The 230,686-nt window shown below is 63.9% G+C and carries 210 protein-coding genes, 3 tRNA genes, 1 other RNA gene, 2 pseudogenes and 2 riboswitches (1 of these 218 running past the window's edge); of the genes and pseudogenes, 137 read left to right on the forward strand and 79 right to left on the reverse strand.

Going from position 1 to position 230,686, the window contains the following annotated elements; all coding sequences use genetic code 11:
• Positions 1-412: 412 nt before the first annotated feature.
• The 4 genes and pseudogenes from O6R08_RS02850 to O6R08_RS02865 all read right to left on the reverse strand — a co-directional run.
• A pseudogene (locus O6R08_RS02850) lies at positions 413-1,663 on the reverse strand (esterase-like activity of phytase family protein); the annotation flags it as partial.
• Between the two features lie 128 nt (positions 1,664-1,791).
• Positions 1,792-2,646 (reverse strand): metal ABC transporter permease, encoded by an 855-nt coding sequence (locus O6R08_RS02855; RefSeq protein ID WP_271418653.1) that lies wholly within the window; start codon positions 2,644-2,646, stop codon positions 1,792-1,794.
• 1 nt (position 2,647) lies between these two features.
• On the reverse strand, positions 2,648-3,499 hold the full coding sequence (locus tag O6R08_RS02860; RefSeq protein WP_271418654.1) for a metal ABC transporter ATP-binding protein: 852 nt from the start codon (positions 3,497-3,499) through the stop codon (positions 2,648-2,650).
• A gap of 5 nt (positions 3,500-3,504) precedes the next feature.
• Positions 3,505-4,437 (reverse strand): metal ABC transporter solute-binding protein, Zn/Mn family, encoded by a 933-nt coding sequence (locus tag O6R08_RS02865; RefSeq protein WP_271418655.1) that lies wholly within the window; start codon positions 4,435-4,437, stop codon positions 3,505-3,507.
• A gap of 208 nt (positions 4,438-4,645) precedes the next feature.
• Here O6R08_RS02865 and O6R08_RS02870 point away from each other — a divergent pair, with 208 nt between their 5' ends.
• From O6R08_RS02870 to dapC, 6 genes are all read left to right on the forward strand, one after another.
• Positions 4,646-8,104, forward strand: coding sequence for a bifunctional proline dehydrogenase/L-glutamate gamma-semialdehyde dehydrogenase (locus O6R08_RS02870; protein ID WP_271418656.1), 3,459 nt, complete (start codon positions 4,646-4,648; stop codon positions 8,102-8,104).
• Between the two features lie 189 nt (positions 8,105-8,293).
• Positions 8,294-9,181: a hypothetical protein gene (locus tag O6R08_RS02875; protein WP_271418657.1), complete on the forward strand. Its 888-nt coding sequence runs from the start codon at positions 8,294-8,296 to the stop codon at positions 9,179-9,181.
• Positions 9,182-9,312: 131 nt separating this feature from the next.
• Positions 9,313-10,857 carry a Re/Si-specific NAD(P)(+) transhydrogenase subunit alpha gene (locus O6R08_RS02880; protein ID WP_271418658.1) on the forward strand — a complete coding sequence of 515 codons (1,545 nt, stop codon included), beginning with the start codon at positions 9,313-9,315 and terminating at the stop codon, positions 10,855-10,857.
• Positions 10,858-10,860: 3 nt separating this feature from the next.
• Positions 10,861-12,282 (forward strand): NAD(P)(+) transhydrogenase (Re/Si-specific) subunit beta, encoded by a 1,422-nt coding sequence (locus O6R08_RS02885; RefSeq protein ID WP_271418659.1) that lies wholly within the window; start codon positions 10,861-10,863, stop codon positions 12,280-12,282.
• A 148-nt stretch (positions 12,283-12,430) separates the two neighbouring features.
• Complete coding sequence (gene fdxA, locus O6R08_RS02890) at positions 12,431-12,751, forward strand: ferredoxin (protein ID WP_002514074.1); 321 nt, start codon at positions 12,431-12,433, stop codon at positions 12,749-12,751.
• The gene (gene dapC, locus O6R08_RS02895) at positions 12,748-13,857 is read left to right on the forward strand and encodes a succinyldiaminopimelate transaminase (protein WP_271418660.1); all 1,110 of its coding nucleotides are present in this window, start codon (positions 12,748-12,750) and stop codon (positions 13,855-13,857) included. Before fdxA ends, dapC begins: the two co-directional genes overlap by 4 nt.
• A gap of 3 nt (positions 13,858-13,860) precedes the next feature.
• On the opposite strand, the gene O6R08_RS02900 is transcribed toward dapC, so the two are convergent.
• Both O6R08_RS02900 and dapD read right to left on the reverse strand, forming a co-directional pair.
• The gene (locus O6R08_RS02900; RefSeq protein WP_271418661.1) at positions 13,861-14,808 is read right to left on the reverse strand and encodes a hypothetical protein; all 948 of its coding nucleotides are present in this window, start codon (positions 14,806-14,808) and stop codon (positions 13,861-13,863) included.
• 1 nt (position 14,809) lies between these two features.
• Positions 14,810-15,772, reverse strand: a complete 963-nt coding sequence (gene dapD, locus O6R08_RS02905; protein WP_271418662.1) for a 2,3,4,5-tetrahydropyridine-2,6-dicarboxylate N-succinyltransferase — start codon at positions 15,770-15,772, stop codon at positions 14,810-14,812.
• 77 nt (positions 15,773-15,849) lie between these two features.
• Here dapD and O6R08_RS02910 point away from each other — a divergent pair, with 77 nt between their 5' ends.
• Genes O6R08_RS02910 through O6R08_RS02930 form a run of 5 tightly spaced genes read left to right on the forward strand, consistent with a single transcriptional unit; the run spans position 15,850 to position 19,387 of the window.
• Positions 15,850-16,959 (forward strand): FtsX-like permease family protein, encoded by a 1,110-nt coding sequence (locus tag O6R08_RS02910; protein WP_271418663.1) that lies wholly within the window; start codon positions 15,850-15,852, stop codon positions 16,957-16,959.
• Positions 16,956-17,732 carry an ABC transporter ATP-binding protein gene (locus O6R08_RS02915; protein ID WP_271418664.1) on the forward strand — a complete coding sequence of 259 codons (777 nt, stop codon included), beginning with the start codon at positions 16,956-16,958 and terminating at the stop codon, positions 17,730-17,732. Before O6R08_RS02910 ends, O6R08_RS02915 begins: the two co-directional genes overlap by 4 nt.
• A 44-nt stretch (positions 17,733-17,776) precedes the next feature.
• On the forward strand, positions 17,777-18,874 hold the full coding sequence (dapE, locus tag O6R08_RS02920; protein WP_271418665.1) for a succinyl-diaminopimelate desuccinylase: 1,098 nt from the start codon (positions 17,777-17,779) through the stop codon (positions 18,872-18,874).
• Positions 18,874-19,179: a DivIVA domain-containing protein gene (locus O6R08_RS02925; protein WP_271418666.1), complete on the forward strand. Its 306-nt coding sequence runs from the start codon at positions 18,874-18,876 to the stop codon at positions 19,177-19,179. Before dapE ends, O6R08_RS02925 begins: the two co-directional genes overlap by 1 nt.
• 40 nt (positions 19,180-19,219) lie before the next feature.
• Positions 19,220-19,387, forward strand: coding sequence for a DUF3117 domain-containing protein (locus O6R08_RS02930; RefSeq protein WP_271418667.1), 168 nt, complete (start codon positions 19,220-19,222; stop codon positions 19,385-19,387).
• 48 nt (positions 19,388-19,435) lie between these two features.
• Here the strand turns inward: O6R08_RS02930 and glgA are convergent, their stop codons facing one another.
• On the reverse strand, positions 19,436-20,623 hold the full coding sequence (glgA, locus tag O6R08_RS02935; RefSeq protein ID WP_271418668.1) for a glycogen synthase: 1,188 nt from the start codon (positions 20,621-20,623) through the stop codon (positions 19,436-19,438).
• Between the two features lie 143 nt (positions 20,624-20,766).
• On the opposite strand from glgA, the gene glgC reads away from it, so the two are divergent.
• Complete coding sequence (gene glgC / locus O6R08_RS02940; protein ID WP_271418669.1) at positions 20,767-21,993, forward strand: glucose-1-phosphate adenylyltransferase; 1,227 nt, start codon at positions 20,767-20,769, stop codon at positions 21,991-21,993.
• Positions 21,994-22,065: 72 nt separating this feature from the next.
• Here glgC and O6R08_RS02945 read toward each other — a convergent pair whose 3' ends face one another.
• Positions 22,066-22,719 (reverse strand): O-methyltransferase, encoded by a 654-nt coding sequence (locus O6R08_RS02945; protein WP_271418670.1) that lies wholly within the window; start codon positions 22,717-22,719, stop codon positions 22,066-22,068.
• A 69-nt stretch (positions 22,720-22,788) separates the two neighbouring features.
• Here O6R08_RS02945 and dapA point away from each other — a divergent pair, with 69 nt between their 5' ends.
• Positions 22,789-23,670, forward strand: coding sequence for a 4-hydroxy-tetrahydrodipicolinate synthase (gene dapA / locus O6R08_RS02950; RefSeq protein ID WP_271418671.1), 882 nt, complete (start codon positions 22,789-22,791; stop codon positions 23,668-23,670).
• Positions 23,671-23,720: 50 nt separating this feature from the next.
• A complete protein-coding gene (locus O6R08_RS02955) occupies positions 23,721-24,134 on the forward strand; it encodes a sec-independent translocase (RefSeq protein ID WP_271418672.1) in 414 nt (137 codons plus the stop codon).
• A gap of 68 nt (positions 24,135-24,202) precedes the next feature.
• On the opposite strand, the gene O6R08_RS02960 is transcribed toward O6R08_RS02955, so the two are convergent.
• The 3 genes from O6R08_RS02960 to O6R08_RS02970 all read right to left on the reverse strand — a co-directional run bounded on the left by O6R08_RS02960 (position 24,203) and on the right by O6R08_RS02970 (position 27,202).
• Entirely contained in the window at positions 24,203-25,357 is a 1,155-nt protein-coding gene (locus O6R08_RS02960) for an Mrp/NBP35 family ATP-binding protein (RefSeq protein ID WP_271418673.1), read from the reverse strand.
• Positions 25,358-25,419: 62 nt separating this feature from the next.
• A complete protein-coding gene (locus tag O6R08_RS02965; RefSeq protein ID WP_271418674.1) occupies positions 25,420-25,944 on the reverse strand; it encodes a DUF1003 domain-containing protein in 525 nt (174 codons plus the stop codon).
• The gene (locus O6R08_RS02970) at positions 25,937-27,202 is read right to left on the reverse strand and encodes a magnesium transporter MgtE N-terminal domain-containing protein (protein WP_408640125.1); all 1,266 of its coding nucleotides are present in this window, start codon (positions 27,200-27,202) and stop codon (positions 25,937-25,939) included. The genes O6R08_RS02965 and O6R08_RS02970 overlap by 8 nt, the downstream gene beginning before the upstream one ends.
• Before the next feature lie 108 nt (positions 27,203-27,310).
• On the opposite strand from O6R08_RS02970, the gene O6R08_RS02975 reads away from it, so the two are divergent.
• Together O6R08_RS02975 and O6R08_RS02980 are read left to right on the forward strand one after the other, a co-directional pair.
• Positions 27,311-27,817 carry a general stress protein gene (locus tag O6R08_RS02975; RefSeq protein ID WP_271419193.1) on the forward strand — a complete coding sequence of 169 codons (507 nt, stop codon included), beginning with the start codon at positions 27,311-27,313 and terminating at the stop codon, positions 27,815-27,817.
• Positions 27,818-27,925: 108 nt separating this feature from the next.
• Positions 27,926-28,798, forward strand: coding sequence for a COX15/CtaA family protein (locus tag O6R08_RS02980; protein ID WP_271418675.1), 873 nt, complete (start codon positions 27,926-27,928; stop codon positions 28,796-28,798).
• Positions 28,799-28,848: 50 nt separating this feature from the next.
• Here O6R08_RS02980 and O6R08_RS02985 read toward each other — a convergent pair whose 3' ends face one another.
• Positions 28,849-30,345, reverse strand: a complete 1,497-nt coding sequence (locus O6R08_RS02985; RefSeq protein ID WP_271418676.1) for an aminopeptidase P family protein — start codon at positions 30,343-30,345, stop codon at positions 28,849-28,851.
• A gap of 159 nt (positions 30,346-30,504) precedes the next feature.
• Here O6R08_RS02985 and O6R08_RS02990 point away from each other — a divergent pair, with 159 nt between their 5' ends.
• From O6R08_RS02990 to O6R08_RS03015, 6 genes are all read left to right on the forward strand, one after another.
• Positions 30,505-31,242, forward strand: coding sequence for a zinc ribbon domain-containing protein (locus O6R08_RS02990; protein WP_271418677.1), 738 nt, complete (start codon positions 30,505-30,507; stop codon positions 31,240-31,242).
• 60 nt (positions 31,243-31,302) lie between these two features.
• An RNA gene (gene rnpB, locus O6R08_RS02995) (RNase P RNA component class A) lies at positions 31,303-31,685 on the forward strand.
• Between the two features lie 252 nt (positions 31,686-31,937).
• Positions 31,938-32,123, forward strand: a riboswitch (cobalamin riboswitch).
• Positions 32,124-32,164: 41 nt separating this feature from the next.
• On the forward strand, positions 32,165-33,166 hold the full coding sequence (locus tag O6R08_RS03000; RefSeq protein ID WP_271418678.1) for an ABC transporter substrate-binding protein: 1,002 nt from the start codon (positions 32,165-32,167) through the stop codon (positions 33,164-33,166).
• The gene (locus tag O6R08_RS03005; protein WP_271418679.1) at positions 33,163-34,197 is read left to right on the forward strand and encodes a FecCD family ABC transporter permease; all 1,035 of its coding nucleotides are present in this window, start codon (positions 33,163-33,165) and stop codon (positions 34,195-34,197) included. The genes O6R08_RS03000 and O6R08_RS03005 overlap by 4 nt, the downstream gene beginning before the upstream one ends.
• Positions 34,194-34,988, forward strand: a complete 795-nt coding sequence (locus tag O6R08_RS03010; RefSeq protein WP_408640126.1) for an ABC transporter ATP-binding protein — start codon at positions 34,194-34,196, stop codon at positions 34,986-34,988. The genes O6R08_RS03005 and O6R08_RS03010 overlap by 4 nt, the downstream gene beginning before the upstream one ends.
• Positions 34,985-35,614: a (2Fe-2S) ferredoxin domain-containing protein gene (locus O6R08_RS03015; RefSeq protein WP_271418680.1), complete on the forward strand. Its 630-nt coding sequence runs from the start codon at positions 34,985-34,987 to the stop codon at positions 35,612-35,614. The genes O6R08_RS03010 and O6R08_RS03015 overlap by 4 nt, the downstream gene beginning before the upstream one ends.
• 21 nt (positions 35,615-35,635) lie before the next feature.
• Here the strand turns inward: O6R08_RS03015 and O6R08_RS03020 are convergent, their stop codons facing one another.
• Entirely contained in the window at positions 35,636-35,851 is a 216-nt protein-coding gene (locus O6R08_RS03020) for a YbdD/YjiX family protein (protein ID WP_271418681.1), read from the reverse strand.
• Positions 35,848-38,130, reverse strand: a complete 2,283-nt coding sequence (locus tag O6R08_RS03025; RefSeq protein WP_271418682.1) for a carbon starvation CstA family protein — start codon at positions 38,128-38,130, stop codon at positions 35,848-35,850. The genes O6R08_RS03020 and O6R08_RS03025 overlap by 4 nt, the downstream gene beginning before the upstream one ends.
• A gap of 400 nt (positions 38,131-38,530) precedes the next feature.
• On the opposite strand from O6R08_RS03025, the gene O6R08_RS03030 reads away from it, so the two are divergent.
• The 4 genes from O6R08_RS03030 to O6R08_RS03045 all read left to right on the forward strand — a co-directional run bounded on the left by O6R08_RS03030 (position 38,531) and on the right by O6R08_RS03045 (position 44,104).
• Entirely contained in the window at positions 38,531-39,544 is a 1,014-nt protein-coding gene (locus tag O6R08_RS03030; protein WP_271418683.1) for an ABC transporter permease, read from the forward strand.
• Entirely contained in the window at positions 39,541-40,527 is a 987-nt protein-coding gene (locus tag O6R08_RS03035; RefSeq protein WP_271418684.1) for an ABC transporter permease, read from the forward strand. The genes O6R08_RS03030 and O6R08_RS03035 overlap by 4 nt, the downstream gene beginning before the upstream one ends.
• Before the next feature lie 86 nt (positions 40,528-40,613).
• Positions 40,614-42,284: an ABC transporter substrate-binding protein gene (locus O6R08_RS03040; protein ID WP_271418685.1), complete on the forward strand. Its 1,671-nt coding sequence runs from the start codon at positions 40,614-40,616 to the stop codon at positions 42,282-42,284.
• Positions 42,285-42,355: 71 nt separating this feature from the next.
• The gene (locus O6R08_RS03045; protein WP_271418686.1) at positions 42,356-44,104 is read left to right on the forward strand and encodes a dipeptide ABC transporter ATP-binding protein; all 1,749 of its coding nucleotides are present in this window, start codon (positions 42,356-42,358) and stop codon (positions 44,102-44,104) included.
• 6 nt (positions 44,105-44,110) lie between these two features.
• On the opposite strand, the gene map is transcribed toward O6R08_RS03045, so the two are convergent.
• The 5 genes and pseudogenes from map to O6R08_RS03070 form a co-directional block, all read right to left on the reverse strand.
• Positions 44,111-44,965, reverse strand: a complete 855-nt coding sequence (gene map, locus O6R08_RS03050; protein WP_408640127.1) for a type I methionyl aminopeptidase — start codon at positions 44,963-44,965, stop codon at positions 44,111-44,113.
• A gap of 92 nt (positions 44,966-45,057) precedes the next feature.
• A complete protein-coding gene (locus tag O6R08_RS03055; RefSeq protein ID WP_271418687.1) occupies positions 45,058-45,774 on the reverse strand; it encodes an ABC transporter ATP-binding protein in 717 nt (238 codons plus the stop codon).
• Positions 45,771-47,156: an FtsX-like permease family protein gene (locus O6R08_RS03060; RefSeq protein WP_271418688.1), complete on the reverse strand. Its 1,386-nt coding sequence runs from the start codon at positions 47,154-47,156 to the stop codon at positions 45,771-45,773. The genes O6R08_RS03055 and O6R08_RS03060 overlap by 4 nt, the downstream gene beginning before the upstream one ends.
• Before the next feature lie 78 nt (positions 47,157-47,234).
• The gene (locus tag O6R08_RS03065; protein ID WP_271419196.1) at positions 47,235-47,594 is read right to left on the reverse strand and encodes a hypothetical protein; all 360 of its coding nucleotides are present in this window, start codon (positions 47,592-47,594) and stop codon (positions 47,235-47,237) included.
• A 441-nt stretch (positions 47,595-48,035) separates the two neighbouring features.
• Positions 48,036-48,104, reverse strand: a pseudogene (locus O6R08_RS03070) (hypothetical protein); the annotation flags it as partial.
• Between the two features lie 104 nt (positions 48,105-48,208).
• Between O6R08_RS03070 and glnA (O6R08_RS03075) the strand changes: the two are divergent.
• Complete coding sequence (gene glnA, locus O6R08_RS03075) at positions 48,209-49,510, forward strand: type I glutamate--ammonia ligase (protein ID WP_271419197.1); 1,302 nt, start codon at positions 48,209-48,211, stop codon at positions 49,508-49,510.
• Positions 49,511-49,522: 12 nt separating this feature from the next.
• Here glnA (O6R08_RS03075) and O6R08_RS03080 read toward each other — a convergent pair whose 3' ends face one another.
• Positions 49,523-50,326 (reverse strand): sterol carrier family protein, encoded by an 804-nt coding sequence (locus O6R08_RS03080; protein WP_271418689.1) that lies wholly within the window; start codon positions 50,324-50,326, stop codon positions 49,523-49,525.
• A gap of 128 nt (positions 50,327-50,454) precedes the next feature.
• Here O6R08_RS03080 and O6R08_RS03085 point away from each other — a divergent pair, with 128 nt between their 5' ends.
• Positions 50,455-53,406, forward strand: coding sequence for a bifunctional [glutamine synthetase] adenylyltransferase/[glutamine synthetase]-adenylyl-L-tyrosine phosphorylase (locus O6R08_RS03085; protein ID WP_271418690.1), 2,952 nt, complete (start codon positions 50,455-50,457; stop codon positions 53,404-53,406).
• On the opposite strand, the gene O6R08_RS03090 is transcribed toward O6R08_RS03085, so the two are convergent.
• Together O6R08_RS03090 and O6R08_RS03095 are read right to left on the reverse strand one after the other, a co-directional pair.
• Positions 53,407-54,633: a threonine/serine exporter family protein gene (locus O6R08_RS03090; RefSeq protein WP_408640146.1), complete on the reverse strand. Its 1,227-nt coding sequence runs from the start codon at positions 54,631-54,633 to the stop codon at positions 53,407-53,409. It abuts the gene before it with no gap.
• Between the two features lie 99 nt (positions 54,634-54,732).
• On the reverse strand, positions 54,733-55,908 hold the full coding sequence (locus tag O6R08_RS03095; protein ID WP_271418692.1) for a Nif3-like dinuclear metal center hexameric protein: 1,176 nt from the start codon (positions 55,906-55,908) through the stop codon (positions 54,733-54,735).
• A 22-nt stretch (positions 55,909-55,930) separates the two neighbouring features.
• On the opposite strand from O6R08_RS03095, the gene O6R08_RS03100 reads away from it, so the two are divergent.
• Positions 55,931-56,557 carry a hypothetical protein gene (locus tag O6R08_RS03100; RefSeq protein WP_271418693.1) on the forward strand — a complete coding sequence of 209 codons (627 nt, stop codon included), beginning with the start codon at positions 55,931-55,933 and terminating at the stop codon, positions 56,555-56,557.
• 296 nt (positions 56,558-56,853) lie between these two features.
• Positions 56,854-57,261 carry a hypothetical protein gene (locus tag O6R08_RS03105; protein WP_271419198.1) on the forward strand — a complete coding sequence of 136 codons (408 nt, stop codon included), beginning with the start codon at positions 56,854-56,856 and terminating at the stop codon, positions 57,259-57,261.
• Between the two features lie 114 nt (positions 57,262-57,375).
• On the opposite strand, the gene glnA (O6R08_RS03110) is transcribed toward O6R08_RS03105, so the two are convergent.
• Entirely contained in the window at positions 57,376-58,797 is a 1,422-nt protein-coding gene (gene glnA, locus O6R08_RS03110) for a type I glutamate--ammonia ligase (protein WP_271418694.1), read from the reverse strand.
• A gap of 112 nt (positions 58,798-58,909) precedes the next feature.
• Here glnA (O6R08_RS03110) and O6R08_RS03115 point away from each other — a divergent pair, with 112 nt between their 5' ends.
• Genes O6R08_RS03115 through O6R08_RS03125 form a run of 3 tightly spaced genes read left to right on the forward strand, consistent with a single transcriptional unit; the run spans position 58,910 to position 61,082 of the window.
• On the forward strand, positions 58,910-59,332 hold the full coding sequence (locus O6R08_RS03115) for an RDD family protein (RefSeq protein ID WP_271418695.1): 423 nt from the start codon (positions 58,910-58,912) through the stop codon (positions 59,330-59,332).
• A gap of 5 nt (positions 59,333-59,337) precedes the next feature.
• Positions 59,338-60,450 carry a glycosyltransferase gene (locus O6R08_RS03120; protein WP_271419199.1) on the forward strand — a complete coding sequence of 371 codons (1,113 nt, stop codon included), beginning with the start codon at positions 59,338-59,340 and terminating at the stop codon, positions 60,448-60,450.
• A gap of 23 nt (positions 60,451-60,473) precedes the next feature.
• Positions 60,474-61,082, forward strand: coding sequence for a DedA family protein (locus tag O6R08_RS03125; protein WP_271418696.1), 609 nt, complete (start codon positions 60,474-60,476; stop codon positions 61,080-61,082).
• 63 nt (positions 61,083-61,145) lie between these two features.
• Here O6R08_RS03125 and O6R08_RS03130 read toward each other — a convergent pair whose 3' ends face one another.
• Positions 61,146-62,534 carry a PTS transporter subunit EIIC gene (locus O6R08_RS03130; RefSeq protein ID WP_271418697.1) on the reverse strand — a complete coding sequence of 463 codons (1,389 nt, stop codon included), beginning with the start codon at positions 62,532-62,534 and terminating at the stop codon, positions 61,146-61,148.
• 213 nt (positions 62,535-62,747) lie between these two features.
• Here O6R08_RS03130 and O6R08_RS03135 point away from each other — a divergent pair, with 213 nt between their 5' ends.
• The 4 genes from O6R08_RS03135 to O6R08_RS03150 all read left to right on the forward strand — a co-directional run bounded on the left by O6R08_RS03135 (position 62,748) and on the right by O6R08_RS03150 (position 64,529).
• Positions 62,748-63,473, forward strand: a complete 726-nt coding sequence (locus O6R08_RS03135) for a GntR family transcriptional regulator (protein ID WP_271418698.1) — start codon at positions 62,748-62,750, stop codon at positions 63,471-63,473.
• Complete coding sequence (locus O6R08_RS03140; RefSeq protein WP_271418699.1) at positions 63,413-63,718, forward strand: PTS glucose/sucrose transporter subunit IIB; 306 nt, start codon at positions 63,413-63,415, stop codon at positions 63,716-63,718. Before O6R08_RS03135 ends, O6R08_RS03140 begins: the two co-directional genes overlap by 61 nt.
• A gap of 128 nt (positions 63,719-63,846) precedes the next feature.
• Positions 63,847-64,077: a PTS glucose/sucrose transporter subunit IIB gene (locus tag O6R08_RS03145; protein WP_271418700.1), complete on the forward strand. Its 231-nt coding sequence runs from the start codon at positions 63,847-63,849 to the stop codon at positions 64,075-64,077.
• A complete protein-coding gene (locus tag O6R08_RS03150; protein ID WP_271418701.1) occupies positions 64,077-64,529 on the forward strand; it encodes a PTS sugar transporter subunit IIA in 453 nt (150 codons plus the stop codon). Before O6R08_RS03145 ends, O6R08_RS03150 begins: the two co-directional genes overlap by 1 nt.
• On the opposite strand, the gene O6R08_RS03155 is transcribed toward O6R08_RS03150, so the two are convergent.
• The 9 genes from O6R08_RS03155 to O6R08_RS03195 form a co-directional block, all read right to left on the reverse strand.
• Positions 64,508-65,626: a glycosyltransferase 87 family protein gene (locus O6R08_RS03155; protein WP_271419200.1), complete on the reverse strand. Its 1,119-nt coding sequence runs from the start codon at positions 65,624-65,626 to the stop codon at positions 64,508-64,510. The genes O6R08_RS03150 and O6R08_RS03155 overlap by 22 nt on opposite strands.
• Positions 65,627-65,730: 104 nt before the next feature.
• Entirely contained in the window at positions 65,731-67,533 is a 1,803-nt protein-coding gene (locus O6R08_RS03160) for an ABC-F family ATP-binding cassette domain-containing protein (protein WP_271418702.1), read from the reverse strand.
• Positions 67,534-67,540: 7 nt separating this feature from the next.
• On the reverse strand, positions 67,541-68,311 hold the full coding sequence (locus tag O6R08_RS03165; protein WP_271418703.1) for a DUF4191 domain-containing protein: 771 nt from the start codon (positions 68,309-68,311) through the stop codon (positions 67,541-67,543).
• 118 nt (positions 68,312-68,429) lie between these two features.
• Positions 68,430-69,422 (reverse strand): lipoyl synthase, encoded by a 993-nt coding sequence (gene lipA, locus O6R08_RS03170; protein WP_271418704.1) that lies wholly within the window; start codon positions 69,420-69,422, stop codon positions 68,430-68,432.
• Between the two features lie 10 nt (positions 69,423-69,432).
• Entirely contained in the window at positions 69,433-71,676 is a 2,244-nt protein-coding gene (locus O6R08_RS03175; protein ID WP_271418705.1) for a heavy metal translocating P-type ATPase, read from the reverse strand.
• The gene (locus O6R08_RS03180; protein ID WP_271418706.1) at positions 71,673-73,616 is read right to left on the reverse strand and encodes a cytochrome c oxidase assembly protein; all 1,944 of its coding nucleotides are present in this window, start codon (positions 73,614-73,616) and stop codon (positions 71,673-71,675) included. The genes O6R08_RS03175 and O6R08_RS03180 overlap by 4 nt, the downstream gene beginning before the upstream one ends.
• Positions 73,617-73,665: 49 nt before the next feature.
• Positions 73,666-74,430 (reverse strand): lipoyl(octanoyl) transferase LipB, encoded by a 765-nt coding sequence (gene lipB, locus O6R08_RS03185; protein WP_271419201.1) that lies wholly within the window; start codon positions 74,428-74,430, stop codon positions 73,666-73,668.
• A gap of 160 nt (positions 74,431-74,590) precedes the next feature.
• Positions 74,591-76,705 (reverse strand): 2-oxoglutarate dehydrogenase, E2 component, dihydrolipoamide succinyltransferase, encoded by a 2,115-nt coding sequence (sucB, locus tag O6R08_RS03190; protein WP_271418707.1) that lies wholly within the window; start codon positions 76,703-76,705, stop codon positions 74,591-74,593.
• Between the two features lie 160 nt (positions 76,706-76,865).
• Positions 76,866-78,392, reverse strand: a complete 1,527-nt coding sequence (locus O6R08_RS03195) for a leucyl aminopeptidase (RefSeq protein WP_271418708.1) — start codon at positions 78,390-78,392, stop codon at positions 76,866-76,868.
• 116 nt (positions 78,393-78,508) lie between these two features.
• Between O6R08_RS03195 and O6R08_RS03200 the strand changes: the two genes are divergently transcribed.
• Complete coding sequence (locus tag O6R08_RS03200) at positions 78,509-78,898, forward strand: hypothetical protein (RefSeq protein WP_271418709.1); 390 nt, start codon at positions 78,509-78,511, stop codon at positions 78,896-78,898.
• On the opposite strand, the gene O6R08_RS03205 is transcribed toward O6R08_RS03200, so the two are convergent.
• A complete protein-coding gene (locus tag O6R08_RS03205; protein ID WP_271418710.1) occupies positions 78,868-79,086 on the reverse strand; it encodes a hypothetical protein in 219 nt (72 codons plus the stop codon). The two genes, O6R08_RS03200 and O6R08_RS03205, sit on opposite strands and share 31 nt — an antisense overlap.
• Positions 79,087-79,166: 80 nt before the next feature.
• Positions 79,167-79,952 (reverse strand): DUF3043 domain-containing protein, encoded by a 786-nt coding sequence (locus O6R08_RS03210; protein WP_271418711.1) that lies wholly within the window; start codon positions 79,950-79,952, stop codon positions 79,167-79,169.
• A 200-nt stretch (positions 79,953-80,152) separates the two neighbouring features.
• Here O6R08_RS03210 and O6R08_RS03215 point away from each other — a divergent pair, with 200 nt between their 5' ends.
• The 6 genes from O6R08_RS03215 (at position 80,153) to O6R08_RS03240 (ending at position 84,957) form a co-directional block, all read left to right on the forward strand.
• A complete protein-coding gene (locus O6R08_RS03215; RefSeq protein ID WP_271418712.1) occupies positions 80,153-80,956 on the forward strand; it encodes a PspA/IM30 family protein in 804 nt (267 codons plus the stop codon).
• Entirely contained in the window at positions 80,953-81,243 is a 291-nt protein-coding gene (gene pspAA, locus O6R08_RS03220; RefSeq protein ID WP_271418713.1) for a PspA-associated protein PspAA, read from the forward strand. The genes O6R08_RS03215 and pspAA overlap by 4 nt, the downstream gene beginning before the upstream one ends.
• 173 nt (positions 81,244-81,416) lie before the next feature.
• Positions 81,417-81,770, forward strand: coding sequence for an iron-sulfur cluster insertion protein ErpA (erpA, locus tag O6R08_RS03225; RefSeq protein ID WP_271418714.1), 354 nt, complete (start codon positions 81,417-81,419; stop codon positions 81,768-81,770).
• Between the two features lie 165 nt (positions 81,771-81,935).
• Positions 81,936-82,844: an aa3-type cytochrome oxidase subunit II gene (gene ctaC / locus O6R08_RS03230; RefSeq protein WP_456298779.1), complete on the forward strand. Its 909-nt coding sequence runs from the start codon at positions 81,936-81,938 to the stop codon at positions 82,842-82,844.
• Entirely contained in the window at positions 82,841-84,565 is a 1,725-nt protein-coding gene (gene ctaD, locus O6R08_RS03235) for an aa3-type cytochrome oxidase subunit I (RefSeq protein ID WP_271418715.1), read from the forward strand. The genes ctaC and ctaD overlap by 4 nt, the downstream gene beginning before the upstream one ends.
• Positions 84,562-84,957, forward strand: coding sequence for a cytochrome c oxidase subunit 4 (locus tag O6R08_RS03240; RefSeq protein WP_271418716.1), 396 nt, complete (start codon positions 84,562-84,564; stop codon positions 84,955-84,957). The genes ctaD and O6R08_RS03240 overlap by 4 nt, the downstream gene beginning before the upstream one ends.
• 111 nt (positions 84,958-85,068) lie before the next feature.
• Here the strand turns inward: O6R08_RS03240 and O6R08_RS03245 are convergent, their stop codons facing one another.
• Complete coding sequence (locus O6R08_RS03245) at positions 85,069-85,725, reverse strand: NAD(P)H-binding protein (protein ID WP_271418717.1); 657 nt, start codon at positions 85,723-85,725, stop codon at positions 85,069-85,071.
• 58 nt (positions 85,726-85,783) lie between these two features.
• Complete coding sequence (locus tag O6R08_RS03250; protein ID WP_271418718.1) at positions 85,784-87,310, reverse strand: GuaB1 family IMP dehydrogenase-related protein; 1,527 nt, start codon at positions 87,308-87,310, stop codon at positions 85,784-85,786.
• Here O6R08_RS03250 and O6R08_RS03255 point away from each other — a divergent pair.
• The gene (locus O6R08_RS03255) at positions 87,309-87,629 is read left to right on the forward strand and encodes an MGMT family protein (RefSeq protein ID WP_271418719.1); all 321 of its coding nucleotides are present in this window, start codon (positions 87,309-87,311) and stop codon (positions 87,627-87,629) included. The genes O6R08_RS03250 and O6R08_RS03255 overlap by 2 nt on opposite strands.
• 43 nt (positions 87,630-87,672) lie before the next feature.
• On the opposite strand, the gene qcrB is transcribed toward O6R08_RS03255, so the two are convergent.
• Genes qcrB through ctaE form a run of 4 tightly spaced genes read right to left on the reverse strand, consistent with a single transcriptional unit; the run spans position 87,673 to position 91,930 of the window.
• A complete protein-coding gene (qcrB, locus tag O6R08_RS03260; RefSeq protein ID WP_271418720.1) occupies positions 87,673-89,352 on the reverse strand; it encodes a cytochrome bc1 complex cytochrome b subunit in 1,680 nt (559 codons plus the stop codon).
• A complete protein-coding gene (qcrA, locus tag O6R08_RS03265) occupies positions 89,352-90,434 on the reverse strand; it encodes a cytochrome bc1 complex Rieske iron-sulfur subunit (protein WP_271418721.1) in 1,083 nt (360 codons plus the stop codon). Before qcrA ends, qcrB begins: the two co-directional genes overlap by 1 nt.
• Positions 90,401-91,204 carry a cytochrome bc1 complex diheme cytochrome c subunit gene (gene qcrC / locus O6R08_RS03270; protein WP_271418722.1) on the reverse strand — a complete coding sequence of 268 codons (804 nt, stop codon included), beginning with the start codon at positions 91,202-91,204 and terminating at the stop codon, positions 90,401-90,403. The genes qcrA and qcrC overlap by 34 nt, the downstream gene beginning before the upstream one ends.
• Positions 91,205-91,234: 30 nt before the next feature.
• Positions 91,235-91,930 (reverse strand): aa3-type cytochrome oxidase subunit III, encoded by a 696-nt coding sequence (ctaE, locus tag O6R08_RS03275; RefSeq protein ID WP_456298780.1) that lies wholly within the window; start codon positions 91,928-91,930, stop codon positions 91,235-91,237.
• A gap of 252 nt (positions 91,931-92,182) precedes the next feature.
• Here ctaE and O6R08_RS03280 point away from each other — a divergent pair, with 252 nt between their 5' ends.
• On the forward strand, positions 92,183-92,626 hold the full coding sequence (locus tag O6R08_RS03280) for a response regulator transcription factor (RefSeq protein WP_271418723.1): 444 nt from the start codon (positions 92,183-92,185) through the stop codon (positions 92,624-92,626).
• Between the two features lie 77 nt (positions 92,627-92,703).
• Here the strand turns inward: O6R08_RS03280 and O6R08_RS03285 are convergent, their stop codons facing one another.
• The 5 genes from O6R08_RS03285 to O6R08_RS03305 form a co-directional block, all read right to left on the reverse strand.
• Positions 92,704-93,414: an A24 family peptidase gene (locus O6R08_RS03285; protein ID WP_271418724.1), complete on the reverse strand. Its 711-nt coding sequence runs from the start codon at positions 93,412-93,414 to the stop codon at positions 92,704-92,706.
• Positions 93,415-93,421: 7 nt separating this feature from the next.
• Positions 93,422-93,901, reverse strand: coding sequence for a hypothetical protein (locus O6R08_RS03290; RefSeq protein WP_271418725.1), 480 nt, complete (start codon positions 93,899-93,901; stop codon positions 93,422-93,424).
• A gap of 281 nt (positions 93,902-94,182) precedes the next feature.
• On the reverse strand, positions 94,183-95,319 hold the full coding sequence (locus O6R08_RS03295; protein ID WP_271418726.1) for an MFS transporter: 1,137 nt from the start codon (positions 95,317-95,319) through the stop codon (positions 94,183-94,185).
• Positions 95,316-95,639, reverse strand: coding sequence for an ArsR/SmtB family transcription factor (locus tag O6R08_RS03300; protein WP_271418727.1), 324 nt, complete (start codon positions 95,637-95,639; stop codon positions 95,316-95,318). The genes O6R08_RS03295 and O6R08_RS03300 overlap by 4 nt, the downstream gene beginning before the upstream one ends.
• Before the next feature lie 214 nt (positions 95,640-95,853).
• Positions 95,854-96,966: a sunset domain-containing protein gene (locus O6R08_RS03305; protein ID WP_271418728.1), complete on the reverse strand. Its 1,113-nt coding sequence runs from the start codon at positions 96,964-96,966 to the stop codon at positions 95,854-95,856.
• Between the two features lie 184 nt (positions 96,967-97,150).
• Here O6R08_RS03305 and O6R08_RS03310 point away from each other — a divergent pair, with 184 nt between their 5' ends.
• Positions 97,151-97,663 carry a peptidylprolyl isomerase gene (locus O6R08_RS03310; RefSeq protein ID WP_271418729.1) on the forward strand — a complete coding sequence of 171 codons (513 nt, stop codon included), beginning with the start codon at positions 97,151-97,153 and terminating at the stop codon, positions 97,661-97,663.
• A gap of 197 nt (positions 97,664-97,860) precedes the next feature.
• Complete coding sequence (locus tag O6R08_RS03315) at positions 97,861-98,439, forward strand: rhomboid family intramembrane serine protease (RefSeq protein ID WP_271419204.1); 579 nt, start codon at positions 97,861-97,863, stop codon at positions 98,437-98,439.
• Here the strand turns inward: O6R08_RS03315 and O6R08_RS03320 are convergent.
• Complete coding sequence (locus O6R08_RS03320; RefSeq protein ID WP_271418730.1) at positions 98,359-100,122, reverse strand: DEDD exonuclease domain-containing protein; 1,764 nt, start codon at positions 100,120-100,122, stop codon at positions 98,359-98,361. The two genes, O6R08_RS03315 and O6R08_RS03320, sit on opposite strands and share 81 nt — an antisense overlap.
• Positions 100,123-100,434: 312 nt before the next feature.
• Here O6R08_RS03320 and O6R08_RS03325 point away from each other — a divergent pair, with 312 nt between their 5' ends.
• The gene (locus O6R08_RS03325) at positions 100,435-101,538 is read left to right on the forward strand and encodes a C40 family peptidase (RefSeq protein WP_271418731.1); all 1,104 of its coding nucleotides are present in this window, start codon (positions 100,435-100,437) and stop codon (positions 101,536-101,538) included.
• A 6-nt stretch (positions 101,539-101,544) separates the two neighbouring features.
• Positions 101,545-102,615, forward strand: a complete 1,071-nt coding sequence (locus O6R08_RS03330) for an ROK family glucokinase (protein WP_271418732.1) — start codon at positions 101,545-101,547, stop codon at positions 102,613-102,615.
• Between the two features lie 4 nt (positions 102,616-102,619).
• Here the strand turns inward: O6R08_RS03330 and O6R08_RS03335 are convergent, their stop codons facing one another.
• Complete coding sequence (locus O6R08_RS03335; RefSeq protein ID WP_271419205.1) at positions 102,620-103,027, reverse strand: hypothetical protein; 408 nt, start codon at positions 103,025-103,027, stop codon at positions 102,620-102,622.
• Between the two features lie 60 nt (positions 103,028-103,087).
• Between O6R08_RS03335 and O6R08_RS03340 the strand changes: the two genes are divergently transcribed.
• From O6R08_RS03340 to O6R08_RS03355, 4 genes are all read left to right on the forward strand, one after another.
• Positions 103,088-103,843 (forward strand): lysophospholipid acyltransferase family protein, encoded by a 756-nt coding sequence (locus tag O6R08_RS03340; RefSeq protein WP_271418733.1) that lies wholly within the window; start codon positions 103,088-103,090, stop codon positions 103,841-103,843.
• Between the two features lie 151 nt (positions 103,844-103,994).
• Positions 103,995-104,567, forward strand: a complete 573-nt coding sequence (locus O6R08_RS03345) for a 1-acyl-sn-glycerol-3-phosphate acyltransferase (RefSeq protein WP_271419206.1) — start codon at positions 103,995-103,997, stop codon at positions 104,565-104,567.
• A gap of 75 nt (positions 104,568-104,642) precedes the next feature.
• Positions 104,643-106,061, forward strand: coding sequence for a class II 3-deoxy-7-phosphoheptulonate synthase (locus O6R08_RS03350; protein ID WP_271419207.1), 1,419 nt, complete (start codon positions 104,643-104,645; stop codon positions 106,059-106,061).
• Between the two features lie 79 nt (positions 106,062-106,140).
• Positions 106,141-106,788: an MBL fold metallo-hydrolase gene (locus tag O6R08_RS03355; protein ID WP_271418734.1), complete on the forward strand. Its 648-nt coding sequence runs from the start codon at positions 106,141-106,143 to the stop codon at positions 106,786-106,788.
• Between the two features lie 15 nt (positions 106,789-106,803).
• Here the strand turns inward: O6R08_RS03355 and O6R08_RS03360 are convergent, their stop codons facing one another.
• The 5 genes from O6R08_RS03360 to O6R08_RS03380 all read right to left on the reverse strand — a co-directional run bounded on the left by O6R08_RS03360 (position 106,804) and on the right by O6R08_RS03380 (position 114,108).
• Entirely contained in the window at positions 106,804-107,715 is a 912-nt protein-coding gene (locus O6R08_RS03360) for a DMT family transporter (protein WP_271418735.1), read from the reverse strand.
• Positions 107,716-107,812: 97 nt separating this feature from the next.
• Positions 107,813-109,231 (reverse strand): protein kinase domain-containing protein, encoded by a 1,419-nt coding sequence (locus O6R08_RS03365; RefSeq protein WP_271418736.1) that lies wholly within the window; start codon positions 109,229-109,231, stop codon positions 107,813-107,815.
• Between the two features lie 191 nt (positions 109,232-109,422).
• On the reverse strand, positions 109,423-110,520 hold the full coding sequence (locus tag O6R08_RS03370; protein ID WP_271418737.1) for a polyprenyl synthetase family protein: 1,098 nt from the start codon (positions 110,518-110,520) through the stop codon (positions 109,423-109,425).
• Positions 110,521-110,632: 112 nt separating this feature from the next.
• Positions 110,633-112,858 (reverse strand): HelD family protein, encoded by a 2,226-nt coding sequence (locus tag O6R08_RS03375; RefSeq protein WP_271418738.1) that lies wholly within the window; start codon positions 112,856-112,858, stop codon positions 110,633-110,635.
• Positions 112,859-112,941: 83 nt separating this feature from the next.
• Complete coding sequence (locus O6R08_RS03380) at positions 112,942-114,108, reverse strand: carotenoid dehydrogenase (RefSeq protein ID WP_271418739.1); 1,167 nt, start codon at positions 114,106-114,108, stop codon at positions 112,942-112,944.
• Between the two features lie 50 nt (positions 114,109-114,158).
• Here O6R08_RS03380 and O6R08_RS03385 point away from each other — a divergent pair, with 50 nt between their 5' ends.
• Complete coding sequence (locus tag O6R08_RS03385; RefSeq protein ID WP_271418740.1) at positions 114,159-114,887, forward strand: alpha/beta fold hydrolase; 729 nt, start codon at positions 114,159-114,161, stop codon at positions 114,885-114,887.
• Positions 114,888-115,007: 120 nt separating this feature from the next.
• Positions 115,008-115,466 (forward strand): Hsp20/alpha crystallin family protein, encoded by a 459-nt coding sequence (locus O6R08_RS03390; RefSeq protein ID WP_271418741.1) that lies wholly within the window; start codon positions 115,008-115,010, stop codon positions 115,464-115,466.
• A 69-nt stretch (positions 115,467-115,535) separates the two neighbouring features.
• On the opposite strand, the gene O6R08_RS03395 is transcribed toward O6R08_RS03390, so the two are convergent.
• The gene (locus tag O6R08_RS03395; protein WP_271418742.1) at positions 115,536-116,906 is read right to left on the reverse strand and encodes a GntT/GntP/DsdX family permease; all 1,371 of its coding nucleotides are present in this window, start codon (positions 116,904-116,906) and stop codon (positions 115,536-115,538) included.
• A 30-nt stretch (positions 116,907-116,936) separates the two neighbouring features.
• On the reverse strand, positions 116,937-117,461 hold the full coding sequence (locus O6R08_RS03400) for a gluconokinase (protein WP_271418743.1): 525 nt from the start codon (positions 117,459-117,461) through the stop codon (positions 116,937-116,939).
• Positions 117,462-117,638: 177 nt separating this feature from the next.
• On the opposite strand from O6R08_RS03400, the gene O6R08_RS03405 reads away from it, so the two are divergent.
• Positions 117,639-118,307: a FadR/GntR family transcriptional regulator gene (locus O6R08_RS03405; RefSeq protein WP_271419208.1), complete on the forward strand. Its 669-nt coding sequence runs from the start codon at positions 117,639-117,641 to the stop codon at positions 118,305-118,307.
• A gap of 172 nt (positions 118,308-118,479) precedes the next feature.
• The gene (locus O6R08_RS03410; RefSeq protein ID WP_271418744.1) at positions 118,480-119,172 is read left to right on the forward strand and encodes a FadR/GntR family transcriptional regulator; all 693 of its coding nucleotides are present in this window, start codon (positions 118,480-118,482) and stop codon (positions 119,170-119,172) included.
• A gap of 94 nt (positions 119,173-119,266) precedes the next feature.
• Here O6R08_RS03410 and gcvP read toward each other — a convergent pair whose 3' ends face one another.
• From gcvP to gcvT, 3 genes are read right to left on the reverse strand one after another with little or no spacing between them, the layout of a single operon-like run.
• A complete protein-coding gene (gene gcvP / locus O6R08_RS03415; RefSeq protein ID WP_271418745.1) occupies positions 119,267-122,254 on the reverse strand; it encodes an aminomethyl-transferring glycine dehydrogenase in 2,988 nt (995 codons plus the stop codon).
• Positions 122,254-122,625, reverse strand: a complete 372-nt coding sequence (gene gcvH, locus O6R08_RS03420; protein WP_271418746.1) for a glycine cleavage system protein GcvH — start codon at positions 122,623-122,625, stop codon at positions 122,254-122,256. Before gcvH ends, gcvP begins: the two co-directional genes overlap by 1 nt.
• 44 nt (positions 122,626-122,669) lie before the next feature.
• Positions 122,670-123,785, reverse strand: coding sequence for a glycine cleavage system aminomethyltransferase GcvT (gcvT, locus tag O6R08_RS03425; RefSeq protein ID WP_271418747.1), 1,116 nt, complete (start codon positions 123,783-123,785; stop codon positions 122,670-122,672).
• 125 nt (positions 123,786-123,910) lie between these two features.
• On the opposite strand from gcvT, the gene O6R08_RS03430 reads away from it, so the two are divergent.
• On the forward strand, positions 123,911-124,333 hold the full coding sequence (locus tag O6R08_RS03430; protein WP_271418748.1) for a DUF3040 domain-containing protein: 423 nt from the start codon (positions 123,911-123,913) through the stop codon (positions 124,331-124,333).
• Between the two features lie 69 nt (positions 124,334-124,402).
• Here the strand turns inward: O6R08_RS03430 and O6R08_RS03435 are convergent, their stop codons facing one another.
• The 3 genes from O6R08_RS03435 to O6R08_RS03445 are packed head-to-tail and all read right to left on the reverse strand — an operon-like array spanning position 124,403 to position 128,873.
• Positions 124,403-126,610 (reverse strand): transglutaminase family protein, encoded by a 2,208-nt coding sequence (locus O6R08_RS03435; RefSeq protein WP_271418749.1) that lies wholly within the window; start codon positions 126,608-126,610, stop codon positions 124,403-124,405.
• A complete protein-coding gene (locus tag O6R08_RS03440) occupies positions 126,607-127,833 on the reverse strand; it encodes a DUF58 domain-containing protein (RefSeq protein ID WP_271418750.1) in 1,227 nt (408 codons plus the stop codon). Before O6R08_RS03440 ends, O6R08_RS03435 begins: the two co-directional genes overlap by 4 nt.
• Positions 127,830-128,873, reverse strand: a complete 1,044-nt coding sequence (locus O6R08_RS03445) for an AAA family ATPase (RefSeq protein WP_408640128.1) — start codon at positions 128,871-128,873, stop codon at positions 127,830-127,832. Before O6R08_RS03445 ends, O6R08_RS03440 begins: the two co-directional genes overlap by 4 nt.
• Positions 128,874-129,150: 277 nt before the next feature.
• On the opposite strand from O6R08_RS03445, the gene mraZ reads away from it, so the two are divergent.
• The 23 genes from mraZ (at position 129,151) to O6R08_RS03560 (ending at position 152,515) form a co-directional block, all read left to right on the forward strand.
• The gene (gene mraZ, locus O6R08_RS03450) at positions 129,151-129,579 is read left to right on the forward strand and encodes a division/cell wall cluster transcriptional repressor MraZ (protein WP_271418751.1); all 429 of its coding nucleotides are present in this window, start codon (positions 129,151-129,153) and stop codon (positions 129,577-129,579) included.
• Between the two features lie 143 nt (positions 129,580-129,722).
• Positions 129,723-130,736 carry a 16S rRNA (cytosine(1402)-N(4))-methyltransferase RsmH gene (rsmH, locus tag O6R08_RS03455; protein ID WP_271418752.1) on the forward strand — a complete coding sequence of 338 codons (1,014 nt, stop codon included), beginning with the start codon at positions 129,723-129,725 and terminating at the stop codon, positions 130,734-130,736.
• 107 nt (positions 130,737-130,843) lie between these two features.
• Positions 130,844-131,197 carry a cell division protein FtsL gene (locus O6R08_RS03460; protein WP_271419210.1) on the forward strand — a complete coding sequence of 118 codons (354 nt, stop codon included), beginning with the start codon at positions 130,844-130,846 and terminating at the stop codon, positions 131,195-131,197.
• Positions 131,198-131,334: 137 nt separating this feature from the next.
• Positions 131,335-133,122: a peptidoglycan D,D-transpeptidase FtsI family protein gene (locus O6R08_RS03465; protein ID WP_271418753.1), complete on the forward strand. Its 1,788-nt coding sequence runs from the start codon at positions 131,335-131,337 to the stop codon at positions 133,120-133,122.
• Positions 133,119-134,708, forward strand: a complete 1,590-nt coding sequence (locus O6R08_RS03470) for a UDP-N-acetylmuramoyl-L-alanyl-D-glutamate--2,6-diaminopimelate ligase (RefSeq protein WP_456298781.1) — start codon at positions 133,119-133,121, stop codon at positions 134,706-134,708. The genes O6R08_RS03465 and O6R08_RS03470 overlap by 4 nt, the downstream gene beginning before the upstream one ends.
• Complete coding sequence (locus O6R08_RS03475; RefSeq protein WP_271418754.1) at positions 134,705-136,162, forward strand: UDP-N-acetylmuramoyl-tripeptide--D-alanyl-D-alanine ligase; 1,458 nt, start codon at positions 134,705-134,707, stop codon at positions 136,160-136,162. Before O6R08_RS03470 ends, O6R08_RS03475 begins: the two co-directional genes overlap by 4 nt.
• The gene (gene mraY, locus O6R08_RS03480; RefSeq protein ID WP_271418755.1) at positions 136,159-137,229 is read left to right on the forward strand and encodes a phospho-N-acetylmuramoyl-pentapeptide-transferase; all 1,071 of its coding nucleotides are present in this window, start codon (positions 136,159-136,161) and stop codon (positions 137,227-137,229) included. The genes O6R08_RS03475 and mraY overlap by 4 nt, the downstream gene beginning before the upstream one ends.
• Entirely contained in the window at positions 137,211-138,707 is a 1,497-nt protein-coding gene (gene murD, locus O6R08_RS03485; protein WP_271418756.1) for a UDP-N-acetylmuramoyl-L-alanine--D-glutamate ligase, read from the forward strand. Before mraY ends, murD begins: the two co-directional genes overlap by 19 nt.
• 115 nt (positions 138,708-138,822) lie before the next feature.
• Positions 138,823-139,998, forward strand: coding sequence for a putative lipid II flippase FtsW (ftsW, locus tag O6R08_RS03490; protein WP_271419212.1), 1,176 nt, complete (start codon positions 138,823-138,825; stop codon positions 139,996-139,998).
• Positions 139,999-140,034: 36 nt separating this feature from the next.
• Positions 140,035-141,138, forward strand: a complete 1,104-nt coding sequence (murG, locus tag O6R08_RS03495; RefSeq protein ID WP_271418757.1) for an undecaprenyldiphospho-muramoylpentapeptide beta-N-acetylglucosaminyltransferase — start codon at positions 140,035-140,037, stop codon at positions 141,136-141,138.
• A 31-nt stretch (positions 141,139-141,169) separates the two neighbouring features.
• Positions 141,170-142,585, forward strand: a complete 1,416-nt coding sequence (gene murC / locus O6R08_RS03500; protein WP_271418758.1) for a UDP-N-acetylmuramate--L-alanine ligase — start codon at positions 141,170-141,172, stop codon at positions 142,583-142,585.
• Positions 142,585-143,298 (forward strand): cell division protein FtsQ/DivIB, encoded by a 714-nt coding sequence (locus O6R08_RS03505; protein ID WP_271418759.1) that lies wholly within the window; start codon positions 142,585-142,587, stop codon positions 143,296-143,298. Before murC ends, O6R08_RS03505 begins: the two co-directional genes overlap by 1 nt.
• A 121-nt stretch (positions 143,299-143,419) precedes the next feature.
• Positions 143,420-144,673, forward strand: coding sequence for a cell division protein FtsZ (gene ftsZ, locus O6R08_RS03510; RefSeq protein WP_271418760.1), 1,254 nt, complete (start codon positions 143,420-143,422; stop codon positions 144,671-144,673).
• Position 144,674: 1 nt separating this feature from the next.
• Complete coding sequence (locus tag O6R08_RS03515) at positions 144,675-145,460, forward strand: polyphenol oxidase family protein (protein WP_333907906.1); 786 nt, start codon at positions 144,675-144,677, stop codon at positions 145,458-145,460.
• A gap of 127 nt (positions 145,461-145,587) precedes the next feature.
• A complete protein-coding gene (locus O6R08_RS03520) occupies positions 145,588-146,106 on the forward strand; it encodes a cell division protein SepF (protein WP_271418761.1) in 519 nt (172 codons plus the stop codon).
• Positions 146,107-146,117: 11 nt separating this feature from the next.
• Positions 146,118-146,408, forward strand: a complete 291-nt coding sequence (locus tag O6R08_RS03525) for a YggT family protein (RefSeq protein WP_271418762.1) — start codon at positions 146,118-146,120, stop codon at positions 146,406-146,408.
• A gap of 154 nt (positions 146,409-146,562) precedes the next feature.
• On the forward strand, positions 146,563-147,648 hold the full coding sequence (locus O6R08_RS03530) for a DivIVA domain-containing protein (RefSeq protein WP_271418763.1): 1,086 nt from the start codon (positions 146,563-146,565) through the stop codon (positions 147,646-147,648).
• Positions 147,649-147,812: 164 nt separating this feature from the next.
• Positions 147,813-148,292, forward strand: a complete 480-nt coding sequence (locus O6R08_RS03535; RefSeq protein ID WP_271418764.1) for a TraR/DksA family transcriptional regulator — start codon at positions 147,813-147,815, stop codon at positions 148,290-148,292.
• A gap of 59 nt (positions 148,293-148,351) precedes the next feature.
• Positions 148,352-148,858: a signal peptidase II gene (locus O6R08_RS03540; RefSeq protein WP_271419214.1), complete on the forward strand. Its 507-nt coding sequence runs from the start codon at positions 148,352-148,354 to the stop codon at positions 148,856-148,858.
• Positions 148,855-149,775, forward strand: a complete 921-nt coding sequence (locus tag O6R08_RS03545; protein WP_271418765.1) for an RluA family pseudouridine synthase — start codon at positions 148,855-148,857, stop codon at positions 149,773-149,775. Before O6R08_RS03540 ends, O6R08_RS03545 begins: the two co-directional genes overlap by 4 nt.
• Before the next feature lie 134 nt (positions 149,776-149,909).
• Complete coding sequence (gene pyk / locus O6R08_RS03550) at positions 149,910-151,325, forward strand: pyruvate kinase (RefSeq protein WP_271418766.1); 1,416 nt, start codon at positions 149,910-149,912, stop codon at positions 151,323-151,325.
• A 134-nt stretch (positions 151,326-151,459) separates the two neighbouring features.
• Positions 151,460-151,530: riboswitch (Fluoride riboswitch) on the forward strand.
• A gap of 185 nt (positions 151,531-151,715) precedes the next feature.
• Positions 151,716-152,147 (forward strand): fluoride efflux transporter FluC, encoded by a 432-nt coding sequence (locus O6R08_RS03555; RefSeq protein WP_271418767.1) that lies wholly within the window; start codon positions 151,716-151,718, stop codon positions 152,145-152,147.
• The gene (locus O6R08_RS03560) at positions 152,144-152,515 is read left to right on the forward strand and encodes a fluoride efflux transporter FluC (protein WP_271418768.1); all 372 of its coding nucleotides are present in this window, start codon (positions 152,144-152,146) and stop codon (positions 152,513-152,515) included. Before O6R08_RS03555 ends, O6R08_RS03560 begins: the two co-directional genes overlap by 4 nt.
• 8 nt (positions 152,516-152,523) lie before the next feature.
• On the opposite strand, the gene O6R08_RS03565 is transcribed toward O6R08_RS03560, so the two are convergent.
• Positions 152,524-152,606 (reverse strand) — tRNA-Leu (locus O6R08_RS03565).
• Between the two features lie 175 nt (positions 152,607-152,781).
• Between O6R08_RS03565 and O6R08_RS03570 the strand changes: the two genes are divergently transcribed.
• Positions 152,782-153,429: an ANTAR domain-containing response regulator gene (locus tag O6R08_RS03570; protein WP_271419215.1), complete on the forward strand. Its 648-nt coding sequence runs from the start codon at positions 152,782-152,784 to the stop codon at positions 153,427-153,429.
• Positions 153,430-153,441: 12 nt separating this feature from the next.
• On the opposite strand, the gene O6R08_RS03575 is transcribed toward O6R08_RS03570, so the two are convergent.
• Positions 153,442-153,861 (reverse strand): PaaI family thioesterase, encoded by a 420-nt coding sequence (locus tag O6R08_RS03575; protein ID WP_271418769.1) that lies wholly within the window; start codon positions 153,859-153,861, stop codon positions 153,442-153,444.
• Between the two features lie 71 nt (positions 153,862-153,932).
• Here O6R08_RS03575 and polA point away from each other — a divergent pair, with 71 nt between their 5' ends.
• Positions 153,933-156,611 carry a DNA polymerase I gene (polA, locus tag O6R08_RS03580; protein ID WP_271418770.1) on the forward strand — a complete coding sequence of 893 codons (2,679 nt, stop codon included), beginning with the start codon at positions 153,933-153,935 and terminating at the stop codon, positions 156,609-156,611.
• A gap of 64 nt (positions 156,612-156,675) precedes the next feature.
• Here the strand turns inward: polA and O6R08_RS03585 are convergent, their stop codons facing one another.
• The 4 genes from O6R08_RS03585 to O6R08_RS03600 all read right to left on the reverse strand — a co-directional run bounded on the left by O6R08_RS03585 (position 156,676) and on the right by O6R08_RS03600 (position 162,893).
• Positions 156,676-158,235 (reverse strand): flavin-containing monooxygenase, encoded by a 1,560-nt coding sequence (locus O6R08_RS03585; protein ID WP_271418771.1) that lies wholly within the window; start codon positions 158,233-158,235, stop codon positions 156,676-156,678.
• 11 nt (positions 158,236-158,246) lie between these two features.
• On the reverse strand, positions 158,247-159,098 hold the full coding sequence (locus O6R08_RS03590) for an alpha/beta fold hydrolase (protein WP_271418772.1): 852 nt from the start codon (positions 159,096-159,098) through the stop codon (positions 158,247-158,249).
• Between the two features lie 209 nt (positions 159,099-159,307).
• A complete protein-coding gene (locus O6R08_RS03595; RefSeq protein WP_271418773.1) occupies positions 159,308-162,151 on the reverse strand; it encodes an FAD-binding and (Fe-S)-binding domain-containing protein in 2,844 nt (947 codons plus the stop codon).
• 79 nt (positions 162,152-162,230) lie between these two features.
• Complete coding sequence (locus O6R08_RS03600) at positions 162,231-162,893, reverse strand: class F sortase (RefSeq protein WP_271419216.1); 663 nt, start codon at positions 162,891-162,893, stop codon at positions 162,231-162,233.
• A 440-nt stretch (positions 162,894-163,333) separates the two neighbouring features.
• On the opposite strand from O6R08_RS03600, the gene rpsA reads away from it, so the two are divergent.
• The gene (gene rpsA / locus O6R08_RS03605) at positions 163,334-164,830 is read left to right on the forward strand and encodes a 30S ribosomal protein S1 (protein WP_271418774.1); all 1,497 of its coding nucleotides are present in this window, start codon (positions 163,334-163,336) and stop codon (positions 164,828-164,830) included.
• A 119-nt stretch (positions 164,831-164,949) separates the two neighbouring features.
• Here the strand turns inward: rpsA and O6R08_RS03610 are convergent, their stop codons facing one another.
• On the reverse strand, positions 164,950-165,705 hold the full coding sequence (locus tag O6R08_RS03610; protein ID WP_271418775.1) for a hypothetical protein: 756 nt from the start codon (positions 165,703-165,705) through the stop codon (positions 164,950-164,952).
• A 149-nt stretch (positions 165,706-165,854) separates the two neighbouring features.
• On the reverse strand, positions 165,855-166,598 hold the full coding sequence (locus O6R08_RS03615) for a cobaltochelatase subunit CobN (protein ID WP_271418776.1): 744 nt from the start codon (positions 166,596-166,598) through the stop codon (positions 165,855-165,857).
• Between the two features lie 254 nt (positions 166,599-166,852).
• Here O6R08_RS03615 and O6R08_RS03620 point away from each other — a divergent pair, with 254 nt between their 5' ends.
• From O6R08_RS03620 to O6R08_RS03670, 11 genes are all read left to right on the forward strand, one after another.
• Positions 166,853-168,265, forward strand: a complete 1,413-nt coding sequence (locus tag O6R08_RS03620) for an HtaA domain-containing protein (RefSeq protein ID WP_271418777.1) — start codon at positions 166,853-166,855, stop codon at positions 168,263-168,265.
• 78 nt (positions 168,266-168,343) lie between these two features.
• Positions 168,344-169,456 carry a heme/hemin ABC transporter substrate-binding protein gene (locus tag O6R08_RS03625; RefSeq protein ID WP_408640129.1) on the forward strand — a complete coding sequence of 371 codons (1,113 nt, stop codon included), beginning with the start codon at positions 168,344-168,346 and terminating at the stop codon, positions 169,454-169,456.
• Positions 169,453-170,511: a FecCD family ABC transporter permease gene (locus O6R08_RS03630; RefSeq protein ID WP_271418778.1), complete on the forward strand. Its 1,059-nt coding sequence runs from the start codon at positions 169,453-169,455 to the stop codon at positions 170,509-170,511. Before O6R08_RS03625 ends, O6R08_RS03630 begins: the two co-directional genes overlap by 4 nt.
• A complete protein-coding gene (locus O6R08_RS03635; protein WP_271419218.1) occupies positions 170,511-171,317 on the forward strand; it encodes a heme ABC transporter ATP-binding protein in 807 nt (268 codons plus the stop codon). The genes O6R08_RS03630 and O6R08_RS03635 overlap by 1 nt, the downstream gene beginning before the upstream one ends.
• Entirely contained in the window at positions 171,317-173,002 is a 1,686-nt protein-coding gene (locus tag O6R08_RS03640; protein WP_271419219.1) for an ABC transporter ATP-binding protein/permease, read from the forward strand. The genes O6R08_RS03635 and O6R08_RS03640 overlap by 1 nt, the downstream gene beginning before the upstream one ends.
• A complete protein-coding gene (locus tag O6R08_RS03645; RefSeq protein WP_271418779.1) occupies positions 172,999-174,672 on the forward strand; it encodes an amino acid ABC transporter ATP-binding/permease protein in 1,674 nt (557 codons plus the stop codon). Before O6R08_RS03640 ends, O6R08_RS03645 begins: the two co-directional genes overlap by 4 nt.
• 37 nt (positions 174,673-174,709) lie before the next feature.
• Positions 174,710-175,201 carry a transcriptional regulator gene (locus O6R08_RS03650; RefSeq protein ID WP_271418780.1) on the forward strand — a complete coding sequence of 164 codons (492 nt, stop codon included), beginning with the start codon at positions 174,710-174,712 and terminating at the stop codon, positions 175,199-175,201.
• Positions 175,201-175,827, forward strand: coding sequence for a dephospho-CoA kinase (gene coaE / locus O6R08_RS03655; RefSeq protein ID WP_271418781.1), 627 nt, complete (start codon positions 175,201-175,203; stop codon positions 175,825-175,827). The genes O6R08_RS03650 and coaE overlap by 1 nt, the downstream gene beginning before the upstream one ends.
• Positions 175,828-175,885: 58 nt before the next feature.
• Positions 175,886-176,896 (forward strand): YeiH family protein, encoded by a 1,011-nt coding sequence (locus tag O6R08_RS03660; protein ID WP_271418782.1) that lies wholly within the window; start codon positions 175,886-175,888, stop codon positions 176,894-176,896.
• A gap of 63 nt (positions 176,897-176,959) precedes the next feature.
• Positions 176,960-179,065 (forward strand): excinuclease ABC subunit UvrB, encoded by a 2,106-nt coding sequence (uvrB, locus tag O6R08_RS03665; RefSeq protein ID WP_271418783.1) that lies wholly within the window; start codon positions 176,960-176,962, stop codon positions 179,063-179,065.
• A 198-nt stretch (positions 179,066-179,263) separates the two neighbouring features.
• Positions 179,264-180,256 (forward strand): TerC/Alx family metal homeostasis membrane protein, encoded by a 993-nt coding sequence (locus O6R08_RS03670; protein ID WP_271418784.1) that lies wholly within the window; start codon positions 179,264-179,266, stop codon positions 180,254-180,256.
• A 21-nt stretch (positions 180,257-180,277) separates the two neighbouring features.
• On the opposite strand, the gene O6R08_RS03675 is transcribed toward O6R08_RS03670, so the two are convergent.
• Positions 180,278-180,934 carry an MBL fold metallo-hydrolase gene (locus O6R08_RS03675; RefSeq protein WP_271418785.1) on the reverse strand — a complete coding sequence of 219 codons (657 nt, stop codon included), beginning with the start codon at positions 180,932-180,934 and terminating at the stop codon, positions 180,278-180,280.
• Positions 180,935-180,979: 45 nt separating this feature from the next.
• Positions 180,980-181,621 (reverse strand): maleylpyruvate isomerase family mycothiol-dependent enzyme, encoded by a 642-nt coding sequence (locus tag O6R08_RS03680; protein WP_271419220.1) that lies wholly within the window; start codon positions 181,619-181,621, stop codon positions 180,980-180,982.
• Between the two features lie 256 nt (positions 181,622-181,877).
• Here O6R08_RS03680 and uvrA point away from each other — a divergent pair, with 256 nt between their 5' ends.
• Positions 181,878-184,826: an excinuclease ABC subunit UvrA gene (gene uvrA / locus O6R08_RS03685; RefSeq protein ID WP_271419221.1), complete on the forward strand. Its 2,949-nt coding sequence runs from the start codon at positions 181,878-181,880 to the stop codon at positions 184,824-184,826.
• Between the two features lie 89 nt (positions 184,827-184,915).
• On the opposite strand, the gene O6R08_RS03690 is transcribed toward uvrA, so the two are convergent.
• The gene (locus tag O6R08_RS03690; RefSeq protein ID WP_271418786.1) at positions 184,916-185,662 is read right to left on the reverse strand and encodes a histidine phosphatase family protein; all 747 of its coding nucleotides are present in this window, start codon (positions 185,660-185,662) and stop codon (positions 184,916-184,918) included.
• 64 nt (positions 185,663-185,726) lie between these two features.
• A complete protein-coding gene (locus O6R08_RS03695; RefSeq protein WP_271418787.1) occupies positions 185,727-186,356 on the reverse strand; it encodes an SDR family oxidoreductase in 630 nt (209 codons plus the stop codon).
• A 308-nt stretch (positions 186,357-186,664) separates the two neighbouring features.
• Here O6R08_RS03695 and uvrC point away from each other — a divergent pair, with 308 nt between their 5' ends.
• The 30 genes from uvrC to O6R08_RS03845 all read left to right on the forward strand — a co-directional run bounded on the left by uvrC (position 186,665) and on the right by O6R08_RS03845 (position 215,797).
• Positions 186,665-188,695, forward strand: coding sequence for an excinuclease ABC subunit UvrC (uvrC, locus tag O6R08_RS03700; RefSeq protein WP_271418788.1), 2,031 nt, complete (start codon positions 186,665-186,667; stop codon positions 188,693-188,695).
• The gene (rapZ, locus tag O6R08_RS03705) at positions 188,692-189,567 is read left to right on the forward strand and encodes an RNase adapter RapZ (protein WP_271418789.1); all 876 of its coding nucleotides are present in this window, start codon (positions 188,692-188,694) and stop codon (positions 189,565-189,567) included. The genes uvrC and rapZ overlap by 4 nt, the downstream gene beginning before the upstream one ends.
• Entirely contained in the window at positions 189,564-190,532 is a 969-nt protein-coding gene (locus O6R08_RS03710; protein ID WP_271418790.1) for a gluconeogenesis factor YvcK family protein, read from the forward strand. Before rapZ ends, O6R08_RS03710 begins: the two co-directional genes overlap by 4 nt.
• A gap of 57 nt (positions 190,533-190,589) precedes the next feature.
• Positions 190,590-191,579 (forward strand): DNA-binding protein WhiA, encoded by a 990-nt coding sequence (gene whiA / locus O6R08_RS03715; protein WP_271418791.1) that lies wholly within the window; start codon positions 190,590-190,592, stop codon positions 191,577-191,579.
• 215 nt (positions 191,580-191,794) lie between these two features.
• Positions 191,795-192,802 (forward strand): type I glyceraldehyde-3-phosphate dehydrogenase, encoded by a 1,008-nt coding sequence (gap, locus tag O6R08_RS03720; RefSeq protein WP_271418792.1) that lies wholly within the window; start codon positions 191,795-191,797, stop codon positions 192,800-192,802.
• 114 nt (positions 192,803-192,916) lie between these two features.
• Positions 192,917-194,125 carry a phosphoglycerate kinase gene (locus O6R08_RS03725; RefSeq protein ID WP_271418793.1) on the forward strand — a complete coding sequence of 403 codons (1,209 nt, stop codon included), beginning with the start codon at positions 192,917-192,919 and terminating at the stop codon, positions 194,123-194,125.
• Complete coding sequence (tpiA, locus tag O6R08_RS03730) at positions 194,125-194,904, forward strand: triose-phosphate isomerase (RefSeq protein WP_271418794.1); 780 nt, start codon at positions 194,125-194,127, stop codon at positions 194,902-194,904. The genes O6R08_RS03725 and tpiA overlap by 1 nt, the downstream gene beginning before the upstream one ends.
• A 161-nt stretch (positions 194,905-195,065) precedes the next feature.
• The gene (gene secG / locus O6R08_RS03735) at positions 195,066-195,308 is read left to right on the forward strand and encodes a preprotein translocase subunit SecG (RefSeq protein WP_271419222.1); all 243 of its coding nucleotides are present in this window, start codon (positions 195,066-195,068) and stop codon (positions 195,306-195,308) included.
• A 160-nt stretch (positions 195,309-195,468) separates the two neighbouring features.
• Positions 195,469-195,777, forward strand: coding sequence for an RNA polymerase-binding protein RbpA (locus O6R08_RS03740; protein WP_271419223.1), 309 nt, complete (start codon positions 195,469-195,471; stop codon positions 195,775-195,777).
• Complete coding sequence (locus O6R08_RS03745) at positions 195,774-197,231, forward strand: bifunctional folylpolyglutamate synthase/dihydrofolate synthase (protein WP_271418795.1); 1,458 nt, start codon at positions 195,774-195,776, stop codon at positions 197,229-197,231. The genes O6R08_RS03740 and O6R08_RS03745 overlap by 4 nt, the downstream gene beginning before the upstream one ends.
• 2 nt (positions 197,232-197,233) lie before the next feature.
• Positions 197,234-197,614: a DUF4233 domain-containing protein gene (locus O6R08_RS03750; protein ID WP_408640130.1), complete on the forward strand. Its 381-nt coding sequence runs from the start codon at positions 197,234-197,236 to the stop codon at positions 197,612-197,614.
• A gap of 32 nt (positions 197,615-197,646) precedes the next feature.
• Complete coding sequence (gene ndk, locus O6R08_RS03755; protein ID WP_271418797.1) at positions 197,647-198,063, forward strand: nucleoside-diphosphate kinase; 417 nt, start codon at positions 197,647-197,649, stop codon at positions 198,061-198,063.
• 43 nt (positions 198,064-198,106) lie between these two features.
• Positions 198,107-200,059 (forward strand): TIGR03960 family B12-binding radical SAM protein, encoded by a 1,953-nt coding sequence (locus O6R08_RS03760; protein ID WP_271418798.1) that lies wholly within the window; start codon positions 198,107-198,109, stop codon positions 200,057-200,059.
• A 2-nt stretch (positions 200,060-200,061) separates the two neighbouring features.
• Complete coding sequence (locus tag O6R08_RS03765; protein WP_271418799.1) at positions 200,062-200,802, forward strand: TIGR03936 family radical SAM-associated protein; 741 nt, start codon at positions 200,062-200,064, stop codon at positions 200,800-200,802.
• A 485-nt stretch (positions 200,803-201,287) separates the two neighbouring features.
• Entirely contained in the window at positions 201,288-203,891 is a 2,604-nt protein-coding gene (locus O6R08_RS03770; RefSeq protein ID WP_333907916.1) for an Rne/Rng family ribonuclease, read from the forward strand.
• Between the two features lie 158 nt (positions 203,892-204,049).
• Positions 204,050-204,358, forward strand: coding sequence for a 50S ribosomal protein L21 (gene rplU / locus O6R08_RS03775; protein WP_271418801.1), 309 nt, complete (start codon positions 204,050-204,052; stop codon positions 204,356-204,358).
• A gap of 11 nt (positions 204,359-204,369) precedes the next feature.
• Positions 204,370-204,639: a 50S ribosomal protein L27 gene (gene rpmA / locus O6R08_RS03780; protein ID WP_271418802.1), complete on the forward strand. Its 270-nt coding sequence runs from the start codon at positions 204,370-204,372 to the stop codon at positions 204,637-204,639.
• Between the two features lie 217 nt (positions 204,640-204,856).
• Positions 204,857-205,525: a hypothetical protein gene (locus O6R08_RS03785; RefSeq protein WP_408640131.1), complete on the forward strand. Its 669-nt coding sequence runs from the start codon at positions 204,857-204,859 to the stop codon at positions 205,523-205,525.
• 100 nt (positions 205,526-205,625) lie between these two features.
• Entirely contained in the window at positions 205,626-206,237 is a 612-nt protein-coding gene (locus O6R08_RS03790) for a TetR/AcrR family transcriptional regulator (RefSeq protein WP_271418803.1), read from the forward strand.
• Positions 206,238-206,311: 74 nt separating this feature from the next.
• Entirely contained in the window at positions 206,312-208,102 is a 1,791-nt protein-coding gene (locus tag O6R08_RS03795) for an MDR family MFS transporter (RefSeq protein ID WP_271418804.1), read from the forward strand.
• Between the two features lie 102 nt (positions 208,103-208,204).
• Positions 208,205-209,722 carry a GTPase ObgE gene (gene obgE, locus O6R08_RS03800; RefSeq protein WP_271418805.1) on the forward strand — a complete coding sequence of 506 codons (1,518 nt, stop codon included), beginning with the start codon at positions 208,205-208,207 and terminating at the stop codon, positions 209,720-209,722.
• Positions 209,715-210,848 carry a glutamate 5-kinase gene (proB, locus tag O6R08_RS03805; protein WP_271418806.1) on the forward strand — a complete coding sequence of 378 codons (1,134 nt, stop codon included), beginning with the start codon at positions 209,715-209,717 and terminating at the stop codon, positions 210,846-210,848. The genes obgE and proB overlap by 8 nt, the downstream gene beginning before the upstream one ends.
• A gap of 52 nt (positions 210,849-210,900) precedes the next feature.
• Complete coding sequence (locus tag O6R08_RS03810) at positions 210,901-212,148, forward strand: glutamate-5-semialdehyde dehydrogenase (RefSeq protein WP_271418807.1); 1,248 nt, start codon at positions 210,901-210,903, stop codon at positions 212,146-212,148.
• Between the two features lie 59 nt (positions 212,149-212,207).
• Positions 212,208-212,330 (forward strand): hypothetical protein, encoded by a 123-nt coding sequence (locus tag O6R08_RS03815; protein WP_271418808.1) that lies wholly within the window; start codon positions 212,208-212,210, stop codon positions 212,328-212,330.
• Positions 212,330-212,995 carry a nicotinate-nucleotide adenylyltransferase gene (nadD, locus tag O6R08_RS03820; protein ID WP_271418809.1) on the forward strand — a complete coding sequence of 222 codons (666 nt, stop codon included), beginning with the start codon at positions 212,330-212,332 and terminating at the stop codon, positions 212,993-212,995. Before O6R08_RS03815 ends, nadD begins: the two co-directional genes overlap by 1 nt.
• Positions 212,992-213,378 carry a ribosome silencing factor gene (gene rsfS / locus O6R08_RS03825; RefSeq protein WP_271418810.1) on the forward strand — a complete coding sequence of 129 codons (387 nt, stop codon included), beginning with the start codon at positions 212,992-212,994 and terminating at the stop codon, positions 213,376-213,378. The genes nadD and rsfS overlap by 4 nt, the downstream gene beginning before the upstream one ends.
• On the forward strand, positions 213,375-214,007 hold the full coding sequence (locus O6R08_RS03830) for a histidine phosphatase family protein (RefSeq protein WP_271418811.1): 633 nt from the start codon (positions 213,375-213,377) through the stop codon (positions 214,005-214,007). The genes rsfS and O6R08_RS03830 overlap by 4 nt, the downstream gene beginning before the upstream one ends.
• A 165-nt stretch (positions 214,008-214,172) precedes the next feature.
• Positions 214,173-214,248: transfer RNA gene (locus O6R08_RS03835), tRNA-Ala, on the forward strand.
• A 68-nt stretch (positions 214,249-214,316) separates the two neighbouring features.
• Positions 214,317-214,392, forward strand: a tRNA-Ala gene (locus tag O6R08_RS03840).
• A 229-nt stretch (positions 214,393-214,621) separates the two neighbouring features.
• Positions 214,622-215,797 carry an ATP-binding protein gene (locus O6R08_RS03845; protein WP_271418812.1) on the forward strand — a complete coding sequence of 392 codons (1,176 nt, stop codon included), beginning with the start codon at positions 214,622-214,624 and terminating at the stop codon, positions 215,795-215,797.
• A 4-nt stretch (positions 215,798-215,801) separates the two neighbouring features.
• On the opposite strand, the gene O6R08_RS03850 is transcribed toward O6R08_RS03845, so the two are convergent.
• Positions 215,802-215,924, reverse strand: coding sequence for a hypothetical protein (locus O6R08_RS03850; RefSeq protein WP_271418813.1), 123 nt, complete (start codon positions 215,922-215,924; stop codon positions 215,802-215,804).
• A gap of 176 nt (positions 215,925-216,100) precedes the next feature.
• On the opposite strand from O6R08_RS03850, the gene O6R08_RS03855 reads away from it, so the two are divergent.
• Positions 216,101-216,361, forward strand: coding sequence for a hypothetical protein (locus tag O6R08_RS03855; protein ID WP_271418814.1), 261 nt, complete (start codon positions 216,101-216,103; stop codon positions 216,359-216,361).
• A gap of 50 nt (positions 216,362-216,411) precedes the next feature.
• Here the strand turns inward: O6R08_RS03855 and O6R08_RS03860 are convergent, their stop codons facing one another.
• On the reverse strand, positions 216,412-217,473 hold the full coding sequence (locus O6R08_RS03860; RefSeq protein ID WP_271419225.1) for an NAD(P)-binding domain-containing protein: 1,062 nt from the start codon (positions 217,471-217,473) through the stop codon (positions 216,412-216,414).
• On the opposite strand from O6R08_RS03860, the gene O6R08_RS03865 reads away from it, so the two are divergent.
• Positions 217,363-217,590: a hypothetical protein gene (locus O6R08_RS03865; protein WP_271419410.1), complete on the forward strand. Its 228-nt coding sequence runs from the start codon at positions 217,363-217,365 to the stop codon at positions 217,588-217,590. The genes O6R08_RS03860 and O6R08_RS03865 overlap by 111 nt on opposite strands.
• A 61-nt stretch (positions 217,591-217,651) precedes the next feature.
• Here the strand turns inward: O6R08_RS03865 and O6R08_RS03870 are convergent, their stop codons facing one another.
• From O6R08_RS03870 to O6R08_RS03885, 4 genes are all read right to left on the reverse strand, one after another.
• Positions 217,652-218,848, reverse strand: coding sequence for a hypothetical protein (locus tag O6R08_RS03870; RefSeq protein WP_271418815.1), 1,197 nt, complete (start codon positions 218,846-218,848; stop codon positions 217,652-217,654).
• 424 nt (positions 218,849-219,272) lie between these two features.
• The gene (locus tag O6R08_RS03875) at positions 219,273-220,043 is read right to left on the reverse strand and encodes a hypothetical protein (protein ID WP_271418816.1); all 771 of its coding nucleotides are present in this window, start codon (positions 220,041-220,043) and stop codon (positions 219,273-219,275) included.
• Positions 220,044-220,231: 188 nt separating this feature from the next.
• On the reverse strand, positions 220,232-220,963 hold the full coding sequence (locus tag O6R08_RS03880; RefSeq protein WP_271418817.1) for a hypothetical protein: 732 nt from the start codon (positions 220,961-220,963) through the stop codon (positions 220,232-220,234).
• A gap of 159 nt (positions 220,964-221,122) precedes the next feature.
• Positions 221,123-222,073, reverse strand: coding sequence for a sugar-binding transcriptional regulator (locus O6R08_RS03885; RefSeq protein ID WP_271418818.1), 951 nt, complete (start codon positions 222,071-222,073; stop codon positions 221,123-221,125).
• Positions 222,074-222,255: 182 nt separating this feature from the next.
• On the opposite strand from O6R08_RS03885, the gene O6R08_RS03890 reads away from it, so the two are divergent.
• The 8 genes from O6R08_RS03890 to O6R08_RS03925 all read left to right on the forward strand — a co-directional run.
• On the forward strand, positions 222,256-223,248 hold the full coding sequence (locus O6R08_RS03890) for a phosphotriesterase family protein (RefSeq protein WP_271418819.1): 993 nt from the start codon (positions 222,256-222,258) through the stop codon (positions 223,246-223,248).
• Between the two features lie 5 nt (positions 223,249-223,253).
• Entirely contained in the window at positions 223,254-223,907 is a 654-nt protein-coding gene (locus tag O6R08_RS03895; protein ID WP_271418820.1) for an orotidine 5'-phosphate decarboxylase / HUMPS family protein, read from the forward strand.
• A complete protein-coding gene (locus tag O6R08_RS03900) occupies positions 223,904-224,791 on the forward strand; it encodes an L-ribulose-5-phosphate 3-epimerase (protein WP_271418821.1) in 888 nt (295 codons plus the stop codon). Before O6R08_RS03895 ends, O6R08_RS03900 begins: the two co-directional genes overlap by 4 nt.
• A gap of 68 nt (positions 224,792-224,859) precedes the next feature.
• The gene (locus O6R08_RS03905; protein ID WP_271418822.1) at positions 224,860-225,528 is read left to right on the forward strand and encodes an L-ribulose-5-phosphate 4-epimerase; all 669 of its coding nucleotides are present in this window, start codon (positions 224,860-224,862) and stop codon (positions 225,526-225,528) included.
• A complete protein-coding gene (locus O6R08_RS03910; RefSeq protein ID WP_271418823.1) occupies positions 225,525-226,475 on the forward strand; it encodes a sugar kinase in 951 nt (316 codons plus the stop codon). The genes O6R08_RS03905 and O6R08_RS03910 overlap by 4 nt, the downstream gene beginning before the upstream one ends.
• Positions 226,476-226,509: 34 nt before the next feature.
• Positions 226,510-227,868, forward strand: a complete 1,359-nt coding sequence (locus O6R08_RS03915) for an MFS transporter (protein ID WP_271418824.1) — start codon at positions 226,510-226,512, stop codon at positions 227,866-227,868.
• Between the two features lie 188 nt (positions 227,869-228,056).
• A complete protein-coding gene (locus O6R08_RS03920) occupies positions 228,057-229,025 on the forward strand; it encodes an L-lactate dehydrogenase (protein ID WP_271418825.1) in 969 nt (322 codons plus the stop codon).
• A 42-nt stretch (positions 229,026-229,067) separates the two neighbouring features.
• On the forward strand, positions 229,068-230,686 hold the 5' portion of the coding sequence (locus O6R08_RS03925) for an NAD-dependent malic enzyme (protein ID WP_271418826.1). It continues 88 nt past the right edge of the window; only the first 1,619 of its 1,707 coding nucleotides appear in the window; it begins with the start codon at positions 229,068-229,070; its stop codon lies off the right edge, out of view.

Genomic DNA, 230,686 nt, shown 5'->3' on the forward strand with positions numbered 1-230,686 from the left:
CGGCGGTCGTCGGAGCTGAGGTGGCCGGGGCTGTCGAGGCCGGCGTGGTCACCGTGACCTGGGAAACCACGGACTGGGCCAAGGACAGGGTCACCTCGTGGTCGCCAGCAGCCAGGGCCGGCAGATCGAGGGATCCCGAACCCTTGGCGTCGGTCGTCATGGTGTCGACCTCGGTGCCGTCGACAGCCACGACGTAACCGGTGTCAGGCTCGAGGTTCTTGCCGGTCGCGACATTGCCGGCAACGGTGAACTCAGCCTTGCGGTATGCCGGTCCGCGCAGGTCCTGCGGCAGGGAGTTCATGTGCACCTTCATGGACTCGCCCACGTCCTGACGGGACTCGTCAGTGCCGAAGTTCTTCGAGACGAGCTGGAAGGGGTTCTTGGATCCCTTGACGATGCCGATGATGCCGAAGTCGGAGTCGTTCGACAGCGTGACAGTGGCCCCGCCGTGGGTCACCGCAACTCCCTCCACCTTGTCATGGGGGAAGGTGTTGCCGGACGGGTCAGAAGTCCACACCAGCTTGGTGACGTCGAGGTACAGCTCACCAACAGCCGGCTTGACACCGTGGGAAGTGAGAATCTCGGTGGCCTTCTGCTCGTCGTTCTTGGCCGACTTGTCAGCCGAGACGAGACCCTCAAGGGACTTGCCCTCGATGAGCAGACCACCCTTGTCGGCGTCGTAGGTCGCCCCCGGGATGGACTTCACGTCGTTGATGTTGGTGGCCTGGGACAGGTCGATCTTGTACAGACGCTTGAAGGTGTCCTTACCCGGGGCGCCGTCACGCTCGTCGACGAGCAGGGTGTGGTTACCCAGAGCCGTGATCTCGGAGACCGACGTTTTGGCCTCGCTCAGGTGCATCTGGTACAGGTACTGGCCAGTGATCTTCCCGCTCTTGACGTCGATGGTGACGATGCGGACGAAGGGGACCTTCTTGGAGCTGCCAGACAGGTCCGGGGTCTGCAGTGCTGACTGCATGGTTCCGACCAGGGTCTTGCCGTCCGGGGTCAGGGTCAGACCCTCCATGCCGCGGTTCGGGGTACGGAAGGCCAGCTCGCCCGGAAGGGTGCCGTCGAAGGGCTTGAGACGGGAGATCTCATGGCCTTCGGCGTCGAAATGGACGACATAGGGGCCGTACTCATCGGAGACCCAGAAGGTGCCGTCATCGGCCACGACCAGACCCTCGGAGTCGATGCCAGCCGCCGAGGGGGCAATTTCCTGGCCATTGATGTCAACGATCGTCTCGCCAGTGGATGCCTCCGGATTGACCGCACCGTTCATCGGGGTGCCGTCCTTGGCCACCAAGCCGATGCGCTTCACGAGGTCCATGTGGCCGTTGACCAGACGGAACTTGGCGATCGAGGGCTGGAACTTGACCGGCTCGATCTTCTCGTTGTCGGCATCAGAGTCAGTGTTGGGGCCGCGGTCGGTCAGACCGTAGTAGATGTCGTCAGGATCTCCGTTGCGATGGGCGAAGGCCGACCCGAATCCGCTGTCGGTGATCTTGACGCCATTCGGCTCTTCGGCCAACACCGGGGCATCCCCGGTGAACACCTCGATGGCGTCGGTGGTCGGTTCGGCGGAAGCAACTCCCGTGGCCAGCGGGCAGATGAGGGCAGCGGCGCAGGCGGTGGCCGCAAGGCCTCGGGTCAGGTGGCGATGCATGATTCGTCCTCTCTACGACGTACCGTGCCAGTCCATCGCGCTCATGTGACATGACGGTGACGTCAACATGACAGCGCGACGTCGTGCCGACAACAGTCCTCGGCACGACGTCGCGCGGCAGTCACAGCTCAGGCGACCCGATGGCTCCAACCGTGGTGCCGACGAATCGCGCCCACGATGAGGCACACCACGTAGATGAGAAAGCTCACCGTCGTCACGTAGGGGCTGATCGGCAGGCCAGGCCCCAACGACAGGAGGATGCCACCCACCGCGGAGACCGTCGCGAAGATGATCGACAGCAGGCACAGTGCCAGCGGATGTGCCGTCACCTTGGCGGCTGCGGCACTGGGAGTGATGAGCAGGCTCAGCACCAGGAGGGCACCGACCAGCTGTATCGCCATGGCGGTCGTCAGACCCAGTAACAGCATGAAGACGATCGACAGGAACCGCATGGGCACTCCCCGAGCACGGGCCGCCTCAGGATCCACCGACGCGAAGAACAACGGTCTCCATATGATCCCCAGAATCACGGCGACGAGGACTGCCACTCCGACCAAGGTGCTCAGTTCAGTGGTGTCGACGGCGACGATCTGTCCGGTCAACAGGCCGAATTTGTTGGACGATCTGCCCTTGTAGAGGCTCAGGAAGAGCACACCAATGCCCATGCCGAAGGGCAGCATGATGCCGATGGAGGCGTTGCGCTCGGCAGCTTTGACGCCCAGCAGCCCCAAGATGAGGGCAGCCACCAACGAGCCGACCACCGCCCCCTTCGTGACCGATGCCCCGAAGAACAGGGCGACTGCGGCACCTGCGAAGGACAGCTCGGAGGTGCCGTGAACAGCGAAGGCCAGGTCGCGGGCATGGATCATCGGTCCGATGAGACCTGCCAGAACACCCAGGATGATTCCGGCCATGAGCGAACCGTGGACCAAGGGAACGAGCTGGCTGAAGCTGTCGAAGTTGATGATGGTGGAGACATCCATGTCAGAGTGACTCCTTGCCCTCGGTGAGCTTCGGGCCGTGCGGATGCGACGGTCCTTCGTCGTCGGCCAACACGATGATCCGGTCGTCATGACGGAACACCTCGACAGGGGAGTCGTAGAGGTCGGTGAGGACCTCGGACCGAAGTACCTCGTCAGGCGTGCCGACGCGAACCTTGCCGCCAGCGACGTACACCACGCGATCGACGTAAGGCAGGACCGGGTTGATCTCGTGGGTGACGAAGAGCACGCCGAGATTTCTGGTCCGACGAGCGTTGTCGATGAGAGTGGTGACCTCCTGCTGGTGGCGCAGGTCAAGGCTGGACAGCGGCTCATCGCACAGCAGCAGCTCGGGATCGGTGACGAGGGCCTGGGCGATGCGCAGGCGCTGTTGCTCACCACCGGATGTCATCGTCAGCGGGACGTCCGCGAAGGCGGTGGCACCCACCGAGGCGATGGCATCGTCAATGCGACGGCGTCGAGAGCGGCTGAACCAGCCGAATCCCCACTTGTGGCCGTCGATCCCCATGCCCACCAGATCGCGGCCGCGAATCGGGGCCGTCGTCTCCAATGAGCGTTGCTGTGGGATGTAACCGATGTGAGTCGAGCCACGACGCACCGGAGCCCCGGCCACCATCGCGGAACCGGCCGTCAGCGGAGTCTGTCCGAGCAGGACCCTCAGCAGGGTGGTCTTGCCCGCCCCGTTGGGGCCCAGAACGGCGATGAACTCGCCGGGCTCGACGACGAGATCCAGCCCTGACCACAGCACCCGGTCCCCGAAGGCAACCTCGGCGCCGGTGAGTCTGGCGGGCTCGATCCTCGTCGTCTCGGAGTTGTCACAGCGATGCGATGACACGAGTGTCAGGCTAAGCCGTTGTCAATGTCGGTGATGGCCTTGGCGATGAAGTCCTGGTAGGTGTCGACACCTTTGGGGAAGGTCTCCCACACGCCGACCTGCTGGATTCCCGCCCCCTTGGCGGCCTTCTGCAACTCCTTGGTGACGTCGTCGCTGGTCTGGCCGTTGACCAGGAGGATGGACGCCTTCTTGTCAGCAATGAGCGTGGTGGTCTCGTGGACGACCTTGGTCGACGGGCCAGCCTCGGTCTCGGACTGCTCGACGAACTCCTCAGGGGTGATGTTCTTGATCTTCATGTCCTCGAGCAGGTAGCCAACCACCGGCTCGGTGGCAATGGCGGTGCTGTTCGGGTGCTTTTCGCCGACCGTGGCAGCTTGGGCCTTGAGGTCATCCAGCTTGGATTCAAAGTCCTTGAGGTTCGACTCGAAGGTGGCCTTGTTGTCTGGGGAGGCCTTGACCAGATCGGACTCGACGACCTTGGCAACCTTGCGGGCGCTGTCGATCGAGAAGAAGACGTGCTCGTTGAACTCCTCCTGGCCGGGCTTCTTGAGGCCAGAGGTCTCGACGGCGTCAATGAGGGTGGCCTTGGAACCGGTGCTCTTGACGAGTTTGGGAGCCCAGTCGTCGTAGCCGCCACCGTTGGCAATGGCGATCTTGGCCTTGGAGAAGGCGAGCTTGTCCTTGGCAGTGGCCTCGTAGTCGTGGGGGTCTTGGTCGGGGCTGTCAATGACGGAGTGGACGTTCACCTTGTCCCCGCCGATCGCTTGGGCGACCGAACCCCAGACGTTGGTCGAGGCGACGATGTCCACCTTGTCCGTCGCAGCGGCGGTGGAGGAAGTACTTGAGGTGGAGGAGCCGGAATCAGAGTTGCCGGAACAACCAGCCATACCCAAAGCGCAGGCACTGACGGTTGCGATGGCCAGAAGACGACGATACATGTGGTGTTCCCCTTTTCGATGCGCAAGTGAGAATCATTATCGGCCGAATATGAGGGGCAGACAACGTAGGGTGACCATACAACTGGCCAGGACACGCCGTCAGTAACGCATCACACCCCGCTCGCTCATTCACTGCCGCCATGGCCATCGCGACGAGGCCGTCGACGAACTGCGTGTTGGCGTCCTGGCTGACGGCTACAGTCGTGCCATGAGCATCGACGCTGATTCGTGGGTATCCCCATCCCCACGCCCTGCTGACCTGGTTGACGAGGCTGTCGAGCAGGTTCACGCCTGGCTGCGAGACACCAATGGAGCGTCCAAGCGGCGCACAGATCGAGCACAGATTGCTGCGGGTCTGCTTTCCGACGTGCTGTCCCACCCGGCAGGTCTGCCCTTCACCCTGGCATTCATCGACCGGGTCGTGCGTCCCGAGGACGCCCGCACGGCTGCGGCGAATCTGGCGGAGCTGTCCAAAACGGATTACTCCTTCCTGCCGACGGCACTGCAGATGGCGGTGCGGGTCGGTGGCCGGATGGCTCCGGTCGCTCCCGACGTCGTCGTCCCGGCAGCACGCAATGCCCTGCGCCAGATGGTCGGACACCTCGTCGTCGATGCTCGGCCTGGGCCGTTGACTCGCACCCTCAAGTCACTGCGCAGCTCGGGGGTGAGACTCAACCTCAACCTGCTGGGCGAGGCTGTGCTGGGAGATCGCGAGGCCGAATCCCGCCTTGAGGGGACGATGGCCCTGTTGGCCCGTGACGACGTCGACTACGTCTCGATCAAGATCTCAGCCGTGGTCAACCAGCTCGATCTGTGGGCCCATGAGGCGACGGTCGACGAGGTCGTCGAGCAGTTGTTGCCGCTGTACCACCTGGCCGCGAACTCCCCGAAGCCGAAGTTCATCAACCTGGACATGGAGGAGTACCACGATCTTGATCTGACGATCGGGGTCTTCCAGAAGCTTCTCGACCGCCCCGAACTGCACAATCTGGAGGCCGGCATCGTCCTGCAGGCCTATCTACCCGACTCCTTGGCCGCCTTGCAGGGCCTCGTCGAGTGGGCTGACCGCCGCACCTCATCTGGAGGGGCTGGTATCAAGGTGCGCCTGGTCAAGGGGGCCAACCTCGCCATGGAGCGGGTGGACGCCGAGATCCACGGCTGGCAGCAGACGCCGTGGCCCTCGAAGCTCGCCACCGACACCAACTACAAGCGGATCCTCGACTGGGCCCTGACCCCGGAACGCACCCGCTCCGTGCGCTACGGCGTCGCCGGGCACAACCTCTTCGACATCGCCCTGGCCAAGCTGCTCTCACAGCGCCGTGGGGTCGGTGACCGGGTCGAGTTCGAGATGCTGCTCGGCATGGCCCCCGACCAGGTGGAGCGCATCGGAGCCGACGTCGGTGGGCTGCTGCTGTACACCCCGGTCGTCGACCCGGCCCATTTCGACGTCGCCATCAGCTACTTGGTGCGTCGCCTGGAGGAGAACGCTGCCAGTGAGAACTTCATGTCGGCGATCTTCCAGCTCGGCCACGACTCCGACCTCTTCGCTCGTGAGGAGGCGAGGTTCCGTACCGCCGTGGCCGGGATCACTCGTGATGTGCCTGAGCCTCGTCGCCGACAAGAGCCGGACCGGGTGCCTGACCTTTCCCACGGGTTCGTCCAGTCGACCGACTCCGATCCCTCCCTGCCCAATATCCGCGCGTGGGCCGGGACGGTTGCCGAGGAAATGCAGGATTGCCAATTGGGGGCGACCACCCTGGCCGTCAACCACATCGACACCATCGGTGAGGTTGATGCCGTCATCGCCACAGCCCTTGGTGCCCAGAAGGGATGGGCGGGACGAGGCGGTCACGAGCGTGCCGAGATACTGCGTAGGGTGGCCGATGCCTTCGCCTCTCGTCGTGGTGATCTGCTGGCGGTGGCCGGTGCCGAAACCGGCAAGATCGTGGCCGAGGGTGACGTCGAGGTCTCCGAGGCCATCGACTTCGCCGCCTGGTACGCCGACCGGGCAGAGGAGCTTGAGACGGTCGATGGGGCCGAGTTCGTGCCGCCGCGGGTGACCGTCGTCACCCCGCCGTGGAACTTCGCCCTGTCGATCACCGCCGGCTCCACCCTGTCGGCCCTGGCCGCCGGATCGTCGGTACTGCTCAAGCCGGCCCCGCAGGCTCGCCACTGTGCCGCCGTCATCGCGGAGTGCTTGTGGGAAGCGGGAATCCCGCGCGATGTCCTGCACCTGGTCGACGTCGAGGAGAACGAGGTTGGCAAGCGCCTGGTGAGTCACCCCGAGGTTGATCGAGTCATCCTCACTGGGGCTTGGGACACCGCCAAACTCTTCCGCTCCTGGCGTCATGACTTGCCGGTACTGGCCGAGACCAGTGGCAAGAACTCCATCATCGTCACCGAGAACGCTGACTACGATCTGGCTGCCGCCGACATCATTAAGTCGGCCTTCGGCAACGCCGGACAGAAGTGCTCGGCAGCCTCCCTCATCATTCTCGTGGGTCAGGCCTACCATTCTGAGAGGTTGCGCAACCAGATCCTTGACGCAGCCTCCTCCATCCGTGTCGGGTCACCGGCGGACCTGCGTTCCCAGATGGGCCCGCTGGCCGAACCTGCCAAGGGCAAGCTCCTCGACGGTCTGACGAAGCTTGATCCGGGCCAGGTATGGGCCCTCAAACCGGAGCGCATCGACGAGGAGGGACGGTACTGGTCTCCTGGGGTGCGCGGTGGTATCAAACCTGGTGATCCCTACCACCTCACCGAGTACTTCGGTCCGGTCACCGGAATCATGTACGCCCCCGATCTGGCTACTGCCATTGAGTATCAGAACGGCACCGCTTTCGGGCTGACAGCCGGTCTGCATTCCCTGGACCCATCCGAGATCGAGTTCTGGGCCGAGCGGGTCAAGGCCGGAAACCTTTATGTCAACCGCGGTATCACGGGCGCCATCGTCGGTCGTCAGCCCTTCGGTGGCTGGAAGCGTTCGGCGGTGGGTCCAGGCGCCAAGGCAGGCGGCTACCACTATCTGCAGGTGCTGGGATCCTGGCGTCGCGCCGACGTGACAACCCCAACTCCAGCCGATCGTCCGTGTGCCCTGGTGGAACAGTTCGTCGGGCATGTTGAAGGAATCATCAGCCGCGATGAGCGCACCTGGCTGCTCGACGCCGTCTCCCGCGACGCCCACGAGTGGGACGAGTGGTTCGGACGCTCCACCGACATCGGTGGGTTGGAACGCGAGCGCAACGTGCTGCGTTATCGTCCGGCTACCACCCAGGTGCGCGGGTGCGCCGATGCCAAGACCGTTGACGTTGCCCGCGTCATCTCGGCCGGCCTCCTGGCCGCTGGCCACGAGATGTCGGTGAGTCTGGACTCTGGTCTCGACGAAGGTCTGGGTCGGGCCTTGCGCTCGGTGGGGGTTGCCGTCACCACTGCCAGCGACGAGGACTGGTACGCCAGCCTGGGTGCTGGCCGGGTCCGGCTCGTCGGTGGCGATCCGTCACGGGCCGCCGATGAGGCCGACGGTGACCCCGATCTGGCCATATGGGCCAACGAAGTCACCAGCGCACCGCAGATCGAGTTGTTGCCCTTCCTACGGGAGCAGTCGGTATCGGTGACGGCCCACCGATTCGGCAACCCGGACACCGGAGCCCTCTCGGTGAAGCTGTGAGGTGATTCGGCTCAGCGCCGTCGGTCGGCCCGCTCGTCCATCGCTCGGATGATGACATGCAGGATCTGTACAGTAACGAGGAGTGGGCAGGATTCCCGTTGACTGTTTGCCTGGCGGGACGTCGCTGTGAACGTATCCGTCGTGTCCCCACGTTTGGTAAGTGTTGACAACCAGGAAAGAAGTTGAACGATGACTGATAACACGCCGCCACAACAGCCACGTGAGGGTGACCAGTTTCCCCCACAGGGTCACGGTTTCCCGCAAGGACAGGGGTTCCCGCAAGGACAGGGGTTCCCGCAGGGACAAGGCTTCCCACAGGGGCAGAATCCTCACCAGGGAGTTGATCCTCAGGCCGGGAATTACGCTCCGTACGGCGCATCTGCGGCTCAGGGGGCTTACCCTCAGCCCAATCGCACGCCACAGCAGTCTTTCCCGCAAGCTCCGGCCCTCGGCAACTCCATTTCGGGGGTTATTCGCGGTGCACTGGGCAACGTCCGCCGGCTCGCTGTCGTCGCGGGCTTGGTACTGAGCTTTCTCTCGATGTTGATGCCATGGGTTGGCCTCAAGGACGGCGGTGACAAACTGACTCTGAATGGCCTGAGCATTATGGGCATAAGTGCACATGACTATGACGGGGGCCAAGGCCTGACGGGAGGCTGGACCGCACGGCTGTGGCTGACGGTCCTGGTCATGCTGGCCTTCCTCATCATGGCTGTTGTTGCCGCTGTTGCCGATGGTCTGGTTTCTCGCAATTATGAGATCACCCTCACTGCGCTGGCCGGGGCACTTCTGCTACTCATGATCTGGGGAGTGATCAACGCGACGAACCAGAAGGGCACGTTCTCCAACGGCAGCTCTCAGTTCGGCGCGTGGCTCTTCCTCGTCTTCGTGTTGCTGACCGTGGCTGCACAGGTCTTGCAGCTCCTGGTCACCTTGAAGCGTTTCAGTGGTCCCAAGCCGAACGCATTTGGTCCAGGCCAGCCTCCCGTACAGGGCCAGTGGGGTCCTACCCCCGGGCAGCAGCCCTCGAACTGGCAGCCTGCTCCCGGCCAGGCTGGCCCGCGTCAGGGAAGCTGAGTTCACGGTGACGACTGAACGGGGCACTGTCGCACGACAGTGCCCCGTTCGCTCATCCATCTGAATTGGATGTGGAGAAACGTGCAACCCCAATGTCGTGGACGAGGACGTTTGGCCGTAAAGTCACCATCATGATCATCGGAATCCCACGGGAGTCACTCCCGGGTGAGAATCGGGTCGCCGCGACTCCGACGACTGTTCCCGCCCTACGCAAACTCGGCTACGAGGTGGTCGTCGAGTCCGGAGCTGGTGGACACGCCGCTCTGCCTGACCACGCGTACGAAGAGGCCGGGGCTCAGATCGTCGGACCGGGGGAGGCGTGGAAGGCTGACCTCGTGCTGGCCGTCAACGAACCCACCGACGACCAGATCGCCCTCATGCACTCCGGTACTGTCCTCATCACCTTCCTTCACCCGCGTCAAGACCTCGCCCTCACCGAGAAGCTGGCCGCCGCCGGCATCACCGGTCTGAGCATGGACATGGTCCCGCGTATCTCGCGAGCCCAGTCCATGGACGCCTTGTCCTCGATGGCCAACATCTCGGGTTACCGGGCCGTCGTGGAGGCCGCCTTCGCGTACGGACGCACCTTCGGCGGCCAGGTCACGGCTGCTGGCAAGGTTCCGCCGGCCAAGGTGTTCGTCATCGGCACCGGTGTTGCCGGCCTGGCCGCCCTGGGCGCCGCCAACTCGATGGGCGCCGAGGTCTACGCCACCGACGTGCGTCCCGAGACCGCCGAGCAGGTGCAGTCGATGGGTGCCACCTTCCTGCACGTGCGCACCGGCGACGCAGATCAGGGCGTCAGCTCCGATGGCTACGCCAAGGAGACCACCGACGATTACAACGCCCGCGCCGCCGAGCTCTACATGGAGCAGGCCGGCAAGGACGACGTCATCATCACCACGGCCGCCATCCCCGGCAAGCCGTCCCCCAAGCTCATCACCGCCGAGATGGTCGCTGCCATGAAGCCCGGCAGCGTCATCGTCGACCTCGCCGCCCTGGGCGGGGGCAACTGCGAGCTCACCCACCCCGGTGAGTCGTATGTCACGGACAATGGCGTGACGATCATCGGCTACACCGACCTGCCGTCCCGCCTGCCGGGCCAGGCCAGCCAGCTCTACGGCACCAACCTCGTCAACTTGTTGAAGCTGGCCACCCCCGAGAAGAACGGTGAGCTCGTCCTCAACTTCGATGACGAGGTCATCCGCACCATGACGGTGTGCCATGCCGGCCAGGTGGCCTTCCCCCCGCCACCAGTCCAGGTTGCGGCTGCCCCGAAGCCGGTTGCCCAGGCCGAGACTGCGGCCCCGGCGGTCCCGGAGAAGGCGCCGCGTCCGTGGCCCGTGACCTTCGGCATCGTCGCTGTGCTGTCGATCGCACTCATCGCCTTGTTGACCTTCTCCCCGCTGGAATTCGTTGCCCTCTTCGGCACCTTCGCGATCGCCGTGGTCGTGGGCTACTACGTCGTGTGGAATGTCACCCACGCCCTCCACACCCCGCTCATGAGCGTCACGAACGCCATCAGCGGCATCATCATCGTCGGCGCCATCACCCAGCTCGGCAGCGAATCGTGGGGTATCCGAATCGTCGCCGCATTGACTGTGCTCATCGCCAGTATCAACATCTTCGGCGGTTTCACGGTCACTCAGCGCATGCTCAAGATGTTCAGGAAGGCCTGATCCATGACATCAACACTTCTCATCGCACCGATGGCCGGGTCGTTGGTGAATTTCGTCAACGCCTCCTTCATCGTCTCGGGCCTGCTGTTCATCTTCGCTCTCGCTGGTCTGTCGAAGTTCGAGACCTCCAAGAAGGGCAATGCGTACGGCATTCTTGGTATGGTCATCGCGATCATCGCGACGATCGTCGCTCTGGTGAAGCTGCCGGGATACTCCCCGGTCTCCATGGTCCTGCTCTTCCTCCCGATGCTCATTGGTGGCGCTTTCGGTGTGTGGAAGGCCCTCAAGGTCGAGATGACCGGAATGCCTGAGCTCATCGCTCAGTTGCACTCCTTCGTTGGTCTGGCCGCCGTCCTCATCGGTTTCAACGCTTTCGCCGAAGAAGGCACTGTAGCCAGCACCTTCCAGCTCTCCGAGATCTGGATCGGCATCTTCATCGGTGCCCTCACCTTCACCGGGTCCCTGGTGGCCTGGGGCAAGCTGTCGGGCAAGATTCCCTCCAAGCCGCTGACCCTGCCGGGCCGCAACTGGATCAACCTCGGCCTGCTGGTCGTCATCATCGGCTGCGGTATCTGGTTCTCCAACGTCTCCGGCGGTATCGCATGGCTGCCGCTGGTCCTGCTGACGCTGGCCTCCCTGTTCCTCGGCTTCCACCTCGTCGCCGCCATCGGTGGCGCGGACATGCCGGTCGTCATCTCGATGCTGAACAGCTACTCCGGTTGGGCGGCCGCCTTCTCCGGATTCAGCCTTCAGATCCCGGTGCTCATCGTCACCGGTGCCCTGGTCGGCTTCTCCGGCGCCATCCTGTCCTACATCATGTGCAAGGCCATGAACCGTTCCTTCGTGTCGGTCATCCTCGGCGGCTTCGGCGATGCCCCGGCCGCTGCGGGTGACGGCCCCTCCGGCGAGATCACCGAGATCAAGGCCGGCGATCTGGCCTCCCAGCTGTCGGACGCATCCTCGGTCATTATCGCTCCCGGTTACGGCATGGCCGTGGCTCAGGCCCAGTACCCGGTGGCCGAGCTGGCCAAGAAGCTGCGCGACAAGGGTGTGGACGTCAAGTTCGCGATCCACCCGGTCGCCGGTCGTCTACCCGGCCACATGAACGTGCTGCTCGCCGAGGCCCACGTGCCTTACGACATCGTCATGGAGATGGACGAGATCAACGACGACTTCGCTGACGCCGACATCGTCCTGGTCATTGGAGCCAACGACACCGTCAACCCGGCCGCCATGGAACCCGGTACCCCGATCTCGGGCATGCCGGTTCTGCGTGTGTGGGAGGGCCACGAGGTCGTCGTCTTCAAGCGATCCATGAAGCCCGGTTACGCCGGTGTCGAGAATCCGCTGTTCTTCGCCGACAACACCCGGATGCTCTTCGGTGACGCTAAGGCCAGCGTCGACGCCCTGGTCGCAGCCCTCTGAGGCACGCTGACAATCTGATTCCGACGCCCATGATCGCTCGACGGTCGTGGGCGTCGGTGCATGCCTGGGGATGAATGTGGGGGAGCGGCACTATGATGACGGTGAATGTCTATCAGGCCCCTTGTCAGGGCCGGAACAAGGAGAAGACGTGACCTACGTCATCGGTCTGCCCTGCGTGGACGTCAAGGATCGTGCCTGTGTCGAGGAGTGCCCCGTCGACTGCATCTACGAGGGCGAGCGCAGCCTCTACATCCATCCCGAGGAGTGCGTTGACTGCGGCGCATGCGAGCCCGTCTGCCCCGTCGAGGCCATCTACTACGAGGATGACCTGCCCGGCGACCAGGAGAAGTTCCTCGACATCAACGCCGAGTTCTTCAACGAGCTGGGTTCCCCGGGCGGCGCCGCCCGCCTTGGCCCGACCCACAAGGACCACCCGGCCGTCGAAGCCCTGCCCCCGCAGGGCGAATGAGTCGCCGTACCGTCTCTGCCAGTCTGCCCACCTTCCCGTGGGACACCATCGCTGACGCCAAGGCCAAAGCACAGTCCCACCCAGATGGGATCGTCGACCTGTCGGTGGGAACCCCGGTTGATCTGACTCCCCAGGTCGTCACCGAGGCCTTGGCTGCTGCCAGCGATGCCCACGGATACCCGCAGGTGTGGGGGACCCCCGCCCTGCGGGCCGGCATCCTGGACCACATGACGCAGGTCTGGGGTGCGCCGACACACCTCGACCAGACCAGTGTTCTGCCGGTCATCGGGACCAAGGAGTTGGTGGCCTCACTGCCCAGCCAGCTTGGTCTGGGCCCGGACTCGACGGTCGTCATCCCGGCCTGCGCCTACCCGACTTATCGGGTCGGTGCCCAGCTTGTCGGAGCCACCGTGCAGGCCGTCGACGGGCCTGATGAGGTCGAAGGCGTCCCCGACCTCATCTGGATCAATTCGCCGGCCAATCCTTCAGGTCGCATCCTCGACCTCGACCAGATGAGAGCCTGGGTGCAGTTGGCCCGTGACACCGGAGCCGTACTGGCCTCCGACGAGTGCTACGGCGAGTTCGTCTGGGAGGGGGAGTGCGTCTCCGTCCTCGACGAGAGGGTCAACGGTGGTGATGTCACCGGGCTGTTGGCCTGCTTGTCGATGTCCAAGCGCTCGAACATGGCCGGATATCGTGCTGGTTTCCTCGTCGGTGACGCCGACTTGACCTCTGAGCTGCTCACCGTGCGCAAGCATTGTGGACTCATGGTGCCAGTCCCGGTCGCTGAGGCCATGCGGGTCGCTCTGGCGGATCGATCCCACGTGCTGGAGCAGGCAAAGCGCTACCGAGTCCGCCGTGACGTGCTCAAGCCTGCCCTGGAGAGGGCTGGCTTCCGCATCGACCATTCCGAGGGGTCCCTCTACTTGTGGGCGACCCACGACGAGGACTGCCGAGTCACCCTCGACCGGTTGGCTGATCTGGGTATTCTCTGCTCACCCGGGGACTTCTACGTCGACGGTGGTTCCGACCATGTTCGCATCGGTTTGACGGCCACCGACGAGAGGATCAATGCCGCAGCCCAGAGGCTGTCGGAGTGTCACTGACAGTCAACTGTGGGCGGTGACGGTGCCGGTGACTCGGCCCGTTCCGTTGGCGGCGGGGCTGGCAGAAGGGCCGGACGCTGCAGTCCACGATGCGAAGTGGTCCCGGTCAGCATTCCAGCTCGTGGTCGCCACGGTGGCCCGGTCAATCGGTCCCAGGTCCGTGCTGGCCATGGTCAGGGCCACCGCTGCCCGGGTCGAGACCGGATTCGTGGCAGTGAAGGTCACCGTCGGCCCTGTGGTCTGGATGGTGATCGTGTCAGCCAACCCCTTGCGCGCGGTCTGGGTGAGTTTGGCGATGGTGGTCGTCTCGGAGGACCTGTTGATACACGACAAGGCCGAGGGGGAGTGCCCGGTCAGTGCTGATGCCCATGCCTCGGCCAGCGCCTCGTGCTGGCGGTAGGCCTCCGGGTACCCGGAGCGCTGCACCTGCTGGGCGGCGTCATTGACGCTGATGTCCTTCCAGTTTCCGAACTTCACCAACTCCTCGTAGAACTTCCCAGAGGAGTACCACGGATCCATGACCTGCTTGGGGCTTCCCCACCCCTGGGAGGGGCGCTGCTGGAACAGACCCAAGGAGTCGCGGTCGCCATAGTCGATGTTGCGCAGCTTCGACTCCTGCATGGCGGTTGCCAGGGCGATAGTGGCTGCGTGAGCCGGTAGTCCGCGTCGGATGGATTCGGCGGTGATGATGGCGGCGTTCTGGGACTGTTCCAGGTCAAGGTCGTAGGACTGCCCGGACACTGTCACCCGGCAGCCCTCAGGCTCAACGGTGTCAAACGGGTCGACGGTCTTCCACACCTTGTAGCCTCCCCAACCCAGCCCCGCCAGGATCGCCAACACCACCGCGAGGGCAGCTATCGACCGGACCGGATTGGTGGAACGGCGCTTGCGTCGACCCTGGGGTCGTCGTGTGGTGGCAGGGCGGGCTCGGCGGGGAGAGGGGTTCGTCATGTCAGTTCTGATGCAGATCCGTGTTGAGCTCGATCTTGTGGTTGCCACGTCCGAGAGCCATGACGGCACCGGTCGTCGAGTCGCGGATGTAGAGGATGTCGTCGGCACCTGACAGTTCCGAGGCCTTGACGACCGTGCCATCGGGCAGGGTCACCTTGGTGCCAGCGGTGACGTAGAGGCCAGCCTCGACGACGCAGTTGTCGCCCAGGGAGATTCCGATTCCGGCCTCGGCGCCCAGCAGGCAGCCCTTACCGATCGTCACCTGCTCCTTGCCGCCACCCGAGAGGGTTCCCATGATGGATGCGCCGCCTCCGATGTCGGTCCCGTCGCCGACGATGACACCCTGGCTGATACGTCCCTCGACCATGGAGTGGCCCAAGGTTCCAGCATTGAAGTTGACGAACCCCTCGTGCATGACGGTGGTTCCCTCGGCCAGGTGGGCTCCCAGACGGACGCGGTCGGCGTCACCAATGCGCACCCCGGCGGGAATGACGAAGTCGACCATGCGCGGGAACTTGTCGACGAGCAGGACGGTGAAGGGGGCCTGGGCGATGCGTGCTTCCATGCGGGCCTGGTCCAGATCAGCCACCCGGATCGGGCCGATGGTCGTCCAGGCGTTGTTGGGAAGCACCCCGAAAATACCGTCAAGGTTGATGGTTCGAGGCTGGGTCATGCGTGTCGACAGCAGGTGCAGACGCAGGTAGGCGTCGGGGACGTCGGCTGGTGGCTGGTCAAGGTCGATGACGGTGCGCACCACCTCGGTGTGGACGTTGCGGATGGCGTCGCGACCGGCTTCGGTGACCCGATGCAGGTCGTCAGGGGCCTCGGACTCGTCGGGGGCACCCAGTTTGGGCTCGGGGTACCAGGTGTCCAGGACATCGCCGTCCTCATGGACGGTGGCCAGTCCCCAACCCCAGGCGTGACGGCCGGCCGGAATGGTCTGTGAAGTCGTCGTCTGCGTCATGGCCACGAGTCTAGTTGTCGGTTCCGACGACCTGACGATGTCGGTGTCGTCTGCTAGCGTGAACGAGTCGAGGAAAGGTGGCTCCGGTGTTCTTGGCCCTGCGAGAGATCGGTCATCAGCGTGGACGATTCGCCCTCATTGTTGCCGTCATCGCGCTCATCGCCTATCTGGCCTTCTTCCTGGCGTCGTTGGCAACGGGGCTGGCACATTCCTACCGGTCTGCCATCGATGACTGGGACGCGACGTCGGTGGCGCTGACAGAGGACTCCAATGAGTCCGTGATGTCATCGCGCCTCTCGAAGGACCAGGTCAAGGTAGCTAGCGCACCCAGCGATGCTGAGCCGCTGATCGTCTCAGGGGTGGTGCTCAAGAATGTTGATTCGTCCCAGCCTGGACGCACCAAGGTGAGCGCCTTTGCGTTTGCCATCGATCGATCCGGCTTCTTAGCCCCTGACAAGGTTGGCGTCGGCATCACCCAGGGACGCGGTATCGAGCACCCCGATTCTGAGATCGTCGTGGATGACACCGTGGTTCGCGAGGGCTGGCAGGTCGGTGACAAGCTGCAACTCAACTCCACCTCCCACACCTGGACGATCGTCGGCTTCACTCATGACCAGACCTTTCAGACCACGCCTATCGTCTTCGTCGATGAGAAGGCCTTCGGAAAGAATCCGCCGACAGACGCTCCGGTGGCCGTCAACGCAGTTGTGAACAAGGACGGCTGGAGCGGGTCACAGACTGATGACCTCAACAAGGCCGGGCTGACGACGTTGTCGAGTGACGAGTTCGTCAAAACCCTCGCCGGGTACAAAGCCCAGGTTCTGACCTTCAGTCTCATGATTGGTGCCCTGGTCGTCATCGCCTCCTTCGCACTCGGGATTTTCATCTACGTCCTCACCCTGCAGAAGCGTGCAGCGTTGGGGATTCTCAAGGCCCGTGGGGTGCCGACTAGTTACTTGGTCCGTTCTGGAGCCGTGCAGACTCTGTTGCTGGCCCTCGTGGGGTTGGCAGTCGGTCTGGTCCTCACCCTCCTCACGGGTGCTGTCCTGCCTGACAAGGTGCCCTTCTGGTTCACCTGGTGGCTGTATGCAGTGATTACGGCAGCGTTTGCCCTGTTCTCCGTCATCGGTGGTCTGCTCTCGGTCAAGGTGATATCCGGGATCGATCCTGTGGAGGCGATGTCATGACGACTCCGGTGCTGCGCCTTGACGGCGTCTCGAAGCAATTCCATGACGGGGACGAGACCATTCAGGCTCTCGCCACGACTGATCTGTCGTTCTACCGGGGCGAGTTCGTCGGAATCCTGGGGCCTTCTGGGTCCGGGAAATCGACCTTGTTGACGATCATGGGCGGGCTACGCACGCCCAGCACCGGAGAGGTTCTCATTGACGACGAACCCTTCTCCGCGTTGCCGGAGAAGAAGCGGGCCAGGAGGAGGTTCACCGAGCTCGGGTTCGTCCTGCAGGCTTCGGGGTTGGTGCCATTCCTCACCGTTGGCGACCAGTTCGTGTTGCATGGCAAGGTTGACCACCGCCCGCTGGACCGCGCCCGTCGCGACGAGCTGCTGGAGTCGCTCAAGGTCACCAACTACGTCAATTCCTATCCCGGTGACTTGTCGGGAGGGGAACGTCAGCGAGTGGCCATCGCGGTGGCCTTGTACCACGATCCGCAGATTGTGCTGGCTGACGAGCCGACGGCATCCCTGGACACCGAGAAGGCCTTCGAGGTCGCGAACATCCTCGCTGACCAGACTCATTCCCGCGGCAAGTGCACCGTCATGGTGACCCATGACGAACGTCTCCTCGATCACTGCGACCGGGTGTTGAGGATGGCCGACGGGGTGCTGACAGAGATCACCGACCGTGAGCCGATGAGGGAGTCTTCCTCTCCGAGACCGTCCGGGAAGGGGACAGGGACCTTGCTGCGGGCAGCCGCCAGATCCTTGTGGCGTCGGCATTGACATGGCTGGAAGCCCGATGCCAGACCGTTAGTACAGTGAAGGCCATGCAACTCGACCTCGCCGGTGACCTCCACGACCTGTTTCGCGACATCGTGGACATTCGCTCCGAAAGCCTTCATGAGGACCGGCTCGCCGACGCTGTTGAGGAATCCCTGCGAGCTCTTGGCCATCTGAGTGTCACCAGAGTCGGGAACTCGATCGTGGCCGCCACCAACCTGGGCCGGGACTCCCGAGTCCTCATCGCCGGCCATCTTGACACCGTTCCGGTGGCCGACAACCTGCCCAGCCACGTTGAAACCCGCGACGACGGCGACTACCTGGTCGGCAGGGGAACCTGCGACATGAAGGGGGGAGTGGCGGTCGCCCTGCACCTGGCAGCAACCCTGACCGCGCCCAGCCGTGATGTCACCTGGGTGTTCTACGAAGCCGAGGAGATCGCCGCAGAACACAACGGGCTGCTCAGGTTGCGATCCCACGACGAGAGCTTGCTCGACTGTGACCTGGCCATTCTCATGGAGCCCACCAACGGCGTCATCGAGGGAGGCTGCCAGGGGACGATGAGGTTCACCCTGACGACCGAGGGACAAGCCGCCCACTCCGCTCGATCCTGGGCTGGCCGCAATGCCATTCATGACCTGCTGCCGATCCTCCAGATCTTGCAGGATTGGCAGGCTGACGGCGACCATCTCGTCGAGGTCGATGGGCTGACCTACCACGAAGGCCTCAACGCGACGATGGTGCGGGGCGGGCTGGCCGGTAACGTCGTTCCGCCTGAGGCCACGGTGCAGATCAATTACCGGTTCGCCCCCGACAAGACCGCTAAGCAGGCCGAACAGATGATGCGCACCTTGTTTGCCGACTGGAGGATGGACGTCCTTGACTTGTCCTCCCCGGCCCGGCCAGGTCTGGACCAGCCTTTGGCCCAATCCTTCGCCCGATCCGTGGGCACGACCCCGATGCCCAAATATGGCTGGACGGATGTGGCTCGATTCTTCGAGATGGGGCGGCCGGCTCTCAACTTCGGGCCCGGTGATGCGATGTATGCTCACAAATCTGACGAGTGTTGCAAGCTGTCCAGCCTCGACGATTGCGCCCGAGCGTTGGAATCGTGGCTGTGTGAGGATCTGGAAGGAGATCACTGATGGTGTGGGCGTTGTGTGGGCTCATCATTGTCATCATCGGATTGGCGGTGCTGGCAGCTTCTGGAAAGTTCGGGCAGGTGCCGGCGGTCGTCGATGATCGTCCCGTCCCGGATCTTCCTGAGGGTGAGGTGAGCGCCGATGACCTGCGTTCAGTTCGCTTCGCGGTGGTGCCGCGGGGCTATTCCATGCGCCAGGTGGATCAGCTCCTCGACCGGATGGCAGCCCAGTTGGAGGAAGCTCACAAGGGGGATTCCACGGACTTGCAGGACCACTCCTCTAACGGAACGGGGCCGGATACGGAATAATGGGGGTTGCACCACTGCCCAGTGATTGAGGAAGAGTGACATGGCAGCTATGAAGCCCCGTACCGGAGACGGTCCCATGGAGGTCACGAAGGAGGGCCGTGGCATCATCATGCGCGTTCCAGTCGAAGGTGGCGGTCGGCTGGTTGTTGAACTCAACGGCGACGAAGCCCAGGAACTCCTCACGTGCCTCAAGGGTGTCGTCGGCTGAGGCCCACGACCCAGCGGATGCAGACGACTGGGAGGTCGTGGGAGTTCCTCAGGAGTTGTGACGCTTGATGGCAGCCTGGTACACCCCGATGGTCTGCTCGGCGATTCTCGCCCAGGAGAACTCATCGATGCAGCGCTGACGACCAGCGGTTCCGAAGGCATTGGCGCGCTGCGGGTCGCGGGTGAGGTTGTTGATCGCTGCGGCGAAGGCCGACTCGAAGGCGGCAACCTGCTCAGGGGTCGAGGAATCGGTCGGGACCCCGTCGACCAGATGACCAGTCGTCCCGTCGACGACGACCTCCGGAATGCCACCGACGCGGGATGCGACCACCGGGGTGGCGCAGGCCATGGCCTCGAGATTGACGATGCCCAGTGGCTCGTAGACCGAGGGGCATGCGAAGACCGTGGCTGCCGAGAGCACTTGACGCACCGAGGGACGCGGCAGCATCTCAGACACCCAGATGACCGGGGCCTGACGGGAAGCGCGCACCTGGCCGAAAGCCTTCTCGAACTCCTCGCCGATCTCCGGGGTGTCCGGGGCTCCGGCCAAGAGGACGAGCTGGGTGTCGGGGTCGAGTTCGGTGGCTGCGCGCACCAGATGAATCAGCCCCTTCTGACGGGTGATGCGTCCCACGAAGACCACTGACGGACGATCCGGATCCATGCCGATCTCACGGCAGACGTCGGTCTCGGTGACGGGGTGGAACTCCTCAGTGTCCACACCATTGCGCACGACGTGGACCTTGTCCGGGTCGAGCTCGGGGTAGGCCCGCAGCACGTCGGTGCGCATACCATCGGAGACCGCGATGATCGCGTCGGCGGCGTCGTACGCCGTCTTCTCGGCCCACGAGGACAATCGGTATCCGCCGCCGAGCTGTTCGGCCTTCCATGGTCTGTCGGGCTCCAGGGAATGGGCGCTGATGACATGTGGGACGTCATGGAAGACGCCGGCCAGCAGGCCAGCGAGATTGGCGTACCAGGTGTGGGAGTGGACCAGATCGACCTCGTCAGGGATGGCATTGACCATGGACAGGTCAGCCCCGAAGGCCCGCAGAGCGCCGTTGGCGCCTTCTGGGTAGTTCTCGGGGTGGGCGGTGGCTCCCTCGCGTGGCTCTCCCATGCACTGCACATCGACGTCGATGAGCTTGCGTAGCTGGGGGACGAGTTGCGCGACGTGGACGCCGGCGCCTCCGTAGATGGTAGGGGGGTACTCACGGGTCAGGACGGACACGTACATGGCTTGATCGTCCCACAAAGACGGCGTCGATGGGTCAAGAGGGTGGCCTTGGTGCCAACGAATCAGGAATTCTCCACGACATGACTGGTTTCAGGGCGGTAATTACTGCCTGTTAGTGCCTCGATGGCGGTAGATTGAGGGACATGGCAAAGACGCGTCCCAAGGTGTTGTCCATCGTCCTGGCTGGCGGCGAGGGCAAACGCCTCATGCCCCTCACGATGGACCGTGCCAAACCAGCCGTTCCGTTCGGTGGCACCTATCGGCTCATCGATTTCGTCCTCTCGAACCTGGCGAACTCGGGCCTGACCCAGATTGCCGTGCTGACCCAGTACAAGTCCCACTCCCTCGACCGTCACATCTCCATTACGTGGAGGATGTCGACGATGCTGGGGTCCTACGTGACCCCAGTCCCAGCCCAGCAGCGTCTGGGACCCCGCTGGTACCAGGGCAGCGCCGACGCGATTTACCAGTCCCTCAACCTCATCAATGACCAGAGCCCCGACTACGTCGTGGTCTTCGGTGCCGACAACATCTACCGGATGGACGTCGACGCCATGCTGCAATACCACATTGATTCGGGCCTGGGTTGCACCGTCGCCGGGATCCGGGTGCCTCGCAAGGATGCCTCGGCCTTCGGGATCATCGATGCCGACGAGAACCACAAGATCACCGAGTTCCTCGAGAAGCCTGCCGACCCGCCGGGCCTGCCTGATTCCCCGGATGAGTCCTTCGCCTCCATGGGTAACTACATCTTCAGCCGCGACGCGCTGGTGCAGGCCCTGCACGACGACGCTCACGCCGCCGATTCGCGTCACGACATGGGCGGGGACATCATCCCCAGGTTCGTCAACGCCTCCGATGCCCAGGTGTATGACTTCCGCGACAACGAGGTTCCGGGGCATACCGACAAGGACGCCGACTACTGGCGTGACGTGGGCACCATCGACGCCTACCACGACGCGCACATGGACCTGGTCTCGGTCGAGCCGGAGTTCAACCTGTACAACCCCGACTGGCCCATCTGGACCATGCAGGAGCAGGCTCCGGGCGCCAAGTTCGTGATGCGTGGCTCCTGCGATGACACCTTGGTGTCGGTCGGGTGCATCATCTCCGGGACGGACATCTACCGCACCGTGCTGGGCCCACGCGCTCGCATCGAGAGGTGGGCCCGCGTCGACGAGTCGATCGTCATGAACAACGTGACGATCGGATCCAACGCCACAGTCCACCGCGCCATCCTCGACAAGAACGTCGTCGTTCCCGACGGGGCCCAGGTGGGTGTTGATCACGACCACGACCGCGCACGTGGATTCACCGTCTCCCCGGGCGGTGTCACGGTGGTCGGCAAGGGCATCACCGTGCCCTACTGATCGCACGGTTTTCAGGACGCACGAAGCGGCTCCCCGATCGACCGGGGAGCCGCTTCGTCGTGATTGGTGGAGTCAGGCCTTCGTCGCCAGCAGCAAACCTTCGCCGACTGGCAGCAGGACGGGGGTGAACTCCTCGGTCTCCAGCACCGAGTCGAGGGTCTCGCGGATGATGAGGGTGTCGTCGTCCTCGTTGTCCGGGTCTGCGACGTGGTTGTTGGCCAGGGCAGCATTGACGATGACGACTCCGCCTCGACGCAGCAGACGCAGCGCTTGGGAGACGTACTCGACGTACTCGAGCCGGTCGCCGTTGACCAAGACCATGTCGTAGACGTCGTCGCGAAGCTTGGGCAGCACGTCCAGCGGGGTGCCGGTGATCAGTCGCACCCTGTTGGAGGGAATCCGGGCCAAGGAGAGCACCTTGCGTGCGGCAGCCTGACGTTCGGCGTCGGGATCGATGCTGGTCAGAACTCCCTTGTCGGTCATGCCCTCCAACAAGGCCAGGGCCGAGACTCCGGCGTCAGTACCGACGGTGACGACGTTGCTGGCCTGCATGGTGCGCGCCAAGAAGGTCAGCAGGGCGGTGGTGCCGTTGTCGAGCACCTCCCACTGGTCGGCGCGTGCGGACTCGCGGGCCTCCTGCACGGCAGGGGATGGTGCGACGAAGCCGTCGGCGTACTCCCACGATCGGGCATCTGGTACTTGGTGTCTGGGCTGTGCTGGACTCACACCAACAGCCTAGCCCGCCGAGGCCACCTCGTGGCTACCATGGGCACCAGGTACACAAGGAGGTCTCGCATGTCCGCTCCCGTTTTCGGCCGTCTGCTCACGGCCATGGTGACTCCGATGACGTCCGAGGGGGCGGTCGACCTGCGTCGGGCCGGCGAATTGGCGCACCGACTCGTCGACGAGCAGCGCAATGACGGCATCGTCGTCAATGGCACCACCGGAGAGTCCCCGACAACCACTGACGCCGAGAAGTCGGACATGGTCAAGGCCGTCGTGGAGGCCGTCGGATCAGATGCTGCGATCGTGGCCGGTGTGGGAACCAATGACACCGCCCACACCGTCGAGCTGGCCCGTCAGGCCGCTGAAGCTGGCGCGGATGGTCTGCTGGTCGTCACCCCGTACTACTCCAAGCCGTCGCAGGCAGGGTTGATCGAGCACTTCACCACCGTCGCTGAGGCCACGGATCTGCCGATCATTCTGTACGACATTCCCGGACGCAGCGGAACCCCGATCGAGACGAAGACCCTCATCGAGTTGGCCGATCATCCCAACATCGTGGCCGTCAAGGACGCCAAGGGGCAGGTCGTCGAGTCGGCCACGGTGATGGCCAACACAACCCTGGCCTACTATTCCGGCGATGACGCCATCACTGGGGCTCTATTGTCGGTCGGCGCGGTCGGACTCGTGGGGACGTCGACCCATTTCACCGGCAGGCGCATGCATGAGGTCATTGACGCCTACGTCGAGGGACGGATCGACCAGGCCCTGACGATCTACCGTGAAATCCTTCCAGTTCTCACCGGAGTCTTTGCCGCCCAAGGCGTCACCATGGTCAAGGCTGGACTGGCACACCAGGGATTTGACGTCGGTGGGGTACGGCTTCCCCAGACCATGCCGACGCGCGAGCAGGCCGAGACCTTCTTCGATCTGCTGGACCGCACCCAACTGTGACAGACCAGCGGTGACAATGGAAGATCGAATTCCGGGGTAGGGTATGGGCCATGTCCACAGCAGGTCCAGCGGAGATCGCGGTACTCATCATCATTGCTGTGCTCATGTTTGGGCCCGACAAGTTGCCCGAGATGGCCCGCAAGGCGGCGCGCGTCTACCACTACCTCAAGAACATTGCGAACAACACGAGGGACCAGCTCCGCAGTGAGCTGGGACCCCAGTTCGCTGACCTGGACTACCAGGACCTCAAACCGCAGAACTTCGTCCGCAAGTACGTCCTGGACGGTCTGCAGGACGACATCGACGAGATCAAGGCTGATCTGTCTGATGTTCGATCCGACCTCGACCTGGGTCTGGCAGACATTCGTAACTCCGAGGGGTTGCCGGATGCGCCAGCCGATGAGAACCCGGAGTCAGTGCACGACTCCAACCAGCCGGTGCCCTTCGACACCGAGGCAACCTGATCCGCCTCACAGATGAGTTACACACAGTGGTCCCCGTCAGTGCTGACGGGGACCACTGTGGTGGTTGATCAGATCGGGGAGACTCCCAAATTCATCCCAGCCAGTCCGCGCGGGCGGGAATCGATGGTGCTCGCCAGGGCGTGGATGGCCTCGGCCGCCGGAGACTCCGGGTGGGCCAGGACGATCGGGTCCCCCTCATCGCCGCCGCTGCGCAGGTTGACGTCCAGCGGGATCTGACCCAGCAGCGGGACCTCGGTGCCCAGACGCTCCGACAGGGCGTCAGCGGCCTTCTGGCCACCTCCAGTGCCGAAGAGATCAACCCGGAAGGTCTCACCCGACTTCGGGGCGGTGACCTCCAACCAGGACATGTTCTCCACGACACCCATGACACGCTGCTGCATGATCCCGGCCATCGTTCCAGCGCGTTCGGCCACCTCGGATGCGGCCTGCTGCGGGGTGGTGACGACGAGCACCTCAGCGTTGGGAAGCTTTTGTCCCAGGCTCATGGCGATGTCTCCGGTGCCGGGCGGAAGGTCGATGAGGAGGTAGTCGAGGTCGCCCCAGTGGACGTCAGCCAGGAGCTGGGTGAGGGCACGGTCGAGGATCGGGCCGCGCCACGCGATGACGTCGGACTTGTTGGGTTTCATCATGCCGATACTGATCGACTTGATGCCCAGGCCAGGAACCGGCAGCAGCATGTCGTCGAGGGGAGTGGGGTGGGCCTCACCCAGTCCGAGCATGTCGGGCACCGAGTGGCCGTAGATGTCAGCGTCCAGCAGGCCGACCTCGCGACCCAGCTGGGCCAGAGCCAGTGCCAGGTTGACGGTCACGGACGACTTGCCGACGCCACCCTTGCCCGACGACACCGCGATGACCTTGGTGGTGCTCCCGGGCTGGGCGAAGGGGATGACACGCTCGGGGACACCGCCGCGCAGCTGCACCTTGAGGGCATCGCGCTGCTCGTCGGTCATGGTGCCCAGTTCCACGGAGACGCTGGTGACCCCGTCGACACCGCGAACGGCCTCGGTCACCTGCTCGCGCAGCTCAGTCTTGAGGGGGCATCCGGACACGGTCAACAGGACACGGACGAAGGCACGTCCTTGGTCGTCAACGGTGATCTCATCGACCATGTTGAGATCAGTGATGGGGCGTTTGATCTCGGGGTCATTGACGTGCGTGAGAGCTTCGGCAATGGCCTCGACCAACGGGTTATCGGTGCTCATGCCGACTTGTCTACACACCGTTGGGCCTCTCGGACAACTCGCTGACCGCGAATCGGCTGCGATCAGTGTGATCGGCGGGGCGCTGCAGGGGCATCAATCTCCTCCAGGAGGGAGCGCAATTCGTCTCGCAGCTCGGAGCGCAGGTAGTCGCGGGTGGCCAGCTCACCCATCTGCATCCGGATGGAGGCGACCTCCCTGGCCAGGAACTCCATGTCGGCGCGCGACTGGGCAGCCACGCGACGATCCTCGGCCATCGACACCCGGTCGCGGTCCTCCTGACGGTTCTGGGCCAGCAGGATGAGCGGAGCCGAGTAGGAGGCCTGGGTGGAGAAGAACAGGTTGAGCAGGATGAACGGATACGGGTCGAAGCGCAGCCGGTAGATCGCGACGAGATTCCAGATCACCCAGGCCGCAACGATGACCGTCATGTAGGCCAAGAACTTCGCGGTTCCCATGAACCGGGCGGTGGCCTCGGCGAATTGCCCGAACTTCTCCGAATCCAGCTGCACCTTGGGCCGTTTGGCCTTGCGCGGACCCGGGATGTCGAGACGGTCGGCGTCGTGGATCCTCTGATCGCCCTCAGCCATGGTTCACCTCCGCAAGTTCGCCGTCCATCTGGTCGCCTCGCCAGTCGGCCGGCAGCAGGTGGTCGAGCAAGTCGTCGACGGCCACCGCCCCGACGAGCTGGTTGGTCTCATTGACCACCGGGACCACGACGAGGTTGTAGGTGGCGAAATACCGGCTCACCGCGCCCACCGGGGCGTCGGTGTACATGGGCTCGAGATCAGTGTCGAGGATGGCCGAGACCATCGTCGACGGTGGTTCGCGCAACAGCCGCTGGACGTGCACCGCTCCCAGGTACCGACCGGTCGGAGTCTCGGCGGGAGGGCGACACACGAAGACCATGGACGCCTCGGCGGGGGTGATGTCCTCGTTGCGGACCAGGGCCAGAGCATCAGCGACGGTGGCATCGGGGGCGACGATGACAGGCTCAGTGGTCATCATGGCGCCAGCGGTGAACTCGTCGTAGGCCATGAGGGAGCGGACGTCCTCGGCGTCGTCTGGCTTCATGCGCGCCAGCAACTGGTGGGCAGTGGAGTCCGGCAACTCCTTGATGAGGTCGGCGGCATCGTCGGGGTCCATCTCCTCGAGGATGTCGGCGGCCCGATCAGGGTCGAGGACGGTGATGAGGGAGACCTGTTCGTTCTCCGGTAGCTCCTCGATGGCGTTGGCGAGCTGGTCGTCGTCAAGGGCCATGGCCACCTCGGCGCGACGATGAGGGTTCATGTCGTGCAACTCGCGGGCCATGTCGGCGGGCTTCATCTCCTGCATCTCGGCGATCGTGCGCTCGGTGGACTGCCGGGCCGCCAGCACCAGGGAGGGCACTTCGCGCCAGTCGACGATGGTCGGGTTGCTGGGGGCCTTGCGGATGAATCGGCCAGGTCGGGACTCAGCCAGAGCCACCTCGTTGATCTCCCATTCGTGGCTGCGCACCGGAGCCATCGAGACGTCCATGACCCACACCTGTTTTCCCTGGCGGGTGAACGTACGGTCGAAGAGGTCCTCGATGACGAGGGTCTCGGAGACGCGCCGGGAGAACACCCGGGTGTTGACGGTTCCCGAGATCATGATCTGCACCGCGTCAATGGCGTGCACCCGGACCGTGGGTACGAAGATTCTGCGACGTGCAAACAGCTCGACGACGAGGCCACGCACGAGTGGGGCGCGGCCAGGAGTCCGCATCTGGATCACGACGTCCTTGACCTTGCCGACCTGGTCGCCGCTGGCATCCATGACGGGAAGACCACGAATCCGGGAGATGAAGACCGACTGGGACCTGTTCACCTCTCACAATCTACCGGGAGGGCCAGTGACGATGCCGTGTCTCTATGACGGGAGACTGTCGGTGGCTGTCCGTAGACTGTGGTTCATACCAAGGAGGTCGTCGTGACGATGAGTGTGATGCCGGGCAAGGCCAGCGGCATGTTCAATCTTGAGTACCCGCAGTCGGTCGTTGTCGTCGACGACTACGAGACGGCGCAGAAGATTGTTGATGGGCTGTCCGACAAGGAATTTCCGGTCGAGAACCTGTGCATCGTCGGAACTGACCTCAAGACGATGGAGCGAGTCACAGGTCGGCGTACCTGGGGTTCGGTGCTCGGACAAGGAGCCGTCTCCGGGCTCGGCATGGGCCTGTTGGTCGGCCTCATGATGATGTTCTTCACCACCGGCGAGGCCATTGTCGCGGTGTTGCTGACGGGTCTGCTCGTGGGCGTCATCATCGGCATGATCACCGCTGCTATCACGTATGCGATGTCGGGCGGGGAGCGGGATTTCAACTCCGTCCAGCAGGTTGTCGCCACCCATTACGAGGTGTTGGCCGAGCACAAGGTGGCCGCCAAGGCCCGTGAGATGGTCGCCGATATGCCCTTCATGAGGTCCAAGGCTTTCCAGGGCTGATCCTCACCAGGGGACCCGCTGATGGGTCCGCTCAGTGGTGATGGCAGGATCGTGAGCGTTCGCGCCCATGTCCATGACTGACGGCAACCACCACTTCCGAGGATTTCCATGACCAACACCGTCTCCACCAGAAACGTCGTGCCAAAAGGAGTGGCGGTTCTCTTCGCCATCACTGCCGTCGTCATCACTGTGACCCTGGCCCTGGGATCGACGGTGTGTGCCACTGATGCGTCAGCGTCGTGCCCCAACTGGCCCGGGTGTTATTTCGGACGCCTGACCCCGTTGGACGCCACCCAGCCGTGGGTGGAGTTCATTCACCGCGTCATCTCGGCCTCGGTTGGCCTCTTGGCGCTCGCGAGTGTCATTGTCGGCATCTTGTACCGGCGAGCCGACAAGCTGCTCGTCGTGCTGCCAATCGTCGCCCTGCTGGGCGCACTGACCTCCGGAATCTTCGGCATGATGACGATCAAATGGGGCATCAACCGCATCGAGGCGTCCTTCGACCTGCTGGCTGCCATCATCGCGATGGGGGCGATGTGGAGGGCCTACTTCGTCGCCGTCAGCCCGCACTCCCCGTGGGTCTGGAATGGGCGTACCAAACTTGGCGTCGGCGCTGTCGTCTTCCTCGTCGTCGGTCACTTCTTCGCCGTCCAGGTTGCCGGCACCGGATCACTGACTCGGTGCATGGGCTGGGCCATGTTCGTGCGCGGAGCCGGTGACGGACCCTTGGCTGGCTGGGTCGCTCAGCAGACGATCATGGGAATCGGAATGCTGCTGGCCATCGTCTTCCTGGTGGCTCGCTGGGGACGCCGCAATGGGTGGGACGTCCTGTGTGCGGTGCTCATCGTCGTCGAGATCGTTGCGGGAATCCTCATCGCCGTCAACGGATCCAATCACGGACTGGGAACCCTGCACGCCATCCCGGCCGTCCTCATCCTCTGCCTCACCATGACGGCAACGATGCGCAGCGCCAGGGGCTGAAACCCCGGCACTGCGCATCGCCGGTGCGTGTGATCAGTGGGTCTTGATGATCAGTGAGAGGTGCGTCCCCAGATCTCGGCGATCCAGGCCTCGACATCGTCGATGTGACGCGGGCAGTCCTGGGACAGCCACTCGGGCTCACCATCAGTGATGCACAGGTCGTCCTCGATGCGAACACCGATGCCACGGAACTCCTCAGGGACCAGCAGGTCGGTCTCCTTGAAATAGATGCCCGGCTCGTTGGAGACACACATGCCCTTCTTGAGCGGTCCAGCGTAATCCTGACGACGTGCTTGGTTGCAGTCGTGGACGTCCATGCCGAGGTGGTGGGAGGTGCCGTGGACCATCCAACGACGATGCTGGCCACCCTCGGGGGACAGGGACTCCTCGACGCTGACCGGCAGGATGCCCCACTCGTGCAGGTACTCACAGATGACGCGGATGGCTGCCTGATGGATCTCGGCGTGATCATGGCCGATCTTGGCAACCTCGGCGGCAGCGTCCTGAGCCTCCAGCACGGCCTGGTAGACGCGACGCTGTGCCGGGGAGAACGTGCCCGAGATCGGAAGGGTGCGGGTGATGTCGGCGGTGTAGAGGGAATCAACCTCGATACCGGCGTCGATGAGGATGAGCTCGCCGGGTCGCAGGTCTCCGTCATTGCGCACCCAGTGCAGGGTATTGGCGTGGTCGCCAGCGGCGCAGATCGAACCGTAACCCACCTCGTTGCCGAGGTGACGGGCGACCCGTCCGAAGGTGCCTTCCATCCACCGCTCGCCGCGTCCCTTGCGCACGGCCTCGGGGATCTCGGCGATCATGGACTCGAAGCCGACCTTGGACTTGCGGCAGGCGTCACGTAGCTGCTCGACCTCCCAGTCGTCCTTGCAGAAACGGGCGGCAGACGAGAACTCGTAAAGCTCGTCGTCGGCCTCCTCGGAACCTTTGGGACGCAGGGAGTCGACGGTGGCAGTGACGTTCTCGTCGGCGTCGCGGATGACGCGCACCGTGACGTCACCGGACGACAGGGCGTCATCGAGCTGGGAGATGTCGCGGCAGGTCAGCCCGGTCATGGCCGACATCTCCTCCAAGGATTCGCGCTTGCCAACCCACATCTCGCCGTAGGTCGCATCGGCGTAGAACTCCCGGTCGGTGCGCGGGGCGCGCGGCTTGAAGTACAGCACGTCGCGGGTCTGCGATGTGGTGTCGACGACGAGCACCGCGTTCGGCTCCCTGTCGGTGCCCAGGCCCGAGTAGTAGGCGAAGGCGGTGTTGGGGCGGAAGGGGTAGTCGCAGTCATTGTTGCGACGCATGAGATGGCCGGCCGGAATGACCAGGCGGTCCCCGTCGAAACGGGCGGCCAGGGCGTCCCGATGGGCGGTGGCCGAGGGCACAGAACCCAGTGGCTCGGGAAGCTCGTCGGGATAAGGAGCCCAATCCGTGGGGATGAACTCGACGAAGGCCTTGGAGAACGGGGTCTGACGCTTGGGGACCTTCTGCTCCTCGGCCTGCTTCATCTGTTCATTCAGATCTGACGACCTCGTCTCGGTCATGTGTGTTGAGACCTCCGCTGGTTGATGAGTGTGCCTTCCAGTGTAGGTGTCGAGGACATGACGTACTGACAATCGACTGCGGGTCTGCGATGAGAGGTAGGCTGAACCCCACATGTCAACAGGGCCTGTTCAACGGGGCCAGGAACGCAGGAGGGCAGCGTGAAAGCCGCGGCACAGGATCAGTGGAAGCTTCTCGATCTTGCACAGACTGACCGTCTGATCGCCCAGGCGCAGCATCGTCGTCAGACCCTGCCCGAGCTGGCCGAGCTCAAGGACCTCGCCGTCCAGCGCAGGACTCTGGCTGAGGAGGTCGTCGCCACGTCAACCGCTCTGTCTGACGCCAAGATGGAGCAGGAACGCATTGAGGGGGACCTCGAGCCGGCTCGCGCCCGTATGGAGCGCAACAAGAAGACCGTCGACTCGGGTTCCGTCGCCGATCACAAGGCCTTGCAGGGGCTGACCGAGGAGATCGAGCACCTCGGGCGGCGTATCAGCCTGTTGGAGGATGCTGAGCTTGACGCCATGCAGGCCGTCGAGGATGCCCAAGCTGCCCACGCCGACGCTGATCGTCGTCGTGTCGAGCTGGATGGCCACATCCGTACCGTGTTGGCCTCGCGCGACGCCGGCCTCAAAGGTATTGACGACGAACTGGCCGAGTTGCAGCGTGCGCGCCAGACCCAGGCCGGCGGTATTCCGGCCGATCTCCTCAAGCTTTATGATCTGCTGCGCGAGCGCACCGGCATGGGATGTGCCAAGCTCGTCCACGGCGTGTGCGAGGGGTGTGGCATTGCCGCAAATGCGGCCGATCTGCGCACCTATGCCGCAGCCGCCGAGGACGATGTCGTGCGTTGCGAGGAGTGCGAGCGCATTCTGGTGCGCACCGGGGAGTCCCTCTGACCAGGTACGCCGTGCCAGTGTGGCGACGATGCCGTATTGACCGTAGAATTGTCGTTTGGACGAGTCATCCGGGTGATCGCGGCAATCCCTGAGTTGTCGAGGAAAGTCCGGGCTCCACAGAGCAGGGTGGTGGGTAACGCCCACCCGGGGTGACCCGCGGGAAAGTGCCACAGAAAACAAACTGCCGGCTTTCGGGCCGGTGAGGGTGAAACGGCGGGGTAAGAGCCCACCGCGTCATCGGTGACGATGACGGCACGGCAAACCCCACTTGGAGCAAGGCCAAGAAGACCGTGAGGTCGCGGACGTGTTCGAGGGCTGCTCGCCCGAGCGTCCGGGTAGGCTGCGCAGCCGAAAGGCTGGAGGATGCCAGTAATGGTGTTCACAGATGGATGATCACCGGCCCTGATGGGCCACAGAACCCGGCTTACAGGATGGCTCGTCCCTTCCTGTCATCGGGGCCATGAAGTCCGGAACCCGCACCCCCAGCCTGTCCACGTCCATCTCGGGCAGGACACGTGGAAGAGCCACGAGGGCCGCCACGCGCACCCTCATGCCTGGTATGGCCGCAAGGGGATGGGATGGCTACGAGATCAGCGCCGAGCCGCCTACAACGAGATCTATCGGAAGACGACGATTCGGTTCACTGACCTGTTCAAGTGAGGTGAGACCCCGTCAAGGGGGCATACACAGGGGGTGCTAACATCCTCGCGTCAGGTTGCTCGTGACATCACGAGCGCTGGAATCCGGTGAGAGGCCGGAGCTGACGCGCAGCGGTATGACTGATCCGCCACGGCGAACGCCACTGGTGCCATGAGCACTGGGAAGGAGTCGGGGCTGGAGACGAGGTTGAGCCCGAAGACCACCTGACATCGTCCTGTTGGTACCCGGCCGCGCACGCCGAACACAGAAAGCTGGCTTCTCCATGCACCTCGTCCCCTTTCGTTGCGCTCTCGTAGCGTCGGTCATTCCCGCTGTCATGCTCGCCGGATGCGCCGGCGCTCCCAAGGATTCCTCGGCATCGGGATCAGCATCAGCATCGGCACAAGGCCCGATCACCATCACCAATTGCGGACAAAAAATCACCCTCGACAAGCCCGCGACAAGGGCTGTGACCCTCAATCAGGGAGCCACCGAGGACGTCCTGGCCATCGGCGGTGAATCCACACTCGTCGGCACCGCCTACCTCGACAGTGAGATTCCGGCGAAGTGGAAGAAGGCCTACGACTCGGTCAAGGTGCTCGCCAAGCAGTACCCCTCCAAGGAAACCTTCCTGGCCGCCACACCTGATCTGGCTGTGTCTTCCTACTCCAGCGCTTTCACTGACAAGGCTGTTGGCACACGGGAAGAGCTGCGGAAGCAGGGGATTGCGACCTACATCAGCCCCTTTGGTTGCCCGGAGGGCACTCCCGTGGCCGATGCCACCTGGGAGAACGTCTGGAAGGAAATGACCGAAGTAGGAACCCTCATCGGCGCCAAGGATGCCGCTGACAAGGCCATTGCCGAGCAGCGTGATGCCCTCAAAGAGGTCACCGGGAACAAGCACGGCACCGAGACGTCGATCGTCTGGTTTGACTCGGGAGACAAGACCCCGTTCATTGGCGCAGGCCACGGTGGGCCTCAACTTCTCATGGACGCTGTTGGAGCCAAGAATCTCTTCGCCAATCTCGATGGCGGGTGGGCAGACGGCTCGTGGGAGAAGATCGTTGCCTCCAATCCGGACGTCATCGTTGTCGCCGATGCAAGCTGGTCCACGGCAAAATCGAAGATCGATTACCTCAAGAAGGATCCTGTCCTCAGCCAGATGAAGGCGGTCAAGGAGAACAAATTCGTCACGGTGCCCTTCGCCCAGAGCACCCCGGGTGCTGAGCTTGTTGACGGGGCCAAGACCCTCAATGATGGTCTTGCGAAGATCAACGGCAAGTGAGTCGCTGGCGTAGCTGGCTGATCGCCGGTGTTCTCGTCGCTGCCCTGGTCGGCACTGTCCTCGTGGTGCTGGGGATCGGGGCGGTACATGTCCCTGTCCGGGATGTTGCCAGGGTGGTGGCCCGACGATTCCGCCTCATTGCCGGGGCCGATGTTACCGTCCTCAACGATCAGATTGTCTGGCAGCTGCGGGCTCCCCGAGTCATCGGGTCGATGGTCGTCGGCGCGTTGCTGGCAATGTGTGGTGCGGTACTGCAGACCTTGACCGGCAATGACCTGGCCGACCCCTACCTGCTCGGTATTTCCAGCGGGGCCTCGGTAGGTGCCGTCTTTGTTCTCGTCGTCGGGATTTCCAGCACCCTGGGCCAATCGGTCCTCATGACCTTGGCTTCCTTCGGAGGGGCTGTCGGTGCCCTGGTCATGGTCTTGGGGATGGCTACCGGTCGTTCCGGGGAGTTGCCGCCCAGCCGCACGATTCTTGCCGGTGTGGCCGTCGGTCAGCTGTGCGCAGCGGCCGTGTCCATGATGATTATGGTTTTCGGTGAGTCGAACGCTGCCAGGTCGGCGTTGTCGTGGACTCTCGGCTCCTTCACGGGTCTGCGGTGGGGATCGACGATCGCGCTGGCAGTTGCAACCCTGCCTGCCCTGATGGCGGGGATGGCCTTGTGCCACATCCTCGATGCCTTCGCTTTCGGCGATGTCAGCGCGATGTCCTTGGGAGTTCCGGTCAATACCGTGCGGTGGGCGATCATGGTCGTCACAGCCCTGCTGACTGCGTTGAGTGTGGCCTTTGTCGGTCCCATCGGCTTCGTCGGGCTGACGGTTCCCCACATCGTGAGGTTTTGGACTGGGCCGCGTCATGCCCAGCTGTTACCGGCATCAGCCCTTGCCGGAGCCTTGCTCATGGTGTGGTCCGACACTGCGGCGAGGTGTTTGCGTCCAGACACCGAGATTCCTGTCGGGGTTATTACGGCGGCTGTCGGAGCTCCGGTACTGGTCGTTCTGCTGCGGCGACAGGCTTCGCGATCATGACAGCGGAGACAACAGCAGCGTTGCGGGCTGAAAATCTTGGCTGGAGGGTCGATGAGACGACGATCCTGTCCGGGGTCAGCGTGGCAATTCGCCCCCAAGCCATGACGATGGTCATCGGTCTCAACGGGTCGGGCAAGACAACTCTCCTTCACCTACTTGCGGGTCTGCGCAAGCCAAGCACGGGCCGGGTGTTGTTGGGGGAGCAGGACCTGGTTGAGACCGGCCCCAAGGAGCGCTCCCGGATCATGGCTCTGCTGGAGCAAACCCCTTCTGCCCATGTCGAATTGACGGTGCGTGACGTCGTCCAGCTCGGGCGCATTCCTCACCTGGGAGGATGGGGGGTCGGCAATCTGGGTCGCCGACGAAGCCGTGACGAAGGAGTCGTTGAGGAGGCGATGGCGTCAACCGGAGTCGCCGATCTTGCCCAGCGAGCATGGTCGTCCCTGTCAGGAGGGGAGCGCCAACGTGTCCAGTTGGCCCGAGCGCTGGCCCAGGAACCTCAGATCCTCCTCCTCGACGAGCCGACGAACCATCTTGACCTTCGCCACCAGATCGACCTGTTGGAAAGAGTGCGTGGACTCGGCCTGACGAGCGTGACCGTCATTCACGACCTCGACTTGGCTGCCGCTTATGCCGATGATCTCATCGTCCTGGACTCTGGGCAGATGGTTGCGGCCGGCCCGACATCCGACGTGCTGACTCCTGACCTTGTCCGAGAACACTTCGGGGTCAACGGTGAGGTCTGGTCAGATTCCCGACGGGGATTCACCTGGAGAGGATTGCAGCCATGACGACACGTATCTCGGTCTCGCTGAGCTGGGACGATGCCTTCGACGCCGATGAGACTCGCTCGATGATGCGTCAGATCGGCGCAGATCAGATCGCATGTTTGCAAGGGCCTGGCCCGGCACTCACTGACGTCTTGAACACCATTGACGACGACCGTATCGAACTTGTCGGATGGAGTAGCCACGACGGGCCGGTGCCACTGTCCTGGCTACGACGAGTTGCCGGTCAGTGGGTCCGCCACCACGAGGATGTACCGGTCGTCGTCCATGCTGGAGTCGTCCGTCCGGGACAGGAACTCAGTGATGAATGGCGGACTGTGACAGGAGAGGAAGCACCGCTGCACAGTCCGGCCTGGCAAGACTTCCCAACATTTCGCCACCATCTGTTCACCTGCCGAGGGCCTCGATGCAACGCGGCCGGCGCCGCTGACTTGCATGCCCGCCTTCAGGAGAAACTCGCACAGTCACACGCCTTGGACACCGACGTCCTCATCACGGTGACGGGGTGCATGTATCCGTGCAACTCCGCGCCCCTGATCGTCGTCTGGCCCGATGGCAGATGCATCCAACTGACCGAGGACAACCTTGATCGTGTTGCCGCAGAACTGGCCGGGCCTTCCCGTCAGTGACGAGAAGGCCCGGTGGGGCCTTCAGCAGCATCGTGCCTGGGGATTGCGGTCCTGACGGTCACACTGGTCACGCCAGAATGCCTTCTCCGGCATCGGCTCATGGCCAGTGCGACGACACCATTCCAGGTAGTTGTCGTAGGCGTCAGCTCCAGTGACCCCACGCACCCACCACCGCAGCGACGACCACCATCGTCGCCACAGTGGATCGCCGGTCACAGGCCGGGGTGCGGCGGTCACGCGTGCTCCTTGTCCTTGTGGACGTGCTCCAGGTCGAGCTCGGGATGCGCGTCGTAGAACTCATCCCACTCAGCCTGCAGATCCTTCTCAGCCTTGTTGGCCATGAGACCACTGGGGGCAAAGAGTTGCGACGGCTTGGCCGGGTCCTCGGTGTTGATGATGTTGTGGCCGCGCAGCGCCTGAACGGTGCGAATACAAGCCACGATCATGACAATGAGGGCACAGACGACGAAGATGATCGACATGGTCCCCTGAATGGCGGTATTGCCGACGACGGTGTGCATGTCGTCGATGCTCTTTGCCTGGCCGAGCGATGTCTTGCCAGCGGCAATGGCCCGCTTGTAGGTCATGTGGTTGGCCCAGTAACCGATCGTCGGGTCAGGGGAGAAGATCTTGAGCCAGGAGCCATAGACCGTGATGACAGCGGTGAAGAGCATGGGCACGAAGATGATGAGCAACCGCCACGTGTGACCGGCTCGAGCGAAGACCACCAAGCAGATCGACAGGGCGACGGCGGCCAGTAGCTGGTTCGCGATGCCGAACAGGGGGAAGAGGGTGTTGATGCCGCCCAGCGGGTCGTAGACCCCCATAAGCAGGATCGATCCCCAACCGGCAACCATGATCGCGGTGGTGATCCAGGACCCCACCTTCCATGAGTGGTCCTTAAGGCGGGGCCAGACGTTGCCCAGGGCGTCGGACAGCATGAACCGTGCGACACGAGTACCGGCGTCGACCGAGGTGAGGATGAACAGGGCCTCGAACATGATTGCGAAGTGGTACCAGAAGCTCATCATGGCTTGACCGCCGAAGAGCTGGTGCATGATCGTCGCCAGACCCACGGCCAGGGTTGGTGCACCACCGGTACGGCTGATGATCGACGTCTCGCCGACCAGTTTCGCCGTCGTCGTCAGGGCGTTGGCGTCGGTGTGCACGCCAGCAAGACCAAGGGAGTTGACGTAGGCCACCGCACTTTGGACGGTGTTGCCGGTCGCGCCGGCGGGTGAGTTCATCGCGAAGTAGATGCCACGGTCCACCGACAGGGCAGCCACCAGAGCCATGATCGCGACGAAGGACTCCATGAGCATGCCACCGTAACCGATGAAGCGGGCCTGGGACTCCTTCTCGATGAGCTTCGGGGTCGTGCCCGAGGAAATCGTCGCGTGGAATCCTGACAAGGCGCCACAGGCGATCGTCACGAAGAGGAACGGGAACAGCTTTCCGGAGAAGACCGGGCCGGTGCCGGTGTGGGCGTAAACGGTCACGGCCGGGACGGTGATGACGGGGCGGACGATGACGATCGAGACTGCCAGCATCACGATGACGCCGATCTTCATGAACGTCGACAGGTAGTCACGGGGAGCCAGCAGCATCCAGACCGGCAGCACTGCGGCGATGAACCCGTAGAGGATGATGGCCCAAGCTAGGAAAGGCTTGCTCAGGTGGAGTGCGCTGGCAATGGCGGTGTTCTCGATCCACGCCCCCGAGGCGATGGCCAGTACCAGCAGGACGATGCCGATGAGGGAGACTTCGAGGACCTTGCCCGGGCGCAGGTAACGCAGGTAGAAGCCCATGAGAAGGGCGATCGGGATGGTCAGGCCGACGCTCCACACTCCCCACGAGGAGGCAGCCAGGGAGTTGACGACGACCATGGCGAGGATGGCCACGATGATGAGCATGATCGTCAGGGTGGCGACCAGGGCAGCGATGCCGCCGAACCGTCCCAGCTCGTCCTTGGCCATCTGGCCCAATGACCGTCCGCCGCGTCGCATGGAGATGACCAGGACGAGGTAGTCCTGCACGGCTCCAGCAAGGATGACGCCCACAATGATCCAGATCGTGCTTGGCAGGTAGCCCATCTGGGCCGAGAGCACGGGACCGACGAGAGGGCCAGCCCCGGCGATGGCAGCGAAGTGATGGCCGTAGAGGATGCGGCGATCCGTGGGCACGAAGTCCCGACCGTTGTAGTCATATTCGGCCGGGGTGGCGCGGTCGTCGTCAGGGCGGACGAGTTTGTCCTGGATGTACTTGGCGTAGAACCGGTAGCCGATGAAGTACGACCCGACGGCGGCGAAGACGAACCAGATGCCATTGACGGTTTCGCCACGGTGGATGGCGAGCATCCACCATCCGAGACCTGCGATGAGGCAGATGATCACCCAGAGGATGACTTTGCCGGGCGTCCATGCGTCGTGCTTGGCACGCTGCTGTGCGCTGATGTGTGTTGGGGGACGATCTGAGCGAGTGGTGGCCGCGCTGACTGGGTAAGCCTTTGAACTCATGGGTTGACCTCGATGTCAATGGTTCGTGGCACGACACAGTGCCTCTGGCATCAGTGAGGTTACCTTAGATCCACTCACGGTGAAAGAGCGTCCTGGTGAGGAATGAACGCGCCCCGGCACCAGGGATGATTCCGGCTCCTGACTGGGTTTCAAGATGCCGACGAGGTGGTGTTGGCGTCCATGTGCCATGGCCGAGATCGTCCCCAGAACAGGTGGAATTTGAGACCGTATCTCACAGTGCGGTATGTTGCTGGAGTCGAGCTCGCGAGTGCGGGCTGCATCAAACCTTGGAGAAGAAGGCTCATGGGCGTGCGAGTGTGTTGTTGTCGCTGAGACGCGACGCCAACCCCACGCATGTCCATTCCTGTCCCTTTCTCACCACCAAGGAGTATCTGTGAGCATGTCCGAAACGGACGCTGCGCCTGATGTCCCTGCCACCGACGACCTTCTGCCGGGCGATGCTCTGTCCTCAGTCGGCGACGAAAGCACGGTGACTCCGACGGCCGCCATCGATCCCGATACCGGCGTTCCCAGCGGAGCGTGGAGCCGTCTGCGGCACAACGGGTCAGCAATGTTCGGCGCAGTCGTCGTTGGGCTGACAACCCTCGTAGCCATCCTGGCCACACCCATCACTCGAGCCATGGGTCTTGATCCCTACAGCTACGACTTGTCCACCCTGGAGGCGAGCGGGTTGCCCTCGGGTGCCATGGGTGGCATCAGCGCGGCACATCCCTTTGGTGTGGAGCCTCAGACCGGCCGCGATCTCTTCGCCATCGTCATTGAAGGTACCCGGACCTCATTCCTCATCGGCATGGGGGCGACCATCCTGTCGATGATCATTGCCATCATCGTGGGGGTCACTGCTGGGTATTTCGGTGGCTGGTGGGACGGCTTGGCCTCTCGTGGCACTGACGTCATCCTGGGATTCCCACAGCTGGTGTTCATGATCGCGATTTCGGCGGTCATCCCGGCCACCGCCCCACGAGTGACCGTCATGGTTCTCATCATCGGTCTGTTGGGGTGGCCCTCAACGGCGCGGGTGCTGCGCAGTCAGGCGATGTCGATGCGATCGCGGACCTTCATTCGTGCCTCACAGGCCATGGGCGCAAGCCATTTGCACATCGTGGTGCGGCAGATGCTGCCCAATCTGGTGGCCACGATCATCGTCTTCACGACCATCTCCATTCCGGGGAAGATCGGCGCGGAAGCGGCGCTGTCCTTCCTGGGGGTGGGTGTCACCCCACCGACGCCGTCGTGGGGTCGATCCATAGGCTCGGCGGTCAACTGGGTGAGCACGGATCCGTGGTACTTGCTGTTCCCCGGCGGCGCGCTGTTCCTGGTAACCCTGGCTTTCAACCTCTTTGGTGACGGGCTTCGTGACGCCATTGACCCGAGGCTGGGTGAGTCTCGATGAACCGTCTACATTTCCTCGCCTCTCGCCTGGTGCAGACGCTCGCGGTGCTCGTCGTCATTACCTTCATCACCTTTGCCATCTTTGAGTTCTTCCCTGCTGATCCAGCCCAATTGGCGTGCGGTAAGCCGTGCACCCCGCAAAATCTTGCCCTAGCGCGTTCTTACATGGGCTTGGATGATCCGTGGTACCAGCAATTCTGGAACTACCTGTCTGGGATAGTTGCAGGTACTACGTATGGGGCTGGAGCTGATGCCATTCACTGTTCTGCTCCCTGCCTGGGATACTCATTCCGCTTGTCGACTCCGGTCACCGAACTCATTGCAAGCCGTCTGCCGGTTACTGTCTCGCTGGCTTTGGGTGCGGCTGTGTTGTGGTTGGTCATTGGTGTCAGCACCGGCGTCATTTCAGCCCTTCGTCGGGGCAGTGTCGTGGACCGTGCGATCATGACCGGAACAGTTTTGGGGATTTCCTCACCGGCCTATCTGGTGGGCCTTCTCGGCATCCTGCTACTCGGGTTCAAGGCTGATATTGTTCCGGTCTCCGGATATGTGCCATTCTCTGTGAGCTCTGTCGACTGGCTGTGGCATCTGGCCCTGCCGTGGACGGTTCTCGCCGTGCTCTCGGCGGCGGTCTATACGCGGATGGTCCGCAGCGAGGTACTCGAGACCCTTGACGAGGATTATGTGCGCACCGCTCGTGCTGCGGGCCTGCCGGAACGACGCGTCCTGGCAAATCACGTGCTACGCAACATCTGTGTTCCGGTGCTCACGTATTTTGCTCTCGACTTGGGTGGATTGCTGGGTGGCGCCGTCATCACCGAGAAAGTGTTTTCCATCCAAGGTCTTGGCGCATTGCTCATGGATGCCGTGGGAGCTACCGACGTTCACCTCGTGATGGGCATCACCTTGGTGGCTGCAGTGTTCATTGTCGGAATGAATCTGTTGGCCGACATTGTCGCAGCAGCTATCGATCCTCGGGTGTGACGCTGACACGCCGCAGCGCAACCAGACGGTACATATTCACATCACAGTCATGTCGCTGAAAACGATTCGCAAGAAAGATGAAAATCATGGACCTCAGCACATACTCCATTTCGTCGTTGTCTCGCCGCGGCTTCATGCTCGGGGTGGGGGCCACCACCGCAGTTGCGGCACTGAGCGCATGCGGTGCCAATGAACGTTCGGCGCAGATAGCTGGATCAGCCACGCCCACCAAGGGCGGGATGATGACCGTCCTCACGTCAAGTACTGATATGAACTGGGATCCTGGCCGCAGTCAGGGCATGGCCGTCACCTCGTTGGCCCTTGTACACCGCCGCCTCACCAGCTGGCAGATCGTCAGCGGTAAGGAGGTCAAGGTTGTCCCCGACCTCGCAACCGACACCGGAAAAGCTTCCGATGGTGGTAAGACCTGGACCTTCACCCTCAAGGACGATCTGGTGGCCGAGGACGGGTCGCCGATCACGTCCACCCAGATTCGTCATGGAGTTGAACGCACCTTCACGGCTTCCCTGGCCGGTGGTCTCGGCTACCACAAGACGCTGCTTGCCGGAACGTCCGGATACACCGGCCCATATCAAGGCAAACACTTGACGTCCATCGAGACGCCAGACGACAAGACGATCGTTTTCCATTTGAAAGCGCCATTTGGTGACTGGCCGTGGATCGTTTCCATGCCCGCATTCGCTCCCGTCCCCCTCGGCGACAACCCCACGACCTACGGCCGTAAACCGGTCGCGTCTGGGCCCTATCGTGTGGCTGAGTACAAGCAGGGTGTGGCTGCCACCCTCAAGCGCAACCCGAAATGGACAGCGTCCTCTGACGAGGTGCGTACTGCTCTGCCTGACACGATCGTGTTTTCCCTGGGTCAGGACAGCTCGGTGGTTGCTCAACGTCTCATCTCTGATTCTGGAAATGACCGCAACGCATTTGGGGCAGAGATGGTGCCCCCTGCCCACGTGCTTCAGGTGACCTCCAACCCTCAGGCCAAGTCTCGGCTGGCCGTTGGTAGCGCTGGACCGCTGCAGTACTTGGCGATCAACGTTGAGCGCGTCAAGGACGTCACGGTGCGCCAAGCCATCGCCTACGCAGTGGATCGCAAGGCCGCCACAATCGCCCTGGGCGGAGAAATAGGTGCATCACCAGCGACGACGTACATCACTCCTGGAATCCCGGGACGTCAGGACTACAACCTGTACCCTGAATCCACCGCAAAGGCTCAGAAAATCCTTCAAGGCAAGACGGTGGGCCAGCTCGTCCTGCTGGTCAGCAACGATGAGGAGATGCTGGCCCTCGCCCAAGCCGTCCAACAGGCACTCCAGAAGGTCAACATCTCGGTCAAGATCAATCCTGTGGAAAGTGAAACCTGGATTGAGAAAACGACCCAGTCGGATGGTTCCGAGTACGACTTGACCATTGCTTCGTGGAATCCCGACTATCCGTCGGCCAATGCCAATTTGCAGCCGCTGTTTGCCTCCAGCGAGATCGGATCAGGCGGGTTCAACCTTTCTCGCTACCACAACGCTGAGGTGGACCGGATGCTCACCGAAGTGGCCGCCCTGCCGATGAATGAGGCCAAGGAAAAATGGGCGAAGATTGATCGACGCATCGCCCAGGACGTTCCCGTCGTTCCGTTGGTGTACCGGCGCAATGCTTTCCTGCACGGATCAGGTGTCAGCGGTTTCTTCGTCAACCCCTTCCCGGCGTACCCGAACTACCTCGTCGTGGGAGTCCAGAAATGAGCGGCCAATCCCGGCGGCACGATGCTCCCACCCCGGTGATGCCAGAGCAAAACCGGCAGGCGGATGCTGTCTTGAGTCTGCGAGATGTCACGGTGAGATTTTCTGGCTCGCCGGTGGCGGCCAGCGAGGCCGTCGATCTGGACCTCGTGCCTGGACGAGTGCTGGCGCTGGTGGGGGAGTCGGGATCGGGGAAGTCTGTCACAGCCCTGGGCAGCCTCGGCCTGCTGCCCCAGGCCGCCACGATGACGGGATCGGTGCTACTGAGCCGCGACGAGCCTGGCAGAAGCGTCAGCGAGGGAGCCGTGGAACTGGTTGGGGCAGACAGGTCGGTGCTCGACAGTGTACGAGGTCGGTTGGTCGGCACCATCTTTCAAGAGCCTTCCAGCGCACTTGACCCGCTTGTGACCATCGGCGCCCAGATCCGTGAAGTCATCAAGACCCACTCCGACCAGGCTCGGTCGCGTTCCTGGATTCGTGACCGAGTACATGAGCTCCTGGGTCGCGTCGGTTTGCCGGACGCGGAGCGGATCGCTGCCTCCTACCCGCATCAATTGTCCGGAGGCCAGTTGCAAAGAGCGTGCATGGCCGTGGCCCTGGCCTGCAACCCGAAGGTGATCATTGCTGATGAGCCCACCACGGCCCTTGATGTCACCGTGCAAGCCGAGATCCTCAACCTGTTGCGGCAGTTGACTGACGAAGGCATGGCGGTGCTGCTCATCACACATGACATGGCCGTCGTGGCCGACGTTGCCGACGAGGTTGCCGTCATGAGAAAAGGCCACATCATCGAGCGGGGCACCGTCGATGCGATCTTCAACGACCCGCAACACTCTTACACCCGCCAGCTCCTCGACGCTGTTCCTCGCCTCGATGCCATACGAACAACCCTTGAGCCACAGACCAATCCCGACGGGGTGGGCGCCGTTGAGCCCGAAACCGGCGATGAGCCGGGAACCGAAGAGGTCGTCGGCCGGTCTGCCTCTGACGAGATGAGTCCCGAACCTGCCCCGCCACTTGTCGAGGTTACTGACCTCAACGTCATCTACCGTGCGCGGCGACGCAAACCCGTCCATGCGGTGCGCGGCGTGAGTCTGGCCATCGAGCCGGGGGAAGTCCTGGGACTCGTGGGGGAGTCCGGGTCGGGCAAATCCACGATCGCTGGCGCTCTGGCAGGGTTGGTGCCGGTGGCCTCCGGGACGGTACGAGTGGCCGGGGTCGAGGTGGCCGGCGCCTCTCGACGCGCAATGCTCCCCGTCCGGCGCAGCACAGGAATCGTGTATCAGAATCCGGCCTCAGCTCTCAATCCCAGGCGCACCGTCGGCGCGTCCATCGCTGAACCTTTGATGCTGCACTCCACCCTCGACTCGTCGCGAAGGCGCGCCCGGGTGCGTCAACTCCTCGAACAGGTGGAGTTACCAGCATCGATGGCCGATCGTTACCCACATCAAATGAGCGGTGGTCAGCGTCAACGGGTGGCCATTGCTCGCGCCCTGGCCCTGGACCCTCGGCTGGTGATCGCCGATGAACCCACCAGCGCCCTTGATGTGTCGGTGCAGGCCAAGGTGCTCAAGCTCTTGATGGATCTGCAAGCTGATCTGGGGTTCGCGTGCCTGTTCGTCTCGCACGATCTGGCGGTCATCGAGCAGATCGCGGCCCGCACAGTGGTGCTCAGCAAAGGCCGCATCGTCGAGGAAGGGCCAACGACGAACGTGCTTTCGCATCCGAGGGAGGAATACACCCGTGCTCTGGTGAGTGCGGTTCCCATCCCTGACCCGGCGATACAGCGAACTCGCCGAGCCAGGGTCGCCGCCCAACGGTGAGGCTCGTCAGTCCAGAGTGGTGAGGATGCGCGCGCCATCCTTCTCGACGACGAGGGTTTGCTCGAACTGGGCACACCGGGAGCCGTCATTGGTCAGGACTGTCCAACCGTCGTCCCACTGGTGATTGGACTGGTCACCCAGTGTCAGCATCGGCTCGATGGTCAGCGTCATACCCTCCTCGAGGGTGACGTCGTAACGCGGCTCGTCGTAGTGGAAAACGACAAGACCAGAGTGGAAGGCGCTGTGGACGCCGTGACCGGTGTAGTCGCGCACCACGCCATACCCGAACCGCTTGGCATAGTTCTCGATGATGCGACCGATGATGGAGATCGACCGACCAGGCTTGACGGCCTTGATGGCCCGGTTCATGGATTCCTGGGTGTGCGTGATGAGGTCGAGGGATTCCTGGTCGACGTTGCCACAGGGGAAGGTGTAGCAGTTGTCGCCGTGCACGCCGTTCTTGTAGGCCGTGACGTCGATCTTGACGATGTCGCCGTCCTCCAGCGGGCGAGCATCGGGGATACCGTGGCAAATGACCTCGTTGACGCTGGTGCAGCAGGACTTGGGGTAATTGCGGTAGTCGAGGGTCGACGGGTAGGCGCCGTGGTCGCACATGTACTCATGGGCAATGCGGTCCAACTCGTCGGTGGTGACTCCGGGCGCCACCGCCTTACCAGCCTCGTGCATCGCACCGCACGCGATGCGTCCGGCCTCCTCCATGGCAGCGATCGTCTCGGCGGTCTGCACGTGGGAGCCGTCGTAGGTCTCCGGGACGTCTCCCAGCCCCACATAGGGCGGACGGGCAATGCTGCCGGGGACGGTGCGACGAGGGCTCTGGGGATACGGCTTGATGGCACTCACGTCGACCCAGTGTAGGTCCTGGTCGACGCAGTGTAGGTCCTGTGGGCGTCTCCTCACCGACTGTCGAGGGCGGCAATGGGTTTCACCAGGTGTCAACCCCGATGGAGAGCGTCAAAAACCTCCGCTGCCGACGGGCGCGTCAGGATCTGATCATTGCAGCCGTGGGCGAGGACGATCACGCGGTCGGCGGTTGCGGCGATGTCAAGATCGTGGGTCACCATGACCAGCGCTGTTGATTCGGTGACCGTGCGGCGCAGCAACTCGAGGACGGTGTCCCTGGCACTGACGTCGAGGGACCCGGTGGGTTCGTCGGCGAACATCACGTGGGGTTTGCGGATGAGGGAGCGAGCGATGGCCACCCGCTGCCGCTGCCCTCCGGAGAGTTGACCGGGGTACTTGCGGGCACACGAGCCGAGCCCGACAGTGTCCAGGGCGCTCAGAATCTCGCTCTTGCGGGGCTTCATCCGCGCGAGACGAGCGGACAGGGCAACGTTGTCGGCCACGGTGAGCGAACTGATGAGATTGAGGTCCTGGAAGATGAAGCCGAGATGGTCGCGTCGGATCTGTGCCAGCCGAGTCCTGCTTGCCGATCTCATGTCGTTGCCAGCCAGGACAATCTGACCGTCGTCGGCAGGTGTGAGGCCACTCAGGCAATACAGCAAGGTCGACTTACCTGCCCCCGACGACCCGACGATGGCGACGAACTCCCCGGGCCCGACGTCCAGGTCAACTCCCTTGAGGACCTCCACACGCTGGGAACCTCGGCCAAACCCCTTGCGTACGCCGGTTGCGCTGATGAGAGATGTCATGAGTGTGCTCCCAGGATGACGCCGACTGGCTCCTTGCGCATCCCGGCTGCGGTGATGATCAGGAGCATGGTGACGGTGAGAATGACCCCGAATGCGACAACTGCGGCACTGGACCATCCCGGAGTCAGGACGGGTACCGAACCCACTGGCCCAGCCGACAAGGCTGTGGCCATGGCGACGTCGTTGACCATGACGATGGTGTAGGAACACAGCAAGCAGATGACGGCATATTCCGCTGCTTCAAGAACGACCTTGACGATGACGTCGCGGGTGGTGGCTCCCGACACCGTCAGCAGGGCATTGTCGCGTCGACGGTGGGTGGCTGTGGCGAAGACGATGGCGGCTGCGCACACGCACGCCACGATGACTGGTCCACCGAGGAGTAGGAAGAGTTGTCGGGGCTGAGCTGACACGGACCCCGACCCGGGCGCCAGCGTGGTCGTGACCCATGTCAATTCGTGAATCCAACTGGACATGATCCCCACGGCCGCTGCTGCCAAAGTGATGGGAACGACGAGGGCACGGGTGAGGGCTGGCCTGGCGCTGGCCTCCCGGGTCGAGAGAAACCCAGACGTTCCCAGGGGGATGGCGCGCAAGACTGCCGTCAGGGCGCGCACGAGCGGGCCGGAAATCACCGCGAACACCAGACAGCCCAGCAGGCCCATCCCCGGGTAGGAACTGAGGATGTCACCCAACTGCTTGGGGTCGGATATCCGATCCGCATTGCCGATCACCAGGTACAGAGTCACCGTTCCAGCCACCAACACGATGGCCGTGACTGCCGTCACGATCTTGGCGCCAACACTCGTGCTGGGAGGAGTCTGTGACTGGGAAGCACTCACGAGGTCCTCCTTGATGACCTTCTTGGCTGATCTGATCCCAGCGAGCAGACTGACAGCAGACGTTGTCGCCATCGCGATGATCAGGGCCACCAGGGGCAGCGGATCGGCCAGGACATCACTGGGAGGTAGTCCACTGTCGGCGACGAAGTGGGCGTATCCGGGCCACAGGGCCATGGACACCAGCCCGCCGAGGAGAGCTGAAACAATGGTGACCAGGAAAATCTCGGTAATCATGATGGTCAGTGCCGCGCGCGGCAGAACTCCGGCGATCTGCCACAGCGCAACATCCTGACGTTGCAGCCCCACGCAGGTACTCACGACGAGTCGGAAGGAGACAAGCCCCGTCAGCACCGTGAATCCCAGGGCAACCCCACCCATCGAGGTGTAGGCCTCCTGGGCCTCTCCCTGAACGCTGGCCCCGGCGACGATGAGGCCGATGCTCATCGTCAACACAACCATGAGCACCACAGAGGTGATGATGAGGGCCAGCCACGACCCGACGCCCTTGATGACGGAGTTGATGGCAATCTTCAGGGTCAACGTGGCTCCGCGGGTAAGAAGATCGGCTGAGTCACCTTCGTGAGGTTATCACGGCAGATGACGGCAACGAGAGACCCGTCAGCCCACCCTCAGCGATTCCCGAGCATGATCGACGAGGGCCTGACGAGTCGAGTCACCGATGGTGGCTGAGTTGAAGTACATCCCGAGGAAATCCGTCTGTCCGGTGTCGACCACGACGACGTCGACCACATCGCCACGCACCTCTGGCAGATGCGACAGGCTCACGTAGATCTCGCTGCGCTTCCACCATGCGGGATGTCCGTCAACGGTGAGGGCCTCTGATCGAATCTCCTGCTCGCCGGTGTAGCCGAAGTAGTAGTCAGAGCTGGCGAAACAGTCTATCATCATCGACGCTGCCGTCTGGGGATCGGAGAACCCGTCCGCAACCGGCAAACCGCCCACTCCGGACACGCTCATCCACCCGAGATAGACGTCGTCAATCTGTGCCGACTGATCCTTCACCCACGGCAGAGTGAGGTTTTGTCGACGCCAGTCGGGGATGGACTCCACCGAGACCCCGCCACCGTGCAACCGACCGTCGCTGGTGTCCTCGTTGCCTGGGCTCTGTCCTTGCGGGCAATTCACGGCCGACGAGCTGGCCGATGGGGTACTCGACCTCTCGTTCCAGGCTGAGACGGTTGGTGAGGAGGAGTTGAGATCGGGCTCCGCGTGATGCTCGGACGAGGTGTGTCGACGCAGACCCAGAGCGGCGATCACGGCGATGATGAGAATCACGGCGATGATCGCCCACACCCATCCCGAACCGCCGCGCCCATTGTTGTCAGGCTTGCCTGTTCCGCCCTGCTGCCCAGAAGGTTGTGAGGACGTGAGGGTGCGGTCAGTCCAGCGCTCGCCGTCAAACCAGCGATAACGGTCTGGGGTGCCGTCGGGATCTCGATACCACCCCGCCTGAGGACCCGAAGCCATGTCGGCAGTCTACCTAGACGATCCAGAATATCTGTTACCCGTTCGAAACACGCGCCGTGCACACTGGACGGGTGAGCAGACAGACTGATTTCGTCCTGCGTTCCATGGAGGAACGCAGTATCCGTTTCGTGAGGCTGTGGTTCACCGACGTCCTGGGATCACTCAAGTCCGTCGCCATTGCCCCCGCTGAGGTTGAAGGTGCCTTCGCGGAAGGTGTTGGTTTCGACGGTTCGGCCATCGAGGGTTACGCCCGCGTCTATGAGGCCGACATGGTCGCCCGCCCGGACCCGGCGACCTTCCAGGTGCTGCCGTGGCGTACCGGTACCGGCATCGCCCGGATGCTGTGCGACATCACCAATCCTGACGGCACGGCCTCGGCTGCCGATCCGCGTCACGTCCTCAAGAAGACGATGGCCCGGGCCGCCGACATGGGGTTCACCTGCTACGTGCACCCCGAGATCGAGTTCTACCTGCTCAAGGACGAGCACCAGCCTGGTGCAGCACCCGTTGCCCTCGACAATGGTGGCTACTTCGACCACACCACCTTGGGAGCGGGCACCGATTTCCGTCGGGACGCCATCAACGTCTTGGAGCAGATGGGTATCTCGGTGGAGTTCAGTCATCACGAGGCCGCTCCCGGTCAACACGAGATCGACCTGCGCTATGCCGACGCCTTGACGATGGCCGACAACATCATGACTTTCCGTGTGGTCATTCGGGAGATCGCCTCCCTCAAGGGCATCAAGGCCACGTTCATGCCCAAGCCCTTCACCGATCGCGCCGGGTCGGGGATGCACTCCCACATGTCCCTGTTCGAGGGTGACACCAATGCCTTCTATGACGCCGCTGACGAGTTCCGCATGTCCGCGGTGGCCAAGCACTTCGTGGCCGGCCTGCTCCACCACGCCCCGGAAATCACCGCTGTGACGAACCAGTGGGTGAACTCGTACCGGCGGCTCTCGGGTGGAGGGGAGGCTCCCAGTTACATCTGCTGGGGCCGTAACAATCGCTCGGCCCTCGTCCGCATCCCGATGTACAAGCCGGACAAGGCCTCATCTGCTCGGGTGGAGTTGCGTTCCATCGATTCGGCCGCAAACCCGTACCTGGCCTACTCCGTGGTGCTGGCTGCTGGCCTGGACGGCATCGAGAAAGAACTGCCATTGCCCGAGGAGGCATCCGACGACGTCTGGCAGTTGTCAGCCCGAGAGCGTCATGCTCTGGGCATCAAACGGCTTCCCCAGAGTTTGGGTGCCGCCATCCGGTGCATGGAGGAGTCCGAGCTGGTGGCCGAGACTCTCGGTGAGCACGTCTACGACTTCTTCCTGCGCAACAAGCGAGCGGAGTTCGAGGAGTACAACCGGCAGGTCAGCCAGTTCGAGTTGGATCGCTACCTGCCGCACCTGTGAGCGGCAGCCCGATCAGTCCTCGGCAAGAATCTCGGTGAGGGCTTCGGCCATGTTCACCACTGGCAGGATGTCTGCGACATCGTCGACGTGGGATCCGGACGCCTGGAGTCGGCCCGCCTCGCGCATTTCCGCCCAGTGGGAGAAGCCGGTGGCCAGTTGCAAGAAGGTGACCGGGTCCATCTCGGCAACATTGGGTGGGGTTCCCCGGTGATGGCTGGGTCCCGACTGCGTGGCTGCCAGCTGGACTGCGCAGGCGGGCGGTACACGCAGTTCGATGGTGCGACCGCCGTGGGATTCGTCAAGCACCGCTGCGAGGGTCCGGCAGCTTTCGGTGAGTGCCACTGATGGGATGTCGACGCCGTCGTAGAGGCTCATGGCAACCATGTCAAGCAGGGTGGCTCGCAAGTGATCGGTGACGCGGACCGGGCCGACGAGGGACTCCACCGTCGCCGAGGGGCCGGGGGAGGCCAACAGTACTGACTCGACCTCGCTGAGGAGACGTTGGGCTTGGCTGGCAAGGCGGCTGGCGGTGTCGTTGGCGATGACTTCATGGCCGATGGTGGCCAGGGTGCCGGTGGCCTTGTGGCGTTCGTCGATCACCTTGGCCAGGGTGATTGGCCTGATCGTCGTCGGAGTGGTGACGGTCTGCAAGGTGTCGGTGAGGATGACCATGATGTGGGCGATGTGGTGACGCCCCCACAGCCGCGCACTGGCAGGACCGACAGTGCCGCCCTGGGCAGGGGGCAGCAGCGAACGGGCGGTGGTCACGAATGTCGTCGCCAGCCGCTTCACGCCACGTTCCGCGCGTGCTGCCATGATCGTCACCCCAACAAGGCTAGAAGAATCGAGTTGCAGGGACCGTACACCCATTCGACACCGACGTGACGACTGAGCAACACGTCGGTGCCCTCGTCGGCTAATGTGCCATCGAGGGGGTGGTCGCGGTGGATCGCAAGCCGAAGGTCACGGTGGACCTACTGCGTCTGGGGGTGATGGACACCGATGCGGCCCTGGCTCATCACCAGCGGATTGCAGAGACGATCGGGACTGACCCCGATCGGCTGGCGGGATGGCAACTCCACCTCGAAACCTCCTGTGACCCCGATCTTGCCCTTGACGCCTTGGCAGATCTTTCGCAGCAATCCCCCCGGCGTGTCGCTGACCTGCTTCATGACGACGACTCCGCGCGTCGCCTGGTGAGACTCCTCGGCGCCTCCAGCGAGTTGGGCCGTCACCTCATCGTCCATCCCGACGACTTGGCCGAGATTTCGCGTGATCCGGTGCGTCTCGGGCATGACGAGATCCGCGACGACCTGCTCGAGGTCGTCGGAGCTGCTCAGGTCGGTGAGTTCCTGGTGGCCGAGTCACCGACCGGCCCGGCAGCAGATCGGTTGAGGCTGGCCAATCGGCGCCATCTGGTGCGGATCGCGGCCCGCGACGTCGACGCAGACGATCCGACCCAGATCATTGAGGACATCGCTGGGGAATTGACAGACCTGGCTGACGGCATCGTCACCGCCGCACTGGCCCTGGCGCGCGCTGACTGCCCCGACCATGCCGACGCCCGACTGGCCATCATCGCGATGGGAAAGTGCGGGGCCCAGGAACTCAATTACCTCTCCGACGTCGACGTCATCCATGTCGCTGAGCCGGCCCGCGAGGACGTCTCGGGAGCTCGGGCCATCGACATCGCCACGAAACTGGCGGCCTCGGTGGCACGGATATGTTCGGCGCATTCGGCAGCCGGATCCATCTGGCAGATTGACGCCGCGCTGCGTCCCGAGGGCAATGCCGGCCCGCTGGTGCGAACCATGGACTCGATGCGCACCTACTACGAGAAATGGGCGAAGAACTGGGAGTTCCAGGCTCTCCTCAAGGCTCGTCCGATGGCTGGCGACCTCGATCTGGGGCACCGATTCGTCGAAATGGTCGCACCGATGGTCTGGCAGGTCGGAGAGGCCGAGGGGTTCGTCCCTGAGACCCGTGCCATGCGAACTCGGGTCGTCTCCCTCATCGGGGCCAAGGACAAGGGGCGCGAGATCAAACTCGGTGCTGGTGGGCTGCGTGACGTCGAATTCACGGCTCAGTTGTTGCAGTTGGTCCACGGACGGCAGGACGAGTCGCTGCGGGTTCGCGCGACCCTGCCAGCCATGCGCGCCCTGGCCGGCGGCGGTTACATCTCCCGAGGCGTAGCAGAACGTCTCGAGGAGGCCTACCGACTGGAACGGGTACTGGAACATCGAGTGCAGATGTTCCGGCTGCGCCGCACCCACCTCCTTCCTGACGACGAGCCAGGTTTGCGCCGGCTGGCCCGAGCCGTCGGTTTGCACACTGCCGACGAGGTTCGCGGGGTGTGGACCGCCACGTCGAAAGCTGTCCTACGCGCCCACGGCCAGGTGTTCTACTCTCCGGTGGTGGAGGCTGTTGCGCGTATCCCCACCGAGGATCTGCGGATGAGTCCGGAGGCGGCCAAGGTGCGGCTGGGCGCGCTGGGTTTCCACGACGAGGAGGCCGGGCTGCGTCACATCGAGGCCCTCACCAGTGGTACCAGCCGGGCAGTGCGCATTCAGACCGCCCTCATGCCCGCCATGCTCGCCTGGCTGGCCGACGGCCCCAGTCCCGACCATGGTTTGCTGGCGTTCCGCCAGGTCTCCGAGGCGCTGGGGAAGTCGCCGTGGTACTTGCGCGCCATGCGCGACGAGGGGGCGATGGCCCAGCGACTGGCGATGGTGCTGTCGACGTCGAGGTATGCCGTCGACGTCCTCACCCGAGCACCCGAGACTGCACAGGTTCTCGCCGATGATGATCTGACCCCGCTGGACAGGGACGACCTGACCCGCCAGATGAATGCGGTCGCCAGACGTCATCACGATGTCGACGAGGCGATCTGGGCGATCCGAGCGGTGCGGCGTCGTGAATTGTTCCGGATTCTGGTGGCCGACATTCTCAATGTCACCGACACCTTGCGTGTTGGCCAGGCCCTCAGTGACCTGACGGGAGCGACGATTGATGCGGCCTTGGGCGCAGTCTCGCGGGGAATCGAGGATGCCCCGCCGATCGGGGTCGTCGCCATGGGCCGCTGGGGTGGCCAGGAGTTGTCATACGGTTCTGACGCTGACTGCCTCTTCGTCGTCGGGGACGCCCCGAGCGCCGGTGAGAAGGCACTGCGCATTGTCACCACGTTGCGCAACGCGCTGGGCAAGAACGGTCCAGCTCCAGCTTTGGTGCTCGACGCGGATCTGCGCCCGGAGGGCCGATCAGGGCCACTGGTCCGCAGCGTGGAGAGCTACCGCACGTACTACGGGAAGTGGTCGAGCACGTGGGAGGCCCAGGCCTTGTTGCGGGCCAGCCACGGGGCAGGTGACCGGGAGCTGACAGAGGCTCTGCTGGAATGTGTTGACAACGTGCGTTACCGGCCAGACGGTCTGACCGACAGCCAGATAGCCGAGATCCGTAAGCTCAAGGCGCGCATGGAGTCCGAGCGGATTCCGCGCGGGGTCGATCCGAGGCGCCATCTCAAACTCGGGCCGGGGGGTCTGGTTGACATCGAGTGGACGGCGCAGATTCTTCAGTTGCGGTATGCCGGCAAGGAGCCTTCCCTTCGGACGACCTCGACGATCGCGGCTCTCGATGCCGCCTTGGCGGCTGGGCACATCGATCAGGAGCAGCACATGGAGCTGCGTACTTCGTGGTTGGCGGCCAGTCGGCTGCGCAATGCGATCATGGTAGTGCGGGGGCGTCCCAGCGACGTCATCCCCTCCGACTCGATTGATCTTGACGTCATCGCCCGGGTCCTGGGGATGGGTCGGGGAGCATCGGAACAACTCATCGAGGACCGTATGCGGCATTGCCGACGTGCCTCCAAGGTCGTTGACGCCGTGTTCTGGAACCAGTGATCAGTCCTCATCGGAGAACTTGAAGGCGTGCGGGCTGGGGACCGGAAGGTTGCGGGCCCAGGCCGGGTCAGTACGCATACGGGCCACCGCGAGCCCGCAGGCGATGAGGATGACGGTGAGGACGGCGTCGGCGCCGAAGGTGAGAGCCTTCGTCATGTCCTGGCCATTGAGCCAGAAGACGGTGCGGTACATCGCGGCCCCGGGGACCATGATGACGCAGGCCGGGACGGTCAGGGTGATACGTGGCAATTTCGTCCTGGCGGACAGCGGACCCGCGAGTAATCCAATGACGAGACCACCAACACCGGCTGCTAACTGAACTGGCGAATGGACGCTGATGAGTCCCAAACGGCACAGGTTCCCGCACACTCCCAGTGCCGCTGCCCACACGACCATGCGCGGCGACGAATTGAAGATGACGGCGAATCCGGCAACCCCGCACGCTGTCGCAACGGCGTAGGCCAGCCAGGCCCACGAGGTCGGGAACTCTGTCTGGGCTGGCAGGGGTTGCAGTCCGGTGGCGGCTGAGAACACCCAGGCAGACATCGTCGCTGCCAGGGTCAGTCCGATGGAATACGTCGCCCGGCTCAGCCCGGCCGTGAAGTCCATTCTGACCATGTCGAGGATCGAGGTGATCATCGGGAAGCCGGGCACCAGGAACAGTAGGGAGGCGACGTAGCCGGGGCCGTGGATGGTGTGCAGGCCGGTTGCGGTCAACAGGTCAGCGAGGAGCAGGTAGACCAGACAGGCCGCAGCGGATGCGAGGGCAGCGATCGCGAATTGGTTGAGCCAGCGTCGGTTGAGGCGGCCGCGCACGAACTGTCCGACCGAGGCTGCTACCAGGACGACGAGAGAATCGGCCAGGGAGAACTTGTTGAGGATGGCGAACCCGGCGCAGGCGACTCCGCCAGCCAGGACGGTCTGCCACTCGGCCCATTTCGGCCGGACGTTGCGTGAGATGTGGTCCAGCCGTGATTCCAGGTCACGTCCTGTGGTGCCCGCTGGCAGGTTATGGGCCAGATCTTCCAAGGCCGCGATCCGGGAGGAATCGACGCGGACCCGGTACACCTCGCGGGCGACGGTGCGGAAGTTGTCCCCGCGATGGGCGGTCGCGGTGATCTCGGTGAGACCGACCGTCGCGTCGATACGGTCCATGCCGAGGGCCCGGCCGGCGTCCGACATGGCTCTCTTCACCCGGTAGGACCCGGTACCTGATGACAGCAGCATTGACCCCAGCCGGATGACGGCCTCGGTGTCATCGACGGACTCGCGGTCGTCTCGCAGGTCGTCGGCGTGGTTCGGGGAGTCAGTGCTTGTCACGTACGTCTATTGTGCCACTGCGGCTCCGATGGTCCACGGGTCGGTTCGAATGCCCAGATCCCGACACGGCAGGCCGAGTTCTTCGTGGAGTCGTCGTGCCACGTCTGCGCACCAGGGCGACTCGGAGGCCCAATGAGCGGTGTCGATGAGGGCTGGCCCTCCGGCTCTCAGGTGCTCGTCGGCAGGGTGATGGCGCAGGTCGCTGGTGAGGTAGACGTCGGCGCCGCTGGCTGCTGCGGCCTCGAGGAGGGAATCCCCCGCCCCGGAGCACAGCGCCACAGTGGCCACCGGTTGGTCCGGGTTTCCCGCGGCCCGCACTCCCCAAACGGTGCGGGGGAGACGCTCGACCACCCGCTGGGTGAAGGAACGCAGGGTCATCGGTTCATCGAGGTGGCCGACGCGACCGATTCCTGGGGTGGTGGGGCCGGGACGGGTTCCGCAGTCGACGGTCGTCACGTCGTAGGCGGGCACGTCATAGGGATGAGCAGCGATGAGAGCTGAGCGCACAGAGGAGCGCGCCGAGGTGGGGGCGACGACATGGATGCGCACCTCCTCGACGGTTTCGACCTCATTGATGTCTCCCAGGGTGGGGTGGGAGCCATCGAGGGGACGGAACTGGCCGCGTCCGACCGTCTCAAAACTGCACTGGTCATAACCGTCGAATCGGCCGGCTCCGGCGTCGAAGAGGGCGTGGCGGAGTGTCTCGGCAGAGGAGACGGGGACCTGCACTCCCCACAGATCCACGGTCTGGGTGACGGGTTCCAGGGGGCGCTCAACGATGACACCAAGGAGTCGTGCAAGAACGTCATTGACCCCGCCGACGGCGGCGTCGGCGTTGGTGTGAGCGCTCATGAGGGCGATGCGGTGGCGGATGAGGCGGTGGATGATGCGTCCCTTGGCGGTGTCGGCAGCCACGGATGTAGCTCCCCGCATGAGAAGTGGGTGGTGGACGACGAGCATGTCCGCATGGGCTTCGATGGCGGCGTCGACGACGGCATCGGTGGCCTCCAATGCACAGACGACGGTCTTGACGGTGTCGTCAGGATCTCCGCACACCAGACCGGGGGCGTCCCATGACGCGGCCAGGGATGGCGGATACCACTGGTCGAGGAGATCACGGACCCGGCCAACGGTCACACAGACGTCAGTGGAGGTGCCGGTGTGGGATGTCTCAGCTGCCATGAGTTCACGGTAGCTTGAGGGTATGACTGTTCGCCGACCAGTGACGATGTTTGTGTGCCTGGCTGCCGTCGTGGCCGCAGCAGGGTGTGCTGAGAAAACCCCGACCGTTGCCGACATCGCGAATCAGCCCGGGGCGACGCCGATTGTCAATTCGGTTCCTCCTCAGCCGGTGCGCGCGAAGCCGTCGACGGCTGCCTCCAGCCCGAACACCATGGCTGTGCCGGTGTGCAAGGGTTCGACTGCCTCCGTTGAGATGTCCCCGGTGAAGGTGACAGACGAGGGGAACTCCGTCGAGGTGATCGTTCGCAACTGCGCCGAGAAACCATTGACTTTGCCTTCGGTGCCGAAGATCACGGTCACCTCTGATGGCTCTGCTGTCAAGGCCACGTGGCAATCTCAGGGGATCGTCCCAGGACAATTGCTGACGGGGATGTGGCGCAAGGTCACCTTGTCGTGGCCTGGGCAAGGGAGCTGTGGTTCCCACCGCCAGGTCATGTCCGTTGAGATTGCCGGTGACACCGTCAGCCAAGAGGGTTGCATCGTACCCATGGTGAAGCCGTCGGCGACGCCGAGTCCGGGAGACGATGAGAGCCCCGAGCAGACGGAATCTCCCAAGCCCGTCCTCGGATCGGTCGTGTGGTCAGGATGATGACCGTTCTGTCAGCGTGATGACACGACGCAGCAGGTGTCAAGGATGATCGTGGTAGGGATCGGATGAGGGTGTGGCGTGCGGTTGCGGTGGCGGTTGCAGCCACGGTCGTGGCATCGGGGTGTTCACGACCGATCCCGGCGACTCCCGAAGCTGTCGTACCCACCTCGTCGATGACGTCGACGCCGACGTATTCGCCGCGTCCTCACCCTGCGCCGAGCATCTCCGCGCAGCGGGTGACTCACGATGGCGAGGCGCAGAGTGCGCTGACATGTCGGCGGGGCGAGAAGGTTGCGATGGGGTTTGGCGGCGTTGAAGCGGCTCTGGGATCACGAGTGACGTGGCTCACGATCCGTAATTGCAGCCATTCGACGATAACCCTGCCGGTCATGCCGACATTGCGCCAGAGTTCTGAAGCGGGGGTGGTCGTGCCGGTGACATGGAAGCCCTACGACCCCAAGGTCGCACCCAAACGTCTGGCTCCCGGACAGCTCTCGAACTGGGAATTGTCTTGGCATACCAATGGTAATTGCAGGCACCGGGGAGCACGGCGTCTCGTTGCAACGGTGGGGACGACGACGGCTGCTCTGGAAGGATGCCTGGATCTGGGAGGCTCCTACGCCCTGACCGACGAATCTTCCACCGGGCCGGATGGTTCCGACGCCGTCCCGGCAGCTGAGGGGACCGTGCGGTTGCTGGACTGAGGAGAACGGGCTCACGATTCGTGCCATGTTGGCATGTCCAACCCAACTGGCTATGACGCGCCGAGGGGGAGGGCCGAAGCCGTCCCCCTCGGCGCGTCATAAGATCACGTCGACTCAGATGTCGTAGTACAGGTCGAACTCGTAGGGATGCGGACGCTGCTGCAGAGCAGCCAGGTCACCACGCTTGAGCTCAATCCAGGTCTCGATGAGATCCGGGGTGAACACGTCACCGGCAAGGAGGAACTCGTGATCGTCCTCGAGGTGGTCGAGGACGGCGCCGAGGCTGCCAGGAACGTGATCCATGGCGGCGTGCTCCTCCGGGGGCAGCTCGTAAATGTCCTTGTCAACCGGGGCCGGCGGCTCAATCTTGTTCTGGATGCCGTCCAGGCCAGCGAGCAGCAGGGCGGCGAAGGCCATGTAGGGGTTGGCCGAGGGATCGGGGCAGCGGAACTCGACACGCTTGGCCTTCGGGTTCGGGCCAGTGATCGGGATACGCATGCAGGCGGAGCGGTTGCGTTGGGAGTACACGAGATTGACCGGGGCCTCGAAGCCCGGAACGAGGCGGTGGTAGGAGTTGGCCGACGGGTTGGTGAAGGCCAGCAGCGACGGGGCGTGCTTGAGGATGCCGCCGATGTAGTAACGAGCCATGTCCGACAACTGCGCGTAGCCGGACTCGTCGAAGAAGAGAGGATCGCCGTTCTTCCACAGCGAGGAGTGGACGTGCATGCCCGACCCGTTGTCACCAAAGATCGGTTTCGGCATGAAGGTCGCCGTCTTGCCATGCTGCCAGGCAACGTTCTTGACGATGTACTTGAACTTCATGACGTCATCTGCTGCGTAGGACAGGGTGTTGAAACGCCAGTTGATCTCGGCCTGGCCAGCGGTGCCGACCTCGTGGTGGGCGCGCTCGACCTTCATGCCGAGGCTCTCCATGATGGTGACGATCTCGTCACGCAGATCACCGAAGTGGTCGGTGGGGGCCACCGGGAAGTAACCGCCCTTGTACTTTACCTTGTAACCACGGTTGCCGCCGTCCTCGGTGCGTCCGGTGTTCCAGGCGCCAGCCTCGGAGTCAATGGAGTAGTACGAGGTGTTCTGACGAGTGTCGAAGCGAATGTCGTCGAAGACGTAGAACTCGGCCTCGGGAGCGAAGAAAGCAGTGTCGGCGATGCCGGTGGAGGCGAGGTAGGCCTCGGCCTTGCGCGCGATGTTACGGGGGTCGCGGCTGTAGGCCTCCTTGGTGATCGGGTCGTGGACGTTGAAGTTCACGATGAGCGTCTTGTGCTCGCGGAACGGGTCGACCCAGGCGGTCGTCGGGTCGGGCAGCAGGGCCATGTCCGACTCGTTGATCTTCTGGAAGCCCCGGATGGAGGATCCGTCGAAGGCCAGACCGTTCTCGTACTGGTCCTTGTCGAACTCTCGGGCGGGGACGGTGAAGTGCTGCATGACACCGATGAGGTCACAGAAGCGGACATCGATCATCTCGATGCCTTCCTCCTTGACATAGGCGAGCAGGTCGTCGGGACCTTCGAACATCTTTCCTCCATCAACACGACTGGTGATGTCTTCACGGTAGTTCCTGCGCGTTGCTCAGCCGTCACCGTTGTGTTTCGAGCGTGTAACAGGTGCTACCGGTAGGATTCACCGGGTGAGTGGAACCGAGGCAGCGCCAGGCACCTCGATCGGGCTTCCTGCGCAAGGGCGCGGGTCGCTGGCGAGTTGGGGCAAGCGCAGCGGTGCCCTCATCGTTGACTGGGGAGCATCCATGGTGCTGGCCAGTGTTCTCTTCGGGCCCGCAGTGATTCGCGGTGGAGGCTGGCGGATGTGGATGCCGATGGCGGTCTTCTTCGTCGAGTCGGTCCTGTTCACCGGGATGGCAGGTGGGTCCTTCGGCCAGATCGTCGCCCGGGTGGCCGTGGTCCGACTCGATGACCTCAGCCCCATCGGATGGTGGCGAGCGATCGTCCGCACAGCGATGAAGTGCCTCGTCATCCCCGCCCTTGTCATCGGTGCGGAAAGGCGGGGTCTCGACGATCTCGTGCTGGGTACCGTCGTTGTCAATCGCAAGTGAGTGATATGCGCGTCATGGTGTTGTCGCGGGGGATTCCGAGCCCGGAAGCTCCGCTGCGAGGAATCTTCGAGTACGACCAGGCGGTTGCGCTGCGCTATCAGGGCCATGATGTGGTTCTGGCCGTCCTCGACGCGCGTTCGGCCCGCCATTGGCGCAGGTTCGGGACCCGCATCGAACATGCCGTGGAACGCGACGACGGCATCACCGTCGTGAGGATGGACGTCCCGGTGGGGGCCGTGTCCGCGCGAACCGATCATCGTGTCCACGCCTGGGCTGTGCGACGACTTCACCGAAGGGTGACCTCGGAGTGGGGAACACCCGACGTCGTCCATGCCCATTTCGCACGATTCGCCGCTGCTGCAGCCCGCGCCCAGTTGCCCGAGCCGCTGGTGTGGACCGAACATGACTCCCATCTGGCCAACCCTGACCGGCGCCTGACCGAGGACATGTCCGTGGCCGGGGACAGGGCCGACGCGGTCGTCAGTGTGTCCCAGAGTCTGAGCTCGCAGCTGGCAACCCATGGGATCACCTCGACGGTGATTCCCAACATCGTCGACGTCGAGCTCTTTGACCGTCCGGCCCGCGCCCATGAGGCCACGGTGGTGGTCAGCGTCGCCACCCTCAATCCAGGCAAGGGAATGGTCGATCTGGCCCATGCCGTCGAGAAGGTGCCCGGTGTCCAGCTGCGCATCATCGGGGATGGTCCACAACGCAGACAGTTGGAGGCCATTGCCGCCCACAACCCGAATGTTGTCGTGCTGGGTGCCCAGCCGCGCGAACGCATCGCCGAAGAGTTCGCGGGTGCCGACGCCTTCGCCCTGGCCTCTTACTCCGAGACCTTCGGGGTGGCCTGCGCCGAAGCGTTGGCAGCCGGGCTACCAGTCCTGACGACGGCCTCGGGCGGTCCCCAGGAGTTCATCGACGACAGCAATGGCATCGTCGTCCCGGTGGGAGACATTGATGCGTTGGCAGACGGCCTGCAGCAGGTCCTCGGGCGATCGTGGGACCGCGCGGCGATCGCATGGCAGGCCCGCTCCCGATTCGCGGCTGGTCCCGTCGTCGATCAATTGGAGACGGTGTACCGGCAGGCGATCTCCCGCCGGGCGACGACCGGTTGAGTCAGGATGGAAGACTGGCAGGTATGAATCTGACCGCATGGATGGCGAGCGTCAACGGCGTCATCGCGGCCAATGCCTCCCATCCCTGGGTTGTTGCGGCGTTGTGGGGACTGTGCCTCATCGACGGGTTCTTCCCGCCCGTCCCCAGTGAATCCCTCGTCGTCGCCCTGGCAGCAGTGGGACGTCCCCGGTGGTGGCTCATCATCCCGGTGGCAGCTCTCGGTGCCATGTGTGGAGACAACATCGCATACTGGATTGGGCGTCAGCTCGGCCACACCAAGTTTTTCACTGGTGGGCCGAAACGGCAGAAGACCGTCACCTGGGCCACTCACCAGCTTCGGGTGCGTGGGCCGCTGTGCATCTTGGTCGCCCGATACATCCCCGGCGGACGTGTCGTCGTCAACACCATGGCGGGGGCGACTCGCTTTTCGTATCGCGTCTTCCTGCCCATCGACGCACTGGCTGGGGTGTTGTGGGCTGGATATGCGACTGCGATCGGTGCCGGTGCGGCAACGTTCCTGGGTAACAACCACATTCTCGCGGCGACGGTGGGAATCATTGGTGCGATCGTCATCGGCGTCGTCCTGGACCAGATCCTGCGGCGAGTGATGCCCGCTCCGCAGAACGACTGAGGCAACGCAGACGACGCCCCCGGCTGGTGCCGGGGGCGTCGTGTGAGACGGGAAAGGGTGGGATCAGACCCGGCCCTCCTTCTGGGCGTCCTCCTTGCCGGTGGACTTGTTGGCGGCGAGCTGGGCCTCGTCGAAGATACTGGCTCCGGCATTGCCCTCCTCGCCGTCCTCCTCACGACCGGGAGTCCGCAGGTTCCACTTCGTGATGGCGAATCGGAAGACCACGTAGTAGATGACGGCGTAGACCAGACCGATCAGCAGGAGGAGCAGAACCTTTCCGGCGCCGCCGGACAGTTCAGAGGCTCGTCCGAAGTTGATGATGTAGTCGGTCAGACCGGCCGAGAATCCGAACCCGTCCTTGATGCCCAGAGCGTTGCACAGAGCCAGGGCGGAACCGGTGAGCAGGGCGTGCACGAGGTACAGCGGGAAGGCCACGTAGGCGAAGGCGTACTCGAGGGGCTCGGTGATACCGGTGAGGAAGGCGGTCAGGGCAACCGACAGCATGACGCCACCGGTGACCTTCTTACGCTCCGGCTTGGCGGTGTGGTAGATGGCCAGGGCGGCACCGGGCAGGGCAAACATCATGATCGGGAAGAAGCCGGTCATGAAGGAGCCGGTCCAGGCATTGGTGCCGGCCGTGCCACTGAAGAAGCAGGTGATGTCGCCGTGGAGGGTCTCGCCAGCGGCGTTGGTGCAGTTACCGAGCTGGAACCACGGCAGGGAGTTGAGCAGGTGGTGCAGGCCGAAGGGGATGAGCAGACGGTTGATGGTGCCGAACACGAATCCGGTGGCCGGGTTCGACCCGTGGTGCATGATGAAGCCGCCGACCTGCTTGTTGAACAGCCAGTCGAAGGCCGGGTAGATCAAGGCCATGATGACACCGGCGACCACCGAGGCCGCAGCGGTGACGATCGGCACGAAGCGACGTCCGCCGAAGAAAGCCAGGTAGGTTGGCAGTTTGGTGCGGCGGTACTTCTCGTACATCTTGGCGGCGATGATGCCGATGACGATGCCGCCGAGGACTCCGTAGTTGATGACCCCGGTGTCCTTGGCGAAGTACGGGGCCAGTGCGTGCAGGACGCCACCCTGGGTCTTGTCAGAGGTGCCTGCACCGGTGAAGGTGAGGTAGCCGATGAGGGCGGCGAGTGCGGTGGAGCCGTCAGCCTTCTTGGCGTAACCAACGGCCACACCGAGGGCGAAGATGAGGGGCAGGTTGTCGAAGATCGCGCCACCGGCCCCGGCAAGTACGTCAGCGACCGGCTGCATCCAGGACGCGTGCTTGGCTACGCCGTCCGCGCCCAGAACGTCAGCCGCTCCGAATCGCATGAGCAGGGCCGCGACCGGCAAGGATGCGATGGGCAGCATGAGGGAGCGCCCGATGCGCTGCATCTGGGAGAACCCGGGTATCTGCCGTTTCTTCTTCGTTTTGGTGGCAACAGCGTCTGTAGTCATGGAGTTCCTCCGCAGTGAGTTCTCATGGTCCGAAGCCTTCACCCACGTCGGTCGGGCTTCAGGTGGTCCAGTCGAGTGGTATGGACCACTTGCTGAAGTACAGACCACTCGGGCTGGTATGTCAAGATGTCGCGCAGTGTTTGTGAACGTCACCATTTTGGTGGGTTTCGTTTCCACTCGGTATCCGCGCTCGATCCGGGGCATAATCCACGCATGAAGTACGTGACCGTGCGGGACTACCTCGTCAACCTCATCGACACCCGCTTGTCGGTCGGCGACGTCGTTCCCAGCGAGCGTGAGCTTGCTGAGCATTTCGGGGTGTCACGGATGACGGTCCGCCAGGCGGTGGACTCGTTGGTCAGCAGTGGTCGGCTGGAACGTCGTCGGGGCAGTGGGACCTATGTCCGAGCTCCCAAGGTTGACGTGCAGTCGCGGATCTCGTCATTCAGCGAGGAGATGCGCCAGCGCGGCATGATTTCCGATACTCGGGTGCTGCGCGGGGAGGAACTCCCGGCAACCCCGGACGTTGCCGTCTGGCTGGGAATTGAGCCTGGAGAATCGGTCCACTTCATGTACCGGGTGCGGCTGGCCGACGGGGTTCCCATGGCAGTTGAGAGGACCTGGATCTCCACGCGAGTCATGCCGGACCTGTTGGCCAATGGCGTACCCACGAGCGTTTACGGGGCCCTGGCGGAGGCTGGTCTGACCCCCACCTGGGGAGAGGACGCCATCGAGGCCGTCAGCGGTGATGCGGTGACCTGTGAGTTGTTGGAAATCCCGGTGGGATCGCCTGTGCTGGCCATCAACCGTCGTACCTACGCCGATGACCTTGCTGTGTGTTACTCCCGGTCCTGGTTCCGGGGTGACCGTTACAAACTGTGGGTACCGATCTCCGGGCCGCGCAGGACCTTGTATCCACCTCGAGGAGGTTCGCGATGAAGCGTGTTGAACATATCTTGGCGGCATTGGGGGGAGTCGACAATGTGGTGTCGGTTGAGCCATGCGTGACTCGTCTGCGCTGTCAGGTTCGCGACTGCCAACAGGTCGACGAGCAGGAGCTGCGTCGCGCCGGCGTCCACGGCGTGACGGTGCAGGGGCACAGCGTCCAGGTGATCGTTGGGCCTGATGCGGATCTGCTGGTCTCCGACCTGGAGGATTTGTGGGGAGAAGATCACGATTCCTGACTGCCTCTTGACATTCGGCAGCTCGATGGAGTTGGGTGTTAGTTGTCTGGACCACTTGGAAGGTGGGCCAGTGTTTGTCGGGGATCTTCCATGGCGGAGGACATCTCGAACCAGAACAAGGAGACATCATGAGCAAGGCAGAGCAGATCCTGGCGGCCCTCGGTGGCGACGACAACATTGACGACCTCGAGGCCTGCATCACCCGGTTGCGCGTCGAGGTGGACGACCCCGACCTCGTCAACGAGGCCGCTCTCACGGCAGCCGGTGCATTCGGCGTCGTCCAGCAGGGAACCTCCGTCCAGGTGGTCGTTGGCCCCGAGGCCGACACCCTCGCCGAGGACATCGAGGACCTGCGCTGATGACCGCGGTCCTTTCCCCCCTCAAGGGCACGCTGATGGCGCTGTCCGACGTCCCTGACCCGGTGTTCGCGCAGGGTCTGGTGGGTCCCGGCGTCGCCGTGCAACCCTCCGGCGACGGCGATGTCACCGCCGTGGCCCCGGTGGCGGGACGCATCGTCAAACTGCACCCGCACGCCTTCGTCCTTCAGGCTGGCGGTTTCGGAGTGCTGGTGCATCTTGGCATCGACACCGTCCAACTTGAGGGGGAGGGATTCACCCTCCACGCCGAGGAAGGAGCGGAGGTTTCTGCCGGAGACGAACTCATCACGTGGAACCCTGCCCGCATCGTGGAGGGTGGCCGCAGCGCAGTCTGCCCGATCATCATCCTCGACTCCAGCGCTGACAAGCTCGGCGATGTCGCCGCCGCAGGCCAGCCGGTCAACAGCGGCGATCAGTTGTTCACGGTGGCGTGACTGAGTGTTACGGGCGGGTCGGATGACGGTCCGCCCGTAACATGCCTTGGCGCAGATGCGCGCTGGCTCCAGGCCAAGGCGAGCAGAGATCCGACACCCAGGATTTCGTACGAGTCGGTGAGGACTTTCTGCCACCACGGCGCAGAGACTTCGTGGCTGCCGCCTGCCGGAGACCACCAGATTATCCACGTCAGGGTGACGAAGGCCCAGGCAAGGGCGAGAACGCGACGGTCACGGCGTCGATCCGCCAGACCCGCGACGATGAGCAGCGCGGCCCACACCCAGTGGTGAGACCACGACACCGGGCTCACCAGACATCCGCACAGGCCTGCACACAGTAGGGACCACACCTCGTCCGCCCCGCCGTGGTGCCACAGCCGCCGGGATGCGATCCCGGCGAGCGCGCAGCAGACGGCGACGAGAATGAGCCACACCGGTGTCAGATCTCCGTGTCCCAGCCGTAGCAACATCCCCGAGAGGGACTGGTTGCCAGCCCAGGTGAGTCCCCCCAGCCGTTGTGGGGTGACCATGTAATGGGTCCAGTACTGCCACGACGCCGTCGGTGCGATGGCGAAGCCCAGAGCAATCGTCGTCACACCGGCCCCAGCGGCCCGTAACGCTTCCTTGACCTGGCCGGTCACGAGGTACCAGATGGCAAAAATGCCTGGGGTCAGTTTGAACCCGGTGGCCACACCTACACCGACACCGCGCCACCTGCGGGGCACAACGAAGACGTCAAGGACGACCAGGAGAGCCAGCTGAACATTCACCTGGCCGTAGGCAAAGCTCTGCCCGATAGGTTCCCCGGCAACCAGGATCGCGGCGACGATGGCGGTCAGGACGCCCGAATGCTGACGTCCGCAGCGGCGCCACACCACGTCAATCATGATGACCAGGGCAGTCGCGCTGACGGCATAGTGAAGGATCGTCGCAGCGTGAAACGGCAGGAGGGTCAACGGGACCAGAGCGATCGCGGCGAAGGGTGGATAGGTGAACCCGAGATGAGAGACCGAGGTGGCGGTGTACAGGCTCTTCGGGTCGTGCAGCATGGCCCGCACACAGTCCCGGTAGATCCTGAGATCGGTCGGATTGGGAATGATGAGCATCCACGCCACCGTGATGACGAGGACAGCAATCGTCGGCCACAGCACGGTTGGGGACGTGCGGGTTTGGGATGCGATGGTGCCATCGCCGCGCCGAGTCACTGATTCTCCACGATGTCGGCAGCTTCCAGCCATTGTTCCTCGAGGCCGGACATCCGGTCGTCGAGGTCACGGACCTTCAACTGCAAATCGGCGAGGGCCTGGTAGTCGTCGGCCTTGGCAGCCATCTCCTCGTGCACCAAGGCCAGCTCGTCGCGGACCTTGCCCATCTGACGGTCAATCCGGTCCATGTCCTTGCGGGCCTGGCGCAGGGCTGCGGCGTCGACCTTCTGTTGGGCTCCCTCGGTGCCCAGCCGGCTCGACTTCGACGGGCCGGTCTGGCGGTCTCGACGGTGCTCCAGGTACTGGGAGATGCCTCCTGGCAGCAGGGCTACCGTGCCGTCTCCCATGAGGGCCCACACGACGTCGCAGACCCGCTCCAGGAACCAGCGGTCGTGGGACACGACGATCAACGTGCCGGGCCAGGAGTCGAGGTAGTCCTCGAGCAGGCGCAGGGTGTCGATGTCGAGGTCGTTGGTCGGCTCGTCGAGGAGCAGCACATTCGGCTCGGCCATGAGCAGGCGCAACAGCTGCAGACGACGCCGCTCCCCACCGGACAGATCACCGATACGGGTGACGAGCTTCTGCCCGGTGAACCCGAATCCCTCCAACAGGTCTGCGGCGGAGGCGTCACGACCGGTGGCCAATTTCGTCCGGGCCTTGACGTCGTTGACCGACTCCAGCACCGTCATCGTCGTGTCGAGGTCGTCGACCTCCTGACGCAGATGGGCCAGCCGGAGAGTCTTGCCCTGCTTGACGCGACCCGAGTCCGGCTGTCGCGACCCATCCAACAGATTCAGCAGGGTCGTCTTTCCAGCACCATTGACGCCGACCAGGCCGATCCGCTCGCCCGGGCCGATGGACCATGTCACCGTGTCCAACAGGGTGCGCTCACCCAGCTCGTCGGAGGGCACCGTGACGGTCACGTCCTTGAGGTCCAGCACGTCCTTGCCCAGCCGGGTCGCGGAGAACCTTGCCAACTCCAGCTTGTCGCGTGGCTCGGGGACATTGGCGATGAGGGCATTGGCTGCCTCGACGCGGTAACGAGGTTTGGAGCTGCGGGCCGGGGCGCCACGACGTAGCCACGCCAATTCCTTGCGTGCCAGGTTCTGACGCTTGGCCTCGTTGCTGGCCGCAATGCGGGCCCGTTCCACCCGGGCGAGGGTGTAGGCGGAGTACCCGCCCTCGTAGGCCTCGACGGTGGCGTCGTGGACCTCCCAGATGTCAGTGCAGATCTCGTCGAGGAACCAGCGGTCGTGGGAGACGACCAGCATGGCCACGCCACGCTCCTGGAGGTGACGCAGATGACCTGCCAGCCAGGCGACAGCCTCGACATCGAGGTGGTTGGTGGGCTCGTCGAGGACGAGCAGGTCGTGGTCTGCCAGCATGATCGAGACAAGGGCGGCACGTCGCCGTTCACCACCAGACAAGTCAGTCATGGGACGGTCGAGGTCGATGTCACTGAGCATGTCCTCGACGATGGGGCGCGCCTGCCGGTCGGCTGCCCAGACATGGTCGGGACGGCCACCAACGACAAGATCGCGGACAGTCTGGTCACCCTTGGGGGTTTCGGCCTGGGCGAGCACCCCGATGGAGGTCCCATGGGTGCGCGTCACGGCCCCGGAATCGGGCTCCAACGAGCCGGTGAGAAGGGCCAGGAGGGTCGACTTTCCGTCCCCATTGCGCCCCACGACGCCGATGACATCTCCGGTTGACAGTCCCAGGGACACCTGAGAAAGGACCGTCCGGGTTCCCCAGGACTTCGAGACGCGATCCGCGTTGACGAGATTTGTGCCGGCCAACGCAGACTCAGCGTCCCCGCATGGCGGCGCGGGCGCCCTTCATGGAGTTGGGCATGGGGCCCTTGGGCAGCGGCACACGCGGGCGCATGGCGTCGAGGGCCTTGAGTCGGTTGACAACTTCGTCGACCTGGCTGGTGTTGAGAGCCTTGGGCAGCTTCTTGATGTGCTTGTCAAGGTCCTCCAGTGGGACCTCACCCTTGCCATCGCCCATGACGAGGGAGGTCACCGGGGTGCCGTAGGCGACTTGCTCGTGACGTTTGGTCTCGGTGGCCAGCAGATTGCGCAGACCGTTGCCGTGCCCTTCGCCGATGAGCACGATTCCGGCCGGGCCGACAGCGCGATGCACGACGTCCTGTTGACGGGTGAAGGCAATCGCCGGGGAGCAGGTCCACTTCTTCTTGTCCAGCAGGGACAAGGCGACCTCGGCGGACCCGGTCTGGCCCTTGAACCGGGCGTACATGGAACGCTTGGCGCGCCACTGGAAGGCCCACATCGCCGCAGCGGCGCCGGCAAAGATTCCGACGATGAGCCAGACCCACCACAGGTCAGTGATGAGGAGGCCGATGACGGTGAACACGACGACGCCCAGGACGAAAGCGCCAATGACCCACCACAGGAGCTGGGGATCAACCTGGCGAGTCAGCTTGAAGGTCTCGGCGAGCTGCTTGCGGGTGCTCCAGTCCTTGGGGTTGTCGGAGTTCTTGCGACGCTCCTTCTCAGCCTTGGCCTGTGCCTTCTGCTTGGCGGCGAGTTCCTTGGCTGCCTGGCTCCTGGGCATTGACACACTCCCGACGACGTTGATGAACGGACTGCGCGGTATTCTACCGGCTTCGCGGCGGGGACCCCACTTCGGAGTCGTTGTGGCGCAGGTGCCGTCGGTCGAGGTGATCGCGCGCTCAGTCCTTGGCGGCGAACGGCGCCGGCTTCTCCCCGTCCCGGTACCCGGTCACGATGGTGACCGGCTTCTCCCCGCGAGCCTCCACGGCCTGACGGTAGAGACGTCCGGCACGATACGAGGAGCGCACCAGCGGGCCACTCATGACGCCGACGAATCCGATCTCGCGGGCTTCCTCGGCCAACTCGTCGAACTCCTGGGGAGTCACCCAACGATCGATGGGGTGCAGGTAGGCATTCGGACGCAGGTACTGGGTGATCGTCAGCAAGTCAGTGTTGGCGTCATGAAGGGCCTGCATGGCTTCTGAGATCTCCTCGCGGGTCTCTCCCATGCCGAGGATGAGGTTCGACTTGGTGATGAGACCGGCTTCGTGGGCGGAGTTGAGGACGGCCAGCGAGCGGTCATAGCGGAATCCAGGGCGAATGCGCTTGAAGATCCGGGGGACCGTCTCGAGGTTGTGCCCGAAGACCTCCGGATGCGCATCAAAGACGACATCGAGGAGATCCTGCTTGCCGGAGAAGTCCTGGGCCAGCATCTCGACGCCGACTCCGGGGTTCACCTGGTGAATCTGGCGGATGGTCTCGGCGCACAGCCAGGCGCCCTCGTCCTCGAGGTCGTCACGGCAGACCGAGGTGACGGTGGCGTAGCGCAGTCCCATCTGCTTGACGGACTCGGCGACGCGGCGAGGCTCGTCGGTGTCGTAGCCCTCCGGCTTGGCAGACTCGATCTGGCAGAAGTCGCAACGACGGGTGCAGTGGTCTCCGCCGATGAGGAAGGTGGCCTCGCGGTCCTCCCAGCACTCGAAGATGTTGGGGCAACCAGCCTCCTGGCACACCGTGTGAAGATCACCGTCGAGCATTCGGCGTCGCATGTCGCGGTACTCGGGGCCCATCGTGGCCCGGGTACGGATCCAGCGGGGTTTGTCCTCGATGGGGGTCTGGGAGTTCTTGACCTCGACTCGCAGGAGCTTTCTACCGTCTGCTTCGACACTCACGTCGGCCAGTTTAACTGGGTGTGCCGAAGTTGCGAAGTCTCAGTGAATGGATGACGACGAAGAGGCTGGACAGGCTCATGGCTAGGCCTGATATGAGTGGGTTGAGCAGTCCGGCGGCAGCGATCGGGATGGCCGCGATGTTGTAGATGAAGGCCCATGCGAGGTTGCCACGGATGGTGCGCAGGGTGCGCCGTGACAGCCCGATGGCGTCCGGGACGACCCCGAGATGGTGACGCACACAGATGATGTCGGCGCTCCGCATCGCAATGTCGGTGCCGGTGACCATCGCCAGCCCGAGATCAGAGCTGGCCAGGGCAGCGGCATCGTTGATGCCGTCACCGACCATGGCCACGACCCGGCCCTCGTCTCGTAACCTGTCGATGACTGTGGCTTTCTCGGTCGGCAGAACGTCGGCGAGCACCTCGTCGATACCCAGCTCGGATGCGACGGCGTGCGCGGCAGCCTTCGAATCCCCGGTGAGCAGGACGGTCCGCAGCCCCATCTGCGTGAGCCGGGCGATGACTTCAGGAGCCTCGGGCTTGACGGTGTCAGACACGACGAAAGCTGCCGATGCCTGGCCGTCGATCGCGACCAGGACGGTGGAGCGTCCGGCCTCAGCAGCCTGTTCGACAACAGTGGTGAGGTCGTCGGGAATGGTGATGCCGGCCTCGGTGAGGAAGACAGGATTGCCGACCATGACCTCATGTCCGTCGACCTTGCCCTCGGCGCCGCGTCCGGCGACGGTGTGTGGGCTGGGGCACTGTGGAATGGTGCCCTCGAACGCGGCGACGATGGCCCTGGCCACCGGGTGAGTCGAGTGCTGATCCAGGGCAGCGGCACAGCGGTGAGCCTGTTCGAGGTCGTGTCCGGCGACGGCGACCCGTTCGGTCAGGGTCATGTCTGCGGTGGTGAGAGTGCCGGTCTTGTCGAACACGACGGTGTCGATGCGTCCTGACGCCTCCAGAGCTTCGGGACCCTTGATGAGGATTCCCAACTGCCCCCCGCGTCCCACCCCGACCATGAGCGCGGTGGGAGTGGCCAGGCCCAGTGCGCAGGGACAGGCGATGATGAGCACGCACAGGGCTGCGGACAAGGCGTGGCGGATACCGGCCCCGGCGATCCACCACCCGAAGAAGGTGAGGACGACAACGGCCAGTACGGCCGGCACGAAAATCTCGACGACCTTGTCGACCAGACGCTCGACGTTGGCCTTGCGGGCCTGGGCCTCCTCGGCAATGACTGCCATCTGGGAGAGCTGGGTGCGGGCTCCCACCGCCGTCGCTCTCGCCACGACCCGCCCCGTGAGATTCATCGTTCCGCCCAGAACCATCGACCCGACGGTGGCGTCGACCGGCATCGGCTCGCCAGTCATCATCGAGGTGTCAATACTCGACGACCCTTCGACGATCTGCCCGTCAGCAGCGAGGGTCTCACCAGCCAAGGTGACGAAGAGGTCACCCTTGTGCAAGGTCTCGATGGGGACGATGGTCTCGACCCCATCGCGCAGCACGCGCGCATCCTTGGCAGCCAACTGCCCCAAGGCCGTCAGGACAGAGCGAGCCGACCTCTTGGCCCGGGCCTCGAAATAGCGCCCGGCCAGCAGGAAGCATGTCACCCCGGCGGCGACGTCGAGGTAGAGGGTGTCGGCCCCGGCAGGGGTGATGCCGTAGCCCAGCCAGTACCCCTCGTTGTCCTGGGCGCCGATGAGGATGGAGATGAACGACCATCCGAAAGACGACAACACACCCAGCGACACCAGGGTGTCCATGGAGGTCACACCGTGGCGCAGGTTCAACCACGCAGCCTTGTGGAAGGGCCATGCCGACCACAGCACCACCGGCAAGGAGACGACAAGGAGGAGCCAGTCCCAGGCGGGGAAGCGCAACTGCGGCTCGAGGGCCAGGACCAATCCGATGTCCATGAGGGGCAAGGTCAGCAGGACGGCGACGATGAGACGGCGTCGCAGCATTGTGATGCGCCGCTGGGCCTCAGCCGTCAGATCGACGTCAGACAGCTCAGCGGCGGTGTAGCCGACATCCTTGACCGCAGCAATGGCGTCCTCGACGTCGATGCCCGTCACCGTCGCCCGCTCAGAGACGAAGTTGACGCTGGCGTGCACCCCGTCGATACGGGCCAAGCGCTTCTCGATGGTGTGGGCGCAGGCGGCGCAGGTCATTCCGCCGATCTGGAGCTGAACCGGGGGATGGAGAACAGGTTTCTCCTCATCCTGCTCGTTGATCGTCGCCGCCGTCATGACGGGTCCTGCCCATCGTGCGGCTTGACCTGCTGACCAGCCATCTGGGCCAACATGTCGTTGTAGGCGGCCAGGGACTCATCGAGACTGGCATCTTCGGAGGCATCCACCCGGCGCTGGTCGCGTCGATCCGAGACGAACCATTGCACGCACAGGGCGATGAGTACCAGGGCCATCGGAATCTCGCCGGTCGCCCAGGTGATCTGGCCGCCGAGGTTCTGGTCGTCACTCAGATTGGCCACCCACGGGATTGACAGGGCCTGATAGAAGTCCTTGCCGATGACCTGGTGAGCATTCATCGTGATGACGGCGAAGAAGGAGTGGAAGGGCATCGCCGTGATGACGAAGCCGAGCCGGCCGATGTGGGGCAGGGAGGCAGGCAGGTCGTCCAGGCCGATGACGTACTCGAAGAGCATGAACCCGGCCATGAGGAAGTGCAGCAACATCCACTGGTGCCCCCAGTGGTAGCGCATGAGGTAACCAAAGATCGGGGTGAAGTACACCACGTAGAAGCTGGCGATGAAGATGATCCAGGCTGCGAATGGGCCGAAGAGCATCGTAGTCGGACGCCATTCCAGGACTGCCATGAGGCAGTCGTGGGGGCCATTGAAGCCGTCATTGATCTGTTCGCCGGTTCGCAACACCTGCCTCATGAGGGTCACCGGCGCTCCCAGCACCAGCAAGGCGGGTACCAGCATGTTGAAGATCATGTGGACCAACATGTGCCAGCTGAACTGCATCGAGGAGTACTCCCACAGCCCGGCGCTGGCCAGATAGATCACGACGACCCATGCCCCGATCCAGGAACCGATACGGGCAGCCGACCATGCTTGGCCGCGATGCTTGAGAACCCTCACTGCGACGAGGTATCCCGCAATGGCCAGGATCGACAGGGTCCAGAAACCGATGTTGGGACGCCCCGGGGCCAGCAACACGCCGGTGGTGGGTGCCGATGGCAATTCGTAGCCGAGGTAATTGACCGCCGGGGTCTGCCCGATGAGGTAGCGAGGGGGAATGAGCTGCGGGCTGGCTCCCCTGATGGTCACGGCGACGACGACCATCGCGAAACGGAGCCACGCCCGTATCCGAGACCGAGGCACCCAGCTGAGTGCCACCCAGACCGTCGCCGCGATCAACAGGACTATCCGAGCCACCCCCCACCGGTCAGACAGCCAGGATTGCCCGGCCTGACCCTGCCAGGTGACGACGATTCCCCCGGCCAGGGCGATGATGACTCCGATGCGCTCCAGCCAGGACAGTCGGCGGGTGACAGCGGGGCTGGGTCCATCGAGGATCTCGACGAGAACGCACGCTGCCGCGATCGTCATGCCGACGGCGGCAAGAGCCCCGGCATCGGTGGCGAAATCATGGTTGAGACCTACTGAGATGGCTCCGGTGACCGGAACCGGCAAGGCGGCAAGGACCGTCACCAAGGTCGCCATGACGAGGCCACCCAGATGAGTGGTGAGCAACGCCAGCAAGGCGACCAGCAGGCCCAGCACGGCGACGACGAGCCAGGCGGCCACCGAGGGAGTCGAGGTGATGTAGGTCGGCAGGTCGACGATGGCCTGCTCGAAGGTCAAACCGGCGGAGTCAGCGGACTCCAGCGGAATCATGAGCAGGGCCAGCAGCGCCCACATCTGGGCTGCCAGCCAGGCTCGCTGGCCACGAGTGTGAGTGGGGTCGACGAGGTCGCGACGAGGTGAACACAAGGTGGCGCGGATGAGTTCGGCCAGGGTCCACATCAAAGCAGCCCACGAAAGAGTCCCGACGACGGCGTGAAGGACGCTGGTGAGGACATCCGGATTCTCCCTGCCCAACAGACGAGTCTCCAGGGGGCGAAGCCGGCCGATCACGGCGGCGACGACGGCCATGACGACACCCGTGACCGCCAGCAGCGGTCCCGTGGCACGGGCGCGGGTGGTGTGCGTCACCAACATCTCCTCTGGGGTGGGGTAGGGGGAACTGTAGCCGGGTGGACCGACAGGTTCACGACATCGGGTGCAGGAACGCTGGGTGCTCCCGACGCGGGATGTCCGGGCTCATCTCGTAGAGCTGGAAGGACATCATCTCGGTGAGGATGGGTTCAAGTTTGCCCGCCACCTCCAGCATGGATGGCACCTGCGCGTCAGGGCCGTGCAGACGTCGCAACTCGCGTCCCATGCTCGTGACGTCGGCGTCGGAGATGCCGCACGGAATGATGTTGTCAAACCCTGCGGTGTCAGGGTCGATGTTGAGGGCGAATCCGTGCAGCGCCGTCTGACGGGAGACCCGGATGCCGATGGCACAGACCTTGCGCTCTGGCCCGAGACCGTCAGAGGGGAACCAGACCCCGGTGCGTCCGGGGACACGACCGGCCTTCAAACCGTACTCGGCGACAAGGCGGATGATCGACTCCTCGACGCGACGCACGTAGTCCACGACGCCGATGCCGCGCTGCAGGAAGACGATGGGGTAGCCGACGAGCTGGCCCGGACCGTGCCAGGTGATCTCACCGCCGCGATCGACCGGAACCACAGGGGTCCCGTCGAAGGGGTAGGCCTCCGGACGGGTGCGTCGTCCCGCAGTGTAGACGGGATCGTGCTCGACGTAGATGACCGTGTTGGGGCGCTGGTGGCTCGAGACCTCGGCGTGGACGTCACGCTGGTGGGCCCAGCACTCGTTGTACTCGGTGCGAACCGGCGGGTTGTCGGCGATGCCCAGGTATTCGAACTCCAGGCCAGCAGGATGGTCCACCCATCCCTTGGGGGCCATCCCGGCGACGACCTGGGGCGTCGTGGGTTGCGGGGTTACCTGGGCGTCGTCGCGATCGCAGGACTGGTTCTGGGCGTCTGTCACGCTGACACATGGTAGTCCGGATACGCGACGGGGCCCGGCGTGGAATCCCACGCCGGGCCCCGTTGCGAGGTTCGGATCAGAACTCTCCGGCGAAGTCACCCTCCTCCAGGCGGGCCTTGATGCCCGACAGGAAGCGAGCTGCCACGGCACCGTCGATGAGACGGTGATCGTAGGACAGCGAGAGGTACATCATGTCGCGGATGGCGATGGTGTCCTCTCCGAACTCGTTGGTGACGACGACCGGGCGCTTGACCAGGGCACCGGTGCCGAGGATGGCAACCTCGGGCTGGTTGACGATCGGGGTGTCGAAGAGGGCGCCAGCCGAGCCGTAGTTGGTGATGGTGAAGGTGCCACCAGCCAACTCGTCAGGGGTGACCTTGTTGTCGCGGGTGCGAGCAGCGAGGTCGCCAATCTGGTGAGCCAGCCCGGCGATGTTGAGGTCGCCGGCATTCTTGATGACCGGCACCAGCAGGCCGCGCGGCGTGTCGACGGCGATACCGATGTTCTCCGAAGCCCCGTAGGTGATCGTCCCGGCCTCGGTGTCGATGTTCGCGTTGAACGTCGGGTTGGCCTTGAGAGCCTCGACGACAGCCTTGGTGATGAAGGGCAGGTAGGACAGACCAACTCCCTCGCGAGCCTTGAAGGCAGCCTTCTCGGCCTTGCGGATCCGGGAGATGGCCGTCATGTCCACCTCGACGGTGGCAGTGAGCTGGGCGGACACCTGCAGGGACTCCACCATGCGGGAGGCGATGACCTTGCGCAGGCGGCTCATCTTCTCGGTGGTGCCACGCAGGGCGGCAGCTTCCGGGGACACCTCCTGGGATGCCTTGCGAGCCGAACCAGCGGGCTTCGGGGTATCCGGGGCAGCCACAGCGGTTGGGGCCGGGGCGGGTGCCGGGGCCTCGGGCGACTTGCCAGCAGCGGCCAGGACGTCCTGCTTGCGAATGCGGCCGCCGACGCCGGTTCCGGTGATGGTGGACAGGTCGACGTTGTTCTCCTTGGCCAGCTTGCGCACCAGCGGGGTGACGTAGACGTCGGAGGACGGGTTGGTGGCACGTGGGGCGACCTCGTTGGCGCCAGCCGGCTTCGGGGCCTCAGCGGGCTTGGCGGCGGCCGGAGCGGGGGCCGGGGCCTCCTCGGCCTTGCTCCGCACCGGCTCGGGCTCGGCCTGCTCGGCAGGCTCAGCCTTCGGGGCGGTGGGCTCAGGGGCCGACGCGGCGGAGGGGTCGCCGATGATGGCCAGGACGGCGCCGACCTCGGCGTCTTCGTCCTCGGGGACCTTGATCTCGAGCAGGGTGCCGGAGGCAGGGGAGGGGACCTCGGTGTCGACCTTGTCGGTGGACACCTCGAGGAGGGGTTCGTCAGCCTCGACGGTGTCTCCGACGGCCTTGAGCCAGCGGGACACGGTGCCTTCGGTGACCGACTCGCCCAGTGCGGGAAGAGTGACCTCGACACCGCTGGCAGCGCCACCAGCGGCGGGAGTGGCCGGAGCGGGCTTGTCCTCGGCAGCCGGTTCAGGCTCAGGGGTCGGCTTCGGAGCCTCGTCCTGTCCGCTGGGGGCCTCAGCCGGGGCGGAACCAGACTCGGAGGGGTCGCCGATGATGGCCAGGACGGCGCCGACCTCGGCGTCTTCGTCCTCGGGGACCTTGATCTCGAGCAGGGTGCCGGAGGCAGGGGAGGGGACCTCGGTGTCGACCTTGTCGGTGGACACCTCGAGGAGGGGTTCGTCAGCCTCGACGGTGTCTCCGACGGCCTTGAGCCAGCGGGACACGGTGCCTTCGGTGACCGACTCGCCCAGTGCGGGAAGAGTGACCTCGACACCGCTGGCAGCGCCACCAGCGGCGGGAGTGGCCGGAGCGGGCTTGTCCTCGGCAGCCGGTTCAGGCTCAGGGGTCGGCTTCGGAGCCTCGTCCTGTCCGCTGGGGGCCTCAGCCGGGGCGGAACCAGACTCGGAGGGGTCGCCGATGATGGCCAGGACGGCGCCGACCTCGGCGTCTTCGTCCTCGGGGACCTTGATCTCGAGCAGGGTGCCGGAGGCAGGGGAGGGGACCTCGGTGTCGACCTTGTCGGTGGACACCTCGAGGAGGGGTTCGTCAGCCTCGACGGTGTCTCCGACGGCCTTGAGCCAGCGGGACACGGTGCCTTCGGTGACGGACTCGCCCAGTGCGGGAAGAGTGACTTCGGTCGACATGTGTTGGAGCTCCTTTGCAAGCCGCGACGGATTCACCGCAAGCCTAGCCGGACTATGGGCAAATGTGCAGTTGGTCCCATTTCTCACCTCTGAAAAACCCGGCGCGGACACGGCGAAGGGCAGGGCTGGTAGGCCCTGCCCCTCGCCACGACCGGGGTGGTCAGTCGGCCAGATTGGCGGCGAGCTGAACCAAGGTACGCACTCCGAATCCGGTTCCTTGGATCGGGATGTAGTCGTGCGGCTTGGCGTTGTTGTAGGCCGGGCCGGCGATGTCGAGGTGGGCCCAATCGAGTCCGGGGGTCACGCAGCTCTGCAGGAAGGCGGCGGCGTACATCGCGCCACCCTCGCGAGCAGCGGTGGACTTGACGTCTGCGACGTCGGAGTGCAGGGCATCGCGGACCTCAGCGGTGATGGGAAGCTCCCAGAAGTCCTCCCCAGCAGCCTCGGAGGCATCCAAAAGGGTGTCGGCAGCCTGCGCGCCGGAGGTCATCACTCCGGCAGTGTGGTTACCGAGAGCGACCATGCAGGCACCGGTCAGGGTGGCGATGTCGACGAGGAAGTCCGGCTCATCCTCGCAGGCGCGAGCCAGGCCATCAGCCATGACGATGCGGCCCTCGGCGTCGGAGTTGCCGTTCTCGACGGTCTTGCCTCCGTAGATGGTGACGACGTCAGAGGGACGCCATGCCGATCCGGACGGCATGTTCTCAGCCAGACATCCGTAGGCGATGACGCGGACATTGAGGCCCAGACGCGCGATCGCACCCACCGCGGCGAGCACGGCAGCAGCACCGCCCATGTCGCACTTCATGGTGTACATGCCGTCAGCGGTCTTGATGTTGAGGCCGCCGGAGTCGAAGGTGATGCCCTTGCCGACCAGGGCCAAGGTAGTGGTGGCGCCTTCCGGGGCGTATTCGACACGGACCAGGCGCGGGGAGCGAGCTGAACCTCCGCCGACGGCCAGGATGCCCCCGAAACCGCCGCGAACCAGAGCCTTCTCGTCGAGAACCTCGACGGTGACGTCCTTGAGGTCCTTGCACCACGACTGCGCCGAGGTGGCGAAGGTCTTGGGGTAGAGCAGATTGGCCGGGGCGTCCACCCAGTCACGGGCGGTGTAGACGGCGTCGGCGAGGATTCGGGCCTTGTCGAGCTCGGGCTTGGCGCCGCGGGCATTCGAGACAATGGTCACGGTGGAGACCTCGGGGCCATCGTGATTCGAGGTCACGGCCGGCACCTTGTAACAGCCGAGCAGGGCACCCTCGGCAGCGATACGAACCTGCTCTGCCGAGTTGATTCCCATGTCGACGGCCACCTTGAGGGGGGTGCCATGGGATAGGGCAGCGGCGGCGCGTGCACCGGCGCCGGCAGCCTTGCGAAGGTCCTCACCATCCAATCCCTCGGTTCCGCAGCCGACCAGGACGAGGCTGTATCCAGACCATGGCAGCACCACGGTGGACCCGAGTGTCGTCGAGCCGCCAGCGCGGATGGCAACCTCGGCCAGCGGAGCACCGAACGTCTCCTCGGCCTCCTTGACGGCGCGCGGTGCAAGCCCCTGGACGACGGGGCCCTGGGAGCCCTCGGCCAGGCCGGCAATCACGACGTCGGCGCCGTTGGCGTTGCGGGAGACCTTGAGATCGGGACGGGGACATACGGGTAGCTCGGTGCTGTTGGCCACGAGGATTCCTCTCATTCGGGGGTCGGTTCAGGATGGGGCCGGTTTCGACCCGGGTTGATGCCTTGTCGTGAAGCCTAGTCGAGGCGCCTCAGGCACGAGACACTGCGGTAGTCGTGGCGCGCGGTTAGGGTGTGTTCGTGAGCTCATCTACTCCGGTCGACCAGGACGCGGCGCCAACCCGTCGTGCCAGTCATCCCTCCTGGGCGTTGGCCTTGGACGTTGTCGTCGTCGTGGCCGGAGTGGCCCTGCTCGTGTGGGGCCTCGTCGTGATGGCCTCGCCGACGATCTCGTGTCGTGGTGTCGAGATGCATCCGGGAGACACCTGCCACAAGGCCACCTACACCGCCACCCGAACCGACACGGTGCAAAGTTATGAGCAACGGCGTCACTCCATTGCTCAGTCTCGTCCCACTGTCATTGGTCTGGGGCTTGCGGTCACGGCTTTCGGGGTCGTGATGAGCTGGCAGACCGTCAAGGTCCGCCGCCGCGATCACTCCTCGAACAGCCCCATCGGACCATAGATGACGTCGTCGTCGGCCATGAGGGTGACCTCGTCGATGCCGGCGTCCTGTAGTTCGGGCCAGTTCTCGGAAAGCCATGCCTCGGCTTCCTCCTGTGACTCGAACTGCTGGCCAGCACCAAGCTCGCCGAGGTGCTCAGCTCCCTTGACGGTGACGCGAGACTGTGTGAAAACCCACGAGTAACTCATACCTCCAAGACAATCACGTCCGCGCCCGGGAACGGGCACGGACGTGGCCACGAGGTACAACTTTGGCCTGGGCGTCAGCGTCAGTCGATCTTCTCGCCGCGTTCGACGCGCGGTTCCGGGTTGCGCCAGCGGCGCACGGTCATCGCCCGGTTGTTGAGGTAGGCCCACAGACCGCGCAGGGGGGTGTTGGGGTAGCGGGCGCGGATGCCCTTCTTGGCTCCATGCCACAGTCGCCAGGAGTCGACCAGCCACCCCAGCATGACGATCAGCATGCCCAAGGACATGGCATTGATGGCGCCGACCGCGGTGGGCGCAATGAAGAGCAAGCCCAACCAGACCACCATGACGGCCAGGAAGATCGGCATGATGAACTCGCTGAAGGTCCAGCGAGAGTCGACATAGTCGCGGATGTAACCGCGCTCGGGTCGCCGCTCGGCAGCTTCCATGGCGGCGGCTTGACGTTCCCGCTTGGCCAGACGCTCGCGCTTACGGGCTTCCTTCTTGTTCAAGGTCGGGTGGAGGCGTTCCCTCCGGGCAGCCTCAGCCTCAGCTCGAGTCGGGGTCGGACCCTTCTTCGCGGCGTGGTGGGGCTTGGGCTGTGCCGCAGGGGTTGCCTGATCAGTTGTGCCAGGGTTCTGTTCTGCGCCGTGGTCCTTGGTTGCGCGACGCTTCTTGTCGGGCCGCTTCACCTGGTCGGTCCTGGCGGCATCGGACCTGGGCCTGGCGGCATCGGACCTGGGCCTGGCAGCGGCGGTGGCCGAGGACGGGGAGGAGTCGGTACTGGACCCCGGCTCTGGGGTGACGGACTTGTCCGCCGGTTCGGCCTTCTTGCTGTCTCCCTGCTCGTAGGGGCGGAACAGTCCCACGATCCATCCTCTGTTTGTGTCGTCGTCGCGCCCACGGTGGCCTGTTCCAGCCGGGGCGGCCCTGTCTGGGCTGAGAAGATTGTACGGGCATTGCCGTGGGGTGTTGTTGTGCAGTCCCGTACGCTAGGGGTCAGGCAACCACAATGCTGACGACTTCCCGGAGTCTTCAAGCACCGAAGGGGAAGGATTCGACTCCACCTATGGCTGGCATATTTGCACGACTTTCGACGGTCTTCCGTTCCAAGGCGAACAAGGCCCTCGACAAGGTTGAGGACCCGCGTGAGACCCTCGATTACTCCTACCAGCGTCAGCTCGACATGTTGCAGAAGGTGCGCAGGGGCGTCGCCGACGTCGCCACGAGCCGCAAACGCGTCGAGCTGCAGATGAACCAACTGCAGGCCGACATCGACAAGATGCAGAACGCGGCTGCTCGCGCCCTTGAGCAGGGCCGTGAGGACTTGGCTCGCGAGGCCCTGACGCGCAAGGCGACCTTGCAGGCCCAGCTCAACGATCTGCAGACTCAGCACGCCACCTTGCAGGATGAGGAGGAGAAGCTCATCCGTGGTTCCCAGCGTCTCCAGGCTCGGGTGGATGCCTTCCGCACGAAGAAGGAGACCATCAAGGCCACCTACTCGGCGGCTGAGGCTCAGACTCGTATCAACGAGGCCTTCACCGGTCTCAACGAGGAGATGGGTGACATCGGCATGGCGATCACCCGTGCCGAGGACAAGACGATGGAGCTCCAAGCACGTGCGGGAGCGGTCGACGAGCTCATGGCCAGCGGGGCCCTCGAGAGTCCCACCCAAGGTTATGGGGACGACATCACTCGCGAGCTCGACAGCCTCGCCAGTGACCATGCCATCGACGCCGAGCTGTCCAACCTCAAAGCACAGCTCGGCACGGGCCACGACAATTCCACTCCGGAGCTTGAGTCTGGCGCCGATACACAGATGAAGCCGGAAACCGGATCGCGTGCGGTACGACGTCAGGGGGAGCAGTCATGATCATTCGCATCGTTGGTGAGGGCCAGTGGCAGGTGCCCGACACCGAAATGGATCATCTCAACATCATCGATGCTCGCGTCGAGCGTGCCATCGAGAAGACCTCGCAGAGTGAGCTCACCGAGGCTCTTTCGGAGTTGGTGACGACCGTCCGCACGGTTGGCACCCCGATTGCCGACGACAACATCGTCGACTCAGACCTCATCGTCCCTGACGTCTCGGCGACGATCGAGGAGGTCTCGGTCTGGCTCTCGGAGAACCCGGCTGGAGACGGCCTCATCCCCGGCTGACCCAGGCGCAGACTCCCTGTTCCGCTGCGCGCTGAATCGGCACAGTTCGATGTCGATGGTGCGCTGCGGATACAGTGGACAACGCGACGGGACGACATACCCGCCCGATCCACCAGGATCGACCGCCCGGGTCATCTCCCCGGGGCCGTCCACCACACGTTCTTGGAGTCCACATGACCGACACTGTCAACGCCCCCACCACCGATGGCATCATCCTCACCGACGCGGCTGCGGCCAAGGTGAAGTCCCTGCTCGATCAGGAGGGACGAGACGACCTTGCCCTGCGTCTGGCCGTGCAGCCTGGTGGTTGCTCGGGTCTGCGGTACCAGCTCTTCTTCGACGAGCGCCACCTCGACGGTGACGTCGTCAAGACCTACGGCGGAGTCAATGTGGTGACCGACCGAATGAGCGCTCCTTACCTGGCCGGCGCCACGATCGACTTCATGGACACCATCGAGAAGCAGGGGTTCACCATCGACAACCCCAACGCGACCAGCACGTGCGCTTGTGGAGATTCCTTCCACTGAGCCAATTCTGGCTCCGGACGGAGCTTCTGAGGTCGTTGAGGCGTTTCGTCAGTCCGACTGGGCGGACGAAGCGCCTTATTTTCGCTATTGTTCGGTGTGACAGACATAACACCCGCCTGGCCCCACTGTCGGGTCGGGAGGGCTTGCAACGGGGAAGGGTGAGCCGTGGGACGCAGACTCAGCTGGCGACACGACCTTGACCGCGACGTGCCCCACAGTGGCAGCGGTGTTGCTGGGAAGGTCGGTGGTGCCTGTGCCGCAACGGTAGCGGTACTGGCACTGAGCGGCTGTGGCAACGCCGGACCTGGGCGACCAGCTCGTCTCGGTCTGGTCGATCCGGCCTCCGATCGTGCCGTGCACATGGGCAACATGTGGATTGGCGCATGGGTTGCAGCGCTTGTCATTGGTGTGTTCGTGTGGGGCCTCATCGGATACGCGGCCTTCAAGTTCCGCCGTAAGGACACAGACCCGGAGATTCCGCGCCAGTCGCGCTACCACCTCCCGCTCGAGGTGCTGTACACCATCGTGCCGTTCCTCGTCATCGGCGTGCTGTTCTTCTACACCGTCCGTACCGAGAACAAGGTGCTCGAGAAGGATCCCGCCCCCCAGCACGTCGTCAACGTCGTCGGTCAGAAGTGGTCGTGGACGTTCAACTACATGGAGCAGGAGAATCAGGACGCCGGAGGTGTCGTCACTCACGAGGTGGGCACCATCGAGAAGATCCCAGACCTCTACCTCCCGGTCAACCAGTCGGTGCGCTTCCACCTGAAGTCCGCCGATGTCATCCATTCCTTCTGGGTGCCGGCCTTCTACTTCAAGATGGACGTCATCCCGGGTCATCCCAACCAGTTCGACCTCACCCCGACCAAGATCGGCGTATACGACGGTAAGTGCGCCGAGTTGTGTGGTACCTACCACGCCAACATGATCTTCAAGGTGCACGTGGTATCGGTCGAGGACTACAACAAGCACCTCCAGCAGCTCAAGGCTCAGGGCAACACCGGTGAGATCAAGCCTGCGGACTCCGTCACCGCCCTCACCACCGGCGAATCGAAGGAGGGGGAGAAGAAGTGACCAGCGCATCTGTCGCCCAGCGAACTGCGGTAAGCCCTGCGGTGACTCGTGAGGAGCGCCGCAAGACCAGCTTCGGTGCTCTCGTCTGGGATTACATGACGACCACCGACCACAAGAAGATCGGACGGCTGTACTTCGGCACGTCACTGTTCTTCTTCGCCTTCGGTGGCATTCTTGCCCTGCTCATTCGCGCGGAGTTGGCCTACCCGGGCATGCAGTTCATGCATCAGGAGACCTTCAACCAGCTCTTCACGATGCACGGCACGATCATGCTGCTGATGTTCGCCACCCCGTTGTTCGCCGGGTTCGCGAACTTCTTCGTGCCTCTTCAGATCGGTGCCCCTGACGTCGCCTTCCCGCGTATCAACCAGTTCGCGTACTGGCTGTACCTCTTTGGCTCGCTCATGGCCTGTAGCGGCTTCCTCACCCCGGGCGGTGCTGCCAGCTTCGGGTGGTTCGCCTACGCCCCACTCTCCGACGCCATCAACTCCCCGGGAGTTGGCGGTGACCTGTGGGTCATGGGCCTGTACCTGCTGGGCCTGTCGTCGATCCTCGGTGCCGTCAACTTCGTGACGACGATCATCCTCATGCGTACCCCCGGTATGACGATGTTCCGGATGCCGATCTTCTGTTGGAACATCCTCATCACCTCGATCATGATCCTGGTCGTCTTCCCGGTACTGTCGGCCGGTCTGCTCGTCCTCGAGGCCGATCGCGCTCTGGGAGCCCACATCTTCGACGCCGCGAATGGTGGCCCAATCCTGTGGCAGCACCTGTTCTGGTTCTTCGGCCACCCTGAGGTTTACGTCATCGCCCTGCCGTTCTTCGGCATCATCACCGAGATTTTGCCGGTCTTCAGCCGTAAGCCGGTCTTCGGCTACGTCGGTCTGGTGTTCGCCACCTTGGCCATCGGTGGTCTGTCGGTGTCCGTGTGGGCCCACCACATGTTCGTGACCGGTGCGGTCTCCTTGCCGTTCTTCTCCTTCATGACCTTCACCATCGCCGTTCCGACGGGCGTGAAGTTCTTCAACTGGATTGGCACGATGTGGGGCGGGTCGTTGAGTTTCGACACACCGATGCTCTTTGCCATCGGCTTCCTGACGACCTTCCTGTTCGGTGGTCTGACCGGCGTCATGCTCGCCAGCCCGCCGATGGACTTCAACGTCTCCGACACCTACTTCGTGGTGGCCCACTTCCACTACGTGCTCTTCGGAACCGTGGTGTTCGCGATGTTTGCCGGCTTCTACTACTGGTGGCCAAAGATCACCGGGCACATGCTCAACGAGACGTGGGGAAAGATCCACTTCTGGACCCTCTTCGTCGGTTTCCACACCACCTTCCTCGTCCAGCACTGGCTGGGTGTGGAGGGTATGCAGCGTCGCATCGCTGACTACGGCTCCTGGGAGGGGTTCACCCTCCTGAACCAGGTGTCAACCTTCGGTGCGTTCCTGCTGGCCATCTCGATGCTGCCCTTCGCATGGAATGTGTGGATCACCCGTCACGACCCGAACATCGAGGTCGATGATCCGTGGGGTTGGGGCCGTACCCTCGAGTGGGCCACGTCGTGCCCGCCGCCTGCCCACAACTTCACCAAGATGATTCGCGTTCGTTCCACCTCCCCGGCCTTCGACGTCAACCATCCTGAGGCCGCCCTGACCACCGAGACCGAGGACGCGAACCCGCGTGAACTCGTCCACTCCGGCAAGGAGGATGCCTCATGACATCGGAACGTTGGGTCTTTGGCGGGCTCGGCCTGTTCTACCTCGTCGTCACCCCGATCTACTGGTTCACGGCTCACGAGGTTGCCGGCACCTGGGCGCTGGGACTGTCGGGAGTCATGGCCCTGATGGTGTTCTTCTACGTCCAGGTTGTCGCCAAGAAGACCGATCCCCGTCCGTCCGACGACAAGGACGCCGAGGTCATCGACGGGGCCGGCCCGGTGGGGTTCTTCCCGCCGCAGAGCATCTGGCCCTTCTGGTGCGCCCTCGTCGTGGCGATCATGTGCCTCGGTCCGGTGTTTGGATGGTGGATCACACTGCTCGGCGCGGGCATCGGTATCTGGGCTGCTTCGGGCTGGGCTTTCGAGTACTACCGCGGGGACTACCAGCACTGACAACGTCACCGTGACATCGTGAAGGCCGGGACCGTCATCGAGACGGTCCCGGCCTTGTTCTGTCCGCCCTGGACGCTCCTGCCCGCCCCTGGCTCACACACTGCCCCTGGCTCACAGGGCCTGCGCAATGGGCCGAGGCCCGTCGCAGAAGCGAATGAACCTGCCAATCGTGCCCTCGTCATCCAGGCAAGCCAGAGCAGTCAGGGCGACGGCCTCACGAGACACGCTGACCCCCTTGTAGTCCTCGTCCTCCGCCATGATGCGGATTCCGGTGGCGGGCTCGTGGCTGAGGGTCACCGGGCCCAGGATGGTCCACCGCACCGGTGAACCCATGGTGTGACGGTCGGCATCGGCCTTGGCGTCGGCATAGGGGAAGAAGTCGTGGTCGGAGGGGATGGCGTGGTCGGGGCTGCCGCACCACGAGATGAGCACGAACCGTGGCTTGTGGGGGGAACGCGCAATGGCGTCAACGAGTTCCTTGCAGGCATCCCGGTCGACGGCGTAGGTGTTCTTCGGTCCGCCCTTGCCTCCCGCTCCTGCTGACCACACCACGGCGTCATGACCGGTGACGAGGTCGTCCCACTGGGAAGACTGCAGGGAGGTCACATCGGCGACGACGGGGTTTCCGCCCCATGCGACGACGTCAGCAGCCTGGTCCTCACGCCGAATGACGGAATCGACGTGGCGACCCTGTGAACTGGCGTGCTGGGTGACGTGCTTGGCCACGTGCCCGTGGCCGCCAATGATGAGGATTCGATCTGCTGTCATGCCCCTCACCCTAGCCAAGGGTGAGCCAGGGTGAGGGAGGGTTCAGGTCGCAAGCAGCTCAGGTCCAACTGCGCTGCAGAGGTCGTCCCTCCTCGTAGCCCGAGGGGGACTGCACGCCGATGACGGCCTTCTCGTGGAACTCCTTGAGGTTGGCCGCGCCGGCGTAGGTGCAGGAGGACCGCACCCCGGAGGTGATGAAGTCGACCAGATCCTCAACTCCAGGACGCTGGGGGTCAAGGTACATCTTCGACTGGGAGATACCCTCCTCGAACAGGGCAGCTCGTGCCCTCTCGAAGGCGCTGCGCTGGCGGGTACGGTGACGCACTGCTCGGGCCGAGGCCATTCCGAAGGACTCCTTGTACAGACGGCCCTCGTGATCGACGAGCATGGCTCCGGTGGACTCATGGGTGCCAGCGAACCATGAGCCGATCATGACCGAACCCGCTCCGGCCGCCAGGGCGAGGGCGACATCACGGGGATGACGCACACCTCCATCAGCCCAGATCGCCCCGTCGACCTCGGCGGCTGCCTCGGCGCACTCCAGCACTGCGGAGAATTGCGGACGACCGACACCAGTCTGCATACGGGTGGTGCACATGGCACCAGGCCCGACGCCGACCTTGATGACGTCAGCCCCGGCGTCGAGCAGGTCGAGGGTGCCGCAACGGGTGACGATGTTGCCAGCCACGATGGGGATACGGCGTCCAGTCTTCTCCTGGAAGGCGGTGCGAGCCTCGTCAGCCACACCAATCGCCCGGATCATCTGGTCCTGGTGACCGTGAGCGGTGTCCATGACCAGAACGTCGGAGCCCGAGTCCAGGGCGCTGCGAGCGCGACCGGCGACGTCGCCATTGATGCCGATGGCGGTACCGATCATGAGGTGGCCGTCGGGATCGACAGCAGGACGGTAGATCTCGGTGCGCAATGCGCCACGCGAGGTCATGATGCCCACGAGGATGCCCTCCTCGTCGACGGCCACAGCGACCTTCTGGTGACGCTCTGCCAGGGTCTGGAAGACGTCGTCAGGGCTGGTGGCGGGGTCGACCAGGGTGAGGTCGGTGGTCATGACCTCATGGCACTGGGCGAAGCGGTCGACACCCTCTGCCTCAGCGGGGGAGACCAGGCCGACCGGGCGACGATCTTCGATGACCAGGACGACGCCGTGGGCGCGCTTGTTGAGCAGATTCATCGCCTCGCCGACGGTCGTCGTCGGATTGACGGTGACAGGGGTGTCAAAGCGAGTGTGGGCGCCTTTGACCCGACGGATGCACCTCGCGACGAACTCGGCGGGGATGTCCTGGGGCAGGATCGCGATGCCGCCGCGTCGGGCGATCGTCTCGGCCATCCGGCGCCCAGAGATTGCGGTCATGTTGGCCACGACGAGGGGCAGGGGAGTGCCCAGCCCGTCGGTTGACGTCAGGTCGACGTTCATCCGCGACCCGACCGAGGAACGGTTCGGGGCCATGAAGACGTCGTTGTACGTCAGGTCGTAATTCGGCTGCTCGTTGAGAAAACGCACGCCGTCATTCTCCCACGTCGTCAGCCTGCGGTCATGTCGTGAGGGACTGCGACACACTGGTGTCATGAGGTCGATCGTCGATGACGTGTTGGCAGCAGTGGAAGCCTTGCCGCCAAGAACAGTGGTGTCCTACTCGGACATCGCCGAACTCGTCGGCACCTCCCCGCGTCGGGTCGGCACCATCATGGCCAACCACGGTCATGAGGTGCAGTGGTGGAGAGTCACCAACATCCGCGGGACGCTGCCTGATCACCTCATGGCTGAGGCTCACCGGCACTGGGATGACGAAGGACTGGGCGGGGGAGTGGCGATGCTGCGCAGCCATGCTCCCGATCCGCAGGAATGGGAACGCGAATGGCAGGCGTTGCGCAGTCAGGAATGGTGAAGGCCCCCTGTGGACAGGGGGCCTTCACCATGGGCGGATGGGATCAGTCGGTGATCTCGGGCTTGTTCGTGCCCTCGCCGGAGTCGATCTCGGAGTGGCCACGAGTTGCCTCCAGCTCCTCGCGGCTGACCTTGGCAACATTGTCCCCGAGGAACCACTTCATCCAGCGAGCGCGCTTCTTGCTCACGCGACGGCCACGCTCGTCGATCGAACCAGCGGTGAGGACCGGGTAGGTCTTGTGCTGGGTGAGGGTCCAGGCCTCCTCGTCACTGACCGGCACATGAGCCTCGTGGAAGGCGCCATCGGGCTCGCGGATGATCTCGCCGGAGGGGGACCCGTGCACCAGACGTGCACGGTCGGCACGCTGCAGGGACACACAGATCCTCTTGGTGATCTGGTAGGTGATGATCGGGACGACGAAGATCGCCGCACGCATGAAGTACGTGATCTTGTTCAGCGACAGGTGGAAGTGCGTGGCGATGATGTCGTTGGCGCCCGAGAGCCAGAACATGGCGTAGCAGCTCATGGCGGCAACACCGAGGGCGGTACGCGTCGGGACGTTGCGCGGACGGTCGAGCAGGTGATGCTCGGAGTCGTCACCCGTGATCCACTTCTCGACGAACGGCCATGCCACCAAGAGGGTGAACAGCACGCCCATGAGACACACACCGGGCAGGAAGATGTTCCAGCTCCAGGTGGTGTGGCCGATGTGCCACTCCCAGTTCGGGGTGATGCGGACAGCACCCTCGAGCCAACCCATGTACCAGTCAGGCTGGGATCCAGCGGTGACCTCCCCCGGGTTGTAGGGGCCGAACTTCCAGACCGGGTTGATCTGCATGAAGGTGCCCATGAGGGTCAGGACGCCGAACACTACGAAGAAGAAGCCACCGGCCTTGGCTGCGTACACCGGGAACAGGGGGTAGCCCACGACGTTCTTCTCGGTGCGCCCGGGGCCCGGGTACTGGGTGTGCTTGTGATACACGACCAGGGCAAGGTGGGCAGCCACCAAGCCCAGGAGCAGGGCCGGGATCAGCAGGATGTGCACCATGTAGAGGCGGGGCACGATCGCGGTGCCGGGGAACTCGCCGTTGAAGACGAAGAACTCAACCCAGGTGCCCACCAGCGGGATCGCACGCATGAGGCCGTCGGCGAAGCGCAGGCCCGTGCCCGAGAGCAGGTCGTCAGGAAGCGAGTATCCGGCGAAGCCCTCGACCATGGCGAGCATGAACAGGCCCAGGCCGATGAGCCAGTTGATCTCACGCGGTTTGCGGAAGGCGCCTGTGAAGAAGATGCGCAGCATGTGGACGGTAGCTGCTGCCACGAAGAGGATGGCTGCCCAGTGGTGAATCTGGCGGACCAGCAGGCCGCCACGCACCTCGAAGGAGAGGTCCAGGGTGGAGGCGAAGGCCTCCGACATGGGCGTTCCCTTGAGCAACTGGTACGGGCCGTTGTAGTCAACCTCAGCCATCGACGGCTTGAACCAGATGGTGAGGAAGACGCCGGTGAGCAGCAGGACGACGAAGGAGTACAGAGCAATCTCGCCCAAGAGGAAGGACCAGTGGTCAGGGAAGACCTTGCGCAGGTTCTCCTTGCCCATCTTGGCAAGCCCCAGACGGTCGTCGTGCCAGTTGACGATCCGCATCCCGTGACTCGACGGCTTGTCGTCAGCCGTCGCAGTGCGTAGGGAGGGTGATTCCTCGGCGATGCCGGTTGGCCGGGCCATCAGTTGTCACCCTTCTTGTAGTCGTGACGAGAATCTCGTTCAAAGTAGGACGGGCCCACCGGAACGGTGAAGTCGCTGCGAGCGACCAGGTAGCCCTTGTCGTCGACGGTGATTGGCAGCTGCGGCAGCGACCGCCCGGCCGGGCCGAAGACGACGACACCGGAGTCACCGAGGTCGAAGGTCGACTGGTGGCAGGGGCACAGCAGATGGTGGGTCTGCTGCTCCCACAGGTTGACGGGGCATCCGACGTGGGTGCAGATCTTGGAGTACGACAGGATGCCGCCGACGTGCCAGTCCTTGCGGGACTCGGGGATCTTGATGGAATCAGGATCCATCCTGACGATGAGGATGGCGGCCTTGGCCTTCTGACGCTGGAACTCGGTGCCCTCGAGGTCCTTGAGGTTCTCGGGCTCGGCGTTGACCAACTGGCCGATCTCGAGGTCGGAGGCCTTGATCGGCTGGAAGGTGATGTCGTTGACCAGCCGGACGCCCTCGGCCCAGATGGTGCGCTCAATGGTGGCTCGACGCATCCCGGGGCCGGGCTTCGGTCCGAGGTCGGCAAGGGTGACGATGGCCGGGACAGCCATGATGCCGATGGCACCACCAAGGGCGCTACCGATGAGCTTGCGTCGGGGTAGCCCGGACTGCTCGGCGCCGATGCGCCACTGCTTGGCGAAGTCCTCCCGATCGGCGGCACTGGAATTGACCGGATGGCGCTCCTGGACGATCTCCTCGTCGCCCATGATCTGCTTGGCCCAGTGGATGCAGGCGATGCCGATGAACAACACTCCGAGGCCGGCACACAGCCCCAGCGCGAAGGTGGAGGCGTTCATGTAGAGCGACCCGATCTCGACAGTGGCGTCTCGGGGGATCGCGAAGTAGCAGACGACGAAGCCGATGGCGAGAACGGGGACCAGACCCAGTAGGGCGATCACCTGACGGTAGGCCCGGTTGCCGGCTTTCGGATCGGCGTCGGTGTACCGCTCGACATGGGGCTCGACGCCCGGGTTGTCGACCGGTTGATCGTTGCGTTCGGTGTATTTGTCGCTCACTTCGCGCGAGCCCCCTTCCGTGCCAGCCATCCGGCGATCAGGACGAGGCTGCCGATGCCGATGATCCAACCGAACAGACCCTCAGTGACCGGGCCGATGCCGCCCAGGGCGAACCCGCCGTTGTTGGGTTCAGAATGAGCGGTCTGGAGGTAGCCAATGATCTCGCGGGCATCCTGGTCGGTCATGACCGACTTGGAGAACACCGGCATCTGCTGCGGGCCAGTGCGCATGGCCTCGTAGATGTGCTTGTCAGAGGTCTTCATGAGCGACGGTGCGAAAGCGCCCTCGGGGAGTGCACCACCGCGTCCCTCAATGTTGTGGCAGGCCGAGCAGTTGGTCTTGAACAGCTCAGCGCCACGAGCCAGTTCCTCGGCACTCAATCCTGAAGTGTTGAGGGTCTGGGCGGAGGGGACCTCCGGGCCGGGGGCCAGGGATGCGACATAGGCGCCGACCGACGCGATTTCCTCGTCGGTGAACGTCGTGTTCTTGGCGGGAGCCTGAGCCTCGGGGCGAGCCATCGGCATACGGCCGGTTCCCATCTGAAAATCGACGGCTGCAGCGCCGACACCGGCCAGGGATGGACCCTGGGTGGTGCCCTCACCGTTGAGGCCATGGCAGGAGGAGCAGTTCTGCTGGAAGATTTCCTTGCCCTGGGCTACCTGGGTCGACGCATTGGCGTCGGCCTGTCCAGAAGCTGCGGGGCTGACGAAGGCGTACACACACCCCACCAGAACCAAGGCCAGGAGCAGCAGCACGGGCTTGGCGGCCCGGCTGTGTCGTTTCGTGGAGAGGAATCTCATCACCACAGTCACCTTTCGCGGGTTGAGGTGTCAGCGCACGATGTAGATCACCGAGAACAGGATGATCCACACGACGTCAACGAAGTGCCAGTAGTAGGACGCGACCATTGCCGTGACCGCCTGCTCGTGGGTGAATCGACGAGCCATGTAGGTGCGAGCAAGGGTGAACAGGAACAGAATCAGGCCTCCGGTCACGTGCAGGCCGTGGAAACCGGTGGCCAGGAAGAAGGCCGAGAAGTAGACGCTCGAGGAGATGGTGTGACCCTCGCCGATGAGGGTGATGTACTCCGCGGCCTGTCCAGCGATGAACACCGCGCCCATGATGAAGGTCAGGGTGTACCACTCGCGCATGCCCCACGAGGTGATGGCGCCGAGGCCCTTGGTCCGCTTGACCTGGCCATGCTCGGCGGCGTGAACCCCCATCTGACAGGTCACCGAGGACAGCACCAAGATGAGGGTGTTGACGGCGGCTGCTCCGACAGCCAGGTGGCCGGACTCGGTCTGCCAGAGGGTCTGCTGCCCAGCCGTTGCCATGTCGCTGGTCGTCTGGCGGATCATGAAGTAGGCGGCGAAGAGAGCGGCGAAGAACATGAGCTCGCTCGCAAGCCACACCCAGACACCCATGGGTAGGGCATCGGGACGACCTGCCGGCGCGTTGAGTCGCGTCGGCGCGATCGGATGGATGGCGCCCGTCGGTCGTTGTGAAGTCTGCGCTGAAGTGGCCACGGCCTCATTATGGCCGGAAATGTGTCATTGGTCATGTCGTTTCGCTGTTCCAGGCTGATTTGACGTTGATTCGATGGGCTCAGATGGCAGAATGTCTTGATTTGTCCACCGATGGGACCAGGATCGTCTCAGCAGTCAGGACGCCCCGGGGTTCACAGATGCGGCGCAGACGGTAGCATCACTCGTGTTGCATCCGGTCCTTGGTGGCCGGCAGTTCAGTCAGTCCCACGCCGTCGAGGGAAAGGGCCGCTCATGGGCGACAAGCATGGGGAGCCGTCGGAGGCTCTCAAGGTTCTCGTGTACTCCGATGATCACACTGTCCGCGAGCAGGTGAAGGTCGCGTTGTGCGGGACGATCGCCTCGGACCTTCCGCGTGTCGAGGTCATCGAGACCGCGACCGAGGCCTCGGTCGTCGATGCCGTCAACAGTGGTCACTACGACGTCTTGATCGCTGATGGCGAATCGACCCCGTATGGCGGAATGGGGGTGTGTCACCAACTCAAGGACGAGGTCGAGGATTGCCCCCCGGTCGTCCTCCTGGTCGCTCGCGTCGCCGATGCATGGTTGGCGTCCTGGTCCCGTGCTGACGCCATCGCCACCCATCCTGTCGATCCGGTGGCCCTTCCCCAGACGGTGGCCTCGGTGGTTCGTGTTTCCCGCAGCGAGGCTGCCGAGCCCGCCGAGCAGGCTGTCTGAGGCGGGCGGCAAACCTCAGGGTTGCACGGGTTCCCGGTTCATCGATCCGGGGACTGCCGACGCTCACCAGATTGCAGTCACCCCAGGCTGATGACAAGAGCCGCCCACGGCCCGGACCACAAGGCTGGGCCGTAGGCGAACGCTGATCCCCACGGCGAGGGTCGGCGTCGGCGGATGAGAGTCGTCGCGATGGCCAGGAGCGCTCCCAGTACGGTCGCGGCAAGCAATGTCGTCATGCCTGCCTGGAGGACTCCGGGGTGAACGGACGAGACGCCCGTGGTTGCACCCACGAAACCCGTTCCGGCAGCCAGCCTGACGTCCCCATATCCCAGCGAGGAACTGAGCCGCCACATCAGCCAGAAGAAGCCCGTTGATGCCGCCGCGACGGCAAGGCATCCTGCCAGTGTCGGGATGGGTGGCGGCGACGTCGCGGCCACTGTGGTCGCCAGCGCGACTACTGATTCGGCGACACAACGACGCCACAGCCTCACCGGGAGGAAGGTGGTGGCCTGGTCGACAGCCACCAGGGTTGCCACCGATCCGGACCAGACCCACCACACGCCCCAGCTCCACCGTGGCGCCAAGGTTGAGAGGAACCCGCACAGGGCAGCTGTGGCGATGACGATGGCGGTCCGGGTAGGTGTGACGAGGGAGGCATATCGCGGCTTGACGGCCAGGACCTCCTCGCCCACCTCCTCAACTGTTGGCTCTGTCAACCGGGGAACGGTGACGAGCAAATGCCACAGTGCGAGTCCGCAGGAGACGGCAATCCCGAGGACAGCCCACATGGGTGCCTCAGGACGTCGTGATGGGCTCGGCGGTGGAGACCAGACCGCGAGCTTCACAAGCCGCCCGGGCCCGAAGCCGCGTCATCTCGGTGCACACGTCTGCCTCTCCATTGAGGAGGCGGTGAGCCTGGGGGATCGTCACGTCGAGCATGTCGGCGATGTCCTCGACCCCGCAGCCGGAGTTGCGGAGGGCGAGGGTCCTGGCCTGGGTACTTCCTGCTGGCACGATCCTGTCTCGTGTGGCTTCGACGTCATCAACGCTGACGGTGAGGATGCGCATGGCGTCGATGACGCGAATCCGTGACAGGGGACGATCCCCCTGGCCGGCGAGTCGTCGGACCGTCTGGCTTGGGACGTGCGCGAGCAGGGCGACGACTCGCCACGGCACGCGGCATTCATGGACAAGGGAACGGACATGGAGGGAGAAGTAGCGGGCGTCGACCCACGCTGTCGACGCCGTTGAGGGCGGTAGATCCGGTCTAATCATGTGACAGGCCTTTCTGTCTGCGGCGTGTCCTCCGGAGGGACACGGAACACTCTTCTTAATGGGGATAAGTGTCATTACAGACGCCTGATGTGACATCAAACTTGTGTTGTTACATGACTGTTACATTGCGTGTCATATTTCGAGACTCAGATGTCCTGACCGGAGACGTTGATCGCCGGTGAGGGTGCAGGCGTTGATCCACCCGACAGTCCGGACCAGCACCGCTGTGGCGGCGTGAGTTTTTCGCGCCGGGGATGTTGACGTGGGCGACGCGGGACTACTCACGAGTGGGGGCTCATTCGTGATCGGGCCAGCTGGCCGATGACCGCGAGTGCCGCAACGGATGCAGCGGCCAGGCACAGTGTCGTCGCAGTGGCGTCGTGGGCCACGAGTAGTGACCCGAGCGTGGCGCCAAGGGCTGATCCCAGGTAGTTGGCTGAGGCGTTGGCGGCGACCGCGGTGGCACCGTCGTCGGGGTTGGCCCCGAGCAGGACGTGTTGTTGGGGTGCCAGTGACGCCCAGCCGCAGACTCCCCACACGAACAGGCTCCCCAGCATCACGGCCGGGGTGTGACTGGCGGTCATGCCGGCCAAGGCCATCGTGAGGCCGGCCAACAGCAGAGCGCTGAGACGCAAGGGCTGTCCCCGGTCGACGACGTGTCCGATGCCGAGGGCACCGACGGCACCTCCAAGGCCCCAAACCCAGATCGCTGCAGTTTGGTGGCCGGCCAGGCTGGACTGGCCGAGGACAACCGTCAGGTAGGTGTAGAGCCCTAGTGGCGCGATCCCCGTCAATAGGGTTACGGTGACCGTCACGAGGTTGTCCGGCCGGGCTGCAGCCCGCAGGCGCGCGGCCGGGCTGGACGCTGGCACTGGGGGTAGGTCCCCGCCGTGGGACAGGATCCCTGCCAGCGACACCGCGCCCGTGACGACGATGAGGACGATGGCTGCCCGCCATCCCCACCGACTGGCCAGCGCCAATCCCAGAGGAACGCCGAAGACGGTCCCCACAGCCAGACCGGACAGGACGAGGGACAAGGCCCTGCCGCGGTTCTGGGGGCCAACGAGAGTGGCAGCCACCGCCGACGACAAAGGTGAGTAGACCCCAGCGGCAGCTCCGGCGACAGCTCGCGCCACAAGGAACACCGCCACTGTTGTCGACACCGCTGTGGCGAGGTTCGCCAGAGTGAACACGGCCAGGGCGCCGACAAGGCTGCGCCGCGAGTTGAGACCCGCTTGCCCTGCCAGAAGTGGCCCTGCGATCGCATAACACCCAGTAAAGGCAGCCACTCCGAGCCCGACCACGGCTTCACGGGACCCCATGGACACGGCCAGTGCCGGCAACAGTCCAGCGATGACATAGGCATCCAGCCCCAGGGCAACGCTGCCCATCACGAACGGCCAGAGTCGGCGAATCACTCGGCCCCCTCGCTCCCGGCGTTGGCGATGACTGCCGCCAAGACCCCCGGGAACAGTGCGTCCACGTCCTCGCGCCGCAGCCGGATCAGGCAGGCGCGTCCCTCGCTCCTGGTCCAGGTCACCCCTGCTTCCCGCAGTATCCGCGTGTGGTAGGTCAGCGTGGAGCGGGGTAGATCCTCTGCGAGGTCGAGGCTGTCATGATCCTGACCGTCGGCCAGTCGGCGAACCATCTCGAGTCGTGTGGGGTCGCTCAGCGCGGCCAGGACGCGGGGCAGTGTGATCTCGTCGACCTCTGGGTGGGCGTAGGAGCGAGGGGGCATGAGACCTCCAAAGGAATCGTGCAGTGATACTTGCATGATAATCGTGCAAGTATCACTGCACAAACATGGAGGTCAATCAACATGTTCGGTCAGTACATCCAGATCACGCACTGAAGTTGACAGTGGTGTCCCTGCTGCAGCCGCGAAAAACGTGCGACGCACGACGACGGGGCTCGTCGACTGACGAGCCCCGTCGGAAACGTGGAGTGAGAACTCAGCGCTGGGCCTTGGTGAACCCGGCAGCCTGGGCGTCCTCCTCGGTGGCGAACCACACGTCGGCGATGGTGCGGTCGTAACCGCCAGAACCGGGGACGTGGTACTTCATCGAGCGGTCATTGCCCTTGATGACGTAGCCCTCCGGCGGATTGTCACCGACGTACGAGGTGGCCTTCGGCTCCTCGTCCTTCGCGTCCTCCTTGGGGGCCTTGGCGGCGCCGTCCTTGGTCGTGGTCTGGGAGCGGGCGCCCTCGTCGACGAAGGTGGCGGTCTCGGCGGTCTTCTCGGCAGCAGCGGCAGCGGGGCCACCCTCGTCGGCCATGGCGGCGACGGGGTCGGCTGGAACCGACGTGTCCTTGTCCTTCTTCTCCTTGTCCTTCTTCGGCTCGGGCGCGGCAACCGGCTTGGAGTCGTTGCTGGAGTCGGCCTTGTCGGCGGGCTTTGGAGTGGAATCCTCGGTCGCCTTGTCCTTGTCCCCGGGGGTCCACGAGTAGGTGACCTTGGGCTCGTGGGCCGTCCAGCCATCGTCAGAGGACTTCATGAAGCGTCGGCTGGCGACGATGGCTGCAGCCGAGATTCCACCGAGAATGGCGAGGGTGCCGAGAACCTTGCCGAACTTGCCGCGACGCTTGGTCTTCTTGACCGACTTCTTGTCGCTGTCGGCCTTGGTGGCCAGCTCAAGCGACTCACCCTTGAGGGCGGAAACGGCGGCCTGTCCACGGCGGGTGGCCTCCTCGACTGCGGGCAGGGAAGTGACCTTTTCGGCTCGCTCCTCGAGCCCGGGCAGGACGTCGTTCTGGAAGGTGTCGTAAGCCTGTTGGAGGGCCGGGACGACCTTCTCCTGGGTGTACTCCTTCGAGACGTCAAGGGCCTTCTTGCCAGCCTCGACGGCCTGGTCAGAAATGGGTCCGAGCTTCTCGGAGAGCGGTCCGAGCTTCTCGGAGATGGGGCCAAGCTTGTCACCGACCTGCGCGGCCAGCGGAGCTGCCTTGTCCTGGGCGGCTGTGAGGTACGCGGCGGCGATCTCCAGCGCCTGTGCACGCTGCTCCTTGAGCGTGCTGGGGCTGCTTGCGGCGGCGGTCTTGCGGGAAGCCTTCTTCTTGCAGGACACGGTTCCTCCAATTTTCTGTGGGACAAAGCTCGTGATCGAGCACTTCCCACGGTATCTGTCACATGGCCTGTAGACCAGGGATTCGTAGTTCCTGATGTTCACTCAAGGGCCAATTCAGGCCAGGATCCTTCGGGAGTCAGTAGTCTGGAGTGGCCCACATCGTTTCTCATAGGAAGGCAGGCAGGTGGCCTCTACCGCGACTCTGCACACCAACCACGGTGACATCGTCCTCAATCTCTTCGCCGATCAGGCTCCCAAGACCGTCGAGAATTTCGTCGGACTGGCTGGCGGCACCAAGGAGTACGTCGACCCGAACACCGGTCAGCCGACCACTGGCAAGTTCTACGACGGCTTGACCTTCCACCGCGTCATCGACGGGTTCATGATCCAGGGAGGTTGCCCCCTCGGTACCGGAACTGGCGGCCCTGGCTACCGGTTCGCCGACGAGTTCCACCCCGAGCTCACCTTCTCCAAGCCCTACCTGCTGGCCATGGCCAATGCCGGACCGGGCACCAATGGTTCCCAGTTCTTCATCACCGTTGCCCCGACCCCGCACCTGAACCGTCGTCACACCATCTTTGGTGAGGTCGCTGACGAGGAGTCGCGCAAGGTCGTCGACGAGATCGCCCAGGTTCGTACCGGTCGCGGGGATCGTCCAGTTGACCCGGTCGTCATCGAGAGCGTCGAGCTGTCCTGACCCTTGAATCCTCGGCCCTGGCGGATGGTGTCTGCCAGGGCCGAGGTGAGCCCCGAGGTGGCCGCACCTCGGGGTTTTCCACTACTGCCGCCTTTCCCCGTCATCGGCGGCCCTATGGTCAGAGGAGATTCATGCCCGACCGCTGGAGAGAGCATCCTGTCTTCCCCGCCCCGGCAAGGTGTCCGGCCTCGCTGGTGCTGGCCGTAGTGACTCTGTTGGTGACGATCGCGGCGCGATTCACGCCCTTGGCCTCGATGCTGGCCTCTGGAAGTATGCCGGCCTACGACTTCCAGGTCTGGCGGCCGCTGGTCTTCTCCGTGACGACCTCGTCGATCCTCGGTGCTGTCCTCAACGGTCTGCTTCTGGTGCTCATCGGCCATCAGATCGAGCCCATGATCGATTCGGTGCAGTTCGCGTTCCTGTACCTGCTGTGTGGGGTCGGAGGATCGACGACCATCAGCCTTGCCGGTGTGCCGTACTGTTTCGAAGGATCCATGTGCGGGCTGTTCGGGCTGATGGCGGCCTCGGCGGTCGTCAAGTACGCCCAGAACCAAGACATTCGCGCTGACATCGTCTTGCTGACGATGTTCATCATCTGGGCCATCGTGATGGGGTCTGACATCTGGATCGCCGACATCGGAGCGGTCGTCGTCGGAGCGGTGTCCGGCTGGGCGTGGCTGCAGACACGATGGTCGTCATACCGTCGTCAGCTCGGGGCGGGACTGGCAATTCTCGCCGTCTGTCTGGCTGCTCTCACCGTCACCTGGGTGGTGTGAGGCGGCCACGCGCACTGCGAGTTCCTCGCTGGTCATCCAGCAATGGGCTGGCCATGACCATTCCCCGACGATGTCGACCAGCCGAACCCCAGGTTCCTCACACCACGATGCGACCAACTCGGCTTCCTCAATGGTGCATGCCGGTAGGCCTGCTGGGGGAGGGGTGACGGTCTCGGCAGTTGCGCAGATCGCCTCGATGACAGGCATGGGGTCAGTACCTGTGCGGCATCGTCCTGCTCCAGCCAGTCGGCCATGTCGAATGACGTGAATCTCCCAGAAGGGGCCGTCCCGGCGGGCCGCCACAATCTGGCGGCAGGATGCCAATGACGCCAACCGGGCACGTCGTCGGGTGGCTCTCAAGACCTCCAGGGCGTCCTGAGTGTATTGCGCGGCCTCCTCAAAGCGTTCAGCCTCGGACAGGCGGGCAATTCGCTGTGCGAGCTGATCGGTGAGGTCACGGACGTCGCAGGTCATGGCCATGCGAGTGCGCTCGACGATGGCCGAGTAGTCAGCGGCGGGATTCAGACACGGAGCTGAGCACCGCCCCAGCTCAGCCAGTGGGCACCCGTCTCGATGACGCGACAGCGGTTCGCTGCACTGTCGAAGGCCAAAGGCTTCAGCAAGGACAATGGCGGCACGAGTCGCTGCCCGGCGGTTGGTGAATGGCCCCCAGGGTGGTTGTGACCCGCGATCAGCTCGGCGTACCACCGACGGTCGGGGACACTCCTCGTCGGTGAGGGTGACCCACCACGCTGATCCCTGGCGACGTGAACGACGGTTATACCGCGGTTGGTGGGCGTCAATGAGACGTAGTTCCCGGACTCCCGCCTCAAGGCGAGTCGAGCATTCTCGGGCTTTCACCCCGGTTGCGACCCGGACCATCTCGTCCATCCGGCGCCGCGTCTCGGAGGCGGTGAAGTACTGCGACACTCGGCGTCGAATATTGACCGACGTCCCCACATAGAGCACCTCAGGTGAGGACAGCCCCGGTTTGTCGAGGCAGAACCAGTACACGCCGGGCCCTTCCGGCAGATCCTTGGCCCACACTCGGCGGCGTCGCCGAGCATGAGGTACCTGGTGAGTCATGTCCAGGAGGTCTTCCACAGTGGTGACGCCGAGGTTTCCCACCCGTTCGATGAGACCGTGCAGGACATCGACCGTCGCACGGGCGTCCGCCAGTGCGCGATGAGACGGCGTTGTCGTGGTCTGGAACAACCGGGACAAGGTAGCCAGCTTGTAGTTGCGCACCTCACCGCGAGGCAGAACGCAGCGAGCCAGCGCGAGGGTGTCCACGACGGCGGGGTACTCCCATGGATAGTCGTGCTCGGCATAGGCCCGCTTGAGGAAGCCGACGTCAAAGCGGGCGTTGTGGGCCACTAACACCGTGCCACGACTGAATTCTGACCAGCTTGGCAGAACGGCGGTCAGCGGTGGTGCGGGCCGGGTCATGGCGTCCGTGATGCCGGTGAGGACTTGGACGGAGGCTGGGATCGGCTCAGATGGGCGGACGAGGGTCTGGAACTCACCCTCGACGTGACCTCCGCGCACCTTGACGGCCCCGATCTCGGTGATCTCGGCACGGTCTCCAGTACCGGTGGTCTCGAGGTCGACGACGCAGAAGGTGACGTCGGGCAGAGGAGTGCCCAGATCGTCGAAAGACGGCTGGAAGGGTGCGGCACTCATGAGCGTGACGATAGGGAATCCCTGCGACAAGATTGCCGAGCGCTGGCGAGAACAATGGAGAACACCCTTGTGAAAGGCACGTTGTGCGCCGATCTTGCTCATGGACGCGCACGGATAGGATCGGTTTTCCCCCAGAGGTTGCCTCAACTCCTGAGGAGCACATAAGATTCTCTTAGTCGGCAGGGATGGTCCTGGCTCGACGACCAAATCACGGCTGGACGGATGATTCGGTCGAATCGCGTTATGATGCGATCAGGCCGGTCAGGTGATGGTGAAGGGTAGACAGTGGAGCGCAGGCTTGGAGCTTCTCAGATGAGTGGTGGCACCCCTCGACGTGGCGTCGCAGTGGCTGCGATGACGGGGGCAATCATTCTCGGCACCGTGGCATCGATTGGGCCTGGCGCTCAGGCAACTCCCGACCCCATCAATCAGGCGAAGACTCGTCTGGCCCAGCTCGACGAGCAGACCGCCAAGGTGCAGGAGGACTACACCAAGGCCCAGGCGGCTCTCGACGAGGCCCAGAAGGATCTCAATCGTTCCCAGAAGGACCTCAACGCACAGTCTGCCAAGGTGGCGGCGATGCGTCAGGCTCTCGGCCGCGTCGCTCTGAGCGACTACCGCAGCGGCGGTGGCGTCTCGACGACCACTCAGCTCGTGACCAGCGGTGACTCCAGCCAGTTCCTGTCCAAGCTGGCGACTGTCCAGAACGTCACTGATCGCACCACTGAGCAGTTCCAGGGTTTCCAGGCCGAGCAGGCTCGGTTGGCTTCCCTGAAGTCGCAGGCCCAGGCTGATCGAGCCACCATCAAGGCTCAGCGTGATCAGCAGGCCAAACTGTTGGCTGAGGCCAAGAAGAAGGAGCAGGAGGCCAAGGCGGTCGTCGACCGTCTCACCGCTCAGCAGCGTGCCGAGCTTGAGCGCCGTCGGGCTGCCGAAGCGGCGGCTGCGACCGCCAGCGTCGTGTCCCGAGCTGCGCCACGTTTCACTGGCCAGCCGACCCAGCCGGTAGCTGCCAGCGCCAAGGGTGGCCAGGCCGCGATCCAGGCCCCCGCACAAGGGGTCTCTTCGCGCGCTCAGACCGCCATCAATTTCGCGATGGCTCAGATTGGCAAGCCTTACATCTGGGGCGGAACCGGGCCGACCGGGTATGACTGCTCCGGTCTCATGATGGTTTCGTGGAGCAAGGCTGGCGTCGGTCTGCCCCGTACCGCAGCCGCTCAGTACGCGGCGGGCCGCCCCGTGGCGACGTCCGACTTGCAGCCGGGCGACCTGGTCTTCTTCTACCCGGGAATCACCCACGTCGGCATGTACATCGGTGGTGGCAAGTACGTCCATGCCTCCAACCCGCGTACCGGTATCAAGATTTCCGACCTGGCGCACCATAGCTCCTACCAAGGCGCGCGCCGCTTCGGCTGATCCTCCGTGCTCAGTGTCGGTATAGACATCGGCGGCACGAAGGTCGCTGCCGGTGTCGTGGATGAAAGTGGCCAGATCCTTCGACAGATCCAGCGCCCGACTCCCTCGCACAGTCCGGAGGCCGTCGAAGACGCGATCGTCGAATCAGTCCGGGAGTTGTCCCACGGCCTGCCGATAGGCGCCGTCGGCATTGGTGCTGCGGGCTGGATAGACACCGAGCAATCGGTCGTGCGTTTTTCCCCGCACCTGGCATGGCGAAACGAGCCACTGCGGGATCGTCTTTCTCAACGCATCACCATCCCTGTTCTGGTCGACAACGACGCCAACGCAGCCGCCTGGGCCGAGTTCCGTTTCGGGGCCGGCAAGGGATCGAGAGTCATGGTGTGTCTCACCCTGGGAACAGGCATTGGTGGCGCACTGGTCATCAACGGTCGGATGTTCCGAGGCCGTTATGGCATGGCCGGCGAATTCGGCCACATGACGGTTGTTCCTGACGGTCACTGGTGCCCGTGTGGAAACCGTGGTTGTTGGGAGCAATACGCCTCCGGGAACTCACTTGTCAGGGATGCGCGCGCCCTGCTGGCCGAGGGTGCTCCCGGGGCTCAGAACCTGTTGTCCTATGTCGCCGATCGCAATCCTGAGAACCTTGTCGGCCCCGACGTCACCCGCGCAGGCGTCGACGGAGACCGGATGGCCATCGAACTCATAGCCGATATCGGTATCTGGTTGGGTCGTGGCATGGCCAACCTTGCTGCGGCCCTCGACCCCGATCTCTTCGTCATCGGCGGTGGCGTCAGCGCTGCCGGGGACCTGCTGCTCGAACCCGCTCGCACGGTGTACGCCCGGACCCTCACCGGTCGCGGATTCCGGCCCATGGCCGACATCCAGAAAGCTCATTTCGGCAATGACGCAGGGATCATTGGCGCTGCCGATCTGGCTCGCCACTCCATCAACGAGCCTCCCGGTCTGGCGCGCGGTTTCTGGCCGCGCCGACGCACTGCTGTTCGTCGGCCACGACGCACCCCGCGCCAAACTCTCGCTGAGACTCTCGGCGGGCCCGTCGCCCGTGACAATTGAGCGGCTACAGTCGGGAGTGATTGCCCCACGGGCCGTCGTCGTCGCGTTCTCGTCGGGTGATGGCCCGCCAGATCAGTAGGCCCACTCCGGCTCCTCCTGAGGTGATGGCCAGGATGAGCGCCGTTGCCGGGACGTTGACACCTCCCATGGACAACAAGACTGTGAAGATGCAGATCGCCAGCAGGATGAGCCCGACCTTCGTGGCCGGGCTCGGTGGCGGCGGTGGTTCGACGGGTAAGGGATCATCGATCTGGTCAAGATCGGGTTCCGGTTCAGGAGGGACTGGGGCCGGGGCGCGCCGTACCGGTCGGTCCTGAGGGCGAGGACGACCAGGGGCGGTGATGACCTCCCCGAATTCGCGAGCGATGAGCTCCTCGAAGGCTGCATCGACGTCCTCGCCGTCGCTTTCCATCATCCCTCCACCTGTCAGGGGATCCGAGGTGCCGCTAGGCTTGGTCGCCGAGGAGGCCCCATGTGGTACGAGTTCTTCAAGTATGCGCTCTTCGCGCCGGGAGTGCGAGCCCTCTGGCACCCCCGTGTCATCGGTGAGGACAACATACCCACCGAGGGCGGGGTGATTCTGGCTTGTAACCACATTGCGACTCTCGACCCTGTCATCGTGGCGTCCATGATTGACCGGAAACTCACCTATCCGGCCAAGAAGGAGCTCTTCGCCGGGGACCGGGGATTCGGGTCGAAGGTTGTCGCCTGGTTCCTGCGCGCCGTCGATCAGGTGCCGCTGGATCGTTCGGGCGGGCGCACCAGCGTCAATGCCATGGGGCCGGTGGAACGCCGACTCGCAGAGGGTGGCCTGGTCGGTATCTTCCCGGAGGGGACGCGCTCTCCCGATGGTCGGCTGTACAAGGGGAAGACGGGTGTCGCTCGGATGACCCTGGGGTCGGGGGCTCCGGTCGTGCCGGTGGGTATCAGCGGGACCACGGTGAGGCGCAAGGTCCTCGGGATCCCGTTGTTGGATCACCCGACGATCGTCTTCGGCAAGCCCATGCATTTTGACGTGTTGGACGATCGCGCTGACGAGACCGCGGTGCTGCGCTGGGTCACCGATGAGGTGATGGGGGCGATCAGCGACCTCACGGGGCAGGGGTATGTCGACGTGTATGGCTTCCGGGTCAAGCACGGCAACCTCAAGGGCAAGGATGTCTCGAAGTTCGTCAAACCCCGACCCGGCGGCAAGCCCGTGCCCCCGCCCCGCGTGACGAAGGCCTGATCGTATGAACTGGTTGCGCCGATCCCATGGCGAGGTCACGGGTCAACCCCTGCCCTCCCACCCCGTGATTGTTGCGGTTCACCTGCATCGTCGTGCAGATCTGGTGACGGCACAGCAGTGCCTGTCGGCAACGAACCGGAAGGTCTACCGGATGTCGGGACGTCGCGCCAAGGGTTCGCACTTCCACGCTGAGGCGCGAGAGCACCTGGCTCAGGGATACGTCGTCGTCATGGCCCCTGAGGGGTTGCGCAGCTGGGCGGGCCAAATTCATCGCGTTGACGTTGACGTCGCCCGGTTGGCGCTGGATGCCGGGGCTCTCGTCGTGCCAGCTCACGTCGCCGACGGAAACCTTGTTCTTGGCAGCCCGGTGGATCTGTCTCGGCACGCCGCCACCCCGCACTCTCACGCTGTCGTGAGGGCGGCAGCTGACGACATTGCCCTGGCGCTGTGTGAACTGACGGGATTGACCTACCGGGACCATCCAGCGGTGCGCGGAGATCTGCGGCCCCGCCCACTCATCTGGTTGTCTCACATGCGCAAGCTGAGAAGGGATCGCAAGAGGCTCCGTCAGGTTGAGCAGGAACGTCTGCGGCAGGAGAGCGCCCGTGACGCCGAGGAGCTGGCCCGCGAGGAGGAGAAGGCCCGATTGGCAGCGCAGCTGCAAGCCCGCAAGGCCTCGCTGGCCGATCGGCTGGCCGAGCACGACATTCGTCCGGGCCGGTGAACACATGGAAGCCGCGGGGCCAGGTGCATGACACCGTGAAGTCCATCCCTGCGTGAAGTGGAACCGGCGATGGCGATGATGGCAAGTAGACTCCCGGCCATGTCCCAGAGCGTTCCCAGTCTTGAGGTCCTCAACGCCCTGCCACGGGTCCAGCAGCCCAATTATCCCGATCCCCAGGTGGCGGCCGAGGTGATCGAGCAACTTCGCAGCTTGCCCCCGCTGGTTTTCGCGGGGGAGTGCGACGACCTTCGCGCGCATCTGGCAGCCGTGGCCAACCGAGACGCCTTCCTGCTGCAAGGCGGCGACTGCGCGGAGACCTTCGCCGGGGTCAACGCCGACAACATCAAGGGCAAACTGCGCGTGCTGCTGTCGATGGCGGCCGTCATGACCTACGCTGGCCAGCTTCCTGTGGTCAAGGTGGGTCGCATTGCCGGGCAGTACGCCAAACCGCGTTCCAAGGACACCGAGACCCGAGGAGGCCTCACCCTGCCCACCTACCGGGGCGATGCTGTCAACGGGTTTGACTTCACCCCGGAGGCGCGGGTGCACGACCCGAAGCGTCTGGTCGGGGTGTACAACGCGTCAGCAGCGACCCTGAACCTGGTGCGGGCCTTCGCCACCGGTGGTTTTGCTGACCTGCGTGGCATTCATGCGTGGAATGCCGACTTCGTGCGTAGCTCCAACGTCGAGGCCCGATATGAGGCACTGGCATCGGAGATCGAGCGGGCCCTGGTCTTCATGATGGCCTGTGGCCTCGACGACGATCAGCTGGCTACCGTCGACTTCTACGCCAGCCACGAGGCCCTGCTGCTCGACTACGAGCACGCCATGACGAGGATCGACTCGCGCTCCCAACAGCCTTACGACTGCTCGGGGCACCTGTTGTGGATCGGGGAGCGGACTCGCCAGCTCGACGGTGCCCACGTCGAGTTCCTGCGCCATGTGCGCAATCCGCTGGGGGTCAAGCTCGGCCCGACGACGACGGGGGAGGACGCCGTAGCCATTGCCGAGGCTCTTGATCCCGACCATGAACCTGGTCGTCTCACCTTCATCACCCGGATGGGCAGCAAGGCCGTGCGTACCACCCTGCCGAAGGTCATCGAGGCGGTGGAGGCCACCGGTCGCAAGGTGGTGTGGAGCTGTGACCCGATGCACGGCAACACCTTCGAGGCCGACAACGGCTACAAGACTCGCTCTTTCGCGGATGTCTGTGATGAGGTCAACGGCTTCTTCGATGTTCACGAAGAGCTGGGTACCTGGCCTGGTGGCGTGCACATCGAGTTGACTGGTGACGACGTCACGGAGTGTTTGGGAGGCATCGACAAGCTCGCCGAGGCCGACCTGGCGAATCGTTACGAAACTGCTTGTGACCCGCGTCTGAACCGCAACCAATCCCTGGAACTGGCTTTCATGATTGCCGAGAGGTTGGCCGATGGTCGTCTCAAGCGCCACGCCGTCAGCCCGCTGGCTCGGTTCCGCGGCATCGATCTGTGAGGGGTCGAGGTCAGCCAGTTCAACCACGAATATCGCACAACTGGTTGCCGCTGGCTGACGGCGGCGAAACACTGGACACATGAGAATCACGCATCTGGGACACTCCTGCATCCTCGTCGAAGCAGCCGGGCAGCGGATCCTCGTTGACCCCGGTAATTTCAGCCAGTCCTGGCACGGGCTGACCGACCTGGACGCGATCCTCGTCACCCATCGCCACCCGGATCACGTCGATCCCGAGCACATCGGCGCTTTGGTCGACGCCAACTCTGGGGCTGTCGTGCGCGCTGAGGAGGGAGCCTGCCATGAGGTTCCTGCCCTTGACGCCGACCCCATTGCCCCGGGTGACGTCGTACAGCTCGGTGAGGTGAGGATCGAGGCTGTGGGTGGCCGTCACGCCATCATCCATCGGGATCTGGATCCGATCGGCAATGTCGGCTATCTCATCGGTGAGGGACTCGGTACCATCCTCTTCCATCCTGGAGACGAGCTGGACGAGACTCCACGCGGAGTTGACGTGCTGGCGTGCCCAGCCCATGGTCCGTGGGCGGCCATGAAGGAGACCCTCGACTTCGCACGATCCGTGGGTGCCCGTCATGGGTTCCTCATCCACGAGGGCCTGCTCAACGAGCGAGGTTGGCAGTTGTCCTTCGACCGTCACCAGGAGATGGTTGCGACCACGTTCCACGATCTACGAGGCGGCCAGCCCTGGGACGTTCCCGAGGACTGACCTTCAGTAGACGACTCACAGCATTCGGTCCATGCCGAACCTCGGAGCCCAGGCCGGATCGACCTGGGACGCCGGGGGTTCGCTGTGGGGTTGAGATACACCGCGACGACGACGCGGCGGGCAAACAACCAGCGCCATGGCAGCCAGGATGGCCATCCCGCCGATGATGATGCGGGCGGTGAGCGTCTCTCCGCCGAAACCGATGGCGAAGACGGCTCCCCACAGCGGCTCGGTGCACATGATGACGGCGGCGCGGGTTGACTCCACGCGGGCCTGTCCCCAGCTCTGCATGAAGGTCGTCAAGGTGCCGCAGATGATGGCCAGGTAGGCCAGGGCGAGCCAATCCTGCATGTGCGTGGGAACGCTCAGACCAGTGGGCAAGGCTGCAATGGTGCAGACGATGGCGACGGTGATGGTCTGGTAGAGGCCCAGCGACGCGACATTCGACGGGTTGGCGAAACGTCCGGTCGCGACGATGTGGCCGGCGTAGGCCAAGGCCGAGGCCAAGGTCAGCAACTGGCCGATACCGCCGAACCCGCTGCTCAGGGAGGACGGGTCAAGGGCCAGCACCCCCATACCGACCGTCGCCAGGCCGACAGCTCCCCAGACGGCACGCGACACCTTCTTGCGGAAGATGACGGCCGCCAGAAGCGGGGTGAAGACGACGTACAAGCTGGCGATGAATCCGTTCGTGGCGGCCTGGGTGCTGCTCAGCCCGATGGACTGGAGCAACTGACCACCAGCGAAGAGGACACCAAGGATGGCTCCCTTGACGATGGTGCGCGTGTCGGTACGCCAAGCCTTGGGAAAGAAGACCCCGAAAGCAGCGGCCGCGAGGGCAAAACGACAGGCGAGCAGGTTTTCTGGGCTCATGCGGGCATAGGCGCCCTTCATGACGACCAGGGTCGATCCCCAGAGGGCAGCCATGAGAAGAAGAGCAGGCACAGCAAGGCGCGATGAACGAAACCCAACCACGAATCACATGATACGCGGGAGAATCTTCTTCATGCAACCCGAAATGGCGTCAAATCTCTTGTGAGAAGGCGTGCAACCCGAATGATTCGCTGTGATCTGTTTGCGCGACCGATGGTGTGCGAGGAAGCTCGCTGGCGGAGTACTGGGAGGACGCGAAATGGAAGACCAAGTACGCGCACAGCACCGTCACCAGGACGATGAAGACGGTCGCAAGGACCCCGCGACGACGGCGATGGACGGCGTCCTGGGCCAATCTGGAGTGGGAGGACGGCTGGTTGGTGGGTCGATACGGCGTCCGTCGCCGAGTGTGGTTGGTGGGAGAGACGGCTCGGCCCGGTCGTGAAGCAGGGCGTGGGTCCGTCGGTGACAACGGAGAATTCGGCGTCCAAACGGGGGTTCGTGGGGACGCTGGTGTGGCGCTGCTGCGCGACCGCGTCGGTAACACTGCCGTTCCCGGATGAATCGGCTCGCTGCGGCGGGTGGCCCGATCAGTGGATCCCTGGGGGGCGTTGGTCACGGGATCGGTGATGACGACACTGGGACGGGACACACCTGACTGCAGGGCAGCCAGAGCCGGGTCGTCAGTGTGTCCGGTCGACAGGGCGTGGCGAACGCGACGCATCAGGTCGAGAAGGGCTCGTCCATTGGAAGGACGCATGGCTGGGTCGCGCGATGTACAAGCACGCACCAGACCGTCAAGGTAGCTCGGGATGAGCCATGCGATGTCACGTTCAGCGCGGGTGCCATTGGCCAGATACTGGGAGGGAAGGGGGACGTCCTTGTTGACGTGGGCCCACGCCACCTGAATGGGGGAGTCCCCGGTATGAGGTTTGTGGCCGGTGAGCATCTCGAACAACACGATGCCGGCGGAGTAGATGTCCGAGCGCTCGTCCGAACTGCCTCGTGTCACCCGTTCGGGCGGAATGTAGGACACCGTGCCGATGAGCTGCCCGGAGGTCGCCGACATCGTCTGATTGCCGACGGCACGCGCCAAGCCGAAGTCAGCCACCTTGATCTGGCCGCGGTCGGAGATGAGGACGTTCTCGGGTTTGACGTCGCGATGCACCATCCCGTCCTCGTGCGCGCTGGCCAGGGCAGACACCACCGGCTCGAGGAGATCAAGGGCGCGCACCGGGGTCAGCGGCGCCTGTTGGGTGATGATGTGACGCAAGGTGCACCCAGGCACATATTCCATGACGATGAAGGGACGATCCCCGTCCATCCCCTGATCGAAGACGGACACGACATGGGGATTGACGAGCCGGGCTGCAGCTTTGGCCTCGGAATCGAATCGCTCCGCGAGTTCCGCGTCGAGTCCCTCGTGCATGACCTTGACCGCGACGATGCGAGGAAGGCACAAATCCTGGGCTCGATACACGGTCGCCATCCCGCCACGAGCGATTTTGGACACGATCTCGTAGCGACCCTCGAGGATGTGGCCCACCAAGGGGTCAGTGCTCATGGTCATGGTCACGATTACGCCTCACGCACGGTCGGGGAAGAAGGGTGTGCGGCCCACCTCGAAGTGTATGCGCAGTCTCCACGAGCGGATCGCAGCGCGACCCGGCGAGTCCTCAGGCCGCACTCGTGACTGTCGCCCGTCGTCAGGGGTCCCCAGCTCCCTCGTGACGGCTCCGTCGCTGGTCTGGGGCAACTGCCTCAGAAGCGGCGCTCGACGCACTGGCGGGCCAGCTCGCGCAGAGCGGTCCTGCCATCCTCGGTCATCTCAGCGTTGTCCAGTGCTGCCACAGCGCGCCGATGGCACTCGTCGATGGTTGACTCGACGGCATCCTTGGCCCCGCTGGTCTCAATGATGCGGCGGGCCACGGCCACGTCGGAGTCGTCGAGGTCGGGGCGATTGAGGAATCCCTCCAATCGTGCTGCGTCCTTGGCGTCAGCCTGGTTGAGGGCATGGGCGACGAGGACCGTGCGCTTGCCTTCTCGCAGATCATCCCCGGCCGGCTTGCCGGTGAGCTCGGCGTCACCGAAGATACCGAGCAGGTCATCGCGGTACTGGAAAGCTCGCCCGATGGGGGAGCCGAAATCGGCCATGGCCTGCTGGAGGCCATCCGAACCGCCTGCCAGCGCCACCCCGATCTGGCAGGGGCGCACCACGGTGTAGGAGGCGCACTTGTACTCCACGACCCGGCCGACAAGATCAAGGGCTGACTCACAGCCCGACCCCGCCATCCCCGATTGAGAGGTGACGTCGAGGACCTGGCCGCAGGTGACCTCGGTGCGCATGGCGTCCAGGAGAGGCGTCGCGGCTGCCAGTGTGCCGGCATCCAGGGGCGCCGAGGTGAACATCTGGGCAGACCACATCATCAGCAGGTCACCCAGCAGGATGGCGATGTCGAACCCGAATTGTTCGGAGGGGCCGCCACCCTTGGCCTCGGCATGAGCGGCCTCGAAGCGACGATGCACCGACGGCAGGCCACGCCGGGTGTCGGAGTGGTCCATGAGATCGTCGTGAACCAGGGCCGATACGTGCAACAGTTCGAGGCTGGCCGCGGCCTGCAACAGCCCGCTGGGCTCGTCAGGCTGCCCTGCGGCGGCCACATGGCCCCAGTAGCAGAACGCAGGACGAAGTCTCTTGCCCCCACCGGTGTAGTCGCGGCACGCGTCAAGAACAGGCGACAACTCGGCACCGATGGCGTCGACAACCACCTTCTCCTCATCGAGGAAAGAGGAGATTCTCGCGCTCACAGCCTCTCGAAAGTCAGCGCTGACCGGAGCGGACGGGTCAAAGGGGAACATGGAGCCAGCATAGAGCGCTGTGACGACGTCAAACGAGTCCAGACGTGGTACACGAGGCCGGGTGCTGTGAACGTCTCGGCAGTGGCGCCCCCCGGCCGTCACCAGTTCACTGTCAACGGGTCTCGTGGGTCCACAGGGCATCGGACCATGTTCGCCCGGTGCCGCCCGCATGCGGATGGTCTGCCTGCACGGTCTGAGGCGACTCCGGCTGTCTGAGGCCGACGACCGCGAGGCGCTGGGTGGCCCGGGTGAGGGCGACGTAGAGCATCCGGACACCACCAGTGGCATTCCCCGTTTCGGAGACGATGCGCTCCGGATCGACGACGACTGCGCCGTCGTACTCGAGTCCCTTGGCCTCCATCGTCGTCACCGGGATGATCCGCGGGTCCGTGGCGAGGATGCGAGCCTGGTCGACCAAGCTGTCCGGGCACACCAGACCGATCGTCCCGTCAACCTCCTGAAGCATCTGGTCAAGCTGAGAGCGTACTTGCGCCCACAGGTCGTCGGTTCGCACCACGGTGGGCTCAACTCCCACCGAGCGCACCGCCTGGGGAAGGTCGGCGTCGGGCTGGACGGTGACGACGACCTCGGCGGCAAGATTGAACACTTCTGCCGGGGAACGGTAATTCTTCGTCAACGTGAAGGTGCGGGAGGGGGCGTTGCCGACCAGCTCATCGATGGCCGTCCGGGTCTGGTCGTGGTGGGGGAAAGCCGCCTGAGCCGGGTCCCCGACGATCGTCCAGGAGGCCTGTGGGCCCCGTCGTCCAATCATGCGCCACTGCATTGGCGAGATGTCCTGGGCCTCGTCAACGAGAACGTGGGCATAGGTGTTGCGAGGCTCGTCCTCGTCGATCTGTCGAGCATCACTGAGACGGTCACTCACGGTGACCAGTTCCGCGGTGTCTCCGCCCTCGATGAAGACGGGGTCCTCCGCGTCAGGCTCGGGGGGAACCGGACCCAGGATGGCGGCCAATTCGTCCAGCAGGGCCATGTCGGCCACCGACCAGCGACGGTGCCCTCGTCGGTCCACCTCGGTGGGAATGGAGTTGACGATGAGCTGACGAGTCTGGTCGTCCCATTCCGGGGCGACGGCTTCAGCGACCGCCGGGTCGGCCAGCCGGGCCAAGACGTCGGTGGCTGACAGGCTCGGCCACCACGCGTTGAGGAACATCCGCCAGGAGGCCTGGGAGGAAACCAGGTCGTCGAAGTGCTCCTTGGTCAGGTCGTGGGCGGCGATGACGTCATCGGGAAGGCTGTTCCACAGCTGATCCTTGAGTGAGGCCTCAGCAGCCTCGCGACCGTCGTTGTACCGGTTGCGTTTGAGGATGCGATGGCGGGTGGAGGCCAGGGTGTCCGGGTCAAGGGTGAGTACCTCACCCTTGACCGTGACTCGAAGACGCATCGCCTCTGGATCGGCCGACAGTGGCATGGTGACCAGCCGGGTCAAGACATCGACCATGTCGAGACTGCCCTTGATGTTGGCTGTGCGGGGCTCGTCGAGGTGATCGGAGGAGAACCCCAGGATGTCAGAGGGGACCTGGCCGACCGAGCGGAGGGTGACGGAGTCCTCGCCGAGGCTGGGCAGCACCCGCTCGATGTAGCTCATGAAGACTGAGGACGGTCCGATGACGATCACCCCACCGTTCTCCAGTCGGGTTCGGTGGGAGTACAGCAAGAAGGCGGCGCGATGCAGGGCGACGACCGTCTTGCCGGTTCCTGGCCCGCCCATGATCCTCGTCACGCCCTGGTAGGGGGCACGGATGGCCTCGTCCTGTTCAGCCTGGATGGTCGAGACGATGGAGTGCATCCGGGTGTCGCGGGCCCGGGAGAGGGCGGCCATGAGGGCTCCCTCCCCGACGATTGGCAGGTCAGCCTGTGAGGTGGCATCCAGCAGGTCGTCCTCAATGCCAAGCACCTTGTCGTCCCGGCAGCGCAGTACGCGACGACGGATGACACCCATCGGATCGGACGGGGTGGCGCGATAGAAGGGCTCGGCGGCTCGGGCACGCCAGTCGATGACGAGGGCTTCGTAATTGGCGTCGCGCACGCCGATCCGCCCAATGTGACGCACTTCGTCATCGTCAGTGAGGTCCAGTCGACCGAAGACCAGACCCTCGTGTTCGGCATCGAGGATTGCCAGCCTCTTGGCTGCGTTGTAGGAGAAGGCGTCGCGCTCGAACATCGCTGTGCCGTCCTCTTCGCGGACCCAACTGGTGCGATCAGAGCGGTACATGTCCTGGCCAGCCTCGGCCAGCATGCGAGCCTTGTTCTCGTCGATCTCCAGCTGAGCACGGACCCGGTCGACATGGGCCTGTTCCTTGGCGATCTCAGCTTCCACAACGCGAGGGTCAGGGGTCGAAGTGTCGTGTTCGGTCAAAGTCGTCCTTCACGAGAGTCTGCCTCGGACGCGGTGTCGCGGGGCTAACGCACAAGCTTACGCGCGAAGCCCCCATTCGTGGAACCGTGACTTCGTCGCGGACGGCCCGCCGCCCCGATGGCCTTGTTGGTGGGGCGGATGTCCTCCCCGGTGAGACGTTCGTGGACCAGATAGGTCGCCAGCGCTCCGGTCAGCAGCCGCGCCCAGGGTTCCGGACCCCCGTGGGAGGCCGGGGACGCGGGCAAGGTTGGAATCGATCCGTGCTGGCTCCACGTCATGGGGGGACGATCCCGCCATGCCGACCACACGGTGCCCATGGTGGGGTCCGCGACGGGGTGGGTGTGATCGTGGCAGATGCGGTGCGTGTGGGTGCCGTCCCACCAGGTCCAGGTCTCGATGAGCCCTTCGGGTTTCCACTCCATGGTGTGGTCCATGCCGGTGGATGCGGGCGGCTCGTCGCTCGTGGTGACGGTGACGGTGGGGGCGGACCAAGCTTGGGGTGCCCGGTGCCACCAGGACCGGCGAGGGGTTGGGGGGATGGTGTCGATGACGGCGTCCGGTGTTGATGTGGGGGCCGGGTCGATCGTCACTGCGCGTTTGGTCAGCCTGTGATCGAGGAGGTCCAACAAGGGCTGAAGGTCGGTGGGGCCGTGAGGGCCGACGAGGTTCCAGCATCCGAAGACTCGCGTCACGGCGAGCTGGGTCTCATCTGCCGACAGTTCAGCAAGCGGCGAACACAGGTCGACGGGTAGGGGTTGCGGGAGAGGGCCGGGGCGCAAGGTGACGGCGTTCTCGACCCCATTGCGGCGGCGGGCCTGCCAGACGGTGTCGGCGTGGTTAAGGACCTCACGCCATGTGTTCGCGGTGTCCTGCCCGTAGCGGTCCCGCACGGCATGGATCTGCGCTGCCCGTTCCGTGGGCATCGTCACGGTCTCATCGCCTGCCCGCAGGTGACGGCCAGGTTCCTCGACCAGATCCAGATTGATCGCAGCCAGTTCGGCCTCCATGGCGCGTCCGGATTTCGCGAAGAGGTCTCGCCATGCGGAGGGCAATTCGAGGGTGGCGCCAATCTCGGGGGCCAGCGGACGTTGTGCGTCGGCTCGCCACCGGGGAGAGGAGGTGACGATGGTGACGTCGTGGCCGATCCGGGCCAATCTCAAGGCGGCAGCCAGAGCCACGAGTTCGTCGCCGAGGATGTGAACCGTTCCCATGTGTCAGTGCTTCCTGTGGTTGTGAGGTCGACATTTTGACCGCAGGTATCGTGCCAGAGGTGAACACGGATCTTCCTGTCGTCGCTGTCCATGGAATCACCAGTTCGCCAACCACCTGGGGTGGGCTGGTGCTGGCATTCAACATCGAGAAAGTACCGGTCCATCAGTTGTCCCTGCTGGGTCACGGCCCCATTGGCACCCGTCGCGGAGCCGGCACTGGCTACCCCCTTGATGCCTTCGTCACCGACGTCATCGATCAGATGGACGCTCGTGGTGTTGAGAAATGCGCCCTGGTGGGCCACTCCCTGGGTGCCCTGGTGTCGTCGATGGTTGCCCAACGTCAGCCGGAACGATTCGATCGCGTGCTGCTGGAGGACATGCCCGTGCTGAGACGGGAGCGTCAGGACCCCGCGCCCATGAAGAGATACGCCGACGCGCTGGCCTTGGAGGTGGCGGCTCTGGCGGGACGCAAGAAGTTCGATCCCAAGATGGTGTGGAAGGTCAGCCGCGAATTGCTCAAGCCCCATCCACAGTGGTGGGACGGATTGGCCCGAATGACCATGCCAGTTTTGGTCATCGGGGGAGGCAAGTCGTCATACCTGCGTCAGGATCGGTTGCGCGATGTGGTGGATGCTCTGCCGGATGCTCGCATGGTCACCATTGAGGGTGGTCACCGCACCCACATCACCAAGGGGGACGAGTTCTGCGACGTCGCAGTTCCCTTCCTCACCAACGGCCGGCACATCAATCGGAGACACAACGGCGTCCAGGACACGTGAGCCCTGAGCGAACTGCGCTCAATTCTATTGTTGAGTCGATGTGACTCATGGTTAAACTTGAGTCATAACGACTCAGACTGAGTCGGGGCAGGAAACTGCTGAATCCGTAGGAGTGTTGACATGGCTCGTAACTTTGACCCATTCCGTGAGATGGATCGTCTGCTCTCCGACGTCACCAGGACGCCGGCGGCTGTGGCGGTTCCCATGGACCTCTACCGCGACGGCGACAACTACATCGTGGCCGTGGACCTTCCGGGGGTTTCCCCGGAGTCCATCGACATCGACGTTGATGACCGCACCCTGACCATCCGCGCCGAGCGCGCGGCCAAGGTGACCCAGGAGGTGCAGTGGCTCTCCCGTGAGCGTGCCATGGGTATCTTTGCTCGTCAGCTCACCCTTGGGCACGGACTGGCCACCGATCGGATCACGGCCGAGTACACCGATGGTGTGTTGACCTTGACGATCCCGGTTGCCGAGGCTGCCAAGCCGCGCAAGGTGGAGATCAAGCATGGCTCGACCACCATTGACTCCACGGTCGACCAGGCTCAGGTCGGCTCAGGCGACGCCCAGGAGCAGTGAGTCCTCACACACTGACGCGATGGCCGGTCCCCGTGGTGGGGGCCGGCCATCGTAGGTCGTGCGTCGTGGTCAGACGATGACGGAGACCAGGAGCACGAGCAGCAGTCCACAGACCGACAGCACCGTCTCCATGGCCGACCAGCTCTTGATGTTCTCGCCCACGGAGATGCCGAAATACTCCTTGATGAGCCAGAAGCCGGCGTCATTGACGTGGGAGAAGAAGACTGAACCACACCCGATGGCCAATACCAGCAGGGCAGCATGGGTGGGCGGCAAGGTGGTGGCCACCGGTTCCAGGATGCCCGCGGCGGTGACGGTTGCCACGGTTGCCGATCCGGTCGCCAACCTGATGACGACGGCGACCAGCCAGGCCATCAGCAGCGGGGAGATCGACGATCCGGTGATGCCATTGGCCAATAGTTTGGCAATGCCGGTGTCGACGAGGATCTGCTTGAAGCCACCGCCGGCGGCCACGATGAGGAGGATGCCAGCGATCGGGGGAAGGGAGGCCCCGATGCTGTCACTGATGGCCTCGGTGTCCATGCCAGACGCCTTGCCCAAGGTGAAAATTGCCAGCAGGGTGGTCAGCAGCAGGGCAAACATTGGCTGCCCCAGGAAATCCAGGACATTACGGACGACCGTCCCCTTCGCGGCGAAAATGTCGGCGAGAGCCTTGCCCATCATGAGGATGACGGGCAGTAGGACGGTCATGAGAGTGATCGAGAACTTCGGGTGGCTGGGGGCGATACCGGAGCGTCCGTTCTCGTCAGAGTTGAGGAAGAGGTCAGGCGCGTCGACGGGTACCCAGCGGGCAGCCAGGTGGGAGAAGAGCGGACCGGCGACGACAACCGTCGGGATGGCAATGAGGACGCCCAGGCCGAGAGTGATCCCGAGGTCGGCCTTCAACAGGCCGATGGCTGCCAGTGGGCCAGGATGCGGTGGGACGAGGGCATGCATCGTCGACAGACCAGCCAAGGCAGGGATGGCGATCCTCATGAGGGGCAACTTGGACCGGCGGGTGACCAGCACGATGACGGGAACCAGCAGCACCAGGCCGATCTCGAAGAACATGGGCAGGCCGATGACGGCACCAATGAGGGCCATGGCCCACGGCAGGCTGGCGGGAGAGGCCTTGGACACCAAGGTGTCGACGATCTCGTCGGCGCCACCGGAGTCGGCCAGCAATTTGCCGATGATTGCGCCCAGGGCGATGAGGACGCCTACTGACGCGACCGTCGATCCCACTCCCGTGGAGTAGGCGTCGAGCATCTGGGCAAGGGAGAGCCGGGCGATGGCACCGACGGCCAGGGCGCCGATCGTCAGGGAGAGGAAGGGATGGAGCTTGAACTTGGTGATGAGGATGATGATGACGGCGAAGCCGATGACGGCTGCCGCGATCAACTGGCCGGTGCCGGCTGTTGTCTCGAGGATGACGGGCATGGACTCCTCCTTGAGTCTGGCGGTGTGGTGTCATTCGAGGCTGGCCACCCAGGTGGCTGCCTCGTCGGTGAGTTCGTCTCGGGATGCGTCGAAATTGAGGGTGATGCCGACCTCGTCGGGGGTAAGGGGTTCGAGGGTGGCGTACTGGGAGTCGACGAGGCTGGCTGGCATGAAGTGACCGGCTCGAGCCGTGACCCGCTCGGTGACGACCTCACGATCGCCGGCGAGGTGGATGAACACGACGTCCGGGCAGGCTTGCCTCAGTTGATCGCGGTACATGCGCTTGAGGGCCGAGCAGGCCACGACAGCTCCCTCGCCAGTGTGCTCACTGAGCCAGGCTGCGATGTTTGCCAACCAAGGGCGCCGGTCGTCGTCATTGAGGGGATGGCCAGAAGCCATCTTGTCGATGTTGGCCTGGGGGTGGAGGTCGTCGCCGTCCATGAAGTCCACGTCAAGGCGTGTGGCAAGCATGGTGCCGATGTCCGTCTTGCCAGCTCCAGCCACACCCATGACAACTATTGGTGGCACGCGGTGCAGGGGTGGGATGACACTCATGAAGCTCCCTTCAGAAGTCTCGGTCGTCGTTGACTCAACCGAGTGTACGCGTTGAGATCAGATCTGTATAGGGGTGTATGAGTTGAACTCACATCTCAAGGAGATGGCCATGGGGGCAGTCCTCGACAGGTGCGCGAGGCTGGCATCGGTAGGGTTGTACCCGTGTCAGACTCCTCCATGGCCATGACGGTCTCGAACGTCATCGGGGCCCGTATCGTCAGTGGCGATGTCGCTCCCGGAACGGCCATGCGGCTGGAGGAACTTGACGCAGAATTCGGAGTGTCCAGGTCTGTCACCCGGGAGGCCGTCAAGCTTCTTGAAGCTCTCCACATGGTGCGTGCCCGGCGCCGGATTGGCATTGTCGTCACCGATGAATCGGAGTGGGACGTCAGTTCCCCCGCTGTCATCGAGTGGTTCCTGGCCGGCCCAAGGAGGGACGAGGAAATCACCTGGATCAGCGAGCTGAGGTCAGCCGTCGAGCCCCTGGCTGCTGAATTGGCCGCCCAGCGAGCTACTCGGGAAGAGATGACGACGCTGGCCCTGGCCGTCACGGGGATGATCTCGGCCGCCGTCGATGGTGACCTTGACGAATATCTGCGCTGCGACATCGATTTTCACACCACGTTGCTGCAGGCTTCTCACAACCCGCTCGTCGCATCCCACGTCAAGGTCATTGCTGCGGTTTTGGAAGGTCGTACTCACCTCATGCCCTTCCAACCCAAGCAGGAGGCGATTGGATTCCACCGCAGCATTGCGGACGCGGTTGCCACCCACGATCCAGAGGCGGCTGCGGAGGCCATGAGGCAGATCGTCAGGGAGGCTCACCAGGCGATGACTTCGCAGTGACCATTGCGTCGAAATAGGTGCCTTGCGACGTAAAGAAAACTCGCCCCGGCAGGCTGTAAACATCCTATGAGTGGGGTGAAAAACGTTGTTAAACGGCACTTGAGATCTCGATTGGTGAGCTTTACCAAGCGAAATCAGGCCTCGTGGCAGGACATGCGTTATCGTTCCTCCCATGCCTCAGGAATTCCTCGCTTCATCGGTTGCAAGCCGTTTGGGGGCCCGCATCGTCGACGGTGACCTTCAAAGCGGTGACGTGCTCCGGTTGGAGGACATCGAGCAGGAGTCGGGAGCGTCCCGTTCCGTCTGTCGCGAAGCAGTCAAGATTCTCGAGTCCCTGAACCTCGTGCGCTCCCGGCGTCACGTGGGTGTGACGGTGTTGCCACCCCACCAGTGGGACGTGCTGTCCCCCAAAGTGGTGCACTGGCACATGTCCGGCAACAAGCGTGAACAGGAAATGGGCTGGACGAACGAACTGCGCATCGCGCTGGAACCCGCTGCGGCTCGTCTGGCGGCCGAGCGCGCCGACGGTGCGGACCTCAAGTTGCTGCAGGACGCCGTGTCTGGCATGACGGAGGCCATTCGCAACGGCGACTCGAAGGCCTTCGCCCATCACGACCACGCCTTCCACCGTGGCCTTCTTGCGGCCACGCGCAACCCCTTGTACGTCGCTCACGTCGCGATGCTGCTCACCTGGCTTGTCGAACAGCACGAGGACCGAGAGCTGACCGATGAGGATCGCGCCAACCTGGTCCAGCATCGCGACATCCTCGATGCCATCACCATGAGCGATCCCGACACTGCTGAGAAGTCCACCCGTGCCCTCCTCCTGGGGCTCGGCAGGGTGATCCCGCAGGAAGCCGTCTGACTCACACGCCGCGAGGCTGGTCCTCGCTGCGACAAACAACTGGCCGGGGCCCGATCCACCAATGGGATGGGGCCCCGGCCAGTTCTGAGGTCACTCAGTCCTCGAACGCCTCGGGAGGTGGACACGTACACACCAAGTGACGATCTCCGTAGGCGTTGTCGACTCGGCCCACCGGGGGCCAGTACTTGGCCTGGATTCGGGTGAAGGCGGCGACGTCCAACCCGCGCTGCTGGTCGCGTTGCACACCCAGACGCATACCGGGGTAGCAGCCCAACTCGCGAGAGTACGGATGATTCCACTCGTCAGCCACCAGGCGGGCTGCCGGGTGCGGGGCATTGACGAGCGGGTTGTCGTCGGCCGGCCAGTGGCCCGATTGCACCATACGGGCCTCCTCGACGATCGCCAGCATGGCGTCGCAGAAGCGGTCCAGTTCGGCGAGGTCCTCCGACTCGGTTGGTTCGACCATGAGGGTTCCGGCAACCGGGAAGCTCATCGTCGGGGCGTGGAAACCGTAGTCGATGAGACGTTTGGCGACGTCGTCGACGGTGATCCCTGTCTCGGCGGTCAGTGGTCGCAGGTCAAGGATGCACTCGTGGGCCACGTAACCGTTCTGACCGGTGTAGAGGACCGGGATGGTGTCCTGAATGCGGTGCGCGATGTAGTTGGCGTTGAGAACCGCCACCTCGGTGGCGAACTGCAGGCCCTCAAGTCCCATGAGTCGCAGGTAGGCCCAGGAAATGGGGAGCACTGAGACCGATCCGTACGGGGCTGCCGAGACAGCGTGATCGTCATGGGTGACCGTCCCGCCACCATTGAGGGGGTGCTCGTTGCGCGGATTGAGCGGGTGACCTGGCAGGAATTCAGCCAAGTGCGCCTTGGCTGCCACTGGGCCGACACCAGGGCCGCCACCGCCATGAGGAATGGCGAAGGTCTTGTGCAGATTGAGGTGGCTGACGTCGCCGCCGATACGGCCGAACTGTCCCCATCCGACCAAGGCATTGAAGTTTGCCCCATCGATGTAGACCTGTCCGCCAGCCTCGTGAACCATGTCACAGACCTGACGCACCCCATCCTCGTAGACGCCATGGGTCGACGGATAGGTGATCATGATCGCGGCGACGCGACCCTCGTTCTCGGCAATCTTGGCCGCCAAGTCGTCTCGGTCGATGGTGCCATCGTCGTTGGACGCGACGACGACGACCTTGAGACCAGCCAGGGCCGCCGACGCCGCGTTGGTGCCGTGAGCCGAGGCCGGGACGAGGCACACAGTGCGCTCGGTGTCCCCGCGCGACAGGTGGTAGCCGCGAATGGCCGCCAGGCCGGTGTACTCACCCTGGGAACCGGCATTGGGCTGCAGGGAGACGGTGTCGTAGCCGGTCAGCTCAGCCAGCCAGATCTCCAGGTCACGGATGAGTTTGAGGCTTCCCGCCTGATCCTCTACCGGTGCGAAGGGATGCATCTGGCCGAATGCCGGCCACGTCATGGCCTCCATCTCGGCTGCCGCATTGAGCTTCATGGTGCACGAGCCGAGCGGAATCATGCCGCGATCCAGACCGTAGTCACGATCGGCCAATCTCTTGAGGTAGCGCATCATGGTGGTCTCGGTGTGGTAGCTGGAGAACACCGGATGGGTCATGAAGTCGCTCGTGCGGCACAGATCCTGTGGCCACACCTCGTCGGCAGACTCGAGGCTGTCGGCGTCGCCCCCCAGCAGTTGGGCGAGTTCGCGCAATTCGTCAGGGGTCACCGTCTCGTCGATGGCGATCTGGAGGGTGTCCTCGTCAACGAGATCGAGGGTGTAGCCGCCGTCACGGGCCCTGTCCCACAATTCCTTGGCACCACCGGTGGCGGTGACACGAATGGTGTCGAAGAACACCTCATCGGAGACCTCCAGGCCGCCAGCCCGAAGGGCCGAGGCGAGCTGGTGAGCGCCATCTCGCACCTGCGTGGCGATTCGGGTGAGCCCCTTGGGGCCATGCCAGATGGCGAAGGCAGCGGCGACGACGGCAAGGAGCACCTGAGCGGTACAGATATTGCTGGTGGCCTTGTCCCGACGGATGTGCTGCTCGCGGGTCTGGAGGGCCAGGCGGTAGGCAGGATTGCCGTCGGCGTCGGTGGAGACACCCACCAGGCGTCCGGGGATCTGACGCTCCAGACCGGCGCGCACCGACATGAATGCGGCGTGCGGTCCGCCGTTGCCCATCGGGACGCCGAAGCGCTGCGAGGAGCCGATGGCGACGTCCGCGCCGAGTTCTGCCGGCGGGGTCATGAGGGTCAGAGCCAGGATGTCGCACTCGGCGATGGCGAGGCCGCCGACCTGGTGGACGGCCTCGAAAACCTCGGATGGATTCCACAGTGCGCCAGTGCTGTCCGGGTAGGGGGCCAGCACGCCGAAACAGCCAGCTTCCACCTCGGGCTTCCAGGACTGTGGGTTGCGCAGGTCCGCCTCGACGACCTCGATGCCTGCCGCCTCAGCATGACCGAGGATGACGTCTCGAACCTGATCGAAGACGTGGGTGTGGATGAGGAAACGGTTGGACTTCACCTTGCGGGCGGCGCGGCGGGCCAACAGCATCCCCTCGAAGGCCGCAGTGGCCTCGTCAAGCAGGGAGGAGTTCGCCAGAGCCAGACCGGTGAGATCGGTGATGACCTGCTGGTAGATCGTCAGGACTTCAAGACGTCCCTGGGAGATCTCCGGCTGGTACGGGGTGTAGGCGGTGTACCAGGAGGGATTCTCCAGAATGTTTCGACGGATGACTGGCGGGGTCAGGGTTCCGTAGTAGCCACGTCCGATGAGGGCGCGGGTGACCCGGTTCTGCTGTGCGATGTCGACGAGTTCGGCCACGGTGGCCGTCTCATCGGCGGCCGGAGGCAGGCTCGGGGTGCGCACGGAGGACCCGTTTCCGTCGCAGTCCAGGACGGAGGCCGGGATGGCATCGCGAACGATCTGTTCGTAGTCGCTCACCCCGACAGTCTCGGCGATGTATCGCAGCTCTTCGTCGACAGACCCGACGTGGTGGCTCGAGAAGGGGCGCGGCCCCTTGAGGCCGCGCCGCTGCTCAGTGTGATCGGTCATCATCATCACTTGGTGGTGATCTCGAGGTAGGCGTCGCGGTCCATGAGGTCCTCAGCGAGCTGTCCGCCGGAGACCTTGAACAGCCATCCTTGGCCGAAGGGGTCGGAGTTGACGAGCTCGGGAGACTCGGAGACGGCCTCGTTGACCTCACAGACGGTTCCGGTCACCGGGCTGAAGAGGTCAGAGACCGACTTGGTGGACTCGACCTCGCCGACGGCCGACCCGGACTGGACGTCGCTGCCGGTCTCGGGAATGTCGACGAAGACGACGTCACCCAGGGCGTCGGCGGCGTAGTCGGTGATGCCGACGGTCATGATGTCGCCGTCAACGGCGACCCACTCGTGGTCGGGGGAGTACTTGAGATCGGACAGTTCCATGTCTGCTCCTCACAGGTTGTGCGGGGTTGGGTGGGCGGTTGGTGTCAGGAACGCTTGTAGAACGGCAACTCGACGACGGTGACGTCGAGGGCCTTGCCTCGCACGTCGACGCTCAGAGAGGTGCCCACTTCGGCGACGTCAGGATCGACGAAGGCCATCGCGATGGGGTGGCCCAGGGTGGGGGAGAGGGCACCGGAGGTGATGGATCCGACCTCCTGGCCCTCATTCATGACGGGGTAGCCGGCACGTCCGGCGCGACGCCCCTCGCCGGCCAGACCAACCAGCACGCGCTCGTCAGTGGCCTCACGGTTTTCGAGGGCGGAACGACCGACGAAGTCACCCTCCTTCTTGAAGCTGACGACTCGCCCCAGGCCGGCTTGGGACGGATGAATGTCGGTGCCCAGCTCATGGCCGTAGAGGGGCATACCGGCCTCCAGACGCAGGGTGTCGCGGCAGGCGAGGCCACACGGGGTGAGGTCGTCGCCCCCCGCGTCTGTGAGGAGATTCCAGAGGTGCTCGGCCGCCTCGGCTGCGACGTAGAGTTCGTAGCCGTCCTCGCCGGTGTATCCGGTGCGGGCGACGAGCACGCGGGAGCCGTCAAGCTGTCCGGTCAGGCAGCGGTAGTACTTGACGTCGCGGACCTCCTCGGGATTGAGGGTGGTGTCGGCCTTCGCCAGGGCTGCCAGCACGATGTCGACGGCCTTGGGTCCCTGCACTGCGACGAGGGCTGTCTGGGCTGACTCGTCGGAGACGGTGACGTCGAAGTTGGCGCACCTGGTGGTGAACTCTGCCAGATCGGTTTCGGCGTTGGCTGCATTGGCAACGACGAGATAGTCACCGTCAGGCAGGTGGTAGGTCACCAGGTCGTCGACGACACCCCCATCCTCGGTCAACATGAGGGAGTATTTCGCGCGACCCTGCCCGACAGCCGAGAGATTGCCTGCCAAGGCGTAATCGAGAGCTTTGCCGGCATCAGGCCCCGAGACCGAGATCTCTCCCATGTGGGACAGGTCGAAGATGCCGGCATTCTTGCGGACGGCGTGATGTTCAGCCAGGTCTGAGGAGTACCGCACGGGCATGTTCCAGCCCGCAAAATCGGTGAAGGATGCTCCGAGACTCTCGTGTACGGCCGCCAGTGGTGTACGTCGAAGCGTGGTCATGTTTGGAAGTATGGCATGACGGGGGAACTCATGCTTGCGTGCGGCCAGAACTGAGGACGTAAACTTGGTCGTGTACGACGGAGTTCAGCCCGCCAGCCGCCTGGCAGGCCAGGTAGGAGTTCGAGATGCCCTTGTCAGCAGAGGAGCAGCGGCGCCTTGCCGAGCTTGAGGAATACCTGTCCGCCGACGATCCTGACTTTGCCCGATCGTTCGCTCGGAAAGCCTCGGCACCCCGTCGCCCCGACAATGGGCTGGAACAGCGGCGGATGCGTCATCGTCGCGCCCGTCGCCGGCAGATCCTCCTCGGTTCGGCCATGGTGGTGCTTGGCCTGGCCGGAGTCGTCGGAGGGGTGGTGATGAGCAGTGGCCTCTTGGCTGTTGTCGGTTTCGTCATCATGGCCGTGGCGGTCGGGGTGCTGCTGTCGCCGGGCCAGGGCATGATGCCGCGCAGCCGGGGACGTCGACCACGGGTCAGGAATCGCGAGACGAATCCGGGCTCGTTCACCGCTCGGATGGAGGAGAGGTGGCGTCGACGTCAGTCGCGATGAGGCCCGTCGTCAGTCGCGATGAGGCCCGTCGTCAGTCGCGATGAGGCCCGCCGTGGGCCGCGATAGGTGTCAGCGCCGGAAGAGGGATGCCGGCATCCAGACAGCCAACCAGTGTGGTTTCGGAGTGCGCGTCTTGGACAGCCAATCCTTGACGGTTGCGAGGTCGAAAGCCATCGACTCGTAGCGGCCGTCCTTGCCTGACCAGCGGTCCTTTTCCTCGGCCAGGGCCAGTCGTTGCACGGCCTGTGCGGTGTACTCATCCATGTCGTGGGTCAAGGCGGTGGCCTGGTGACGAGGTGTTCCCTCGGGCCAGGGCAGTCCATGATCGATCCATAGTGCGCGCAGCTCTTGCCAGGCGCGGGCTGTTGACCCGTTCGAGACTCGGTGCCGGGATACCAGGATGCGGATGAGCATCGGCGCAACGAGCAGGAGCACGACGACGAGCACCATGACCAGGACCGGCCAATTCATGGTGGTGTGACCGGGGGTGCTGACGGGAACCGGGCTGCTTGACGCAGTCGGAGTGCTGGATTCCGTCGCCGAGGGAATGGCGGACGACTCAGCCGAGGGAGTGGGGCTGGCCGACGGGATCGGAGTGGGAGATGGGGTGGGGGCGGGCTTGCCGGTCCACGTCGGCGCGGGAGCCACTGCAGCGGTCGGCTCGAACCTCACCCATCCGTAGTCCTGGAAGTACAGTTCCGGCCAGGCGTGCATCTGGTTGGCTCGCACCTTCCAGCTGTCACCATCGTGATCTCCGGGCAGGAATCCGACGGACACCCGTGAGGGGATCCCCTCGATACGGGCCATGAGCGCCATCGAGGCGGCGAAGTGAATGCAATACCCTCGGTGGGTTCGCAGCAGGAAGTTCTGGAGTATTTGGAAGCCGTCGCCTTCGGGGGCATCGATGTCGTAGTGGAACCGGGAGCCGTCGCGCAACCAGTCCTGGATGGCGATGGCCTTGGCCACCGGGGCGCTCTTGCCCTTGACGATCCCGTGAGTCAACTCCGCGATGTCGGCCGGCATGCCATCGGGGACTTCGTTGTAGACCGTGCTGGCAGGAATGCCGGCCTTCACCTTGCTGAAGGCTGACGGATCAGGGTCCGGCTCCTCAGCGGAGACGCTGTACTGCATGGTGTCAGTGGCGTGGTCGTGATCGGCGGATGTCGAGACGATTGTCAGACTGTCGGGGTCCCAGGCCCAGGTCTGGTCCACGTCCGCGTTGATCGGTCCGTATGGGGCAGGCAAGTACTGCGACGAGAAACCGTGGATGGTGACGTCGACGTTGCGGGTCTGCGAATGACTCGTCAACCCCGGGACCTGCCCAGGGGCCGAGCGCTGCAAATCGACCGCCATGAGTCCCCACCCTCGGGCCGTCATCGTGGGCAGGGAGGTCATGCGCAGGTATTCACCCTCAGAACCATTGGTGGTGTAGTCGATCACCGCGGCCGTCGAGGTGTTGTGCAGGTTGCGGCGCAGATCGATGGTGGGATCACTCATGCGCACCGGGCCCGAACGGCCTTCTGAGGGGCGGGCCAGGTCGACGTGTCCCCACACCGGGATGATGACCGCCAGAACCGTGGCGAGAGAGATGGTGATGGCGCCGATGATGGCTGCCAACACTCTGGTGAGCCGGGCGCCCCCGCGCAGCGCGTGATCGACGGCGAGGATGAGGAGCCAGCCGGCTGCGACCAGGGTGAAACTCCACCACGGAGCATCATTGGCGATGGCCAGGACAGCGGCGAGATGTGTGGCCAGCAGAGGTGCAAGGGACCATCCAGGGCTCTCCAAGGTGATCGTGAGTAGATCGATCAGCACAGTGAGGACACCGATGACTGTCGTCGCCAACCAGGTGATGCCAATTGACGTGGGCAGCGGGCCGTAGGTCGTCTGGATGAGGGTGATGGTGTCTCGGTACAGATGCAGGAAGGTCAATGGGAACTTGCCTGGCAATCCGGCCGCTGATGCGCAGATTCCACCCATCACGACGGAGACGATGACGACGAGGATGGCTTGGACGCCCTGTACCTCGGCGTGGTCCCAATGATGACGCCGGCACAGCAGTGCAACGGCTTCCAGCGCGATGATGATGGCCGTCGGGCCAATCCAGTACCAGGGATCAGCGGTGAGATCCGCCAGGGAGAAGGTCGCCAGGATCATGGCGAGGGCAACGGCAAGATGGATCATCAGGCCGTGGGAGTACTCGGGTGGCGGCTCGATCGGTCCGAGGAACTCTGCGAGCCGGGACTCAGGCTGGGCAGCGCGACGTGGGTTGTTCATGAGACCGCCGTCCTGTTGCCACGGAGCAGTTGTTGCCACGCTGCCGTGACAGTAGTGCGAGCGTCGACGTGAACGACTGTCCACCCGGAATCTGACAGAGCGTTCACCGCTCGTTCGTGTTCCTCGGCCTGCTCAAGGGTTCCGCGAAATCGTCGGGCAACGAAGGTGTCGGTGTCGAGGACGAGGGCGAGTCCGGCAACCCGGTCTCGCCTCAGGTCCACAAGATCGTCGATATCAGCCGACTCCAGCCGGCCGAGGATGGCGATGGCTGGGCCGTCTATTCCCTGACAGGATTCGACCGCCACACGTAACGTGCTGTCCGGGCGCAGTGGTTGGTCGACGAGAGCCTCGAGAAGATCACCCATGAGCGGGCCGGCCGAATCGCACACATGCGTGACGTATCCGTCTGCCCTGAGTCGAGTGGCTATTGACGCCACCGAGTTGACGGCCCACTCGAAGGAGGCATCGGGGCCAGTACCGGCATGGCGTTGGGCGCGAGAGTCCAGCACCACCACCACGGACGGGTTCCAGGCTTGTTCCTCCCGACGAACCATGAGGTCGCCGCGGTGTGCCGTGGAACGCCAGTGGACACGGCGAATGGAATCCCCGGAGCGCCAATCTCGCACCATGGCGTCATCGGCGCCGCTGCTTCCGGCATTGACGGCAGAGGATCTGGTGTCGAATCCCTGGCTGGCGAGTTCGCTGGAAGTGCTGAGGTCGGCGATCCTCGGCGTCACGACGACTTCTGCTGTTTGTGCGAGGTCGGTGTGGCGACAGGCCATGCCGAAAGGGTCGACGGTACGCATCATGACGGGCCCGATCGTGAATCGACCACGAGTGGTGGGCACGATCGGCGTCTGGATGGTCGATGACCCCCACCCGGACTGGCCCAGGGCAGGGGGCACGGTGTCACTGAATTGTGCTGCGCCCAGCGGCAATCCTCCACGACGCTCCACGGTGGCGGTCTCGAGAGCCTCAGAGCCCAACGGCATCCGCACGGGGGCCAGACTTCGCTCAGTGCGCACCTGGGGACGCAACCACGCCACGACAGCAACGGCGACCAAGGGCAACAGGATGAGCAGGATGCCCATTCGGGCCAGATCACGCTGATCAATGCTCAAGCCGGTGACCGCCAGGACGATGCCGACGATCCCGACGGCACGTCCTCGCGGGGTGAGAACCCCCCAGCGGCGAGGAGAGGTGGACGTCGAGGAGGAAGTCATCGGTCCTGATCGGTCCGCTCGGGTACCCGCACCTGACGCAGAATCGAGTCGATGACCGACTCGGCTGCCCGGGCAGTGTCGTGGCTGGCCACCCCGCTGCGCCCTGTGAACACCAGACGGTGAGCCAGGATCGGGGCAGCGAGGGCCTGGACGTCGTCAGGAATGACGTAGGCGCGGCCACTCATGGCGGCGCGAGCTCGACAGGCCCGAACCAGGTGGAGGGCGGCGCGTGGGGATGCCCCCAGCCGAATGGATTCGTGACTGCGGGTCGCTGCGACGATGTCCAGGACGTACTCGTGGATGTCACGTGCCACGTGGACTCCCAGGACAGCCGAGATGAGGCTGCGAACCGTTGCGGCGTCGGTGACCGGGGTGGTCTGGTCGAGAGGAGAGGCCGCACCGTGGTGTTCGAGCATGGCGAGCTCGGCGGACCTGGTCGGGTAGCCCATGGTGATGCGGGCCATGAAGCGGTCTCGCTGGGCCTCCGGTAGGCGGTAGGTCCCCTCCATCTCAATGGGGTTCTGGGTGGCCATCACCATGAAGGGGGCGTCAAGGACGTGAGTCTGACCATCCGCTGAGACCTGACGTTCGGCCATCGCTTCGAGGAGGGCGGACTGGGTCTTGGGGGAGGCCCGATTGATCTCGTCGCCGACGACGATGTTGGCGAAGATTCCGCCAGGTTTGAAGACGAACTGCTTCTTCTCCTTGTCGTAGACGCTGACTCCGGTGATGTCGGAAGGCAGCAGATCAGGGGTGAACTGGATGCGGTGCACGGTGCAGTCGATGGCGCGGCCGAGCGCACGGGCGAGCATCGTCTTACCGACGCCGGGAACGTCCTCCACGAGGAGATGACCTTGAGCGAGGAGGACCACGAGGGCGGTGTCGATACGTCCGACCTTGCCTTCGATGACTCCGGCCACAGCCGAGCGGATGGCATTCGTCACGGCCACCACGTCGTCAATCGTCGCTGCTGTGCCAACGGCGTCGTCGAAGGGTTGGGCATGGGCCGGGGCGACCGACTGTGCTTTTTCGTGGCTCAACGGAATCCTCCTGGCGTGCGCGGCAGTGACCGAACCCATGCTATCGGGATCTGCTGACGGTGAGGTTCCTCGCTCCGCCGCGACGGCTAAAACAGGGGTGAAAGGCCTTCTCAGAGCCATATTGACGGTCCTGTCCCTCGAGTCTGCCGCGTGATGGCGCGGTGGGGGGAGGAAAGGGGAGATTGCGGGGACACAATGGTGGCATGGTGGAGCGATGTGGAGTATGTTGGAGGCAAGTGGAGGAGATTGCCTCGATCGGGGAGCTAGGAGGTGCCTGGTGTTTCTGGGTACGCACACTCCAAAGCTCGACGAAAAGGGCCGCTTCTTCCTGCCGGCGAAGTTCCGCGACGAGTTGGACGACGGGTTGGTCATCACCAGAGGCCAGGACAGGTGTCTGGCGGTCTACCCGACCGAAACCTTCGTGGAGATGACCCGGGAGATCGCCAAGGGTTCGGTGAGCGTCAAGAAGGTTCGTGACTACCAGCGCATGCTGGCAGCCGGAGCCAGCGACACCGCTCCTGACAAGCAAGGGCGGGTCATGATTCCGCCAATGCTGAGGCGCTACGCCGGTCTCGACAAGGAGATCGTCGTAGTGGGTGCGATCACCCGTGTCGAAGTCTGGGACGCCGCCGAGTGGGAGAAGTACTCCGAAGCCCAGGAGGAGGCCTTCGCCGAGATGAACGAGGAGGTCTTCGCCGAACAGTGATCACGTGATCCGCGGCTCCGCTCCGACCGGGCACCCTGACACAACTTCCCCTGTGCCAGGTGGTCCAGCCGGAACGGAACCCCGAATCACGGGTCGTCGACACCGGTCGAGGACGTTGCTGGCACACCGTGCCGGGGAGGGGGATGCTCATGGCGACCGATGCCATCGGTAGCGATGCCGTTCACATCCCCGTCATGCGATCCCGTATTCTCGACCTTCTCGCCCCGGCTCTCACGGGGGACCATCCCGTTCACATCGACGGCACCCTTGGCATGGGGGGCCACGCCGAAGCTGTGCTGAATCGGTTCCCTCACGTGCAGCTCGTCGGTATCGACCGGGATCAGCAAGCCCTGGCAATGGCGGGCGCGCGGCTTGAACCGTTCGGGTCTCGCGTCCATCTCGTCCACGCCGTCCACGACGAGATCCCCGAAGTCCTCGATGGCCTCGGGGTCGAGTGCGTGGATTCGGTTCTCCTGGATCTGGGGGTGTCCTCCCTACAGATCGACGAGGTGGATCGTGGGTTCTCATACTCCGTCGATTCCCCGCTGGACATGCGCATGGACCAATCCGGTGGACGCACTGCCGCCGAGGTGATCAACGAGTCCACATCGGCAGAGTTGGTCCGGATCCTGCGCGACTACGGTGAGGAAAAGTTCGCCGATCGTATCGTGCGCGCCATCGTGGCCGAGCGAGATCGTCAACCCATTGAAACCTCTGGACGCCTCGTCGACATCATCACGGAGGCGATTCCTGTCGCCGTCCGACACAAGCGCTCAGGTCATCCCGCCAAGCGCACCTTCCAGGCACTGCGGATTGCGGTCAACCGTGAGATGGAGACCCTTCCGGCGGTACTTCCACGCTCACTCGACCGGCTGGCCGTCGGGGGTCGGATGGCGGTTCTCGCCTACCACTCCCTGGAGGACCGTCCCGTCAAGGACGTGTTCCGTGAGGCCTGCGCTGACAGCGCGCCAGCAGGGTTGCCGATGGTTCCCGAGTCCATGGCAGCCAAGTTCCGTCCCATCACTCGGGGGGCGGAACGCCCTGACGCCGACGAGGTGTCGACCAATCCACGATCCGCGTCAGCACGGTTGCGGGTCATTGAACGGGTCCGTCCTGGATCCATCAGCCCCCAGAACACGACCAAGGAGAGCCGATGAGCGCCGAACCAGCACCGCGTCCCCAGCCGGCCACGGCTGTCGCAGCGCCGACGCCCCTGTTGCGTCCCACGCTGCGACCCCTTCCGCGCAGGATTCCACAGCACCGAATGGGCAGACTCGGCTTCGCCATCCTCATCGTCGTCATGCTGGGCATCGGATTGGCTGGGCTCCTGGTGCTCAACACCACGATCCAGGCACAGTCCATGCAGATCGCCCAGGAGACTCGCAATCTCAACGTCCTGCAGCATCAGCAGGCCGTGCTGGCTGCTGACGTGGACCACCTGCGAGGGCCCCAGAACTTGCAGGAAGAGGCCAAGAAGCTGGGTATGAGGCCCAATCCCTACGGTTCCTACATCGACCTGCGCACTGGCAAGGTCATGGGAACTCAGACAAAGGTCAATGGCAAGGAGGCGCTGGGAGTCATTGGTGAGACGGCCAAGCCAAAGGTGGACAAGCCGTGAGTGATTCCCGGCGCTCCAGCGGCCCGACTCGACGTCCCGGTTCCGCCCGACCTCCGGCGTCCGGGCGTGGATCGGCATCATCACGACCCGGTTCTACGCCGGGTCGTCGGGCGTCAGACGCCAAGGCGGCCCCAAAGATGGCTTCCCAGCGCGGCCGTCTGACGATCATCATGGCGGCATTTCTCGTGTTCGCGGTGGGTCTGGCTGGCCGTGCTCTGCAGTTGCAGGCCATTGAGGCTCCTGCGTATGCGGCCTCGGCGGCGGCGCGGATGAAATACACCTACAGCCTGCAGCCCGACCGCGGACAGCTCACTGATCGTAACGGCACCGTCATGGCTCGGACCCAGCCGGCAGTGCTGGTATTCGTCGACCCCCGGATGATCTCGCGCAATGGTGTTGACGAGCGCGTCACCATGAGCCGCGCCCAGCGGGAGAAAGCTGCTGCCGCCCCGAAGGCGGTCGCCAAGATCCTGGCCAAGCACCTTGGTGGCCGTCCCGAGGATTACCGCAAGGCCGTCACGGCCACCGATTCCAAGGGCAATCTCAGCCGCTACTCCGTGGTGCGTCGCCATGTCGACAGCTATACCTTCGACCTCATCAAGGAGGACATGAAGAAGGGGGAGTGGTACGGCGTCTTCAAGTCCAATGATCCGATCCGTACCTATCCTTCCGGAGACGTGGCGTCCAATGTCGTCGGGTTCGTCAATGCCGAGGGTAAGGGAGCTGGCGGTTTCGAGTACACCCATGACAAGGCCTTGGCAGGTGTGCCCGGCAAGGAGTCCTACGAGGCGTCGACGTGGGGACGCATCCCGCTGGGGTCCAACACCCTCGTTCCTGCTGTCAACGGCACCAGTTACACCCTGACCCTTGACGCCCAGTTGCAACTCATGGCCCAGCAGGCACTGGAGACGGCCATCAAGAACGCCAAGGCCAAGAGTGGCGAGATCATCATCATGGACGTCACCAATAGTGAGGTGCTCGCCATGGCGTCGATGCCCACCTTCGACGCGAACAAGCCTGGAAAGGTCAAGGAGGACCAGACCCGCAACCGGGCCATCCAGGACGCCTACGAGCCGGGATCCGTTCAGAAGGTCCTGACGATGGCCGCCCTCACCGACCAGGGAATCATCACCCCTGACACGCGCATCGTCGTACCTCCGGCCCTGACTTCTGGCGGCGGCAAGATCACCGATGCCGAGCCTCACGGCACCGAGCACCTGACCGCTCGCGGGGTTCTCGTGCACTCCTCGAACATCGGAACGGCCCTGTTCGCCCGAAAGCTCGACAAGCCGACGATGGTCTCCTACCTCAAGAGTTTCGGTCTGGGGGTGCCGACCGGAATCGGTCTGCCCGGCGAGGCTCAAGGACAGATTCCCAAGCCGGACATGCCTGATTACACCCGGGACCAGGTGGCATTCGGCCAGGGGCTGTCGGTGACCGCGATCCAGGAGGCCGCCGCAGTGGCTGGCATTGTCAATGGTGGCGTCTATCACTCCCCGACGATCATCAAGTCTGCTGTTGACGGTCACGGCGAACCTGTTGAAGTTCCCGGGACGACGACCCGCCGAGTGATCTCGCAGCAGGCCTCCGAGCAGGTCCGCGACATGATGGAGAACGTCGTTTCGACGGCCAAGGGCCGCCCCATCGCGGATTACCGGATGGGTGGAAAAACGGGTACCGCTCAGCGGGTCGACCCGGAATGCCACTGCTATCGCGGTTACATCTCCTCATTCATGGCCGTCGCTCCCATCGAGAAGCCGCGTATTCTCACCTACGTCGTCATCAACCAGCCCACCCACGGACACACAGGTACGGAGGTGGCCCAGCCTGCGGCGCGGCAACTCATGTCCGTCGCCCTGCCGCGCTACGGTGTGCGACCGTCCACCGACAAAGCGCGCAAGGAACCTTTGGAGTACGAGCCGTGAGCCCTGAACCTACTACCACCCCCATGTCATCTGCGGACGCCGCATTGCGGCCCACGCAGGTCAATCCCATCGCCTGGGTTGACGTGGTGGCGGCCCTCGACGGGTGTTCGGCCGACGAGAACGGTCCTGCCATCAGTGGGATCACCTTGGATTCTCGCCAGGTACGTCCCGGCGACCTGTACGTCGGTCTGCGCGGTCTCCATGCCCACGGGGCCCGATTCGCTGCCTCAGCCGTCGAGGCCGGCGCGGTGGCAGTTCTCACTGACGCCGAGGGTGCGACGCTCGCGGCGGATGCTGGTGTGCCGATCATCGTCGTCCCGCATCCCCGTGCTGCCATGGCAGTTGCGGCGGCCACGATCTTCGGCCATCCCGCTGACGACATGACGATGTTCGGGATCACCGGCACCAACGGCAAGACGACGACAGCCTTCTTGGTGGAGGCGGGTCTGCGCTCCGCCGGACACCACGTCGGGACGATCGGGACGATCGGGTTCCGGCTCGATGGTGCGGAGTTGCCAAGTGCCCGTACCACGGTGACGACTCCGGAGGCTCCGGATCTTCAGGGCCTCTTTGCTGCCATGGCGCAGCAGGGAGCGACCGACGTCGTCATGGAGGTGTCCTCCCACGCACTTGCCCTGCAGCGGGTCAACGGCACCCGGTTCGACGTTGCCGCCTTCACCAACCTCGGTCGCGATCATCTTGACTTCCACAAGACCCTCGACGAGTACTTCGAGGCCAAGGCGCGACTTTTCACCCCGGATGTGGCCAGGATCGGCGTCATCAACGTTGACGACCCGCGTGGCCGTCAACTTGTCGAGAGGATGCAGGCCAGTGGCGTCACGGTGGTGACGACCTCGATCCACGAACCTGCGGATTACCAGGTGACCTCGTGGTATCCCGGGCCACGTGGGGCCATCTTCGACGTCACGACCCCGTCGGGGCAGCGCACCCTCGAATTGTCCCTGCCCGGTGAGTACAACGTCCGCAACGCGGCCATGGCTTTGGCCATGTTGGAAGCCGCAGGGCTGTCCTTCGACGAGGTCGTGCAGGGGCTGTGTTCTGCTCAAGTGCCAGGTCGGATGGAACGCGTCGATCTGGGGCCGGACTCACCGACCGTTCTGGTGGATTTCGCGCACACTCCGCAGGCGATTGCTTCTGCTCTCGATGCGGCGCGCTCCTCGGTCCACGGGGGACGTCTCATCGCTGTTCTGGGAGCTGGGGGAGACCGTGACGCGGCCAAGCGCGGTCCCATGGGTCGGGTTGCGGCCGAGAGGGCTGACGTCGTCATCATCACTGACGACAACCCACGTACTGAGGATCCGGCAGTGATCCGTGCTGCGGTGCTGGAAGGAGCCCACGAGGCGGCCAGGGACGGCGTCATCGTCGTTGATGGTGGGCGCCGTCGCGAGGCAATCAACGAGGCGTTGAGAATGGCTGAGGTCGCAGACGTCATCTGCGTGCTCGGCAAGGGCCACGAAACCGGACAACACGTTGGCAGCGAGGTGTTGCCATTCGACGATCGTGAGGTCATTCGCGCTGAATGGCACACCCTCGCCGGGCGCGCCGAGGAGGATCTGACGCGATGAGAACTGTCGACATTGCCACGCTGTCTCGCATCGTTGAGGCCGAACCGGTCGATGGCTGTGCACAGGTGGGCCCTGACGTCGTCATCGACACTCGCAAGGTGACTCCGGGGGCTCTCTTCGTCGCCTTGCCAGGTTCCAAGGCGGACGGACACGACTTCAGCACGGATGCCCAGGACGCTGGCGCGGCTGCTGTGCTGGGTACCCGCACCACCGACGCCCAGTTGCCGCACCTCGTGGTTGACGACGGTCAGGCTGGACTGTCGCGGTTGGCTCGTCACGTCGTGGACACTGAGCGGGCTCGCGGTATGCGCACCATTGCCCTCACGGGGTCCAGCGGCAAGACGAGTACCAAGGACATGCTGGCCCAGGTCCTCGAGGTCTGTGGTCCTACGGTGGCTCCGGTGGGATCGTTCAACAATGAGATCGGTGTGCCGCTGACGGCATGCCGCGTCGATGAGAAGACCGCATTCCTGGTGTCCGAGATGGGGTCTCGCGGGCGTGGTCACATTGCATGGCTGACCTCCATCGTTGCCCCTGACGTCGCCATGGTCCTCAATGTCGGGACCGCCCACCTGGGTGAGTTCGGATCCCGTGAGGGCATTGCCGAGGCCAAGGGCGAAATCGTCGAGGCCCTCAGCCCTGACGGCTGGGCCGTACTCAATGCCGCCGATGATCTGGTGGCTGGGATGGCTGCGCGGACCCGCGGCCATATCGCGTGGTTCAGCCCTGACCCCGATCATCGGCGTCGCGATGCCGAGATCGAGGTGTGGGCCGAGTCGATCACGTCTGATGATCTGGACCGTCACTCCTTCACCCTGGGGGTTCGTCGGGGGGAGTCGACCTGGACCAGCCCGGTTCAGTTGACGACGATGGGAGCCCACCAGGTTGCCAACGCTGTCGCCGCCACGGCCGCAGCGCTGGCAGCTCTGGAGCTCAACTCAGCCGTCGATGAGAACACCGTCGGTCGCATCGCGACGGCCTTGAGCAAGGCTGTGTCGCGGTCTGCCATGAGGATGCAACTGCTCGAGCGGGCTGATGGTCTGGTCCTGGTTGAGGATTGTTACAACGCCAACCCTGACTCGATGGCTGCCTCCTTGACGGCCATGGGGCACGTCCTGAGGTCGCGTCGGGTCACGGACCCCAGCACCCGTGGAATCGCTGTGCTCGGCGACATGCTCGAGCTCGGCGATGATTCCGCGCGACTCCACGTCGAATCGGGTCGACGTGCTGGTCAGGCCGGGTTTGACGTCGTCATCGCGGTTGGTGACCAGGCCGAGAGTATTGCCGCTGGCGCATCCGCTGAAGGCGCACATGTGATCGTCACTACCGTCGACGAGGCTGCTGGGTCGCTAAGTTGGACCTCGCACGATGTCGTCCTGCTCAAGGCATCCCGGGGCCTGGCCCTGGAGCGGGTGGGGCGCGCTGTGTTCGAGGAGAGGGAGGCTCAGGCGTGAAGAACATCCTGCTCGCCGGCGTGGTGTCAATGATCGGCACCCTCGTCGGCACGCGGTGGTTCATTCACTGGCTCGCCGCAAGGGGATACGGCCAGATCATTCGTGACGACGGCCCGACCACCCACAAGACGAAGAAGGGCACCCCGACGATGGGCGGTGCCGTCATCATCGCCTCAGTGCTGTTGGCCTACTCCGTCGCCCATCTGGTGACGTGGACCCACCCGAGTGTCTCGGCCGTCCTGGTTCTCTGGCTGTTCGCCGGCCTGGGGCTCATCGGATTCCTCGACGACTGGACGAAGATTTCCAAACAACGCTCATTGGGCCTCAAACCCAAGGGAAAGCTGCTTGGCCAGGCCTTTGTCGCCGTCACCTTCGCCGTTGCAGTGATGTACTTCCCGGATTCCCACGGGGTCACTCCGGGCTCCCCGGCAATCTCCTTCCTGCGCGACATCTCCTGGCTCAACCTGCCGATCTGGTTGGGCATCATCTGGGTGATCCTGCTCATTGCGGGCAGCTCCAATGCGGTGAATCTCACCGATGGTCTGGACGGGTTGGCAACGGGTGCCTCCACGATGGTCTTCGGCGCCTACACCCTGTTGACCATTTGGCAGTTCAACCAGTGGTGTTCGCGTCCGACCACTGCCGGTAGCCATTGCTACGCAGTGCGTGATCCGTATGACATCGCTGTGGTGGCCATTGCCATCGCGGGAGCCTGTTTCGGTTTCCTGTGGTGGAATGCGAAGCCTGCCAAGATCTTCCTCGGTGACACCGGGTCCTTGGCTCTCGGTGGTGCTGTCGCAGGTATGGCCGTCGTCAGTCGTACTGAACTGTTGCTGGTCATCATTGGTGCCCTGTTCGTCATCGAGACGGTCTCGGTGATGATTCAGGTGAGCGTGTTCAAACTCACCGGCGGAAAACGCGTTTTCAAGATGGCCCCGTTGCATCACCACTTCGAGTTGAAGGGGTGGGCTGAGGTGACCGTGGTCATCAGGTTTTGGATCATTTGCGGCCTGGCCGTCGCGGCTGGCCTGGGAATCTTCTACGCAGAATGGGTGGCAGGGCAGTGACGTTCTCCGGAAGAGTTGATCTGAGCACGGCCGATCGGCTGTTCGACTGGTCGGGAGTGCGCGTCGTCGTCGCAGGCCTGGGAACCTCTGGCTTCGCCGCTGCCGACGCCCTGCTCGACCTCGACGCACGTGTTCTCGTCCTCGACGATTCTGACGACGACTCCCACCGCGACAAGGGAGGGCTGCTCGAGGTCCTGGGAGCCGAGGTGCGATTGGGGCCTGGCTCGGCAGCCGAGCTTCCCGAGGACACCGACCTTGTTGTCGTGTCCCCAGGGTGGCGTCCGACCCAGCCCTTGGTGGCCAGCGCCCTCCTTCAGGGGATCCCGGTCTGGGGAGAACCAGAACTGGCTTGGCGTCTCATGCATCCGGATCGCGTCGTCACGTGGCTGGGCATCACCGGCACCAATGGCAAGACGACAACCACCCAGATGACCGAGTCGATTCTCAACGCCGCAGGGTTGCGAGCCAGCGCTGTCGGCAACATCGGCCGCCCCATCCTGGAGGCGATGGCCGACGAGATCGACTACGACGTCTTTGCCGTCGAGCTGTCCAGCTTCCAACTGCACTGGTCGCCTTCCCTGTCCCTGCGCTCGGCTGCCGTGCTCAACCTGCAGCAGGATCATCTGGAGTGGTACGCCCACGACGACGATCCCCTCTCCTCCTATGCCGCTGACAAGGCACGCATCTACCACCAGGTGACCAATTCCTGCGTCTACAACGTTGCCGATCCCGCTACCGAGCGCATGGTCGAGGAGGCTGACGTCGTCGAGGGGGCTCGCGCCATCGGCTTCACCACCGGCATTCCGGGCCCCTCCATGATCGGTGTCGTCGACGATCTCATCGTCGACCGTGCCTTCGTCGAACAACGGGCGACCTCTGCCATGGAGTTGGCTCGCCTCGAGGACGTCCATCCTTTCGCCCCACACAATGTCGAGAATGCCTTGGCAGCAGCTGCCCTGACCCGCTCCTTCGGAGTCCCCGCGACCGCTGTCGGACAGGGATTGCGTGATCTCCACCTGGGCGGTCATCGCATCGAGACCGTCCATGAGGCTGGGGGCATCACCTGGGTCGACGACTCCAAGGCCACCAACCCTCATGCCGCGAACTCCTCGATGCGAGCCTTCGAGCACATCGTGTGGATTGCCGGAGGTCAGGCCAAGGGCACCACCTTCGACGAGCTGGTCACCACCCACGCTGAGAAGCTGCGTGGCGCCATCCTGCTGGGAACCGACCGCGCTGTCATCGCCGCGTCCTTGGCCGAGCATGCCCCGCAGGTCCCCGTCGTCGTCATCGATGACATGTCGCCAGAGTGCATGGTCAAGGCAGTCCACGAGGCCGCCAGGATGGCTCGTCCGGGAGACACCGTCCTGCTGGCCCCGGGATGCGCAAGCCTTGACATCTGGCCTGGATACGCTGCTCGCGGCGACGACTTCGCCAGCGCGGCACGACAGATCGACGGGCCGGCTGCCGATGGCTGAGAAGTCGGCTGACACCCGGACTCCTCAGCAGGTGAGTAGAGCCCGACGCCGGACCCCCGCACGATGGCTGCAGCATGTCCTGCGGCTCGACAGCGGCGATGGGTCCTCAGGTCACTTGCTGGCTCAACCCTTCTTGGACTACTACGTCATCCTCGCCACCACCGTGCTGCTGTGCGGCATCGGTGCGTTGATGGGGCTGTCCTCGTCATCGGTGTACTCCCAGTCTCTGGGGAACGGGCCCTACCACTTCGCCATTCGCCAGATCCTCTTCCTCGTCGTCGGGGCGATTGCCGCAGCGGTGGTGTCTCGGCTCTCGGAAGCGCACCTGCGTCAACTGGGCGGGCTGAGCTATGCCGTCGTGTGCCTCATGCTGGTTCTGGTGCTGACCTCGCTGGGATCTGATGCTGGCAAGGGAAACCAGTCGTGGTTGGTTCTTGGCCCGGTCAGCTTGCAGCCCTCGGAGTTCGCGAAGTTCGCCCTGGTCCTCATCGGTGCCAGCTACATGTCGTCGCGGCGCGAGGAGATGGCAACGCTCAAGGGCGTGGGCATTTATCTCGCGCTGTATGGAGTCATCGGGTTGCTGGTCGTCGCCCAGGGAGACCTTGGTACGACGATGATCATCGGGCTCATCATGCTGGCTCAGATGTGGAACTTTGGGGTGCCAAAACGCTATTTGGGTGCCCTCATCGGTCTGGGCCTGGTAGCAGTCCTGATGCTCATCGCGATCACTCCCTACCGAGCTCAGCGGGTGTTGTCCTTCCTGCATCCTGACAATGGTGCGACGACCTCCCAACAGCCGCTCTCGGCGATCTACGCCCTGGCAACTGGTGGCTGGTGGGGAGTCGGTATCGGTGCCTCCCGCCAGAAGTGGGGAGGACTCTACGACGGTGCTCAGAACGACTTCGTCTTCGCCGTCCTCGGTGAGGAGATGGGTCTGCTCGGCACCCTCGGCGTCATCGTGCTGTTCACCCTGCTCGTGTGGGCGGGAATCAGGACCGCGATGCGTCAGGACTCCCTCTTCCGTCGTTCGGCCGCATCGACGGCCACCGCCTGGATTGCGACCCAGGCCATCATCAACATGGCGGTCTCGTTGAACCTGTTGCCGGTCGTCGGCGTGCCGCTTCCCTTCATCTCCATCGGTGGATCGGCCTTGGTGTCGGTGCTGCTGGCGGTCGGCATCATGTTGGCGTGTGCCCGTACCGAGCCAGACGCTCGGCGCAGTGCCGAGGCTTCCCGACGCAGCGAGCCTGCTCGTGTGACCAGTGTGGTCGACGGAGGTCACCGTGGCTGATATCGACGCCGTATTCCATTGTCACGAGGAGTATCCATGGTGAACGTTGTCCTGGCGGGCGGAGGAACGGCCGGCCACACCTCCCCGCTCATTGCCACCGCGAAGGCTCTGCAGGACCGTGGCGTCACGGTGTCGTGCATCGGGACTCCCAAGGGCCTTGAGGGGAAAGTCATCCCGGAGGCCGGTCTCGAACTCGACATGATTCCTCCGGTGCCGCTGCCGCGCACCCTCAACGCCGATCTGTTCAAGGTTCCTGGACGGTTGGCCTCAGCGGTACGCCAGGCAGGTGCGGTGCTCAAGCAGCGCCAGGCCGACGTCGTCGTGGGCTTCGGCGGCTACGTCTCGCTGCCGGCGTATCTGGCTGCCAGGAAGGCCAAGATCCCCGTCGTCGTCCACGAGCAGAACGCTGTTCCCGGGCTGGCCAACAAGATCGCCGCCCGGTTCGCGGCCTTCGTCGGTACGGCGTTCCCGCAGACCCCGTTGCCCAAGGCCACCTTTGTCGGTATGCCGCTGCGCACGCAGATCACTGACCTGGCAGACGCCAGCCAGGAAGATCGAGCTGAGCGTTGTGCCCGGGCTCGTGGCAGCCTCGGGCTGGATGCCGACCGTCCCACCCTGCTCGTGTCGGGCGGATCCCAGGGGGCGGTTGCCATCAATGACGCCGTCATCGCAGCACGTGAGACCCTCCTTGCCGATGGTGTGCAGATCCTCCACGTCCTGGGCCCCAAGAACATCAAGGACAACACCAAGGTCGTCGACGAGGCGACCGGAGCTGCCTGGGTCCCGGTCGGATACGTTGACGACATGGCCAGTGCCTACGCGGCTGCCGACCTCATGGTGGCTCGTTCCGGAGCTGGAACAGTGGTGGAGACCGCCACGGTCGGTCTGCCGACGATCTACGTTCCGTTGCCGCACGGCAATGGAGAACAGGCGCGCAATGCCACCTCGGCCGTTACGGCCGGGGCTGGTGTCGTCGTCGCCAATGCGGACCTGGACGCTCAACGACTTCTTGCTGAGACCGCGCGCATCCATGACGCCGACGCCCTGGCCACAATGTCGGCTGCTGGGCGAGGACTCATGCCTGCCCACGCCGCCGAGGAGATGGCGACCCGGGTGATCTCGCTCGCCAATTCGAAGTGATCGACCCGACGACTGTTTGAGGAGGAATCTCATGTCATTGCGGGAACCTGTCGAGCTGCTCGACCCCAGCACCATTGGGCCGGTCCACTTCATCGCTATCGGTGGAGCCGGGATGAGCGGTGTGGCGCGGATCTACCACGACATGGGAGTCGATGTCCGGGGCTCTGACCAGGTTGATTCTGCCAATCTGCGTGAGTTGGCAGCCGCAGGAGTCCAGACCTGGGTGGGCCATGATCCGGCCCATCTGGCAGGGGCTCGTACCGTCGTGGTCTCCTCGGCGATCCGTCCCGACAACCCGGAATTGGCGGAGGCCAACCGACTCGGCCTGCGCGTGTGGCACCGCTCGGCTGCTCTGGCTGCCCTCATGTTGGGTCGTGAAGGGGTCTCGATCGCTGGTACCCACGGCAAGACGACAACCACCGGGATGGTCGCCACCATGCTCGACCACGCGGCAGTTGACCCGTCCTACGTCATTGGTTCACCGCTGGCATCCACCGGAAAAGCGGCTCACCTGGGCCGAGGAGAGGTCTTCGTCGTCGAGGCCGACGAGTCCGATGGCTCCTTCCTGCAGTACCCCAGCCAGATCGTCGTCGTCACCAACGTGGAAGCTGACCATCTCGACAACTGGGGCACCCCGCAGGCCTACTTCGACGGTTTCGTCTCGATGGCAACCCGTCCCGAGGTGCGCTACGTCGTCACCAACGTCGACGACCCGGGTGCAGCCGAGCTGGCAGCTCGACTGGAATGCACCGGGACGGTCAAGGTCGTCACCTACGGTGAGTCGCAGCAGGCCGAGGTCCGTCTCGTTGACCTCGACCTGGAAGGCACGACGGCCTCAGCCACCCTCGTCCACGGGTCCACCCGGGGTCGTCTCAAGCTTCAGGTTCCTGGCCGCTACAACCTCTCCAACGCTGCTGCCGCCTACTGCGTCGGGTCCTTGCTGGGGATTGGCCATGACGAGCTCCTGGCCGGGATCGGGGCTTTCACGGGGACACTGCGGCGCTTCCAGCTGATAGGGCGCGTCGGTGAGGTGGCAGTCTTTGACGATTACGCCCACCATCCGACCGAGCTGTGCGCCACTCTCGGGGCTGCACGTCGGGTGGTGACGGGGCAGGGGAGGGTCATCGCCTGTTTCCAGCCCCATCTGTTCTCCCGTACCCGGGACTTCGCCGACGAATTCGGTCGGGCCCTCACCCTGGCTGACCGCGTCATCGTGTCCGACATCTACCCTGCCCGAGAGGACCCGATTCCTGGGGTCACCGGCGAACTGGTGCACGAGGCGACCATTGCGGCGGGTGGTGATTCCCGCTACGTCCCCGACAAGCAGGATCTTCCGGAAGCTCTTGCCGAAGAGGTGCGGCCCGGCGATCTGGTCATCACCTTGGGAGCCGGTGACGTCACCTTGGTGGGTCCGGTCCTGGTGGGATTGCTGGAGGGCACGTCCTGATGGCCGTGTCTGACATCAACGTCGCCATCGAGTTGCGACGCCGACGCCGCCGACGCCGCAACATGATCATCGCGGGGATCGTCGCTGCGGTGGTGGTCCTCGTCCTGGTGGCGATCTGGGTGGTGCGTAGTTCCTCGGTATTCAGCGTCGACACCGTCGAGGTGCATGGAACACACTTGACGACGGTCTCCCAGGTTGAGCAGGCCGCCAAGGTGCCCAAGGGTCAGCCCCTGGCCCGAGTCAATACTGACGAGGTTGCCGCTCGTGTCACGGCGATGGGCATCGTCGACCATGCGCAGGTGCATCGGAAGTGGCCGCACACCGTCGTCATCGATGTCACCGAGTTGAAGGTCGCCTACCAGGTGAAAACTCCTGAGGGGTATCTGTGGGTCGATCCCACCGGGGTGGTCTTCCACCGGACCGCCAAACCCGCCCCGAAGGTGGTGTGGGCCACCACCTCGTCGAGCAATCGTGCTCTGCTGCGTGACGTCGCAACTGTGGCTGGTTCCTTCCCTCCCGAACTGAGACGTCAGGTCGACCACATCGAGGCCAGATCCCGCGACGCCATCGTCGTGGCGCTGTCGGGCAAGCGGACGGTGGTGTGGGGATCGGCCGATCAGTCTGAGTTCAAGGGCAAGGTTGCTGCTGCCATGCTCAACGTCAAGGCAACTCGTTTCGACGTCTCCTCCCCGGAGCATCCAACCTCTCGGTGAACAGTCTCAAGCCGGGGTTGAGGGTCGAGGTCCAGGTGGCCTGCACCGTTGGACACCCTTCTGAGGTGCTCATACCCTTTCCCTAGACCGGTCCGTCAGACAAGAGTGAGGCAGAACTCCAGTGGCTATTCCATCCCAGAACTACCTCGCCGTGATCAAGGTCGTGGGGGTAGGCGGTGGCGGCTGCAATGCCGTGAACCGCATGATCGAGGCGGGACTCAAGGGAGTCGAGTTCCTTGCCGTCAACACTGATGCCCAGGCCCTCCTCACGAGCGATGCCGACGTCAAGCTTGACATCGGTAGGGACCTCACCCGAGGACTGGGAGCAGGTGCCGACCCTGACAAGGGACGTCAGGCTGCCGAGGATCACGCCGACGAGATCGAGGAGTCCCTCAAGGGTGCGGACATGGTCTTCGTCACCGCCGGTGAGGGCGGTGGGACCGGCACAGGTGCTGCCCCCGTCGTCGCCAAGATCGCTCGTTCCCTCGGGGCGCTGACGATTGGTGTCGTGACCCGCCCGTTCTCCTTCGAGGGTCACCGTCGTTCCTCCCAAGCCGAGTCCGGGATCACGAATCTGCGCGACGAGGTCGACACCCTCATCGTCATCCCCAACGACAAGTTGCTGGACATGACCGACCAGCGCATCGCCATCCTGGACGCCTTCAAGCAGGCAGACCAGGTGTTGATGCAAGGCGTGTCTGGTATTACCGACCTCATCACCACGCCTGGCCAGATCAACCTGGACTTCGCCGACGTCAAGTCCGTCATGTCGAATGCGGGATCGGCCCTCATGGGCATCGGGCGGGCTTCCGGGGAGGATCGTGCCCGCGCCGCTGCGGAGATGGCCATCTCGTCCCCGCTGCTCGAGGTGTCCATCGACGGTGCTCGCGGCGTGCTGTTGTCCATCGCCGGTGGCTCCGACCTCGGCTTGTTCGAGGTCGCCAGCGCCGCGAACCTCATCGAGGCTGCTGCCCACGACGAGGCCAACATCATCTTCGGCACCATCATCGACGATGCCCTCGGTGACGAGGTGCGCGTCACGGTCATCGCGGCCGGGTTCGAGAACGGTCAGCCGACCAGTATCAAGCAGCCTGGCATCAGTCAGCGTCCTGCCTCGCGTCCAGCGATGAGCAATCATTCCTCGGCAGGTGTCTTCGCTGCCGGAACGGCCCCCTCCGAATCGGCCTCCGGTGCGAACCGTCAGGCCAGCACCAACCCGCAGCCGACCCCGATTCGTCCGCAGACTCAGGGCAGCCCCTTCGGTAATCGTCCTTCTCAGCCGGAGCCGTTGAACCAGCCGGTTCAGCGTGCCAGCGAGCGTCCGCAGCTTGATGATCCCGAGGACGATCTGGACGTTCCCGACTTCTTGAAGTGACGTGCTGAGATTCGTCATCGACCCCGGCGCCAACCGTGGCGTCGGGGTCGCCTTCACCGATCGTGTCGACCCTGCCGGTCGAGGGTTGGGCGGTCATGGTTTCGACGGGTTCAACCTGGGACGCACTGACGAGGATCCCCGGGTTCTTGAGCATGTGGAGGCCCTGCGTGCACGCCTTGGCCTGGGTCCGGTGATGGTCTGTCACCAGGTTCACGGCAAGGATGTGTGGCAGGTCGGGCCTGGCGACGTCGAGGGATGGACTGTGCAGCGCTATCTCGGCGACAAGGTGGCGGGGCAAGGCAAGCTTCCCGTCGCCGATGCCATGGTCACGGATCTACCCGGGGTCGCACTGGCCATCCGGGTCGCTGATTGCCTGCCCGTCGTGCTGGCCGACCCGAGGGCCGGTGTCATCGGGGTGGCTCACGCCGGTCGAGTGGGGTTCCTGGCGGGGGTACTTCCAGCCACCGTCGAGGCCATGCGAGGCATGGGGGCCACTGACCTGCTGGCATGGGTGGGACCCCACATCTGCGGGAACTGTTACGAGGTCCCCGCTGACATGGCACAGCAGGTGTGGGCCGAGTACCCGGCGACCCGGGCGGTGACCCGACAAGGCACTCCTGCCCTTGACCTGGGGGCTGGTGCCCTGGCTCAGTTGGAGTCGCTGGGGGTCGCGGCAGTCGGGCTTGACCCCTGCACCTTCGAGGGGCAAGACCTGTTTTCCCACCGGAGAGATCACGGTGCAGGACGTCTTGCTGGCCTGGTGTGGAGGGCTCCCGGTCCTCAGTGAGGGTGGATTTCTTCGCGGGTTGATGTGTCGGCAGTTCGCGTGTCCCGTCAAACCGTGGCAATATCCGTGGCAGGCTTGAACGGTGAGATCCCCGTGTCGGGGACATGCCCACGAGAAGGAGCTCCAGATGGCAGGAATCGGCAGGAAGATCGCCTCGTACGTCGGCATTGTCGATGATCGTCGCTACGACGAGGAGGATCTTCCGGACGAGGAGCTCACCACGGAGGTCTACTCCGACGACGGGTACGAGCCATCTTCGGAGGTGACCCAGTTGCATCATCGCGATTCCACTGATCAGCGTGGTAGGGAGCACAAGGCGGTCCAGCAGCATCGTCGCCCGGAGCTCGACGAGCCGAGCATCGCTGACATCAACCGCATCCTGACCGTTCACCCGCGCAATTACAACGAGGCGCGGACGATTGGCGAGCAGTTCCGTGACGGCATTCCGGTCATCATGAACCTCACCGAGATGGACGACGCCGACGCCAAGCGTCTGGTCGATTTCGCTGCCGGCCTCATCTTCGGTCTGCGCGGAACCATCGAGAGGGTGACGAGCAAGGTCTTCCTGCTGTGCCCGCGCAATGTCAATGTCACCCCGGAAGACAAGGCCCGCATCGCCAGCGGCGGGTTCTTCAACCAGTCCTGACGGCGACATCCATGATCCTGGCCGGGACCATCCTCGCGTGGCTCATTCATATTTACACGATGTTGCTCATCGTGCGGATGATCATGTCCTGGGTGCCGCTGCTGGTCCCCGGCTTTGAGCCGCACGGCGTCCTGGCGGTGATTTTCGAGATTGTCTACACGATCACGGATCCTCCGATCAGATTCTTCGATCGACTCGTGCCTCCCTTGAGGTTTGGCAGCGTCGGTTTCTCGGTCGGGTTCATCATCGTGTTCGTCCTGCTGGCCCTCCTCCAGAGGCTGGTCGTTGCCGTCTTTTTCTGAGGGGCCACAGATATACCCCGAAGGTGAGGTTGAGCCTTCCAAGTGACGCGAGGGCCGCGGTGGAGTAACCTTGCTCCCATCTCGTGTCCACCTCGGACCACCCATACGGTCCGCCTCACGGGACCTGACTGTTGCCGACATCTTGGAGTGCACAATGACGCTGACCCTCGAAGAGGTGCGTAAGGTTCGTTTCCCGATGGTCAAACGCCCCGGAGAGGGCTACCGCGCCATTGAGGTCGATGATTTCGTCGACAAGGTTGAAGCGGCGTTCATGACCCTCACCGATGAGAACGAGCGTCTCAAGGCTCAGGTCGAGGCCCTCAAGGCCGGCGACCAGGGTGAGCAGAAGCACGACCAGGATCTCGTCAACGAGAATGAGTACCTGCGTGCTCAGATCGAGGAACTGCGCTCCCAGCAGAATGATCGTCCGGTCTTCGATGCCGGACAGGCCGATCGTGCCAAGGCTGCCCAGCAGGAGGCCGAGAATCGCGCCCGTCAGCTTGAGCAGGAGAAGGCATCCCTGCAGTCCGAGATCGCTGAACTGCGCCAGGCGGCCCAGCGTCCGGGCCAGGACATCGACCCGGCCGAAGTGGCCCGTCTGCGCAGCGAGAACGAGCGTCTCACCGCTCAGCTGCGTGACGCCCAGGCCCTCGCCTCTCGTAACGAGGCCGCTCCTGTCGCCCAGCCGACGACCACCGAGGACGGTGTCCAGAAGATCGTCGTGACCACCAGCGCCGAGGCCTCTCCGGCCGTCGTCCGCATGGTTGAGCTGGCCCTCGCCGACGCCGAGCGTGTCGTCAACGAGGCCGACGAGGAGGCCAACCGCAAGCTCCATGCCGCTGAGACCAAGGCTCACGAGCTCACCGTCGACGCCCAGACCCGTGCAGAGCGCATCGAGTCCAGTGCCCGTGTCAACGCTGAGAAGATGACCTCGGACGCCAAGAGCAATGCCGACAGGATCAACGCTGATGCCCAGAACCGCCGCACCGAGCTCTTCCGCGAGCTCGAGGCTGAGCGTGACACCTTGGCCAGCAATGTTGACCACCTGCGTTCCTTCGAGGCGGGCTACCGCGACGCTCTCACCTCCCACCTGCGCGCTCAGGCTGACAACCTCGAGAAGGGTGTCTTTGAGCCTGCCGAGCTGCCCGAGCTGCTCAAGTCGGAGAACCGAGTCGCCCCCGGTGGCTCCTCCACCCCGCGTCTTGACGCCCTCATCGGCCGCGGCCAGCAGCAGAACTGACGCGACGCCCACTTCTCCAGACATCGTGCTCCCAGCCACATGGCTGGGGGCACGATGCCGTTCATGTGGAGTTCAACGTCGGAGCCGACACCAAGGATGACGAGTGAGTGGCATAGGTGTATTGTCTGCCCACAGTTCATGGCGCACCGCGCATAGGTGATGACATGAACGGCACAGACCACCAAGCCGAGGACGATCCTCCCATGACGATGGAGACTTCCATGTCAGATCACGATGTCGAGGCCATCGCGGCCTCCCTGCCAGTGCGCGACGGCGATGAGCCCTGGACCGCTGATGAGGTTCGCGAAATCATCGCAGCCCTGGAATCGGATGTTCAGAGGATGGGTACCGCCCTTGCCAAGGCCGAGAACGACCTCGCGGATCTCATGAAGCAGGGCAACGACGGTGCGGGCATGGACACCATCGACGTCGGCTCATCCCAGTTCGAGCGTGACCAGGAGATCTCCGTCACCCGCAACGCCCGTGCCGTCTACAGCCAGTCCCAGCTTGCTCTGCGGCTGCTCGACGAGGGCACCTGGGGAACCTGTGAATCGTGTGGCAAGGCTATTGGAAAGGCTCGGCTGCAGGCCTTCCCGCGAGCCACCATGTGCGTCACGTGCAAGCAGCGCGAAGAGCGCCGGTGACGTCTCCCACGGACCCGACCGCGCTGCCAGCACAGCAGCTCAAGCGCTGGCGTCTCATCATGGCCGCCATCGCGGTGGTCGGTTATGGCCTTGACCAGTGGACCAAGGCTGAAGCCGTCGCCCATCTGGACCCCAATGATCCACCGAGCTGGCTGGGTGGGTTGTTCACCCTGCGGTTGTTGCGTAATCCGGGGGCTGCCTTCTCCATGGGATCGACGGCGACGGTCCTCATCAGCCTTTTCGCCGTGGCGATGCTCCTCGTCGTGTGCGTGTGGGCGGTGCCGAGGGCTCGTCATCGGTGGTCTCTCATCGCCTGCGGAATGCTCATCGCTGGTATCTGTGGCAACCTCACTGATCGGATCTTCCGTGCCCCTGGGCCGTTGCGTGGCCATGTCGTCGATTTCATTAGCGTGCCGCACTTCGCGGTCTTCAACGTCGCCGACATCTTCATCACCTGTACCGCGATCCTCGTCGTCGTGATCTCGATCTTCGGTCACCATGACGAAGAAGGCCACGGGAGCGATGACACTGTGAAGGGGGAGCGCGACGAGAAGGAGGAGATGTGAGCGTCCTGCTGATACCCGATGGTCTTGACGGAGAGAGGGTTGACGTCGCTGCCGCTCGGATGAGCGGGGTGTCGCGATCCCGGATTGCTGATCTCATCGAGGAAGGTCTGGTCTTCCTGGACGGGCAGAAGGTGTCACGGGCCTCGGTGCGCGTCTCCACGGGTCAAATGCTCGACGTCGACCTGTCTGATCCCGTCGCCACCCCGGCGATCACCCCTCAGATCGTCGAGGGGATGAGAATCGTTCATGATGACTCTGACATCGTCGTCGTCGACAAGCCGGCCGGTGTGGCCGCTCATCCATCTCTGGGCTGGGAAGGTCCTAGTGTTGTCGAGCATCTGGCTGCTGCCGGGTTCACCATCTCCACGAGCGGGGCACCCGAGCGCCAGGGCATCGTGCAGCGACTCGACGTGGGGACCTCCGGCCTCATGGTGGTGGCCAAGAGCGAGCACGCCTACACCTTGTTGAAGCAGGCCTTCCGAGACCGCACCGTCAACAAGGTGTATCTGGCCTTGGTCCAGGGGCATCCTGATCCGTTCACGGGAACGATCGATGCCCCCATTGGGCGCGATCGCCGGCACGACTGGAAGATGGCGATCACTGATGGTGGGCGTCACTCCGTCACCCATTACGAGACGATGGAGGCCTTCCGGCACGCGACCCTGCTCAGGGTTCATCTGGAGACCGGTCGAACCCATCAGATCCGAGTGCACATGGCGGCCATCAATCATCCTTGCTGTGGCGATCCCCTCTACGGATGTGATCCGGTGCTGGCCAAGGAACTGGGACTGGACAGGCAGTGGTTGCATGCCGCCGAGCTGTCCTTCACACATCCAGGAAGTGGCGAGTGGGTGACGTTCCACTCGGGGCTGCCCGAGGATCTTCAGCACGCTCTGGATGTGGTGAGGCAGGCCTGAACCCTCGCTCCCGGGGGTATGGGTATTCGTGCACCAGGGATGAACGTCTGGTGTACATCCGACGGCGACAGACCCCTGAGGCGGTCTCCCGTGATGTAGGGCGCTATCGTGAGGGTGTGCGTAGAGCTAAGATTGTGAACACCCTTGGACCGGCTGTGTCCAACCATGACGCCATGAAGGAACTCATGGAGGCTGGCATGAACATTGCCCGCCTCAACATGAGCCACGGCGACTACTCCGAGCACCAGCAGCGTCTTGACCTGGTTCGCTCGGTGTCGGAGGAGCTCGGGCTCAACGTGGCGGCCTTGGCCGACCTGCAGGGCCCCAAGATCCGTACCGGCCTGTTCGAGAAGGCCGAAGGGGAGTCGAACGGCAAGATCGACCTCAAGATTGGTGACAAGTTCACCATTACCACCGACGACATCCTGGGCAACCAGGACCGCGTCTCCACCACTTTCAAGGGGCTGCCCAAGGACTGCAAGCCCGGCGACGTCATCCTCATCGACGACGGCAAGACCGTTCTGCAGGTTGATTCCGTCACTGGCAATGACGTCAACTGCCATTGCACCGTCGCCGGCCCGGTTGGTGACCACAAGGGCATCAACCTTCCCGGTGTGGCCGTGTCCATCCCGGCCCTGACCGAGAAGGACGAGGACAACCTGCGTTGGGCCCTCAAGGCCGGAATCGATCTGGTCGCCCTGTCCTTCGTGCGTCACGGTTCCGACATCGACCGCGTCCACGAGATCATGGATGAGGAGGGACGCACCGTCCCGGTCATTGCCAAACTCGAGAAGCCGCAGGCCATCGAGAACCTTGACGAGATCATCGACGCCTTTGACGCCGTCATGGTTGCCCGTGGCGACATGGCCGTCGAGTGCCCGCTCGAGGAGGTCCCGCTGATCCAGAAGCAGATCATCGAGAAGGCTCGTCTGCAGGCCAAGCCGGTCATCGTGGCCACCCAGATGCTTGAGTCGATGATTCACGCTCCTCGCCCGACCCGCGCCGAGGCCGCTGACGTGGCCAACGCCATTCTGGACGGCGCCGACGGCGTCATGACCTCGGCTGAGACCAGCGTTGGCGACTTCCCGGGCGAGACCGTGCGCACCATGGCCAAGATCGTGGAGTCCACCGAGGCTCACGGTCTGGACAAGATCGCCAAGATCGACTGGGATCCGCACACCACCAGCGGCATCATGTCGAAGGCTGCTGCCGAGATCGCCGAGCGCGCCGAGGCCAAGTTCATCGTGGCTTTCACCAAGTCCGGTGACACCGCTCGTCGCATCGCCCGTCTCCGTCCTCGGACCCCGCTCATCGTCTTCACCCCTGATGAGACCACCACCAAGGATCTCGCCTGGGTGTGGGGCGCCCACGCCGTTGTCACCCCGGTATTCAAGAATGCTGAGGAGCTGTACCGCTGGGTCAACGCCTACTTGCGTGACAAGGGTTTCGTGCCGGTCGGCGACCGCGTTGTCGTGCTGTCCGGGTCCCCGATGGACATCCCGGGCAAGACCAACGATCTGCGCATTCTTCGCATCAAGGAGGACGACTGATCGCGGGTACACCTCGATTGTCGCGATGTCCCTCACCCTTCCGGGGTGGGGGACATCCCCTTTTTCCAGACGGCGTGGGCGACATAGCCTGGACGGCGGATGACCTCGAGATGGTGGGGCGATGGGCTGGTAAAGTCCCCTACGGCGATGGATCCCGCCAGGCTGATGCCGAACTGCCGATCTGGCTGATGGTTCCTACCCCGTGACGCGTGGGTAGGAGTCTGCCCTCGCCCCACTGATTGAGCGAGATGAAGATGGATCCCGTGCAGCATCCTGGCTCTGAGTGCGGAGGATGGTCATGAGCGCCCACACCGTGCCGCAGCCGCACCCCTCCCGCATGGTCGCGTTCGAGAGGCATCCCGTCGTCGTCGAGTGGAAGGGTTCGTCACCATGGCAGTGAGATCGGGATTTCTCGATCGTCGCGGGGTACTGGTGGGGTTGGTTTTCCTGGGAGGATGCTTAGGCACTCTCATGCGGGCCGGGATCGCGCATGCCTGGCCTGCCCCTGCTGACGGTGTGCCCTGGGCGACCCTGGTGACCAATCTCCTTGGAGCCTTCCTGCTGGCCACCCTGCTTGAAATCTTGCTCCAGGTCGGCCCTGACGAGGGGATTCGTCGAGCGATTCGGCTGTGTCTTGGTACCGGTGTCCTGGGTGGGTTCACGACGTATTCCACCCTCGCCGTGGAGACTGGGCAACGGGTCATGTCCGGGCGGTGGCTGATGGGTGTTGTCTACTTGCTGGCCAGCGTCGGGATGGGCGCCTTCCTGGCCTGGGCCATGATCGCCATGGTGCGTGCTGCATGGGGCAGGAGGTCGTCATGACGATGCTGTGGATGTGCCTTGCTGGTGGTCTTGGTGCAGTCGCGCGGTTCCTCCTTGATTCGCGTGTCAACTCCCGATTCCCGGCGCCGGTGCCGGTGGGAACCATCATCATCAATGTGGTCGGGTCCCTGCTGCTGGGATTCATCACCGCGGTAGCTCTCACTCACGTGGGGTTGTCACACAGTCTCAAGGGTCCGCTGGGCACCGGATTCTGCGGTGGTTTCACGACCTTCAGCACGGCGTCGGTCGAGACGGCGCGCACAGCTCTCGACCGTGGGATGAGCCTGGCTGTCGTGCACTGTCTGGGGATGGCGATTGCGGGAGTGCTGGCAGCGATCCTGGGTTTGTTCCTGGGATCACTGGTGTAAGCCGACGGTGCCCGAGAGGGGAGTCGAACCCCTACGCCCGCAAGGACAGCGCATTTTGAGTGCGCCGCGTCTACCATTCCGCCACTCGGGCCGGCTTGCCTATTGTGCCACAGTTGCGCCGGTATGCCGATTTTGCGGCCATTGAGCGTTGCCGGTGACCGACGATCTGGTCGTGACCAAGCATGATGCCGTCATGATCGGGCGCGCAGGCGGGTGCGTTACGACCTGTCAACCATTAGAATTGGACCGAATTGTCAACGATCGACATACAAGGAAGCACCGTGAGCAAGCCACAAAACCCCACCCGGTCGACCTCTGATTCGTTGGTGGAGACGGAACATCCGCGTGTCGTGGTGGCCGAGGACGAGGCTCTCATCCGCCTCGATCTCGTCGAGCTTCTCGAGGAGCACGGTTACGAGATCGTCGGTCAGGCCAGTGACGGCGAGGAGGCCGTCCGGCTGGCCAATGAGCTTGAACCCGACTTGGTCGTCATGGACGTCAAGATGCCGAAGATGGACGGCATCACCGCAGCCGACAAGATCGCCGAGGACCGCATCTGTGCGGTGGTCATGTTGACTGCCTTCTCCCAGCGCGACCTCATCAAGCGCGCCAAGGAGGCTGGCGCGATGGCCTATGTGGTCAAGCCCTTCGATGCCTCTGACGTCATTCCGGCCATCGAGATCGCCATGGCCCGCTTCGCTGAGATTCGCAGCGTGGAGGACGAGGTCATGGACCTGGAGGAGCGCCTGGAGTCGCGCAAGATCGTCGACCAGGCCAAGGGCATCCTGCAGGCCAGCCTTGACCTCACCGAGCCGGAGGCTTTCCGCTGGATCCAGAAGACCGCCATGGACCTGCGCAAGTCGATGCGCGACGTGGCTCAGGGAGTTATCGACCACGCCGAGAACGAGAAGTGATCTCGACGCGCCTCACTGTCCGATGACCTGACAGGTCATCCTTCCCACAGCGCAGATACGACCCTCATCGTCGACGATCTCGACGGTGTGGGTCGTCGTGTGTTTCCCCAGGTGCACCGCCGTCGCGGTGGCAATGACCTGATGGCCGCGCGGTGGGCGCAGATGCGATACCGACAGTTCGGTGCCGACGGCGGAGTGGTCGAAGGTGCGCGCGTGAGCCATGGCTGCCAGGGAGCCGGCGGTCTCCACGAGGACGCCGGAGCCGCCGCCGTGCCACAGGCCCATGGGCTGGGTGTTGCCATCCAGCGGTGCGGTGACGACACAGCGGGTCGGAGAAATCTCTCGGACCTTGACGCCGAGCTTGTCGTCAAGAGGGCTGACGAGATCGGCCAGCCAGGTGGGCAACGGGTGTTCAGGGATGGAATAGGTCACAGGTGAAGCATGCCACCGTGTGCCATGCCGATCCCGCAATACTGTCCGGGGCGTCCTCTAGAGTCGAAGACATGAGTGAGACGACGCAGCCGACCCTCATGGTCCTTGACGGGCATTCCATGGCCTTCCGCGCCTTCTATGCCTTGCCGGTTGAGAACTTCATGACCTCGACGGGCCAGCACACCAATGCGGTGCACGGGTTCGTCGCCATGCTCATCAACCTGTTGCGCCACGAGAAGCCCACGCATGTCGCGGTGGCCTGGGATCTTCCTGGTGGCACGTTCCGCACCACTGAATATTCCGAGTACAAGGCGGGGCGAGCCGCCACTCCGCCAGAGTTCCCTGGCCAGATCGATCTCATCAAGGAGGTTCTCGACGCCCTTCACATCGTTCACCTGTCCAAGGAGAATTACGAGGCCGATGACATCCTCGCGACCCTGTCGACCCAAGCGACTGCTGAGGGGTTTGCGACGTTGCTCGTCTCGGGGGATCGGGACGCCATGCAGTTGGTCAACGATCAGGTGACGGTGCTCTATCCGCGCAAGGGGGTCTCCGATCTGGCCCGGATGACACCGCAAAGCGTTGAGGAGAAGTACCTCGTACCGCCGGCCCGCTACCCTGAACTGGCGGCCCTGGTGGGGGAGAGCGCTGACCATCTTCCCGGCGTTCCCGGTGTTGGTCCCAAGACGGCGGTGAAGTGGCTCAACGCCTATGACGGTCTGGAGAACCTCATTCGTCAGGCCGACACCGTCACTGGGAAGGCGGGGCAGTCCTTCCGCGACCATATTGACGACGTCATCCGTAATCGTAAGCTCAACGCTCTGGTTCGCGACCTCGACCTCGACGTCACCTTGGCCGACCTTGCTCGCCAGCCCTGGGACCCGAAAGCCACCCGCGCCGTCTTTGACACTCTGGAATTTCGTAGCCTGTGGGATCGGGTGCGTGCGCTGGCCGGGGAGTTGGACGCTGATGAGGTCGTCGCGGTTGACCAGACCCTCGACGTCTCCGGGGCGGTGCTCGAGCCAGGCACCTTGGGTGAGTGGCTGTCCCAGGTGGACGGCCGTGTCGGTATTGATGTGACGGGCACCTGGGGTAGCGGGTCCGGCGACGTGGAGGCTGTGGCGTTGGGAGCCGGGGACGGCACCGCGGTGTGGTTCGACACGGCTGATCTTGGCCCCGATGACGAAAGGGCCTTCGCCAGGTGGCTGGCTGACGAGGCCCACGCCAAGGCGATGCACTCGGCCAAGGGACCCGTGGAAGCTCTGGCCGAACGTGGCTGGCAGGTCGATGGGCTGACCTGTGACACCGAACTTGCCTCGTACCTGCTGCACCCGGATCGGCGTGCTCACATCTTCGACGACGCGGTGCGGACCTCCCTCAACGTCACCTTGGGTGGGCAGGAGGACCAGCCCGACCAGGGGATGCTCGATTTTGGGGACGACCGCTCAGCTGAATCCATGGAGAGGGCAGTGGCCGTCACCATGCTGGCTGACGTCATGGAGACCGAGGTCGAGGCTCGTGGTGGGTCCGAGTTGCTCCATGCCGTCGAGATGGGGGTACAACGGTGTCTCATCTCGATGGAGCGGGCTGGTATCGCCGTCGACACCGACGTCCTGGAAGGGCTGCGATCCGAGTTCGACGAGCGTGTGACCCGCGCCCAGGAGGCGGCGTGGGAGGCCGCTGGCGAGAAGATCAATCTGTCCTCTCCCAAGCAGCTGCAGGGGGTGCTCTTCGACAAGCTTGACATGCCGAAGACGCGGCGCACCAAGTCCGGGTACACCACTGACGCTGACGCGCTGGCTGATCTGTACGACAAGACTGAGCACCCTTTCCTGGCCCACCTGCTTGAGCATCGCGATGCCATCAAGCTGCGTCAGACCGTCGACGGGCTGCTCAAGGAGGTTCGTGACGACGGCCGGATCCACACCACGTTCATGCAGACCGTCGCCGCGACCGGACGGTTGTCGAGCAAGGACCCCAACCTGCAGAACATCCCGATGCGTACCGAGGAGGGCCGACGTATCCGGGAAGGGTTCGTCGTCGGTGAGGGGTACGAGTCCCTCATGAGTGCTGACTACTCCCAGATCGAGATGCGGATCATGGCTCACGTCTCGGGGGATCAATCCCTCATCGACGCCTTCCGGTCTGGGCAGGATTTCCACACGGTGACGGCCTCCCACGTCTTCAACGTGGCTCCTGAGGACGTCAGCGTCGCCCAACGTTCCAAGATCAAGGCCATGAACTACGGTCTGGCCTACGGCCTGAGCGCCTATGGGCTGTCCAACCAGCTCAAGGTCAGCGTCGGTGAGGCCAAGGAACTCATGGCCGATTACTTCAGCATCTTCGGGAAGGTCCACGAGTACCTGGAACAGGTCGTTGACCAAGCTCGTCGTCAGGGATACACCGAGACCTTGCTGGGACGTCGTCGGTACTTGCCTGACCTCACCTCCCCCAACCGTCAGCGTCGCGAGATGGCCGAGCGTGCCGCCCTCAACGCTCCCATCCAGGGCTCGGCCGCCGACCTCATCAAGTTGGCCATGCTCGCCACCGACGAGAAACTTGGCGAGGCTGGTCTGGCGAGTCGGGTCCTGCTGCAGGTCCATGACGAGCTCATTGTCGAGGTCGCCAGTGGCGAGGAGGAGAAGGTCCGCGAGATCGTCACCGACGCCATGAGCCACGCCCTGGAATTGTCAGTGCCGCTGACCGTGTCCATTGGTGTCGGTCGATCCTGGTTCGCCGCTGCGCACTGAGCCCGGGCGACGAAATGGGGGCTCCCCAACCGGGCAGCCCCCAAGGTGTCGTTGATCGTGACGATCAGGCCATGTCGAACCAGGCTGGGTCGAAGTGGCCATTCTGGGCGCGGAAGTCGTAGGCGTAGTCGGGCCAGATAGCGGTCAGCTGGCCGGAGCGGTCGTCGACGTACCAGGCCGAACAGCCTCCATCGGAGGTCCACACTGTGTTGCGGGACCACTCGCGCAACCAGTCATTCCATGCCTTGTCGGCCTCGGCCGTCGGCTCCATGACGGTACGGCCGGTGTCATGGCAGTAATCGAGGGCCTGCACCACGGCCGCAGCCTGGGACTCGATGATGTGCACCGAGGAGTTGTGTCCCAGGCCGGTGTTGCGGGCATTGACGGTGAACAGGTTCGGGAACCCTCGCTGAGCCAGGGTGTGGGTGGGAGCCCCGCCCTTGCCCCACACGTCGGCCAAGGTCTCGCCCTTCCCGTTGTGGACATGGGCGGCATAGATGGGTTGGCTCACCGTGAACCCGGTGCACAGGATGATGGCGTCGACCTCGTAGCGCTCGCCGTTGGCCGAGACGACGGTTGATCCCTCCACCGAGGTCAGGGCTGAGGGCTCCAGGGTGACGTTGTCGCGGTTGAATGCCTTGAAGTAGTCATTGCTGACGAGGATGCGCTTGCACCCAGGGGTGTACTTCGGGGTGAGGAGTTCGCGGGTCTTGGGATCCTCGACGAGGGATTCCAGGTGGTTGAGGGTGAGCTTCTTGACGTGCTCCTGCATCGCCGGGATGAGACGCATCGCGCCGTAGAGGGCCTCGGCCTGCCAGAAATGGTCGTCGCGCTCGCGCTGAATCTCGTCGGGGTGACGGCGGTAGGTCTTCTTCTCGATCTCGGTGTAGGCCGGGTCGATGCGCGGCATGACGTAGGCCGGGGTGCGCTGGAAGACGACGAGTTGGTCAGCCATGGGGGCGACGGCGGGCGTCACCTGGATCGACGATGCGCCGGTGCCGACGACGGCGACCCTCTTACCGGTGAGGTCGAACGAGGTGTCCCAGCGGGCCGAATGCAGGATCGTGCCGGGGAAGCCATCGATACCTGGAATGTCGGGGATCTTGGGATCAACAAGGTGGCCCGATCCCGTGATGAGGAAGTGGCAGGTGTACTCGCCCTGGGGAGTCTGGATGTGCCACAGATTGTTGTCGGGATCCCAGGTGGCCTCCTCCATCGCCGTCGAGGGACGGTAATGCTCGTCGAGGTCCTCGTTGTGGGCAGCAGCCTTGAGGTACTCACAAATCTCTGCACCGCGTCCGTAGGCATGGGACCAGTCCGGATTGAGCTCGAAGGACAGGGAGTACAGGTGGCTGGGGACGTCGCAGGCGACGCCGGGGTACTTGTTGTCCAGCCAACAACCGCCCCAGTCGTCGTTGCGGTCAATGATGAGGAAGTCACGATGGCCGCGGCGACGTAGCAGACCGCCCAGGCAGACACCGGAGAATCCACCTCCGGTGATGATGATCTCGGCGTGGTTGCCGGTGGGCACCGACTCGCCGAAATCGGATTCGGTGATGAACTTCGGGTCAGGGGTGAATGAATCGACTCCCGACATGTTGGGAACCTTGATCGGAGTAGTCATGGTCCTTCCTCTCAGGCGTGGGTCTCGGGAATGATGGTCCCGGCCGGGTAGTGGTGGGGATCGCGGATGAACAGGTCGATGAGCTGAATGACCTCGGTCGGACGCTCCATCGGGATGCCATGTCCGGTGGAGGTTTCGGTGTAGCGGGCGTCAGGGATGACCCCGAAGAGGGCTCGGGAGTGATGCTTGGGGACCATCATGTCCTCGGCCCCGGCGACGACGAGGGTGGTTGCCGAGATGTCGCCGATGACATCGGAGACGTCGACGCGGCCATTGAGGTCCATCTGTGCAGCGACGAATTCGTTGATCGGCAGGGCGGCGATGGCGGCCTCGACCATGGTGGGGTCGGCCTTGCGCACGAAGTTGGGGGAGAAGGCACAGAAGGCCATGTAATGACGGATGGCCTCGGACTTCTCCTCGTACAACTTGCGCCAGACGCCGTTTCGCAGTTTCTGGTGGCCGTCCGTGGTGATCCAGCCGGCCAACAGGACGAGGGAGGGAACGCGCTCGCCGTGAGTCGCCGCGATGTACTCGGCCACTGCGGCACCGAGTGAGTATCCGACGAGATCGAAGGGCTCGTCGCCGATGGCGTCATTGACGGCAGCCAGGACCTGGTCTGCCAGCGCCTCGACGGTGAGGGGAGTGGAGGGATCGGCCAGCGGGGACCAGTCGGCCGAGATGACACGGGTTCGGGTGGCCAGCATCGGGAAGATCTGACCGTAGTGGGCGGCGGTTGATCCTGAGGTGCCATGGACGAGGACGAGGGGACGGTTCCCGTCGTGGGCCTCGACCGAGTCGAAGTAGGTGACTTCGGCACCATCGACGGTGACGGTTCGGGTTTCGGTGGTATCGGTGAAAGGCATCTTCACTCCCGGCGTTGCAACGGCGATGTAGTACGCAGTGCAGTGGACTGTACCTCGGTGAAGACCATTCTTCGAGAGAAAAAGAGATATTTCTCACAGTTTGGGATGGTGGGGGTCGCAGAGTCTTCAGGAACCGAGAGGCTACCGGACTCGACACGCCGCTGGCCCGGCCGAGATGGGCCGGGCCAGCGGGGACGACGAATCAACGATTATGCCGGGGCGTACTCCACCATCCGCTCGGCAAGGACCGAGAGCACATGACGCCACGGCTTCCCGGTGGCCCTTTCCATGCCAAGTTCACAGGTGCGGTTCGCCGACACGTAGAGGTCGAAATCTCGCGTTGCCAGTTCGGCTGCCTCCCGGCGGGTGGCTGATTCGGTGAGCTCGGGATGCAACATGCCTCGATCGCCGGCGAATCCACAACAACCCCACGCGTCTGCCACGACAACCTCGTCAGCGACGGCCTCGGCGCAGCGTCTGAGGGCGTCGTTCCAGCCCATCCGAGTGGAGGAGCAGGTGGGATGAAGGGCGGCCGACCTTACCTTGGGCAGGGATGGCATGATCGTCAGCACCTCGTCGGCGACATACTGAACGGCGTCGACGACCCGGATGCCCTTGACCCCCTCGTACTCGAGTTCGTGTACGAATCCTTCCGAGCAGCTGACGGCATCGCAGATGATGGTCAGTTCGCCATCCCCGTTGGCCCGACGCATGATGTCGACGACACGACGCCTCATCGTCGCGTATCCCGTCGTCATTCCTTTGGACTTCCACGGTGTGCCACAGCACAGCGCATTGATGCCCTCGGGGACCGTCACCCCAATTCCAGCTGCGGTGAGCAGCGCGATGATCGAGAATTCCGTGGTCTGTTCGCCTGGCGCCGCAGCGCCGAACATGGTGTTGACACAGGCTGGCAGGTAGATGACCTCTGGTCGTCCTGTTGGGGCACTGCGATGGCCGGCCCTGCGTCGCGGCCCGCCACCGGGCAAGTCGTCGGAAACCGTCGGGACTCGGTCGGCCCCCAGCACAGCGCGTGCCGCACCGGTGAGCACATTGGTGGCGGCAGCCGGAATCGGCTTGATGGCAGACATCCCGGCGCTCGCCGCGGTGACGAAGGGGCCCCATCCCTTGGCGGCCAGGTCCCAGGTGGTCTGCCAGGCAGCCGGGTTCTGCTCGGCTCGCAGGCGACGAACCAAGTCACCGGTATTGATGTGCAATGGGCAGTTCGTCTCGCACATCCCGTCGACAGCGCAGGTCTGCACCACCGGGTAGGTGGCGCGTTGCCCAAGATCGGCAGCCAGCTCCTTGTCACCGTCGGCACGGGCCTGAGCGATGGCACGCTGCATGACGATGCGCTGACGAGGGGTCAAGGTGAGATCGCGGGACGGACAGACCGGCTCGCAGTATCCGCACTCGACGCAGCGATCGACCTCCTCCTGAACGGTCGGGGTCAGCTTGATCTCCTTGAGGTGCAGCTTGGGGTCGTCAGTGATGATGCTGCCGCAGTTGAGCACACCTGCCGGGTCCACGGCATCCTTGACCTGCCGCATGATCCGGTAGAGGTCGGCCCCGTACTGACGCTCCACGTAGGGGGCCATGATGCGTCCGGTCCCGTGCTCGGCCTTGAGGGTACCGTGGGCGTCGAGGACGAGGGTGACCATGTCCTCGGTGAAGCGTTCGTAGCGGTCCAAGCCCTTCTTCTCCCGAAAATCCTCGAGGACCAGGAAGTGGATGTTGCCGTCCTTGGCATGGCCGAAGATGATCGACTCGGGGTAGTTGTGCTCGCTGAACAGCTGCTGCAGATCCCCGCACACCCCGGCGAGGGTCTCGACGGGAACGGCAATATCCTCCAACAGGGCCGTCTGGCCAGACGCTCGGGTGCCGGCAATCTTGGCATACAGGCCATTGCGCAGGGTCCAGATCGGCCCGCGAACCGCAGGGTTGTCGGTAAAGGTGGGCTCGTTGACGAGGTCAAGCCTGGAAATGACGGCGTTGCCAGCATCGATGGCATCCCTGCGGGCCTGCTCATCGGGGCAGTGGTACTCGACCAGAAGGGCGGCGTCGGTGCTCCCGGGGGCTGGCGGGATGATGTGGCCGTTGGCTGGGTCGTCGCGGCACAGCTGGAGGGATGCGGAGTCCAGGAGTTCGGTGACGGTGACGCCGGATTCCACCAGGGCGGGAAGAGCTTTGGTCGCGGCGTCGAGAGTCGGGAAGTGGAGCAGGGCAGTGGCCAGTTTCGGCATGATCTCCACGGTGTTCATGACCGCCGAAGAGATGAACCCGAGGGTCCCCTCCGAACCAATCATGAGGTGGGAGAGGATCTGGGCCGCAGTGTCGTAGTCGAGGAAGGAGTTGAGCCCATAGCCCATGGTGTTCTTGCGCGAGAATTGGAAGGCGATCTCGTCAGCGCGGGCCTTCTCACGGCATTGGTCGCGCAATGCCAGCAGGGTGTCGACCAGTTCTGGCTCGTCGTGGGCCAGCTTGTCCTCGCACTGGGGGTCGGAGGTGTCGACGACGGTCCCTGAGGCCAGTACGAAGACCATGGAATCGAGGGTCTGGTAAGAGTTGGCGACGGTGCCGCAGCTCATGCCTGAGGAGTTGTCGGCGAGGACTCCACCCAGGGTGCAGGCCACCGACGAGGCCGGATCAGGGCCGAGCTTGCGTCCGTACCTGGCAAGGACCGAATTAACGGAGACGACGGTCGCCCCAGGCTGGACGCGAACCTTGCGGCCGCCGTCAAGAACCTCGATGCCCCGAAACGACCGACGAGTGTCGACCATGACCCCGTTCGTCAGGCCCTGCCCAGACAGGCTCGTCCCGCCCGAACGGAAATTGACAGCTACCTTATGGCGTTTGGCGGCTGCCATGGCTGCCGCGACATCGGAGGTTGATCCGGCTCGGACGAGGACGCCGGGGGTCAGTAGGTAGTGGGATGCGTCGGGGGCGACTGCAGCCAGTTCGAGAGGATCGTGGCTGACCTTGGCTGGTCCGAGCGTCTTGTGTAGATCGGAGAGAAGTGAGGATGATATGGACGAGCGTGCACCACGGTTCATGAACCTAACTGTAGGTATGCCTGAACGTGCACGCTCGTCTCGGGGTAACCGTTTGTGAAGTTGTGGTGAACTTTTGGGGTCATGCGACCGGATTGGCGTAGAACAGCACGCGGGACGCCCAGTCGTCCTTGCCTCGGTAATCGTCACAGACGACGATGACGATCTGAGCGGGACCGTTGTCGTCGTAAAGGACATTCGAGTTCGGATCGTAATTCTTGACCATGATCTTCGTCTTGTGATCGAAGCGGTAGCAGACTGTCTGCCCAGCCTTGTCACTGATACGAATGATGTCGCCGGTCTTCAGATCGGCCAGCAAGCGGTTTCCGATGGCCCCACCCTTGTGGTAAGTGTGCCCATTCAGGGCGACCTTGCCCTTGTTGGAACCCGGCATCGGTCCTTCGTTGAACCAAGCCCACGAGGACGGATCGCTCTTCGGCGGGGTGGCAGCTGCGCCAGTGCTATCGACACCGAGTGCCATCACCTTGGCGGAGACCTTCATGCCGTCGATGGAGTACTTGGTGGGCATGATGGGCTTCGGGTTCGTCATGCAGCCGGCAGGAACGGGGCCCTTCTTCTGCGGCGTTGCCGCGGCCGCAGAATCGGCTGCTGACGTTGTTGCAGCAGGGACATTGGACGAAGCCGTGGAGGATGAGGCTGCCCCACCCGCGGCGGACTCGTCGTCCTTGTTGCGCTGAACGAAGATGGCGGCGATACCAGCGATGATGAGGGCGACGACCACCACGATTGCGGCGATCCGCCACTTCGGGCCGCTGGAGCGGGGGCCTCCGTCGTCAGGAGTAGTGGAATCGGTCGACGGGTCTTGGCTCTCGGGGTGAGGATACTGATCAGTCATGACTGTGATGTTCTCCAGGTCGTGTAAGGGTTGAGTCTCGGGGTGGATGCCCCGACTGATTGGGCGTGTAACGAAATCGGTTTTACGAATGCAGGGTACCTTCTCCTGGCAATGACCTCCCACATGCTCAACGTTGTGTTGACGGAGTGCGTGACGATCACGTGTCGGCGAGGGGGATGACGCTGGTTGACCCCTCGAGGGGCCAAGTATTACGCTGGTTTCTGCGTTGTGGTCTGTGCGATCTCGGACGGGAGTAGATCGCGCTCGATCCCCAAGGTCAGGGCTGCACCGCATTCACACCACCTGACATCAATCGGAGTCCTAACTACATGACCTCCTCCACTGAGGCCTCCACCTCGAACCCGGTCGACATCGACCAGCAGAATGCCGCCAACACCGCCGATGGATCCGTGGCGGTTGACGACCTTGGCAGCCCGGAGGCCTTCCTGGCCGCTGTGGACGCCACCATCAAGTACTTCAACGACGGCGACATCGTGTCTGGCACCGTCGTCAAGGTGGACCGCGACGAGGTTCTCCTTGACATCGGTTACAAGACCGAGGGTGTCATCCCGTCCAAGGAGTTGTCGATCAAGCACGACGTGGACCCCTTCGAGGTCGTCAACGTCGGTGACGAGATCGAGGCCCTTGTCCAGCAGAAGGAGGACAAGGAAGGTCGCCTCATCCTGTCCAAGAAGCGCGCTCAGTACGAGCGCGCCTGGGGCACGATCGAGCAGATCAAGGAAGAGGACGGCGTCGTCACCGGTACCGTCATCGAGGTCGTCAAGGGTGGCCTGATCGTCGACATCGGCCTGCGTGGCTTCCTCCCCGCATCCTTGGTTGAGATGCGCCGCGTCCGCGATCTCCAGCCCTACGTCAGCCAGGAGATCGAGGCCAAGATCATCGAGCTCGACAAGAACCGCAACAACGTTGTGTTGTCTCGTCGCGCCTGGCTCGAGCAGACCCAGTCCGAGGTCCGCCAGAACTTCCTGCACGAGCTGCAGAAGGGGCAGATTCGCAAGGGTGTCGTCTCCTCGATCGTCAACTTCGGTGCCTTCGTCGACCTCGGTGGTGTGGACGGTCTGGTCCACGTCTCCGAGCTGTCCTGGAAGCACATCGACCACCCGAATGAGGTCGTCGAGGTTGGTCAGCCCGTCACCGTCGAGGTGCTGGACGTCGACATGGACCGCGAGCGTGTCTCGCTGTCTCTCAAGGCGACCCAGGAAGATCCGTGGCAGGCCTTCGCCCGTCTGCACCAGATCGGTCAGATCGTTCCTGGCAAGGTGACCAAGCTTGTCCCGTTCGGTGCCTTCGTCCGCGTCGAGGACGGCATCGAGGGTCTGGTTCACGTCTCCGAGCTGGCCGAGCGCCACGTCGAGATCCCCGAGCAGGTCGTCACCGTCAACGACGATGTCATGGTCAAGATCATCGACATCGACCTCGACCGTCGCCGCATCTCGCTGTCGCTCAAGCAGGCCAACGAGGGCATCGACGTCCAGTCCGACGAGTTCGATCCGTCGCTGTACGGCATGACCGCCTCCTACGACGAGGACGGCAACTACATCTACCCCGAGGGCTTCGATCCGGAGACCAACGAGTGGAAGCCGGGCTACGACGAGCAGCGCATCGCTTGGGAGCAGCAGTACGCCGAGGCCCAGGCTCGCTGGGAGGCTCACCGCAAGCAGGTCATCGAGGCCGAGCAGGCCGACCAGGAGGCCGCCCCAGTCGACAGCGCTGGCCAGTCCTCCTACACCAGCGGCCCGGCTGAGGGCTCGCTGGCGTCCGACGAGGCTCTGCAGGCTCTCCGTGACAAGCTGACCAACAACTGATTGGTCGACCCATCGCAACGTGGGCCCCGCCATTGTGGCGGGGCCCCACGTGTTTGTGGGTAGGAGTGTGAAAGAGCCGAGCCCCGACAGATCGAGGCTCGGCAAGGTCAGGCTAGGACTTACTTGGTTGCGGCTTCCTTGAGGGTCTGGCCGTAATGCTGCTTGAACCAGGACGCGATGGTCTTGTTATCGCCCTCAGCGCCCTGTTTCACCATGTCCCAACGAGAACCCATACTCTTGAGCGTTTCGGTGATGTCGGTGCCGTCGTTTTTGGCGGCCTTGGTCATCTTTCCGCTGGCCAGATCAACGGTGAAGTTGTACTCCTGGCCCATGGCATCGCTGTACTTGTGCTTGATCATGGTGTTGGAGTTGAAGTCGTAGGTGTAGTGGTCCTTGAATGGCTTCTCGGTGCTCGGGTCAATCTTGGTGAGCACAACCTTGTGAGCGGATCGGTCGATGGAGATGGCGAGGCCAGCGTCTGCAAATGGGGAACCGGTGGTGACAGTGTCAGTGAGCTTGCCGCCCTTCTCGACGAATTTGCCCGACGAGCCGTGACGCTTCGTGGCCGGAGCCCCTGCGCCGCGGTGGCTCTTCTTGGTGGCCTTGTGTGCCGAGGTGTGCGAGGGGCTTCCAGACTTCGTGGCCGGAGCCCCTGCGCCGCGGTGGCTCTTCTTGGTGGCCTTGTGTGCTGAGGTCTGTGACGAGTCGTGTCCCTTGTCCTGGGTCTTGTGCGCTGAGGTCTGAGGGGAGTACTCATTTCCCTTGCCCCCAGAGGTCGTAAAATCATCGTCCTCCTCCGTGACCGCGCTCGACGAGGCATGTGAGGGCGTGGAGGATACTGATGCCGCTGATGCAGGAGTGGACGGCGACGCCACAGTAGATAGCGTGACAGACGAGGATGCCACAGCAGACGGGTTGCCAGACGGTATGGCGGACACTGACGAACCAGATCCGGAGTGGCCACACGCGGTCGCGGTGAGGGACAGTCCGAGAACGAGTCCGGTTGTGAGTAACTTGCGCGGTTTCATTGGTGTTCTCCTTGGGGTTGATTGTTTCCGTGTGGTCCGTCCTCCAGACCGGCGTCGAGGTCGATCAGGAGGTCGGTGAGTTCCTGGATGCGCGACTGGTCGGGATGCCAGTAGCTGCGTCGTTGCATCGTCAAGAGACTTGTGACGACCGACATCAGAGCTGTGGGATTGTTGGCTCGCAGACGTTCCCGGACCGCCAGGTCGTCGATGTAGCACTCGTGCATGCGCTCGATCGCCCATTCGGGTACCGCTTTCGCAGTGGCCGCCAGCCCGAGGACATTGGTGAATCTCTTGGCGATCTCGTCTCCACCGTGCTGGTCGTGGGAGAGCATGGCGTCGATCCACGCCGGGTTGAGGGCTCGAGTTCGCAGGCCGCGCACCGTGGAGTCCTCGATGTCGTCGACGTGGATGGTGGGGTCGACGGTGTCACAGATGACGGCCTGGGGACGCTTGCCCCGGGTCCGTTCGACCCCGGACATCAGTCCGCCGATGAACTCGTAGTAGTGGTCGAGGTCGCTGATCTCGTACTCGTGGTTCGACCGTGCCTGGGTGACCAGTTCGACCTGGCCGAGATGGGCGTCGAACAGCTCCGGAGCCGCATCACCATGGTGGGTCCGGGTGTAGACGTGGTTCATGCGGCGCGCGTAGATCTCGGCGAGGTCGCCGTCAGCACCCCAGGAGTTCGTCTCGACGATGGAGGTCAGCGAGGTGCCGTAATCAGTCGGGGAGGGGCCGAACAACCGCGCCCGGGACAGCTCCGGATTCTCACCGGTATTCGTTGTCGAAGAGACGGTTGCGTGGCAACGATCGGAAGCTTAGCAAGCCTGAGTGGGAGTCGTCCCGGGCCCCCGTATCTCCTCTTGTCAGCGCGGTTGTAACCAACGTTCCAGCCCGCGCGCGTCAAGGAGTGAGACCCTTGCGCATAGCACTTAGGTAAGGCTACCCTACAGGTGGGCTCAAGGAGAGCCTCATGTGTTAGCAAAGGGGACGTCTCATGACCACATCGGCCATGCGCAGACTCGTCGCCAGCGTGCTCGGGGCCATGGTGGCTCTGGCCGGAGTTCTTGTTTCTCCGGCAGCGTGGGCGGCCGACGGTCCGACTGTGACCGTCTCATCAGCATCTCGCGATGGTGGCAAGGTCACCATCACCGGACAGGGATTCGCGGCCGAAGGGACCGGCGTCTACGTCGCCGTCGCTCCCTCATCGGTCCAGGAGTTTTATGGCAATTCGGACAAGTTCGTCGGATATGACCCAAACGCGTCCATGACGGAATCTGCCTCCACGATCTGGGTCTACCCACCGGCGATGAAGGCCGTGGGCTCCAAATTCGCCCAGGGTGCACCGATGGCTGCAGACGGTTCGTTCACCATCGAGATGTACGTGCCTGCCTTCGAGAAGGGTAAGGACTACGTCGTCCTGACCACCAAGGCCCACGGCGTCGGGAAGCGCGACAAGACCAATGACACTCGTACCACGGTGACCTATGAGGCTGTTCCGGCTTCCCCGGCACCAGGTGCGTCGGAGTCCCCGTCGGCTCCAGCCAAGCCCAGCACCCCTGCCAAACCGAGCACCCCGGCCAAGCCGGGCGTTCCTGCCAAGCCCAGCACCCCCGCCAAGGCCTCGTCCACGATCAAGCCTGCTCCGGCCAAGCCGGCTGCTACCACCCCGGCTCGCCACCGTACCGTCACCAAGAAGGTCTGCACCGCTGGCCAGTCCAAGGTCACCGCAGGTTCCCTGAAGTGGGGTCTGCGCACGTCATTCACCAGCTACCTGCGTGGTCCGATCGCCAATGGCTCCTGGAAGCTGTCGAACGGCGCTGAATGGGACGGCTCGGCCTTCACCTTCCCGCTGAGCAACGGATCCTTCGATCCCGCCACGAAGTCGGGCACCCTCAACTATTCCGGGACCGTCCACATGACTGGTCACAACGGCATCCTCGACATGACGATCGCCAACCCCACCTTGGTTGTCAAGGGATCGACGGGTCACGTGTACATGGACGTCAAGTCCTCCTCGATGGACGGCAAGAAGACCGATTACGGACGAGTTGACTTCGCCACCTTCTCCACGTCCACCTCGGGAAACGTCAAGATCGCTGGCTCCTCGGTCAAGCTCACCGCCCAGGGGGCGAAGGCCTTCGCCGGGTTCTACAAGACTGGTGAGCCGATGGATTCGCTGTCCTCGAGCCTCACCCTCTCCACCGAGAAGGTGTGCCACGACGTCACCGTCGATGCCGTCACCGGCAAGATCATCAGCGGGGGCAGTGGCTCTGGACACACCCTGCCCGCCACCGGTGCCCTCGGACCATCGACCGCCCGCGGTGACCTCGCTGCTGCTGGCAGCGTGGCCTTCATCGTCGTCATCTCGGCGGCCCTCGCGTGCCGGCGCCGCTACTGCGAGCTCTGATCCATCCATCCCGATTCACCTCAGGTGGGGGTGAGGTCAGCCGACCTCGCCCCCACCATCTCCCTGAAAGGTCATCCCATGCCTCGGATGCGCCGTCGAATTGCCGGAGTCGGCCTCGTCCTCGCGATGCTGGTTGCCGGGTGTGGCCCTTCCTCCGCACAGTCCCAGACATCTCCCCAATCCGTGGCCTCCGCGGCGTCGTCACCGTCGTCACCGTCGGCGCACCCGAGCACTCCCGCCACGACGGCGCCGAAGCTGCCCGACCCGCGTAGCCTTCGCGGCCTCACCGAGGTGGCGGAACTGTCTGACCCGGCACCCGTCAATGGGTCGTTCAACCAGAAGCTTCCGGTTACGGTCACTGACGTCGAGGGCAACAAGGTGACGATCACCGACACCTCCCGAATCCTGGCCCTCGACCTCTATGGCACCCTCTCCCGTACCCTCATCGGACTGGGCATGGGAGACAAGATCGTCGGGCGCACCGTCTCCTCAACCGAGGACCAGTTACACGATCTGCCCGTCGTCACCGAGAACGGCCACGTCCTCAACGTTGAGGCTATTGCCGCCCTCAAGCCGTCGGTGATCATTGCTGACCGTAGCGTTGGCCCTCGTGAAGCCCTTGATCAGCTTCGCAAGTCCGGGATTCCCGTTGTTCTCGTCGACCCGCATCGCAGTGTCGACACCACCCCCGATCTCATCCGCACGGTCGCGAAAGCAGTAGGTATGCCTGCTGCCGGTGAGGCCCTGGTGAAGCGCACCCAGGGCGAGATCGATGCGGCCAAGAAGCAGATCGCCCAGTGGGCACCGAAGAAGCCGATGAAGGTCGCCTTCCTCTACGTGCGTGGCACGGCCGGCATTTTCTTCATCCTCGGGTCCGAGGACGGGGCCAGTGAACTCATTCACGGTGTGGGAGGCGACGATGTTGCCGGGGACAAGGGAATCAAGAGCGTTGCTCCCGCCAATGCGGAATCCCTCGTCTCCCTCAACCCGGATGCCATCTTCGTCATGAAGGCCGGGCTGGCCTCCACCGGCGGCATGAAAGGTCTGCTGGCCAGAGCTGGAGTCGCCAACACCACTGCCGGCAAGAACCAGCGCGTCATCTCCATCCCGGACGGTATCTCCCTGTCCTTCGGACCGCAGACCGGCGAGGTGCTCACCTTGGTCGCCAAGGCACTGTACGGGGTCAAATGAGCGCGCTCGCCCAGCCCGCGAAGGCGCGGACGGGAATGGCCCGACGAGCGCGAACCCGAGTCGTCACGGTAAGCCTCCTGGTCGTCATCCTGTGTTGCCTGGTGCTGGTCTCGGCGATGGTCGGGCAGTACCGAGTCGAGGCTGCTGATGTTGTCAGAGCCGTGTTCGGGCGTTCGTTGTCCGACCCGATGGCGACGTCAGTGCTGTGGCAGATTCGGTTCCCGCGTATCGTCCTGGGCCTGTTGGTGGGAGCCAGCCTTGCGGTGGCCGGAACTGTCATGCAGGCGCTGTTCTCCAACCCTCTTGCTGAACCCGGTGTCATCGGCGTCTCGTCGGGGGCTGCGGTGGGGGCGTCGCTCATGATCGTGGTGGCTCCCACCTTCCTGTCCGGATTCGGGGTTCCCGCGGCTGCCTTCGTCTCGGGATTACTGGCGGCCAGCGCCGTCTACGTCATGGCACGCTCCGGACAACGGGCGGAATCGACGACCCTCGTGCTGACCGGCATCGCGGTGACGGCGATCTGCTCGGCGATCACATCGGTGTCGACCTTCGTCGCCCCGACGACCGCACGAGACCAGATCGTCTTCTGGCAGATGGGCTCCCTCAACGGGGCCACCTGGAATCAGGTGGCGACAGTGGGGACGGTGGCCGCAGTGGGCATCGTCTGGGCCCTGCTCATCGCCGCCAAGCTCGACACCTTGGCCCTGGGGGAGAGGGCTGCCGGACATCTCGGCATCAACGTCAATCGGCTGAGGTTGTCGTCGATCGCCCTGACAGCCCTGCTCACCTCTGCCGCGGTGGCCTACGCCGGGGTCATCACCTTCGTCGGACTGATCGTGCCCCATGTGCTTCGGCTGATCATCGGACCGGCGAACACATGGCTCATCCCGGCCTCCTTGCTGGGCGGATGTGTGTTGGTGACCTTGTCAGACGTCGCTGCTCGCACCCTCGTTCCGTACGCCGACCTTCCCATCGGCATCTTCACCGCCATCGTGGGCGGGCCAACCTTCTTCATCCTGTTACGACGGGGGATGCGACGAGGGGGAGCGTTGTGATGATCCGTGCCCGTGATGTGTCCTTCCGGTACGGGGAGCGCACGATCCTCGACGGGGTCGATCTCGACGTCGAGGCCGGGGAATTCGTCGGCCTGCTCGGGCCCAACGGGGCCGGCAAGACGACCCTGTTGAGCGTGCTGTGTGGAGACCTTGACGGGTGGCAGGGAAGCGTCGAACTCGACGGGGTGCCGCTGCAGGACCTCACGCGACCCGAGTTGGCCCTGCGCCGCTCTGTCATGCCCCAGTTCAGCGAGTTCCCGTTCTCCTATCTGGTTCACGACATCGTCATGATGGGACGTGCCCCGCATCCGCGCAGTTTCGATGACGCCCTCCTCGTCGAGGCTGCGATGGAGCGCACCGAGGTCACCGCCCTGGCAGACCGGGAGGTCACCGCCCTGTCAGGAGGCGAACGCTCCCGGGTGACCCTGGCCCGGGTGCTGGCCCAGGACGCCCGCTGTGTCTTTCTCGACGAGCCGACCGCTGCCCTCGACATCTGTCATCAGGAACGCACCATGGCGATCTGTCATGACCTGGCTGCAGCGGGATGTGCCGTGGTTGCAGTGATGCATGACGTGGGATTGGCGGCAGCCTGCTGCGACCGCATCGCCCTGCTCTCCGAAGGCAAACTCGTGGCCGTCGGCACACCCGAGGAGGTGGTCACGGAGAGTAACCTCAGCCGCGTGTACGGATGGCCCATTGACGTCATCACATTGCCGACCGGGGAAATTGTCGTCCTGCCCAGACGGTCCCGGACGACCATCCGAGACGAGCGAAGGACACCATGCCCACAGATACAACAGCGGTGATGTCTCCCCGGTCGACCCATCGGGCTCGACAGGTGGCAGCAGTACACCTCCTCGAGGTCACTGCCACGGCCGTCGTCCTCGTTGCTGTGGGACAGGCCATCGGTGGTCACCTCGAGGGATTCGTCCTCAGCCCTGGGTGGTACTGGGCGATGGGAATCGGCGGCGTTGTCGCGGCGATGGCAGCAGGAGTCGCGATGGGGATGTCAGGTCGTCATGCCCGTGCCGAGGAAGCTGCCCTGCATCCTCGAGTCCTCGATGTGTTCTATCGGCGCTCCCTGTCCGCGCCACCTGCTCCCGATGAAGGTGGCAGGGTCGTCACCTTGGCCGGTGACAACGCCGAGCGGGTGAGCGAGTACCGTCAGGTGTTCTACCCGGACATGATCGCCGCATTGGCCACTCCCGTCCTTGCATGTCTGGGGATCCTCATCGGTCTGGACTGGCTCACCGGGCTCGTCCTGCTGGCGATGTGCCCTCTCATCCCGGCCTTGATCACGGGATTCCTCAAGCTTTTCCGCAAGAGGTCGGCGCAGTCGCGGCAGGAACGTGCACGCCTGAGCGCTGCCTATCTGGACGCCATTTCCAACCTCGTCCTCATCAGGATGCTGGGGGCCGGTCAGCGGGTCGAGGATGATCTGCGTCAGCGGGGAGAGGCCAACCGTGCCACGATCATGAGGTTGTTGGCGGGAAATCAGGTGGTCATCATCATCGTGGACGGCCTGTTCTCCCTGCTGTTCATCGTCATGTCGTCGGGGATGGCCATGACGCGCTGGCGCGACGGCCACATCACGGCGACCTCGGCCATCACCATCGTGCTGCTCTCGGTTCTGTTGCTGGAACCGCTGCATCAGGTGGCGGCCTTCTTCTACATCGGCATGGGTGGCAAGGCGTCGCAGAAGGCTCTCGGCAGGTGGTTCGACGAGGCCCCGCAAGCCCCGGCATCGCATGGGTCCACCAGCAGCACAGGTGAGGGTTCGGGAGCCATGACCCTGCGCGACGTCACTGTGGGGTACGGCGACTCAGAGATCCTGCATGGCGTGGACCTCGTCATCGCGGGCGGGTCCCGAACCGCCATCGTCGGGCGTTCGGGGGCCGGGAAGTCAACCCTCCTGGGGGTCATGACAGGGACGTTGCCCCCGCGCAGCGGTCAGGTCGTCGTCGACGGTCTCGACGCCGAGATCGCCGGGCCCGGCGCCATCCGTGGCGCCAGTGCATCGGTCAACCAGCGGACCTGGTTGTTCGCCGGCACGATCGCTGACAACCTCGCTGTAGCCAACCCGCATGCCACGGCCGAACAGATGTGGGATGCCCTGAGGCGCGCCGATGTCGCCGACGAGGTGGCGTCGATGCCTCGGGGGCTGGACTCTGATGTCGGCGAACAGGGCTGTCTGGTCTCAGGGGGTCAGGCCCAGCGTATTTCCCTGGCGCGGGCCTTCCTGTCGGGGCGGAAGATCCTTCTCCTCGACGAGCCCACCTCCCACGTGGACATGGATTCGGAGCGGCGCATCATCGACGCCATCTCCAGGATTGGTGACGACACCACGGTCGTCATGGTCACCCACCGACGCCGTCTGTTGGAACTGGCTCGTGACGTCTACCGGGTCACCGACGGCACCCTCGTACCCCTCAGTGCTGACGAGGTGGCTCGCGAGGACACGGAGAGAGCCGAGAGGCAGGATCGAGCATGACTGAACCGTCGACGCGCGAGGTCGTGACGTGGCTGACCGGAATCACCCGTCCGGTTCATCCGCCGCTGTACTTTTCGGCGGTCATGAGGGTCCTTCACCTGGTTGCCGACATGGGGTTGTTCGCGGTGGCGGCCGGCGGAATGGTCGCCGTCGTCACCTCTGGCTGGTCTGTGGGGGCCTGGCTGGGATGGTTGGTCGGGCTGGCCCTGGTGCAGGCTGCGGCCTTCTACCTGGAGCAGTTCAGTGGCCATTACGTGGCCTTCAAGGCTCTCGAAGTGTTGCGCACCCACGCCTTTTCCCAGTTGTGGCCCAAGGCTCCGGCTGTTGTCAGTCATTCGCGCACCGGTGATGTGTTGGCCAGCCTCACCCGGGACGTCGACCGCATCGAGGTCGTCTACGCCCACACCTTTGCTCCCGTCGTGGCAGCTTTCTTGGCCCCGCTCATCGCTGTCATCACAGGGGGAGTGGTCTACGGATGGTCAGTGGTGGCCATCCCTGCGGTCATACTGGTGGCCCTCATCGCGGTCCTGCTCGTCGTCGGGACGAGATCCAGCCTGCACGCCACCCATGAGGTTCTGGGATTGCGACGCGAGTTGGCTGCTCACCTCACCGATTCTGTCTTCGGTGCGGCTGAAGTGGTGGGGTACGGTCGCCAGGACGACCGGATGGCCGAGATGGCTCGTCTCGACAGCCAGATCGCCGAAGGGGCGGCCAAGGCGCGCCGATACGTCGCCGTGCGGCGAGCCGCGTGCGTGGCGGCGGCGATGGGGATCGTCGTCTCAGTGTCCCTGATGGCGATCCATGAAGGGGTTGGTCCTGTCGGGGTGTGTGCCCTGGCCGCCGCTGGCCTGAGGATCGTCGAGGGGCCGCGTGGCATTGAGGATGCTGTCGGGTATCTTGACCATTCCTTGGCGGCGGCACGGCGGTTGTGGCAGATCAGCCACTCGCCCATGGAGGTCGTGGACGGGCCACGAGAGTTGTCCTTGGACCATGCTCCGACAGTCGAGTGGCGCGACGTCACCTTCTCCTACCGTGAGGCCGATGGAACGGTCCTGCCTCCTGCCCTGGAGGACGTGAACCTCAGCGTTCCTGCCGGTGGGCACGTCGTCGTGACGGGGGTGTCGGGTTCCGGGAAGACGACCTTGGTGAATGTGTTGCTGCGCCATCACGACCCCGATTCCGGCCAGGTTCTCCTCGACGGTGAGCCGGTCTCGTCGTTCACCCTGGACTCGCTGCGTCGTTGCATCGCCGTGGTCTCCCAGCGTGTGGAACTGCTCAATGCGTCGATCGCCGACAACCTGCGACTGGCCGTTCCCGATGCCAGCGACGATGACTTGTGGCAGGTGCTGCAGGAGGTCGGACTGGCTGATGAGGTGCGCGGGATGGAGGACGGTCTGAGTACGGTCATCGGTCCACGAGGAACAAGGTTGTCGGGAGGTCAGGCCCAGAGATTGACGGTGGCACGGGCCATCCTGCAAAAGCCCAGCATCCTCGTGCTCGACGAGTTCACCGCATCAGTTGATCCAGGACTGGCCGCAGAAATCCGAACCAATCTGGCACGATGCCTGCCTGAGGTGACAGTGGTGGAGATCAGTCATGGTCTCGACCACGATGGTGAGGTCGTCGTCATGGACAGGGGGCGCATGGTTGACCCGGCCACCATCGGGTGAGGCCACGTATGCTGGTGCCACGACTGATGGAGGTGTCATGGGAGCTGCGCGAGGTGCCACGGCAGCCCTGATCCTGATCACTGCCGCCGCGATGGCCGGCTGTGCCCATTCGGACGAGGGTTCCAGTTCCGACGAGGCTGTCAGGCCGGCGGCCACCCAGGCGAGTTCCGACGTCTCCAACCTCGGGGTGGGATGCGATGCTGCGCTGGCCAACCGGATGGTCAAACCCGCCACGGTTGCCGCTGTGACAGGGTGGAAGGGCAAGACCGTCACGGTGTGCCTCATGGACTCCGACGGGAAGGTCAACGAGTCCATGCAACAGACCTTCAACGGTGATGACGACATCAAGGACGTCATCTGGGGCAATGCCGAGACCGCCCAGGACCGACCTGCCACCTGTCACCCGAAGAAGGATCAGTGGACCATGATCATCGACCAGTCGGGCAAGGCGTGGCGTCTGACCCCGTTGGACTGCGTCACGACCCCCGGCGGGTCGTTGACCCCGTCTGAGGAGAAGACGTCATCCTGATGCCACGTCGAGACGAAGAATCCCGCATCATTCGGGTTGGCTTGACGGGCGGAATCGCCAGCGGCAAGTCGACGGTGGCCCAGCTGTTGGCCGCACACGGCGCCGTGGTCATCGATTACGACCAGCTCTCCCGTGACGTCGTGGCAGTCGGATCCGAGGGGCTTGGCCAGGTCGTCGACATCTTCGGCGAGAAGGTGCTGCACGACGATGGTTCCCTGAACCGTGCTGTGCTGGGGTCCATCGTCTTTGCTGATCCCGCTGCCCGACGGCGTCTGGAAGGCATCATCCACCCGCTGGTCGAGGAGGCTGCGCGACGAGTCGATGACCGAGCCCGTGGCGCAGGTGGTCAGGTCGTCGTGGTCCACGACATTCCCTTGCTCGTGGAAACTGGCAGGGCTGACGAGTTCGACACGGTTGTCGTCACCGATGTGGACCCTGCCGAGCAGGTGCGACGTGTCGTCGAGAGGGACGGGGGCCGCGAGGAGGACGCCTGGGCCAGGATTCGTGCCCAGGCTTCTCGGCAGGAGCGTCTCGAGGTTGCCGACATCGTCATTGACACCGCCCGTCCGCTTGAAGACCTTCCCGGCGAGGTCGATCGGGCCTGGGATCGCATCCTCGGGAAGTGAAGAATTTTGCCAGGGGGCGGTCGTTCCCTTCAGAATTGGTCGTGGGACAATATGCGCCGTGCCACAATCTGTGTCGAAACTTTTGCCCGGTTTGGGGCTGATGGCCATTGCGGCCGCAATGTCATACGGGATCAGTCACTTTGTTCCCCTGCTGTCCAGCATGCTCATCGCCATCATCCTCGGGGTGATTGCGCGTAATACCAAGTTGATCCATCCGTCAGCCGAACCTGGAGTGGCCTTCACCAACAAGGTCGTCCTGCGTACTGGTGTCGTCCTGCTCGGTCTGCGACTGTCGATACCGACGGTGATGTCGTTGGGCTGGGCTCCCATCGTCGTCATCCTCGTCACCTTGACGGTGACCTGGTTCGCCACCACCTACATCGGCCGTGCGATGAAACTGTCCGGGCCGACCCGTATCCTCACCGCCACCGGTACCGGCATCTGTGGTGCCGCAGCAGTGGCCGGTATGTCGGCTGTCGTCCGCCCCGACCTCAAGGGCGAGGAAGGACGCGGTCAGGTCGACGATGCTGCGGCCACCGCAGTGGCATCGGTGACCGTCTTCGGCACCGTGGCACTTCTGCTCCTGCCCTGGTTGGCCGGCGTCATGGGGCTGACCGCGCGTCAGACTGGCGTGTGGCTCGGGGCGTCCATCCACGAGGTTGGTCAGGTGGTCGCTGCGGGCAATATCGCCCATGTCACTGACGTCGCCGTGGTGACCAAGCTTGGTCGCGTCGTGTTGCTGGCTCCCCTCATTGCCCTGGTGGGTCTGTCTCAGAAACGCAGTGCACAGCGTCACACCGGGACGAAGATGGGGCCGATCATCCCGCACTTCGTTGCGGGGTTTCTCATCATGGTCGTCATCCGGTCGATCTTCGATCTGCCCTCCTGGCTGGTCGGAGGGGTCAATGAGATCGCCACGATCTTGTTGACGGCCGCCATGGCTGCGATGGGTGCCGGTGTCCGCATCAAGACCATCGCATCGACGGGTGGACAGGCCATCGGGCTGGGCGCCATCTCAGCGGTTGTTGCTGCTGGTGTCTCCCTGCTTGCTGTCGTTGCCCTGGTCTGAGTTCCCACCGGGCTGAATCTCGGGGGTGCCGCATCGGGGCGGCGTCGAACTAGGGTTGTCCCCATGCGTCCCGTCACCGACATCACTCGCCGTGTTGCGCCCTTCCACGTCGTCAGTGAGTTCGAGCCTTCTGGCGATCAGCCGCAGGCCATTGCGGAGCTGGAGAAAAGGGTCAACAACGGTGAGCAGGATGTCGTCCTGCTTGGTGCCACTGGCACGGGTAAGACGGCGACGGTGGCGTGGCTGGCGGAGAAGTTGCAGCGGCCGATGCTCGTCATGCAGCCCAACAAGACCTTGGCGGCCCAGTTCGCGCAGGAGTTGCGCACCTTCTTCCCCGACAATGCCGTCGAGTATTTCGTCTCGTACTACGACTACTACCAACCTGAGGCCTACATTCCGCAGACGGACACCTACATCGAGAAGGACTCCAGCCTCAACGAGGAAGTTGAGAGGCTGCGTCACTCCGCGACGAACTCCCTGCTGACCCGACGAGACGTCATCGTGGTCGCCACCGTCTCTGCCATCTACGGTCTGGGTACTCCGCAGGAGTATGTCGATCGGATGATCCCGCTGGAGGTTGGCCAGGAGTGGGACCGTGACGAGCTGCTACGAGACCTCGTCACCAACCAGTACGTCCGCAATGACCTCTCGGGGGAGCGCGGCACCTTCCGAGTCCGCGGGGACACCCTGGAGATCTTCCCGGTCTACGAGGAGAACGCCCTGCGCGTGGAGTTCTTCGGTGATGAGATCGAGGCCCTCACGACGATGCACCCGCTCTCCGGTGAGGTCATCAGTGAGGACGAGCAGGTCTACGTCTTCCCGGCCACCCACTACGTTGCCGGACCCGAGCGTATGGAGAAGGCGATCGCCTCGATCCAGAAAGAACTGGAGGAGCGCCTCGGGGTCCTGGAGCGTGACGGCAAACTGTTGGAGGCCCAGCGGCTGCGGATGCGCACCACCTATGACGTCGAGATGATGCAACAGGTCGGTTCCTGCGCCGGGATCGAGAACTACTCGCGTCACATTGACCAACGCGCTCCCGGCTCGGCCCCGAACTGTCTGCTCGACTACTTCCCCGAGGATTTCGTGCTCGTCATCGACGAGTCCCACGTCACCGTCCCACAGATTGGTGGCATGTACGAAGGTGACATGAGCCGTAAGCGCACCCTCGTGGAGCACGGTTTCCGGCTGCCCAGCGCGATGGACAACCGTCCTCTCACCTTCGACGAGTTCACCCAGCGGATCGGCCAGACCGTCTACCTGTCGGCGACTCCCGGGGCTTATGAGACCGAGCGGGCCGATGGCGTCGTCGAGCAGATCATCCGCCCGACAGGGCTGGTGGATCCCGAGATCATCGTCAAGCCCACTCGTGGCCAGATCGACGATCTCATGGCCGAGATCCGCGCGCGAGTGGAGCGTGACGATCGTGTCCTGGTGACGACCCTGACCAAGAAGATGGCCGAAGACCTCACCGACTACCTCATGGAACACGGCATCCGGACCCGCTACCTGCACTCGGAGATCGACACCCTCAAACGCATCGAGCTTCTCAAGGAACTGCGTATGGGCGAGTTCGACGTCCTCGTCGGCATCAACCTGCTGCGAGAGGGACTCGACCTTCCTGAGGTGTCCCTGGTGGCGATTCTGGACGCCGACAAGGAAGGATTCCTGCGCTCGGAGCGCTCCCTCATTCAGACCGTCGGCCGTGCGGCTCGAAATGTCAACGGCCAGGTCATCATGTACGCCGACCAGATGACCGACTCGATGCGGGTTGCCATCGAGGAGACGAATCGGCGTCGCGAGATCCAGATGGCCTACAACGCCGAGCATGGCATCGACCCCCAGCCGCTCCGCAAGAAGATCGGCGACATCACTGAGATGTTGGCCCGCGAGGAGGCCGACACTGACGCCTTGGTCGAGAAGTTCAACTATGGCAAGGGCCATCGCGGCTACAACTCGATGATCACCGACGAGCAGCGGGCGGCTCACGGCAAACGCCTTGACACCTCGACGATGGCCGAGGAGGATCTCGGCGCCCTCATCGTCGAGCTGACCAACGAGATGCGCTCTGCTGCTGGTGAGCTCAAGTTCGAGGTGGCGGCTCGTCTTCGTGACGAGATCGCGGAGTTGAAGAAGGAATTGCGCCAGATGGTGGAAGCGAACCGATAATCCGGTCGTGACTCGCGTCGGATGAGGCGGATGTGAGACAATGGCAGTCCTTGGAGGGGAGTACTCCTGAGAAAAGTGTGGTCGTCATCACGATCGTGCCATCACGGTCCGGCTGCACAGCCTCGGTAAAGCGGCATCCGTCGCACCGATGCGGACGAGACCTCCGGACCTTCTCGCTAACTCATGGGAGGCCCGGTTTTGCACGTTCACGCGTCTGTCTGGATCATCACCATCTTGGTGATGGGAGCTCTACTCCTCTTCGATGTCATGGTCTTGGGACGAAGACCCCACGTCCCTTCCACCAAGGAATGCACCGCCTTCGTCGGTGTCTTCGTCGGCCTGGCCGTGTTGTTCGGCCTGGGGGTGTGGATCCTCCAGGGGCATGCCGCAGGCGGTCAGTTCTTCGCGGTGTGGTTGACCGAGTACAGCTTGTCGATTGACAACCTGTTCATCTTCCTCATCCTCATGGAGAAGTTCAACGTCCCCCGGAAGTTGCAGCAGTTCGCTCTGCTGGTCGGCATCATCGTCGCCCTGGTCTTCCGAGGTGTGTTCATTGCTCTGGGCCAGGCGATCCTGGAGGCCTGGGCCTGGGTGTTCTTCATCTTTGGCGCCTTCCTGCTGTACTCGGCGATCGACCAGGTGCGTGAGTACCGTCATCGGGACGACGAGGACGAGGACACCGGGGAAGAGGGCCGCTTCATGTCGTGGTTCAAGCGCACGGTTCCGACCACTGGTGACTTCCGCGGCACCAAGTTCTTCGTGCGTGAGAACGGCAAGACCTTGGCCACCTCGATGTTCATGGTCTGCGTCGCGCTGGGCATGACCGACCTGCTCTTCGCCCTGGACTCCATCCCCGCTTCCTACGGCCTGACCAGTGAGGGCTACCTCATCTTCACCGCCAACGTCTTCGCCCTCATGGGTCTACGCCAGTTGTACTTCCTCATCGGGAGCCTCCTCGAGCGCCTGGTGTACCTGTCGCTGGGCCTGGCCGTCATTCTGGGTTTCATTGCTCTCAAACTCATCGGCCACGCCATGCACCACTACGGCCTGGATCAGGCCTGGTTCGGTATCACTACGGAGGTCTCGATCGGCGTCTCCCTGGGCGTCATCGTCGCGACCCTGCTCGTCACGACCGTCGCGAGCCTCATCAAGAGCGCCAGGGACGACGCGAAGGCCAAGACCGACGCCTGATCGGCGTGCCCGCGGTTGGGATCACCAGCCGCGGGCACGCCACAACGGAAGGTTGGGTCTCTCCTCCCCGACCGTCGTGGCGTCCCCGTGTCCGGGGTGGATGACGGTCGTGTCGGCCAGTGGCGCGAAAACCTTCATGCAGACGTCGTTGTAGAGCTGTTCGAATTCGCGGCTTCCACTGGTCTTGCCGAAACCGCCGGGGAAGAGGGAATCCCCGGTGAGGACGTGGTCGCTCGGGTTGCCGCGTAGCCGCAGAGCGATGGATCCGCGGGTGTGGCCCACCAGGCCGATGATGTCGAGGTCGATGTCGCCGAGGCGAAAGAGATCTCCGTCCCACACCGTGCGGCAGGTCACGCCGGTGCTGGCCTCGATGGCTTCGGCGTCGGGTTCGCCACACCAGGGCTGGGCGCCGGTCATGGCAATGATCTCGCTGAGAGCTCCGGTGTGGTCGGCGTGACGATGGGTCGTGATGACGGCGCCGACCTCGGAGTCACCGATGACGGCCTTGAGCCGTCCGGGTTCTGCTGCCGCGTCGACGAGGATGGCGGGGCCAGCGCCGGGATGAATGAGGTAGGCGTTGTTGTCCATCGTGCCCACCGAAATCTTGATGAGGTCGATGTCCTCGTTGACCCTGATGAGGGCAGCCTCGGATCCGGGATCGACGTGGTAGAGCGGCATGACGATTCCTTCCTGAAACGAGCAGGCGATCGGCCGGGCGGTGGGTCAGATGAGCATGGGAACGGCGAGCTGGCTGGCCCCGGACAGACGCGAGGTCCCGCCTCTGCCCGACAGCCATCCTGCCAGTGCCCCGTCAGGCCCGTGAACCGTGGTTGCGAACCCGACACCGCCAATGCGATCAATCAGCCCGGAGTCGGAGACGATACGCATGGCAGGAACTTCTGGGCGGTCACGTAGCCGGAAGCACACCCACTCCAACAAGGTTCGGGATGCGACATCGGGAAGGTCGTCGACGGTCATCCCAAGATCGAGGTCGACGTGATGGAGTGCAATTTCGGCAAGCCGTAGGGCCGGCAGGTCGGTCGCGTCGACACGGATGTCGTCAGTGAGCCAGACTGCGGTGCCCGGTTCCATGCCTGCAAGGGAATCGAAGGTGCGGTTGAGAGAGCCTGCTGTGGTGTCCAGATCGATCTGCAATTCCACCCCGGGGCGTTCCGAGCCGCGTTCGATGTCGCGGTCGCGGATCTCGTCGGAGGGATAGAGGCGGGGGACCTCATGGTCAGCGACGACGGCCCGTGCCACGGCCTCCAGGGCCTCGGCATTGCGGGCAATATGGGTGGCAATGTGCGCGCGAGTCCACCCAGCCAGCCTGCTGGGAGCCTGCCATTCCTCCTCGGACAAGCCCATGGTGGCCCCAAGAAGACGTTGGGTGGCGTCTCGTTTGGTGGCGCGGATCTCGTGGAGGGGAGTGCTTGGACACAGACCTGGAGGTCGTGCGACTGCGCTCATGCCGTCCAACCTACTGGGACTTCACCGAAGTTGCCAGATGGATGTTCGCAAGACGAGACTGTTGACTCCGGGGGGACAGGGCTTCGGGACGCTCGTTGGTGTTCCATTCTGCCCATCGCGCAGAGCCGCAGGACTGTCTTGCGTGGCCTCTACCATGAAGCCTGTGAGTGACCACATCATCGTCCGCGGTGCCCGAGAGCACAATGTCCGCAACGTCAACCTGGATCTTCCCAGGGACGCCATGATCGTGTTCACCGGTTTGTCAGGATCGGGGAAATCCTCCCTCGCCTTCGACACCATCTTCGCTGAAGGCCAGCGTCGATATGTGGAATCCTTGTCCTCCTACGCCCGTCAGTTCCTGGGACAGATGGACAAACCAGACGTCGACTTCATTGAGGGTCTCAGCCCCGCCGTCTCCATCGACCAGAAGTCCACGTCACGCAACCCACGCTCCACGGTCGGCACGATCACGGAGATTCATGACTACCTGCGTCTGCTCTGGGCGCGTATCGGCAAGCCCCACTGCCCGGTGTGTGGGGAACTCATCAGCCGTCAGACCCCTCAGCAGATCGTCGACCGGTTGATGGGCCTGGAGGAGGGCACGAAGTTTCAGGTGTTGGCACCGGTCATCCGTGGCCGCAAGGGCGAGTACGGCGAGCTTTTCCGGCAACTGACGACTGACGGTTTCACCCGTGTGCGCGTTGACGGTGAGGTCCATCGGCTCGGTCAGGTGCCGCCCTTGGACAAGAAACGCAAGCACGACATCGACGTCGTCGTCGACCGGATCGCGGTCAAACCGTCGGTCACCCAGCGTCTCACAGAATCCGTGGAGACCGCCCTCAGCCTGGCCCACGGCATTGTCAGTATTGACTTCGTCGATCGTGACCCTTCCGATCCGCATCGCGAACGTCGATTCTCCGAGACGATGGCCTGCCCCAACCAGCATGACATCGACATTGACGAGCTGGAACCTCGCCAGTTCTCCTTCAACGGCCCGTGGGGAGCCTGCCCGACCTGTTCGGGGTTGGGGGCAACCCTTGAGGTCGATCCCGAACTCGTGGTTCCCGATTCGGGGCTGAGCCTGCTCGAGGGAGCCATTGCGCCGTGGTCGGGGCCGCGGGTGGCGAACCACTACCAGCACGTCTTCGCTGGTCTGGGGGAGAGCCACGGTTTTGACGTCACCCTGCCGTGGTCAGACCTTCCCGCCAAGGTCCGCAAACTGGTGCTGCACGGCGACGGTGATCCGGTGATGGTCTCGTACCGCAACCGGTTCGGCCGAGTGCGCACCTACTCGCAGAATTACGAGGGAGTCCTGCACTATGTGCGTCGTCGTTACGACGAGGCCGAGACCGACTCCGCACGCTCCCGGTGGGGGCAGTACCTGCGTGAGGTGCCGTGTCGTGACTGCCAGGGCAAGCGACTCAAACCGACGAGCCTTGCGGTGACGGTTGGTGGTCGCAACATCGCCGAGGTCTCCGACATGTCCATCGGTGAGGCCTCGCAATTCCTCAACGCCTTGACGCTGACGGAGCGTGAGGCCACCATCGCCGAGCGGGTCATCAAGGAGGTTCGGGCGCGGCTGCGGTTCCTCGTTGACGTCGGTCTGGACTATCTGACCTTGTCGCGGTCGGCAGGGTCGCTGTCAGGTGGAGAGGCCCAGCGCATCCGGCTGGCCACCCAGATCGGTTCGGGACTGGTGGGCGTGCTGTACGTTCTCGACGAGCCCTCCATCGGCTTGCACCAGCGAGACAACCGTCGTCTCATCGACACCCTCGTCAGGCTGCGGGATCTCGGTAACACCCTCATCGTCGTCGAACACGACGAGGACACCATCCGCGTCGCAGACTGGGTTGTCGACGTCGGCCCCGGTGCCGGTGAGCACGGCGGAGAAATCGTCGTCTCGGGAACGGTGGACGACCTGCTGGCCAGCGAGAGGTCGGTGACCGGCGCGTACCTGTCGGGTCGGAGGTCCATCCCGTTGCCGGCGACCCGACGTCCTCGTACCGGACGGCAGTTGGTGGTCAAGGGGGCTCGTGAGAACAACCTCCGCAACGTTGACGTCACCTTCCCCCTGGGCCAGCTTGTCGTCGTCACAGGTGTGAGCGGATCGGGCAAGTCGACCCTGGTCAACCAGATCCTTTACACCTCGTTGGCGCACCGGATTCACGGCGCGCGGGCAGTGCCGGGCAAGCACCAGACGATTACCGGCGTCGAGGAGATCGACAAGGTGATCCATGTCGACCAGTCCCCGATCGGGCGGACGCCGAGGTCGAACCCGGCCACCTATACCGGGGTCTTTGACAAGATCCGTGCCCTCTTCGCCCAAACCCCCGAGGCCAAGGTGCGCGGTTACCAGCAGGGTCGGTTCTCCTTCAACATCAAGGGGGGACGCTGCGAGAACTGTCAGGGTGACGGCACCATCAAGATCGAGATGAACTTCTTGCCCGACGTCTACGTGCCGTGCGAGGTCTGCCACGGAGCCAGGTACAACCGCGAGACCTTGGAGGTCCACTACAAGGGCAAGACGATCGCCGAGGTTCTCGACATGCCCATCGAGGAGGCGTGCACCTTCTTCGAGCCGATCTCCTCGATTCATCGTCACCTCAAGACCCTCGTCGAGGTGGGGCTGGGCTACGTTCGACTGGGCCAGCCTGCGACGACCCTGTCGGGTGGTGAGGCCCAGCGGGTCAAGTTGGCCTCAGAGTTGCAGAAGCGGTCGACCGGCAAGACCCTGTACGTCCTTGACGAACCCACGACGGGCCTGCACTTCGAGGACATTCGCAAGCTCTTGGTGGTGTTGGGTCGGCTTGTCGATCAGGGCAACTCGGTTCTCGTCATTGAACACAACCTCGATGTCATCAAGACCGCTGACTGGATCATCGACATGGGCCCCGAAGGGGGCAAGGGTGGTGGCCTGGTCGTCGCGGAAGGAACTCCCGAACAGGTGGCCGCCGTCGAGGACTCCTACACTGGCCAGTTCCTGTCCGAGATTCTGGCTGGCCAGGAGGTTCCCGTCGGTGACGGACCGGTGCTCGTCGAGGCGCCGGCCGGCGGCAAGGAGAAGGGCGCGAGGAAGGCGTCGCGCAAGAAGACGACCCGCTGACTGGCGCGGGAAGGCTGACGGTCGAGACGCAGCCCGGGCCGGTCACCGTGGCCTTGCCCAACCTGACACCGGCGTGCGGGCCGGTGTGCTCAGCGGGTGCCGGGGTTGCCGGTGGAGGTGGCGACGGCCCCGTGAACCATGCCTGCGTCGATGAGGTGGTCCACCCGATTGATCCAATGGACCTCATACCCGTCGGGGTGAAGTTCGATCATCGAGGTGGAGGTGTTGTGCAAATTGACCCACTGGGGTTCGCCCCCGATGGGGTAGTTGCGCAGATCAGCGGCAAGCTGTGGGGCCATGAGGTTCAGCAGGAGCATCGATCCGATGGCTCCGTGAGCCACCAGGGCAATGCACTCGTCATCATCGTGTGCCTCACGCACCCATTCGGCGATGCGACCGGCCCGATCTGCCGCTTCGGCCGCGGTTTCGATGCGGGCTTCGCGCCAGCCCTCCTCGGTCACCGTTTCTGGGAAGACGGCGCGATCGGTGATGGCAGACAGGGTCGACAGTGGTGACCCTGGATGGCCGGTCTCGACCTCGTCGACCATCTGAACCGGACCGGGGCGCTCGAAGATGAGGTCGCTGACGGTGATGGGCAGATCGAGGACCTCGGCGAGTGGGGCTGCCGTCTGGATGGTGCGCATCATGGGGGAGGAGTACAACACGGTCGGTCGCGGGGAGACCGATCCGATCCATGCCCCCAAGGCCTCGGCCTGACGGCGACCAAGTTCGGTGAGTTCGGGGTCAGGTTTGCGCCCCTGACGGTACGCCTCAGCGGATGTCGCCGCGAGGGCATTGTTTTCGGACTGGCCGTGGCGAATGAGGAGGAGATGCACGTGGCCAGCCTACCGGCGAAACTGCCCGATCATTCCAGGCGGGGAATGATCGGGCAGCAGACAATCAGGCGTTACGAACGCTGATGCGCTCGCCGATGTGCTCGTTGCTCTCGGCCACATCCAGCATGGCCCGTGCGTAATCGGCGTAGCTGATGACGCAGGCACCGTTGGCGTCGGTGCTGAGCTCCTCGCCGCCGAAAACGTAGGCGTGTCCTTCCGGCCCATCGGCCTGGAAGTCGGCGGCGGGGGAGAGATAGGTCCACTTGACACCCTCACTGCGGCGCAGCACGTCGAGGCCGTCCTGCATGGCCTGGGCCAGTGGTGCCACCTCCGGCGGGAAGCCCTCGGTCTGCATGACGGTGACGGTGTGCTCGGGGTTGACGTACAGGCTGCCTGCTCCGCCAACGACGAGCAGGCGTGCCGGGCTCCCCTGGAGGATGTCGACCAGGTGGGCCAGATGTGTGGAATGGCCGGCAAGGGCGTCCTCGCTCCACGCTCCGAACGCATCGAGGATGACGTCGAAACCGGCCAGGTCCTCGCGGGTCAGGTCGAACACGTCCTTGACGAGGGTGTGGGCCGCAGGGGTGTCGTGGTCCTTGCGCATGATGGCGGTGACGTCATGGCCACGCTGGGTTGCCTGTGCGGTGAGGAGAGTCCCTGCTTTGCCGTTGGCGGCGATCACGGCGACCTTCATGACTGTTTGCTCCTGATGGTTGGCGTCAGTTCTGGTGCCTCGTTCCGATCGGGAGGCACTGCTTCAAGTCTTACTCCGACCAGACCAACAGGGAAACCAGCAGCATAGAAGGCGGCCCCGGTGGGGTTTCGGGACTCCGACCAGACCAACAGGGAAACCCAGACCAATAGGGAAATAGGCATGTTCGTGTGTGGTGGGTACCGCAAGGTGACTCTGGCGCGATGACGGTCCATGTCGGTGCAGGCCAGGTGAGGTATCAGCGTCAGGAGGCAGGGGTCACGCAGCCAGGACCCCTTAGGCTTGCTCACATGGCCGATCCGTCCAGTTACCGTCCCGCTCCGGGAACCATCCCCACCCAGCCGGGGGTTTATCGATTCAGCGATGAGCACGGACAGGTGATCTACGTCGGCAAGGCCAAGAACCTTCGCAACCGGCTCAACTCCTACTTCCAGGACATCTCGGCCCTCCACCCACGCACCCAACGGATGGTCACTACGGCGGCTCATGTGCAATGGACGGTGGTCCAGAACGAGGTCGAGTCCCTCCAACTCGAATACACCTGGATCAAGGAGTTCGACCCGCGGTTCAATGTCATGTACCGCGACGACAAGTCCTACCCGTGGCTGTGCTTCACCTGGACCGACGAGTACCCACGCGTCTTCGTCGGTCGTGGCGCCCATCACAAGGGGTGGCGTTATTACGGGCCGTTCGGCCAGGCGTGGGCGATCCGAGACACCGTCGAGACCCTGCTGCGGGTGTTCCCGATGAGGTCCTGCTCGACGGGCGTGTTCAATCGAGCGAAGAATCAGGGGCGGCCCTGTCTGCTCGGCTACATCGGCAAGTGCTCGGCCCCCTGTGTCGGTCGCATCACCCCGGAGGCTCACCGCGAGATCGCTGAGGAGTTCTGCGACTTCATGGCCGGTCGGACGACGAAGATCGTCAAGAGGCTGGAGGCCGAGATGGCTGAGGCCTCCGAAAATCTGGAGTTCGAGCGCGCCGCCGTCATCCGTGACTCCTTGAGCGCGCTGTCCAAGACCTTGGAGCGTAATGCTGTCGTTCTCGGTGATGGGACTGACGCTGACGTCATCTCGATGGCCGTCGACCCGTTGGAGGTGGGTGTCAAGATCTTTCACGTTCGAGGTGGCCGTATCCGTGGCGAACGTGGTTGGGTCGCCGATCGCGCCGACGACGCCGATGAGGCCGAGCTCATGGAGACCTTTCTCGCCCAGCTCTACGGCATCAATCCTGGTGACGGTCAGGTCCGTGACGATGGCCACGGCAATGCCATTCCGCCGCTGGTGCTGGTCTCCACCAATCCGGCGAATCCTGACGTCATGTCCACGATCCTGGGTTCGGAGCGTGGTTCTCGTGTCGAGATACGGGTACCTCGCCGTGGCGACAAGGCCACACTCATGGACACCGTCACCCGTAACGCTCAGGAAACCCTGGCTCAACACAAGCTCAAGCGGGCCTCCGACCTGGTCACGCGCACCCGAGCCCTGGAGGAGATCCAGGAAGCCCTCGGCCTGGATCGCGCCCCGCTGCGGATGGAGTCCTACGACATCTCCCACATCCAAGGCACCAATGTCGTCGGATCAATGGTCGTCTTCGAGGACGGTATGCCGCGCAAGTCCGAGTACCGACGATTCATCATCAAGGGGTTTGACGGGTCGGACGACTTCGCCGCCATGCACGAGGTGCTGTCGCGACGGCTGCGTCGTCTCGTCGAGGACCGTGACGCCATGGCCAAGGCGCAAACCCCTGACGGTGACGTCGGTTCCCTCATCGACCCCACCACCGGTGCACCGCGCAAGTTCGCCTATGCCCCGCACCTCATCGTCGTTGACGGCGGCGCACCTCAGGTCCACGCCGCTCAGGAAGTGCTCGAAGAATTCGGCCTCGAGGATGACATCGCTCTGTGCGGGCTGGCGAAACGCTTGGAGGAGGTGTGGCTTCCCGACGAGGAATGGCCAGTCATCTTGCCGCGTACGTCTGAGGGGCTCTACCTGTTGCAGCGGCTGCGCGATGAGGCTCACCGGTTCGCCATCACCTTCCACCGTTCCAAGCGATCCAAGGCGATGGTGGAGTCCGTTCTGGACGGGGTCCCTGGCCTGGGGGAGACCCGACGCAAGGCCCTCGTCTCTCATTTCGGGTCAGTGCGGGCGCTGCGCAAGGCCACCGTCGAGGACATTGCTCAAGTTCCAGGTTTTGGCCCGAAACTGGCAGGAGAGGTCGTCGCTGCCCTGGCATCGGACTCACCTGGTGAGGCGATCAACACGGCAACCGGTGAGATTGTTGACGGCGGCGACCTGGGCGACAGCACTACCCTTGAGTCGTGAGCACCGAGCAGACGACGAAGACCCCGCGAGTTGTCATCATCACCGGCATCTCCGGTGCCGGTCGTCGCACCGCAGCCCACGCCATGGAGGACCTGGGCTGGTACGTCGTCGACAATCTGCCTCCGGCGATGCTGGGGGCTCTCGTCGATGAGATCGGCGCCAATGACATCGATCGCCTGGCCGTCGTCCTTGACGTGCGAAGCCGGATCATGTTCGACACCTTGGCCGTGGCCCTCGACGCCCTCGACGAGCGCGGCATTGACCCCGCCATCGTCTTCCTGGAGGCCTCCGACGAGATCATCGTGCGTCGCCAGGAGTCCAGTCGGCGTCCCTTGCCGCTGCAGCAGGGTGGTCATCTCCTCGACGCCGTGGCCCTGGAGCGCCGCATGCTCTCCAACCTGCGTGCTGAGGCCGATCTGGTCATCGACACCACCGCTACCACTGCTCGTCAGCTCGCCCAACGTATCGACCACGCCTTCGGCGAGGGGGTTGACGAAGGCCTGGCCTTCCAGGTGATGTCGTTCGGGTTCAAGCGCGGTGTCCCGATCGACGCCGACCTCGTCGTCGACGCCCGTTTCCTGCCGAACCCGTATTGGGTCCCGGAGCTTCGTCCCAAGACGGGCCTGTCGCCTGATGTCGCATCCTATGTCATGGCCCAGGCCGGGGCGGGGGAGTTCGTCGATCGAGTCGAGGAGCTCCTGGTTTGCATGGCACCGGGGTATCTTCGTGAAGGCAAGAAGCAGGTCACGGTGGCCGTTGGTTGCACCGGTGGGAAACACCGCAGCACAGCCATCTCCGAGGAATTGTCGGCTCGTCTGGCAGCTCGGGGATATCGCACCGCTGTCCTGCACCGAGATCTCGGGAAGGAATGACGATGGTGTCGACCCCTTCGAATCTTCCGGTCGTCACGGCTTTCGGCGGTGGACACGGGCTGGCCGTGTCGCTGCGTGCCCTGCGGCGCCTCACTGACCGTCTCACCGCCGTGGTCACCGTCGCCGACAACGGCGGCTCCTCGGGTCGGCTGCGCGAGGAATTCGACATTCTGCCGCCGGGTGACCTGCGTCGTGCCCTGGCCGCGTTGTGTGCTGACGACCACCTCGGTCGTACCTGGGCCGAGGTGTTGCAGGCGCGTTTCAACGGCACCGGGGAGCTCGCCGGTCACGCCATCGGCAACCTACTCATCGCGGGCCTGTGGCAGGAGCTTGGCGATCCGGTGTCTGGTCTGGACATGGTCGGTCAACTCCTCGACGTGCGGGGCAGGGTCCTGCCGATGTCCTTGACCCCGCTGGACATCAGCGCCCAGGTGGTCGGGCTGGACCCGAATCAGCCAGACGAGGAGTACACGCTGACCGGTCAGGCGACGGTGGCCAAGACCCGGGCCGAGGTGCTCAAGGTGAGTTTGGAGCCTTCTGAACCAGAGGCCTGCCCCCAAGCGCTGGAGGCGATTCGAGAGTCCGACAACCTCGTTCTGGGGCCAGGGTCCTGGTTCACCTCGGTCATGCCGCATCTCTTGGTGCCCCAGATCGTCGACGCGATCCTGGAGTCGAAGGCTCGCAAGATCCTCACTCTCAATGTGGTGGGGGCCGACGAGACAGATGGATTCAGCCCTGCGCGACATCTTGAGGTGATCGCCGAGCACGAGCCACGTATGCGTTTCGACGTCGTCCTGGTCGATCGCGGGTTCGCCGGTCAGGATCCCCATTTGGAACCGTTTGCCCGCAATCTGGGGGCTGAGATCGTCGTCGAGGATTTGGCTATGCGTGACGGGTCGGCTCGCCACGACCCGCTGCGGTTGGCGTCGGCCTATGCCAACATCATGGGAGTCCAGCCCCGCTGATTGTCGCCTAAGATCGGTCTGTCACCCGTTGTATTGCTTTTCGGAGGCTCGAACCACATGGCGCTCACCCTGCAGGTGAAGAACGAACTCGCGACGGTGCCGGTCCAGAAGCTGTGTTGCCGCCGTTCCGAGATCGCCACCACCCTTCGTTTCGCAGGTGGTATCCATCTGGTGCAGCATCGTCACATCACGATTGAGGCCGAGGTCGACACCGGGGGAGCGGCGCGACGGCTTCGTCAGTCCATCCAGGAAGTTTTCGGTCTCGAGACCGATCTCGTCGTCGTCAATGGCAGCGGCTTGCACTCCAATACCCGATATCTGGTGCGGATGGTGCGCGGCGGGGCCGATCTGGCACGCCTGACGGGGTTGCTCGATCGTCGGGGTCACCCGGTGCGTGGTCTGCCAGTTCCCGTTGTCGGTGGTGGGCGGTGCTGTCAGGCTGCCGCGTGGCGTGGAGCCTTCCTGGCTCGTGGTTCCTTGACCGAGCCGGGACGCTCCATGGCGATGGAGATCACCGCTCCCGGCGAGGAGGCTGCATTGGCGCTGGTGGGTGCAGCTCGCCGGCTGGAGATCCAGGCCAAGCAGCGGGAGTCCCGTCACATCGACCGGGTGACGATCCGTGACGGTGACGCCATTTCTGCCATGTTGACCCGTATGGGCGCGCATGAATCAGTGCTCACGTGGGAGGACCGTCGTCTGCGCCGTGAGGTGAGGGCCTCGGCGAATCGTCTTGCCAATTTTGACGACGCCAACCTGCGCCGTTCCGCCAGAGCTGCTGTTACTGCCAGTGCCCGGGTGGAGCGGGCGCTGGAAATCCTCGGGGATTCCGTCCCGGATCATCTCCGGGCTGCCGGACAACTGCGCCTTGAGCACACGAATGCCAGCTTGGAGGAATTGGGTAAGTTGCACGAGCCTCCGTTGACGAAGGATGCCATTGCTGGACGGATTCGTCGTCTGCTGGCTCTTGCTGACAAGACGGCCCGGAAGAACGGTGAGCCCACCACCTTGGAGAGTCTTCCTCCCGAGATGCGCGACGACCGCGCCTGATGGCCATGTAGGTGCGCTCAGCACGCCTTTCCCACCAGGGCAAGCAGTCGCGCAACCATGTGGTCATGTGTGCGTTGATCTGATCGACGTTGATGATCGTTCGCCCGCGGCCTGGCCGTAAATTCGGCCCTGGGGTTTGAGCTTCTACCTTGGTCGCTATGCTTGGAGACGTCCGAGTGCTGAACGCACAAACCTCATCCGGAGGAGATTCCTGAATGACCGTCAAGGTTGGTATCAACGGTTTTGGCCGTATTGGCCGCAACTTCTTCCGCGCCCTCGTCGAGCAGGGTGCTGACCTCGAGGTCGTGGGCGTCAATGACCTCACCGACACCAAGACTCTGGCCCACCTCCTGAAGTACGACTCCATCATGGGTCGTTTCTCGGGTGAGGTCAGCTATGACGATGACTCCATCACCGTTGACGGCAAGACCATTAAGGTCCTCGCCGAGCGCAACCCCGCTGACCTCCCCTGGAAGGAGCTCGGCGCCGAGATCGTTGTCGAGTCCACCGGACTGTTCACCGATGGTGAGAAGGCCAAGGCCCACATCGAGGCTGGCGCCAAGAAGGTCATCATCTCTGCTCCCGCCAAGAACGTCGACGGCACCTTCGTCATGGGCGTCAACAACGACGACTACGACAACGAGAAGCACAACATCATCTCGAACGCTTCTTGCACCACCAACTGCCTCGCCCCGCTGGCCAAGGTCCTCAACGACGCCTTCGGCATCGAGCGCGGCATCATGACCACCGTTCACGCCTACACCGGTGACCAGCGCCTGCAGGACGCTCCTCACAAGGATCTGCGTCGTGCCCGCGCTGCTGCCCTCAACATGATCCCCACCAAGACCGGTGCCGCCCAGGCCGTGGCCCTGGTTCTGCCGGAGCTCAAGGGCAAGTTCGACGGTCTGGCCGTCCGCGTCCCGACCCCGACCGGTTCCCTGACCGACCTGACCTTCCAGACCTCCAAGGAGGTCACCGTTGAGGAGGTTCAGGCTGCTGTCAAGAAGGCTGCTGAGGGTCCGCTGAAGGGCATCCTGGCCTACACCGAGGATCCGATCGTCTCGAAGGACATCGAGGGTGACCCGCACTCCTCGATCTTCGACGCCACCGAGACCAAGGTCATCGGCAACCTCGTCAAGGTCCTCTCCTGGTACGACAACGAGTGGGGCTACTCCAACCGTCTGGTTGACCTCACCGAGCTCGTCGCCAGCAAGATCGCCTGATCTCACCATCGTGAGCTGATGACGGCCCCGTGCCCCATACGGGCGCGGGGCCGTCATCCGTACCCGGGCATCCACGCCCGTGAAACATCGTTCACTTCAAGAAAGGGCTTCCACATGAAATCTGTTGAGGATCTCGGCGACCTGCGCGGAAAGCGCGTCGTCATCCGTTGCGACTTCAACGTCCCGCTCGACGGCGACAAGATCACCGACGACGGCCGCATCAAGGCCGCACTGCCCACCCTGACCCAGTTGCACGAGGCCGGCGCCCGCACCACCGTGCTCGCCCACCTCGGTCGACCCAAGGGTGCGGTCGACCCCAAGTACTCCCTGGCCCCGGTTGCCAAGCGTCTGGGCGAGCTCATGAACCTCGACGTCAAGCTCGCCGAGGACGTTGTTGGCCCGTCGGCCACCAAGACCTCCGAGTCCCTCGCCGACGGCGAGATCGCTCTGGTCGAGAACGTCCGCTTCGAGAAGGGCGAGACCAGCAAGGACGAGGCCGAGCGCACCGAGCTGGCCAAGAAGTACGCCTCCTTCGGTGAGTACTACGTCTCCAACGGCTTCGGTGTCGTGCACCGCAAGCAGGCTTCCGTCTACGACGTCGCCAAGCTGCTGCCGTGCGCTGCCGGCTCCCTGGTCGCCAAGGAGGTCGAGGTCCTTGAGGGCCTGACCGCCGATCCGAAGCGTCCGTTCGTCGTCGTCCTCGGTGGCGCCAAGGTCGCTGACAAGCTCGCCGTGATCGACAACCTGCTCAAGGTTGCCGACACCCTCGTCGTCGGTGGCGGCATGCTCTTCACCTTCCTCAAGGCCCAGGGCCTGGAGGTCGGCAAGTCGCTGGTTGACGATGAGTCCATCGAGGCCTGCAAGAAGTACCTCGAGGCCGCCAAGGCTTCCGGCAAGCAGATCCTGTTGCCGACCGACGTTCGCGTCGCCTCTGACGTCGACTTCGACGCCCACACCGTCGGCCAGGTCGACGTCGTGTCCGTCGATGCCATCCCGGCCGACAAGATGGGCCTCGACATCGGCCCGGAGACCGAGAAGGCCTACGCTGAGGCCATCAAGGGCGCCAAGTCGGTGTTCTGGAACGGCCCGATGGGCGTCTTTGAGATCAAGGGTCTCGAGCTCGGCACCAAGGCCGTTGCCCAGGCTCTCACCGAGGTTGACGGCCTCTCGGTGGTCGGTGGGGGAGACTCCGCCTCCGCCGTGCGCGCCCTCGGCTTCGCCGATGACCAGTTCGGTCACATTTCCACCGGTGGTGGCGCCTCCCTCGAGCTCATGGAGGGCAAGGAGCTGCCCGGAATCGCAGTCCTCAAGGAGAACAACTGATGTCTCGTACCCCGATCATGGCCGGCAACTGGAAGATGAACCTCGACCACGTTGCCGCCACCTCCCTCGTCCAGGATCTCGGTGAGGCCCTCAAGGCTGCCGGATACGACTCCGCCAAGTCCGAGGCCGTCGTCATTCCGCCGTTCACCGACATCCGCACCGTGGCCACCCTCATCGACGCTGACAAGCTGCCGATCGCCTACGGCGCCCAGGACATCTCCGCTCACGACGACGGCGCCTACACCGGCGAGGTGTCGGGCACCATGCTGTCGAAGCTGGGCTGCTCCTACGTCGTCGTTGGCCACTCCGAGCGTCGCGAGTACCACAACGAGTCCGATGAGCTGGTCAACGCCAAGGCCAAGAAGGCCATCGAGAACGGCATGACCCCCATCATCTGCTGTGGTGAGGCCCTCGAGGTCCGCAAGGCCGGCAAGCACGTCGAGCACACCGTCGGCCAGATCAAGGCTGACCTCGACGGCATCCCCGCCGAGCAGGTTGCCAAGCTCGTCATTGCCTACGAGCCCATCTGGGCCATCGGCACCGGCGAGACTGCGACTGCTGACGACGCCCAGGAGGTCTGCCAGGCCATCCGTGAGGCCGTCAAGGAGCTCTACGACGCCCCGACCGCCGAGGCCGTGCGCATCCAGTACGGTGGCTCGGTCAAGCCGGCCAACGTCGCCGAGATCATGGCCAAGCCCGACGTTGACGGTGCCCTCGTGGGCGGCGCTTCGCTCAAGGCTGGCGACTTCTCCAAGATCGTGACCTTCTACGAGGCCTGATCCGCGACACATTTGACGACGACCTCCGCACCACTCGGTGCGGAGGTCGTTTGTCGTCCCAGACGTGACGGTCATCACCGTTTGCGCATGATTTCGGGGCGTCGATGTGGGGATCTGGCGGCTCGTGAGTTACCCTGTACGACGTGATTTCGGCTCCCCTCATGACATGGCCCGTGCTGACGATGTCGATCGTCCTGTGCGTGCTGAGCGTCATCCTCACCCTCTTCGTCCTCCTCCACAAGAGCAAGGGCGGCGGCCTCTCCGACCTCTTTGGTGGAGGTGTGTCGACCTCGATGGGTGGCACCTCTGTGGCTGAGCGGAATCTTGACCGTCTGACGGTCGTCATCGGCCTGCTGTGGCTGGCCTCCATCATCGCCCTGCTGGTGCTCTACAGCCATTCCTGAGCCGTCATCGGGTGGCCATGTGCTGCGCCGGACCCTACGGGAGCCGATCCTCCCGACCCTTAATGAATGCTGCCCTCAGGCAGTTTTGTGACCCCTCGAGGAGAGTGAACGAATGTCAGGTGGAAGTGCCATCCGTGGAAGTCGCGTCGGTGCCGGCCCCATGGGAGAGGCAGAGCGCGGCGAGGCTGCCCCTCGCGGGTACGTGTCGTACTTCTGCGCCAACCACCACGTGATCCGCCCGGCTTTCTCGGCCGAGGCAGAGATTCCCGACACCTGGGACTGCCCGAAGTGTGGTCTGCCGGCCAACCGTGACCAGGCCAATCCGCCTGCCCCGCCGAAGATCGTTCCGTACAAGACCCATCTGGCCTACGTCAAGGAGCGCCGCAGTGAGGCCGAAGCCGCTGCCATCCTGGCCGAGGCGCTGGAGAACCTGCGGCAGCGACGCCGCGACGGCGAGGTCATCTATTGATCAGCCATGACCAGCTCGTGGCAGAGCTGACCGCTCGTTGGCCCGAGCACCGCATCGGCCCGGGCCTTGATCGGGAACGCGCCTTGCTCGATGTGCTGGGCAACCCCCAGCAGGCCTGCCCCGTCATCCAGATTGCCGGCACCAACGGCAAGGGGTCGACGGCGATCATGGTCGACTCGCTGCTGCGTTCTGCCGGTCTACGGGTGGGCCGGTACTGCTCCCCGCATCTGGTCGACGTCACCGAGCGTATCTGCATTGATGGTCAGCCCATCAGCCATGAGTTGTTCGACGAGACCTGGCGTCAGATCGAGCCGATGGTGGCCTTGGTCGACGATCAGCACATCGACGGCATCCAGATGACCTTCTTCGAGGTCATGACGGCCATGGCCTTCGCCGTTTTCGCTGATGCCCCCGTTGACGTCGCCGTCGTCGAGGTCGGGCTGGGGGGACGTTGGGACGCCACCAACGTCGCCGACGCAACGGTCGCCGTCGTCACCCCCGTTGCCCTGGACCACACGCACATCCTTGGCAGCACCATTGACAAGATCGCCGCCGAGAAGGCCGGGATCATCAAGCCCGGATGCACCCCGGTCATCGCGGGCCAGGAGCCGGAGGCCGCCCCCATCTTGTTGGCCCAGTGCACCGACGCCGGCGTGAAGCCGCTGCTGGAGGGTCCGGACTGGGGCTTGTTGGACCGCCGTAGTGCTGTCGGTGGTCAGGTGGTGCGTCTTCAGACGGCGTCCGGGCCGCTGGGGGAGTTGTTCCTTCCGGTCTTTGGTGAGCACATGGCTCACAATGCTGCCCAGGCTGTTGCGGCTGCGGAGGCTCTCACCGGGCCTCTCAACCCGGCCATCATCGAGCGGGGGTTGGCTGACGTGGAGGCTCCGGCCCGCCTTGAGGTCGTCCGGCGCTCCCCGCTGGTGATTCTCGACACCTTCCACAATCCTCACGCGGCGACCTCGGCGATGGCAGCGGTGCGCGAGTCCTTCGAGGTCGAACCCCTCATTGCGGTCGTGGCAGCGATGGCTGACAAGGATATCGACGGGGTGTTGTCGGTGTTGGCGGACTCGGTGAGTCACGTCGTCGTCACCTCGATGCCGGATCTGCCGCGAGCCTTGAGCGTCGACGAGCTGGCACAGAAGGCGTCAGCCCACTGGGACGACGACCATCTCACCAGGGTTGCCGACGTCCCCGAGGCCCTCGAGGAAGCTTTCCGTATTGCGGACGTTTCTGGGCCGGGGGCCGGTGTGTTGGTTGCCGGATCGGTGGTGCTGGCTGGTCGTGCCAGGGCGATTCTGCGTCCCGACGGCACCATGCTCGGCGCCGCGCAGACTGCCATCGTCGAGACCCCCGACCTGTCCGAGGACCAGATCGAGGCCATGGAGGGCCAGCGTCTCGACCCGCTTCCTGACGACGAGGTGATCGTCGACACGGACGACGACGGAGGTTGGTGACGATGGCCAGGCAGCCCGGTGCTGGAAGAATCACCATGCTGACCCTGCCTGCAGGCAACCCGATGACGAAGGTCGTGGTGAGTTTCCTGGCTTTCGAGGTCGTCGTCTTCGGCCTGACGATCCCGGGCATGATCCTGGTCTCTGGCATCAGTGTGGCCTTGGCAGTCATCCTGGGATGTATCGGCATGGCCGTGTCGATCCTGTGCGCTCTCGCCATTCCCCGCACCTGGGGCTACCTGCTCGCGTGGGTCTTGCAGGTCTTTGGAATCCTGCTGGGTCTGGCCACCCCGATGATGTACGTCGTCGGGGTCGTCTTCGCCGCTATCTGGGTGTCCATCATCGTGCTGGGTAGGCGAATTGACTCAAACCCCCAGGCCCGCTGAGATCACGGTCCGCGCTGCGATAGGTTGGGGCCATGACTGACACGGAACGTACCTTGGTCCTGCTGAAGCCGGACGCGGTTGAGCGTCATCTCATCGGCCAAATCATCAGCAGGTACGAAGCCAAGGGCCTTGTCGTGCGGGCAATGGAGCTGCGCACGATCGATGCTGAGATCGCATCCACTCATTACGCTGAGCACGTCGGACGTGACTACTACCCGCCCTTGGAGGAGTTCATCACCTCCGGGCCGCTGGTTGCCCTGGTGCTCGAGGGGCGCAAGGCCATCCAAGTTATTCGCGCCATGCATGGCAAGACTGACTGCGCTGAGGCTGCGCCCGGGACTATTCGGGGCGATTACGGCACCCTCAACAACCGCAATCTCGTCCACGCATCCGACTCCCCGGAGTCTGCTCAGCGTGAGATTGGCATCTGGTTCCCTGACCTGGTCTGACCTGAGTCCGTGATCCGGCTCGCACCGCCTACGATGGCTCTTCGTGAGCACCAAGGATCTCTTCGATCAGATTGAGCCACTGCTGTATCGAGTGACCAAACCGATCCGGTACGTGGGTGGGGAGCGCAACAGCATCGTCAAGGAGTGGCAGGACACTGACGTCCGCTGGGTCCTGATGTACCCCGACGTGTACGAGGTCGGCCAGCCCAATCAGGGTGTGGCCGTCCTGTACGAGGTGCTCAATGAGCGCGACTGGATCATGGCCGAGCGCACCTATTCGGTGTGGCCGGACATGGAGCAGCAGATGCGCGCTGCCGGGGTTCCCCAGTTCACCCTTGACGGTCATCGGCCAGTCCGCGACTTCGACGTCCTGTCGGTCTCGTTGTCGACGGAGTTGGGCTACACCAACATGCTCAACGCCATCGACCTGGCCGGCATCCCTGTTCATCAGGCCGATCGCGGTGACAACGACCCCATCGTTCTCATCGGCGGTCACGTTGCCTTCAACCCCGAGCCCGTCGCCGATTTCATCGACGCTGCCGTCCTGGGTGACGGCGAGGAGGCGTGCCTGGAGATCTCCCAGGTCATTCGGGACTGGAAACGGGAGGGCCGGCCCGGCGGACGCGAAGGTGTCCTGGTCAGACTCGCCCAGACCGGCGGGGTCTACGTGCCCTCCTTCTACGACGTCGAATACCTTGAGGACGCGACGATTGGCCGGATCGCCCCGAATCGTCCGGAGGCTCCTGTCACGGTCGCCAAGCGCATCGTCATGAACCTCGACGAGTGGCAGTACCCCAAGCGTCCCATCGTCCCGGTCGCCGAGACGTTCCAACAGCGCTATCCGGTGGAGATCTCTCGCGGCTGTACCCACCCAGGTCGGTTCTGCCAGGCAAGCATGGTCACTCGCCCGCTGCGTGAGCGATCCATCAACGCCATCGCCCAGATGGTCCATGACGGTCTGCAGGCCACCGGTCTGGACCACGTTGCCTTGATGGGTCTGTCGGGAGCCGGACACTCCGAGGTGTCCGAAATCACCAAGGGGCTGGGTGACCGGTACGAGGGAACGAATGTGTCCCTGTCCTTGCCGAGCACTTTCGTCGGCGCCTTGAGCATCGACGCGGCCAATGAGCTGAGTCGTGATGGACGCCGTTCCGGTCTCACCTTCGCTCCCGAAGGAGGGTCGGAGCGGATCCGTCGGGTCATCAACAAGTACGTGTCCGACGAGGAGCTCGTCGGTACGGTCGCCAAGGCATGTGGCGATGGCTGGCATGAGATCGAGCTGTACTTCATGTGCGGCCTGCCGACTGAGACCGACGAAGACGTGTTGGAAATCCACCACACGGTATCGGGCATCATCGAAGCCGGTCGCGCTGCTGCTGGACGCGAAGACATTCATTGCACGATCTACATCGGTGGTTTTGTCCCGAAGCCGCACACGCCTTTCCAGTGGGCCGCTCAGGCCAGCGCTGATGAGGTCGATCATCGCCTGTCGGTGCTGCAAGAGTCCATCGGCTCGGATGGTCAGCTCGCTGGATCCACCGACATGTTCTACCGCAATGGACGTCCCGGCGTCATCGAAGGGCTGCTCTCGCGCGGTGACCGTCGGGTTGGCAAGGTCGTCGAGGCCGTCTGGCGTGATGGGGGAATCTTCGACGGGTGGGACGAGTACTTCTCCTACGACCGATGGGTGGCCTGTTGCCAGCGGGAACTCGAGCCATTGGGAGTCAGCCTGGACTGGTTCGTCACTCGTGAGCGTGATCGTGAGGAAGTGCTGCCCTGGGAGCACCTGGACTCCGGGCTGGACCGCGACTGGTTGTGGAACGACTGGCAAGCCGCTCTGAATGAGGAAACGGTCAGCGACTGCCTCCGGGGGCCTTGCTACAACTGCGGGGTGTGCCCGAGTATGGGTACTGAAATCCAGGTGGGTCCGTCAGGGAAATCTCTGATCCCACTGACCCCGATCAAGCCTGATCTCGCTGCGGTGATGGAGTCGTGACGATGTCTGAGCGCACCCAAGATCATCCCGACAACCACACACCTGCCAAGCAGAGGTTGTGGATACGCTATGCCAAGCGCGGTACGGCACGGTTCGCATCGCATCGCGATGTCGCCCGTACCTTCGAGCTCGCTGTCAATCGCGCCCAGATCCCTGTGGCGTACTCGTCGGAATCCGTCCCGCGCCCACGACTCTGCCATGCGCACGCCGCAGCCACCGGGGCGGCCTCAGAGGCCGAATACCTCGAGGTGGCGCTGACTGAGGTCTGCGACCCGGACAAGGTTGTGGCGGTGTTGGCTGCCGAGATGCCATCCGGGATGGACATTCTGGAGGCCATTGAGGCTGATCGCACTGACCTTGCCGACGTGCTGAGTGCGTCGGCCTGGCTCATCGAACCTGCTGGCGAGGTGGCAGGGCTGGACGAAGCAGTGGAGGCCGTCATGGCTGCCCAGACCGTCGAGGTGGAGCGTATGACGGAGTCTGGTCTGCGCCCCCTTGACGTGCGTGCCGCCCTCATCGGCCTGGATGCCGCTGACGGGAAGCTGCTTCTCATGCTGCGTCATGTCAAGCCCCCGGTTGGTCCCGATGACGTGTTGCGTGCCCTGGCCCAGACGTGCCCCGCCCTCGACGTCGAGGCGTCTCGGGTGACGCGGCTCGCCCAAGGGACTTGTCAGGAGGATGCCAGCGGGGTGTCGACGGGTTTGGCTGACCCGTTCACCGGGGAGATTGCGACGGTGTGGTGACCCCTTGGTCACGGTGCGGTTTCTGGCATCGGTTCCGGTGACGTGACATACTGGGGCTCAGGTGAACGGGGTGCCACCCCACTCGACGGTTCATACCGCGACGCCGAGAGGCGACCGCGGGGGACTCGAGGGCTCACCGCAAGCTTTTGTCCCATTCCGGGCAGTGACGCCGTCAGTACAGCGCGAGGCGTTGGAACACGTCTGCGGAAGGTTTTCCGTAGACGCCGCACCGGGGTGGGCATGGACCGTGCCGAAAGGCCAAGGAGAGCACAGTGCTCGACACGACTGACAACACCACATTGAATTCCGACGAGAATTCCACTGCTGAGATTCCCACTACTCGACGCCGTAGGGCCGCATCGCGTCCGGCCGGGGCTCCTGCCCAGGTCGAGGCCCCCAGCGCCCCGGTGACGATCACCGCAGCCGGTACCGGCAGCTCCGTCATCACCTCTGATGCGCAGGCTTCCGACCTGCCGCGCCCTCCGATGGGACGTCGCCGCAAGGCCGCCAAGGCGCAGACCACGGTCGAGGAGCCCACGACGCAGCCGAGCAAGGCTGAGACCCCGGCCTCGAAGTCCGCTGCTCCGAAGTCCGCTGCTCCGACGTCAGAGGAACCCACGACTGCCGGGTCGACGGGCGAGGAGACCACGACTGCCCAGACCGACAAGCCGCGCCGCACCCGCACCCGCCGCACCGGCGACTCTGCCTCCACGTCCACCCGGACGAGGACGAGGAGCACCCGCACTGCCGCCGAGACGAGCGAGGAGACCCCGGCCCGCACCACCCGTCGGGGGGCGTCGGAGACCACTCCCTCCGTCGATGCCGAGCGTGGAACCTCCCAGCATCGCCGCGCCACCCGTCGTCGTTCCTCCGCGATCACCGCCAATTCCGAGGATGTCACCGTCGACAAGGCGGACACCGACAAGGGCACTGACGACGATCCCATCAATGCTGCCCTGGCCAAGGCCAAGGCTCAGACCCGCAGCCACAAGGTTGAGGGAGCCCTGGCCAACCCCTTCGGGCTCAAGGACGGCGAGGATCGTTCGACCAGCGACATCCTCGATTCCTTGGCTGCCGAGATTGGCGGGGGAGAGGCTGCGATGCCCAAGAAGCGTCGTTGTCGCGCCACTCGTCCTTCCGAGGCCGGGCGCCGCACCGACGAGACCTCCGAGAACATCGAGCAGGTGGGCGAGGTCGAGCCTGACAAGGACAAGGGCGAGGCCAAGGGCCGCAAGTCTGGCAAGAAGAGGGAGACCTCCGACGAGACGATCGCTGAGTCGCTCGAGGAGGAGACCACGTCCGAGGTCGAGGACAACACCTCCGAGGAGGACGGCCAGAATCGTCGTCGCCGTCGTCGGGGAGGACGTCGTCGCCGTCGCAGCGAGGACATCGAGGACAGCTCGTCGACCGACGAGTCGGACAACGGTGACGACGCTGACGGCAACTCGGACAACAGCTCTGAGAGTGCCTCGGAGCTCGGCAATTCGGATGCCACCCATCGCCGTCGTCGTCGCCGCCGTCGTCGCGGTGAGGACATCAGCGGTGCTGACGACGACCCCAGCGAGGTCGTCATCAAGGTTCGTGAGCCGCGCTCGCGTCAGTCGCTGGCTGACGAGGTCACCGGTATCGAGGGCTCGACCCGTATGGAGGCCAAGAAGCAGCGTCGCCGTGAGGGACGTGCCGCCGGTCGGCGTCGCAGCGCTGTCATCACCGACGCGGAGTTCTTGGCCCGCCGCGAGTCGGTGGACCGCAAGATGATCGTCCGTCAGTCCGAGGAGTACTCCCAGCTTGCGGTGCTGGAGGATGGCGTTCTCGTCGAGCACTACGTGGACCGTGCCTCGGCCACGTCCTCGATCGGCAACATCTACCTGGGCAAGGTCCAGAATGTCCTGCCCTCGATGGAGGCCGCGTTCATCGACATCGGTCGTGGCCGTAACGCCGTGCTCTACGCTGGCGAGGTCGACTGGGACAAGTACGGCACGGAGGGCGAGGACAAGCGCATTGAGCATGCCCTGAAGTCTGGGGACCAGGTTTTGGTGCAGGTCACCAAGGACCCGGTGGGTGCCAAGGGTGCTCGTCTGACCAGTCACATCTCGGTGCCCGGACGTTTCGTCGTCTACTCGCCCGGTGGCCACCTCTCGGGGATCTCCCGCAAGCTGGCTGACTCCGAGCGCAAGCGTCTCAAGAAGATCGTTGAGGACGCCATCCCCTCGGATGCCTCCGTCATCGTGCGTACGGCCGCCGAAGGGGCCACCGAGGAGGATCTGGTCCGCGACATCAATCGTCTCAAGGCTCAGTGGGAGGTCATCGAGCGTAAGGCCAGCACGAGCAAGGCCCCCCTGCTGCTGTACTCCGAGCCCGACCTGACGGTGCGCATCATTCGCGACTTGTTCACCGCTGACTTCTCCGACCTCGTGATCGCCGGCAACGGTGGACCTGACGACGCTTACGACACCATCAAGGCCTATGTCGATCACGTCGCCCCGGAGATGGCCTCGCGGCTGACTCATTGGGAGGACGCTGACAAGGATCCCTTCGCCGAGTATCGCATCGACGAGCAGATCGCCAAGGCTCTGGAGCGCAAGGTGTACCTGCCCTCGGGTGGGTCGCTGGTCATCGACCGTACTGAGGCCATGACGGTCATTGACGTCAATACTGGCAAGTTCACCGGGTCTGCCGGCAACCTCGAGGCCACGGTGACGGCCAACAACTTGGAGGCCGCTGAGGAGATCGTGCGTCAGTTGCGGCTGCGCGACATCGGAGGCATCATCGTCATCGACTTCATCGACATGGTGTTGCCGACCAACCGTGAGCTTCTGGTGCGTCGTCTCACCGAGTGCCTGGGACGGGATCGCACCCGCCATCAGGTTGCTGAGGTGACTTCGCTGGGTCTGGTGCAGATGACTCGTAAGAAGATCGGCACCGGTTTGGCCGAGGCCTTCACCGAGGAGTGCGAGGCCTGTGGTGGCCGCGGCTACCATCGCTTCGACAAGCCGGTGGATTCCCAGGCTCCGGCTGATGGTGGCGAGCGTTCCAAGGGCCGGGGGCGTGGCCGCAAGGGTTCCTCGGGCAAGTCCCAGTCCGCGTGAGGACGGACCCCATGAGGGCGGTGGATGGTCGTTTTGACCGTCCGCCACAGAAAATGTAGAGTAGGCAGCCGGTCCGACGTGAGGCGTCGGTCAGGTTTGTCCGGGGCCGTTGGTTCCGGCCCCCGGAAATGTACGACAAGAACGAGAGTAGGTCAGGCGTGTACGCGATCGTGCGTAGTGGCGGCCGCCAGCACAAGGTGGCAGTGGGTGACGTCGTCGAGATCGACAAGGTCGCCGACGAGGCGGGCAGCAGCATCGAGCTGACCCCGCTCCTCGTGGTTGATGGCCAGTCCGTCACCTCCGACAAGGACGCGCTCGGAAAGGTCAAGGTCACTGCTGAGGTTCTCGGCGAGACCAAGGGCCCGAAGATCCGCATCCTCAAGTACAAGAACAAGACCGGCTACAAGAAGCGCCAGGGGCACCGTCAGAAGTACACCCAGGTCAAGGTCACCGGAATCGAAGGCTGAGGTAGACAGACATGGCACACAAGAAGGGCGCGTCCTCTTCGCGCAACGGTCGTGATTCCAACGCTCAGCGTCTCGGCGTGAAGCGTTTCGGCGGTCAGCTCGTCAATGCTGGCGAGATCATCGTGCGTCAGCGCGGCACTCACTTCCATCCCGGTGATGGGGTTGGCCGTGGTGGCGATGACACCCTCTTCGCGCTGCGTGACGGCAATGTCGAGTTCGGCACCCGTCGCGGCCGCAAGGTTGTCAACGTGACCCCTGTCGAGGCTCCGGTCGAGGCCTGAGTCCCCACGACACACGTAGTGGTCGGCCCCCGCCCTTGAGGTGGGGGCCGATCTGCGTCTGGGGGATCGATCTGAGCGGAATCGGGAATTCGGTACCTGAGCATTTGTGTGCCCGCGACTTGGCGGAACCTGAGAATTATGCCGGGGATTGCGACTGTCGTCGGATCCTCGCAGCGACCGTGGTCGCGACTGTGCCGCGATCGCTGGAAGTGACGAAATGGCGACCTACTCTCAAAACTTGGTCGTGATCGACCCTGTGACGATGGGAGATCAGAGAACCGTGGGTGATCGGATATTCAGCGAGGACGAGAGGTGGCTGTACCGGATCGAGCCGGGGTCGGACGCGCCGACCTTGGTGTCGACGGGGTCGATGCCCAGGATTACCGCGCCGCTGGCACCGATTTGTTCCTCTCGGCCCGCCGCAGCTGAGTCTCACAACCCTCGGGCTGCCGAAGCGGCACCCGCGCAGAAGGCCGAGCCCTGTCACCGGTGGCCTCGACCCTATGAGGTGGCGGCTGGTGCCTGCGCCTCGGCCGTTGCGACCGGAGTCGTGGGAGGCCTGGGAATCGGCGGGACGATGATCGGCGCTGCCGTCACCAGCCTCGTCATCGCTCTGGGCGGTGCCTTCTTCACCAGATGGTTCTCCCGGACCCGCGACAATGTCTCGGGAGCTCGTCAACGTCGAGGGATGTGGACTCGCATGGTCACAGTGGCCCTCGTCGTGAGTGTGTTCACGGTTGTCGTCGGGGTGCTGTGGTTGGCGCCATCGGTCGGTCAGGAAGCCGGATCCTGGGTGCATCGGGCCACCGGCTCGCTCGAGCAGTGGCGGGAGTCAGCCCAACGGGCCTGGCCCTATCTCAAAGCTGCCTGGCACGCCTTCCGGTGAACCTTCTCACGCCATCGTTCACCGAGGGCGTGACCCTTTGTGTACTGAGTGCAGGTTCTGCACTTGATGCAGACACTGCACTTAGTGCAAAATTGTGAGTGTGACTTCACCAACAGCAATCCGCACTCAGGGCGTCATTCGCCGTGCTGCAATGGAATTGGCGGTCGAGAAGCCGGTGGACGAGGTCACAGTCGACGACATTGCCGAGCGTGCTGGGGTGTCGCGACGAACCGTGTTCAACCACTTCCCGTCCAAGTACGACGTCTATCTGCCTCCGGTGGTCGCCCACTCGGAGGAGGCCCTCGAGACCTTCGCGACGGACACCTCGACGTCACTGGCCGATGCCATTCGCACCCTGCTCGATGCCAGGTGGCGAAGCTTCGACGTCGACCTCGACGATCTGCGAGAGCTCATGAGAATCAGCAGGGAGAGCACCGAGCTTCGGATGGCCCTCAAGGAGTCCGTTGACTGTCAACGCGCTGCCCTCATGGCGGCAGCTGCTCGCCGAATCGGCCGCTCCGAGGACTCTCTGGAAGTCCTTGCCCTCGTGGGCACCATCCAGGCGATGGAGCGCTCAGTCTTCCAAGCGGCCATGGTCCGTCCTGGGGCCAGTTCTGCCGAGGTGGTCGGCACCTTTGACCGGGTCGTCGATGTCTGGGTCAGGCTGTCTGCGGAATTGGCCGGCGATCAGGTGTCGGTCTTGACGACGTGAGCAGCGAGCTGACTCGTCACAACCTGCGCGACAACGCGCCCCACATTTCCCATCCAACATCAGAAAGCTGTGACATGTCTGCAACTGCTGCCGCTCCTGAGGCTGCCAAGTTCAAACCAGACCGCCGATTCTGGGTTGTCTATCTCTGCCTCATGATGGTGATGTTCCTGTCCTCCCTGGACCAGACGATCGTCGCCACCGCTCTGCCGACCATTGTCGGTGACCTGTCCGGCGTCGAGCACATGGCGTGGGTCATCACCGCGTACACCCTGGCCATCACCGTCGGTATGCCGCTGTATGGCCGTCTCTCCGACCTCATCGGTCGTAAGGCCCTCTACCTCATCGCCATTGGTCTGTTTCTGCTGGGGTCTGCCCTGTGCGGCACCGCCGGCACCATGATCACCTTCATTTTCTTCCGCTTCATCCAGGGCCTGGGTGGCGGTGGCCTCATGATCTTGTCCCAGGCCATCACCGGCGACCTCATCCCACCGCGCGTTCGTGCCGCCTACATGGCGCCGATGGGCGCGATGTTCGGTGTGTCCTCGGTGCTCGGCCCGCTGCTGGGCGGCTGGCTCACCGACTCGATCTCCTGGCGCTGGGTGTTCTGGATCAATCTGCCGCTGGGTGTCGTGGCCTGGGTGGCCTGCCTCTTCGCCCTCAAGCTACCCAAGCATGAGCTGACGACGAAGATTGACTGGCTAGGTCTGACCCTTATGGACGTCGGCGCCGTGGCCATCGTGCTGGTGGCCACCTGGGGCGGTTCCCAGTACCACTGGCTGTCCTGGCAGATCATCGGCCTGGGCGTCGTCGCGGTCGTGGCGTGGGCTGTGCTGCCCGTCGTCGAGTGTCGGGTCGAGGATCCGGTGCTGCCGCTGGAGCTGTTCCACAACCGCACCTTCGTCGTCTCGACGATCATCGGAATGCTCGCCATGGGCGCCATGTTCGGTGTGCTGGCCTATCTGCCGACCTACATGCAGATGACCTACGGCTACTCGGCCACGGTGTCTGGTCTACTGCTCATCCCCATGACGATCGGTATTCTGTTGGCCTCGACGGTGACTGGTCTATTGACCTCCCGGATAGGTCGTTACCGCATCTTCATCATCATCGGCCCGATCGTCGCTGCCGGTGGCATGACGCTGATGTCGACCCTGAACCAGGACTCCCCGGTCTGGCGGATCATGGGCGACACCTTCGTCCTCGGTCTGGGCATGGGTATGTTCTTCCAGCTGCTCGTCATGGCGGTCCAGAACGACGTCCGCCCAACCCTGCTGGGAACGGCCACCAGCCACAACAACTTCTTCCGTCAGATCGGTGTGTGCCTGGGCTCTTCTCTTATCGGCGTGGCCTTCACCACCCGCCTGACCAATCGTGTCACGGACCTGTTCACCTCCCTGGCCACCAGCAAGGATCCGACCGTTCTCAAGGCGCTGGGCTCGATGAGCTCGCACAGCCACGCCGCAGCCTCGCTGACCCCGGGTGCCGTCAATCAGATGCCTGACGCCATTCGGGACGGTATCGTCCAGGCCTACGTCAACTCCCTGACTCCGCTGTTCCTGTGGATGGCCCCGATGGTTGCTGTAGCAGGTCTGCTGGCCTTCCTCCTCAAGGACGTGCCGCTGTCCCACCACACTGGTATCCAGATGCGCGCCGCGTCTGAGTCCAGGGAGAGAACTTCTCAGGAGACTTTGGCAGCCTCCGGTGACGCCGTGGAGATTCCTTCCCAGGACGCCCACGCTGAGGCTCCGGACGGCTCGGAGAGGGACGAGCCCTCCGGTACGCCACGGCATACTGCAGATGCCGTGAAGGTTGAAGGAGCTCCGCCGCGTCGAGCTGCTGGACCGGAACGACCAGCACAGGCCTGACAGTTCGGGACGCGCCACCTGGAAGGGGTGGCGCGTCCCGGCGTCTAGACTTGTGATCCACCCTGGGCCAGACGGCCCGATCCCATCTTCGAGGAGCAGAACATGGCCATCCCGTCCTTCGTCGACCGCGCGACGCTGACCGCCGTGGCGGGCAAGGGGGGACACGGCTGCGCCTCCGTCAAGCGTGAGAAGTTCAAGCCGTTGGGTGGCCCCGATGGTGGCAATGGTGGTCATGGCGGGTCGGTGATTCTGCGCGTCGACCCTCAGGTGACGACCCTGGTTGACTATCACTGGCAGTCCACCCGAAAGGCCACCAACGGTGAGCCCGGACGCGGTGACAACCAGGCCGGGGCCAATGGCTCCGACATCATCCTCGGGGTTCCCGAGGGCACAGTCGTCTCCGACGCCGACACCGGCGAGCTGCTGGGCGACCTCGTCGGGGCCGGGTCCGAGCTCGTCGTCGCCGCCGGTGGTCGTGGTGGCCTGGGCAATGCCGCCCTGGCCAACTCCGCGCGCAAGGCCCCCGGCTTCGCGCTTCTCGGGGAGGCCGGAGAGGAGCGCAAGGTTCTGCTGGAGCTCAAGGTCGTCGCCGACATCGGTCTGGTGGGATTCCCGTCGGCCGGAAAGTCCAGCCTCATCGCGGCAATCTCGCGGGCCAAGCCGAAAATTGCCGATTACCCCTTCACAACCCTGGTGCCCAATCTTGGCGTGGTCGTGGCGGGGGAGACGACGTACACCGTCGCCGATGTGCCCGGCCTCATCCCGGGGGCGTCACTGGGCAAGGGGCTGGGATTCGACTTCTTGCGCCATATTGAGCGCTGCCGGGCCATCGTCCACGTCATCGACTGTGCCACCTACGAGCCGGGTCGTGATCCGGTCACCGACCTGGACGTCATCGAGGGGGAGCTCGCTGCCCACGGTGGTCTGGAGGATCGTCCGCGTCTGGTGGTGCTCAACAAGGTTGACGTCCCGGACGCCGCTGAGCTGGCCGACATGGTCTTCGACGACGTCGCCAAGCGTGGCTGGCCGGTGTTCCGTGTCTCGACGAAGTCGGGGGAGGGGCTTAACTCTCTCAAGTTCGCCATGGCCGAGTTGGTGGAGAAGGCTCGGGAGAATGAGCCTGAGCCTGCGCCGGAGCGCATCGTCATTCGTCCCAAGCCCAGGCAGGAGGGTCCGGCCTTCTCCATCAAGCGCCAGTCTGACGACGAGGGCGGCTTCCTGTGGCGTGTGACCGGTGACAAGCCGGCCCGCTGGGTTGCCCAGACTGATTTCAACAACCCCGAAGCCGTCGGCTATCTGTCGGATCGCCTCAACAGCCTGGGTGTCGAGGAGGAGCTGCTGGCGATGGGAGCCATTGCCGGTGACGCCGTGGCCGTGGGTGGCGAGGACGCCGTCATCTTCGACTTCGCCCCGCAGATCGAGTCGGGTGCCGAGCTGTTGTCTCGCCGTGGTGAGGATCAGCGTCTGGAGACTGAGCGTCCTTCGGCCACTCGTCGTCGCGAGATGGATCGCGAGTATCACCGTGCCCGTGAGGAATACGGCCAGGTTGGTCGCGATCCGAGGGGCGAGTCGTGGCGTGCTCGTGTCGCCGAGGATGAGTGGTTCGAGGGCCGTGACTGATCACCGCCGCGCCATTCGTGAGGCCGCCACTGTCGTGGTCAAGGTCGGATCATCGTCGTTGACCCTGCCAGGGGGCGGGATCGATGTTCGCCGCGTTGACGAGCTCGTTGACGTGCTTGGCGAGGTCATTGCGGACGGAAAACGTGTCGTTCTGGTGAGTTCCGGGGCCATTGCCACGGGATTTCCGGCGATGGGGATGACCCATAGGCCACAGACCTTGGCCGGCCAGCAGGCAGCGGCCTCGGTGGGGCAGGGGATCTTGCTGGCCCACTACACGTCGAGGTTTGCGGCTCACGGTCTGCGGGTGGGGCAGGTATTGCTGACCGTCAATGACCTGGTGCGGCCCACGTCATACCGCAATGCCTGGTCGACCCTCGACACCCTGCTCGGGCTGGGGGTCGTGCCGATCATCAACGAGAACGACACCGTCGCCACCGGGGAGATCACATTCGGCGACAACGACCGGCTGGCTGCTTTAGTGGCTGAGTTGGTGCGAGCACAGGCCCTTGTGCTGCTCTCCGACGTCGACGCCCTCTACACCACTCACCCGGATTCCCCGGATGCCCGTCGTCTCGACGTCGTCGAGGACCTTGACGCTCTGGAGGTCGACACCGACAAGGCCGGATCGGCAGTCGGAACCGGGGGCATGACGACGAAACTGGAAGCTGCCCGCATCGCCACCTGTGCCGGGATTCCCGTGGTACTCGCATCGGCTGCGCACGCCCGTGGTGCTCTGGGTGGGGCAGCCGTGGGCACCTACTTCCCACCGATGGCGACGCGGCGGTCCCGGCGCCTGTTGTGGCTGGCCGACGCCGCCACCCCGCAGGGCCAGATCGTCATTGACGAGGGGGCCGTCGAAGCGCTCACCACCCGGCATTCCTCGTTGTTGGCGGTGGGAGTCACCCAGGTTCATGGAGATTTCCAGGCCGGCGACCCGGTGACGATCCTGGCCCCGGATGGTCAGGTCGTCGGTCGCGGTATTGCCCAGTTCTCCCATGACGAGGTTCGGGTGATGAGGGGACGTTCGAGTGCGTGGCTGGCTGCAGAACTGGGTCCGGCGGCGTCTCGGGAGATCATCCATCGCGACGCCATGGTGTTGAGCCGTCGTCGATCCACCGACGGGTGACTCAGCGCCGCCGTGGTCGTCACGGTGATGTTGCCCCCGTGGCGAATACCATGTGGCCATGAGCTCGCGAGTCATCGAACAGGCCATAGCTGCCCGAGCTGCCGCCACAGTGTTGCGTCGGCTGCGTCGAGTCGACAAGGATGACATGCTGGCGGCCATGGCCGCTGGTGTGCGCACGAACCGTGACGACATCCTGGCTGCCAACCGCGCTGATGTCGATCGGGGCCGGGATGCCGGGATGGATGAGGCTCTTGTCGACCGTCTCACTCTCACCCCGGAACGGATTGAGGCCATGGCGGCCGGCCTGGAGGGGCTCGCCCTTCTTGACGATCCCGTCGGACAGGTCGTGCGGGGCTGGCACACCCCGTTGGGGGTCAAGGTGGAGCAGGTCCGGGTGCCGATCGGTGTCATCGGGATCATCTATGAGGCTCGTCCCAATGTCACCTCCGACGCTGCCGGAATCTGCCTCAAGTCCGGCAATGCCTGCCTGCTGCGAGGCTCCTCGTCTGCCCTGGAATCCAATCGTGCCGTCATCGCGGCGATGCGCTCCCGGTTGCCCGAGGAGATCGGCGAGGCGGTGCAACTCGTCGAGGGTGGTCACGAGGTCACTGACGAGCTCATGACGGCTCGCGGCCATGTTGACCTGCTCATTCCTCGTGGTGGGGCCGGACTCATCAACGCCGTTGTTTCCGGGGCGACGGTGCCCGTCATCCAGACCGGTACCGGCAACTGTCACCTCGTCATCGACGTCAGTGCCGACGTGGAGATGGCGATCGACATCGCCGTCAATGCCAAGACCCAGCGTCCCAGTGTGTGCAATGCCGTCGAGACGGTGTTGGTGCATCGGGGAATCGCGGAGGTCGTGGTGCCACGCCTGGTTGATGCCATGAATGAGCGGGCAGTGACGGTGCATGGCGACGAGGACGCCGTCCGGCTGGATCCGCGCATCGTGCCGGCTGGCCCCGACGAGTACGACGAGGAATACCTGTCCCTGGACCTTGCGTTGCGCATCGTCGATGACCTGGCGCAGGCCGTTGACCACATCGCCAAGCACGGTACGGGCCACTCGGAGACGATTGTCACCAGGTCGATGGCTTCGCAGGAGTTCTTCATCTCCAGTGTCGATGCTGCGGCGGTGTTGGTGAACTGTTCCAGCCGGTTCGTTGACGGTGGCCAGTTCGGATTTGGTGCTGAGATCGGCATTTCCACCCAGAAGCTCCACGCCCGGGGGCCGATGGGTTTGCAGGAGATGACGACGACGACCTACGTCCTGCGGGGAGACGGTCAGACCCGCCCGTGAGGCCGACCTTGGCTGTTCCACGGTTGTTGCGCCGTGATTGTGGGATAGGCTGAGGCGCCATGAGCATGGTTCCTCTTCTTGTGGAGTCCTCAGCCCTGGTTGGCGGTGGCGTGACACTGCTGGTGCTGTTGATCGCCCTGGGCATTGTCCGTGGCGTCGGCAAGGGTCGGCCGCATTCCTGATGCCCAGTGTTGAGTTGGGGCTGGCGCGAGTCCACAACGGACGTCGTTACCGGCTCGGGGTGATGGGTGGCACCTTTGACCCCATTCATCATGGCCACCTCGTGGCAGCTTCGGAGGTTGCGGCCAGGTTCGATCTCGACGAGGTCGTCTTCGTGCCCACGGGGGTGCCGTGGCAGAAGAAGGGACGCAAGGTCTCGCAGGCTGAGGATCGTTACCTCATGACGGTGATTGCGACGGCGTCGAATCCGTCGTTCTCGGTGTCGCGGGTCGACATCGATCGTCGGGGAGACACCTACACTGTCGATACCCTCAAGGATTTGCGTCGGGAGCGTGGCAGTGACGTTGACCTGTTCTTCATCACCGGTGCCGATGCACTGAGCCACATCTTGTCCTGGCGTGGGGCTGAGGAGCTGTTCGATCTGGCGCACTTCATCGGGGTGTCGCGTCCCGGGGTGCCGTTGGGGGCCAAGGACATTTCTCATCTGCCCGCTGAGAAGGTCACTCTTCTCGAGGTACCGGCGATGGCCATTTCCTCCACGGACTGCCGTCAGCGTGTCGGGGAGAACATGCCGATCTGGTACCTCGTGCCGGACGGCATCGTGCAGTACATCAACAAACGCGGTCTCTACCGCGACAACATCACCACGAATCCGGAGGATCATTGAGCGCCACTGACCAGGCCATCGAGCTCGCCCGTGTGGCGGCACACGCCGCCCTCGACAAGAAGGGTTTCGACATCGTTGCCCTCGACGTCTCGGAGCATCTGGCCATCACGGACATTTTCGTCATCGTCTCTGCGGCCAGTGAGCGTCAGGTCTCGGCCGTGGTCGACGCTGTTGACAAGGCCATGCACGAGAACAAGGCTCATCGTGCCCGCCGCGAGGGTGAGCGGGAGAATCGTTGGGTGCTGCTCGACTATGTCGACATCGTGGTGCATGTGCAGCACCAGGAGGAGCGTGAGCTGTACTCCTTGGAGAGGTTGTGGAAGGACTGCCCGGCTGTCGATCTGCAGATACCTGAGGAGCAGCTCGACTGGGACCAGATGTGACGACGCGGATCGTCCTGGTTCGCCACGGCGAGACGCAGTTCAATGCTGAGGGACGCCTGCAGGGGCAGTGGGACATTCCGCTGTCGGCGGTGGGGACGGCCCAGGCGCAGGCCGTTGCCCCTGTTGTTGCCGCGATGAATCCGGTGGCGATCGTGTCGTCGCCGTTGGTGCGTGCCAGGGTGACGGCCGAGACGATTGGGCGTGCCGCCGGTCTCGAGGTCGCTTTCGATGATCGGCTCAAGGAGGTCGATGTCGGTCAGTGGGCGGGCCAGACCGTGGCCGATCTGCATCGTAACGACCCCGAGTACACGAGTCTGATGGCTTCTGGTGAGGATTTTCGCCGCTCTGACGGTGAGACGACCGCTGAGGTTGCCCAGAGGGTGACGGCGGCGATCAAGGATGCCGTGGGCGAGCACACGGGGGAGACGGTGTGCCTGGTGGCCCATGGGTTTGCTCTGCGGGCTGGCGTGGTGAGGCTGCTCGGCGGTGGGTATCCGGAGTTCCTTCGGTTCGGCGGGCTGGGGAATTGCTCGTGGACTGTGCTGGACCGGATCGGGGCCGGTGAGGCTGACCGACGCGGAATGGACGATCGGTGGAGGTTGCGGACCTACAACGCCACCCTGATGTGAGGGTGTTGTCGGCGGTCTCTGGGTGGCCGAGGCGGTGTTATGGCGCGCCTGCGGGTCTGTGGCGAGGTTTGAGTTGGCGTAACCGGGTCAGGTCCGGTAGTGTTTGGCGGGTCGCCCGGACCGTCGGGTGAACGAAGGAGCCAGCCCTGACGAGGGGCTGTTTTCGGGGCATTGGCGCAGTTGGTAGCGCGCTTCCATGGCATGGAAGAGGTCAGGGGTTCGAATCCCCTATGCTCCACCAGACCCGATGTTTCGGTGTGGTGAGTGCTGCGACGAAGGATCGTGTCCAAGGCCTGACAAGGTTCCTGCGGGGCATTGGCGCAGTTGGTAGCGCGCTTCCATGGCATGGAAGAGGTCAGGGGTTCGAATCCCCTATGCTCCACCATCTAGGACGTCCACCCAGATACGACGTATCGGGGTGGACGTTTTGTTACTCCAGCGGTATTCGTGCTCGCGGGGCTTTCATGGGTCGGCCGCGTGGAGGTGCTCCTGCACGACCCGCCCGGCGGAGCTTCGGCACCCCCATTGCTTGCCGCGTGAAAACGTACTTGAAGAATCACGCCTGACGGGCTGATCTTTCAAACGTATTTGAAAATGGCTGTAGGCTGTGGGCTATGGTCGACCTCGTTGCTCGCCCACGATACGTTGACGCGCTCCAATCCACGCTCGACGAGCGCGACCTCGTGCGCGTCGTCACGGGTGTGCGGCGCTGCGGAAAGTCCACCCTGCTGACGCTCCTTGAGCGTGAGCTTCCCGCTCGATCGGTCCTGCGCATTGATCTGGAGTCCGCAGACTGGATGCACGCCCGGGATGGCGCGGCGTTTTACGATGAGGTCCGCAACCGCGCGCCGGGTGTGCGCTACGTGCATGTGGACGAGGTGCAGTACATGTCCGACTGGCCGAGGTGGGTGAACGCTGTCCGCCATTCCGGAGAAGTGGCGGTGACGGTCACGGGTTCTGATGCCTCGATGTTCAACCATCCGCTCATGCACGAGCTGTACGGACGGTATGTTGAGGTGCCCGTGCTGCCGTTCTCGCTGGGGGAGTTTCGGCAGTTGCGCGACCACACGGGAAGCACCGAGGAAAGCTATGCCGAGTGGCTGGCGTGGGGCACCCTGCCGCAGGCTGGCCGGCAGCCGGATGTGCAATCGGCCCAGGCTTACAACCAGTCGATGGCCGACCAGATTTTGCTGCGCGATGTCGTCGGTTTGAGTGGCGTGCGCAACATCGGGGGACTGCGCGCACTGGTGGAGTATCTCATGGCGAATCCCGGTGTCATGACCAACCTCAAGAACATTTCGGATGCCGTGGACCGCCTGAGCTACCCCACGGTCACAGACTATGTCCAGCGTTTGCTCGATGCTCACATGTTGTATCGCTGCGGGCACTATGACCTGGTGAGTAAGGCCCTGCTCGACGGCCCCGGGAAATACTATTTCGTGGACCCGGGTTTACGCTCGGCAATGACCGGGATCAAGCGGAAGGGTGCCGGCCGGGATCTTGAGAACATGGTCTTTCTCGAGCTCATGCGCCGCTATGGCAGTGTCGCAACGGGTACGTTCCCCAAAGGCGAGATCGACTTCGTGGTGCACCACGACGGCGAGCTCATCTGTGTCCAGGTTGCCCTGACCGCCCTCGATGAGCGCACACTGGAGCGCGAACTCTCCGCCTTCGCGGCTGCTCCGACCGGCGCCCGGTGCGTCCTGCTCACGATGGATCGCCTGCCCTTGGACACCGGCCTCATTCGCCACGTCCACGCCGCTGACTTCTTGGCTGGCGGGAGGATCTGAGCGCTTACGGTTTGCCCACCTCGCGCACCACGACCTCGTATTCGCGCTCGCCCAGGCTGAATCCGCCGACGGAGCGCCACCCGAGCTGCGCGTGGGCGGCGACAGAGGCGCGGTTCTCCAGCTCCATGAATGCGACGACAGTACGGTAACCGGCCCTCTCGGCCGCGTCGAGCACTGCTGCGACGAGGGCCCCAGGACGCCGTGGCGGCGGTACTCCTCGGCGACGACCGTCGGCCCGTACAGCACGGGCCGGGGCAGCCCGGCCTTCTCCACCACGTCGACGGCCAGGGCCGGGGGACCGGCATGTCGGTGCGTGTCGTCGGTGCGGAAGTGGTCGACGGGGTGGGTCATGGTGGCACCAGCCAGGGCGTCTCCGATCTGCGCGACGAAAGCCCTTCCTTCCTCCGCTGCGGCGGCGAGGGCGTCCGCGTCGAGGCGCCCCTGTACGAATCCGTGCTCGGAGCGCTGCTCGGGTGTCAGTGTGTCGCGCGCGTTGGCGGCGTACAGTTCGGCCACGGCCTCGACGTCGCTGCGGGCCATGGGGCGCACGGAAATGCTCTGTGATCTGGACATGGATAACTCCCAAGTGTTGATTGACAGGTTATTCCCTAGGTTCAGGCGGGCAGGAGACCGATGTCGGCGTCGTGCTCGCGAAGGTAGCGTTGGACGGCCACAGCGGCGGTGCGGCCCGCCTTGGTGGCGCCGATGGTGCTGGCCGAGGGGCCGTAGCCGACGAAGTGGATGCGGGGGTCGACGGCGCTCGTCGTGGCTCCTTGGACGTTGCCGCGTACGGGTTGGAGTGTGATCCCGCCGTGCTCATTGCGCAGGTGCAGCCTGGCGAGGTGTTCGAGGGCAGGCCGGAACCCTGTGGCCCAGAGGATTACGTCCACCGGTTCGAAGCGTCCATCGGCCCAGCGCACCCCGTCGGACTCGATGTGGTCGAACATGGGGAGGCGACGGTCATAGGCGCCCAGTTCGCGGGCCCGTTGCTCCTGCTCGCGCAGGACCAGACCCGTCACACTCACCACGCTCTGGGGTGGCAGCCCGGCGACGACGCGCTCCTCGACCTTCGTGACCGCGGCCAGGCCGTCGATCCGTTCGTCGTCGCGCCACAGCGGGGGCCGTCTCGTCACCCACACCACGTCGGTGACGGGAGCCAGCTCGCCGATGAACTGCACGGCCGAATTGCCGCCCCCGACGACGAGCACCCGTTGACCGCGCAGCGCTTGCAGTCCTGGATAGGTGGCGGTATGAAACTGACGGCCTGCGAACTCATCGATGCCCGGGTAGAAGGGCACGAACGGGCGGGTCCAGGTACCTGTGGCATTGACGAGAGTACGTGCGAACCACGTCCGATCTCCGGCGTCGACTCGCAGGAGGCCGCCGTCATCGACGACACGCTCCACCATCACCGAGTGCAGCACTGGCAGCTCGTGGCGTTGTTCGTAACCGGCGAAGTAGCGCGGAATGACGTCGTTGGCGCGGGCCGGTGAGCGGGGCGGGGCAGGATCGCCGGGCAGATCGGCCACACCGTGCACGTCGCGCATGGTCAGAGAGTCCCACCGATGCTGCCACGCCCCGCCGGGTCGGGGGTTGGCATCAAGAACGAGATGGCCGATGTCGCGTGCCGTGAGGTGGTACGACGTCGCCAGGCCGGACTGCCCGGCACCGATCACGATCGAATCAAGGACCTGCACGTCAGTGTCAACGCCGCGCTCGTCGCGAGTATTTCGTGGACCCACTGCGGGTGCCCGGCCATGACGGTTCACCGCAGCACTCCTCATGACCGATGACGCAGAGCTGCCCGGCACCTCAGGGGTGCCGGGCAGCTCAGGTGTTCAGCGGATTGGAGTATCAGTAAACGCCATCTCGGGTCTCAATCTCCTGAATCACATCCGGGAGACTCCGGTTGAAGAACTCGGTCGAGTTGGCCCATTCGCCGTCAAGGCCTCCTTGGTTACCCTCACGACCGCCATGTGCACCCACAGAGCGGAAGTTTCCGGCCTCGTGGGACCAGAACCACTCGCCGTGAGACAGCCGGGGCTTGGTGCCGTAGTTGTAATCCTTGCCCCAGCCAAGGTAGTAGAACTTCATGCCCAGCATGGTCTCAGCCTCACCGTTCTCGTCAGGCTCGAACCACTTCTTCGTGCGCTCCGTGTACGCATCCCGGTACGATGACTCAATTTGCGCATTGGTGAATTCCGGATGCTTCGTCTTGGCCATCGTCACAACGTCTTCCCAGGTGGGAGCAGCGAAGCCGATGGGGCGGATGCCCATGGCGATGAAAACGGGGCCTGATTTCGTGGAAGCCCGGTCTCTGGCCGCTTCAGGCGCCTTCAATGTGTAGGCGTTCAACCTCATCACACCGTTGCCCCCGAGATCACTCGCTCCGGGCTTTCCAGTTTTGAGGTTTCTATCGCCTAGGGGAACTTCGTTGTTCTTCTTGCTGAAGGCCATGAGGGCGCCGTAGACGTTTCTCCCGTCCTCGGTGGTCCACTCGGAGGGCACTCCGGGGAGATCGAAATCGATACGAGCATTCTTTGGATCGATCAGCTCCAAGGTGTCCCGCTTATAGGCGCGGACATACGACGAGTCCGTCCACCCGTATCGGTGGTTTGATGGACCGTTATTTTTGTTGACGGACGCAGCATCCCCCGGCTGCGCGACCTGCTTATTGCCAGCCTTCAGGCTCCAAGGCGTAACGATAGGTGCCCCGTCGATGTGGACATTTCCAGCCAGCGTCTCGTTGACCACCGGGGAGGTGTCGACGTTGAGTACAGCGAACTCGTAGGCCAAACCGAGCTTGGTGGGGTGGACATCCATGTCGCCCCACCTGAAGTTCTCGTTGCTGGCGTTGGTCATCTTCAACGCGCCCGCGCCGGCCTCTCCATTTGGCTGATCGGAGATATGCCATGAGAATTCCAGCGCAACCTTCTCGGCGTCCGGGTTGTTCTTCTTGAGATCTGCCGTGTGCCGGTTGAATAGTTCTTCAATGTCGGCGCTATAGTCAGGGGACGCAGCGAATGCTGGCACGGACGTGGCGGCGACCACGGCGGGCGCACTCCATGCTGCCGCTTTCGTCACGCTCCGGCGAGAGACCTGAGTCATGTTCTGCTCCTACAAGTGGTGGCTTCGACTGCCTTGCGCCTACTCCTGGCGTGGCTGCAGGCTACGGCAAGTGGGCGTAGGCCACTTGCGTGGACAGCGTCAATTTGCCGACGAGACTCACATAAAGTCCCCGGCGACCCGCCCCTGTCTCGCACAGAGTTTTCCCTCGTGAAACCGCTGGAGTGGCGGGAACAGGGTGCGGTATGTCATGGTCCGCACCCGGCGGAGCTATCGGCTCCTCACCACAGCTCTCAATGAGGTTCAGCCTCTCGAAACCAACGAAATGGCTGAGCCGACCTGGTGGTCGTCTCAGCCATTTTCGAAGCGAAGAGCAACTCTGCGTGAGTCGGTGCCTAAAAAGGGGCAATCAGTCAGCGATGTACATCTTCGGTTGTTTGATGGGGTCCGGGAAAGTCCAGCCGCCGCTGAAAGTGGGGGCAGGATCAATCTTCTGAATGCCACGCCTAGCGTCTTTGAGGGTGAACGTCATCTTGATGATGCGCTTGATGAGCTTGCCCTGGAGTGCACCAGTAGTGGCCGTGTAGGACACCTCAACCGGCACCGTAAACGTCAACGGGTAGGCCAAATCATCCCACGACTTGGGATCAGGGTTAGAGGACCGGGTATTGATCTCCCGGAACTCAATGGTCAGGGAGTACCGGAACCCGACGCGGTAACCGCCAGTCGAGACGTTACCGAGCGTCGCGCCACTCGTGGAAGCAACAACGTCCCCTTTGGCATCCGTGATCGTTGGGGCCGGGAGGTAGCTCTCGCCCGAGAAGTTGCGCACCTTGTAGGTAAGAATATTCGCATTCTCGGAGAGCACCGCACTACAGGCGGAGCTGGGTGCCCAACCGCCGTTGATGGCGATGCCGCCATTTTGGAGAAATCCGAACTGGATGGAGGAGGTGCCGCCATTCTCAGGCCACGCCATCATACGAGCCACCTGATGGGAGGTGGCAGTGCCGCCCGTGACCTCCTCCGGGGTGACGCCGCACTCGGCAATTTCTTCGGGGCTGGGGCCAGTGGTGGTTGAAGCTGCAAAAGCGGGTACCGTGCCGACGACCGCAGCGGTGGGCACGGCCCATAGGGCTCCGGAGGTCAGGGTACGTCGAGAAATCTGGGTGTCCATGGGCATGCCTTCCTCATGTGGGCATATTGTTCCATTGCCCACATTAACAACCAGCGTTTCACCTTGCAAATCCGCGAAGAGCTCCCATTCTTCAGGTGCCGAAACCAACGATCTGGCTGGGCCGACATGCTGCTCGGCCCAGCCAGATCGAAGCGATGAACCACTCTGCGCGAGGGTGGTGACTGAGGGTGTGATCAGTCGGGAATGTAGGTCGTGGGGTCACCGGTGGGATCCGGGAACGTCCAGCCGCCGCTGAAAGTGGGGGCAGGATCGATCTTGTGGACGCCCGCCCTGGAGTTCGGGATGGTGAACGTCATGGTGATGATGCGCTTGACGAGCTTGCCCTTGAGTGCGCCGGTAGTGGCCGTGTATGAAAGCTCAATCGGCATGTTCACGGTGAGCGGGTAGGACAAGTCCCTCCACCTCTGGTTGATCATCTCCTGGACGTTGCCGAACTGGATATTGGTGCTGTAACGGACGCCGACCAGGTAGCCGCCAGTCTGGACGTTACCCTGCGTCGCATCGCCGGTGGAGATCAACTTGCCGTTTGCATCGGTAAGTGTTGTGGGCGGCAGGTATTTCTCGCCAGTGGCGTTATGCACCTTATACGTGAGAATGTTGGACACGTTGGAAAGCGTCGCACCGCAGGCGGAGCTTGGCCTCCAACCGCTGTTGATGGCGAGATTGCCGGGGATGACGTTTCCGTTGGCGAGGCTGTAGGTGCCCCCGTCCAAGGGCCACGCGAGCATGCGGGCCACCTGATGGGAGGTGGCGGTGCCGCCCGTGACCTCCTCCGGGGTGACTCCACAGTCGCCCGCTGGTGGGGTAGAGGCTGCGGACGCAGGTGTTGTGCCGACGACCGCAGCGGTAGGCACGGCCCATAAGGCTCCGGAGGTCAGGGTACGTCGGGAAATCTGAGTGTCCATGGGATACCTTTCTCATGCACGCACTGTCGCCGCGCGTTAGGTTAGCGTCCCTACCTTCCTGATTGCAAATCGTCCGACAAAGATCGCCAACCAAGTATATCGTGCGGACTGGCTGTTGCGCAAGGAGGATGTTCCGGGTTGACAGTCGTCGTTTCGACGTCAACCGAGGTCACGATGATCCAATACAGCCTTCGCCGTTTCGATGTCGGTCACCAGATCCGTCACCAAATGACCCCGAAGGATCGCCGCCAGAGCGGGGACCTTCTCGGCTCCAAATGCACTGACGATGACATGGGTGATTGACGGTATGCGGTCAATCGGTATCGTCATCAACCCCTGACAGAAGTCCGCGTCGACGTGACGGCCCTGAGCGTCGATGTGATGTCCACAGATATGGCCGACCGCTCCCCGCGACAACAATTCGGCGTGAGCCCGTTCGGGCATCACATGGTCGAAAATCGGTGCCACCGAATTCACTCCGACGGCACCCACCCCCGTCACCAGAATGTCGGCATGGGAGGCCATCGCGATCGTCATCCCAATTGACTTCTCCGCTTTCAATGCTGCTGCCACCTGCGGATTCGACACCAACACTGGCGCAGGCATTACTCGGTACGCACAGCCAAGCCGCTCCGCCATCTGGCGACACAACTCGGGGGAGTCCAGCAGGAGATTGCCCCGAGCCGTCCCCCCAATCGCCTGGACCACCGTCGCCTCAGGATGACGTTTCGGAGCCATGGCGCGCACCACTGACGCCACCCCGCGCCCATTCGACAAGGCGATGACTGAATCCGAGTGCATATATGTCGTCACCAGATCAGCCGCCATGCGCGACACCTCGTCAGCCGCGGAATCGCCATCGGCCATCGCCGCCCGGGCACACGACAACCCGAAGGTTCGAGTCAGGTCGTCCTCCAGCTCGATTGCCCGCTCCAAGGGGTGCTGCACCGTGAAGGTGATGATTCCGCGACGGCGAGCCTCGTCGAGAAGCCGTGAGACCATCGACCGGGAATAGCCGATCTCCTTGGCTATCTCAGCCTGGGACGCCTGTTCCAGCCAGTATCGTCGTGCCACTGTCAGTAGGGTCTGGATGTGTTCGCGGTCAGTCATGGTGTGCTCACATGTGTGAAAGTTTGATGCGGATCATCTGGATATAACCGGGATTGTACGCCGTACTCGCTTGGTTCGCACTCGGCATAGATTCACAGATGTGAGTCCCCCTTCTTGCGTCGGGCTGATCTCAGCGGCTCAATGGGGTGCTGTCACACAGTCGTGAGAAAGGACTCACTCCCATGGCCATCGTCCGTACCATCAACGGCGACGTCGCCCCGCACACCCTGGGCGTCGTCAACGCCCACGATCACCTCATCCGCGTCGGAGCAGGTGAGGTCTACATCGATCCCGACCACCTGCTCGACGACGTTGACAAGGCCGCCCAGGAGGCGTCCTGGTTCGTTGAGGCTTCCAAGAAGTGGGCCGACGGCGGCACCATCATCGACATGTGCCCGGCCTCCTCCGGACGTGGAGTCCTCAAGACCCTCGACGTCGTCAAGAAGGTCCCCGGCCTGCAGGTCGTCCAGGCCACCGGCTTCCACCAGCAGAAGGTCTACCTCGAGTGGCGTCAGAGCTGGGTCAACCAATACACCATCAACCAGATCGCAGACCTGCTCATCGCCGACATCGTGGAGGGCATCGACCGTTTCGACTACATGGGTCCCATCGTCGAGCGCACTGACGTCAAGGCTGGTGTCATCAAGTGGGCCACCGCCTACGGCAAGATCACCGAGTGGGAAAAGAAGTCCGGTAAGGCGGTCGCCATCGCTTCCAAGGAGACCGGCTGCCCCATCAACACCCACGTCACCGCCGGCACCTGTGGCCCCGAGCAGGCTCGCTTCCTCGTCAACGAGGGAGTGGACCCGTCCAAGATCGCCATCGGCCACATGCAGCGCAACTGGGATCCCTGGGTCCACGAGCAGATCTGCAAGCTCGGCTGCTACGTCGAACTCGACGGCACCAACCGGATCAAGTACGTTCCCGACAACACTCGCGTCAACCTCATCAAGGTGCTCGGCGAGAAGGGTTACGGCAAGCAGATCCTCCTCGGCACCGACTCCGGTAAGGCCTCCTACCAGAAGGTCTACGGTTCGGTGTCCGGCATCGACTACGACCCGGCGGTCTTCTGCCCTCGACTGGTCGACGACGAGGGAGTCGAGCGAGCCTACGTCGACGACCTGCTGATCAACAACGCCGCCACCTTCTTCGCCTTCGAACCGCTGGCAGGGTGACGACGATGCCACGACTACAGATCGCCCTCGACACCTACGACCTGCCCTCCGCGCTGGCCCCTCTCGCCGCTGCCGCCGACGAGATCGACGTCATCGAGTGTGGCACCATCCTCATCCTGGCCGAGGGAATGGATGCGGTACGAGCCATGCGCGCCGCCCATCCCGACAAGCAGATTCTCGCCGACGTCCGAATTGCCGAGGCCGGTTCCAAGATCGCCCGCATGTGCTTCGAGGCCGGAGCGAACCTCGTCTCCTGCGTCGCCGGGGCATCGCTGGCCACCATCAACCAGGTCTGCCAGGTTGCCGCCGAGTTCGGCGGTGAGGTGCAGGTCGAACTCGCTGACGAGTGGTACGACGCCGAGCGCGCCCGACAATGGCGCGACTTGGGTGTTCAACACGTCATCGTCAAGCGGTCCCGCGACCGGGAGGCCGCCGGTGACCTGTCCTGGAAACCCGAGGACATCGGCCGCGTCGACGAACTCGCCGAGATGGGATTCACCGTCACCGTCACCGGGGGAATCACCCCCGCCGACCTGCCCGTCTTCGCCGGACACCCGGTCGGCATCGTCATCGCGGGACGATCCATCGTCGCCGCAGACGATCCCCGGGAGGCTGCCCACACCCTGCGCTGCGCCATGAATGAGGTGTGGCCGCGATGAGCGATCCGCTGTCCGATGGGGTGACCCTCGGCATCTACGAGAAAGCCCTGGTCGGCAACTCGTTGACGACCAGCGAGGATTGGCGACGATTCCTGGCGCAAGTGCCCGAGGCAGGGTTCAGTTTCGTCGACCTGTCCGTTGACGAGACCGAGGAAAGGACCGCACGGCTGGGATGGGACCAGAACCGTCGACGCATGGTGCGCCACTGCGCCGACGAGGTCGGGACCATGATCGGGGGGATCTGCCTGTCGGTACACCGGCGCATCGGCCCCGGCAGCGCTGACCCCGCCGTACGCCAAAAGGCCCGTCAGGTCATGGCCGACGGACTGCAACTGTGCCACGACCTCGGCGCCCCGGCGCTTCAGGTGGCTGGCTACTACTGCTACTACGAGCCGATGAACGATCATGCCGAGCAGTGGTACGCCGACCTCCTCCTCGACGCGATTCCGATGGCCGCCCGGTTGGGGGTCGTCATGGGAATCGAGAACGTTGACGGCACCGACGTCACCTCGATCCGCAAGGCCATGGAGTTCGTCCGCCTGGCCGACTCTCCCTACCTCCAGGTCTACCCGGACCTGGGCAACATCGCCGAGCAACAACTCGACGCCACGACCGAGCTCAAGGCCGGCCGCGGCCACATGGTCGCCATGCACGTCAAGGACGTCAGGCCAGGAGAGCCCCGTCGGGTACCGATGGGGGAGGGGACCGTCAACTGGGACGAGTCCTTCGCCATCCTTGCCGAGCAGGGCTGGCGGGGCCGCATGATGATCGAAATGTGGAATGACGACGCTCCCGATTCCAACGAACGCAGCGCGTCAGCCCGAGAGTTCATCGAACAGCGTCTCCACGGCGCTGGAATACCGGTTCGTCGCACTGCGGTCTGACCCCGAGTCGACCTCGCTACCCAAGTACCCCCATAATTTCCATTCCATTGTTCAAAGGAGAACCTTCCATGCTCGAAGAGCTCAAGGCAGACGTCTGCCGGGGCAACCTCGAACTGCCGCGTCACGGACTGGTGACGTGGACGTCGGGAAACCTGTCCGCCCGAGACCCGGAAACCGGACTGGTCGTCATCAAGCCATCCGGAATGCTCTACGACACCATGAGCCCCGATGACATGGTTGTCGTCGACCTTGATGGTCGCGTCGTCGAGGGCCATCGCGGGCCGTCCTCGGACACCGCATCCCACCTCTACGTGTATCGTCGCCGCGAGGACATCCGCAGCATCATCCACACCCATTCCACCTTCGCAACGGCATGGGCCGCGACCGGTCAGGACATCCCCTGTGCCCTGACGGCCGTCGCCGACGAGTTCGGTGGCCCGATTCCCTGTGGCGACTACGCCCAGATCGGCACCGAACAGATCGGTGAGCAGATCATGAGGTTCATCGACGAGTGCCCGGCCGTGCTACTCAAGAAGCACGGCGTGTTCACCGTGGGAACCTCCATCGAGAAGGCCGTCAAGGCCGCGGTCATGGTCGAGGACGTCGCGCGGACCCTCACCTACGCCACCATGATTGGTCAGATCTCCCCGCTTCCCCAGTCCGAGATCGACTCCAACCACGATCGGTACACCAACCGCTACGGCACCGCAGCAGCATCCCAGGGAGTGACGGCATGACCTACGACATTTCGACCATCGGTGAAGGACAGATCCGACTCACCTGCTACAAGGGGGAACGTCTGGTCAATGCACAGCAGCTACGCGCCACGGCAGCATGTTCCGAGGCCAACGTCGCCGGCTTGCTGTCCCAGCTGGGGCGTGACACCTGCTGGACCTCCGTCATGCCCGAGGGAGACCTGACCGACCGCGTTGTCAACGAGTTCCGCAGCGTCGGTGTCGACGTCTCCCACATCTGCATGAAGCCCGAGGGGCGAGTCGCACTGTACTTCATGGAACCCGGCGAATACCCCATGCCCGCCCGGGTGCTCTACGACCGTGAGCACACCCCCTTCCGCGACGTCACCATTGACGATCTCGACTGGGAAGCCATGCTCGACACCAAGCTCGTCTTCGTGACCGGCATCACCGCCGCCCTCACCGATAACACCGCGGCAGTGGTGCGTCATTTCGTCGACGAGGCCGATCGCCGCGGCATCGCCGTCGCCCTCGACGTCAACTACCGGTCCCTGTTGTGGGCACCGGAACGAGCCCGCGAAGTCCTCGAACCCATCGCTCGGATCGCCAGCATCGTCTTCTGTTCAGTGCGTGATGGCCAGGCCGTCTTCGGGATCGAATCGACGGGCGAGCAGGCATGTCACGAGCTGCGCGACCTTTTCGGGGCACCCACCGTCGTGTCCACCGACCAGATCAACGGTGTGTACCTGTCCGACGCCGAGCACGGCGACCACACCTTCGCAGTGACCCAGGTCCCCGTCGTCGACCGCCCCGGTGCCGGTGACTCCTTCGTCGCCGGAACCCTGCACGGCTACCTCGCAGGTGACGTCATTCAGGGAATCCACTACGGGCAGCGCACCTCAGCCTATGCCCTGACCCACTACGGCGACCTGACCCGCGTGAGCCCCAACGAGCTCAACATTCCTTCCAACACAGACATTCTGCGCTGATCGTGATCGCGGCGCAGACAGGAGACACACTCACATGTCCACATCGACTACTGCCAGGCAATCAGCCCTGGACCTCATTGACTCGCGTCCGCTGACGCGCAATCAGAAGAACCTCGTCGCCCTCGCCATCGTCGGCAACATCGCCGAGTTCTTCGACATCTTCCTCATCGGCTTCGTCGTTTCCGTCCTCACCAAACCCTGGCACCTCACCGGCTCCGAAGCTGGCATCATTCTCGCCTGCTCAGGCCTGGGCACCGTCATCGGCGCCATCATGTGGGGCCGCCTGGCCGACAAGATCGGACGCCGGTCCTCCTTCTTCTGGTGCGTCCTCATGTTCGTGGTATTCACCGTCGTGTCGGTGTTCACCCCCGACCGAGGATGGATCATGCTCGCCGTGTTGCGTATCGGGGTGGGCATTGGTGTCGGAGGGCTCAACATCACCTCGATTCCCTACGTCCAGGAATTCGTGCCCGCCAAACAGCGGGGCCTCCTGGCTGGCCTGGCCTCGGTGTTCATTCCGCTTGGTCTGTTCCTGGGATCCTTGGCCCAGCAGGTCCTCGGTGACAATTGGCGCGGCCTCATCGCGCTGGGAGCTTTGCCTGTCTTCCTGCTGCTGTGGCTGAAGTTCGTGCCGGAGTCGCCGCGTTTCCTGCAAAGTCATGGTCGAGAAGAGGAAGCCCGCGAGGCGCTGGCATGGGCCCTCGAGATGCCCGCCGACCAGATCGGCGACCTTCCCGTCGTCGAGCATGTCGAGCACGCCTCCTACTCGCTCATCTTCGGTAAGTACCGCAAGAGCCTCCTCATCGTCACCCTGGGCTCCTTCTGCTTCATTCTCGGTTCCTTCACCATCCAGTCGTGGGGCCAGACCCTGCTCAAGACCGGATTCGACAAGTCTGACTCCCAGGTCGGAACCCTGTTCATGTTCGTCTCCTTGGCCGACCTGCTCGGACGTTTGCTGTCCGCATGGCTTGCTGACCGGATTGGCCGCCGGGTGACCATGCTGGTCTTTGGTGTCGTCGGCGCCGTCGGTTCCCTCATCATCGCTTTGTCGGCTCAGCAGGGTTGGGGATGGCAGGCCTTCTTCATCGGCGTCCTCATTGCCATGGCCTTCGGTGACGGTGCCTTCGGCATCCTCAACGCCTTCGGCTCCGAGCAGTTCCCCAACGAGGCTCGTTCCACCGGTCTGGGACTCGGCTATGGCATCGGCGCCACCGCCAAGGTCATCGGCCCGGCTCTCATGGGTCTCATGGTCGGTGGCACTGCCGTCAAGCAGAACGTCACCCTCGACGCCGTCTTCCCCGCCTTCATCCTGTTCTCAGTGTTGCTGGTCGTGGGTGGTGTGATCTACATGTTCGCCCGTGAAACCCGCGGAACATCACTCGACGAGATCTGATCGTCGCGTCGTCGATTCGTGGCCCCGGTAGTACTACCGGGGCCACGTTTGCGTCCGCCCGAAGACGGGTGCTTCAGAGTCGGGAAGTCCGCTTGGGGCGTGCACAAATGGCCATACCATCTGGCATGTTGTTCAGATGCGCGGCCCAGGTGCGCAGTGCGGGGAATCACGTCCCAGGGCACCCTAAGATGAACGTCATGAGCACTTCTGACGTCACTCGCCGCGCCTCCAAGATCTCCGTCGTCGGGGCCGGTTCGGTTGGTTCCTCCCTGGCCTACGCCTGCCTCATCCGCGGATCGGCCGACCTTGTTGCCCTTTACGACATCGCCAAGGACAAGGTTGAGGCCGAGGTGGCAGACCTCGCCCACGGCACCCAGTTCACCCCCGCCTCGGTGATGGGGGGTGCAGATGTCCACGACACCGCCAATTCGGACGTCGTGTTCATCACTGCTGGAGCTCGCCAGAAGCCGGGCCAGACCCGTCTGGACCTCGCCGGGATCAACGCCAACATCCTGCGCTCCCTCATGCCGCAGTTGGTCGAGCAGTCCCCGAATGCCCTGTTCGTGCTCGTCACCAACCCCTGCGACGTGCTGACCGTCGTCGCCCAGCAGGCCACTGGGCTGCCGGCGAATCGCGTTTTCTCCACCGGCACGATGCTGGACACCTCGCGCCTGCGTTGGCTCATCCGACAGTGGGCCAACGTCGAACAGCGTCACGTCCACGCCACCATCGTCGGTGAGCACGGCGACTCGGAGTTCCCGCTGTGGTCGAGCGCCAACATCTCGGGTGTGCCGATCCGCGAGTGGACCGTCGGCGGTGAGCACGTCTTCACCGATGAGGTGCTGGCTGACCTGGCCCACGAGGCCGCCTTCGCTGCCTACAAGATCATCGAGGGCAAGGGGGCGACGAACTACGCCATCGGTCTGACGGGGGCACGTCTGGCCGAGTCGTTGCTGCGACCGGGACGTTCCGTGCTGCCGCTGTCCAGCGTCATCGAGGACGTCCACGGTGTGTCCGGTGTGGCTTTGTCGATGCCTTGCATCGTCTCGCGTGACGGCATCGAGGGGGTCGTTCCCGTCGCCATGAGCGCGGAGGAGGTTGCCTCCCTCAAGGCATCTGCTGACCGCTTGCGAGACACTTTGTCATCCATCTCCTGACTAGCTGAACATTTGTGCTGACGACCTCCTAGGCTAGGGGGTATGTCAGTTCCTTTTCAGTACGCGCAGGACAGTGACGGAGAGTTTCTCAAGATCGCGGCTCGTGGTCAGGAGGTATTGGCCAACCCCCTGACCAACCGCGGCACGGCCTTCACTCTCGAGGAGCGCAAGGTCCTTGGTCTGACGGGTCTGCTGCCGTCGGGGGTCATGACGATCACCGACCAGCTCAAGCGGGTTTACGCTCAGTACTCGGCACAGCCCGACGACCTGGCGAAGTACCTCTATCTCAACCACATGCACGACCGCAATGAGGTGCTGTACTTCCGCCTCATCGCCGAGCACATTGAGGAGATGCTGCCCATCGTCTACACCCCGACGATCGGTAAGGCCATCGAGGAATACAGCCACTGGTACGACCGGCCGCGCGGTATCTACCTGTCCATCGACGACCCGGAGGACATGGAGCAGGCCCTGGGGCAGTTGGGACACGGGCCTGATGACGTCGACCTCATCGTGGCCACCGATGCAGAGGGCATCCTCGGTATCGGTGACCAAGGTGTCGGTGGCGTCGCGATCACCGTCGGAAAGCTGGCGGTCTACACCGCAGCCGCCGGAATCCATCCTCACCGCGTCCTGCCAGTCGTCCTCGACGTCGGCACTGACAACATGGAACGTCTCAATGACGACGGTTATCTCGGTGTGCGCCACCCGCGAGTACGCGGCGAGCGCTACGACGACTTCATCCAGCAGTACGTCGAGACCGCCCACCGGATGTTCCCGCACGCCCTGTTGCACTGGGAGGACTTCGCGGCCGGTAACGCCACCCGCATCCTCAACAAGTACCGGGACGACTACTGCACCTTCAACGACGACATCCAGGGGACCGCAGCCGTGGTCGTCGCCGCAGTGTTGAGTGCTGTCAAGACGTCCGGTACTCCGCTCAGCGAGCACCGCATCGTCATCCACGGCGCTGGTTCGGCTGGCACCGGTATCGCCAACCTTCTGGTGCAGCTCATGGTCAGCCAGGGCATGGACGAGGAGACAGCGCGGTCCCACTTCTGGGCATTGGGGTCTCGCGGCCTGCTGCGCGAGGGCCTGCGTCTGCGTGATTTCCAGCAGCCCTTCGCACGGAGCAAGGAAGAACTGGACAGGTGGACCATTGACACCCCCGACCAGTACACGCTGCGCGACGTGGTGCGCAATGTCCACCCGACGATCCTCATCGGCTGCTCGGCCCAGGCTGGTGCCTTCACCGACGAGATCGTCACGACGATGGCGGCTCACTGCGAACGTCCGGTGATCATGCCGCTGTCGAACCCGACCCGTAAGGCAGAGGCCCTACCGTCCGACGTTCTCACGTGGACAGACGGACGCGCCCTGGTGGCCACCGGATCGCCCTTCGACCCGGTTACGGTCAACGGTGTCACCTACGAGATTGCCCAGGCCAACAACGCCCTGGTCTTCCCGGGAATCGGCCTGGGAGCGATCGCTGTGCAGGCATCTCGCGTCACCAACGGCATGATCGCAGCAGCTGCCGAAGCTGTGGCGATGCACGTCGACAGCCGCGTGATGGGGGCCTCCCTGCTGCCATCCATCAAGACCCTGCGGCCGCTGTCGGCATCGGTGGCCATCGCTGTTGCCCAGCAGGCGATGGAGGAGGG

The sequence above is a fragment of the Cutibacterium equinum genome (genome assembly GCF_028021195.1).
GTDB classification, from domain to species: Bacteria; Actinomycetota; Actinomycetes; order Propionibacteriales; family Propionibacteriaceae; genus Cutibacterium; species Cutibacterium equinum.

Coding starts and splice junctions, on each gene's coding strand:
- O6R08_RS02855 (WP_271418653.1), bottom strand. CDS start 2,646: ATGGATGTCTCCACCATCATCAACTTCGACAGCTTCAGCCAGCTCGTT.
- O6R08_RS02865 (WP_271418655.1), bottom strand. CDS start 4,437: ATGTATCGTCGTCTTCTGGCCATCGCAACCGTCAGTGCCTGCGCTTTG.
- O6R08_RS02870 (WP_271418656.1), top strand. CDS start 4,646: ATGAGCATCGACGCTGATTCGTGGGTATCCCCATCCCCACGCCCTGCT.
- O6R08_RS02875 (WP_271418657.1), top strand. CDS start 8,294: ATGACTGATAACACGCCGCCACAACAGCCACGTGAGGGTGACCAGTTT.
- O6R08_RS02880 (WP_271418658.1), top strand. CDS start 9,313: ATGATCATCGGAATCCCACGGGAGTCACTCCCGGGTGAGAATCGGGTC.
- O6R08_RS02885 (WP_271418659.1), top strand. CDS start 10,861: ATGACATCAACACTTCTCATCGCACCGATGGCCGGGTCGTTGGTGAAT.
- dapC (WP_271418660.1), top strand. CDS start 12,748: ATGAGTCGCCGTACCGTCTCTGCCAGTCTGCCCACCTTCCCGTGGGAC.
- O6R08_RS02900 (WP_271418661.1), bottom strand. CDS start 14,808: ATGACGAACCCCTCTCCCCGCCGAGCCCGCCCTGCCACCACACGACGA.
- dapD (WP_271418662.1), bottom strand. CDS start 15,772: ATGACGCAGACGACGACTTCACAGACCATTCCGGCCGGCCGTCACGCC.
- O6R08_RS02915 (WP_271418664.1), top strand. CDS start 16,956: ATGACGACTCCGGTGCTGCGCCTTGACGGCGTCTCGAAGCAATTCCAT.
- dapE (WP_271418665.1), top strand. CDS start 17,777: ATGCAACTCGACCTCGCCGGTGACCTCCACGACCTGTTTCGCGACATC.
- O6R08_RS02925 (WP_271418666.1), top strand. CDS start 18,874: ATGGTGTGGGCGTTGTGTGGGCTCATCATTGTCATCATCGGATTGGCG.
- O6R08_RS02930 (WP_271418667.1), top strand. CDS start 19,220: ATGGCAGCTATGAAGCCCCGTACCGGAGACGGTCCCATGGAGGTCACG.
- glgA (WP_271418668.1), bottom strand. CDS start 20,623: ATGTACGTGTCCGTCCTGACCCGTGAGTACCCCCCTACCATCTACGGA.
- glgC (WP_271418669.1), top strand. CDS start 20,767: ATGGCAAAGACGCGTCCCAAGGTGTTGTCCATCGTCCTGGCTGGCGGC.
- dapA (WP_271418671.1), top strand. CDS start 22,789: ATGTCCGCTCCCGTTTTCGGCCGTCTGCTCACGGCCATGGTGACTCCG.
- O6R08_RS02955 (WP_271418672.1), top strand. CDS start 23,721: ATGTCCACAGCAGGTCCAGCGGAGATCGCGGTACTCATCATCATTGCT.
- O6R08_RS02960 (WP_271418673.1), bottom strand. CDS start 25,357: ATGAGCACCGATAACCCGTTGGTCGAGGCCATTGCCGAAGCTCTCACG.
- O6R08_RS02965 (WP_271418674.1), bottom strand. CDS start 25,944: ATGGCTGAGGGCGATCAGAGGATCCACGACGCCGACCGTCTCGACATC.
- O6R08_RS02975 (WP_271419193.1), top strand. CDS start 27,311: ATGAGTGTGATGCCGGGCAAGGCCAGCGGCATGTTCAATCTTGAGTAC.
- O6R08_RS02980 (WP_271418675.1), top strand. CDS start 27,926: ATGACCAACACCGTCTCCACCAGAAACGTCGTGCCAAAAGGAGTGGCG.
- O6R08_RS02985 (WP_271418676.1), bottom strand. CDS start 30,345: ATGACCGAGACGAGGTCGTCAGATCTGAATGAACAGATGAAGCAGGCC.
- O6R08_RS03000 (WP_271418678.1), top strand. CDS start 32,165: ATGCACCTCGTCCCCTTTCGTTGCGCTCTCGTAGCGTCGGTCATTCCC.
- O6R08_RS03010 (WP_408640126.1), top strand. CDS start 34,194: ATGACAGCGGAGACAACAGCAGCGTTGCGGGCTGAAAATCTTGGCTGG.
- O6R08_RS03015 (WP_271418680.1), top strand. CDS start 34,985: ATGACGACACGTATCTCGGTCTCGCTGAGCTGGGACGATGCCTTCGAC.
- O6R08_RS03025 (WP_271418682.1), bottom strand. CDS start 38,130: ATGAGTTCAAAGGCTTACCCAGTCAGCGCGGCCACCACTCGCTCAGAT.
- O6R08_RS03030 (WP_271418683.1), top strand. CDS start 38,531: ATGTCCGAAACGGACGCTGCGCCTGATGTCCCTGCCACCGACGACCTT.
- O6R08_RS03035 (WP_271418684.1), top strand. CDS start 39,541: ATGAACCGTCTACATTTCCTCGCCTCTCGCCTGGTGCAGACGCTCGCG.
- O6R08_RS03040 (WP_271418685.1), top strand. CDS start 40,614: ATGGACCTCAGCACATACTCCATTTCGTCGTTGTCTCGCCGCGGCTTC.
- O6R08_RS03055 (WP_271418687.1), bottom strand. CDS start 45,774: ATGACATCTCTCATCAGCGCAACCGGCGTACGCAAGGGGTTTGGCCGA.
- O6R08_RS03065 (WP_271419196.1), bottom strand. CDS start 47,594: ATGAGCGTGTCCGGAGTGGGCGGTTTGCCGGTTGCGGACGGGTTCTCC.
- glnA (WP_271419197.1), top strand. CDS start 48,209: ATGGAGGAACGCAGTATCCGTTTCGTGAGGCTGTGGTTCACCGACGTC.
- O6R08_RS03080 (WP_271418689.1), bottom strand. CDS start 50,326: ATGGCAGCACGCGCGGAACGTGGCGTGAAGCGGCTGGCGACGACATTC.
- O6R08_RS03090 (WP_408640146.1), bottom strand. CDS start 54,633: ATGCTGCTGTCATCAGGTACCGGGTCCTACCGGGTGAAGAGAGCCATG.
- O6R08_RS03095 (WP_271418692.1), bottom strand. CDS start 55,908: ATGGCAGCTGAGACATCCCACACCGGCACCTCCACTGACGTCTGTGTG.
- O6R08_RS03100 (WP_271418693.1), top strand. CDS start 55,931: ATGACTGTTCGCCGACCAGTGACGATGTTTGTGTGCCTGGCTGCCGTC.
- O6R08_RS03105 (WP_271419198.1), top strand. CDS start 56,854: ATGGGGTTTGGCGGCGTTGAAGCGGCTCTGGGATCACGAGTGACGTGG.
- glnA (WP_271418694.1), bottom strand. CDS start 58,797: ATGTTCGAAGGTCCCGACGACCTGCTCGCCTATGTCAAGGAGGAAGGC.
- O6R08_RS03120 (WP_271419199.1), top strand. CDS start 59,338: ATGCGCGTCATGGTGTTGTCGCGGGGGATTCCGAGCCCGGAAGCTCCG.
- O6R08_RS03125 (WP_271418696.1), top strand. CDS start 60,474: ATGAATCTGACCGCATGGATGGCGAGCGTCAACGGCGTCATCGCGGCC.
- O6R08_RS03130 (WP_271418697.1), bottom strand. CDS start 62,534: ATGACTACAGACGCTGTTGCCACCAAAACGAAGAAGAAACGGCAGATA.
- O6R08_RS03135 (WP_271418698.1), top strand. CDS start 62,748: ATGAAGTACGTGACCGTGCGGGACTACCTCGTCAACCTCATCGACACC.
- O6R08_RS03145 (WP_271418700.1), top strand. CDS start 63,847: ATGAGCAAGGCAGAGCAGATCCTGGCGGCCCTCGGTGGCGACGACAAC.
- O6R08_RS03150 (WP_271418701.1), top strand. CDS start 64,077: ATGACCGCGGTCCTTTCCCCCCTCAAGGGCACGCTGATGGCGCTGTCC.
- O6R08_RS03165 (WP_271418703.1), bottom strand. CDS start 68,311: ATGCCCAGGAGCCAGGCAGCCAAGGAACTCGCCGCCAAGCAGAAGGCA.
- O6R08_RS03175 (WP_271418705.1), bottom strand. CDS start 71,676: ATGACGGCGGCGACGATCAACGAGCAGGATGAGGAGAAACCTGTTCTC.
- O6R08_RS03180 (WP_271418706.1), bottom strand. CDS start 73,616: ATGTTGGTGACGCACACCACCCGCGCCCGTGCCACGGGACCGCTGCTG.
- lipB (WP_271419201.1), bottom strand. CDS start 74,430: ATGGCCCCCAAGGGATGGGTGGACCATCCTGCTGGCCTGGAGTTCGAA.
- sucB (WP_271418707.1), bottom strand. CDS start 76,705: ATGTCGACCGAAGTCACTCTTCCCGCACTGGGCGAGTCCGTCACCGAA.
- O6R08_RS03195 (WP_271418708.1), bottom strand. CDS start 78,392: ATGAGAGGAATCCTCGTGGCCAACAGCACCGAGCTACCCGTATGTCCC.
- O6R08_RS03205 (WP_271418710.1), bottom strand. CDS start 79,086: ATGAGTTACTCGTGGGTTTTCACACAGTCTCGCGTCACCGTCAAGGGA.
- O6R08_RS03215 (WP_271418712.1), top strand. CDS start 80,153: ATGGCTGGCATATTTGCACGACTTTCGACGGTCTTCCGTTCCAAGGCG.
- pspAA (WP_271418713.1), top strand. CDS start 80,953: ATGATCATTCGCATCGTTGGTGAGGGCCAGTGGCAGGTGCCCGACACC.
- erpA (WP_271418714.1), top strand. CDS start 81,417: ATGACCGACACTGTCAACGCCCCCACCACCGATGGCATCATCCTCACC.
- O6R08_RS03240 (WP_271418716.1), top strand. CDS start 84,562: ATGACATCGGAACGTTGGGTCTTTGGCGGGCTCGGCCTGTTCTACCTC.
- O6R08_RS03245 (WP_271418717.1), bottom strand. CDS start 85,725: ATGACAGCAGATCGAATCCTCATCATTGGCGGCCACGGGCACGTGGCC.
- O6R08_RS03255 (WP_271418719.1), top strand. CDS start 87,309: ATGAGGTCGATCGTCGATGACGTGTTGGCAGCAGTGGAAGCCTTGCCG.
- O6R08_RS03250 (WP_271418718.1), bottom strand. CDS start 87,310: ATGACACCAGTGTGTCGCAGTCCCTCACGACATGACCGCAGGCTGACG.
- qcrB (WP_271418720.1), bottom strand. CDS start 89,352: ATGGCCCGGCCAACCGGCATCGCCGAGGAATCACCCTCCCTACGCACT.
- qcrA (WP_271418721.1), bottom strand. CDS start 90,434: ATGGCTGGCACGGAAGGGGGCTCGCGCGAAGTGAGCGACAAATACACC.
- qcrC (WP_271418722.1), bottom strand. CDS start 91,204: ATGAGATTCCTCTCCACGAAACGACACAGCCGGGCCGCCAAGCCCGTG.
- O6R08_RS03280 (WP_271418723.1), top strand. CDS start 92,183: ATGGGCGACAAGCATGGGGAGCCGTCGGAGGCTCTCAAGGTTCTCGTG.
- O6R08_RS03285 (WP_271418724.1), bottom strand. CDS start 93,414: ATGTGGGCTGTCCTCGGGATTGCCGTCTCCTGCGGACTCGCACTGTGG.
- O6R08_RS03290 (WP_271418725.1), bottom strand. CDS start 93,901: ATGATTAGACCGGATCTACCGCCCTCAACGGCGTCGACAGCGTGGGTC.
- O6R08_RS03300 (WP_271418727.1), bottom strand. CDS start 95,639: ATGCCCCCTCGCTCCTACGCCCACCCAGAGGTCGACGAGATCACACTG.
- O6R08_RS03320 (WP_271418730.1), bottom strand. CDS start 100,122: ATGAGTGCCGCACCCTTCCAGCCGTCTTTCGACGATCTGGGCACTCCT.
- O6R08_RS03325 (WP_271418731.1), top strand. CDS start 100,435: ATGAGTGGTGGCACCCCTCGACGTGGCGTCGCAGTGGCTGCGATGACG.
- O6R08_RS03335 (WP_271419205.1), bottom strand. CDS start 103,027: ATGGAAAGCGACGGCGAGGACGTCGATGCAGCCTTCGAGGAGCTCATC.
- O6R08_RS03340 (WP_271418733.1), top strand. CDS start 103,088: ATGTGGTACGAGTTCTTCAAGTATGCGCTCTTCGCGCCGGGAGTGCGA.
- O6R08_RS03345 (WP_271419206.1), top strand. CDS start 103,995: ATGTCGGGACGTCGCGCCAAGGGTTCGCACTTCCACGCTGAGGCGCGA.
- O6R08_RS03350 (WP_271419207.1), top strand. CDS start 104,643: ATGATGGCAAGTAGACTCCCGGCCATGTCCCAGAGCGTTCCCAGTCTT.
- O6R08_RS03355 (WP_271418734.1), top strand. CDS start 106,141: ATGAGAATCACGCATCTGGGACACTCCTGCATCCTCGTCGAAGCAGCC.
- O6R08_RS03360 (WP_271418735.1), bottom strand. CDS start 107,715: ATGGCTGCCCTCTGGGGATCGACCCTGGTCGTCATGAAGGGCGCCTAT.
- O6R08_RS03365 (WP_271418736.1), bottom strand. CDS start 109,231: ATGACCATGAGCACTGACCCCTTGGTGGGCCACATCCTCGAGGGTCGC.
- O6R08_RS03370 (WP_271418737.1), bottom strand. CDS start 110,520: ATGTTCCCCTTTGACCCGTCCGCTCCGGTCAGCGCTGACTTTCGAGAG.
- O6R08_RS03380 (WP_271418739.1), bottom strand. CDS start 114,108: ATGGGAACGGTTCACATCCTCGGCGACGAACTCGTGGCTCTGGCTGCC.
- O6R08_RS03390 (WP_271418741.1), top strand. CDS start 115,008: ATGGCTCGTAACTTTGACCCATTCCGTGAGATGGATCGTCTGCTCTCC.
- O6R08_RS03395 (WP_271418742.1), bottom strand. CDS start 116,906: ATGCCCGTCATCCTCGAGACAACAGCCGGCACCGGCCAGTTGATCGCG.
- O6R08_RS03400 (WP_271418743.1), bottom strand. CDS start 117,461: ATGAGTGTCATCCCACCCCTGCACCGCGTGCCACCAATAGTTGTCATG.
- O6R08_RS03405 (WP_271419208.1), top strand. CDS start 117,639: ATGGCCATGACGGTCTCGAACGTCATCGGGGCCCGTATCGTCAGTGGC.
- O6R08_RS03410 (WP_271418744.1), top strand. CDS start 118,480: ATGCCTCAGGAATTCCTCGCTTCATCGGTTGCAAGCCGTTTGGGGGCC.
- gcvP (WP_271418745.1), bottom strand. CDS start 122,254: ATGATGATGACCGATCACACTGAGCAGCGGCGCGGCCTCAAGGGGCCG.
- gcvH (WP_271418746.1), bottom strand. CDS start 122,625: ATGGAACTGTCCGATCTCAAGTACTCCCCCGACCACGAGTGGGTCGCC.
- gcvT (WP_271418747.1), bottom strand. CDS start 123,785: ATGACCACGCTTCGACGTACACCACTGGCGGCCGTACACGAGAGTCTC.
- O6R08_RS03430 (WP_271418748.1), top strand. CDS start 123,911: ATGCCCTTGTCAGCAGAGGAGCAGCGGCGCCTTGCCGAGCTTGAGGAA.
- O6R08_RS03435 (WP_271418749.1), bottom strand. CDS start 126,610: ATGAACAACCCACGTCGCGCTGCCCAGCCTGAGTCCCGGCTCGCAGAG.
- O6R08_RS03440 (WP_271418750.1), bottom strand. CDS start 127,833: ATGACTTCCTCCTCGACGTCCACCTCTCCTCGCCGCTGGGGGGTTCTC.
- rsmH (WP_271418752.1), top strand. CDS start 129,723: ATGCTCATGGCGACCGATGCCATCGGTAGCGATGCCGTTCACATCCCC.
- O6R08_RS03460 (WP_271419210.1), top strand. CDS start 130,844: ATGGGCAGACTCGGCTTCGCCATCCTCATCGTCGTCATGCTGGGCATC.
- O6R08_RS03465 (WP_271418753.1), top strand. CDS start 131,335: ATGGCTTCCCAGCGCGGCCGTCTGACGATCATCATGGCGGCATTTCTC.
- O6R08_RS03475 (WP_271418754.1), top strand. CDS start 134,705: ATGAGAACTGTCGACATTGCCACGCTGTCTCGCATCGTTGAGGCCGAA.
- murD (WP_271418756.1), top strand. CDS start 137,211: ATGGGTGGCAGGGCAGTGACGTTCTCCGGAAGAGTTGATCTGAGCACG.
- murG (WP_271418757.1), top strand. CDS start 140,035: ATGGTGAACGTTGTCCTGGCGGGCGGAGGAACGGCCGGCCACACCTCC.
- murC (WP_271418758.1), top strand. CDS start 141,170: ATGTCATTGCGGGAACCTGTCGAGCTGCTCGACCCCAGCACCATTGGG.
- O6R08_RS03505 (WP_271418759.1), top strand. CDS start 142,585: ATGGCCGTGTCTGACATCAACGTCGCCATCGAGTTGCGACGCCGACGC.
- O6R08_RS03520 (WP_271418761.1), top strand. CDS start 145,588: ATGGCAGGAATCGGCAGGAAGATCGCCTCGTACGTCGGCATTGTCGAT.
- O6R08_RS03525 (WP_271418762.1), top strand. CDS start 146,118: ATGATCCTGGCCGGGACCATCCTCGCGTGGCTCATTCATATTTACACG.
- O6R08_RS03530 (WP_271418763.1), top strand. CDS start 146,563: ATGACGCTGACCCTCGAAGAGGTGCGTAAGGTTCGTTTCCCGATGGTC.
- O6R08_RS03535 (WP_271418764.1), top strand. CDS start 147,813: ATGAACGGCACAGACCACCAAGCCGAGGACGATCCTCCCATGACGATG.
- O6R08_RS03540 (WP_271419214.1), top strand. CDS start 148,352: ATGGCCGCCATCGCGGTGGTCGGTTATGGCCTTGACCAGTGGACCAAG.
- O6R08_RS03555 (WP_271418767.1), top strand. CDS start 151,716: ATGGCAGTGAGATCGGGATTTCTCGATCGTCGCGGGGTACTGGTGGGG.
- O6R08_RS03560 (WP_271418768.1), top strand. CDS start 152,144: ATGACGATGCTGTGGATGTGCCTTGCTGGTGGTCTTGGTGCAGTCGCG.
- polA (WP_271418770.1), top strand. CDS start 153,933: ATGAGTGAGACGACGCAGCCGACCCTCATGGTCCTTGACGGGCATTCC.
- O6R08_RS03585 (WP_271418771.1), bottom strand. CDS start 158,235: ATGACTACTCCGATCAAGGTTCCCAACATGTCGGGAGTCGATTCATTC.
- O6R08_RS03590 (WP_271418772.1), bottom strand. CDS start 159,098: ATGCCTTTCACCGATACCACCGAAACCCGAACCGTCACCGTCGATGGT.
- O6R08_RS03595 (WP_271418773.1), bottom strand. CDS start 162,151: ATGAACCGTGGTGCACGCTCGTCCATATCATCCTCACTTCTCTCCGAT.
- rpsA (WP_271418774.1), top strand. CDS start 163,334: ATGACCTCCTCCACTGAGGCCTCCACCTCGAACCCGGTCGACATCGAC.
- O6R08_RS03620 (WP_271418777.1), top strand. CDS start 166,853: ATGACCACATCGGCCATGCGCAGACTCGTCGCCAGCGTGCTCGGGGCC.
- O6R08_RS03625 (WP_408640129.1), top strand. CDS start 168,344: ATGCCTCGGATGCGCCGTCGAATTGCCGGAGTCGGCCTCGTCCTCGCG.
- O6R08_RS03630 (WP_271418778.1), top strand. CDS start 169,453: ATGAGCGCGCTCGCCCAGCCCGCGAAGGCGCGGACGGGAATGGCCCGA.
- O6R08_RS03635 (WP_271419218.1), top strand. CDS start 170,511: ATGATCCGTGCCCGTGATGTGTCCTTCCGGTACGGGGAGCGCACGATC.
- O6R08_RS03640 (WP_271419219.1), top strand. CDS start 171,317: ATGTCTCCCCGGTCGACCCATCGGGCTCGACAGGTGGCAGCAGTACAC.
- O6R08_RS03645 (WP_271418779.1), top strand. CDS start 172,999: ATGACTGAACCGTCGACGCGCGAGGTCGTGACGTGGCTGACCGGAATC.
- O6R08_RS03650 (WP_271418780.1), top strand. CDS start 174,710: ATGGGAGCTGCGCGAGGTGCCACGGCAGCCCTGATCCTGATCACTGCC.
- coaE (WP_271418781.1), top strand. CDS start 175,201: ATGCCACGTCGAGACGAAGAATCCCGCATCATTCGGGTTGGCTTGACG.
- uvrB (WP_271418783.1), top strand. CDS start 176,960: ATGCGTCCCGTCACCGACATCACTCGCCGTGTTGCGCCCTTCCACGTC.
- O6R08_RS03675 (WP_271418785.1), bottom strand. CDS start 180,934: ATGCCGCTCTACCACGTCGATCCCGGATCCGAGGCTGCCCTCATCAGG.
- O6R08_RS03680 (WP_271419220.1), bottom strand. CDS start 181,621: ATGGGCTTGTCCGAGGAGGAATGGCAGGCTCCCAGCAGGCTGGCTGGG.
- uvrA (WP_271419221.1), top strand. CDS start 181,878: ATGAAGCCTGTGAGTGACCACATCATCGTCCGCGGTGCCCGAGAGCAC.
- O6R08_RS03695 (WP_271418787.1), bottom strand. CDS start 186,356: ATGAAGGTCGCCGTGATCGCCGCCAACGGCAAAGCAGGGACTCTCCTC.
- uvrC (WP_271418788.1), top strand. CDS start 186,665: ATGGCCGATCCGTCCAGTTACCGTCCCGCTCCGGGAACCATCCCCACC.
- O6R08_RS03710 (WP_271418790.1), top strand. CDS start 189,564: ATGACGATGGTGTCGACCCCTTCGAATCTTCCGGTCGTCACGGCTTTC.
- whiA (WP_271418791.1), top strand. CDS start 190,590: ATGGCGCTCACCCTGCAGGTGAAGAACGAACTCGCGACGGTGCCGGTC.
- gap (WP_271418792.1), top strand. CDS start 191,795: ATGACCGTCAAGGTTGGTATCAACGGTTTTGGCCGTATTGGCCGCAAC.
- O6R08_RS03725 (WP_271418793.1), top strand. CDS start 192,917: ATGAAATCTGTTGAGGATCTCGGCGACCTGCGCGGAAAGCGCGTCGTC.
- tpiA (WP_271418794.1), top strand. CDS start 194,125: ATGTCTCGTACCCCGATCATGGCCGGCAACTGGAAGATGAACCTCGAC.
- secG (WP_271419222.1), top strand. CDS start 195,066: ATGACATGGCCCGTGCTGACGATGTCGATCGTCCTGTGCGTGCTGAGC.
- O6R08_RS03740 (WP_271419223.1), top strand. CDS start 195,469: ATGGGAGAGGCAGAGCGCGGCGAGGCTGCCCCTCGCGGGTACGTGTCG.
- O6R08_RS03750 (WP_408640130.1), top strand. CDS start 197,234: ATGGCCAGGCAGCCCGGTGCTGGAAGAATCACCATGCTGACCCTGCCT.
- ndk (WP_271418797.1), top strand. CDS start 197,647: ATGACTGACACGGAACGTACCTTGGTCCTGCTGAAGCCGGACGCGGTT.
- O6R08_RS03765 (WP_271418799.1), top strand. CDS start 200,062: ATGTCTGAGCGCACCCAAGATCATCCCGACAACCACACACCTGCCAAG.
- O6R08_RS03770 (WP_333907916.1), top strand. CDS start 201,288: ATGGGACGTCGCCGCAAGGCCGCCAAGGCGCAGACCACGGTCGAGGAG.
- rpmA (WP_271418802.1), top strand. CDS start 204,370: ATGGCACACAAGAAGGGCGCGTCCTCTTCGCGCAACGGTCGTGATTCC.
- O6R08_RS03785 (WP_408640131.1), top strand. CDS start 204,857: ATGGCGACCTACTCTCAAAACTTGGTCGTGATCGACCCTGTGACGATG.
- O6R08_RS03795 (WP_271418804.1), top strand. CDS start 206,312: ATGTCTGCAACTGCTGCCGCTCCTGAGGCTGCCAAGTTCAAACCAGAC.
- obgE (WP_271418805.1), top strand. CDS start 208,205: ATGGCCATCCCGTCCTTCGTCGACCGCGCGACGCTGACCGCCGTGGCG.
- O6R08_RS03815 (WP_271418808.1), top strand. CDS start 212,208: ATGAGCATGGTTCCTCTTCTTGTGGAGTCCTCAGCCCTGGTTGGCGGT.
- nadD (WP_271418809.1), top strand. CDS start 212,330: ATGCCCAGTGTTGAGTTGGGGCTGGCGCGAGTCCACAACGGACGTCGT.
- O6R08_RS03845 (WP_271418812.1), top strand. CDS start 214,622: ATGGTCGACCTCGTTGCTCGCCCACGATACGTTGACGCGCTCCAATCC.
- O6R08_RS03850 (WP_271418813.1), bottom strand. CDS start 215,924: ATGGAGCTGGAGAACCGCGCCTCTGTCGCCGCCCACGCGCAGCTCGGG.
- O6R08_RS03855 (WP_271418814.1), top strand. CDS start 216,101: ATGTCGGTGCGTGTCGTCGGTGCGGAAGTGGTCGACGGGGTGGGTCAT.
- O6R08_RS03865 (WP_271419410.1), top strand. CDS start 217,363: ATGCTGCCACGCCCCGCCGGGTCGGGGGTTGGCATCAAGAACGAGATG.
- O6R08_RS03875 (WP_271418816.1), bottom strand. CDS start 220,043: ATGCCCATGGACACCCAGATTTCTCGACGTACCCTGACCTCCGGAGCC.
- O6R08_RS03880 (WP_271418817.1), bottom strand. CDS start 220,963: ATGGACACTCAGATTTCCCGACGTACCCTGACCTCCGGAGCCTTATGG.
- O6R08_RS03885 (WP_271418818.1), bottom strand. CDS start 222,073: ATGACTGACCGCGAACACATCCAGACCCTACTGACAGTGGCACGACGA.
- O6R08_RS03890 (WP_271418819.1), top strand. CDS start 222,256: ATGGCCATCGTCCGTACCATCAACGGCGACGTCGCCCCGCACACCCTG.
- O6R08_RS03895 (WP_271418820.1), top strand. CDS start 223,254: ATGCCACGACTACAGATCGCCCTCGACACCTACGACCTGCCCTCCGCG.
- O6R08_RS03900 (WP_271418821.1), top strand. CDS start 223,904: ATGAGCGATCCGCTGTCCGATGGGGTGACCCTCGGCATCTACGAGAAA.
- O6R08_RS03905 (WP_271418822.1), top strand. CDS start 224,860: ATGCTCGAAGAGCTCAAGGCAGACGTCTGCCGGGGCAACCTCGAACTG.
- O6R08_RS03910 (WP_271418823.1), top strand. CDS start 225,525: ATGACCTACGACATTTCGACCATCGGTGAAGGACAGATCCGACTCACC.
- O6R08_RS03915 (WP_271418824.1), top strand. CDS start 226,510: ATGTCCACATCGACTACTGCCAGGCAATCAGCCCTGGACCTCATTGAC.
- O6R08_RS03920 (WP_271418825.1), top strand. CDS start 228,057: ATGAACGTCATGAGCACTTCTGACGTCACTCGCCGCGCCTCCAAGATC.